At 67.5% G+C, this 165,216-nt stretch carries 157 protein-coding genes, 1 tRNA gene and 3 pseudogenes (1 of these 161 cut by a window edge); 64 read left to right on the forward strand and 97 right to left on the reverse strand.

From position 1 onward, the window contains the following. Nucleotides 1-3,024, reverse strand: partial view of a hypothetical protein gene (locus ABZ004_RS16755; protein ID WP_355680754.1) — the 5' portion only. The gene continues 54 nt to the left of window position 1, outside the view; the window shows 3,024 of its 3,078 coding nt (coding positions 1-3,024); it begins with the start codon at nucleotides 3,022-3,024; the stop codon falls past the left edge of the window. A gap of 130 nt (nucleotides 3,025-3,154) precedes the next feature. Between ABZ004_RS16755 and ABZ004_RS16760 the strand changes: the two genes are divergently transcribed. From ABZ004_RS16760 to ABZ004_RS16775, 4 genes are all read left to right on the forward strand, one after another. After that, complete coding sequence (locus ABZ004_RS16760) at nucleotides 3,155-4,351, forward strand: MFS transporter (RefSeq protein WP_355680755.1); 1,197 nt, start codon at nucleotides 3,155-3,157, stop codon at nucleotides 4,349-4,351. 51 nt (nucleotides 4,352-4,402) lie between these two features. Beyond that, entirely contained in the window at nucleotides 4,403-4,801 is a 399-nt protein-coding gene (locus ABZ004_RS16765; protein ID WP_355680756.1) for a metalloregulator ArsR/SmtB family transcription factor, read from the forward strand. Then, nucleotides 4,801-5,775 (forward strand): cation diffusion facilitator family transporter, encoded by a 975-nt coding sequence (locus ABZ004_RS16770; protein WP_355680757.1) that lies wholly within the window; start codon nucleotides 4,801-4,803, stop codon nucleotides 5,773-5,775. The genes ABZ004_RS16765 and ABZ004_RS16770 overlap by 1 nt, the downstream gene beginning before the upstream one ends. Nucleotides 5,776-5,883: 108 nt before the next feature. Next, nucleotides 5,884-6,174, forward strand: coding sequence for a DUF1905 domain-containing protein (locus ABZ004_RS16775; protein WP_355680758.1), 291 nt, complete (start codon nucleotides 5,884-5,886; stop codon nucleotides 6,172-6,174). A 3-nt stretch (nucleotides 6,175-6,177) separates the two neighbouring features. Here ABZ004_RS16775 and ABZ004_RS16780 read toward each other — a convergent pair whose 3' ends face one another. From ABZ004_RS16780 to ABZ004_RS16795, 4 genes are all read right to left on the reverse strand, one after another. Next, on the reverse strand, nucleotides 6,178-6,852 hold the full coding sequence (locus ABZ004_RS16780; protein WP_355680759.1) for a response regulator transcription factor: 675 nt from the start codon (nucleotides 6,850-6,852) through the stop codon (nucleotides 6,178-6,180). Next, on the reverse strand, nucleotides 6,822-7,991 hold the full coding sequence (locus ABZ004_RS16785) for a histidine kinase (protein ID WP_355680760.1): 1,170 nt from the start codon (nucleotides 7,989-7,991) through the stop codon (nucleotides 6,822-6,824). Before ABZ004_RS16785 ends, ABZ004_RS16780 begins: the two co-directional genes overlap by 31 nt. Nucleotides 7,992-7,997: 6 nt before the next feature. Then, nucleotides 7,998-8,486, reverse strand: coding sequence for a hypothetical protein (locus tag ABZ004_RS16790; protein WP_355680761.1), 489 nt, complete (start codon nucleotides 8,484-8,486; stop codon nucleotides 7,998-8,000). 124 nt (nucleotides 8,487-8,610) lie between these two features. Further along, nucleotides 8,611-9,135, reverse strand: a complete 525-nt coding sequence (locus ABZ004_RS16795) for a CGNR zinc finger domain-containing protein (RefSeq protein WP_355680762.1) — start codon at nucleotides 9,133-9,135, stop codon at nucleotides 8,611-8,613. A gap of 96 nt (nucleotides 9,136-9,231) precedes the next feature. Between ABZ004_RS16795 and ABZ004_RS16800 the strand changes: the two genes are divergently transcribed. Then, nucleotides 9,232-10,050, forward strand: coding sequence for a hypothetical protein (locus ABZ004_RS16800; RefSeq protein ID WP_355680763.1), 819 nt, complete (start codon nucleotides 9,232-9,234; stop codon nucleotides 10,048-10,050). A gap of 17 nt (nucleotides 10,051-10,067) precedes the next feature. Here the strand turns inward: ABZ004_RS16800 and ABZ004_RS16805 are convergent, their stop codons facing one another. From ABZ004_RS16805 to ABZ004_RS16815, 3 genes are all read right to left on the reverse strand, one after another. Beyond that, nucleotides 10,068-11,666 carry an ABC-F family ATP-binding cassette domain-containing protein gene (locus tag ABZ004_RS16805; protein WP_355680764.1) on the reverse strand — a complete coding sequence of 533 codons (1,599 nt, stop codon included), beginning with the start codon at nucleotides 11,664-11,666 and terminating at the stop codon, nucleotides 10,068-10,070. Nucleotides 11,667-11,781: 115 nt separating this feature from the next. After that, complete coding sequence (locus ABZ004_RS16810; RefSeq protein ID WP_355680765.1) at nucleotides 11,782-13,197, reverse strand: HAMP domain-containing sensor histidine kinase; 1,416 nt, start codon at nucleotides 13,195-13,197, stop codon at nucleotides 11,782-11,784. Further along, complete coding sequence (locus ABZ004_RS16815; RefSeq protein WP_355680766.1) at nucleotides 13,194-13,877, reverse strand: response regulator transcription factor; 684 nt, start codon at nucleotides 13,875-13,877, stop codon at nucleotides 13,194-13,196. Before ABZ004_RS16815 ends, ABZ004_RS16810 begins: the two co-directional genes overlap by 4 nt. A 162-nt stretch (nucleotides 13,878-14,039) precedes the next feature. Here ABZ004_RS16815 and ABZ004_RS16820 point away from each other — a divergent pair, with 162 nt between their 5' ends. From ABZ004_RS16820 to ABZ004_RS16850, 7 genes are all read left to right on the forward strand, one after another. Next, nucleotides 14,040-15,830 carry an ABC transporter substrate-binding protein gene (locus ABZ004_RS16820; RefSeq protein ID WP_355680767.1) on the forward strand — a complete coding sequence of 597 codons (1,791 nt, stop codon included), beginning with the start codon at nucleotides 14,040-14,042 and terminating at the stop codon, nucleotides 15,828-15,830. Between the two features lie 3 nt (nucleotides 15,831-15,833). Beyond that, nucleotides 15,834-16,814: an ABC transporter ATP-binding protein gene (locus ABZ004_RS16825; protein ID WP_355680768.1), complete on the forward strand. Its 981-nt coding sequence runs from the start codon at nucleotides 15,834-15,836 to the stop codon at nucleotides 16,812-16,814. Further along, a complete protein-coding gene (locus ABZ004_RS16830) occupies nucleotides 16,811-17,824 on the forward strand; it encodes an oligopeptide/dipeptide ABC transporter ATP-binding protein (protein WP_355680769.1) in 1,014 nt (337 codons plus the stop codon). Before ABZ004_RS16825 ends, ABZ004_RS16830 begins: the two co-directional genes overlap by 4 nt. Further along, nucleotides 17,821-18,747 (forward strand): ABC transporter permease, encoded by a 927-nt coding sequence (locus ABZ004_RS16835; protein ID WP_355680770.1) that lies wholly within the window; start codon nucleotides 17,821-17,823, stop codon nucleotides 18,745-18,747. The genes ABZ004_RS16830 and ABZ004_RS16835 overlap by 4 nt, the downstream gene beginning before the upstream one ends. Before the next feature lie 12 nt (nucleotides 18,748-18,759). Beyond that, nucleotides 18,760-19,719 (forward strand): ABC transporter permease, encoded by a 960-nt coding sequence (locus ABZ004_RS16840; RefSeq protein WP_355680771.1) that lies wholly within the window; start codon nucleotides 18,760-18,762, stop codon nucleotides 19,717-19,719. Between the two features lie 135 nt (nucleotides 19,720-19,854). Beyond that, entirely contained in the window at nucleotides 19,855-20,910 is a 1,056-nt protein-coding gene (locus ABZ004_RS16845; protein WP_355680772.1) for a 2-dehydropantoate 2-reductase, read from the forward strand. Nucleotides 20,911-21,090: 180 nt separating this feature from the next. Continuing rightward, nucleotides 21,091-22,053: a phosphotransferase gene (locus tag ABZ004_RS16850; RefSeq protein WP_355680773.1), complete on the forward strand. Its 963-nt coding sequence runs from the start codon at nucleotides 21,091-21,093 to the stop codon at nucleotides 22,051-22,053. 410 nt (nucleotides 22,054-22,463) lie between these two features. On the opposite strand, the gene ABZ004_RS16855 is transcribed toward ABZ004_RS16850, so the two are convergent. The 3 genes from ABZ004_RS16855 to idi all read right to left on the reverse strand — a co-directional run bounded on the left by ABZ004_RS16855 (nucleotide 22,464) and on the right by idi (nucleotide 26,527). Continuing rightward, nucleotides 22,464-24,449: a hypothetical protein gene (locus ABZ004_RS16855; RefSeq protein WP_355680774.1), complete on the reverse strand. Its 1,986-nt coding sequence runs from the start codon at nucleotides 24,447-24,449 to the stop codon at nucleotides 22,464-22,466. A 567-nt stretch (nucleotides 24,450-25,016) separates the two neighbouring features. Continuing rightward, entirely contained in the window at nucleotides 25,017-25,928 is a 912-nt protein-coding gene (locus tag ABZ004_RS16860; RefSeq protein ID WP_355680775.1) for a GNAT family N-acetyltransferase, read from the reverse strand. A gap of 11 nt (nucleotides 25,929-25,939) precedes the next feature. Beyond that, nucleotides 25,940-26,527 (reverse strand): isopentenyl-diphosphate Delta-isomerase, encoded by a 588-nt coding sequence (gene idi / locus ABZ004_RS16865; RefSeq protein WP_355680905.1) that lies wholly within the window; start codon nucleotides 26,525-26,527, stop codon nucleotides 25,940-25,942. A gap of 212 nt (nucleotides 26,528-26,739) precedes the next feature. Here idi and tyrS point away from each other — a divergent pair, with 212 nt between their 5' ends. From tyrS to ABZ004_RS16880, 3 genes are read left to right on the forward strand one after another with little or no spacing between them, the layout of a single operon-like run. Beyond that, nucleotides 26,740-27,936, forward strand: coding sequence for a tyrosine--tRNA ligase (tyrS, locus tag ABZ004_RS16870; RefSeq protein ID WP_355680776.1), 1,197 nt, complete (start codon nucleotides 26,740-26,742; stop codon nucleotides 27,934-27,936). 40 nt (nucleotides 27,937-27,976) lie between these two features. After that, a complete protein-coding gene (locus ABZ004_RS16875; protein ID WP_355680777.1) occupies nucleotides 27,977-29,179 on the forward strand; it encodes an aminoglycoside phosphotransferase family protein in 1,203 nt (400 codons plus the stop codon). A 13-nt stretch (nucleotides 29,180-29,192) separates the two neighbouring features. Next, the gene (locus ABZ004_RS16880; RefSeq protein WP_355680778.1) at nucleotides 29,193-30,020 is read left to right on the forward strand and encodes an NAD(P)H-binding protein; all 828 of its coding nucleotides are present in this window, start codon (nucleotides 29,193-29,195) and stop codon (nucleotides 30,018-30,020) included. On the opposite strand, the gene ABZ004_RS16885 is transcribed toward ABZ004_RS16880, so the two are convergent. Beyond that, a complete protein-coding gene (locus ABZ004_RS16885; protein ID WP_355680779.1) occupies nucleotides 30,007-30,540 on the reverse strand; it encodes an isochorismatase family protein in 534 nt (177 codons plus the stop codon). The two genes, ABZ004_RS16880 and ABZ004_RS16885, sit on opposite strands and share 14 nt — an antisense overlap. Before the next feature lie 10 nt (nucleotides 30,541-30,550). After that, nucleotides 30,551-35,305, reverse strand: coding sequence for a DUF2961 domain-containing protein (locus tag ABZ004_RS16890; protein WP_355680780.1), 4,755 nt, complete (start codon nucleotides 35,303-35,305; stop codon nucleotides 30,551-30,553). A 190-nt stretch (nucleotides 35,306-35,495) separates the two neighbouring features. Between ABZ004_RS16890 and gndA the strand changes: the two genes are divergently transcribed. The 3 genes from gndA (at nucleotide 35,496) to ABZ004_RS16905 (ending at nucleotide 38,434) form a co-directional block, all read left to right on the forward strand. After that, a complete protein-coding gene (gene gndA, locus ABZ004_RS16895; protein WP_355680781.1) occupies nucleotides 35,496-36,941 on the forward strand; it encodes an NADP-dependent phosphogluconate dehydrogenase in 1,446 nt (481 codons plus the stop codon). Nucleotides 36,942-37,094: 153 nt separating this feature from the next. Further along, a complete protein-coding gene (locus tag ABZ004_RS16900) occupies nucleotides 37,095-37,583 on the forward strand; it encodes a DUF6319 family protein (RefSeq protein ID WP_355680782.1) in 489 nt (162 codons plus the stop codon). 290 nt (nucleotides 37,584-37,873) lie between these two features. Next, on the forward strand, nucleotides 37,874-38,434 hold the full coding sequence (locus ABZ004_RS16905; protein ID WP_355680783.1) for a DUF6817 domain-containing protein: 561 nt from the start codon (nucleotides 37,874-37,876) through the stop codon (nucleotides 38,432-38,434). On the opposite strand, the gene ABZ004_RS16910 is transcribed toward ABZ004_RS16905, so the two are convergent. From ABZ004_RS16910 to ABZ004_RS16945, 8 genes are all read right to left on the reverse strand, one after another. Beyond that, on the reverse strand, nucleotides 38,431-38,895 hold the full coding sequence (locus ABZ004_RS16910) for a hypothetical protein (protein ID WP_355680784.1): 465 nt from the start codon (nucleotides 38,893-38,895) through the stop codon (nucleotides 38,431-38,433). The two genes, ABZ004_RS16905 and ABZ004_RS16910, sit on opposite strands and share 4 nt — an antisense overlap. Before the next feature lie 163 nt (nucleotides 38,896-39,058). Then, nucleotides 39,059-39,778, reverse strand: a complete 720-nt coding sequence (locus tag ABZ004_RS16915) for a PIG-L deacetylase family protein (RefSeq protein ID WP_355680785.1) — start codon at nucleotides 39,776-39,778, stop codon at nucleotides 39,059-39,061. Between the two features lie 81 nt (nucleotides 39,779-39,859). After that, nucleotides 39,860-41,161 carry a D-arabinono-1,4-lactone oxidase gene (locus tag ABZ004_RS16920; RefSeq protein WP_355680786.1) on the reverse strand — a complete coding sequence of 434 codons (1,302 nt, stop codon included), beginning with the start codon at nucleotides 41,159-41,161 and terminating at the stop codon, nucleotides 39,860-39,862. Beyond that, nucleotides 41,158-42,330 (reverse strand): amino acid deaminase/aldolase, encoded by a 1,173-nt coding sequence (locus tag ABZ004_RS16925; RefSeq protein WP_355680787.1) that lies wholly within the window; start codon nucleotides 42,328-42,330, stop codon nucleotides 41,158-41,160. Before ABZ004_RS16925 ends, ABZ004_RS16920 begins: the two co-directional genes overlap by 4 nt. 66 nt (nucleotides 42,331-42,396) lie before the next feature. Then, nucleotides 42,397-42,939: a hypothetical protein gene (locus tag ABZ004_RS16930; RefSeq protein WP_355680788.1), complete on the reverse strand. Its 543-nt coding sequence runs from the start codon at nucleotides 42,937-42,939 to the stop codon at nucleotides 42,397-42,399. Nucleotides 42,940-43,172: 233 nt separating this feature from the next. After that, nucleotides 43,173-44,498: a M15 family metallopeptidase gene (locus ABZ004_RS16935; protein WP_355680789.1), complete on the reverse strand. Its 1,326-nt coding sequence runs from the start codon at nucleotides 44,496-44,498 to the stop codon at nucleotides 43,173-43,175. 95 nt (nucleotides 44,499-44,593) lie between these two features. Then, nucleotides 44,594-45,700: a succinyldiaminopimelate transaminase gene (gene dapC, locus ABZ004_RS16940; protein ID WP_355680790.1), complete on the reverse strand. Its 1,107-nt coding sequence runs from the start codon at nucleotides 45,698-45,700 to the stop codon at nucleotides 44,594-44,596. 22 nt (nucleotides 45,701-45,722) lie between these two features. Further along, entirely contained in the window at nucleotides 45,723-46,196 is a 474-nt protein-coding gene (locus ABZ004_RS16945; RefSeq protein ID WP_355680791.1) for a MarR family transcriptional regulator, read from the reverse strand. 92 nt (nucleotides 46,197-46,288) lie between these two features. On the opposite strand from ABZ004_RS16945, the gene ABZ004_RS16950 reads away from it, so the two are divergent. After that, nucleotides 46,289-46,666: a DoxX family protein gene (locus ABZ004_RS16950; protein WP_355680792.1), complete on the forward strand. Its 378-nt coding sequence runs from the start codon at nucleotides 46,289-46,291 to the stop codon at nucleotides 46,664-46,666. Here ABZ004_RS16950 and ABZ004_RS16955 read toward each other — a convergent pair. The 3 genes from ABZ004_RS16955 to ABZ004_RS16965 form a co-directional block, all read right to left on the reverse strand. Beyond that, the gene (locus tag ABZ004_RS16955; RefSeq protein WP_355680906.1) at nucleotides 46,663-46,956 is read right to left on the reverse strand and encodes a co-chaperone GroES; all 294 of its coding nucleotides are present in this window, start codon (nucleotides 46,954-46,956) and stop codon (nucleotides 46,663-46,665) included. The genes ABZ004_RS16950 and ABZ004_RS16955 overlap by 4 nt on opposite strands. Before the next feature lie 41 nt (nucleotides 46,957-46,997). Further along, complete coding sequence (locus ABZ004_RS16960; protein ID WP_355680793.1) at nucleotides 46,998-47,261, reverse strand: DUF3618 domain-containing protein; 264 nt, start codon at nucleotides 47,259-47,261, stop codon at nucleotides 46,998-47,000. Nucleotides 47,262-47,328: 67 nt separating this feature from the next. Further along, nucleotides 47,329-48,366: a glucose 1-dehydrogenase gene (locus ABZ004_RS16965; protein ID WP_355680794.1), complete on the reverse strand. Its 1,038-nt coding sequence runs from the start codon at nucleotides 48,364-48,366 to the stop codon at nucleotides 47,329-47,331. 147 nt (nucleotides 48,367-48,513) lie between these two features. Between ABZ004_RS16965 and bcp the strand changes: the two genes are divergently transcribed. From bcp to ABZ004_RS16985, 4 genes are all read left to right on the forward strand, one after another. Then, the gene (bcp, locus tag ABZ004_RS16970) at nucleotides 48,514-48,981 is read left to right on the forward strand and encodes a thioredoxin-dependent thiol peroxidase (RefSeq protein WP_355680795.1); all 468 of its coding nucleotides are present in this window, start codon (nucleotides 48,514-48,516) and stop codon (nucleotides 48,979-48,981) included. A gap of 338 nt (nucleotides 48,982-49,319) precedes the next feature. Continuing rightward, a complete protein-coding gene (locus tag ABZ004_RS16975) occupies nucleotides 49,320-50,945 on the forward strand; it encodes a substrate-binding domain-containing protein (RefSeq protein WP_355680796.1) in 1,626 nt (541 codons plus the stop codon). Between the two features lie 52 nt (nucleotides 50,946-50,997). Next, a tRNA-Leu gene (locus tag ABZ004_RS16980) sits at nucleotides 50,998-51,079 on the forward strand. A gap of 188 nt (nucleotides 51,080-51,267) precedes the next feature. After that, on the forward strand, nucleotides 51,268-54,195 hold the full coding sequence (locus ABZ004_RS16985; RefSeq protein WP_355680797.1) for a glycoside hydrolase family 48 protein: 2,928 nt from the start codon (nucleotides 51,268-51,270) through the stop codon (nucleotides 54,193-54,195). A gap of 60 nt (nucleotides 54,196-54,255) precedes the next feature. On the opposite strand, the gene ABZ004_RS16990 is transcribed toward ABZ004_RS16985, so the two are convergent. From ABZ004_RS16990 to ABZ004_RS17005, 4 genes are read right to left on the reverse strand one after another with little or no spacing between them, the layout of a single operon-like run. Then, a complete protein-coding gene (locus tag ABZ004_RS16990; protein WP_355680798.1) occupies nucleotides 54,256-54,840 on the reverse strand; it encodes a hypothetical protein in 585 nt (194 codons plus the stop codon). 1 nt (nucleotide 54,841) lies between these two features. After that, nucleotides 54,842-55,447: an RdgB/HAM1 family non-canonical purine NTP pyrophosphatase gene (gene rdgB / locus ABZ004_RS16995; RefSeq protein ID WP_355680799.1), complete on the reverse strand. Its 606-nt coding sequence runs from the start codon at nucleotides 55,445-55,447 to the stop codon at nucleotides 54,842-54,844. After that, a complete protein-coding gene (gene rph, locus ABZ004_RS17000) occupies nucleotides 55,444-56,160 on the reverse strand; it encodes a ribonuclease PH (protein ID WP_355680800.1) in 717 nt (238 codons plus the stop codon). Before rph ends, rdgB begins: the two co-directional genes overlap by 4 nt. A gap of 10 nt (nucleotides 56,161-56,170) precedes the next feature. Further along, nucleotides 56,171-57,037, reverse strand: a complete 867-nt coding sequence (locus ABZ004_RS17005; protein WP_355680801.1) for an SGNH/GDSL hydrolase family protein — start codon at nucleotides 57,035-57,037, stop codon at nucleotides 56,171-56,173. Between the two features lie 147 nt (nucleotides 57,038-57,184). On the opposite strand from ABZ004_RS17005, the gene ABZ004_RS17010 reads away from it, so the two are divergent. Next, the gene (locus tag ABZ004_RS17010) at nucleotides 57,185-58,360 is read left to right on the forward strand and encodes a Gfo/Idh/MocA family oxidoreductase (protein WP_355680802.1); all 1,176 of its coding nucleotides are present in this window, start codon (nucleotides 57,185-57,187) and stop codon (nucleotides 58,358-58,360) included. On the opposite strand, the gene ABZ004_RS17015 is transcribed toward ABZ004_RS17010, so the two are convergent. The 3 genes from ABZ004_RS17015 to murI all read right to left on the reverse strand — a co-directional run bounded on the left by ABZ004_RS17015 (nucleotide 58,357) and on the right by murI (nucleotide 60,859). After that, nucleotides 58,357-59,184 (reverse strand): alpha/beta hydrolase, encoded by an 828-nt coding sequence (locus tag ABZ004_RS17015; protein WP_355680803.1) that lies wholly within the window; start codon nucleotides 59,182-59,184, stop codon nucleotides 58,357-58,359. The two genes, ABZ004_RS17010 and ABZ004_RS17015, sit on opposite strands and share 4 nt — an antisense overlap. Next, a complete protein-coding gene (locus ABZ004_RS17020) occupies nucleotides 59,184-59,930 on the reverse strand; it encodes an MBL fold metallo-hydrolase (protein ID WP_355680804.1) in 747 nt (248 codons plus the stop codon). The genes ABZ004_RS17015 and ABZ004_RS17020 overlap by 1 nt, the downstream gene beginning before the upstream one ends. A gap of 125 nt (nucleotides 59,931-60,055) precedes the next feature. Then, complete coding sequence (gene murI / locus ABZ004_RS17025; protein ID WP_355680805.1) at nucleotides 60,056-60,859, reverse strand: glutamate racemase; 804 nt, start codon at nucleotides 60,857-60,859, stop codon at nucleotides 60,056-60,058. A 169-nt stretch (nucleotides 60,860-61,028) separates the two neighbouring features. Between murI and ABZ004_RS17030 the strand changes: the two genes are divergently transcribed. Continuing rightward, nucleotides 61,029-61,394 (forward strand): hypothetical protein, encoded by a 366-nt coding sequence (locus ABZ004_RS17030; protein WP_355680806.1) that lies wholly within the window; start codon nucleotides 61,029-61,031, stop codon nucleotides 61,392-61,394. 13 nt (nucleotides 61,395-61,407) lie between these two features. Here ABZ004_RS17030 and ABZ004_RS17035 read toward each other — a convergent pair whose 3' ends face one another. From ABZ004_RS17035 to clpS, 5 genes are all read right to left on the reverse strand, one after another. Continuing rightward, nucleotides 61,408-62,355: a pyridoxal-phosphate dependent enzyme gene (locus tag ABZ004_RS17035; protein WP_355680807.1), complete on the reverse strand. Its 948-nt coding sequence runs from the start codon at nucleotides 62,353-62,355 to the stop codon at nucleotides 61,408-61,410. A gap of 2 nt (nucleotides 62,356-62,357) precedes the next feature. Beyond that, nucleotides 62,358-62,636: a MoaD/ThiS family protein gene (locus ABZ004_RS17040; protein ID WP_355680808.1), complete on the reverse strand. Its 279-nt coding sequence runs from the start codon at nucleotides 62,634-62,636 to the stop codon at nucleotides 62,358-62,360. 1 nt (nucleotide 62,637) lies between these two features. After that, nucleotides 62,638-63,087 carry a M67 family metallopeptidase gene (locus ABZ004_RS17045; protein ID WP_355680809.1) on the reverse strand — a complete coding sequence of 150 codons (450 nt, stop codon included), beginning with the start codon at nucleotides 63,085-63,087 and terminating at the stop codon, nucleotides 62,638-62,640. Between the two features lie 65 nt (nucleotides 63,088-63,152). Further along, on the reverse strand, nucleotides 63,153-63,707 hold the full coding sequence (locus tag ABZ004_RS17050) for a DUF2017 domain-containing protein (protein WP_355680810.1): 555 nt from the start codon (nucleotides 63,705-63,707) through the stop codon (nucleotides 63,153-63,155). Continuing rightward, nucleotides 63,704-63,991, reverse strand: a complete 288-nt coding sequence (gene clpS, locus ABZ004_RS17055) for an ATP-dependent Clp protease adapter ClpS (RefSeq protein ID WP_355680811.1) — start codon at nucleotides 63,989-63,991, stop codon at nucleotides 63,704-63,706. The genes ABZ004_RS17050 and clpS overlap by 4 nt, the downstream gene beginning before the upstream one ends. 49 nt (nucleotides 63,992-64,040) lie before the next feature. On the opposite strand from clpS, the gene ABZ004_RS17060 reads away from it, so the two are divergent. Continuing rightward, nucleotides 64,041-65,375, forward strand: a complete 1,335-nt coding sequence (locus ABZ004_RS17060; RefSeq protein WP_355680812.1) for a nicotinate phosphoribosyltransferase — start codon at nucleotides 64,041-64,043, stop codon at nucleotides 65,373-65,375. Nucleotides 65,376-65,396: 21 nt separating this feature from the next. Next, nucleotides 65,397-66,374: an aldo/keto reductase gene (locus tag ABZ004_RS17065; RefSeq protein WP_355680813.1), complete on the forward strand. Its 978-nt coding sequence runs from the start codon at nucleotides 65,397-65,399 to the stop codon at nucleotides 66,372-66,374. Nucleotides 66,375-66,381: 7 nt separating this feature from the next. Here ABZ004_RS17065 and ABZ004_RS17070 read toward each other — a convergent pair whose 3' ends face one another. After that, complete coding sequence (locus ABZ004_RS17070) at nucleotides 66,382-67,620, reverse strand: D-arabinono-1,4-lactone oxidase (RefSeq protein ID WP_355680814.1); 1,239 nt, start codon at nucleotides 67,618-67,620, stop codon at nucleotides 66,382-66,384. A gap of 79 nt (nucleotides 67,621-67,699) precedes the next feature. On the opposite strand from ABZ004_RS17070, the gene ABZ004_RS17075 reads away from it, so the two are divergent. Both ABZ004_RS17075 and ABZ004_RS17080 read left to right on the forward strand, forming a co-directional pair. Further along, nucleotides 67,700-68,512, forward strand: a complete 813-nt coding sequence (locus ABZ004_RS17075) for an inositol monophosphatase family protein (protein ID WP_355680815.1) — start codon at nucleotides 67,700-67,702, stop codon at nucleotides 68,510-68,512. A 27-nt stretch (nucleotides 68,513-68,539) separates the two neighbouring features. After that, nucleotides 68,540-69,514, forward strand: coding sequence for a hypothetical protein (locus tag ABZ004_RS17080; RefSeq protein ID WP_355680816.1), 975 nt, complete (start codon nucleotides 68,540-68,542; stop codon nucleotides 69,512-69,514). On the opposite strand, the gene ABZ004_RS17085 is transcribed toward ABZ004_RS17080, so the two are convergent. Both ABZ004_RS17085 and ABZ004_RS17090 read right to left on the reverse strand, forming a co-directional pair. Beyond that, nucleotides 69,507-71,696, reverse strand: coding sequence for an RICIN domain-containing protein (locus tag ABZ004_RS17085; protein WP_355680817.1), 2,190 nt, complete (start codon nucleotides 71,694-71,696; stop codon nucleotides 69,507-69,509). The two genes, ABZ004_RS17080 and ABZ004_RS17085, sit on opposite strands and share 8 nt — an antisense overlap. 69 nt (nucleotides 71,697-71,765) lie before the next feature. Beyond that, nucleotides 71,766-72,521 (reverse strand): sulfite exporter TauE/SafE family protein, encoded by a 756-nt coding sequence (locus tag ABZ004_RS17090; RefSeq protein ID WP_355680818.1) that lies wholly within the window; start codon nucleotides 72,519-72,521, stop codon nucleotides 71,766-71,768. 224 nt (nucleotides 72,522-72,745) lie between these two features. Here ABZ004_RS17090 and ABZ004_RS17095 point away from each other — a divergent pair, with 224 nt between their 5' ends. Together ABZ004_RS17095 and ABZ004_RS17100 are read left to right on the forward strand one after the other, a co-directional pair. Beyond that, a complete protein-coding gene (locus ABZ004_RS17095) occupies nucleotides 72,746-73,135 on the forward strand; it encodes a hypothetical protein (protein WP_355680819.1) in 390 nt (129 codons plus the stop codon). Between the two features lie 62 nt (nucleotides 73,136-73,197). Next, nucleotides 73,198-73,776, forward strand: coding sequence for an isochorismatase family protein (locus ABZ004_RS17100; protein ID WP_355680820.1), 579 nt, complete (start codon nucleotides 73,198-73,200; stop codon nucleotides 73,774-73,776). 20 nt (nucleotides 73,777-73,796) lie between these two features. On the opposite strand, the gene ABZ004_RS17105 is transcribed toward ABZ004_RS17100, so the two are convergent. From ABZ004_RS17105 to ABZ004_RS17125, 5 genes and pseudogenes are all read right to left on the reverse strand, one after another. Continuing rightward, complete coding sequence (locus ABZ004_RS17105; RefSeq protein WP_355680907.1) at nucleotides 73,797-74,096, reverse strand: AbgT family transporter; 300 nt, start codon at nucleotides 74,094-74,096, stop codon at nucleotides 73,797-73,799. Nucleotides 74,097-74,178: 82 nt separating this feature from the next. Continuing rightward, a pseudogene (locus tag ABZ004_RS17110) lies at nucleotides 74,179-75,333 on the reverse strand (AbgT family transporter); the annotation flags it as partial. Nucleotide 75,334: 1 nt separating this feature from the next. Beyond that, nucleotides 75,335-76,303, reverse strand: coding sequence for a PHB depolymerase family esterase (locus ABZ004_RS17115; protein WP_355680821.1), 969 nt, complete (start codon nucleotides 76,301-76,303; stop codon nucleotides 75,335-75,337). 92 nt (nucleotides 76,304-76,395) lie between these two features. Next, nucleotides 76,396-77,154 (reverse strand): creatininase family protein, encoded by a 759-nt coding sequence (locus ABZ004_RS17120; RefSeq protein ID WP_355680822.1) that lies wholly within the window; start codon nucleotides 77,152-77,154, stop codon nucleotides 76,396-76,398. Next, entirely contained in the window at nucleotides 77,151-77,846 is a 696-nt protein-coding gene (locus ABZ004_RS17125) for an FCD domain-containing protein (protein WP_355680823.1), read from the reverse strand. Before ABZ004_RS17125 ends, ABZ004_RS17120 begins: the two co-directional genes overlap by 4 nt. Before the next feature lie 96 nt (nucleotides 77,847-77,942). On the opposite strand from ABZ004_RS17125, the gene ABZ004_RS17130 reads away from it, so the two are divergent. Further along, the gene (locus ABZ004_RS17130) at nucleotides 77,943-78,140 is read left to right on the forward strand and encodes a hypothetical protein (RefSeq protein ID WP_355680824.1); all 198 of its coding nucleotides are present in this window, start codon (nucleotides 77,943-77,945) and stop codon (nucleotides 78,138-78,140) included. A gap of 645 nt (nucleotides 78,141-78,785) precedes the next feature. Here ABZ004_RS17130 and ABZ004_RS17135 read toward each other — a convergent pair. From ABZ004_RS17135 to ABZ004_RS17145, 3 genes are read right to left on the reverse strand one after another with little or no spacing between them, the layout of a single operon-like run. Then, nucleotides 78,786-80,837, reverse strand: coding sequence for a DUF222 domain-containing protein (locus ABZ004_RS17135; protein ID WP_355680825.1), 2,052 nt, complete (start codon nucleotides 80,835-80,837; stop codon nucleotides 78,786-78,788). 9 nt (nucleotides 80,838-80,846) lie between these two features. Continuing rightward, a complete protein-coding gene (locus ABZ004_RS17140) occupies nucleotides 80,847-81,251 on the reverse strand; it encodes a response regulator transcription factor (RefSeq protein WP_355680826.1) in 405 nt (134 codons plus the stop codon). Next, nucleotides 81,212-81,961: a histidine kinase gene (locus ABZ004_RS17145; RefSeq protein WP_355680827.1), complete on the reverse strand. Its 750-nt coding sequence runs from the start codon at nucleotides 81,959-81,961 to the stop codon at nucleotides 81,212-81,214. The genes ABZ004_RS17140 and ABZ004_RS17145 overlap by 40 nt, the downstream gene beginning before the upstream one ends. A 243-nt stretch (nucleotides 81,962-82,204) precedes the next feature. On the opposite strand from ABZ004_RS17145, the gene ABZ004_RS17150 reads away from it, so the two are divergent. Then, nucleotides 82,205-83,632 carry a M1 family aminopeptidase gene (locus ABZ004_RS17150; RefSeq protein WP_355680828.1) on the forward strand — a complete coding sequence of 476 codons (1,428 nt, stop codon included), beginning with the start codon at nucleotides 82,205-82,207 and terminating at the stop codon, nucleotides 83,630-83,632. On the opposite strand, the gene ABZ004_RS17155 is transcribed toward ABZ004_RS17150, so the two are convergent. From ABZ004_RS17155 to wecB, 5 genes are read right to left on the reverse strand one after another with little or no spacing between them, the layout of a single operon-like run. Beyond that, nucleotides 83,529-84,224: an acyltransferase family protein gene (locus ABZ004_RS17155; RefSeq protein WP_355680829.1), complete on the reverse strand. Its 696-nt coding sequence runs from the start codon at nucleotides 84,222-84,224 to the stop codon at nucleotides 83,529-83,531. The two genes, ABZ004_RS17150 and ABZ004_RS17155, sit on opposite strands and share 104 nt — an antisense overlap. After that, nucleotides 84,176-84,712 carry an acyltransferase gene (locus ABZ004_RS17160; RefSeq protein ID WP_355680830.1) on the reverse strand — a complete coding sequence of 179 codons (537 nt, stop codon included), beginning with the start codon at nucleotides 84,710-84,712 and terminating at the stop codon, nucleotides 84,176-84,178. Before ABZ004_RS17160 ends, ABZ004_RS17155 begins: the two co-directional genes overlap by 49 nt. Further along, a complete protein-coding gene (locus ABZ004_RS17165; protein WP_355680831.1) occupies nucleotides 84,702-85,934 on the reverse strand; it encodes a VCBS repeat-containing protein in 1,233 nt (410 codons plus the stop codon). The genes ABZ004_RS17160 and ABZ004_RS17165 overlap by 11 nt, the downstream gene beginning before the upstream one ends. A gap of 21 nt (nucleotides 85,935-85,955) precedes the next feature. Beyond that, nucleotides 85,956-86,639, reverse strand: a complete 684-nt coding sequence (locus ABZ004_RS17170) for a hypothetical protein (RefSeq protein ID WP_355680832.1) — start codon at nucleotides 86,637-86,639, stop codon at nucleotides 85,956-85,958. After that, nucleotides 86,639-87,820: a UDP-N-acetylglucosamine 2-epimerase (non-hydrolyzing) gene (gene wecB / locus ABZ004_RS17175; protein WP_355680833.1), complete on the reverse strand. Its 1,182-nt coding sequence runs from the start codon at nucleotides 87,818-87,820 to the stop codon at nucleotides 86,639-86,641. Before wecB ends, ABZ004_RS17170 begins: the two co-directional genes overlap by 1 nt. 132 nt (nucleotides 87,821-87,952) lie before the next feature. Here wecB and ABZ004_RS17180 point away from each other — a divergent pair, with 132 nt between their 5' ends. Further along, nucleotides 87,953-88,825 (forward strand): helix-turn-helix transcriptional regulator, encoded by an 873-nt coding sequence (locus ABZ004_RS17180; RefSeq protein ID WP_355680834.1) that lies wholly within the window; start codon nucleotides 87,953-87,955, stop codon nucleotides 88,823-88,825. Here the strand turns inward: ABZ004_RS17180 and ABZ004_RS17185 are convergent, their stop codons facing one another. Next, nucleotides 88,826-90,487, reverse strand: a complete 1,662-nt coding sequence (locus ABZ004_RS17185; protein WP_355680835.1) for an FAD-binding oxidoreductase — start codon at nucleotides 90,485-90,487, stop codon at nucleotides 88,826-88,828. A 272-nt stretch (nucleotides 90,488-90,759) separates the two neighbouring features. Then, nucleotides 90,760-92,025 (reverse strand): MFS transporter, encoded by a 1,266-nt coding sequence (locus ABZ004_RS17190; protein ID WP_355680836.1) that lies wholly within the window; start codon nucleotides 92,023-92,025, stop codon nucleotides 90,760-90,762. Nucleotides 92,026-92,317: 292 nt separating this feature from the next. On the opposite strand from ABZ004_RS17190, the gene ABZ004_RS17195 reads away from it, so the two are divergent. From ABZ004_RS17195 to ABZ004_RS17210, 4 genes are read left to right on the forward strand one after another with little or no spacing between them, the layout of a single operon-like run. Next, entirely contained in the window at nucleotides 92,318-93,763 is a 1,446-nt protein-coding gene (locus ABZ004_RS17195; protein ID WP_355680837.1) for an MFS transporter, read from the forward strand. Further along, on the forward strand, nucleotides 93,760-94,503 hold the full coding sequence (locus ABZ004_RS17200) for an alpha/beta hydrolase (RefSeq protein WP_355680838.1): 744 nt from the start codon (nucleotides 93,760-93,762) through the stop codon (nucleotides 94,501-94,503). Before ABZ004_RS17195 ends, ABZ004_RS17200 begins: the two co-directional genes overlap by 4 nt. Continuing rightward, on the forward strand, nucleotides 94,500-94,997 hold the full coding sequence (locus ABZ004_RS17205; protein ID WP_355680839.1) for a hypothetical protein: 498 nt from the start codon (nucleotides 94,500-94,502) through the stop codon (nucleotides 94,995-94,997). The genes ABZ004_RS17200 and ABZ004_RS17205 overlap by 4 nt, the downstream gene beginning before the upstream one ends. Further along, the gene (locus ABZ004_RS17210) at nucleotides 94,994-95,776 is read left to right on the forward strand and encodes an MsnO8 family LLM class oxidoreductase (protein ID WP_355680840.1); all 783 of its coding nucleotides are present in this window, start codon (nucleotides 94,994-94,996) and stop codon (nucleotides 95,774-95,776) included. Before ABZ004_RS17205 ends, ABZ004_RS17210 begins: the two co-directional genes overlap by 4 nt. On the opposite strand, the gene ABZ004_RS17215 is transcribed toward ABZ004_RS17210, so the two are convergent. Further along, entirely contained in the window at nucleotides 95,744-97,585 is a 1,842-nt protein-coding gene (locus tag ABZ004_RS17215; RefSeq protein ID WP_355680841.1) for a 5'-nucleotidase C-terminal domain-containing protein, read from the reverse strand. The two genes, ABZ004_RS17210 and ABZ004_RS17215, sit on opposite strands and share 33 nt — an antisense overlap. Nucleotides 97,586-97,677: 92 nt before the next feature. Between ABZ004_RS17215 and ABZ004_RS17220 the strand changes: the two genes are divergently transcribed. Further along, the gene (locus ABZ004_RS17220) at nucleotides 97,678-98,442 is read left to right on the forward strand and encodes a polysaccharide deacetylase family protein (RefSeq protein ID WP_355680842.1); all 765 of its coding nucleotides are present in this window, start codon (nucleotides 97,678-97,680) and stop codon (nucleotides 98,440-98,442) included. Here ABZ004_RS17220 and ABZ004_RS17225 read toward each other — a convergent pair. The 4 genes from ABZ004_RS17225 to ABZ004_RS17240 all read right to left on the reverse strand — a co-directional run bounded on the left by ABZ004_RS17225 (nucleotide 98,431) and on the right by ABZ004_RS17240 (nucleotide 102,161). Further along, nucleotides 98,431-99,051: a hypothetical protein gene (locus ABZ004_RS17225; protein WP_355680843.1), complete on the reverse strand. Its 621-nt coding sequence runs from the start codon at nucleotides 99,049-99,051 to the stop codon at nucleotides 98,431-98,433. The two genes, ABZ004_RS17220 and ABZ004_RS17225, sit on opposite strands and share 12 nt — an antisense overlap. A 71-nt stretch (nucleotides 99,052-99,122) precedes the next feature. Continuing rightward, nucleotides 99,123-100,013, reverse strand: a complete 891-nt coding sequence (locus ABZ004_RS17230; protein WP_355680844.1) for a hypothetical protein — start codon at nucleotides 100,011-100,013, stop codon at nucleotides 99,123-99,125. Between the two features lie 26 nt (nucleotides 100,014-100,039). After that, nucleotides 100,040-100,831 carry a L,D-transpeptidase gene (locus ABZ004_RS17235; protein ID WP_355680845.1) on the reverse strand — a complete coding sequence of 264 codons (792 nt, stop codon included), beginning with the start codon at nucleotides 100,829-100,831 and terminating at the stop codon, nucleotides 100,040-100,042. Between the two features lie 139 nt (nucleotides 100,832-100,970). Continuing rightward, nucleotides 100,971-102,161 carry a homogentisate 1,2-dioxygenase gene (locus ABZ004_RS17240; RefSeq protein ID WP_355680846.1) on the reverse strand — a complete coding sequence of 397 codons (1,191 nt, stop codon included), beginning with the start codon at nucleotides 102,159-102,161 and terminating at the stop codon, nucleotides 100,971-100,973. Between the two features lie 75 nt (nucleotides 102,162-102,236). On the opposite strand from ABZ004_RS17240, the gene ABZ004_RS17245 reads away from it, so the two are divergent. From ABZ004_RS17245 to ABZ004_RS17255, 3 genes are all read left to right on the forward strand, one after another. Next, entirely contained in the window at nucleotides 102,237-103,088 is an 852-nt protein-coding gene (locus ABZ004_RS17245) for a hypothetical protein (protein ID WP_355680847.1), read from the forward strand. Further along, on the forward strand, nucleotides 103,085-104,269 hold the full coding sequence (fahA, locus tag ABZ004_RS17250) for a fumarylacetoacetase (RefSeq protein WP_355680848.1): 1,185 nt from the start codon (nucleotides 103,085-103,087) through the stop codon (nucleotides 104,267-104,269). The genes ABZ004_RS17245 and fahA overlap by 4 nt, the downstream gene beginning before the upstream one ends. 168 nt (nucleotides 104,270-104,437) lie before the next feature. Further along, the gene (locus ABZ004_RS17255; RefSeq protein WP_355680849.1) at nucleotides 104,438-108,217 is read left to right on the forward strand and encodes an endo-alpha-N-acetylgalactosaminidase family protein; all 3,780 of its coding nucleotides are present in this window, start codon (nucleotides 104,438-104,440) and stop codon (nucleotides 108,215-108,217) included. 96 nt (nucleotides 108,218-108,313) lie between these two features. Here the strand turns inward: ABZ004_RS17255 and ABZ004_RS17260 are convergent, their stop codons facing one another. The 7 genes from ABZ004_RS17260 to hppD form a co-directional block, all read right to left on the reverse strand. Then, nucleotides 108,314-108,739, reverse strand: a complete 426-nt coding sequence (locus ABZ004_RS17260; RefSeq protein ID WP_355680850.1) for a hypothetical protein — start codon at nucleotides 108,737-108,739, stop codon at nucleotides 108,314-108,316. A gap of 82 nt (nucleotides 108,740-108,821) precedes the next feature. Beyond that, a complete protein-coding gene (locus ABZ004_RS17265) occupies nucleotides 108,822-110,066 on the reverse strand; it encodes a HAMP domain-containing sensor histidine kinase (protein WP_355680851.1) in 1,245 nt (414 codons plus the stop codon). A gap of 3 nt (nucleotides 110,067-110,069) precedes the next feature. Continuing rightward, nucleotides 110,070-110,768 carry a two-component system response regulator CseB gene (gene cseB / locus ABZ004_RS17270; protein WP_281388780.1) on the reverse strand — a complete coding sequence of 233 codons (699 nt, stop codon included), beginning with the start codon at nucleotides 110,766-110,768 and terminating at the stop codon, nucleotides 110,070-110,072. A 6-nt stretch (nucleotides 110,769-110,774) separates the two neighbouring features. Further along, the gene (locus ABZ004_RS17275) at nucleotides 110,775-111,341 is read right to left on the reverse strand and encodes a hypothetical protein (protein ID WP_355680852.1); all 567 of its coding nucleotides are present in this window, start codon (nucleotides 111,339-111,341) and stop codon (nucleotides 110,775-110,777) included. A gap of 166 nt (nucleotides 111,342-111,507) precedes the next feature. Then, on the reverse strand, nucleotides 111,508-112,881 hold the full coding sequence (locus ABZ004_RS17280; RefSeq protein ID WP_355680853.1) for an FAD-linked oxidase C-terminal domain-containing protein: 1,374 nt from the start codon (nucleotides 112,879-112,881) through the stop codon (nucleotides 111,508-111,510). Between the two features lie 42 nt (nucleotides 112,882-112,923). Then, nucleotides 112,924-113,394 carry a hypothetical protein gene (locus tag ABZ004_RS17285; protein WP_355680854.1) on the reverse strand — a complete coding sequence of 157 codons (471 nt, stop codon included), beginning with the start codon at nucleotides 113,392-113,394 and terminating at the stop codon, nucleotides 112,924-112,926. Nucleotides 113,395-113,520: 126 nt separating this feature from the next. Then, entirely contained in the window at nucleotides 113,521-114,723 is a 1,203-nt protein-coding gene (hppD, locus tag ABZ004_RS17290) for a 4-hydroxyphenylpyruvate dioxygenase (RefSeq protein WP_355680855.1), read from the reverse strand. Nucleotides 114,724-114,864: 141 nt separating this feature from the next. Between hppD and ABZ004_RS17295 the strand changes: the two genes are divergently transcribed. After that, nucleotides 114,865-115,341 (forward strand): Lrp/AsnC family transcriptional regulator, encoded by a 477-nt coding sequence (locus ABZ004_RS17295; RefSeq protein WP_355680856.1) that lies wholly within the window; start codon nucleotides 114,865-114,867, stop codon nucleotides 115,339-115,341. A gap of 48 nt (nucleotides 115,342-115,389) precedes the next feature. Here ABZ004_RS17295 and ABZ004_RS17300 read toward each other — a convergent pair whose 3' ends face one another. Further along, complete coding sequence (locus ABZ004_RS17300; RefSeq protein ID WP_133977902.1) at nucleotides 115,390-116,034, reverse strand: helix-turn-helix domain-containing protein; 645 nt, start codon at nucleotides 116,032-116,034, stop codon at nucleotides 115,390-115,392. 54 nt (nucleotides 116,035-116,088) lie between these two features. Here ABZ004_RS17300 and ABZ004_RS17305 point away from each other — a divergent pair, with 54 nt between their 5' ends. Then, the gene (locus ABZ004_RS17305) at nucleotides 116,089-116,820 is read left to right on the forward strand and encodes a hypothetical protein (RefSeq protein WP_355680908.1); all 732 of its coding nucleotides are present in this window, start codon (nucleotides 116,089-116,091) and stop codon (nucleotides 116,818-116,820) included. A gap of 11 nt (nucleotides 116,821-116,831) precedes the next feature. Here the strand turns inward: ABZ004_RS17305 and ABZ004_RS17310 are convergent. The 3 genes and pseudogenes from ABZ004_RS17310 to ABZ004_RS17320 all read right to left on the reverse strand — a co-directional run. Continuing rightward, a pseudogene (locus ABZ004_RS17310) lies at nucleotides 116,832-117,542 on the reverse strand (MFS transporter); the annotation flags it as partial. An 88-nt stretch (nucleotides 117,543-117,630) separates the two neighbouring features. Beyond that, nucleotides 117,631-118,068: pseudogene (locus ABZ004_RS17315) on the reverse strand (MFS transporter); the annotation flags it as partial. 44 nt (nucleotides 118,069-118,112) lie between these two features. Further along, complete coding sequence (locus ABZ004_RS17320) at nucleotides 118,113-118,838, reverse strand: SDR family oxidoreductase (protein WP_355680857.1); 726 nt, start codon at nucleotides 118,836-118,838, stop codon at nucleotides 118,113-118,115. Between the two features lie 101 nt (nucleotides 118,839-118,939). Between ABZ004_RS17320 and ABZ004_RS17325 the strand changes: the two genes are divergently transcribed. Continuing rightward, on the forward strand, nucleotides 118,940-119,773 hold the full coding sequence (locus ABZ004_RS17325) for a helix-turn-helix transcriptional regulator (protein WP_355680858.1): 834 nt from the start codon (nucleotides 118,940-118,942) through the stop codon (nucleotides 119,771-119,773). A gap of 1 nt (nucleotide 119,774) precedes the next feature. Here ABZ004_RS17325 and ABZ004_RS17330 read toward each other — a convergent pair whose 3' ends face one another. Beyond that, nucleotides 119,775-121,577 carry a DEAD/DEAH box helicase gene (locus ABZ004_RS17330; protein ID WP_355680859.1) on the reverse strand — a complete coding sequence of 601 codons (1,803 nt, stop codon included), beginning with the start codon at nucleotides 121,575-121,577 and terminating at the stop codon, nucleotides 119,775-119,777. 51 nt (nucleotides 121,578-121,628) lie between these two features. Beyond that, on the reverse strand, nucleotides 121,629-122,237 hold the full coding sequence (locus ABZ004_RS17335) for a Uma2 family endonuclease (protein WP_355680860.1): 609 nt from the start codon (nucleotides 122,235-122,237) through the stop codon (nucleotides 121,629-121,631). Between the two features lie 140 nt (nucleotides 122,238-122,377). Between ABZ004_RS17335 and ABZ004_RS17340 the strand changes: the two genes are divergently transcribed. After that, nucleotides 122,378-122,653, forward strand: a complete 276-nt coding sequence (locus ABZ004_RS17340) for a DUF3039 domain-containing protein (RefSeq protein ID WP_355680861.1) — start codon at nucleotides 122,378-122,380, stop codon at nucleotides 122,651-122,653. Between the two features lie 32 nt (nucleotides 122,654-122,685). On the opposite strand, the gene ABZ004_RS17345 is transcribed toward ABZ004_RS17340, so the two are convergent. Genes ABZ004_RS17345 through ABZ004_RS17355 form a run of 3 tightly spaced genes read right to left on the reverse strand, consistent with a single transcriptional unit; the run spans nucleotide 122,686 to nucleotide 125,040 of the window. Then, nucleotides 122,686-123,243 carry a YqgE/AlgH family protein gene (locus ABZ004_RS17345; RefSeq protein WP_355680862.1) on the reverse strand — a complete coding sequence of 186 codons (558 nt, stop codon included), beginning with the start codon at nucleotides 123,241-123,243 and terminating at the stop codon, nucleotides 122,686-122,688. Between the two features lie 7 nt (nucleotides 123,244-123,250). Further along, nucleotides 123,251-123,610 (reverse strand): VanZ family protein, encoded by a 360-nt coding sequence (locus ABZ004_RS17350; RefSeq protein WP_355680863.1) that lies wholly within the window; start codon nucleotides 123,608-123,610, stop codon nucleotides 123,251-123,253. Continuing rightward, on the reverse strand, nucleotides 123,610-125,040 hold the full coding sequence (locus ABZ004_RS17355) for an NAD-dependent malic enzyme (RefSeq protein WP_355680864.1): 1,431 nt from the start codon (nucleotides 125,038-125,040) through the stop codon (nucleotides 123,610-123,612). Before ABZ004_RS17355 ends, ABZ004_RS17350 begins: the two co-directional genes overlap by 1 nt. Nucleotides 125,041-125,181: 141 nt before the next feature. Between ABZ004_RS17355 and ABZ004_RS17360 the strand changes: the two genes are divergently transcribed. Continuing rightward, nucleotides 125,182-126,174, forward strand: coding sequence for a LacI family DNA-binding transcriptional regulator (locus tag ABZ004_RS17360; RefSeq protein WP_355680865.1), 993 nt, complete (start codon nucleotides 125,182-125,184; stop codon nucleotides 126,172-126,174). On the opposite strand, the gene ABZ004_RS17365 is transcribed toward ABZ004_RS17360, so the two are convergent. The 6 genes from ABZ004_RS17365 to ABZ004_RS17390 all read right to left on the reverse strand — a co-directional run bounded on the left by ABZ004_RS17365 (nucleotide 126,175) and on the right by ABZ004_RS17390 (nucleotide 133,931). Then, nucleotides 126,175-127,182 (reverse strand): substrate-binding domain-containing protein, encoded by a 1,008-nt coding sequence (locus ABZ004_RS17365; RefSeq protein WP_355680866.1) that lies wholly within the window; start codon nucleotides 127,180-127,182, stop codon nucleotides 126,175-126,177. It lies immediately after the preceding gene. A gap of 12 nt (nucleotides 127,183-127,194) precedes the next feature. Then, entirely contained in the window at nucleotides 127,195-128,223 is a 1,029-nt protein-coding gene (locus ABZ004_RS17370) for an ABC transporter permease (RefSeq protein ID WP_355680867.1), read from the reverse strand. Further along, nucleotides 128,220-129,776 (reverse strand): sugar ABC transporter ATP-binding protein, encoded by a 1,557-nt coding sequence (locus tag ABZ004_RS17375; protein ID WP_355680868.1) that lies wholly within the window; start codon nucleotides 129,774-129,776, stop codon nucleotides 128,220-128,222. Before ABZ004_RS17375 ends, ABZ004_RS17370 begins: the two co-directional genes overlap by 4 nt. Before the next feature lie 174 nt (nucleotides 129,777-129,950). Beyond that, entirely contained in the window at nucleotides 129,951-131,102 is a 1,152-nt protein-coding gene (locus ABZ004_RS17380; protein ID WP_355680869.1) for a CoA transferase, read from the reverse strand. A 55-nt stretch (nucleotides 131,103-131,157) separates the two neighbouring features. Next, nucleotides 131,158-132,135 carry an alpha/beta hydrolase gene (locus ABZ004_RS17385; RefSeq protein WP_355680870.1) on the reverse strand — a complete coding sequence of 326 codons (978 nt, stop codon included), beginning with the start codon at nucleotides 132,133-132,135 and terminating at the stop codon, nucleotides 131,158-131,160. Next, nucleotides 132,132-133,931, reverse strand: a complete 1,800-nt coding sequence (locus tag ABZ004_RS17390) for a hypothetical protein (RefSeq protein ID WP_355680871.1) — start codon at nucleotides 133,929-133,931, stop codon at nucleotides 132,132-132,134. Before ABZ004_RS17390 ends, ABZ004_RS17385 begins: the two co-directional genes overlap by 4 nt. A gap of 115 nt (nucleotides 133,932-134,046) precedes the next feature. On the opposite strand from ABZ004_RS17390, the gene ABZ004_RS17395 reads away from it, so the two are divergent. Next, nucleotides 134,047-134,814 (forward strand): MerR family transcriptional regulator, encoded by a 768-nt coding sequence (locus tag ABZ004_RS17395; RefSeq protein WP_355680872.1) that lies wholly within the window; start codon nucleotides 134,047-134,049, stop codon nucleotides 134,812-134,814. Here the strand turns inward: ABZ004_RS17395 and ABZ004_RS17400 are convergent. Beyond that, nucleotides 134,811-135,290: a universal stress protein gene (locus ABZ004_RS17400; protein WP_355680873.1), complete on the reverse strand. Its 480-nt coding sequence runs from the start codon at nucleotides 135,288-135,290 to the stop codon at nucleotides 134,811-134,813. The genes ABZ004_RS17395 and ABZ004_RS17400 overlap by 4 nt on opposite strands. A gap of 19 nt (nucleotides 135,291-135,309) precedes the next feature. Continuing rightward, nucleotides 135,310-135,750 (reverse strand): MarR family transcriptional regulator, encoded by a 441-nt coding sequence (locus tag ABZ004_RS17405; protein ID WP_355680874.1) that lies wholly within the window; start codon nucleotides 135,748-135,750, stop codon nucleotides 135,310-135,312. 120 nt (nucleotides 135,751-135,870) lie between these two features. Here ABZ004_RS17405 and ABZ004_RS17410 point away from each other — a divergent pair, with 120 nt between their 5' ends. Then, on the forward strand, nucleotides 135,871-136,899 hold the full coding sequence (locus ABZ004_RS17410) for an alpha/beta hydrolase family protein (RefSeq protein WP_355680875.1): 1,029 nt from the start codon (nucleotides 135,871-135,873) through the stop codon (nucleotides 136,897-136,899). Here the strand turns inward: ABZ004_RS17410 and ABZ004_RS17415 are convergent. From ABZ004_RS17415 to ABZ004_RS17425, 3 genes are read right to left on the reverse strand one after another with little or no spacing between them, the layout of a single operon-like run. Next, nucleotides 136,858-137,052, reverse strand: a complete 195-nt coding sequence (locus ABZ004_RS17415) for a hypothetical protein (protein WP_355680876.1) — start codon at nucleotides 137,050-137,052, stop codon at nucleotides 136,858-136,860. The two genes, ABZ004_RS17410 and ABZ004_RS17415, sit on opposite strands and share 42 nt — an antisense overlap. Beyond that, nucleotides 137,049-138,353, reverse strand: a complete 1,305-nt coding sequence (locus ABZ004_RS17420; protein WP_355680877.1) for a hypothetical protein — start codon at nucleotides 138,351-138,353, stop codon at nucleotides 137,049-137,051. The genes ABZ004_RS17415 and ABZ004_RS17420 overlap by 4 nt, the downstream gene beginning before the upstream one ends. Nucleotides 138,354-138,405: 52 nt before the next feature. Next, on the reverse strand, nucleotides 138,406-139,854 hold the full coding sequence (locus ABZ004_RS17425; protein WP_355680878.1) for an NAD(P)/FAD-dependent oxidoreductase: 1,449 nt from the start codon (nucleotides 139,852-139,854) through the stop codon (nucleotides 138,406-138,408). 73 nt (nucleotides 139,855-139,927) lie between these two features. Between ABZ004_RS17425 and ABZ004_RS17430 the strand changes: the two genes are divergently transcribed. From ABZ004_RS17430 to ABZ004_RS17475, 10 genes are all read left to right on the forward strand, one after another. Next, nucleotides 139,928-140,632, forward strand: coding sequence for a TetR/AcrR family transcriptional regulator (locus ABZ004_RS17430; RefSeq protein ID WP_355680879.1), 705 nt, complete (start codon nucleotides 139,928-139,930; stop codon nucleotides 140,630-140,632). A 493-nt stretch (nucleotides 140,633-141,125) separates the two neighbouring features. After that, on the forward strand, nucleotides 141,126-141,971 hold the full coding sequence (locus ABZ004_RS17435) for an inositol monophosphatase family protein (protein ID WP_355680880.1): 846 nt from the start codon (nucleotides 141,126-141,128) through the stop codon (nucleotides 141,969-141,971). Between the two features lie 132 nt (nucleotides 141,972-142,103). Beyond that, on the forward strand, nucleotides 142,104-142,958 hold the full coding sequence (locus ABZ004_RS17440) for an EamA family transporter (protein WP_355680881.1): 855 nt from the start codon (nucleotides 142,104-142,106) through the stop codon (nucleotides 142,956-142,958). A gap of 197 nt (nucleotides 142,959-143,155) precedes the next feature. Continuing rightward, nucleotides 143,156-144,568: a glycosyl hydrolase family 18 protein gene (locus ABZ004_RS17445; RefSeq protein ID WP_355680882.1), complete on the forward strand. Its 1,413-nt coding sequence runs from the start codon at nucleotides 143,156-143,158 to the stop codon at nucleotides 144,566-144,568. 171 nt (nucleotides 144,569-144,739) lie between these two features. Beyond that, a complete protein-coding gene (locus tag ABZ004_RS17450) occupies nucleotides 144,740-145,642 on the forward strand; it encodes an ABC transporter ATP-binding protein (RefSeq protein ID WP_355680883.1) in 903 nt (300 codons plus the stop codon). Then, complete coding sequence (locus ABZ004_RS17455; RefSeq protein WP_355680884.1) at nucleotides 145,639-146,373, forward strand: ABC transporter permease; 735 nt, start codon at nucleotides 145,639-145,641, stop codon at nucleotides 146,371-146,373. Before ABZ004_RS17450 ends, ABZ004_RS17455 begins: the two co-directional genes overlap by 4 nt. A gap of 15 nt (nucleotides 146,374-146,388) precedes the next feature. Beyond that, nucleotides 146,389-147,543, forward strand: coding sequence for a sensor histidine kinase (locus ABZ004_RS17460; protein ID WP_355680885.1), 1,155 nt, complete (start codon nucleotides 146,389-146,391; stop codon nucleotides 147,541-147,543). Further along, a complete protein-coding gene (locus ABZ004_RS17465) occupies nucleotides 147,540-148,148 on the forward strand; it encodes a response regulator transcription factor (RefSeq protein WP_355680886.1) in 609 nt (202 codons plus the stop codon). Before ABZ004_RS17460 ends, ABZ004_RS17465 begins: the two co-directional genes overlap by 4 nt. Before the next feature lie 57 nt (nucleotides 148,149-148,205). Next, entirely contained in the window at nucleotides 148,206-149,300 is a 1,095-nt protein-coding gene (locus tag ABZ004_RS17470) for a sulfite oxidase (protein ID WP_355680887.1), read from the forward strand. Nucleotides 149,301-149,393: 93 nt separating this feature from the next. Then, entirely contained in the window at nucleotides 149,394-149,627 is a 234-nt protein-coding gene (locus ABZ004_RS17475; protein WP_355680888.1) for a hypothetical protein, read from the forward strand. 48 nt (nucleotides 149,628-149,675) lie between these two features. Here the strand turns inward: ABZ004_RS17475 and ABZ004_RS17480 are convergent, their stop codons facing one another. After that, nucleotides 149,676-150,437 (reverse strand): SDR family oxidoreductase, encoded by a 762-nt coding sequence (locus ABZ004_RS17480; RefSeq protein ID WP_355680889.1) that lies wholly within the window; start codon nucleotides 150,435-150,437, stop codon nucleotides 149,676-149,678. Nucleotides 150,438-150,588: 151 nt separating this feature from the next. Between ABZ004_RS17480 and ABZ004_RS17485 the strand changes: the two genes are divergently transcribed. Further along, nucleotides 150,589-151,431 carry a helix-turn-helix transcriptional regulator gene (locus tag ABZ004_RS17485; protein ID WP_355680890.1) on the forward strand — a complete coding sequence of 281 codons (843 nt, stop codon included), beginning with the start codon at nucleotides 150,589-150,591 and terminating at the stop codon, nucleotides 151,429-151,431. Nucleotides 151,432-151,434: 3 nt separating this feature from the next. Here ABZ004_RS17485 and ABZ004_RS17490 read toward each other — a convergent pair whose 3' ends face one another. From ABZ004_RS17490 to ABZ004_RS17500, 3 genes are read right to left on the reverse strand one after another with little or no spacing between them, the layout of a single operon-like run. Next, the gene (locus ABZ004_RS17490; RefSeq protein ID WP_355680891.1) at nucleotides 151,435-152,850 is read right to left on the reverse strand and encodes a multicopper oxidase family protein; all 1,416 of its coding nucleotides are present in this window, start codon (nucleotides 152,848-152,850) and stop codon (nucleotides 151,435-151,437) included. Next, nucleotides 152,843-153,253, reverse strand: coding sequence for a hypothetical protein (locus ABZ004_RS17495; RefSeq protein ID WP_355680892.1), 411 nt, complete (start codon nucleotides 153,251-153,253; stop codon nucleotides 152,843-152,845). Before ABZ004_RS17495 ends, ABZ004_RS17490 begins: the two co-directional genes overlap by 8 nt. Then, the gene (locus ABZ004_RS17500) at nucleotides 153,250-153,756 is read right to left on the reverse strand and encodes a DUF1707 domain-containing protein (RefSeq protein WP_355680893.1); all 507 of its coding nucleotides are present in this window, start codon (nucleotides 153,754-153,756) and stop codon (nucleotides 153,250-153,252) included. The genes ABZ004_RS17495 and ABZ004_RS17500 overlap by 4 nt, the downstream gene beginning before the upstream one ends. A gap of 302 nt (nucleotides 153,757-154,058) precedes the next feature. Between ABZ004_RS17500 and ABZ004_RS17505 the strand changes: the two genes are divergently transcribed. From ABZ004_RS17505 to ABZ004_RS17515, 3 genes are read left to right on the forward strand one after another with little or no spacing between them, the layout of a single operon-like run. Then, nucleotides 154,059-154,892 (forward strand): ATP-binding cassette domain-containing protein, encoded by an 834-nt coding sequence (locus ABZ004_RS17505; RefSeq protein ID WP_355680894.1) that lies wholly within the window; start codon nucleotides 154,059-154,061, stop codon nucleotides 154,890-154,892. Further along, nucleotides 154,889-155,677: an ABC-2 family transporter protein gene (locus ABZ004_RS17510; RefSeq protein WP_355680895.1), complete on the forward strand. Its 789-nt coding sequence runs from the start codon at nucleotides 154,889-154,891 to the stop codon at nucleotides 155,675-155,677. The genes ABZ004_RS17505 and ABZ004_RS17510 overlap by 4 nt, the downstream gene beginning before the upstream one ends. Then, nucleotides 155,674-156,453, forward strand: coding sequence for an ABC-2 family transporter protein (locus tag ABZ004_RS17515; RefSeq protein WP_355680896.1), 780 nt, complete (start codon nucleotides 155,674-155,676; stop codon nucleotides 156,451-156,453). The genes ABZ004_RS17510 and ABZ004_RS17515 overlap by 4 nt, the downstream gene beginning before the upstream one ends. Here ABZ004_RS17515 and ABZ004_RS17520 read toward each other — a convergent pair. The 7 genes from ABZ004_RS17520 to ABZ004_RS17550 all read right to left on the reverse strand — a co-directional run bounded on the left by ABZ004_RS17520 (nucleotide 156,450) and on the right by ABZ004_RS17550 (nucleotide 163,726). Next, entirely contained in the window at nucleotides 156,450-157,805 is a 1,356-nt protein-coding gene (locus tag ABZ004_RS17520; RefSeq protein WP_355680897.1) for an extracellular solute-binding protein, read from the reverse strand. The genes ABZ004_RS17515 and ABZ004_RS17520 overlap by 4 nt on opposite strands. 7 nt (nucleotides 157,806-157,812) lie before the next feature. After that, the gene (locus tag ABZ004_RS17525; RefSeq protein WP_355680898.1) at nucleotides 157,813-158,700 is read right to left on the reverse strand and encodes a carbohydrate ABC transporter permease; all 888 of its coding nucleotides are present in this window, start codon (nucleotides 158,698-158,700) and stop codon (nucleotides 157,813-157,815) included. After that, complete coding sequence (locus ABZ004_RS17530) at nucleotides 158,697-159,599, reverse strand: sugar ABC transporter permease (RefSeq protein WP_355680899.1); 903 nt, start codon at nucleotides 159,597-159,599, stop codon at nucleotides 158,697-158,699. The genes ABZ004_RS17525 and ABZ004_RS17530 overlap by 4 nt, the downstream gene beginning before the upstream one ends. Before the next feature lie 13 nt (nucleotides 159,600-159,612). Beyond that, complete coding sequence (locus ABZ004_RS17535; RefSeq protein ID WP_355680900.1) at nucleotides 159,613-161,733, reverse strand: alpha-galactosidase; 2,121 nt, start codon at nucleotides 161,731-161,733, stop codon at nucleotides 159,613-159,615. Between the two features lie 112 nt (nucleotides 161,734-161,845). Next, nucleotides 161,846-162,592, reverse strand: coding sequence for a nucleotidyltransferase domain-containing protein (locus tag ABZ004_RS17540; protein WP_355680901.1), 747 nt, complete (start codon nucleotides 162,590-162,592; stop codon nucleotides 161,846-161,848). Nucleotide 162,593: 1 nt separating this feature from the next. Continuing rightward, nucleotides 162,594-162,818, reverse strand: coding sequence for a hypothetical protein (locus ABZ004_RS17545; protein ID WP_355680902.1), 225 nt, complete (start codon nucleotides 162,816-162,818; stop codon nucleotides 162,594-162,596). Continuing rightward, nucleotides 162,797-163,726, reverse strand: coding sequence for a nucleotidyltransferase domain-containing protein (locus ABZ004_RS17550; RefSeq protein ID WP_355680903.1), 930 nt, complete (start codon nucleotides 163,724-163,726; stop codon nucleotides 162,797-162,799). The genes ABZ004_RS17545 and ABZ004_RS17550 overlap by 22 nt, the downstream gene beginning before the upstream one ends. 178 nt (nucleotides 163,727-163,904) lie before the next feature. Here ABZ004_RS17550 and ABZ004_RS17555 point away from each other — a divergent pair, with 178 nt between their 5' ends. Further along, nucleotides 163,905-165,104, forward strand: a complete 1,200-nt coding sequence (locus ABZ004_RS17555) for a hypothetical protein (RefSeq protein ID WP_355680904.1) — start codon at nucleotides 163,905-163,907, stop codon at nucleotides 165,102-165,104. Nucleotides 165,105-165,216: the final 112 nt, after the last annotated feature.

The following is a 165,216-nucleotide window of genomic DNA, read 5'->3' on the forward strand; positions in this document are numbered from 1 at the left end:
CGTCGGATCAGAACAGCCGGCGCCGGCCTGTGTCGTCAGGTCATCGTTCAGATGGTTCTGGCTGGTCTCGGACAACACCCATCCCAGCGGCGCCGACAGCGACGGCTCCTTGCTCTGATGCACCACGATCAGGGTGTTCGGGACCTGGGCCGCCAACTGGTTGCAGAGCGTCGAGGAGGTGCAGAGCGATGCCGGAGTCAGCTTCCGTCCGAGCTCCGACAGCATCTCGGGGCTCTTGGTCTGGTCGCCCTTCGCGGTAACGAATTTGGTGACCAACGGCACCACGCCCTCGGGGACCAGGACAAGGTTGTTCGGCCATTCGCTGCCGGTGCCGGGCGTGACTCGGGAGTCGTACCGGGGCGTCTCGTCGCGGGCGGCACTGAAGTCGGGACCAGTTCCGTTCTCGATGTACACCACGACCGGTACGACGAACTCTCCGGTACCGGCCGCGACGACCTCGTCGTTGTGCTTCTGGACGAGCTTGTTCCACTGCGGCGAGAGATCGAAGAGTGTCCCCAGGCCGGTGTTGTCGGTGTATCCGCCGTCGACCAGCTGCACCGGGTCCAGGCCGCGACAGCCCTCGGCCGTTCCCGACGGACTTACGTACGGGAACCGGTTCGCCAGCATGGTCCCGGTCAGGGCACGGAGATTGCCGACGCACTCATCGGCGCCTTCGCCGCTTGCCCGGCCGTAGGCACCGAAGAAGTCATAGCTGTGCGGGCCGGTCCCCTCCGTTCCACACAATGGCGAGCCGTCCGCGGATCGCGCTCCGGTGGTGAGATCGACCTGGCTCAGTAGCGCGAGGCAACCATCGCGGACCGCTGTCGAGTTGAGGACCAATTGCCCGGTCACGACGTCGGCACCGGTGAGCGCCGTCGCCTTGTCACCGGCGAGGAAAGACGTACCCACCCCGTCGAGCTTCTCTTCCCAGGTCGCCTCCATCAGCCCGGCCCGGTCCCGTCCCGCGAATCGGAGGCCGGCGGTACTGGCGAGCAGATCGGCGGTCAGCAGCGAGATGGTGACAGCGCTCAGCGCCTCGTGGCCGGCAATCTTGTGCGCCGAATCCAGAGGGTCCTTGGTGAATCGTCCTAGCGCCAGTCCTAGTGCGCCTCCACTCGCGCCGGCCGACATCAGAGCGCTGTGTCCGCCACAGCCGGCTCCGGCCGCACCGATCTTCGAGAGGGTGGCCGCGGTCCAGTAGGCGGCCCGGATACCGCCGCCCTCGGCGGCCAGCATCAGCATCGGGCGGACGGTCAATTTCTTGCCCGCCGCGGCCTGCTCGGGGGTCATCGTCACCGGAATGCCGCAGGCCTGTTTCTGCCCGAGCCAGCCTGTGAACGCCTCGTCCAGCGTCGGCCGGGGCGGCACGGTTCCGTCCGCGGCGACCGAGTGGATATCGGTCTTCCCGCCGGCCACCCCGGTCAGAATCAGCGCGATCAGCAGCAACGTGATGATCGGCGTCGATCGGGTCCGCAGCCGTTCGCAGCCGACCTGGAAGATCTCCGGTGGCTGCCGGTCCTGCATGAACACCACCAGCACGCCCAGCATCGTCACGAGTGCCGTCATCGCCAGGATCGTCGCCGCCAGTACGCCGAACAGGCTGCCGAGCTGCCGCGGCATGATCGCCAGCACCCCGAAGGCGACGATCGACACCACGAGCAGCGTCCACCTCCACGTGGTCTGCGGCTCGATCCTGATCTGCCCGTCGGCCGCGATGTTCTCCCCGGGCGTCAGGAACCGGCCGATCCAGCCACGCCGGCCCTCCTCCTCGGCATCCCAGCGCTCGATCATCCGCAACAGCCGGCCGACCACGAGCCAAGGTCCGACAGCAAGGACGGCCCCGACGAGCAACGCGATCAGCGGCGGGAAATGCGGCCGGTCGACCAGGTCGACGAAATCAAGGGCCGTCAGCCCCGAGTACGCGCGGATCATTCCCAGGCCGGCCAGCGACAACGAGGCGACCGCGATCGCATCTCCTGTTGCCATCACGTCCTTCGGGAACTCGGGATAGACATCCCGCAGCTTGCGCGGCTTCCTTCCCTCCTTGTCCCGCTGCCAGCGCGAAAGTCCCACCACCAGCACGGGGATGGCACAGAAGATGGCTAGTCGCAGCCAGAAAACAGTTCCCCCGTTTGCCAACTGGATCACCACTGCTGTGACGACCAGGAGCGCGGGACCGATCAGCCACGGCAGCGGGTTGTAGCGGCGCTCTTTGGGCTTCCCGCCCGGCTCGTCCGGCTGGTCGTAGAACGGCCATCCGTCTTCTTCGCCACGGACTCGGCGGAGCGCCCAGTCGCTGCGCAGTCTGCCCAGCACGAAGATCGCCGGCAGCAGGATCACGAGATACACAACGCCGGCCAGTGCGGCCTGGCCGAGGCCGGTCACGTCGCCGAGCCACCGCCGTTGAACGTCGGGAATCTGGTCGAGAACGTTGCTGCCCGGTACGACGGCCAGCGCGGCGATCGGCAGGAAGGCAAGCAGGCTGAACCGCTGGAGGTATAAGGCGCGGAAGAGCCGCCGAAGAGGCCGGGCTCGAGCCCCGAGCAGGAGGCCGACAGCGACAAGGACCAATACGCCGAACGCCGCCCACTTCAGCGCTGTGAGTCCGGTCAGCAAGCCAGTCCAGGTGCCGCTGATGCAGTCGCTGTCGGCGCAGCGGATGGCGCCGAGGTGCCCGGTCACGACGTTCTCGGCGACGTCCAGGAGGGGCAGAACGAAGACGGCGTACCAGGCCCGCGAGCGGCAGCGGACTACGCAGTACAGGGCTGTTGTGTAGGTGACGATGAACAGGTAGTCCAGGGCCAGGAAGTCGCGGAGGAGTTCCTGCCAGTGCGGCAGTTGGGCGGTGCCCAGGATGCTGTGCCAGTGAGTGCCGAAGGGCCCGGACGGTCCCCGGAGTGGCTGGAACCCGGCCGACAGCAGGCTGAGCTCGTTCATCGCCAGCAGGAGCATCAGCACAATTGCCAGGAAGGCACCGACGGGTCGCAGGTTGGCCGGCTTCGGAGTAGCGGTTGTAGTAGTCACGTTCGCCCCCTGCCTACTACATCGCCCCAGCACACGATTCGTTACAGTCCGTAGCGAGCTCGGTCTCGCGGTGCAGGTGCGACTCCGTTGCATCTGCATAGCCAGCCGGGTTTACTTGCGGCTTGTGAGGATGACCGCACCAGCCGATGCCGCTGCCCGGCGGCAATCCGCGGTGATCACCGCGACCGCGTTCGTCGTGGCACTGAGTTTGCGGCCGGCGTTGACCGCGGTCGGCCCGGTGCTGCCCCGGATTGGTGTCGACGAGCATCTCGGGGAGGGCGTCCTCGGGCTGCTGGGCACGTTGCCGCTGCTCGCCTTCGCGGTCGCCTCGCCGCTCGTGCATTTCGCCTCGCGTCGGTTCGGGCCCGAGCGTGCGGTCTTCCTCTCGTTGCTCGTCTTGGCGGCCAGTACGGCGTTGCGTCCGTACACGGGAGTGGCCGGTCTCTGGATCGGCACCGTGGTGATCGGCGCGGCGATCGCGGTCGGCAACGTGCTCGTCCCGGTGATCCTCAAGCGCGATTATCCGGCCCATGTCTCCCGGGCGACCGGTGTCTATTCGGCCTTCATCACCGGGGGCGCCGCGGTCGCGTCGCTGGTCGCCGTACCGATCGCGGACGCGGTCGATTGGCGGCTCTCGCTCGCGGTCTGGGGCGGTCTTGCCCTGCTGGTCGCTGTCGTGTGGTTGCCGCGGACGGTCTCGCCGGTGGCTGTCCCGGCGACGGCCGAGATCGGCGGCATTCCCCTCGCGAGTGTCTGGCGACAGCGGATGGCCTGGCTCGTCACGTTCTACATGGGCCTGCAGTCGACGAGCTTCTACCTGCTCGTGAACTGGCTGCCGAGCATCGAGATCTCCAACGGGGTGTCCGAGCGGACGGCCGGCGTCCACATCTTCCTGTTCCAGTGCTTCGGCCTGATCGGCGGGCTGAGCATCCCGTGGCTGATGAAGCACCCGACCAATCAGCGGATCGGCACGATGACCGCGAGCCTGCCGATCCTGATCTCGCTCCTCGGCCTGCTGTTCGCGCCAGGACTCGCCGTGGTCTGGGCGATGCTGGCCGGTCTCGGCCAGGGCGCAGCGCTGGTCGCCGCCCTCACGCTGATCGGTATCCGCGGCCGCGGTCATCACGAGACGACCCGGCTGTCCGGGATGGCGCAGGCCGTCGGCTACCTCCTCGCCGCCACCGGCCCGGTGCTCGCCGGCTTCCTCGCCGAGCGGACCGGCGGCTGGGATGCCACCTTGATCGTCTTCGCGTCGCTGGCTGCCGTCCAACTGGTCCTCGGCTACGCCGCCGGCCGCGACGCCCGGTCACCGATAGCCGCCGTATAGGGCGCGCCGCGAAAGTGGCCGGGGACCAGGTGGAGGCGTTAGGGTGGACGTATGAAGAGTTCTGCAGATGTGCAATCCGTTGACGAATGCAATGTGCGGCTTGTCGACCCCGAGCGGGTGGCGGCGGTCGACGCCAGGATGCCTTCTGAGCAGGACATCGTCGACACGGCCGACGTGTTCGGTCTGCTCGGCGATCCACGGCGGTTGAAGCTGCTGGTCGCGCTTCTCGACGGTGAACTCTGCGTCTGCGACCTCGCCGCGGTCACCGGGATGAGCGAGTCCGCCACCTCGCATGCGCTCCGGCTGTTGCGCGCCCATCGCGTCGTCTCGGTCCGCCGGGACGGCCGGATGGCCTACTACCGGCTCGACGACGCGCACGTCCGGATGCTCGTGGACCTCGCCGTCGCGCACACCGGGCACACCGATGCCATTCACCCGGAGCGGAACTGATGGGCGCCGGACACGGCCACGGTCACGGCGTCAGCGCCGCGGCCGACCGCCGGCTGCTGAGCGGCGCTCTGGCGCTGATCCTCGCGTTCATGGCCGCCGAGGTGATCGTCGGCTTCGCGGCCGGATCGCTGGCCCTGATCACCGACGCGGCGCACATGCTCACCGACGCCGCGGCGATCGCGCTCGCGCTGATCGCGATCCGGTTGTCGGCCCGCCCGCCGGCCGGTGGGTTCACCTACGGGCTGAAGCGGGTCGAGATCCTGTCCGCGCAGGCCAACGGCATCACGCTGCTGCTGCTCGCGGTCTTCTTCCTGTACGAGTCGGTCAACCGGATCATCCATCCGCCCGACGTCGAGGGTGCGCTGGTGCTGATCACCGGTGTCGTCGGCATCGTGGTGAACCTGATCGCCACCTGGCTGATCAGCAAGGCGAACCGCACCAGCCTGAACGTCGAGGGCGCCTTCCAGCACATCCTCAACGACCTGTTCGCCTTCGTCGCCACCGCGATCGCAGGCCTGGTCGTGCTGCTCACCGGCTTCGCCCGCGCCGACTCGATCGCGGCGCTCGTGGTCGCCGTCCTGATGCTGAAGGCCGGCGTCGGTCTGGTCCGCGACTCGGGCCGGATCTTCCTGGAGGCGGCGCCGTTGCGGATCGACCCGCAGGCGCTGGGCGCTGAGCTGTGCGCCGTACCGGGTGTCGTCGAGATCCACGACCTGCACGTCTGGGAGATCACCTCGGGCGAGCCGGCCGCGTCGGCACACATCATGGTCCAGGAGGGTCTGGACTGCCACCAGATCCGCAGCGAGCTCGAGGCCTTGCTGGCCGAGCGGCACCACCTGACGCACTCGACGCTCCAGGTCGACCACGCCTCCGCCGGCGACGAGACCGCCCACTGCAGCGACGCCCACGGCACCTACCACCGCCCGGTCACAACCGCTGAATCAGAACCTGACCAGGCCATTCCGAGCCATTGACCGGTACGACGAACTGCTCCGCGTGCCCGCAATCCTGCCATGTCGAAAACCGGCTGCCGGCTTCTACGTCTCCAGTGAAGGGCACCATTTGACCAAGGAGGATTCACCATGAAGAACAGTAAAGCCGCCCGGCTCGACAAGACCTTCACAGCACCGCTGCTGCAGAGCGACGCGAAGGGCGGCTGGACCTACGTCCAGCTCCCTGGATCCGCCGAGTTCTTCGGCACCCGCGGTCTGGTGAAGGTCCGCGGCACGATGGACGGCCATCCGTTCGAGAGCTCGTTCATGGCACTGGGCGACGGCACCCACAAACTGCCGGTGAAGGCGAGCCTCCGCACCGCCCTGGCCAAGAACCCCGGCGACGAGATCACCGTCCACCTGCAGGAACGGCTGAACTGACCGTCAGTCGAGCTTGTGGGTGTAGGCGTAAGCAACCGCTGCGGACCGATCGCGGAGGTTGGCTTTGGCGAAGAGGTGGTTGATATGCGTCTTCACCGTGGCCTCGCTGACCGTGAGCTGCCGGGCGATCTCCTGATTGGACAGGCCGGCGGCGATCAGCCGGAGGACCTCTAACTCGCGGGGGGTCAGGCCGTCCGGAGCTGCCGGCGGCGGCCCGGCGGGGACCGGGGTGGGCGCCGACTCGATCAGGCGGCGCTGGACCTCGCCGTCGAGGATGGACTGGCCGGCGGCGGCCGCATGGAGTGCCCGTCCGATGGATTCGGCATCGGCGTCCTTCGTGAGGAACCCGCGGGCGCCGGCCCGCAGCGCACCGAGGACGGAATCGTCGTCGCTGTAGGTCGTCAGCACGACAACTTCGGTCTCCGGGTACTCCGTGCGCACCCGCCGGGTCGCCTCCACCCCGTCGCACCGCGGCATCTGGAGATCGGTAAGCAACACGTCCGGCCGATGCTCGGCCACCAGCCGAATCGCCTCGACACCGTCCGCCGCCGCGGCCACCACCTCGATCCCCGGCAGCAACCGCAGCACGGTCACCAGCCCCTCCCGCACCACGGTTTGATCATCGGCGACCACCACCCGCAGCGCGGTCACGTCGGTACGACCAAGCTGATCCGCCATCCGTCCTCCGTGGGCCCGGCTTCCAGGGTGCCGCCGATGAGCTCGGCGCGTTCCCTCATTCCGAGCAAACCGTAGCCGCCACCGACACCGTGGGCCGGCGGCTTGCCGGGATGGTCCGTGACGGTCAACGTCGCCTGCCCGTCCCCATAGCCGAGCACCACGTCCACCGGTGCCCCCGGCGCGTACTTCCGGACGTTGGTCAATGCCTCCTGCAACCCCCGGAAGAACGCCCCTGCCGCGTCGGCCGGCAACTCCCGCGGCACTCCGGTCACCTCGAACCGCGCTTCCACCCCGGCCTCAAGCCGGTACGCCGTGACCAGGTCCGACAGCGCCCTCCCGTCCGGAACAGCGTCCTCGCGCAACGCCGCCACCGCCCTGCGCGCCTCGGCGAGCCCGTCGGCCGCCAGCCGCTGCGCCCGGGTGACCTGATCGATCGCCTCCGGCGACGCGCCGTCCCGCGCGAGGATCAGCCGCGCGCCCTGCAGGTTGAGCGACAACCCCGCCAGCGAATGCGCCAGTACGTCGTGAACGTCGCGCGCGATCCGGGCCCGTTCGGCCAGTGCGGCGGCCCGGGCGTGTTCCTCGATGGCGGCCTGCTTGCGGGCGAGGGAGACCTCCAAGTCCTCGAACCGTTCCTCGCGGGCCCGCCGGTTGACCGACCCGAGCACAAGGGCGACCACGCCGGCGGCGACCCCGGCGGCCGACGCCCAGGAGCCGGTGTCCAGCAGGATCGGCACACTCGCCCCCGCGATCCCGAGCAGGATCAGGGCCCACTCGAACCGGCCGCCCAGCCGGAACCGGACGGCCGCGCGGACTCCCCAGAACGGCAACACGATCAGCACGCTCTCGGGCAACCCGTACCAGAGGGCCGATCCGCAGACGATGAACGTGACCACGCCTGCCAGGCGCCAACGGAAGTGTTCGGTCGAGCGGACGGCCAGGAGGGAAAGGTTGCTCACGACAACGACTGCTGCGAGCAGGAGCACCAGCGGGTACGGCAGCCGGACCGGGTCGTTCGACGCGGCGCCGATCACCAGGGTCGCGATCACCAAGCCGCTGGGGATCAGCCGCAGTACGCGGGCGGAGATCCGGGAACTCCCGAGCGCGACGATGCTCCCCCACAGTGCCCGCCAGGTCATACCTCATCATGCCCGCTCGACGGCCAGCGGAATGTGCAGGCGCTGCGCCCGCAGGTAGACCGCAACGTTCTGGGCGGCGATGCTCAAGCCGAAGGTCAGCAGCAAGGCCGCGCTGGTCAGCGCGCCGTTCAGACCGATCGCGCCGCCGAGGAACCCGGCCGCGACCCGGATGCCGATGGTGATCAGCCAGAGAGCGAGGGTGAGGCCGGTGCCCTTCTGATGCAGGCCGCCGTCGCGCTGGGTCAGCTGGGTGCTGGCGCCGCGGGCGAAACCGAGCACGATCAGGACCGCCACGTCGAAGACGAAGAAAGCGATTTCACCGACCGAGGCGGTGCCGAAGGCGTCACGCGCCGAGAACAGGCCGACCGCGATCAGGATGAGCGGCATCACCACCAGGGACTTCTGGGTGACCATCGATCCGCGCAGCTGGCGGCCGATCACCCGCAGCACGACCAAGGCTCCGATCAGGATCCCGAGCAGCACGTTGACCGACATTGCAGTTCCTTCCGACGAGGTTTTCTCTTGCCTCCAGGCTCGTCGGATCGGCGCAGTGGGACATCAGCCTCCGGGTTGGTGCCGGGTTGATCTTGTCGGGGTGGTCTCCACCCGTGGGTTGAGATCAGCGGTTGCGGCGGCGGTAGGCGGCGGAGGCCATCCGGTCGTTGCAGAGCTCACAGCAGTACCGCTGCCGGTTCGCCTTCGTCCGGTCCACATACACACACCGGCAGGGATCCCCCACACATGTCCGCAGTCTGTCAGCAGATCCCTCGGCAATCACCCGCGCAAGCACGTCAGCAGCCAACACAGCCAGCTTCCCTACAGCTCCCTCACCACCAACAGCAGCCATCCCAACCCCTTCAAGCAGACGAGGTACGGCGGCGTGGGTGGTGAAGAGGTGGTTGAGGAGGTCGGTTTGGTGGGGGACGGAGTTGGTGGCGAAGACGGCATAGAGGGTGGAGCGGACGGAGCGGAGTGGTTCGAGGTCGGGTGGGGTCAGACCGAAGAGGGGGAGGCCGTGGTGGGTGGTGATGTGGTCGACCAAGGGGATGGTGAGGCGGTCCGGGGGGTCCTCTAAGAGGTCGTGGGTGTTGCAGAGGTCCAGGACGAAGGCCAGTGAGGGGTCGGTGGCCGGCACTTTGCTCATCGGGCACATCCTCTCCCGTCTTGACCGGCAGGCCTACCCGGCTCTAGCGTCGTCAGTTGTTAAAGCATTTTAGTAGCTGAGGACAAGGGGTGGGCGATGAAGAGGTTCCTGATCGCGACCGTGGTGGGCGCGCTGTTCCTGGGCGTCACGGCAGCGGGTGCATCGAGCGCAGTACAGAAGAAGCAGCCGGTACCGGTCGTGGTGACCGACATCCAGATCCCGGTGGCCGGACAGGCACCCGTCACGGCGTACCTGGTCCGCCCGGCGAAGCATCACAACCACCTTGCCGGTGCGCTCTACCTGCACTGGTTCGAGCCGCCGGCGTCGACGCAGAACCGCACGGAGTTCCTCTCCGAAGCCATCACCCTTGCCAGCAAAGGCGCCGCCGCTCTACTCCCCCAGCTCACCTTCCCCTGGGAGGGCGACCCGGTAGGTGACCAGACCGACCGCACCAAGGTCACCAACCAGCTCAAAGCAGTCGAAGCGGCCTACAACACCCTGCTCCAGCAGGACGGCGTCGACCACACCAGAACGGCTGTGATCGGCCACGACTACGGCGCGATGTACGCGTCACTGCTCAGCAGCAAGGTCCACGCGATGGTCTTCATGGCCGGCGACGCGACCTGGGCCAACTGGTTCGACACCTTCTGGCTAGGCCTCCCAGAAGACCAGGCCGTTGCCTACCGCAAAGTCTTCCAAGGCCTGGACCCGGTCGACAACGTCAGCAAGTCCCACGACGCCTACTTCCAGTGGGCCGGCCGCGACCGATTCGTCACGCCTGAGGTCCGCGCGGCCTTCAGCGCCGCCAAACCAACCGCCAAGGTGAGCCTGTACGAGACGGCCGACCACTTCCTCGACCAGCCCGCCAAGGACGCCCGCCTCGCCTGGGTCACCGCAGAGCTGGGCCTCCACTGAGAACCCCGCGGCCGGACTCAGGCGAGTGAGACCAGGGACAGATAGTCGTCGGTCCACAGATCTTCAACAGCATCCGGCAGGATCAACACCCGATCCGGTTGCAGTGCCTCGATCGCACCCTCATCGTGGGTGACCATCACCAACGCACCAGGATAGTTGCTGACGGCCCCCAACACCTCGTCCCGCGAAGCCGGATCCAGGTTGTTGGTGGGCTCGTCCAGCAGCAACACATTCGCCCCTGAATGCACGAGCCCCGCCAGCGCCAGCCGGGTCTTCTCACCACCCGACAGTACGGCGGCAGGCTTGTCCGCATCGTCCCCACTGAACAGGAACGATCCAAGGACATTCCGTACTTCGCCGTCGGTCAACCCGGGAGCCACCGAGGCCAGGTTCTGCCGAACCGTGCCCGCCAGATCGAGCAAGTCGTGCTCCTGCGCGAAGTACCCCAGCCGCAACCCGTATCCGTGCACGACCTCACCCGAGTCGGCCTGCTCGTGACCGGCCAGGATCCTCAGCAACGTGGTCTTCCCGGCACCGTTGAGTCCCAGGATCACCAACCGGCTCCCCCGGTCGACGGTGAGGTCGACACCGTTGAGCACCTGCAACCCGCCGTACGACTTGGTCAGGCCTCTTGCGCTCAAGGGAGTCCGTCCGGATGGCTCCGGCTCGGGCAGGCGAATGCGGGCCACCCGCGACGTACGCCGTACGGGCTCCAAGTCGGAGAGCAGCTTGTCTGCCCTGCGCGCCATGTTGCGAGCGGCAACGGCTGTCGAAGCACCGGCCTGCATCTTGGCCGCCTGGGCGTGCAGCACAGCTGCCTTGCGTTCCGCCGTGTTCCGTTCCCGTGCGCGGCGTCGCTCATCGGTTTCCAACTGGGCCAGGTACTTCTTCCAGCTCATGTTGTAGATGTCGATCGTGAGCCGCTGCGGATCCAGCTGGAACACCCGGTTGACCGTTGCCGCGAGCAACTCCTGGTCGTGGCTGATGACTACCAGACCACCTTGGTAGCCGAGCAGGAACAAACGCAGCCAGCTGACCGAATCCGCGTCGAGGTGGTTGGTCGGCTCGTCGAGCAGCAGCATGCCGTGATCGGCGAACAGGATGCGGGCAAGCTCGACCCGCCGGCGCTGCCCACCGGACAGTTCCCCGACCGGCTGCTCCAGAGCGCGCGTCGGCAACCCGACGCCGGCGGCAAGCCGCGCCGCCTCGGCCTCTGCCGCGTAGCCACCGCCGGCCTGGAACTCGGTCTCGGCCCGCGCGTACGCGGCCATCGCCCGCTCCTGCGCCTCGCCGGTGGCGGTGCTCATCGCCGCCTCGGCCTTCCGCAGCCGCTGGACGACGGTGTCGAGACCGCGCGCCGACAGGATCCGCGCGGTGACGGTCAGCGCCGGGTCGGCCGCGGCCGGGTCCTGCGGCAGGTAGCCGACGGAACCGGTGGTCACGATCGAGCCGGCGGCCGGGCGGATCTCGCCGGCCAAGGCGCGCATCAGGGTGGTCTTGCCGGCACCGTTCCGCCCGACCAGACCGACGCGGTCGCCGGGGCTGATGTGGAAGGACAGGTCCGACAACAGAAGCTGAGCGCCGACGCGCAGGTCGACACCGCGGGTGGTGATCATGATGGTTACTCTCTGTGATGACTACAGGACGCACTTCAGGTACGGAAGCGGGTCGTGTAGCTAGACACAGAGGCAAGTAGCCATGACCCCAGCGTAGAGGCAGGCCGAAGAGTCGTCAGCTGGTTTTCGCGGGCAGCTCGACGATGAACCGCGCGCCGCCCTCGGGGCGGTCCTTCACCCGGATCGTCCCGTGGTGCCATTCGACGTGCCGGGCCACGATCGCCAGCCCCAGCCCGATGCCGCGCCGGTTGTCCTCGCTGCGCCCGAACCGCTCGAAGATGCGCTCGCGGTCCTCGACCGGTACGCCGGGGCCGGCATCGTCGACATAGATGAGCGCGCCGAGCCCGCCCGCCTGGACCAGAACGCCTTTGCAGCCGCCCGCGTGGTACTCGGCGTTCTCCACCAGGTTCGCGATCACCCGTTCGAGCCGGCGTTTGTCGGCCTGCAGGGTGAGCCCTTCCGCGTCGTGCGCGACGGTCGTCACCTCGCGCCCGGCGGCGGTATCGGCCGCGGCCCGGACCAGGTCGGCGATCCGGACGATCTCCCGGCTGCCCTGGTCGCCGCCGTCGTCGCGGGAGATCTCCAGCAGGTCGATCACCAGTCGCCGGAACCGGTCGAGGTCGTCGCCGAGCAGTTCGACCGGCTCGCGGACGGCCGGTGGCAGCTCGGCCCGATGGTTCTGGATCAGCTGCATCGAGTTGAGCATCGTCATCAGCGGCGTCCGGAGCTCATGGCTGATGTCACCCGCGAACCGCGCGTCGGCGATCACCCGTTGCTCCAGAGCCGCGGCGGTCTGGTTGAACGACCGGGCCAGCCCACCGAGGTCCGGATCGTCCTCCGCCTGCAACCGCGCGTCGAGCCGCCCGCGGGCCACCGCGGCCGCCACCTGAGTCAGCTTGGCCAACGGCCGCAGAGCCACCGTGCTGGCCAGCCGGCCGACCGCCAGTCCGAGCAGGCCGGTGAGGATCGCCGCGACGACCAGCGCGACCTTCAGCAGCCGCAGGGTCCGGTCGAGACGCCCCACCGGATGCCACTCGAAGAACGCATCACCCGACAGGACCATCGGTACGCCGACCGCGAGCACCTCCTGCCCGCCGACCTCGATCCGGCGATGCTGCTCGGAACCGGCGCGCACCGCGGCCAGCATGTCGGCGGGAAGATCGTTGGGCGATCCGGTCGCGGAGTACCACCGGTTGTCGTAGTACGTCATCGAGGTGGCCGAGTCGGCCGACGGCAACGCGGACAACAGGGCCAGCACGTTGACGCCCTGTCGCGGCTCGATGCTGCTGCACTCGCCGAGGTTGGGGCTGCGCTTCGGCAGGCAGTCGGTATTCGGGCCGAACAGCCCGTAGTACAGGACCGATGCGTTCTCGCGGGTCTCGACGATCGCCGAATTCTCCCGCTGGCTGGTCAGGTAGTTCGACACCACGGCGAAGGTGACGAACGCGAGCACGGTCGACAACCCGAGCGCGAGCAGGCCGTAGGCCAGCATCACCCGGTCGCGCAGGCCGAACCGCCGTCGCAAGGTCAACTCACCAGTCGGTAGCCGAGGCCGCGGGCGGTGACCAGGTGCTTCGGGCCGGCCGGGTCCCGCTCGATCTTCAGCCGCAGCCGGCGGATGTGCACATCGACGATCCGGCTGTCGCCGAAGTAGCCGTAGCCCCAGACCTTCGAGAGCAGGTGCTCACGGCTGCAGACCTTGCCCTCGGCGCCGGCCAGTTCCACCAGCAGCTTGAACTCCGTCCGGGTCAACGGCAGCACCTCGCCGTCGCGGAGCACTTCCGCCGCGGCGACGTGGATCTCCAGGTCGCCGACCAGAAAGGTGTCCGACTGCGGCGTACTGGCCGGCTCGACCCGGCGGAGCAGCGCCCGGATCCGGGCCGACAACTCCTTGGCGACCAGTGGTTTCGTCACATAGTCGTCCGCGCCCGCCTCGAGCCCGGCGACCACGTCGTGGCTGTCGGCCCGCGCGGTCACCATGATGACGGGAACGTCACTCGTACGACGGATCTCGCGACAGACCGTGAAGCCGTCCCGGTCCGGCAGCATCAGGTCGAGCAGCACCACGTCGGGTGGCTGACGCCGCAGGGCCGCCAGTGCGTCGAGCCCGTTCGCCGCCTCCGCGACGTCGTACCCCTCGTCCTCGAGGGCAAGGCGAAGCACCCGCCGGATCCGGGGCTCGTCGTCCACCAACAGCAAGCTGTGTGCCACCTCACCAGTGTGGCTCGCCAAAGGGCGACAGGTGACATCGGTCATGAATTCGTCATGTTGCGGCGCGGCCCGGATGACAAGGTCTTGACGCTTCGGTGACCGCGCCGCCGTCGGCCGCCCGCAGTCCTACTTTCAGCCGTATCGAGTCTTGGAGGAGGACCCATGGCAGTAAGGCGGCTCGCGGCCGTATCCCTGGTCGCGACGATGGCGGTCACGCTCGCGGCGTGCAACAGCAACGGAACCACACCAGGCGGGCCCCCGACGAATGCGGGCGCGGCGGTCACCGGCGGCACCCTGAACATGCTGGGAGCCGGTGACGTCGACTACATGGATCCGAACGTCAGCTACTACTCCGTCGGCTACCTGAACCTGCGGATGTGGAGCCGTCAGCTCTTCACCTACCCGGCCGATCCGGGCGGCAAGAACACCGCACCGGTGGCGGACCTGGCCACCGACATCCCGACCACGGCCAACGGCGGCATCAGTGCCGACGGCAAGACCTACACGATCAAGATCCGGCCCGGCGCCAAGTGGAACACCACACCGGCCCGCCAGGTCACCGCGGCCGACATGGTCCGCGGCGTCAAGCGGACCGCGAATCCGGTGCAGCCGTTCGGCGGCATCCCCGACTACGCCGGCCTGATCGAGGGCTTCAAGTCGTTCGCGGACGGCTTCGCCAAGGTCGCCAAGACCCCGGCCGCGATCCAGGCCTACATCGACAACACGCCGTTGCCGGGTGTGGTGGCCAAGGACGACACCACGGTCGAGTTCCACCTGACCAAGCCGGCCACGTACTTCGTCGACATGCTCACCCTGCCGGCCTTCTCACCGGCCCCGGTCGAGGTACTGAAGTACCTGCCGGCCAGCACCCAGCTGGGCAACAACGCGCCCTCCGACGGCCCCTACAAGGTGGATTCCTGGGTCCCGACGAAGTCGATCAACTACTCCCGCAACCCCGCGTGGGACCCGGCGACCGACCCGGTCCGCAAGGCCTACGTGGACAAGATCGTGGTGAACGAGACGGTCACCCAGGACTCCATCCAGCAGCAGTTGCAGACCGGTACGCCGAGCGCCGACCTCGAGTTCGACGTGGCGCCACCGCCGTCGCAGCTGCCCGCACTGATCGCCAAGAAGGACCCGAACCTGACCCTGGGCGACACCGCGTCGAGCAACCCGTACGTCGTCTACAACACCGCTTCGCCGAACAACAACAAGGCGCTGGCGAATCCGCAGGTCCGGCAGGCGATCAGCTTCGCACTGAACCGTGCGCACATCCTGCAGGTGCTCGGCGGACCGACCATCAACCCACCGCTCACCCACGTCCTGCCCGATGTGATCACCGGCTCGAAGCAGATCGACCCGTATCCGTACGACGCGGACAAGGCGAAGCAACTCCTCGCCGCGGCCGGCTACCCGAACCTCACGCTGAAGTTCCTGTACCGCAACGCGTCGGAGGGCAGCAGCAAGGCCTTCCAGACGATCCAGCAGGATCTGTCGAAGGCCGGCATCACCGTGGTCGGCGTACCGTCGCCCAACGCTGACTTCTATGTGAAGTACCTGCAGGTGCCGTCCGTCGCCCGGAAGGGTGTCTGGGATCTCTCACTGGCCGGCTGGGGAGCGGACTGGTACGGCAACGCCGCGGTGTCCTTCTTCAACCCGCTGTTCTCCGGCGAGCCGTCGTACCCGCCGATCGGCAGCAACTTCGGTCTCTTCAACGACCCCGCGACGAACGCCCTGATCCAGCAGGCGCTCGCGGCCCCCACCACGGACGCGGCAGCGACGCTCTGGGCCCAGGCCGACGCGAAGGTGATGGAGCAGGCTCCGTTCTTCCCGCTCACCAACCCGAAGCAGGCGAACTACCACGCGGCGCAGGTGAACAACGCGGTCTACGTGCCGTCGCTGCAGAACTACGACCCCACCAACGTGTGGCTGGCCAAGGGCAAGCAGGGCTGATCGGTGGCTCTCCTCGAGGTACGAGATCTCCGGGTCTCGTTCGACACCCCGGACGGCACCGTCCGCGCCGTCCGGGGGCTGTCCTTCGACATCGAGCGCGGCCAGACGCTGGCGGTGGTGGGCGAGTCCGGGTCCGGCAAGAGCGTCGCGACCCAGACCATCACCGGCCTGACCCGGGGCGCGAAGGTCTCCGGTACGGCGGTCTTCGACGGCACCGACCTGATCACCGCGGACGCGGCCACGATGCGGCGGCTGCGCGGGGCCGAGATCGCGATGATCTTCCAGGACCCGTTGTCCAGCCTGCATCCGCACTACCGGATCGGCTGGCAGATCGTCGAGATGATCCAGGCGCACGACCGGCAGATCTCCAAGCAGGCGGCGCGCCGCCGGGCGGCGGACCTGCTCACCCTGGTCGGGATCCCGCGGGCGGCCGAGCGGCTGGACGACTACCCGCACCAGTTCTCCGGCGGGATGCGGCAACGGGTGATGATCGCGATGGCGATGGCGCTCGACCCGGCGCTGCTGATCGCCGACGAACCGACGACCGCGCTGGACGTGACCGTGCAGGCGCAGGTGCTGACGGTGATGCGCCGGCTCCAGGAGGAGTTCGGGACGGCGATCATCTTGATCACCCACGACCTCGGGGTGGTCGCGGAGATGGCCGACGAGGTGATCGTGATGTACGCCGGGGCGGCGATGGAGAAGGCGCCCCGGCGGGAGATCTTCTATCGCAACCATCACCCTTACACCCAAGGGCTGCTGGCGTCCTTGCCGTCGCAGAGCAGCAAGCGGCTGACCCCGATCCCGGGGTCGCCGCCGAGCCTGATCAGCCTGGGCGACGGCTGTCCGTTCGCCGCCCGGTGCCCGCACGTCTTCGACCGCTGCCGGGTCGAGGCACCACCGTTGGCCGACGTCTCCGGTGACCCGCGGCACCAGTCGGCCTGCTGGCTCAGTCACGACGTGAACGAGGCGGTGGCTTCATGACCGAAACTCTTCTCAAGCTCCAGGACGTCCGCAAGGAGTTCCCGACCCAGCGCAAGGAAACGGTCCGCGCGGTCGACGGGGTGTCCCTGGAGGTCCGGCGCGGCGAGACCCTCGGCCTGGTCGGCGAGACCGGCTGCGGCAAGTCGACGCTGGCGCGCTGCATGGCACACCTGTACGACGTGACGTCGGGCTCGGTCTGGTTCGACGGGACCGACCTGACCGGGCTCTCCCGGCGGGACATGCGGCCGTTGCGCCGAGAGGTCCAGATGATCTTCCAGGATCCGTACGGCTCGTTGAACCCGCGTCGCCGGGTCGGGTCGATCATCGGTGATCCCGTCGCCATCCACGGGATCTCCAAGGGCGCCGAACGGAAGAAGAAGGCGCAGGAGCTGATGGAGCTGGTCGGGCTGAATCCCGAGCACTACAACAGGTTCCCGGCCGACTTCTCCGGTGGCCAGCGGCAGCGGATCGGGGTTGCCCGGGCGCTCGCGCTGCGGCCGAAGCTGGTGATCTGCGACGAGCCGGTGTCGGCGCTGGACGTCTCGATCCAGGCTCAGATCATCAACCTGCTGGCCGATCTGCAGCGGGAGTTCGACCTGACCTATGTGTTCATCTCGCACGACCTGTCGGTGGTCCGGCACGTCAGCGACCGGATCGCAGTGATGTACCTGGGCAAGATCGTCGAGATCTCGCCGACCGAGGAGCTGTTCGAGCAGACCCGGCATCCGTACACCAGGGCGCTGCTCTCGGCGTTGCCGGTGAGCGATCCGGACACCGCGGACAGTCGCGAGCGGATCATCCTGACCGGCGACATCCCGTCCGCGACCAACCCACCGGTCGGCTGCCGCTTCCACACCCGGTGCCCGAAGGCGAAGGACGAGTGCGCGGCCAGCGAACCGGCACTCGAGCCGATCGCAGCCGAGCACCCCGAACACGAAGCGGCCTGCTTCTTCCCTTTGCGACTAGGCGAAGACCTGTCGACTGCCGTACCGAACCTGAAGGCATCATGACCGCCCTAGCGGAAGTGCTCACCGACGTACCGGCCAAGGCGATCGAGGGACGGAGTCCGTTCTCGCTTGCGATCCGGCGGTTGCGCAAGGACAAGGTGGCGATGATCTCGCTGGCCGTGATCGTGCTGATCGTGCTGATGGCGATCTTCGCGCCGGTGTTCGCCGCGATCACCGGGCATCCGCCGAACGAGCAGTACCGCGACATCGGGCTGACCCCGGACGGCTTGCCCCGCGGGCCGAACGGCACCTTCTGGCTCGGCACCGACGACCTCGGCCGGGACATCTTGGTCCGGATCGCCTACGGTGCCAGGGTTTCACTGCTGGTCGGGGTGATCGCGACCGCCATCACGGTGGCCATCGGGGTCGTCCTCGGCCTGGCCGCCGGCTTCCTCGGCGGGATCGTCGACACCGTGCTGGCCCGGCTGATCGACGTCGTGCTGTCGGTGCCGTTCCTGCTGGTCGCGATCGCGCTGGTCTCCGTCACCGGACCCAGCCTGACCGTCACGGTGATGGTGATCGGCTTCTTCAGCTGGGCGTCGGTGGCCCGGATCGTCCGCGGCCAGGTGCTCTCGCTGCGCGAACGTGAGTTCGTCGAGGCGGCCCGGTCGCTCGGCGCCGGGGACACCCGGATCATGTTCGTCGACGTGCTGCCGAACGTGCTCGCGCCGGTGATCGTCTACACCACGCTGCTGATCCCGGTCGTCATCGTCACCCAGGCGACGTTGTCCTTCCTCGGCCTCGGGCTGCCGCCACCAACCGCCGACTGGGGCGGGATGATCAGCTCCTCGCAGAACTACTACACGACCGCGTGGTGGTTCATCCTCTTCCCCGGGATCGCGCTGCTGATCACCACGCTCGCGTTCAACCTGTTCGGCGACGGCGTCCGGGATGCCTTCGACCCACGAGCCGACCGACTGCGCTGAGGAAGGTGTCCCATGGCTCTGTTCCTGATCCGCCGTCTCGGCCACGGCATTCTGGTGCTCTGGCTGATCACGGTGGCCGTCTTCGGGCTGTTCTTCGTTGCCCCTAGCAACGTTGCGCAGACGCTGGCCGGCCGGCAGGCGACGCCGGAGACGATCGCGCTGATCCAGCACCGGCTCGGGCTCGACCTGCCGATCTGGAAGCAGTACCTGCACTTCATCGAGAACGCCGTCCAGGGCAACCTCGGCTACGACTACTACCACCAGGTCGCCGTGACGACGATCATCGGGCAGGCCTTGCCGGTGACGTTGTCGCTCGCCCTCGGCGCCTCGGTGCTGTGGTTGCTGCTCGGTGTGTTCAACGGGGTGATCTCCGCGGTACACCCGCGCTCGCTGGCCGATCGCGGGCTCACCCTGTTCGCCTTGTTCTTCTACTCGTTCCCGTCGTTCCTGCTCGGCCTGCTGCTCCTGTACTTCCTGTACTTCCGGCTCACCCTGGCCGGCTACACCTGGTTCCCCGCCGGCGGCTACAGCGGCTTGTCCCAGGGCCTCGGCGCCTGGGTGCAGCACCTGGTGCTGCCGTGGCTAGCCCTCGCCTTGTTGCTGGCGGCAACCTATACCCGGTTGACCCGCGGCTCGATGCTCGACGTACTCGGCGAGGACTACATCCGTACTGCGCGGTCGAAGGGCATCCGGGAACGCCGGGTGATCGTCCGGCACGGGCTGCGCAGCGCACTGACCCCGGTCGTCACCCAGTTCGGGATCGACCTCGGCCAGCTGATCGGTGGCGTGGTCGTCACCGAGACGGTGTTCAGCCTGCCGGGGCTGGGCAAGACCGCGGTGACCGCGATCAACCAGCAGGACCTCCCGGTGATCATCGGGATCGTCCTGTTCGCCTCGGCGGCCGTGGTGGTCGCCAACATCCTGGTCGACGTCGTGTACGCCGTCCTCGACCCCCGTGTCCGCCTGCACTGAGCCGGCGGACCGGTGGCCGGCCGACGAGAGCCTCCCACCACCTGGCCCATCGACGGGAGGGGGACCGATGGACCAGGAGGACCGTCCGGAGGCTCTCGCCGGCCGTTGCGACCGCACGGTCGCCCTCGTCTCCTGGTGACCGAGGTAGCGTCTGGTCACGGCGGACGAGTGGATCGGGAGGACGGCGTGGTGCGGATCGCGGTGTACGGGGCCGGCGGGATCGGTTGTTATCTGGGCGGACGGCTGGCGGCGACCGGTACGCCGGTGACGCTGGTCGGGCGGCAACGGATGGCCGACGAGGTCGCTGCGCATGGGCTGCACCTCACCGACTACCTGGGCGCCGATCTCCGGGTGCGGGACGTGCTGTTCGAGACTGGGCCTTCCGGGGTGGCGGACGCTCAGTTGGTGCTGGTGACGGTGAAGTCGGCGGCCACGGCGACGGCGGCTGACGAGCTGGCCGGAGTACTGAAGCCTGGTGCTGTCGTGGTGAGTTTCCAGAACGGCATCCGCAACGCTGACGTTCTGCGCGAGCGGTTGCGGGATCAGGTGGTGCTGTCCGGGATGGTCCCGTTCAACGTGCTGAATCGAGGTGGCGGCACGTTCCACCAGGGCACCTCGGGCGGGCTGGAGATCCAGGAGCACGCTGCGCTCACGCCGTACGTCGAAGCCTTCGCCAAGGCCGGCCTGCCACTGAAGCAGCATACCGATCTGCTGCCCGTGCAGTGGGCGAAACTCCTGCTCAACCTGAACAACCCGATCAACGCCCTGTCGGATCTCCCGTTACTCGACGAGCTCTCGCAACGCTCGTTCCGCCGTTGCCTGGCCGCTGCCCAATCCGAGACACTCACCCTCCTGGACGCGGCCGGCATCAAACCCGCCCAGCTGCTGGCGATCTCCCCGCGCCGCTTCCCCATGCTCCTCCGGCTCCCCGACTTCATCTACCAACGCGTTGCCGGCAAAGCCCTCGCCATCGATCCCCTCGCCCGCACCTCCATGTGGGAAGACCTCCAAGCCGGCCGCCCCACCGAAATCGACTACATCAACGGCGAGGTGGTCCGCCTGGCCGATTCCCTCAACCGCCCAGCCCCCATCAACGCCAAACTCGTAGCCCTCATCCACACCACCGAACACGGCCCCCACACCCCCTGGCCCGGCCCCGCCCTACTCCAAGAACTGACCCAAACCAGCTGACCAACGCCCCTTCCCGCGTTGACCGCCTTCTCTAACAGCTCGATGACGGGCGAGACCCATCCGTCAGATGCAGCAGGGTCATCCCCGGCGGACAAGGGCGTCGCGCGGACGGGCCTGAGAGTGGCTTCAATTCTCAGCAGTCATGCGAGGCACGCTCCTGCTTGTCGTAAACTCCGCAAGGTGTTTCCGCCGGGACTGTCGATGCTGTGGGAATCGACCGAGCCGCAGAGTGCCATGCAGCGTCGGTTCGGCCTTGACAGCTTCGACGGAGCGGTCAACTGGCTCACCAAGGGTCTCGCCCAGGCTTGGGCCGTCGAGGTGGAGGACTGCGAGCGGATCGTCATCAGCGGCGACAACGCCATCGCCTGGGTCTGCACCGATCAGGGAGCGTTGGTGGCGAAGTGGTCTCGAGCCCGGGACCAGTTCGTCAGGTTCACCGCAATCGCAGATTTGCTCGGGGGGCTTCACAAGCAAGGGGTGCTTGTTGCGCCGCCACTGACCTCGGTCGATGGTCAGCGTCGAGTGATCGTTGACTCCGGTTCATCGCCGCTGTCGATGACGGTGCAACCCCAGATAGATGGCGACCTGCTTGATATCACTGATGAGACTGCGGTCCGTCAGGCGGGTGCTTGCCTGGCGACCTTGCACGTCGCCTTGGGCATCCATAGGGACAGCCGGCTGATCGAGCCCGACCGCGGCCAGTCTTTGGACTTGTGCCAGCGGATTGAGACGTGGTTGGAGCTTGAGGACGTAGGGAGGGTGCCGGACGCGTCAGCAAGACTGCGCGACCAGATTGCGTCGCTGTCGCAGATCGATGCCGAGCCCCAGCTGATCCACAACGATTACCGGGCCTCCAACATCCTCACGGCCGGCTCGAAGATCCTTGCCGTCATCGACTTCGACGAGGTTGGCTGGGATTACTGCATCAGCGACCTCGCGAACGCATTCGTCTTGCTCGGCACCCGCTTCACCAAGTGGCAACCGACACCCGCAGGTGTTCGCGACACCCTTCTCGAGGGGTATCAGTCAGTGCGGCCACTGACCCACCTCGAACACCAATGGCTCCAAGCACTCGCGCTGTGGCGCGGCATCAGAGCTATCCCATCCGGTGACGACCCAGCCGGATGGGCAAACGCTGTGTGAGTTCGCTCCGCCCACGACACCTTCACTGAAGGCATCACCCGCGCCAGCCTGCCAGGGGTCGGCCGTCCGCGTCGTGGCGGCGAGGAGGTCGCCGTGGGCTGCTGCTTGTGCCGGCGAGTTGGATCGCCAGCGCGACCTCGATTCGCACTCCTCCAGCGAAGGTCGACCACGCCGGGCCCAGCGGTCCAGAAGTTAGAAGCACCTCGTATGGGAACGCCTGGTCCGCAGGCAGCCCGGTGCTGCGCAGACCGACCCACAACAGTCTGCGGAGCGTCGACAACACTCCAGATAACGACAACGCGCCACAGCCGCTACGCGCCATGGAGCCACGTCAGCTACATCAAAGACATCACTGCGAAGGGCTTAAGGGAACACCTTTCGACAGCCGGCATGTCTTGTGCAGCCGGTAGTCACCTACGTGCGGCATCGACCGAGATGGGTCTCGAGACGTCAGGGGATGGGGTGGGTGCCGTTGTGGTCGACGTGGAATTGGTAGCCGTGGGGGGTGGTCCATTCCAAGGTGTGCGGGTGATGCGGCGGACGTTCCAGGCGCCGTGGGTTTTGAGTCGGTGGTTGTAGCGGCGTAGTGGGTTGAGGTTGTCGGTGCGGGTTTGTGGTTCGGTGTTTGCGGGGTGGTAGGGCTGGATGTGGTCGAGGTCTGTGGTGGTGGTGGTTTCGGTGGTGCCGTAGGGGAATTGCTCAATGGGGTAGCGGAGGTTGATCTGGTCGCGGAGGCGGTCGGGGATTTCGTAGCTGTGGACGCTGATGGGGGTGTTGAGGTCGTTGACGGGGCGGACGACGATGCGGTGGTGGCCGAGGAGTTCTTCGAGTTGGTGGGTGTAGACGGGTCCGTAGCCTTCGATGCGGGCGATGCCTTGGCCGGTACGGAGGGTTTCGTCGGTGATGTGGATGGTGAGGACGGTTTGAAAGGTCCGGCGGCCGCGGTTGGCGGGGTCGCGTCGGATGGTTTCGAGTTTGCGGCGTAGTTCGAGGCGTGCGGCAGCGTCCATGCCCTCGGGGGCAGGGTTGTCGACCGGCGCGGGTGGTTCTCCCCGGCGGGGTGGTTCACCCGCGCGGGGTGGTTCCTCCGCGCGGCGTGCCTGGGCCTGGCTGGGAGGGTGGTGTGGGTTTGGTGTCGCCGGGAGGGCGACTGCTTGGTCGAGGGGGTGATCGGGGGTGTTGGGGGGTGGGGTGTTGGGGGGTGGGGTGTCGCGGTCGGCTTCAGCTTCCGCGCGGGGCTCGGTGAGATCGGACAGCGGTGCGGCGTCGGCGCGGGTGGCGTGGTGGGCGGCCGGCTCAACCGGAGCCGTGGTGGAGTCGAGTGGGTGGTGCGGTGCGTTCGGGGGTGGGGTGTCGCGGTCGGCCTCGTCGTTCGGGCCGGGCTCGGGGAACTGGTGCGGGCGGTTGAGGTAGTCCGGCCCGGGTTGGCTGGTGTGATGGGCCTGGCGGGTCTGGTCGGAGACGGTTCCGGTGGGGTTGGTACCGGGCGGATTGTGGCTGGCGCTTGCCGGTTCAGTGCTGGCGGGCGGTTCGGTGGTGGGGGCGGGTTCGGTGCTGGCGGGCGGTTCGGTGGTGGGGGCGGGTTGGCTGCTGGTGGGGGCTGGATCGGTGCTGGACGCGGGGTTGGTGGTGGGGAGGTGGTGGGTGGCGGTGAGGAGGTCTGTGGCTAGGTCGGGGTCGGCTAGGAGGGTGGCGGCTTTGGCTCGGCGGTGGTCGAGGGTGCTGGTGTCGCCGGTGGCGGCGAGGGCTTCGGCGAGTTGGGTGATGGTGGCGTTGAGGGACAAGATGCCGCCGGTGCAGGCCTTGATGAACAAGGTGGTGCTGCCGTGGTTGTCGGTGCGGCCGACCCAGACGCCGCGTTCCTTGGCTTCGGCTTCGGCTTTGGCGCGGGCGGCTTCGGGGTCGGCGTCCCAGATCGCGGTCTTTTTGATGGTGGCCAGTTGGGGGCCGGTGACGGTGTCGATGATGTCGGCGACGCGGTGGTCGACGATACTCGCGGCTTCCAGCGACAGCGTGACGCAGTCCTGGGCGAGCTGGCGGGCTTTCCAGGCGGTGGCGTGGCCGGTGAGGACGCGTTGCCAGGTGAGCGGGAACCGGGCGGGCAGCGCGACGCATTGGCCGAGGAAGCGGGCGGCGGAGAACGCGGAGACTCCGGTGACGGCGCCGTATTCGGCGGGGGCGAACTCGGCGATCCGAGGGCAGCCTTCGCCGCCGTAGACGTGGGCGCGTTCACCACCGGGCAGACCGGGGTTGTGGGTGGGGACCGGGTGGAGGGCGGCGTAGTGCTGGGCGAGGAGGATCTGGTCGAGTTCACATTGCCGCTGACGCGCGTGAGCGGCTTCGACCCGGGCGAGGGTCTCGGCGGCGTCGCAGTCAGCGAACTCGATGGGGAACATGTGTTCGACTATACGCTTCCGCAGTGCAGCGCAACAAACCAGGACCAGGGCAGTTTCGCCTTATCCACAAGGGAAAACATCACACCCGACCAGACCGCCAAAACGTGTAGTCATCTGAATCCGGCTAGACGCCAATGGTTGCCGGAGGCAACGTCAGCGAACAAGGGGCCGACGGACCTTGTCCGGCTGAACGATGTGCGGCCGCGAGATGCAGCCGATCAGTGGGGAGAACTGAGCGTCCGGTGCGGGTCGATGCCTTGTCTCACCGATGCCGGATGCCGCGATCACGGCGCCCGTGGGCGAGAGCGCGCGAGGGCGATGGCGATGGCGATGGCGATGGCGATGGCGATTGATGATCCGCACCTCTATCGGCCGGCACCTTTGTTGCTCGCGTGTGCCGCACGCCTGGGAGGAGCCTCAACGGTGCGCTTTCAGGTCGCCCGAGGACTGAGCTGGGGTGACAGGCCTCGCTCACCATCATTTGGGGCTCGCTCAGAAACTATTGACCGACTTGCCTTGCGTCGGGCGATGGCGACCTTTGCGCAGCGCGCGGTGGCCGTCAGGCACTCAGCCAGGTATCTCTTGTTTTGTTAGTGGCAGAGCGGCTCGGACGTCGATGCTGGTGATGCCGTAGGTGAAGCCGAGGTGTTCGTTGAGGGCTCGCATGGCGGTGTTGCCTTGCTGGGTCCAGGTGTAGATGTCGGTGATGCCGTGGTCGGCGGCCCAGGCCATGCTGGTGCGTTTGAGGGTGGCGGCGACCGACTTGCCGCGCCATTCGCGGCGTACGCCGGTGTAGGCGACCTCGGCGCGCTCGGGTTTGTCGGGGTCCGGGAGGAGGCCGGCTACGCCGATGGGCTGGTCGTCGGCGACGGCGACGAACATCGCCTCGGGGTCGGTGAGCCACTCGGTGGCCCAGTCGTGAGCGGAGACGTTCAGCAGGCTGGGGACGTCCATGTCGGGGAAGGTCGGGAGGGCGACCTGCTCGTAGGCGAGCGGCCAGAGTTCCGGGCGCTCGGCGACGGAGACCACCTGGTAACCGGTGGGTTGCGCCGGCCAGGGTTCGGTGCCGATCCTGCGGACCTGCTCGACCTGGCGGCTCACCTCGGCGAAACCGAACTTCTCGGCGAAGACCACCGAGCCGGCGTCGTCCACCGTGCAGCCGGTGCGATCGTAGCCCTGGGCAACGGCATGGTCGGCGAGCGCGAGCAGCAACGCCGTACCGACTCCCTGCCTACGCGCCTCCGGAACAACCCGCGGTACGACGGCGGCACGGCCGCTCTCGTTGGACTCGTCGGACAACCCGTGTCCGACGACGTTATGGTCGCGTTCGGCCAGCAGCATCAGCCGCCCGGGCTTGTCGAGATCGCGCAGCTCGGCGAGGCTCGGGCAACGTTCGTATGGCAGCACCGCGATCCGCACCTGCCGCCACTGCTCGTAGTCCGCATCGCTCACGGCCTCGCGGATCACCAGGTCGTTCATGTCCCTGCCCTTCAAACCTGTGCCGCAGGCGGCAGCAACTCCGGGTCAGCCACCGCCCACTCCCCCGGCACCTCACCGAGAAGCGACAGCTCCCGCACCTGCAACACGCACCAAGGCGAAAGCTCGGTCCGTACTGCGGCCTCGAGGCCAGCCTGTACGCCGGAACGCGGCCAGTCCACCCATTTGTACGCCGCGACCTCGGCCGGATCCGGCGTCGGATCACCCGTGCAGCTGACCCGGAACACCGGGCAGAGCTCGTTCTCCACCACCCCGTCGGGCATCTCGGCCCGGTACCGGAACCTCGGCAGCACCAGCTCGACCGCCGACGGGACCAGCCCGAGCTCGTCGGCAAGCCGTCGGCGTACGGCGTCCTCGATCGGCTCGCCCGGCAGCGGATGGCCGCAGCAACTGTTCGTCCAGACGCCCGGCCAGGTCTTCTTCGAATGCGCACGCTGCGTCAGCAACAACCGGCCCTGCGGGTCGAAGACGTAGCTGGAGAAGGCCAGGTGCAGCGGCGTCGCGGCATGGTGAACCGTCGCTTTGTCCTCGGTCCCGACCGCTCGCCCGGCCTCGTCGACCAGGATCACCTTCTCCGTCATCACCTGACCGAGCGTAGTCGAGCTGCGAGCTGTTAGCCTGGTCGCGTGATCAAGCGATTCGTGCGGTATCGACCGGCTCTGGGCAGAGCCGGTCTGCAGTAGTCCCCGAATCCACCCCAGAGCCTCCAAGGCAGGAACCACTCCGGTTCCTGCCTTTTCCGTTGCCGGAGGCACCTGGCTTGGGCTGCCTCCAACCGAGAGGAGCCCTCGAAATGCCAGAGACAGCAGACGTGCTCGACCGCCTACGCCGTACGACGGACAGCATCGTCGGCGAGGCCGACCTGCGCGAGCGACTCGCGTCCGGGCGGCCGTTGCGAATCAAGTACGGCGTCGACTGCACCGCCCCGTTCCTCCATCTGGGACACGCGGTGAACCTGTGGATGATGCGGCAACTGCAGGACCTCGGCCACCAGGTCGTCTTCCTGCTCGGCGATCTCACCACCCGGATCGGCGATCCCACCGGCCGGTCCGAGACCCGCCCGGTCCTCACCCCGGCCGAGATCGACGCGAACGCGGCGGCCTTCGTCGAACAGGTGGGTCTCGTACTACGAACTTCGCCCGACGTCTTCGAGATCCGCCGCAACTCGGAGTGGTTCGGCGCGATGGACACCGCGACCCTGCTCGGACTGTTCAGCCAGGTCACGCACGCCCAGCTGATGGCACGGGACATGTTCCGTACCCGCGTCGCCGAGGGCCGCGAGATCAGCTTGCACGAGCTGATCTACCCGGTGCTGCAGGGCTACGACAGCTTCGCGATCAACAGCGATCTCACCATCGTGGGCACCGACCAACTGTTCAACGAGCAGATGGGCCGGCACTTCCAGCAACGCCTGGGCGCACCACCGCAGGTGCTGATCACCAGCTCGATCACCCCGGGGCTGGACGGCGGCCCGAAGCAGTCGAAGTCGCTGAACAACTTCGTCAGCCTGACGGACACGTCGCGAGACAAGTTCGGCAAACTGATGAGCCTGCCCGACGAACTCGTCGAGGAGTGGGCCCGTGTCTACACCGAGCTTCCGCTGGACACGGTCGCCTCGCTGGGCGAAGCGGCCGTGCACGGTGGCCCGGCTGCGCGCGACGCCAAGCTCACGCTCGCCTCGGCGGTGGTGACCCGCTACCACGGGGCGAATACCGCCAAGGCCGAGCGTGCCGCCTTCATCGAGCAGTTCAGCCGACGCACTACTCCAGCCGACCTTCCCGAGGTGTCGGTGGAAACCGCGGCACCGACTGTGCTGGAGTTGTTGCAGGCGGCTCGTCCTGAGCTGAGCAATACCGAGCTCAGGCGGCTGATCGGCCAGGGCGCGGTCGCGGTCGACGGCAAGAAGGTGCACCGTCACGACGAGGTCATCGACCTCACCGAACCGCGCATTCTCCGTTCCGGTTCCCGTACCTTCCACCGCCTGGTGTAATCCAGTTGGCGGGACGGTCTGGGGTCTCCACACTGGCGGGGTGGACGAGACGAAGGTCGTGGATGCGCTGGTGAGCGTCGGAGGCCGGTACGCCGGGAGGTTGCCGAAGTTCGTGGCGGACCGGCCGTGGTGGGCCGAGATCGAGGCTGCGACGCGGCACCTGGACCAGGCGCTCGGCGTACGGGCTGTCATCCTGAGGCTCGTACATGCGGACGAGGCTGAGGTCGGGCGGGGTGGGCGGGCTGTCTATCACGTGCAGGCGGCGGGTGATCCGCGGACCGGGGTACTGGATCCGGCGCCGTTGGAGGAGTGGGAGTCGCTGGTCGCGTTCGATCCGTTGCGGGCGACCTGGGCTGAGGTGGACGGGCCGTACAAGCTGATCTCCTGGGCCGCGGGGATCCTCGGCTCGACTGACTGGACGCAGGTGAAGACGTGGAATCTCTCGTGTCTGATCCGGTTCGCCACTGACGACGGGGGTGCTTGGGCGAAGGCGACCAGTCGCTTCTGCAGTGTCGACGCGGACGTGATCGAGCAGGTTCGTGAGTACGATGCTCTGCTGGTTCCGGAGGTGCTCGGAGTCGACCTGGAGAACAGGTGGTCGCTGCTGCGACACGTGCCGGGCAACGACTGCTGGGAACCGGAGCTGGCGACGGTGACCGACGTGGTGAGCCGGTGGGTCGCAGTACAGGCAGCGATTGATCCCTCGTCGCTACGGACGCCGCGGATGCTTCCGGAGGACCTTGCTGGCGAGTTGGCAGGTCTGCTAGCTGGGCAGGTTGGTGAGCGGTTGACCCCGGATGAGGTGGTCGCGGCCCAGCGGCTGGTCGAAGAGCTGCCTGCGATCGTGGCACGGCTGGAGTCGGCCGGGCTGCCGAACACCTTGGTACATGGGGATTTCCACCCGGGCAACTGGCGCTCGGATGGGGTGAACGGACGGATCGTGGACTGGGCCGACAGCTACATCGGCCATCCAGCGACGGATATCGAGCGACTTCGCGGCTGGCTACCGGCCGAGAAGCAGGGGCACGCGGTAGAGACCTGGACTACGGCCTGGAAGCAGCACCTGCCGGGCTGCGACCCGTTGGCCGCCCTCGAACCGATCAAGGTGATCGCCCGACTCCTCGGTGCGGTGACCTACCAGCGCTTCCTCGACAACATCGAGACCAGCGAGCGGATCTACCACGAGGACGATCCCACCAGCGAGGTTCGCGCCGCGATCGCAGCGGCTGGCCTCATCGTCTGAAAGGCTGCCTGGTATGACGATTCTGGTAACGGGTGCGAGTGGGAACGCGGGCGGCGCGGTGGTCGCGGCCCTGGCGGCGGAAGGGCTTCCAGGGCGGGCGCTCGTTCGGAAAGAGGTCGAGCTGCCGGCCGGGATCGAGGCCGTGTACGGCGATCTCAATCAGGCGGACACGTTTTCTCTCGCGGGCGTGACCGGCATCTTCTTGCTGAGCGGCTACGACCGGGTCGAGGAGCTGCTCGCGAAGGCAGCCGGCGCCGGCGTACGGCGGATCGCCCTGCTGTCGAGCAGCTCGATTGCCGGGAAGTCCACGGACAACGCGGTCGCCGCGTATCACCTGGCTGCCGAGCGGGCCGTGATCGCCTCCGGGCTGGAGTGGACCTTCCTGCGACCGAACAGCTTCATGTCGAACACTCTTCGCTGGCGGGACCAGTTGCGGGCGGGCGATGTGGTCCGGGTCCAGTTCCCCGACGTACCGATCTCGACGATTCACCCGCTGGACATCGGGGAGGTCGCTGTCCGGGCGATGGCCGAGGACGGGCACGCGGGTACGGCGTACCGGCTGACCGGGCCGGTGGCGTTGAAGCCCGCGGAGCAGGTGGAGATTCTCGGGCAGGCGCTCGGGCGGAAGCTGGTGGCGCAGGAGCTGAGCCGGGAAGAGTCGCACCAGGAGCTGTTCGCGTCGATGCCCGCGCCTTATGCCGAGGCGATCGAAGGTTTCTTTGCCGACGGCAACGTTGACGAGACCTCGGTGACCGATGCGGTCGAAACGGTCACCGGGCATCCGCCACGGACCTTGCAGGAGTGGGTCCGGGAGAACGCCGCGCTGTTCACCGACGGCTGAGGGCGGCCACGTACTCCGTGCCGGTGCAGGTTTCGCCGAAGCGGGGGAAGACGTAGGAGACGGCGAATTCGTGGGCGTAGGCGTCGAGGCCGGTCATCGCGTCGGTGACGTAGATCGTGCGGTAGCCGTGCTCGTCCGCGACCCGGCCTGTGGACTCGACCCCGAAGTTGGTGGCGATACCACCGAGAACCACGGTCTCGATGCCGCGCGTCTGTAGTGCGTCGTCCAAGCCTGTCTGGTGAAAAGCACCGACCGTCCGCTTCACGATCTCCAGATCACCAGGCTGCGGATCGAGTTCGGGCGCGAACTCGCTGCCCGCGGGCTGGACGACGACGTTGGGCCGTTCGACCCGCACGTTGACGACCAGCCCACCGGCGGCGCGGGTCGCCTGGGCCAGCGCGACACAGCGTTCGAGCACCTCGTGACCGGACAACGGTGCCGTGTCCAGCGCGACGATGCGTGGCATCAGGTCGATCAGGATCAGCGCTGTACTCCGGGGGTCCAGGGTTGGTGTGGTCATGCCTCCGACACTAGTTGAGGTCTCCGGCGAGTTTGTCGGCCAGGGCGGTGTCCTTCTCGGTGGCGGAGAAGGCGAGACGCCAGGTGCCGCCGGGGTAGGTGCCTGGTGGGAGGGGGCGGCTACCTGGTTGCCAGAGAGGTTGCCAGGCGACGGTACCGGTCGGGGCGTCGTACCAGTGGTTGTCCTCTGCCCAGGCCGAGCCGTGTTTGTAGGCGGTGACGATGCTGAGGCCAGGGCCGGTGGCCATCGACCAGTCGGGGAAGCCGGGGATGTCGCCGTTGCGGTCGAAACCGCCGGGGTCGCCCTGGTTGGCGAGGGCCGAGTCCACGTTGAAGGAGACTTCCCAGACCGGAGCCGTAGTGGGGCCGGTGACTTTCCAGGTCAAGCTGGTGTCGAAGGTCGTCGTGCCGAAGTCGAAGGTCCAGTCGGCGGTGACTGGTTCGTCGCCGAAGGGCATGCTCAGTTTGAGGTGACCTGGCTGGCTTTCGACGGTCGCTGGGCCGGCTAGGTCTGTGTTGCCGAAGGTGCCCACGCCTAGGTAGGGCGTGGTGCCGCGGGATGAGTGATCGAGCGCAGGTCGATAATTTGCTTGGCCGGTGGGGTCTACGTCTAGTGCGGTCAGCACTGCCTTGGGAGCCGTCTGGATGGTGGCCCGGTAGTACTTGTTGCTGATCACATGACCCTTGGTGACTTGCAGGGCGTTGAAGTCGAGTGGAGCAAGGTAGAGACCACCCTTGCCCCAGCCCGCGCCGGTGACGAACCACTGGTCGCCGTCCTGCACCACCTCGGCCGCATGCGACTGGATGGTGCCGACCAGTTGGTCAAGGCTGAAGTGCAACGGGTCCTTGCTCTTGTAGACCTTGGTGGATTCATAGCCTCCGTCGCAGCAGACGAACAGGTACCAGTCCTTCCCCCGCTGCACCACGAACGGCGACTCGGTCGGCCCACCGAAGGTCCCGACCTCCGGGTGCTTGAAAGCCGTCTGCCGTGCGCTCCAGTGCTTGAGGTCCGTGCTGGTCCGGTAGGCGACGATGTGGTTCCCACCGCTCGGTTCCGAGTTGGCTGTGTAGTACATGACCCACTGGTTCCCAACCTTGTGCACCATCGGGTCGCGTCCGTCGAAGCCGTCCGTGAACAAGGGATTCGCCGTACTCCGGGTCCAGTGCACCAGATCGGTCGACGTCGCCAACTGCATCCGGTACGCCGTATGGTCGGGCGTCCCGCCTGCGTAGAACATGTAGTAGGTGCCCGCGTCGTACAGGACGTAGGGCGCCCAGATGTGACTCTCCCCCGCCGCCGGATCCGCAACCAATGCAGGCGGCTGCTTGGTCCATGGGCCGTTCGGTGACGGCGCAGTCGCGTGTCCGAAGCTCTTCTCGTCGAGCGGGTTCGCCGGTTCCGCGTGGGTGATCGCGTAGACATGCCATGTACCGGTCTTGCGGTCCTGCACCATCGTGTGGTCGTTGTAGTACCACGGGCTGGTCTCGCCCACACTCGGGTCGTAGACCTTCACGAACTTGCCTGCAGCAACGACCCGGTCCGTGTGGCTGTAGGGAACATCGCGCATCGTGTTGAGCTCCAGGTCGACGAAGTCCACGCCGGCCAGGTAGCCGATCGCCGCTGAGTTCTTGCCGGTCAGCGTGATGCTCAGCTGATGAGTGCCGGCCGTCAGCACTCGGGCATTGAGATCGACGTTCTGCGTGGTGACTCCGGTCGGGCTGTAGCCGTCGAAGGTGACCGGCGCTTTGCCGTCGATCGCCAACTCGGCGATGCCGTAGTCAGCGGCCTTGGTCAGAGAGGTTGACACCTTGTAGGTCCCCGCTGTCGGTACTGCGAACTGCAGGACCACCTTGTCGCCTGCCTTGCTCCCATGGATCCAGAGCTGGCTGCCGCCTGACCAGTTGACCCCACAGCAGTTGCCCTGCGGATCCACCGGCACAGTCGCTGACACGGCCGGCAGGAGCGACTCTGCTTCCAGCCTGATGGTGCTGCCAGAGGTGCCCTCTGCTTTGGCTGACTTGGCGCTCAGGTGCCCGACCAGGTCGACCGCCTCTACCCGGTAGATCCAGGTCTCCTCTAGACCGAGCCCCTTGTGCACATAGCCAGGGAGTGTGCTGCTGCCGATCAGCTTTTCTGCGCTGCCCTTCTTGGCTGCATAGATGTTGTACCGGGCGATACCGCTGTCGTCGGTGGAGTCGGACCAGCTCAGTGCGATCGCGTTGTCGGCGCGGCTCTTCGCGACCAGGTCCGCCGGGCGCGACGGGGGTTGGCGGTCGGCGTACGGGATGACGAGGGACTGTACGGCGTACGCGGCGGCGGTCCAGGCCGGTCCGGTTGGTCGTAGCTCGATGGTCAGCTCGGTGCGACCGAAGGTGAGCGCGGCCGGAAGCTGGTAGTTGTCGTCGAGCCAGCGCTGTTTCGCGTTGCCCAGTGGTTGCAACCAGGTCCCGGCGTCCTTGCCGTTGACGAGGACCTTGGCCGACTGCCCGGCGACGTTCTGGTCTCCTGTACGGCGTAACGTCACGCCTCCGTTGATCGGATCGACCTTCGCTGTGAACCGGATCGGCGCAGTGGTCGAGCGCACCTGGTCAGTGATTGCAGTGTCGTCGTGGTCGCCCTCATAGACGCTTGTGAGCTCTGCCTGTGTGCCGCTGTCGGTGTAGCCGTGCTGCTGGCGACTAGTAGCTGAACCGGTGTCGATCCGGTCCGTCTCCCGTGCGCCGAACTGCGCAGCGGAGTACAGGAAGGCAGTGGTGCCGTAGACGGCCGGGTGATCGTCCTGCTGGCCGTGCTCGATCCCGAAGGTGAGCTGGTTCTGGAAGCTGACCGCGTCGGTGATGTGCAGTCGGTACGCACTGTCGCACTCGTTCTTGCAATCACCTGCGGCCACCTCATGACCAGAGTTGCCGTGGAACGGTGTGGAGTAGGTGCCTTGGTTGAAGTACCAGCCGGACTCGAAGTAGTCCTCAGTACCCGTCCCATGGATCGCCGGAGTCCGCTCGCCATCGACGTACACGCGCTCGTCTCCTTCGAGATAGCCGCGGGTGTTGCCGTCCGGCTGCAGCCCCTCCATCGTCTGCGAGACACCGACGAACTTGCCCCGCCCTGTTGCCTCCGCGATCTTCCAGTCGCTGCCGAAGGTCGCCTCACCCCGCGTGGAGAGTGCAGTGAAGTAGCCGGACTTGCCTGTCACCAGGTCTAGACCTGCTTGCGTACTGCGAGCTGCAGTGACCTCCGATTGCCCCTCAAGCTTGTACTGCGTGGTGTTAACCAGGGTGACTGTGGCTCTTTCCAGGTAGGGCATTGGCCACCAGGCGGAGTACCAGCCGCTCGGGTCCATTGCGAAGAACAGCGAGCGCACCTCGTTCTCGCCGAGCCCGGAACCGAAGAACTCCCCGAGCGGGGCGTCCACCCGCTTCTTCCCGTCGACAGTGACCTGCACCCGTACTCCGGCCAGGAGCGCATCGGATGACTTCACCCTGGCCGCGTCGTCCGCAGTCGCGGCGTACGGCATCGAGTGCGAGCCGCTCCAGTTCTGGTTGGTGATCGAGTACGCGTGCGCCTGCTCGTCGGCCACGTGGTCGGGACCGACGTCGAGGGTGTCGGTGCGTTTGACCGTGGCACCGACGACCGAGTCGGCCCAGTAGGTGAACTCGTTGAAGTCGAGGTCCGAGGAGATGAACTCGTTGCGGATGACGAGCTGTGACTTGCCGGCGGTCAGCGCTGCGGGCAGCTCGACCGTCTGGTCGGCCCACTGCGCGCCCTTGGCGGGGAGCGGTGCCCATTCGCCGGCCGGCACGCCGTCGACGAAGATCTTCGCGCGCTGATTGCCGATCCGCAGATCCATCCGGCGGATCAGCTTCACGCCGGTGTTCCCGGGGTCGACCTTCATCGTGAACTGGCTGCCGCCGAGGAACGCGCGGCCGTCGTCGGCGAAGGTCTTCAGGTCGAGGCCGACGAGCTGCGGCAGCTTCAGTCTGAGGGCGCTGATCTCGCCCGGCCCGGCGTTGTCCGCGAGCGTGAGTTGCTTGCCGGGGGCAAGGTTCACGCCCTTCGCGGTAGTCGTCGCGCCACTGGCCTGGGGCTTCGGGTCCTGGGTGCCGGAGTGGTTCAGGAGCGCGATGACATCCTCGGCTTTGTCGGTCGGGTCGAACGTCGATATCCCGGTCGCATCTGGGAACTCGCGGTAGTCGACGTGGTAGAAGAGCGGGTTGTTCTGCACGGTGACGCGCATCGACTTCTGGTAGGGCATCGGGACGCGGAGATAGACGCCACCGGAGCTCTGCAGGGCGTTCGCGACCAGCGGGTAGACGAAGGGCGCGCCCAGTTTGCCGTCGACGACATCCTGCAGCTGCGCGTCGAGAACGGTCCGGCCGTCGACCTCGACGGTGATCTTGCCGGTCTTGCGGACGTCGCCCTCGTCGCGGGTGAACCAGATCGAGGCGATCTCGCCGGCGCCCTGCGCCTCGGCGATGACGCAGCCGGCGGCCGTCGTACGCAGGCAGGAGTAGGTGCCGTCGAAGCCGTCGTTGTTCGTGCCGTCCCGGCCGAAGCTGGAGAACTGCTTGGTCCGTACTCCGGTCTGCAGCTCGGGCAGCCGGTCGAGGTGCCGGTAGACGTCCCACCCCACCGGGCCGTTGCCCTTCGCGCCGGCGCCGGCCACCGCGTACGGCGTACCGGCGGCTGAGGCTGGCTGAAAAGCTGCAGCCGGGAGCACCAGCAGTGCGCCGACGAGCAGGGCGATGGAGCGCGTGAATCTGGTCATGGGCGGAGACCTCACGATGCTGGGAAATCGATTTCTCAGATGTCTACCATCGGAGCAGATCCCTGGCAATGCCTCGGCGGTGGAATGGCAAACGTGTTCCAGGAGTTGGCTACCCGGTAGACCGAGGGGTTGCCCGGGGCGACAGACTGGTCCCGCACGCAGCTTCCAGCACTCACTCGCAGGAGATTCGATGAGCTCTGAAAAAGCCCAGATCGCCGTCACCGGCCTCGCGGTGATGGGTCGCAACCTGGCCCGGAACCTGGCGCGCAACGGGTTCCGCGTCGCCGTCCACAACCGGTCGCAGGGCCGCACGGACGCGCTGATCGAGCAGTTCGGTCACGAGGGTGAGTTCACCGCGGCCGCCGACCTGCCGGCCCTGGTCGAGGCGCTGGAGCAGCCGCGGAAGATCATCATCATGGTCAAGGCCGGCGAGCCGACCGACGCGGTGATCGAGGAGCTGGTGCCGCTGCTGGACGAGGGCGACATCGTCGTCGACGCCGGCAACGCGCACTTCGCCGACACCCGGCGGCGCGAGGACGCACTGAAGGCCAAGGGCCTGCACTTCGTCGGCGCCGGCGTCTCCGGCGGCGAGGAGGGCGCACTGAACGGACCGAGCATCATGCCGGGCGGATCGACCTTCGCGTACGCCGCCCTGGAGCCGATGCTCACCAAGATCTCCGCGCACGTCGGCGGCGAGGCGTGCTGCGTGCACGTCGGGCCGGACGGTGCCGGGCACTTCGTGAAGATGCTGCACAACGGCATCGAGTACGCCGACATGCAGCTGATCGCCGAGGCGTACGACCTGCTGCGGCATGTGCTCGGACTCAGCGCGACCGAGATCGCCGACGTGTTCCGCGAGTGGAACTCCGGCGACCTGGAGTCCTTCCTGATCGAGATCACCGCCGAGGTGCTCAGCCAGGTCGACGAGTCGACCGGGCAGCCGTTCGTGGATGTCGTGCTCGACCAGGCGGAGCAGAAGGGCACCGGCCGCTGGACCGTGCAGGTCGCCCTGGACCTCGGGATCCCGGTCAGCGGCATGGCCGAGGCAGTGTTCGCCCGCTCGCTTTCAGGCGATGTCGTACGCCGGCAGGCCGCGGCTGGTGCGCTCGCCGGACCGTCCGCCTCGGACGCGAAGCTCGACGTCGACCGGGCAGCGTTCATCGACGACGTGCGGCACGCGCTGTACTCGTCGAAGCTGGTCGCGTACGCGCAGGGCTTCGACGCGATCCGGGCGGCTTCGGACCAGTACGGCTGGGACATCGACCTGGGCGCGATGGCGACAATCTGGCGTGGCGGGTGCATCATCCGGGCACGCTTCCTGGACCGGATCAAGGAGGCGTATGACCGGGACGCGGCACTGCCGTCGCTGCTGGTCGACGACTACTTCAAGGACGCCGTCGTGAGCGGACAGGACGCTTGGCGTCGCGTCGTCGCAGCCGCTGCTACGGCGGGGGTTCCGGCACCTGGGTTCTCGGCTGCGCTCTCGTACTACGACGGGCTGCGGGCTGAACGGCTGCCGGCGGCATTGATCCAGGGACTGCGGGACCTCTTCGGAGCGCACACGTACCACCGGGTCGACCGCGAGGGCGCGTTCCACCTGGACTGGTCCGGGGACCGCACGGAGCAGTCGGCCTGAACTGAACGGCTGCTCGGCCTGGGCTGAACCGCCCGGGCCGAGTGGTTGCGGCGTGGCGTTTGACATCCACGGTCGAACGTGTGTTCTAATGTTCTCTCAGCGCTAAGCCCGCCCCGGCGGGTTCCATTGTGACTCAGGGAGATCGCCGCAACGATGACTGTAGACACTTTTGCAGGAGAAGCTCAGACCGACGTCGTCGACACTCCCGACGAGGTGATTGAAGCACCGGCCGAGACAGCTGAAGTTGTCACGTCGGCCGCCGACGCCGCCGCGCCGGAAGACTCGGCCGAGTCGGGTGAGCCGGTCGAGCCTGCCGCGCCGGTGGCCGAGAAGCCGAAGAAGGCACCGGCGAAGAAGGCCGCAGCGAAGAAGACCAAGACCCTCGAGCTGACGCTGACCGTCACCGGCACCGCCGACGGCGAGTGGAAGGCCGAGCTCAAGCAGGGCAACAGCTACATCGCGAAGAACCTGCTGGTCGCTGCCGCGGCCGTCTCGCGTGCGGCCAAGGAGCTGCACGAGGACCTGTCCGGCCCGATCGACGAGGTCATCGACGCCGCCCGCGAGCAGCAGGCCGCCAAGGTCGCCGCCCTCGAAGCCGAGCTGGAAGCAGCCCGCAAGGCCCTCGCCGAACTCGACGACTGACAGTTCTTCCTCTACCCACTCCTTGAGCTCTCACCCGGCGGCGGAACCGGCCGGACTGTGTGCGCTCGTGGGTTTCCTGAGGTCGGTGCTCGAGGCGTCCAGCACCAGTGGCCTTGGGAGAGGTAAATGAGGAGGTGCCGGATCGGTGGCCTACGGGTGCCCAACGGGTTCCGTAGTGTGACCGATCCGGCACGCCGCATCGCTGGGCGGTAACACCTGCAAGGCCGTACCTTGGGTGCCTGGGCCGGTCCAGTCAGGGCCCTGACCACTCCGAAGCCAGAAGGGGTCAGATGAGCACCTTCGAAGACCTGGGATCGATGCTGCTGGTCCGCGGCGCGGACGAGCTGGACCACGCGGGCGGCACGTTGTACGTGCACCTGCACCGGGTGGCGAAGCGGCTCCGCTCGCTCGGCGCCTCCGAGACCCTGGTGATCGCGGGGCTCGCGCACGCGGCGTACGGGACGGACGGATTCCCGACCCATCTGTTCGACTGGCAGACCGAGCGCCCGGTGCTCGACGCAGTCATCGGACCCGAGGCGGAGCTGCTGGTGTACCGCTACGGCTCCTGCGACCGCGACTCGAGCTGGCGGGATCTGGCCGAGCACCACACGGTCACGGATCGCTTCACCGGTACCTCGGAAGAGCTGAACGGTGAGGAGCTCCGCGAGTTCGTCGACCTCACGATCGTCAACGAACTCGACGTCCTCGACCACGCCCCCAAACTGGCCCCGAAGCTCCGCCCCTTCCTGCAGGAACAAATCCCCCGCTGGCAGTCCCTGGCCTCCCCCGCAGTCTTGGCCGACGCCCACCAAGCCCTAGAACTCAACCCCGCCACCGAAGGCGTCAGCTAGCCGCGGTGGAAGTCGTGCATGGCGCCTAGCATCAGGCTGAGGAAAGCTGCGCCTAGGCCGCCGGCGGCGCAGACCCAGAGGGGGACGTCGGTGATGATGGCGGTGGCTGCGAAGGCGAGGGGGCCCAGGTAGGCGCCGTCGAGGCGACGGTGGGTGCGGATCCAGCGGAGGATCGCGGGGATCGGCATGCCGACCGGGGCGAGCAGGGCGAAGGCGATCAAGCCGACCAAGAGGCCGCGCTGGCTGAATACCAGGGCTGAGATCAGCAGCCAGCAGAGTGGACCGAAGGCCAGTAACCACCACGGTGGCTGCCACGCGTCCGCCGCCTCGACTTCCATCGCAGCTTGCTTCCTGGCCGCCCAGTGAGCTGTCCGCGACCAGTCGGTGCGGTCGGCGCGCCCCGACCACTCCGGCAGGGCGCGGAGCAGGTGCGCCGAGGAACCGGTGTCCTCTGTCCCCATCACCCCTCCGATCCTGGAACCTGATCGCTGCGCTGTCACGTATCTAGGAGTCTGCCAGGCCCACAGGTCGCGCCCAAAGAACAGCAAGTGGACATCGCATGATCTGGAGGTGGCCCATGCCGCCCGTTCTCACTGGTTGATACGTAGCCACGCCCAGGGCGGTTCAAACGGTGAAGACCTCGAAGGGTGCCGCGAACGTCGTTCCCAGCCGCGACCCGGTAGCGCGGGAGATGCCTTCGAGGAACTCACGCGCGTCGAAGTGCGGCCAGTTGAGACCGTCGATGTACGCCTTGTGCGCCTTCAGCGAGTCGACGCCGAGCTCGAAGGTGTCGGTGGTGTCGATCGCATGCCTGCCGGTCGGTGAACCACACGCCCAGACCTGCTGCACGCTCCAGCGCTCCCCATCCTCGGGGAAGATCCACCGGTTGGCCGCGTCCCGGGCGGCATCCAGCGTCGCGCGACCGGTGTTGATGTGGTCGGCCATGTTCAGCATGACGTCGCCGTCCCAGGTGTCGCGGAAGTTGTTGGTGATCACGATCTCCGGCCGGTGCCGGCGGATGGCTCCGGCGATCAGGCGGCGCAGCGGTACGCCGTACTCGATGGTGCCGTCGGGCTGGCCGAGGAACTCGACCGTGTCGACGCCGACGATCCGGGCGCTCTCGATCTGCTCGGCCTCCCGCAGCGGGCCGCACTCGGCCGGCGCGATGCCGTCGATCCCCGCCTCACCCGAGGTAAGCAGGCAGTAGGCGATCTCCTTGCCCTGGGCGGTCCAGCGGGCGATCGCCGCGGCGGCGCCGAACTCCAGGTCGTCGGGGTGAGCGACGACGGCGAGCGCCTTCGTCCAGTCCTCGGTCAGCGGCTCGAACGGTTCCGGTGCAGTCATGCGACGAACGGTAATGCCACTGCGTGCCGCGGCGGAACAGTGTTTCCCTATCGGGCTGTGCTTCTGAGTGCCCAGGAAAGGCTACGAACCGAAAACCTGGCGGCTGTACGGATTACTGAACGTGCGCTGCGGGTCGAGCCGGTCCCGGACCGCGAGGAAATCGTCGAAGCGCGGGTAGCGCTCGCGGAACTGGTCGGCGCCGAGCGTGTGCAGCTTGCCCCAGTGCGGCCGTCCGCCGAAGGCGCCGGCGATCTGCTCGAACGCGTCGAAGTACCGGCCATGATCCAGCCGGTGGTATTGATGGATCGCGACGTACGCCGTGTCGCGCCCGTACGCGGTCGACAACCAGATGTCGTCCGCCGCCGCGACCCGGACCTCGATCGGGAACGGGAACCGCTCGCCGGACCGGTCGATCCAGGCGCGCAGCTGCTGGATCACCTCGACGACATGCTTCCGCGGTACGGCGTACTCCGACTCGCGGAACACCACGTTCCGCTCGGAACAGAACACCTTGTACGACGCGTCGACGTACTCGCGGGCCGACAACGCGCGGGAGGCGAACTGGTTGATCCGCGGCACCAGCCCGGGTCGCCGGACCGCGAGCCGGTTGGTGAGTTCGAAGACCCGGTTGGACAGCAGCTCGTCGTCGATCCAGCCGCGCACCCGGCTGACCGGGGACGGGCCGACGCCGGCCGCGACCCGGTTGTTGCGCTTGGTCAGCGCCAGGTCGGTGTGCGGGAACCAGTAGAACTCGAAGTGATCGTTGCCATCGGCAAATTCATCGAAGCCGCCGAGCACGTCGCCGAGCGGCAGCGGCATCTCCTGGGCCCGAAGCAGGAACGCGGGCACGGTCTGCAGGGTCAGCGAGGTGATCACGCCGAGCGCGCCGACCGAGATCCGCGCGGCGGCGAAGACGTCCGGGTTCTCCTCAGCGGAGCAGTGCAGGACGGAGCCGTCCGCGGTGACCAGTTCGAGGCCGACGATCTGGGTGGCGAGTCCGCCGAGCTTGGCGCCGGTGCCGTGGGTGCCGGTGGAGATCGCGCCGGAAATCGTCTGCTTGTCGATGTCGCCGAGGTTCGCCATCGCCAGGTCGAAGGACGCCAGTCCCGCGTTCAGCTTCGCCAGCCCGGTCCCGGCGCCGAGCGTGACCCGGCCGGACTCGCGGTCGGCGGTGGTGATCGAGGCGAGCCCGTCGAGCCGGATCATCACCTGCTCCGGCACCGAGCATCCCGTGAACGAGTGGCCCGAGCCGACCGCCTTGAGCTTCTTGCCCTGCTTGGCGGCCGTCTTCACCGCGGCGGCGGTCTCATCGGTGGAGGCCGGCCGCAGCACCTCCACGCCGGTCGCCGTCTCGGTGCCGGACCAGTTGCGCCAGGTGCTCATCCGAAGTTCTTCCCCTCGCCCCGATACGTCACGAGCTCGGTCAGCCCGGATCCGTCGATCGCGTACAGCCGGTCGAATCGTTCCAGCATCTCGCCGGCCTTGGCGTACCGCATCCAGACCCGGTCGCCGATCCGCAGGCCACGCGCCGATTCTCCCTGAACGGGGGTTTGCACCTCCCCCGCACCCTCGGTGCCGAGCAGGCCGAGCCCGGCCGGCCAGGTCGGCGACGGCTGCCGGGACTTCTTCGCCGGGCCGGACGCGATGTAGCCGCCGCCGAAAAGGGTGGCGATCCGCGGCGTCGGCCGACGGACCACACCGAGCGCATAGGCGACGGCGTGTTCGGGCTGGAAGACGTCGTACTTGTCGAAGAGCGTGGGCCCGTAGAGGCCGGAGCCGGCGGTCACCTCGGTGACTGACGGGTCAGCACTGCTCACCTCGAGACTGCCGGTACCGCCGCTGTTCACCAGTCGTAACGCAGCGATCTGCTTGACCGCGTCGACGACCAGGCCGCGCCGCTCGGACAGCTCGGCCGCGGACCGGCGCTTGACCCAGCGCACGGCCGGTGAGGTGTCCGGAAGACCGGCGATCTGCGCCTCGTAGAACATCACGCCGACCAGCTCGAACGCGTCATCCGCGACCACGGTCTCCGCCAGCGCGAGCACCTGCGACGGCGTACGCAACGGAGACCGCCGTACGCCGAGATGCTGGCCGAAGATCCGCAGGGAGGCATCGACATCCAGGCAGACCTGGATCCGCTCGCCCCCACCGGTGGCGGCCTTGATACCAGTTATCTCTTTGATGAAGGCGAGGTGCTGGACGTCGTCGATCATCAACGTGATCCGCGCGGCCGCCTCGGCGTCGCCGGCCAGCTCGCGCAGCGCGGCCCGGTGCACGGTCGGGTAGCCCATCAGGATGTCGTCCACCCCGTTGCGCGCCAGCCAGAGCGCCTCGGGCAGCGAGTACGCCATCACGCCGTGGAACCCAGGCCGCTGGAGCGCCTCGGTGATCAGCGCCCGGCAGCGCACCGACTTGGAGGCGATCCGGATCGGCGTACCGGAGGCGCGGCGGACCAGATCGTCGGCGTTCCGGCGGAAAGCGGCCAGGTCGACCACCGCGTACGGCGGCTCGAGGTCCGCCGTGAGTCGCCCATAACTGTCGAAGTCGCCCATGTCAGGAGTTTACGACCAGCGAATACTGAAAGGTAGTACATCTTTCAGTCCGGATTCATCACGGTTTCAGCGTGAATCGATCACGGCCTCCAGCTCCGGGGCCGCCGAATGCGTCCAGCCGACCTCGGCATCGGGGTTCGCGGACTGCTCAGCCAACAAGGCAACAGTAGATCCGCGCACCACAGAAACCTCGACATAAGCCTCAGCTGCGGCATAGCGGCGTACTGCGCCAGCGCTAGTACCCGCTGACCACAAGGACTGTACGGCGAGGCCGCCGCTGTCTCCGCATCCCTTCATCCGAGCCTGGTAGCCGGTGAAGTACGCCGTTGCCTTCGCGTCATCAGTGAAGCGCAGCAGCAGCGCGTTGGCAGGTAGCCCGGCACCAGTCCGGTAGGAGCCCTGCAGCGCATGCAGCGGAACGGGCAGCGAGCCCTTGGGGGCTGGGTTCGCACAGCCGATGGGAAGTGCCTCGTACGCCGCCTGGTGCGCATCACGTCGCCGGGTCCAGGTGTCGTTGCCCAGGAAGCCCTGCTCGGCGCCTCCAGGATCGGTGTAGGTCTTCCAGCCCTGACCGAGCTTCTCCGGAGCAGGCAGGTTCTGCGCGGTCACTGGTCCTGCCGAGGCAGGCGGCGGAGCTGTAGCTTGCTCCGGCAATTGCGGCGGCTTTGCGGCATCCGTCGGCTTCACTGTGCTGACAGTGATGGACGGAACCGGCACCGTGCCACCGATCGTGCTGGGGATCGGCGTGGTCGGCGGTGGCGGCTCTCCCGAAGCGGTGCTGTTACTGCAGCCAACGCACGCCACGAGCAGCGCCAGCACAGCTACGGGAGTTAGTGCGGCCTTCACTTCGGCTCGAAGTGCTGGTAGTCGGGCTTGGCCCAGTTGGCTCCCCAGAAGTAGCCCTGCCCGACTAGTGCCTTCGTAGCGACGCTGCCGGAGTACAGCATGCCCGGGCGGGAGACGCTGCGGTTGCGGTAGCTGAGGCCGTTCGACGGGTACCAGACGCCGTTTGCCGCGAGGTACGGATTCTCGACGGTGTTGATGTCGATGGCGTAGCCGTAGGAGTGCGGTGAGAGCGAGTAGGGATCGCCGGTCACCTGGCGGCAGTTGAAGACCGAGGTGTTGTCGGCGGCCATCGAGGTGACGTCATTTCCGCCGAAGACGTCGACGCGCTGCATCCGCCGGATCGGGAAGTGCGAGTTGAAGGTGGCGGTCCAGGCGGTGATCATCTTCTGCACGGCCGCGTCCCGGACGATCATCTCGCCGTGGTGGACGAGTCCGTCGAAGCCCCAGTAGTTCACCACCAGCAGGCGCAGCGAGGCCGGGCCGACCGGGCAGCCGGCCCGATAGGTCTTCGGGATCATCGTCGCACCGACCGCGTAGACCTTCGGGTTCAGCGCGGCCCTGATCACGTAGCGGGCCGTCGCCGACACCTCGACCGCGGCGGCCGGGACGCCCCGGCTGACCACGCGCACCGTCCGGGTGTGCGGGAAGTTGTCCGGGATCTTCAACCGGAAGTTGCCCTTGGCATCAATTTTGACGCTGGTCAGCCAGCGCCACTTGCCGCTGCCGATCGGGTCCTGCAGGACCACCTCGAGACCGGGCTCGGCCGGGGTGATGTGACCGGTCGCGGCGACCCCGCCGAGCGTCACGTAGGACGCTGCCGGGGTGTCGATCACGATCCTGCGGTCCTGGGCGGTTCCGATCACGGCCGGTGAGATGGCCGGTGCTCCGTAGAACGCGGGACCGATCGCGACCCGGAAGGTGGTGTGGATCGCGTTCGGCGAGGTGTAGGTCAGCTTGTAGGCGCCGCCCGTGGTCGACTTCGTGTTGCCGCGCAGGGTCCAGCCGCTCGGGAGTGCCTGCCAGAGCGTGATGTACCAGCCGACGGCACCGTTGTTCAGCTTGCCGGTGAAGGTCAGCGGCCGGTCCTCCCAGGACGTGGCCGGCTGGTCCAGCGAAATCGCCAGCGGCTCGGCGGCCGTAGTACGGGCCGGTGTCGATGGCGCTGGTGTCGATGGCGCTGGTGTCGATGGCGCTGGTGTCGATGGCGCTGGTGTGGATGGTGCCGGTGTCGATGGGTCGGGATCGGCGTACGCCCCGTCAGGCAGCAGTCCGATCAGTAGTGCTCCCGCCAGCACAGCGGTCCCCACAGCACGCAGGTTCATGGCCGTCCTCCCCCTCAGAAGAAGCCCAGGCAGCTCCCACTACCTACCTAGATGCTTCCACTACTGAAGACGTCACACTCCTGCCAAAGGTTCTGTTATTCCTGCAGCCGCTTGACCGCCGCGTCGACTCGCTCGTCGGTACCGGTCAACGCCACCCGCACATGCCGTTCCCCGGCCGTCCCGTAGAAGGCACCGGGCGCCACCAGGATCCCGCGATCCGCCAGCGCGGCCACGGATTCATACGCGTCGTACGCCGGGTGCTCGGCCCACAAGTAGAGGCCGCCCTGCGACAGGGTGATCTCCCAGCCCGCATCGGTCAGCGCCTGCCGCAGTACCGACCGGCGGCGTTCGTACCGCGCCCGCTGCTCGTCGACATGGACGTCGTCTGCAAACGCAGCAGCCATCGCTGCCTGGATCGGCGCCGGGACCATCAGGCCGGCGTGCTTACGAACCGCCAGCAACTCGGTCACCACTGCCTCGTCGCCGGCGATGAAGCCCGCCCGGTAGCCGGCCAGGTTCGACCGCTTCGAGAGCGAGTGCACTGCGAGCAGGTTGTCGAACGAGCCACCGCAGACGTCCGGGTGGAGCACCGACACCGGCTGCGAGTCCCAGCCGAGCTCGATGTAGCACTCGTCGTTCACCAGGAGCACGTCGTTCGCACGGGCCCACTCGACCGCAGCACGGAGGTCTGCTGCCGAGGTGATCTCACCGGATGGATTGCGAGGCGAGTTGAGGAACGCGACCCGCACAGGACCCTCGTACGCCGTGACGTCGGCGACCGGGATGCTCGTGGCCCGCGCCAACGCGGCACCCGCCTCGTACGTCGGATAGGCGAGGTCCGGGATGAGGACGGTGTCGCCTGCGCCGATGCCGAGCAGCGTCGGGAGCAGCATGATCAGCTCCTTCGTGCCGATCACCGGCAGCACGCCGTGCTCCGGGTCCACGCCGGTCACGCCGAGGCGGCGAGCCATCCAGTCGACCGCTGCCTGCCGAGCGGACGTCGTACCGAGTGTGGTCGGGTACGCCGGAGCGTCGGCCGCTGCCGCGAGTGCCTGCTTCACCAGGTCCGGCACCGGGTCGACCGGGCTGCCGATGGACAGGTCGACGATGCCGTCGGGGTGAGCCGCCGCCTTCTGCTTGTAGGGGGCGAGCTTGTCCCAGGGGAAGTCGGGCAGGCGGCTGGACGTGGATGCGAAGGTCACCCCTGCATTCTCCCCCGCTGGATCAGCAGCTGCGGCCGGGGTCCACCTTCTGCAGGATCTGCTCGCCGATGGCCTTCAGCTGGGCCAGCTGCTCCGGGGTGAGCGCATCGATCACGAGCCGGCGGACCGCGGCGACATGGCCGGGCGCGGCCGCGACCAGCTGCTCCCAGCCCTCGTCGGTCAGGTAAGCGACCGTGATCCGGCCGTCCTCGGACGACGTGCAGCGGCGTACGAAGCCGCGCTGTTCGAGCCGTTTCACCACGTGCGAGAGCCGGGACAGCGAACCGTTCGCGAAACCGGCCAGCTCACTCATCGGGCGGGCCCGGTCGGGCGACTCCGACAGCCCGGCCAGCACCAGGTACTCGAAGTGGGTCAGCCCCGAATCGCGCTGCAGCTGAACGTCCAGGGCGCCGGGCAGCTTGAACATCAACGCCGCCAGCGTCATCCAGGTCTGTAACTCGGCCGGCTCCAGCCAGCGCACCTCATCGTCCCCCATGTACTCATCGTACCGTTAGTTGACGCATCAACTCAGAACCACTATGGTGACTTGAACCGTCAACTAACCGAGTGAGAGCAGGCTGGAACGCTATGAACGTGCTGCTGTGGATTCTGGCCGGGCTACTGGCCGCCTTCTTCCTGGCCGCGGGGCTGACCAAGGTCAGCCAGTCCAAGGAGAAGCTGGGCGAGAACCCGAACATGGCCTGGACCAAGGACTTCTCCGCGGGCACGCTGAAGCTGATCGGCACGGCGGAACTGCTCGGCGCGATCGGGCTGATCCTGCCGGCCGTGCTCGACATCGCACCGGTGCTGGTCCCGCTCGCGGCGGTCGGTCTCGCCGTCATCATGGCCGCCGCGATCGTCACCCACGGGCGCCGCAAGGAGTTCAAGGTGATCCCGCTGAACGCGGTGATCCTGGTCCTCGCCGTGGTGGTCGCGATCTTCCGCTTCGGCCCTAACAGCTTCTAGAGGTACAACCCGGTCTGGCCGTCCTCGAGGCGGCCGGCCGCGACCGCGTGCAGGTCGCGTTCGCGCAGCAGCACGTAGTCGTCGCCGCGGACCTCGACCTCGGCGCGGTCCTCGGGGTCGAACAGCACCCGGTCGCCGATCTCGACGGTCCGCACGTTGGCGCCGACCGCGACCACCTTCGCCCAGGCGAGCCGGCGGCCCATCTGCGCGGTGGCCGGGATCAGGATGCCGGCCGACGACTTGCGTTCACCCTCGGTCTCGAGAGCGACCAGCACCCGGTCGTGCAGCATCCGGATCGGCAGTTTGTCGTCGGCGAGCCGCTTGCGAGGAGTCACCGGCGACCCACCAGCCGGCGGATCAGCAGCAGTACGGCGATCACTCCGACGGCGGCACCGCCGACGGCGACCAGCTTCTGGGTGCGGAGCTGCCCGCGCTCGTCGAAGACCTGCGCCTTGGCCTGCTCGACCTGCCGCTTCGCGACGTTCTTCGGGCTCGCGCGGTCGACCAACTCGTCGACGGTGGAGGCGAGGCGCGCACGGGTGGCGGCGATGTCCGCCTCGATCTGCTCGGCGGTCCGAGCCTTCGTGTCCGACACCTGTCCGACGCTCCCTTCGACTGTTCCAACTGCCCCGGGCTGCCCCGGGAAGGCCCATCCTTGCAGGTCAGGCCTGCAGATCCACGACCACCTTGATGTCAGCTGGGTCCCGGACCAGTCCCGACGTCCAGTTCGACAGCGGCACGGTCCTCGTGATCAGCCGTCCGAGCCAGGCCGGATCCGCTGCCAGCAGGACATCCACGGCATCCGCGTAGTGCCGCTTGGCCGCGTTCACCGATCCGACCAGTACGGCGTTGCGCACCACCAGTTGGCGGACCAGGGCATCCAGCTGGACCTCGATCGACGCCGGTCCGGGCGCGATCCCGGTCAGGCACATGACGCCTCCGGGTGGCAGCAGCCTGGCACTGTCGACCACGACCTGACCCGCGCCGGTCGCCTCGATGACGACGTCCGGAGCGACGTCGAGTTCCGAGAGATCGGTCAGGTACTGCCCGCCGAGGTCGCGGACCAGCCGCGGCTTCGGCCCCTCGGTCGCGCGGTCCAGCACGTGCACGGTGTAGCCGCGTTGCGCGGCGATCAGGGCTGCCAGCAGTCCGATCGGTCCGGCTCCGGTGACGAGAACATGCTCAGGCTGGAACCACGAGCGGGCGGCAACCTGGTCGACCTGGTCCCAGGCCTTCGTCAGGATGCTGGCGGGTTCCACCAGTACGCCGAGCAGCCCGAGCTCGGCGGGCACCGGCACCGCGTAGTACGGGTCGATCCGCCAGCGCTCGGAGCCGTAGCCGTCCATTCCCGTGATGCCGCGTTCGGTGTACTGGCCGTTGCGGCAGAAGTCCCACTCGCCGCGGGCACAGGCCGGGCAGGGCACCGGGTCCGGGCGGCGGACGATGCCCGTCACCAGATCGCCGACGCGGAAGCCGGCGGCCGGTTCCAGCACGCGGCCGAGCGACTCGTGGCCGATGACGAGGCGGTCCGTGCCGGAGCGGCCGGTGCCGAAGTGGCCGCCGACGAGTTCGTGGTCGGTGCCGCAGATCCCGGCGAGGACGCCCTCGACCAGGATCGATCCGTCGGTCGACGGCGGCTCCGCGACCTCGCTGACCGCCGCAGAATCCGCCTTGCCCGGCACCACCGTCATCGCCCGCATGCGGACTACTCCATCAGGCCAGCCGCGTCATGTCGACGGTCACCTCGATCGCCGTGGCGGCGCCGCCCGAGTAGATGCCCCAGCCCCGGGCGGGCTGATGCGTACGGCAGAATGTCGGACAATCAACCGTTGCGAAGGGGAACCTCGATGTCGATGCGTCTGACCGCCGGCGATACCGCACCTGACTTCACCCTCCCCGACGCGGACGGCAACGAGGTCTCGCTGGCCGGCCTGCGCGGCAAGAACGTGATCGTCTACTTCTACCCGGCGGCGATGACACCGGGCTGCACGAAGCAGGCCTGCGACTTCCGCGACTCGCTCGACTCGCTCGCGGCGCACGGCTACACGGTGCTCGGGATCTCGCCGGACAAGCCCGCCAAACTGGCCAAGTTCCGCGATCGCGACGAGGTCACCTTCCCGTTGCTGAGCGACCCGGACAAGACCGTGCTGACGGCGTACGGGGCGTTCGGCGAGAAGACGATGTACGGCAAGAAGGTGACCGGGGTGATCCGGTCCACCTTCGTGGTCGACGGCGACGGCAAGATCGCGGTCGCGCAGTACAACGTGAAGGCCACCGGGCACGTCGCCAAGCTCCGCCGCGATCTCGGTCTCTGAGACTCACCGGGCATTCCGGCCGCTTCGCGAAGGGAAACCCTCGACCGTTTCATGGACCTGGTCCATAGAACGGTCGTTTGAGCAAACTCAAAGTTGTGATTTGGATCACACGATGACCTCACCGGACCGGAGCGGAAAAGCTACCCTCCGTGAGCTTTTCGGGCTTTGCAGGGACGAGCAGTACTCCGCGGCCCTCCAGCGTTCAGTTGCAACCCTGCGTCCATTGCGTGAAGCCAATCCGTGATCTTCGCCCTGACCAGTGCAAACCGGGTAATCTGCGCCCGCAGTCTGCCTCTGGGAGGGAGGGACCTGCCGCGATGGGAAAACACTCCTCTGCGGTGACGAAAAGTAACAACAACCGTCGTCCGGTTTATCTGACCGCCGTCGGCCTACTGGTGCTGTCTTTGGGCGCCGTGTTTGTGGTCCGCTCCTTCGGGTCGGAATCGGGTGCGGACGGATTCCTGGGCAGTGGGTCGTGCGACGACCCGACCCAGATCCAGTTGCACACCACACCCGAGATGCAGCCTCAACTGGAGGCGGCAGCCAAAGCCCTCGGCGCGAAGAAGGACAAGGACGCGCCGTGCCTGCAGTTCACGATCAGCGCGGTCCAGTCGGCGGTCGATGCACACAACATCGCCAACGGCGCGGACAGCAAGCCGGATCTCTGGGTCCCGGACTCGTCGATCTGGGTCGCGCAGGCCGACGATGGTCAGACCGTTCCGACCATCGCCGTTCCGTCGATCGCCATGTCCCCCCTGGTCTTGGTGGGACGGAACGAGAACTTCGCCAACACCTCGTCCTGGCTGGGCGCATTCTCGGGCACCGAGCCGGCCCTGCTCGACCCGCTGACCCAGACGGCCGGCCTGGAGAGCCTGCTCGTGATCAACGCCGAACGGGCCAAGACCTCGGCCTCGCAGAACCAGATCTACTCGGTGACGGTGCCGCTGGCGCAGAAGCTGGGCTCGATGGCCAAGCCCTTCACGGACGTGACCGGCCTGCTCGGCCGGGCCGCCCAGGAGAACAGCCGGGTCGTCGTGCCGACCTCGGAGCAGGCGTTCGTCAAGTACCAGGACGAGCACCCGGACGCCGAGCTGAAGGCGATCGTCCCGGCGACGGGCACGCTGATGTTCGACTACCCGGTCGTGGTCACCGCCAAGGACGACAACGCCACCATCACCGAGGCGGCCAAGTCGCTCGCCGCGGAGATGCTGTCGGACTCGGCCTCCCAGGCCCGCGACGACGCCGGCTTCCGCGACCCGCTGCTGAGCCCGCTCGGCGGCGGCCGGGGCGTCGGTGACATCACCCAGCTGGCCAAGCCGAACGCGACCGCGGTCGAGAAGACGGTGCTGGACTGGACCAGGCTGTCGCTGACCGCGCACTCGCTGGCGGTGATCGACGTGTCCGGCTCGATGAACGAGAAGGTCGGCGACAAGACCCGGATGCAGCTCACCATCGCTGCCGCCGAAAAGGGTCTCGGGCTGTTCCCGAACAACGCCGCGCTCGGGCTGTGGACGTTCTCGACCAAGATCGGCCCGTCCAACGCCGACTACCGCCAACTGGTGCCGATCCAGAAGCTGGACACGGCCCAGCGGAACAAGATGATCAGCGCGCTGCGGCAGCAGAAGGCGATCCCCAACGGTGGCACCGGGCTGTACGCGACGGCGATCGCCGCCGTCCGGGCGGTCAGGCAGGACTACGACCCGACCGCCGTGAACGCCGTCATGATCTTCACCGACGGCAAGAACGACGACCCGGACGGGCCGACGCTGGCCGCGGCGGTCAAGCAGCTGGAGAGCCTCAAGGATCCGGCCCGCCCGGTCCGGATCATCGCCCTCGGCATGGGTCCGGACGTGGACGGCAACGAACTGGGTCAGCTCGCCGCGGCAACCGGCGGTCTGAGCTACGTGGCCCGCAACCCCACCGACCTGCAAGGTGTGTTCATCAACGCACTGCAGAGTCGCTGAGCAATCCCGGAGACCTGCTCCCTAAGATGTCCTAGGGAGCAGGTCTCCCCACGCCAGAGTGGTGGAACGGCAGACACGCCGGCTTTAGGTGCCGGTGCCCTTTGGGTGTGCGGGTTCGAGTCCCGCCTCTGGCACCCGCACGACGCATGCCTGTCATGAAAAGCGATGGATGGTAGCGGCGCGGCCGCAGTCTCGCATCTGAAACGTTTAGGGCGGTGTCGCCGCCTTCTCACCGGCTCGGGCTTCCTCCTACACTGCCGCAACTGGGAGCGTTCCCACGCACGTCAGCCCACGCCACCTGGCCCGACGGAGGGAAGAACCTATGAGGTTTCGCACGAGAACAGGGCGGTTGCGCGCCAGACCGCTCACCCTGGCCATCGCGATGGCCACCGCGGCGGGGCTGATGCAGCTCGTCGCGCCGGCTGCACAGGCCGCTGTGGCCTGCTCGGTGAACTACGCCGTGTCGAACGACTGGGGCAACGGGTTCGTCGCCGACGTCACGATCAAGAACGAAGGCGACCCGATCAACGGCTGGACCCTCACGTGGACCTTCCCGGACGGGCAGCAGGTGACGAACCTGTGGAACGGGAGCTACACGCAGTCCGGCGCCAAGGTCACCGTCAATCCTTTGGACTGGAACAAGAACATCGGTACCGGTGGTACCGCGACCGTCGGCTTCCAGGGCACCAGAGGAGCACTGAACGGCAAGCCCACGGACTTCACTGTCAACGGTGCATCCTGCACGGGCGGCAACAAGGCTCCGACGGTGGCACTGACTTCACCGACGCCGAATCAGTCGTTCCAGAACGGGCAGGCGATCCCGCTCGAGGCCACCGCGTCCGACAGTGACGGCACCGTCGCCAAGGTCGAGTTCCTGGCCGACGGCGTCGTGGTCGGCACCGACACCACCGCTCCGTACCAGGGCTCGTGGCCGGGCGCTCCGACCGGTGATCACGCCGTCTCGGCCCGCGCGACCGACAACCTTGGCCTGACGACCACGACGGCACTCGTGCCGATCAAGGTGCTGGCCGGGGCGACGATCGTGGCCACGCCGGCGACGCTCAACGTCAAGCAGGGCGGCACGGCCACATTCGGCGTGACGCTGGCGAGCCAGCCGTCGTCCTCGGTGACCGTGGCAGTGGCCCGCTCGTCGGGCAGCGCGGACCTCACCGCGGCACCGACGTCCCTGACGTTCAGCACGACGAACTGGAACACCCCGCAGAATGTGACGGTCAGCTCTGCGGCGAACGGCGGCGCCCTGGTGACAGCCGCCTTCTCCGCGACCGCGACCGGGTTCGCGACGGCCACGGTGACCGCCAAGGAGGTCTCGGCGACCATCCCTCCGTTCCAGGAGGCGTTCCTCACGCAGTACAACAAGATCAAGGACCCGGCCAGCGGCTACTTCCGCAAGTTCGGTGACCTGCTGGTGCCGTACCACGCAGTCGAGACGCTGCTGGTCGAGGCGCCGGACCACGGGCACCAGACGACGTCGGAGGCGTTCAGCTACTACCTGTGGCTGGAGGCGAGCTACGGCAAGATCACCGGCGACTGGGCTCCGTTCAAGGCGGCCTGGGCTTCGATGGAGAAGTTCATCATCCCGGCCAAGGCGGACCAGCCGACCAACGACAAGTACAACCCGTCCAAGCCTGCGACCTACGCGCCCGAGCACAACTCAATGACCGGGTACCCCTCCCAGCTGGACACGTCCATCGCGGTCGGCTCCGACCCGATCGCCGCCGAACTGAAGTCGGCGTACGGTTCCGACGACATCTACGGCATGCATTGGCTGCTCGACGTCGACAACACCCTCGGGTTCGGCCGCTGCGGTGACGGCACCACAGCGCCGTCGTACATCAACACCTACCAGCGCGGCTCGTCGGAATCGGTCTGGGAGACCATCCCGCAACCCTCCTGCGACACCTTCAAGTTCGGTGGCCCCAACGGCTACCTGGATCTGTTCACCAAGGACAACTCCTACGCCAAGCAGTGGAAGTACACCGACGCACCGGATGCGGACAGCCGCGCGGTGCAGGTGGCGCTGCTGGCCAGTCAGTGGGCGACCGCGCAGGGCAAGCAGGCTGAGATCGCGTCGGAGCTGGCGAAGGCAGCGAAGATGGGCGACTACCTGCGGTACGCGATGTTCGACAAGTACTTCAAGAAGGTCGGCAGTTGCGTCGGAGCAGCCGCCTGCCCGGCCGGTACGGGGAAGAACAGCGAGCACTACCTGATGTCCTGGTACTACGCGTGGGGCGGCGCGACGGACACCTCCGCGGGCTGGGCCTGGCGCATCGGTGACGGCGCCTCGCACCAGGGCTACCAGAACCCGCTGGCGGCGTACGCGCTGGCGAACGTGCCGGATCTGAAGCCGAAATCGGCGACCGGCCAGCAGGACTGGGCGAAGAGCCTGGATCGCCAGCTCGAAGTACTGCAATGGCTGCAGTCGGCTGACGGCGCCATCGCCGGTGGCGTCACGAACAGCTGGGAAGGCAACTACGGTACGCCGCCCGCGGGCACCCCGACCTTCTACGGGATGTTCTACGACGCGCACCCGGTGTGGCGCGACCCGCCGTCGAACCGGTGGTTCGGCTTCCAGGTGTGGCAGATGGAGCGCACCGCTTCGCTGTACCGGCTGACCGGCGACCCGCGGGCGAAGAAGATCCTCGACAAATGGGTGCCTTGGGCAATCGCCAACAGCACGATCGGCGCGAACGGGGCGTTCCAGATCCCGGCCGACCTGACCTGGACCGGCGCTCCGGACACCTGGAACCCGACCGCCCCGGGCGCGAACGCGAACCTGCGGGTGACCGTTGCCAACCGCAGCCAGGACGTCGGAGTGGCGGCGTCGTTCGCCAAGACCCTGCTGAACTACGCGGCCAAGTCGGGCAGCACCACCGCCCGGACGACCGGCGAGGGTCTGTTGACGGCGTTGCTGGCGCACCAGGACAGCAAGGGCATCGCGATCCCGGAGACGCGGACCGACTACAACCGGTTCGACGACAAGTACGACGCCGCTACGGGTGAAGGCCCGTATGTCCCGCCGGGCTGGACAGGCAAGATGCCCAACGGTGACCCGATCGGCCAGAACTCCACGTTCTTGTCGATGCGGTCGTACTTCACGAACGACCCGGATTGGCCGAAGGTGCAGCAGTACCTGAACGGCGGCCCGGCTCCGACGTTCACCTATCACCGATTCTGGGCGCAGGCCGAGATCGCCACGGCGTTCTCGCTGCAGGCCGAGTTGTTCGGCTAGCCCAGGCTCCGCAGGACGACGCGCCCCTGGCACCACCTGGCCGGGGGCGCGTCCACCAGTTCACAGGCTCTCGAGGTACGCCGTGCCGCGGGGGCTGATCTCGTAGCCGACTTCGAGGCTGTAGGTGAGGCCCAGGTTCTTGAGTTTGCGGACGTCCAGTTTGAAGCTCGCGGTGTCGCGGCCGACCTCGGCGGCCAGATCGCCGGCCCGGGTGTGCGGCTTGGCCTGGATCTGGCGCAGGGTCGCGGTGGTCCAGGCGCCGTGGCGGCTGAGCTCGTCGAGTTTGGCCAGCCGGGACTTCACATCTTCGATGTCCTCCGGCGAGAGGTCCGCGGAGGCGGCGAGTTCCTCGCGGGGGTCGGGGCCCTCGACGAGGTGGAAGCGGATCAGGAAGGTCGGCCAGTCCTCGTTGCCGCGCAGCCGGCGGCGGACGTCGCGCGCGTTCCCCCGATCGGCGGCGAAGATGTCGTCGTCGTAGTCGGAGATCAACTCCGGGTTGACCCGCCGGACGCTGTCGATCTCGATCCGGCCGGCGTTAGTGCGGTAGGTCCGGCCCTCGACCACACGGGGCTCGGCCCAGCGCCGGTACGCCGCGGTGATCTTGCCACTCTCGACACCGTCTTTGTCTGATCCGGCGAACAGCATGTCAGGCTCCCAGTGCTTCGGCGACGATCGGCGCGAGCGCCCGGAGCGCCTTGCCGCGATGGCTGATGGCGTCCTTCTCCTCGATCGAGAGCTCGGCCGTGGTCCGGTCGTATCCCTGCGCCCGGAAGAGCACGTCGTACCCGAAACCGCCGGTACCGCGGAGTTCGCGGATCACCGAGCCGGGCATCTCGCCCCGGACGATGACATCTTCGGCACCCGGCCGGCAGAACGCCACCGCCGCGACGAAGGTCGCGCCGCGCCGCTCGTCCGGGACGTCCTCGAGCTGCCCGAGCAGCAGCAGATTGTTCGCGTGGTTGTCCTTGGCCGGGCCCGACCAGCGGGCCGACAGCACGCCGGGCATCCCGTTCAGCGCGTCGACGCAGATCCCGCTGTCGTCGGCGATCGACGGCAGCCCGGTGACGGCCATTGCGGCGTGCGCCTTGAGCAGCGCGTTGCCCTCGAAGGTCGGCTCGGTCTCGGCCGGTTCCTCGTACGGCGTGACGTCGGCGAGCCCGAGCACCTGGATGCCGGGCACGATCGGCTCCAGGATCCGGCGGAGCTCCTCGAGCTTCTTCTGGTTGTTCGAGGCCAGCAGCACCTTGCTCACGCCAGCGCCTCCTGCTGCAGCTTGGTCAGCTCGGCGCACCCGGCCGCACCGAGCTCCAGCAACGCGTCCAGCTCCGCGCGGTCGAACGGCGCGCCTTCGGCCGTACCCTGCACCTCGATGAACTTGCCGTCGCCGGTGAGCACCAGGTTCATGTCCGTCTCTGCCCGGACGTCCTCCTCGTAGCAGAGGTCGAGCATCGGGGCGCCGTCGATGATGCCGACCGAGACCGCGGAGACCGAGCCGGTCAGCGGTTCGCCCTTGAGCGCCTTGCGGTCGCGCAGGAACGACACGGCGTCCGCGAGCGCGACGTACGCGCCGGTGATCGCCGCCGTCCGGGTGCCGCCGTCGGCCTGCAGGACGTCACAGTCGAGCAGGATCGTGTTCTCGCCGAGCGCCTTGTAGTCGATCACCGCACGCAGCGAACGGCCGATCAGCCGGGAGATCTCGTGCGTCCGGCCACCGATCCGGCCCTTCACCGACTCGCGGTCGGAGCGGGTGTTGGTCGAGCGCGGGAGCATCGCGTACTCCGCGCTCACCCAGCCGAGGCCGGAACCCTTGCGCCAGCGCGGCACGCCTTCGGTCACGCTGGCCGCACACAGCACCCGGGTCTTGCCGAACTCGACCAGCACCGACCCCTCGGCATGGTCGAGCCACTTCCGGGTCAGGGTCACCGGCCGGAGCTGATCAGCAGTACGTCCATCAATACGCGCCATGCCCGAAACCCTAAGCCCGAAGCTGCTGCACCTCCGCATCGGTGGCGTGGGGGAAGGCGGGCGCGCGCCCCGGCGTACCGGGGCGCAGGGTGCGGAGTTGGGTGGCCGCCATCTTTGCCGCCCAGGGGGTGAGGTCATTGGCGCGGCGGCCTAGCCAAGGGATGCCTTCGCGGACCATCCACACGGCGTCGGCCCACTTGGAGGGGGTGTCGCCGAGGCAGTCGAGGGCCGGGGGTTCGGCGATCGGGATGCCGTGGCGGTGGAGCTCGTCGGCGAACGCCCGGGCCAGCCGACGGTGCCCGCGCTCACCGGGGTGCAGCCGGTCAACGCTCCAGAAGTCCCTGCGATAGACCTCCGGATAGTCGGCCATGTCGATCCGGATCCCGCCGAACCGGGCATACAGCTCGTCGTACGCCGTGTTCACCTGCTCTATCCGCTGCCACAACGGCCGCCGCAACCACGACGGCAGGCCGAACACCTGGCCGTGGTCGTGGAAGCGAACCGTCAGCAGCAGCGCACCGCGCGCGGTCAGCTGCTCCGCGCAGTACTGCAGGCAGTCCCGGATCTGGCCGGCGTCGAAGGTCGATCGCAGCGTGTCGTTCACGCCGACGATCAGCGAGGCGAGGTCGATCGGGTCCGAGCCCGTCGCCGGGAGCTGGTCGGCGGCCACCATCGGCGCGGTGGCCCCGCTGGTCGCATGGTTGGAAAACGTCACACGGTGGGAACTGCCCAGGGAGTCGGCGAGCAGCGAGGCCCAGCCCCGCCACCCCTCCCCCGGACGCGCGCCGGCACCGGAAAGGTCGGTGGTACTGCCGTTCATCGGGTCCCCGACACCCACGGTCGTCGAGTCACCGAGTGCCACATAGTGGAGGCTCACGTTCCGTCATGGTGACGGCACCGAACGAGGCCTGGGTGCCGAGCAGATGACGGGTCGGTTGACACCATTCAAGAACCCGGGTGTTGAAGATCGCAAGTGTCCAGACATAGGCTTGTGCAAACAACTATGCGCAGGAGTTGCCAAAACATGACTGACCTTCGGTTCGGACTGGTGGGACTCGGCGCCCGCAGCGGGATCGCCCGGCATGCCCACCGTCCCGGCGAGGGCTCGCAGATCGTCGCGGTCTGCGACCCGTCCGGCGCCCAGCAGCAGGCTGCCCTCGACAACTATCCCGAGGCGAAGGCGTACGGCGACCACAAGGAACTGCTCGACCTGAACCTGGACGGCGTGTTCATCACCACGCCCGACGACCTGCACGAGGACCCGGCGATCGACTTCCTCCAGGCCGGCGTCGCGGTGTTCGTGGAGAAGCCGCTGGCGATCACCACGGCCGGCTGCGACCGGGTGCTGCAGGCGGCGTACGACAGCGGTTCGCGCCTGTACGTCGGGCACAACATGCGCCACATGCCCGTCGTACAGACGATGCGTGAACTGATCCGGTCGGGCGCGATCGGTGAGGTGAAGGCGATCTGGTGCCGGCACTTCGTCGGGCACGGCGGCGACTTCTACTTCAAGGACTGGCACGCCGACCGGAGCCGGACCACCAGCCTGCTACTGCAGAAGGGTGCCCACGACATCGATGTCATGCACTGGCTCGCCGGCGGCTACACCACCCGGGCGAACGCGCTCGGCGGCCTGGTCCTGTACGGCGGGATCGAGGATCGCCAGGATCGCTCCGGCCAGCGGTTCGCCGACTTCGTCTCCGAGGACAACTGGCCACCGTTGGAGCAGAAAGGTCTCGCGCCGGTGATGGATGTCGAGGACCTCTCGATGGCGAATCTCCAACTGGACAACGGGGTTTTCCTCACCTACCAGCAGTGCCACTTCACCCCGGACTACTGGCGCAACTACACCGTGATCGGCACGGCCGGGCGGCTGGAGAACTTCGGCGACGGCTCCGGCGATGTGGTGAAGGTCTGGAACAGCCGCCGCTCCGGCTACCGCGAGGACGCCGATCTGGTGGTCGAGATCCCGGAGGCCGAGGGCGGCCACGGCGGCGCGGATCCCCGCCTGGTGGCGGAATTCATCGGCTTCGTCCGCGACGGCGGCGCCACCTTGACCTCACCGGTCGCGGCCCGCGCAGCCGTTGCCGCCGGCTACGCGGCGACCACCTCTTTGCGATCGGGAGGCGCCCCGGTCGACATCCCCGCTCTCGACCAGGAGCTGATCGAGTACTTCGACCGCGGCCAGTCGCGCGGCTAACCGACGATCTCGGCCAGCACGTCCCGTACGGCGTCCGGTCGCTCGCGATCCAGCGAGTGGCCGGCGCCTTCGATCAGCCGGAACTCGTGCTGGGCAACATGTTTCGCCAGTTCCTGTACTGCGCTCGCCGGCCTCGGGTCCCCGTCGCCATGAACGAACCAGACCGGCGCGGTGACGGCAGCCGCGATGCGCGCACGGTCGTCGTCGGTCCGCGCAAAGGTCTCGGCACTGATCGCACGGTTGGCGGCGAAGTTGATCGGATAAGGGAAGGCCGCATCCTCCAGCCCCCACTTCCAGGCCTGCTCGCGATCAGCGTGATCGGTGAACCACGACAGCGCCCGGAACTCGATTTCCTCTTCCTGGCTACGCTTCCGGCCGACCAGGCTGTCGAGCCGCTCCTGCTGCTCAGGTGTCATCCGGCGCGCCACCTCCTCGTCGTACGGAGTCCGCCAATCGCCCAGGCCGAGGCCCGACAGGAAGCCGACGCGGAGAACGCTGTCCGGGTACGCCGCGGCGTAGTCGAGCGCGAGCGTGGCGCCGAAGGAGTGGCCGATGACAACGATCTTCTCGTCGCCCCAGTACAGCCGGAGCTCCTCGATGTCGTCCCGCAGCCGCTGCATCGTCTGGTCGTCGGAGGGATCCGACCCACCACATCCCCGCTGGTCGAACCGGTGCACGACCCGACCTTCGATCAGGTCTGCCATAGGTTCCAGGTAGTCCCACAGACCCGGCCCGCCGTGCAAGAGGACAACGGGTGGCGCCGCGGACGGCGTACCGGAAGTGAAGGTGCGCAGGCGGACGCCGTCGGACAGCTCGACCAGCATCAGATCTCGAAGGTGGCGTCAGGAGTGGCGACCAGGACCTCGCCGGGGAAGGTGCGGCGGGCACCTTCCGCCTGGATGTCGCGGTCGAACCAGGGCGGGACGTGGGTGATCACCAGGCGCTTCACACCGGCTCGTTTCGCATGCTCACCAGCATCGGCGGGGGTGAGGTGCAGATCAACCGGATTGTTCGGGTCGTCGTCCTTCAGGGCTGCTTCGGACAGCAGCAGGTCGGCGCCGCGGGCAAGCTCGATCAGGCCGTCGTTCGGACCGGTGTCGCCGCTGAAGACGAGGGACTTGTTGCCGTGCTCAACCCGGATCGAGTACGCCGGGACCGGGTGGACGGCGGGGATGGTCCGGACCGTGAACGGCCCGATCTGCTGGATCTCCTGCCAGCTGTGGAATTCCAGCTGCTCCTCCATCCCCGGATCTTCGGGCAGGTCGTAGGCAAGCGCCATCCGGCCCGCCGCGCCGGCCGGGGCGAAGACCGGGATCCGCGGGAACGGCGCGACCGGCGAGTACTTCGCCGCGACGTACAGGCCACAGAGATCCATGCAGTGATCAGGATGCAGATGGGACAGGCCGATCGCGCCGATCCGGGTCACGCTGAGATGCCGTTGCAGGGCGCCCAGCGCGCCACTGCCCAGGTCGAGGACCAGATGGAATCCCTCGGCGCTGACCAGATAGCTCGAGGCAGGCGAGTCCGGCCCGGGGACGGACCCGGAGCAGCCGAGCACAGTGAGCTTCATATCTTGAACATTACCGGCGGGTTGCCCGGTTCGCAGACGACATCAGGGCGTCGCGGATCAGCTGAACCGGTTACCTGGCGGCGATTCCGGCCGGAACCGGTGCCGAGGACAACAGTAGGGATGACCTAGCGAACCCACGCGAACTGGTCCACGCCGGACAGCACCGGGCCGAGGAAGCGCGAACCGATCGCCGCGAACTCCGCCGGGTTGCCGGTGGTGACGAAGCGGTGTTGCGGCGCGGGCAGGTTGTCGGCGCGCAGCAGTCCGCTCTTGGTCAGTACTCCGTATACATCCTTCGCGCACTCCTCGGCGCTGCTCACCAGGCTGACCTCGTCGCCCATCACGTAGGAGATGACGCCGGTGAGCAACGGGTAATGGGTGCAGCCGAGGATGAGGGTGTCCACGCCGGCCTCGACCAGCGGGTCGAGATATTCATGGGCGGCCGCGAGCAGCTCCGGACCTGACGTCGTACCGGCTTCGACGAAGTCGACGAAACTCGGGCAGGCCTTGGTGAGCAGATCGACCTGCGGGGCAGCAGCGAACGCATCCTCGTAGGCAAGCGATGATGCCGTGGCATGCGTGCAGATCACGCCGACATGGTTGTTGCGCGTGGCAGCGACCGCACGCCGGGCAGCGGGCAGGATCACCTCCACCACCGGTACGTCGTACCGCTCGCGGGCATCGCGGAGCATCGCGGCGCTGGCCGAGTTGCAGGCGATCACCAGCATCTTCACGCCGCCCTCGACCAGGTGGTCCAGACACTCCAGTGCGTACTCGCGGACCTCTGCGATCGGCTTCGGACCGTACGGCTGGCGGGCCGTGTCGCCCAGATAGAGGATCGGTTCATGCGGCAACTGGTCCAGCACCGCGCGGGCCACCGTGAGTCCGCCGAAACCTGAGTCGAAGATGCCGATCGGTGCGTCTGCCACACCTAGAACCCTACGTCAGGGCTGTTATCGGGCAGGCTTGTAGGTGAGGCTTACCTGAGATGTGAAACGACACGCCGAAGTTGTCCACATCTTTACTCCCAGGAATTGCAAACTGACGTGACGCAGGCCACTCTTATCGGATGTGTTTCCAACCGCCCCTAGCGATGCCATGAACTTGGCAGTCCAGATCGCGGTGGCCCTGAGCTCCACCGCCGCACCGAATCCGCAACCGACCAACGCCGCGGCCGCAGGTCACGCCGCCGGCCAGGCCGCGGAAACGACCGCCAACAGCACGTCGGCAGACATCGGCTCGGCCATCGGGCCGACCGGGATGCTGCTGCTGCTCGCGGTCGCCGTCTTTGCCGCCTACGTCATCTCGCTCTCGCTGCACCCGAACGCCAAGTGCGGCAGGTGCAACGGGGCCGGCCGGCACAAAGGCACGTTCTTCACCTACGCCCAACGCCCGTGCAGCAGTTGCAAGGGCCGCGGCACTCATCCCCGGCTAGGACGAAAGCTGCTGTTCAAACAGTCCTGATCCGCACGCCCCGTCACGCCCAGAGCTGGCCCTCGAGCCGGTCCTCGGCTTCGTCGATGGTGCCCTCGTAGGCGCCGGTCGACAGGTACTTCCAGCCGCCGTCGGCGACGACGAAGGCGATGTCGGCGGTCTGGCCGTCCTGAACGCACTTGGCGGCCTGGCCGAGCGCGGCATGCAGGATCGCGCCGGTCGAGATGCCGGCGAAGATGCCCTCGTTGTCGAGCAGCTCGCGCACCCGGCGGACGGCGTCCCGGGGGCCGACCGAGAACCTGGCGTCGATCAGCGACGCGTCGTACAGCTCCGGCACGAAACCCTCGTCGAGGTTGCGCAGGCCGTAGACGAGTTCGCCGTACCGGGGCTCGGCAGCGACGATCCTGACCTCGGGCTTGTGTTCCCGGAAGAACCGGCCGGCACCCATCAGCGTGCCGGTGGTGCCGAGGCCGGCCACGAAATGCGTGACCGACGGCAGGTCGGTGAGGACCTCCCGGGCGGTGCCGTCGTAGTGCGCGGCTGCGTTCGACGGATTGCCGTACTGGTAGAGCATCACCCAGTCGGGGTGGTCCGCCGCGACCTGCTTGGCGACCCGGACCGCCTGGTTCGAACCACCCGCGGCCGGCGACGAGATGATCTCGACGCCCCACATCCGCAGGATCTGCCGGCGCTCCTGCGAGGTGTTCTCCGGCATCACGCAGACCATCCGGTAGCCGCGCAGCTTGGCCGCCATCGCCAGCGAGATGCCGGTGTTGCCCGAGGTCGGCTCGAGGATCGTGTTGCCCGGCCGCAGCCGGCCGTCCTTCTCGGCGTCCAGCAGCATCCGCAGCGCGGCCCGGTCCTTGATCGACCCGGTCGGGTTGTGGTCCTCCAGTTTGGCCCACAACCGGACGTCGGCCGACGGGGACAGCTTGGGCAGCCCGACCAGCGGCGTACCGCCGACCGAGTCCAGCAGGCTGTCGAAGCGCATCCTCAGCCGCCGGCGACAGCCGGCAGTACGACGACCACGTCGCCGTCCTTCACGCCGGTCTTCAGGCCGCCGGTGAAGCGCACGTCCTCGTCGTTCACGTAGACGTTGACGAACCGGCGCAGCTCCTCCGGCTCCCCCTCGACGATCCGCTCCTTCAGCCCCGGGTGGCTGCCGTCCACGTTGTCGATGAACTCGGCCAGCGTGCTGCCGTCCCCGTTCACCGCTTTCTCGCCGCCTGTGTAGGTGCGCAGAATCGTCGGCACGCGCAACTCGATCGCCATCTCAGTTCTCTCCTGTGTTGTAATCCGCCACGACCTTGACGTCTTCCTCGGTCACTTCGCCGTCGATGATCCGGTACGACCGGAACTCGACCGGCCCGCCGTACGACGGACTGTCCGCGCCGTCCCGGGTGGAGACCAGGACGTAGTGCGCGTTCGGCTCCTGCGCCAGGGCGATGTCGGTTCGCGAAGGGTAGGCCTCGGTGGCCGTGTGCGAGTGGTAGATCACCACCGGTTCCTCGTCCCGCTCGTCCATCTCCTTGTAGAGGGCGAACAGGTCGCCGGAGTCGAACTCGTAGAACGTCGGTGACATCGCCGCGTTCAGCATCGGCACGAACCGCTCCGGCCGGTCCGATCCCTCCGGCCCGGCCACCACGCCACACGCCTCGTCCGGGTGATCCCGCCGGGCATGCGCCACGATCGCGTCGTACGTCGCCGAGTCGATGATGAGCACAACCCCAAGATACGGAGCCGCACGCCCTCACCCCGCCGGCCCGGCCCGCTGTCCACATCCTGGACTTAGCGCATGTTGTGCAGGAGGGCCGACTGGAGGTAGCCGAGCCAGTCGTACAGGTCGTAGGTGAGGCGGCGGGGGTCGTCGTCGGGGAGTTGCTCCCAGACGCCGTAGTCGTCTTCCTTGATGTCGAGCCTGGTGCCGATCGCCAGCCGGAGGTCGTTGAGGGCGCGGAGCCAGGCGAGCTGGTCGTCGGCCTCCAGCGTGATGCCGTCGTCGATCGCGGACGACTCCTCCAGCGCGGCGAGCACCCGCTTGGCGTCACCGGCCTTGGTGTCGCGCAGCCCGCGCTCGGTGAACCGGCGGAACTCCGCCGCCGCGTGGTCGTCCTCCTTGTACGCGTCCGGGAGCAGCCGCTGCAGCACGATGTCCTCCGGCGGCGAGGTCGGCCCGTCGTTGTCGAGCAGGTCGGCGAGCGGGTCGCCGGTGGCGGTCGCGCGCGGCGGCATCCCGTCGTACAGGAGCTCGACCAGGTTGCGCAGCAGGTTGGCCAGGATGTCGGCCTCGTGCTCGGCGAAGCTGATGATCACGGTCTTCTTGCGCTTGCGGAACCTGGTCACGACTTCTCGCAGGTGGCCCACAGGCCGTAGGTGTGCATGGCTTCGACGTCGCGTTCCATCGCCTCGCGGTTGCCGTTGGACACCGCCGACTTGCCCTCCTCGTGGACCTGCATCATCAGCTTCTCCGCCTTGGCCTTGGAGTAGCCGAAGTAGGTCTGGAACACGAACGTGACGTAGTCCATCAGGTTGACCGGGTCGTTCCAGACGATCGTCACCCACGGTGGGCTCAACTCGATCGCCTCGTCGACTTCGGGGCTGTCGAGTTCGCTCGGTGCGGTGGTCACTTACCCATTCTCTCCATCATCGGATCCAGGCCCGCAATAGGCTGACCTCGTGAACGCTACGACAGCCCTGCTGACGGACCACTACGAGCTGACCATGCTGCAGGCCAGCCTGGCCGACGGTACGGCACATCGCCGGTCGGTCTTCGAGCTGTTCGCGCGCCGCCTGCCGGACGGCCGCCGGTACGGCGTGGTGGCCGGCGTGAACCGGCTGCTCGACGCGCTCGAGCGGTTCCGGTTCGACGAGCAGGCGATCGCCTTCCTGCGCGACCGGGCCGTCGTCGACCAGGCTACCTGTGACTGGCTGGCCGATTACCGGTTCAGCGGGGACATCAGCGGGTACGCCGACGGCGAAATCTTCTTCCCCGGCTCACCCGTACTCGTGGTGGAGTCCAGCTTCGCCGAGGCGGTGCTGCTGGAGACGGTCTTCCTGTCGATCCTGAACCACGACTCCGCAGTGGCGTCGGCGGCGTCCCGGATGACCTGGTGGGCCGGCGGCAGGCCGTGTATCGAGATGGGTTCGCGGCGTACCCACGAGGAGTCGGCCGTGGCGGCTGCCCTCGCGGCGTACATCGCGGGCTTCGCCACCACCTCGAACCTGGAGGCGGCCCGGCGGTTCGGGATCCCGAGTGCCGGTACGGCGGCGCACTCGTTCACCTTGTTGCACGACTCCGAGCGGGACGCCTTCGTCTCCCAGGTCGATGCCCTGGGCAAAGGAACGACCCTGCTGATCGACACCTACGACCTTACTGAGGCGGTGAAGACCGCGATCGACATCACCGGGCCGGAGCTCGGCGCAGTACGGCTCGACTCCGGTGACCTGCCGTCGCTGGCCGGTCAGGTGCGCGAGCAGCTCGACGCGCTCGGCGCGACGAAGACCCGGATCATCGTGACCAGCGATCTGGACGAGTACCAGATCGCCGCCCTCGCGCCGGCTTCCGTCGACGGGTACGGCGTGGGCACGTCGCTGGTGACCGGAAGCGGTTACCCGACCTGTGGGTTCGTCTACAAGCTGGTGGCGCGCGAGGACTCGACCGGGGAGATGGCGCCGGTGGCGAAGAAGAGCCCGGACAAGATCTCGATCGGCGGCCGCAAGTACGCCCTGCGCCGGCGGTCCGCCGCCGGGGTCGCCGAGCTCGAACTGATCGGCGTCGGACAGCCGCCGGTCGACGACGGTGACGACCGCGAGCTGCTCAAGCCGCTGGTCGAAGCGGGCAAGATCATCGGCCGGACGACGCCCGCCGAGTCCCAGGCGCACCACCTGAAGGTCCGCGACGAGCTGCCCCGCAGCGCCAGCCAGCTCAGCCGCGGCGAACCGGCCATCCCGACCGAGTACAGCGGCGACCTGGTCGCCCACAACCCGTTCCTGCCGCGGGTCAGTCGATGACGCTCGCCTAGGGTGGGCGGCATGGAAAAGCGGATTCTGGGGCGTACTGGCCGGAGTGTTGGTGTGGTCGGGCTGGGGGCCTGGCAGTTGGGGGCCGACTGGGGCGAGGTGGGCGAGGACGAAGCGCTCGCCGTACTGGGGGCCGCTGTGGCCGGCGGCGTCACCTTCATCGACACCGCGGACGTGTACGGCGACGGCCGGAGCGAGCGGGTCGTCGGGAAGCTGTTGAAGGAGCACGACGGCCTCACGGTGGCGTCCAAGATGGGCCGCCGGGTCGAGCAGAAGACCGAGAACTACACCCTGGACGCGTTCCGGGCCTGGAACGACCGGTCACGGGAGAACCTGGGCGTCGACACGATCGACCTGGTCCAGCTGCACTGCCCGCCGACCGAGGTCTACTCCACCGACGAGGTCTTCGACGCGCTCGACACCCTGGTGGCGGAGAAGCGCATCGCGGCGTACGGCGTGAGCGTGGAGACCTGCGCGGAAGCGCTCACCGCGATCGCCCGGCCGAACGTGGCCAGCGTCCAGATCATCCTCAACGCGTTCCGGCTGAAGCCGCTCGACGAGGTGCTCCCGGCGGCGGCCGAGGCGGGTGTCGGGATCATCGCCCGGGTCCCGCTGGCGAGCGGTCTGCTGTCGGGCAAGTACGACGAGAACACCACGTTCGGCGCCGACGACCACCGCAACTACAACCGCAAGGGCGACGCCTTCGACGTCGGCGAGACCTTCTCCGGCGTCGACTTCGCCACCGGCCTGGAAGCGGTCCGCAGGCTCCGCCCGCTCGTCCCCGAAGGCGCGACGATGGCCCAGTTCGCCCTCCGGTGGATCCTGGACCAGCCCGGCGTCTCGGTCGTCATCCCCGGTGCCCGCAACCCCGAGCAGGTCGCCGGCAACGTCGGTGCGGAGGCGCTGAGCCCCCTCACCGACGAGCAGCTGACCGCCGTACGGGAGATCTACGACGAGCTCATCCGGCCGCAGGTGCACGACCGCTGGTAGCCCGGGCCTAACGCGGCAGGTACTTCTCCAGGTACTCGTTGCGGAACTTGCCCGCGGGGTCGTACTTCGTCGTCAACGCGGCGAAGTCCGGCACCTTCGGGTAGCTGTCCCGCAGTACGCCGGCGTCGGCCGCGAACACCTTGCCCCAATGCGGCCGCGCACCCAGTGGCAGCAGCTTCTCCTCGATCTGTTCGAGGACGGGCCGGACAGCCTCTTCGTCCCGGATCCAGGTGAAGTGCAGCGCGACCGTGTCCCGGCCCTGACTCGGGCTGAGCCACAGCTCGTCCGCGGCGATCGTGCGGATCTCGGAGACCTGGATGAGCGGCGCCATCTGCTTGCCCAGGGCCCGCAATTCCGCGAACGCCTCGGCGGCGCGCTGCCGGGGCACGAAGTACTCCGACTGCAGTTCCTCCCCGTTGCTCGGTGTGAACTCGAGCCGGAAGTGCGGCAGCCGCTCGTTCCACGGACCCCGTACGCCTCCTTGCTGGGTAGCGAAATCGGCCGGCATCGTCTTGATCGGGTGCCGCGGGCCGTCGGCCTGGTGCGCGCCGAGCCAGTCCTGGTCGAAGCTGGTGTCCTTCGATTTCCGCCAGACCATCACGTCGGGATCCACCCAGTCGGTGAAGGCGCTCACCGAGTACGCACTCGAGAACACCTCCTCGAAGTCCGAGCTGAGCCGCTCGACCGGCAGCCCGTCGTACACCACCTGGCTGAGCTCGTACGCCGGCTCCAGGTCGAGCGCGATCCGCACCATCACGCCGAGTGCGCCCAGCGAGATCACCGCGCCGGCGAAGTCGGGGTCCTCCCGGGTCAACGTCTTGAGCTCACCATCTGCTCCGACGAAAGTGAGCCCGGACACCGCTGCCGCCAAGGGCTTGTTCGTGTCGCCGGACCCGTGCGTCCCCGTCGCGCAGGCTCCTGCGACCGAGATGTGCGGCAGCGACCCGAGGTTGTGCAGCGCGAATCCTTTCGCATGCACGCCGGCTGTGACCTCGCCGTACCGCAGGCCGGCCGAGATCGTCACCGTGCTCGCCGCCTCGTCGATCGCCAGCACCTCGGGCAGACCCGCGACCGAGACCAGCCGCCCCTGACTGTCGGCGATCCGGTTGAACGAATGGCCGGTCCCCAGCACCCGCACCTTGTCGCTGTTTGCCACCAGCTCTTGCAACTCGAGAACCGATTGCGGCCTGTCCAGCGTCTTCGCGCCGAACTCGATATTGCCCGCCCAGTTCCGCAGTTCACCCATGTCGGCCGCCTCCGTGACTTGTTCCTGACATGCCCGACCTTAGGGTGATGGCACCAACGCCCACTCTTCAGGGAGACAGATGCCCGCCGCCGACGCCGATCTGACGAGTTACTCGACCGAGTTGCGCGAGGCCGCCGCCGGGGCCGCCCGGCTGGTCGCCGACGACCTGCGCGCCGCCTTCCGCGGCACGATGAACATCGAGTTCAAGCGCGATCAGCACGACCCGGTGACCGAGCACGACCGCCGGGCGGAGGAGGCGATCACGAAGTCGCTCACCGCCCGGATCCCGGACAGCGGCGTGGTCGGCGAGGAGGACGGCGCCCAGCCGGGCAGCGGCTCGGTCACCTGGTACGTCGACCCGATCGACGGTACGGCGAACTTCGCCCGCGGCCTCGCCTTCTGGTGCACCTCGATCGGCGCCGTCGTCGGCGACCGGATCGTGGCCGGCGCGATCCTGGACCCGATGACCGGTGACCTCTTCACCGCGGACCTCTCCGGCGCCTATCTGAACGGCGATCCTCTGCGCTCCACCGGCCGTCGCGCCGAAGCCGAGGCGTTCCTGATCACCGGCTACCCCAGCGCCCGCGACGTCGCGGTCGACGGCCCGGAAGGCCTGGCCCACTTCGGCGAACTCGTCACGGCGTACGGGACGCTGCGTCGGGCCGGCAGCGCCGCCCTCAGCCTGGCGTACGTCGCGGCCGGCTGGGTCGACGCCGCGATGGGCACCGCGGTCAACGCCTGGGACATCTGCGCCGGCCGCCTGATCGTCGAACAAGCCGGCGCCACCTACCAAGGCTTCGGCGCCGAAGGCTGGAACCAGCCCGGCTACGCAGCCCACACCCCGGACCTCGATCCAGTAGCACTCAACACCTTCGTCACAAGCCGCGGTTGATCCGCGGCATGTAGTTAGGCTTGAAGGGTGAGCTTCTCCAGGCCTGGGCCTAAACGGGACGACGCGCTGTCGGCGGTGGTCGGCGGCAAGGGGCTCGATGCCCGGGACGGCCTGGTGCTGGACGACTCCGACTTGGCGGAGCTTGACGAGGAGACGCCCGGTTCTGCTGGGCCGACCGCGTTGCAGCGGTTGCTGATGCACGAGAAGACCCGGTTGGCTGCGCTCGGTGCCGGCGACAAGCGGGTGGCCGACGAGGTGGTGCCCGAGGTGATCAGCGACCTCGAGATGCTGCTTTCCTCCGCCGCATCCGTGGTGCGCGCATCGGATGGCGGACGGCGTACGAGGAAGCAGGTCAAGAAGGCCGCGCCCCGACTTGCCGCTCTGGACGACCTCCCCCTCCCAGACGTCGCGGAGTTCCTCGGCCTTAAGCGCTCTGAGGTCGATGGTGTTCTGACCTCATTGGTCGTAGACCGCGACCAGGTCTTGGTTCATCTTGAGCAGTTGAAGCTCAAGGTGCGCGAGCTCAAGACCAGCCGGGACCACTCGATGCTGAGCGGCCTGGTCGGTTTCGTCGTCAAGGTCTTCCTCCTGATCGCGATCCCCCTCGACACCGAAGACCCGGTGCTGGCCGAAACCATCAGAACCGCCATCCTCGCCCTGGTCGCCATCGCCCTCCGCCAAGCGGTCGAAACGGTCCGCGACTGGTTCGCCGAACGCGAGCCGCTCGCCGTCGCCGAGCGCGCCCGCGAGGACCTCCTCGCCGAGCTGACCCTGGCCAAGAGCCTGACGAAAGCCCCTGCGCACGAAGGCGAACACACCGTACTCCGGTTCCGCCTGCACGTCCGTTGCGCGGCCGCCCGGATCACGTCGATCCCGCTCGACTGGCCCGAGAAGCCCCAGTACTGGCAGCTCCTGGATCAGATCGCCCTGGCCCTCGACCACGACGCCCCGAAAACCCTCGTCCTCATCCGCCGAAAACTCGAGTCAACTCCTGTCAGCTGATGGTCCATTGCTGCAGCGGCGAGTTGGTGTCGGGTTGTTGGGTGACCTTGGCGCCGTCTGCGGTGGAGGCCGTGGTCAGCAGGAGGCCGCTGCTCACCGACTTGAGGGTGTAGTTGCCGGAGGCAAGTTTGGTGGCGGTCCAGCGCTGGTTGGCGCCGGTGCCGCAGGTCCATTGGATGATCGCGGTGCCTGCGGTGGTGGCGCCGCCGTTGACGTCTGCACACAGACCGGACGATCCGTTGGTCAAGGTGTAGGAACCGTCCGACTGCTGGGTGAACGTCCACTTCTGGTTGGTGTCGCCGTGTGCCGTCCAGGTGATCAGTTGAGTGCCGGCCACCGTACTGCGGTCCGGGTCGTCGAGTGCCTTGCCGCCGGTCGAGATGGTGTGGACTCCATTGAGGTTCTGCGGCGCACTGCCGACCTGAGTGAGGGAGAGTGTCTGCTCCGAACCGGTCCTGGTCCCGCCGACTGCGTTGCCGGTCGCGTTGGTCCAGTCGCGGGTCGGCGTGGTTTCGGCAAGACGGGTGGAGTCCGAGGAGAGGCCGAGGACGAGACCGCTGTACCGGTTGACGAAGCGGAACGTTCCGCCGGAACTCTTGATGAGCCACCACTGCTGCCCGACGCTGGATCCGGTGATGGTCACGGTCGGCCTGGTGCCCCACGCGCGACTGCTCGTCGTACCGGAGTCGACGCCGAGTGCCTGGCCGGTCGACGAGTTGAGGATCCGGTAGGAACCGTCGCCGTTGGCAACGAAGTACCAGGCTTCCAGGGCTGATCCGGAGGAGGTGCCGACGGACGTGGTTGCCGTCGTACCGGACTGCTGAGCCAGGATCCGGCCGCCACCGTTGGCGATCCGGTAGGTCTTGGTGAGATCCAGCGGCGCCGCTGCCGGTGCGGTCGAGTCCACAGTGAGATTGACGTACTCACCGGACGCGCCACCGGAGCAACCGAAGGAACAGTACGAGCGGAAGGACTTGCCGATGATCGCCGAGCTGGTCTTGTTCGCGCTGTCGACGAACCAGCGGTACCAGGAGGCCGTCGTGTAGCTGCCGGTGGTGCCGATCTCGTACCACTTCTGCGTGGTCAGGTCGTCGGTGACGTAGAAGTGCTGCGGCTCCTTGCCGTCCTGCCGGACCGCTTGCGGTTCGCCGATGTAGAGCCCGAGGTAGGCGTCGTACGCAACGTCCATCACGAACAGCGGTGAGGTCGGCGAAAGGGTGCCAGCGGCAACTTGCTGGTCCACCGAGCCGGCGCTGGTGGGCTTGTACTCCTTCGCGACCGGCGTGTACCCCGTCGTGTTGCTCGCGTCGACCGGCACCAGGTTGCTCTCGAGACCACCGACGCCGGGCTGCGACCAGGCGCCGTCGTACCACTTCTGCCAGGAGGACGGTGCCATCTTGCCCGACATCTTGGCCCGCGCGACATGCTCGCGGAAGTTCTTCCAGCCGCCGGACTTGTCGATGATCCGCGAGCCGTAATACACGTAGAAGTAGCCCGAAGCGGTGTCTACGAGGAGCCGCTGGTCGCCGTCGCCGTAGGAGTAGGTCTGGTTCGGGAAGCCGGTCGTGTCGTTGCGCTTGGTGCTGTACGGCGAGGTGATGACGTGACTCTTGATCGTCCAGGTCTTGCCCTGATTGGTGGACACCGCGTAGTCGATCGCGTCGTAGTGCAGCCCGTCACCGAAGGGCTGCGGCGTGAACTCGTTGTGCACCAGGCCGTACCAGTCGCCGGTGTCCGGATCGACCCAGACGCCGGCCAGGTCGCAGAAGTTCTTCTGCGAGTAACTCGAACCGCTCGGCGCGAACGTCGACTCCAGCCCGGTCGGACTGTTGTTGCAGCGCCAGGTGGTGTCGTTGTTCTTGTCGTCGGCGTTGTTCGGGTTCACGGCATTGCTGATGGCGCTGGACTTCGTCGCCGTGTCGATGTTCGTGCCGGTGTAGAAGTCCCACTTCCGCGGCTCGGTGGCGCCGTACAGGGCAGCCGACTGCTGGAAGTAGAACGTCCCGTCCTTGTCGACGTAGGCGCCGGGCGGCGTGTCCGTCGGGGTCGTCCAACTGCCCTTGGCGCCGACCGTGACCGTGTACGTCGCGTTCGGCGGCGCCGCCGAGGCTGCCTGCATCCCGCCGCCGAGCAGCCCGAGACCGACCAGCGCGACGACCGCCATCTTGCGTGAAGTTGCCATAGCTTCATGATTTTGAGCACTAATGCGCAGAAGTCAACTGTTCACGACAAAATTCCACACAGTTGAGGGTCAGAACAAGGTGATCGCCGTGACCAGGCCCGCCGCGACGACGAGGATCCGGAGCAGCGTCGGCGGCAGGCGACGGCCGATATGGGCCCCCAGATACCCGCCGAGCAGCGAGCCGGCCGCCAGCAGGCCGGCCACCGTGAAGTCCACGTCGGCGAGGAAGACGAAGATCAGGCCGGCGACGATGTTCGCGACCAGCAGGGCCAGCGTCTTGAGCGCATTGACGATCCGCAGATCCAGATCCAGCCCGACACTGAGCACCGCGATCATCATCACCCCGGCGCCCGCCCCGAAGTACCCGCCGTAGACCCCGGTCAGCGCGGCGAAGAACGTCGTACCGGGCGACAATCCCGTACGCCGTCCGCCGGGCTCGTCGTTGCGGCGGACCCACCGGCCGATCCACGGCTGGACGCCAACCGTCAAGCAGGCAACGATGATCAGCCAGGGGACGGCTGCTTCGAAGACCGCGGACGGCAGGCAGAGCAGCAGGACCGCGCCGACCACCGCGCCCGCAGTACAGGTGATCACGACGAACCATGCCAGCCGGGGCTTCACCCTCAATTCGCGGCGGTAGCCGAAGGCTCCGCTGAGGCTCCCCGCGATCAGGCCGACCGTATTCGACACGTTCGCCACAACAGGCGGCATCCCGAGCGCAAGCAACACCGGAAAACTCACCAGCGACGCCACCCCGACGGTCGAGGTCAGCACCCCAGCGAGAAGCCCGGTGGCAACCACCGCAACCTGCTGCACCCCTGTCACTCACTCACCCTAAGGCCAGAGAAACAACCTCCGTTTCGAGGTGCATTCTCTGAGACAGGCCGCCTCTAACGGATCAGTCGCAGAACCAGGGATCTGCCGGAGATCGCGACCAGGAAGAAGCTCACTCCGTTGTAGGTCATGATCGATCCCTGCGTCGGATTCGGGCCGCTGGTGACTCCGGGAGCCTGGAAACCAGAGTCGCCGTACACGCCGATCGACAGCCCGTGGCCGCGTCGACCGCCTCGATCACCACCGTGGACAGCCCCGTCCGGGTGCTGAGCCGGAACTGGTTGCCGGTCGAGACCAGCACCTCGCAACTCTTCTTCAGGCACCGCGAGGTCTTCCGCCCGTCCTTCGCCGTCATCGGCTGCCCCTTCAAGGGCGGCTTCGGCTTGGGCGTCGCCTTCGCCTTTGTCGGGTTCGCGGTCGGGGTCGGCGTTGGAGTCGGGGTCGGGGTCGGGCTTGCAGTGCTGTTCGTCGGTGTCGAGGACCCGGAGTCGTCTCCGCCGCCGGAGCACCCGGCGAGTCCGACAGCCAACCCCAGGGCCAGGACCATGCAGGCACGCTTCATGCGGTCATCGTGGCTGATCCACGCCGCCGGGGACGCGACCTGACAGCTTCCGGACAGCCGGGCTTGTACCGTGAGGGGCAGGACACCGGCGAAGGAGCGTGTGGGATGGCTCGGGCGTTGATTGTGGTGGATGTGCAGAACGACTTCTGCGAAGGCGGGAGTCTGGCGGTCAGCGGCGGGGCCGACGTGGCGTTCCGCATCGGCACCTTGCTGCACGAGTGGCACGAGGCCGAGCCGGGCGAGCACAGGTACTCCTACGTCGTCGCCACCAGGGATCACCACATCGACCCGGGCGACCACTTCTCCGAGACGCCCGATTTCGTGAACTCCTGGCCGCGGCACTGCGTGGCCGGCACCGACGGCGTCGGTTTCCACCCGAACCTCGACCCGCAGCCGTTCGACGCGATCTTCGACAAGGGCGAGTACGCCGCGGCGTACTCGGGTTTCGAAGGCAAGGCGCAGGACGGCCGCAGCCTGGCCGACTGGCTGCGCGAGCGGGACGTCGCCGAGGTCGACGTCTGCGGGATCGCGACCGACTACTGCGTGCGAGCGACCGCGCTCGATGCGAACGCGGCAGGCTTCCGTACGACGGTGCTGGCCGGGCTCACCGCTGGGGTGGCACCGGCCAGCACGTCGCAGACCCTGGTCGACCTGGCCGCAGCCGGGGTGACCGTCACTACCTGACCGTCACTACCTGACCGTCACTACCTGACCGGCGCACCGGGTCCGAGCGGGATCCCGAGCGCCCACCACGCCAGGAACAACAGCGTCCAGGCGATCGTCATCGCGATCGCGAGCGGCACCGTGTACGACGCGAGCGTGCCGACCCCCGCGTCCTTGCGGTACCGCTGCAGGAACCCGAGCGCCATCACGAAGTACGGACTCATCGGCGTGATCGCGGTGGAGCCCGAGTCGGCGATCCGGAACAGCGCCTGGGTGGTCTCGGCCGGCACGTTCAGCAGCAGCATCATCGGCACCAGGATCGGCGCGGTCAGTGCCCACATCGCCGAACCGCTGGTGACCAGGTATGTTGATCAGCGTCAGCAGCACCAGGATGCCGAGGAAGATCACCACGGTCGGGGCGCCGAGATCGCCGAGTAGCCGGGCGGACTCGGCCGACAGCAGATCACCGATCTTGCTCCAGCTGAAGTACGCCAGGAATTGCGCGATCGCGAAGAACAGCACCAGCACCGGCGCCATCTGTTTGATGCCCTCGGCCATCAGCTTCGGGACGTCGCCGCCCTTCTTGATCGCGCCCACCGTCACGCCGTACGTGATGCCGACCAGGCCGAACAGAACCGCCACCACCATCGCGATGCCGTCCAGGAACGGCGATTCCACGATGCTGCCGTTCTCCCCTCTGAGCGGTGAATCGTGCGGAACCATGACCGCGACGATCGCAACCACCGCTACTCCGAAGACGATCCCGGCCCGGCGCAGCCCGCGACGCTCGTTGTCCTTCAATTGCAGGGCTTCCAGGTCGTCGAGCTCCGCGTCGGCGTCCGGTTCGAGATCCGTCCGCTTGTTCAGCACCAGCCTCGTGACCAGCGTGATCACCAACGCCAGCAGCACCGACGAGGCGATGTTGAAGAACCAGTTCGACAGCGGCGAGATGTAGGCGTCGGGGTTGACGGTCTTCGCCGCGGCCGTGGTGATGCCGGCGAAGATCGCGTCGTTCGGCGTCGGGATCGGGCTGGCGTCGTACCCGGACGCGATCGCCGTGTACGCGACCACGATCCCGAGGATCGGCGACCGCCCGACGGCCCGGAATGCCAACCCACCCAGCGGAACCAGGATGATGTACGCCGCGGCGCTCGCCACGTGGGCCATCGTGCCGGCGAAGGCGACCGCGAAGACCACCATCGAGGTCGGCACCCGGGAGACGCTGACCCGCATCACCGCCTGCAGGAACCCGGTCCGCTCGGCCAGCGCGACGCCCATGATCACCACCACGATGGTGGCCATCGGCGGGAACTCCGCGAAGTTCGAGATCGCTGTCGAGACGGCCATCTGCAGGCCGTCGCCGGACAGCAGGTTCTGCACAGCGACGATCTTGCCGTCCTTCGGCGACACCACCGACACGTCCAGCGCGGCCAGGATCGCGCTGACCACGGCGAGGATCGCGGACAGGATCCAGAACAGCCAGAACGGATGCGGCAATGCGTTCCCGACCCGCTCGATCACCGCCATCCCCCTGACCAGCCGGGGCAGCTCCTGCTTCTCGGTCGCCGTCGCCGTCATCTCAGTGCCTCATCTTGTGCGCTGTGAAGAAGGCACCGATCAGCTCATGCGCCTCGAAAGTCTGCGTGACATATCCAGGGCCGGATGAGCTGTCAGACCCCGGCCAGCTGTGTCCGCCATCAGTGACAGCAACGTGTACTACGTCCGCTCGGCAACCCTTGTAGGTAAAGGTCAGGACGTCGTCGCCCTGCTGAGTCACCTTCGGCTCCGGACTGCAGTGATCTCGCACCGACCAGTCGCGCACCCAGGTCTGCACGCTGGGGAGATCGCGCTCGCCGTCGCCGCCGTACGGGATGGTCGTGTCACCGGTGCCGTGGATGTCGAGCACCGGGACCGGGCGGCTCGGGGCACACCGGGTGCCTTCGATGTAGAACGCACCACTCACCGGTGCGATCGCGGCGAACCTGTCGGCCAGCCGGCAGGCGAGAATGCCGGTGAACCCGGCGCCGTTCGACTTCCCGGTGGCGTAGACCGCGTCGGTGTCGACGCAGTACGAGGCTTCGAGCGAGTCCAGCAGGTCGTTGGTGAACTTCACGTCGTCCACGCCCTTGGCCGCATACGGAGCACCCTGCCAGGCTTGCTTGTCCTCGTCACCGACAACACCGTTGGGGTAGGCAACGATCGCGTTCAGCTTGGAGAGATCCGAGAACGCCTCGGTGAACGCGCCGGTCTTGCCCCGACCGTGGTAGACCACGATCAACTGCGACGCCTTCTTCTTGTCGTACTGCGGGGGCAGGTGCAGCCGGTAGGTCCGGGTCAACCCGCCGCTCACCAGTTCGTAGTCCGCTCCGGTTCCAGGTGCCTGTGCGGTTGCCACCCCACAGCCTTTACTTGAATGACTTACCGGCGCGGCAGTTGCTGGGAGCAACGGAGTGGCGGCTGCGGCGGTCACCAGGCCGGCCGCGGCCATCAGGGCGGCGATCGCTGTGCGCTGCGCCTTGGTCGGGGTTTTCGGGCGTGCGAGGTTCATCAGGGTGCCTCCTCGGGCGGGCGGCCTGCGGGCGGGCAGGCTCGCGCCTGGAACGCATCGGGCAGTTCCAGTGACGGTTCGGTGCAGAGGGGTCAGGCCGAGAGCAGTTCGTCGGCGAAGGCGGCTATCCGGTCGGCGGCGGTCTCCACCAGGAGACGGCCGTCCTCGGCAGTGGCCCGTCGGGGATCTCCCAGGACGCCACGCTTGTGATACACGTCGAACCCGACGGACAGACGCGGACCCTGCGCCTGCCGGGACAATCGGGCCTTCGGAGCTAGCTCGTCGAGCTCGGTCGCCCCGGGCTCGAGGCGCTCGGGATGGACGAGCTCGGGTGCGAGGTAGAGCATCTGCGCGGTCTCGGCCTCGCCGGCATGACCGTGCACCTGGCTGACCTCCATCCCGGCAATCAGGTCCGAGACCAGCGGCGTGATGGGTGTCCACGCGAAGGTGAGCTCGGGTTCCAGCAGGTACTCCTGGGCGAGCACGGACAACGCGGCGTTGTTCCCACCGTGCCCGGTGATGACGAGGAACTGCTTCCAGCCATGCTGGTGCAGGCTGGCGACGACGTCACGTAGTACGGACTGAAAGGTTGCCGGGGACAACGTCACCGTGCCTGGAAACGCCATGTGATGCGGGGAGACGCCGTAGTTGACCGAGGGCGCGATCACCGCACGACCTTCCAGCCGCTCGGCTACCAGCTCGGCGAGACCCTCGGCGCGGACGATGTCGGTGGACATCGCCATCCCGCCGCCGTGCTGCTCCTGAGCGCCGACCGGGATGATCATCAGCGGCGAGGTGCGGACGGCGTCGCGCGCCTGGTCGGTGGTCATCTCTGCCAGCTTGTTGCTCACGGCAACTCCGGAAAGGTCGCGGCCTCGATCGCCTGCCGGATGTGATCGAGATGCTCGCGCGTCAACTGCTCGGCTGCTGCGGCATCACCAGCTTGCACGGCTTCGAAGATCGCGCGGTGCTCCTCGTAGTCCCGCTTGCGGTTGTCGTACAGCTGCCGGATCTGCTGCTGCTCCCTGGTCCGCACCTTCAGCAGGGATGCCAGCAACTCCTCCACCACCGGGTTCCCACTTGCCGCCGCCAACTCCACATGAAAGTTCAACGCAAACGGCTGTCCCCCAGGCGGCGTCAACGCATTCGTCACCGAGGCTTCCAACCGCTCCAGGTTCTCAGGCTGGCGTGCCACCGCAGACTGACGGGCGACGGCCGGCTCGATCAGGAGGCGGGCGCCGATCAACTGCAACACCGACTGTTTGGTGATGGGTGGGCGGTGGGGATTGGCGAGCACGACGTTGTTGATCGTCGGCCCCACATAGGTCCCCGAGCCGTGCCGGAACTCGACCGCACCGGTCGCCTCCAGCTTCCGGAGCGCCTCCCGGATCGTCGGCGTGGTGATCTCGAACCGCTTCGCCAACTCCCGCGCCGACGGAATCGCATCCCCAGGCGCCAGCTTCCGGTCCCGGATGATCCCGAGAATCGCCTCGGTCAACCGATCCGACAGACTCGCCGCCCCGCCCACCACTGAGTAAGTCACGAACTGACTAAATCACTTAGCTGCACCACCGTCAAGAGCCCCGACCCCGCTCTCGGACCGTAGCCAGGTCGTGGCCGACTGTGTTTCCATCGACAGATGGCCGAGGGGGGACCTCGCTTTACCGTGCGCATCGCCGCCGTACTACGGGAGGCGCTGGCCAGGCTCGCCGAGGCAGAGGGACGCGAGAGCTACGTCGCCTTCGAATACCTCCGATCCGCGATGTCCAAGATCGCCAGAGTCGACGCCTTCTACGTCGGACTCCTGCAAGGAACCGGCCGGGTGATCTTTCCCTAGAACTAGGAGTCCCTTCGAGTCCTGGAGGGCCGCGACGCAGATGGTGGTCTGGATCAACTCGTCGGCCAGTTGACGGATCGGTTGAGGCGGCTCAGGGTGCGGATCGAGCAGGTGCTGGCAGATCCTGATGCGGCGTACGACGAACTCACCGTCGTACTCGGCGAGGCTCACAGCACGACTGTCTTGGTGCAGTCCCAGTGTCAGCAAGCGTCGGCGCCGACGCCTCGTCAAACTCACAGGGTCAGGCCTTGGCCTGAGGAGGATTCATGCCAGACGTCACACGAAAGTTCTTCAAAACGGCGTGGATGAGCGCCTGTACCGTCGCTCTAGCTGGGCGCCGCTAGAGCAGGCTGCATTTCCAAAGGTTCCTGAATCACAGTCGACTGCTGGGTGCACGATCTCGTGGGATCGATGGGCGCGTACGCCGGACGAGTGGGCAGTACGCACGAGCGATCTACGACTTCAACTCGCAGCAGACCGGATCCACACCGACACGAATCTGGTCCGCCGCGCCAACCGGCTGGCCAGGTCGCTAGCCAACCTCGACGGTCACCGGGTCAACCGCAAGCGAAACGGTTGCCCCGGTGACCTTCGCCCGCACCCACTAGTCAATAGAGCCAGGCGGACCGGTCTGCCCCACCGCGGTCAGGTGGCGGGTGGTAGGTGGTTGCGCTCGGGCGGCGGGTGTTGATCGGTGGGGTCGGGTGGCTGGTAGATGGTGGCGTTGTTGCGGTAGCTGCGGCCGGTGGGGCTGGTCCAGGTGTAGCTGCCGTCGGGGTTGGGATGGATCTGCCAGCCGCCTTCGTGCTTGAGGCGGTGGTGGTGACGGCACAGGCACCACAGGTTGGCCGCGGTCGTGCGCCCACCGACCGCGAACGGGATCCGATGGTCGAGGTCAGCGAATTCCGCCGGCCGGTTGCAACCCGGGAACTGGCAGGTCCGATCCCGCCACCGGACATACCTGTCCAACGCAGCCGAGGGCGTATAGCGATCGGGATCGCTGGGTGGTGGCTGGTCGGTGATGCGCAGTTCGATCCCGAAGGCGGTGCGGGGGCGGCGGGTGGTTGCGCCGGGGTGCGGGCTGGTGGGGGTGGCGGGGAGGTTCGGTAGGAGGCCTTGGGTGATGGCCTTGATGAGGTGCTTGCGGAGGGTGCTTTGCGGGATGGGGCCGTGGTGGTCGGCTTCTCCGCCGGTTGCTGCTTTGCCGTTGATCAACGCGTTCACCTCGGCAGCGGTCGCGTGGATCACCACCATCGCTTCGGCCCCGATCAATGTCTCGTCCACGAGCTCAGGATCAGGCTCGCCGGTTCCTTCGAAGTCGTCGGCGCGGTCGCCGTCCGAGTGCCCGACCCCCGAGTAGTCCTCGGGCGCCTCATAGCCACAGTCGCCCACCGGCTCCAAACCACGGTCGTCTAGCGGTTCCAAGCCACAGTCGCCGTCCGCCTTGTAGGCATGGTCGCCGTCCGCCTTGTAGGCATGGTCGTCGACCCATTGGTTGCCGCGGTCGTCGTCGAGTTCGTAGGCATGGTTGTCCAGCGGTTCGTGGCTGGTGTCGTAGGGCGGTTCGGTGGGGGCAGGTGCCTGGAGGTCGTAGGGCGGTTCGGTGGCGTTGGGTGGCGTGAGGTCGTGGGGGTCGTCGCTGGAGACGGTGTCAGCGTGGTCATTGCGGCGAAGCGGTTCCTCGGCGGCGGTGCCGGACTGCTCGGTGGTGGCCGGGTAGTTGCCTGGAATGGCCGGTTCGTCGACGACAGAGGCTGGGTTGGTGCGCTTGGCGCGTCGGAGGAGGCGGCTGAGGGCGATGTCGGCGCGGAGTTGGTTGCTGCTGCGGGGGTCGCCGTTGCGGCGGGCGCGAGCGGCTGCCCTCGACAGGCTGGTCATGATCGCGGCAGCATCCACAGCGTCCTGGTCGTGGACCAAGACTGCGCGGCCGTCGCCGTCGGGGATCATCCGCACGGAGCGCTCCTCATGGGCGCGTCGGTGGCGGTTGGTGCTGGCAGCCGGGGACCGGCGGGCGGCTTGGCGTTGGCATTCCTTCTTGAGGTCGGTCAACGGGTGGGTGCGGGCCCAGGCCAACACAGCGGTCTCGGCGGCGCGGAGATCATTGATGTCCTCGAGGACTGAGAGTTCTCCGACGATGGTGAAGGCGGCACGTTCGATCAGCCAGCCCTCGCTCAGCGCGTGCAGGGTGACGGGGAAGTTGTGGACGAGTTCGCAGGAGGTATGGATCCGGGCCGTGGCATGAGGCCTGCGCAGGTTCAGAATCAACGCGAGCTCGTCAGAGACCGACCGCAGATCCCCGGCACCCCAGCGGCGCTCTCCCGGCGCCGCGGGGCGGTCGCCCGGTTCCGGATAGCGGTGGCCGAGATCGGCTGAGTTGCCGTGCAGGGCGTCGTCGAACCCGGCGATGCCTTCGGCTTCCCAGGCGGCTAGCCGGGCCTTGACCCGTTCGATGGCTTCGATCCGATCCGCCCACTCGTCGGCAGACAACGAGGACGTGTTCTGCGCAGCGAGCGCCTCGTACAGTGCGACGCCCTGGCCGGGATCGTCGGCGATGTCATGACGCAGAAGACTCTTTCGCCGCGACCGCCCAGCAGGCTCCCCAGTCGAACCCAGCGGCGCGCGCTCCAATGGCGCGCGGCCTAGCGGCACCGCATGGTGCGGCCCGTCTGTTGGTTCATCGCTCGGAAGCCTGCTCATGAATCGATACTATGTTCGAATACGCTCAGTATCAAATCGACTACAAGACAGCGTCAGGCCAGGCCGGACGGTGGACTCGCTCAGGGAGAGCTTGCGGGCGATCTCGGCGTTGCTGAGGCCCTCGGCGACGGTGATGGCGACTTCGAGTTCGCGTGGGGTCAGGGCGGACAAGGCGGGCGGGACGGTCGGGGCCGGGCGGGTGTCGGTGTAGGCCTTGATGAGGCGGCGGGTGATGCGTGGGGAGAGCATCGCCTCGCCGGCGACGACGGTCTGGACGGCCTCGATCAGGGCGCGAGGGGCGATGTCCTTCAGGAGGAAGCCGCTCGCTCCGGCCTGCAGCGCCTCGTAGACATATTCGTCCAGGTCGAAGGTGGTCAGCACCACGACGGGCGGCGGGTCGGGCAGCGCGGCCACCCGGCGGACGACCTCTCGATCCCGTTCACCCCCGGCATCTGGATATCGGTCAGCACCAGATCCGGCTCGTACTTCGTGACCAGCTCGACTATCCGACCGAGACCGCCTCCCCGGGCGCGTGGTTGGCCGCGTTCGTCAGCGCCTCCTGCACCACCCCGGTACGCCGCTCGCCCGGCCGCGGGTGCGACCTCGGGCACCGGATCAGGCAGCTCCAAGGACACCACTAGTCCGCTGCTCGCGGCCTCGGACACCAACACCGGTACCGCGCCCAGCGACGGAGCCACATGCCCCGGCTCCCCCGGCTGTTCCTCCCGTAGTACCTGAAGAATCTCGCGGAGTTCCGTGAGCGCCGCCGTACTGGTCCGCCGGATCACCTCGGCCACCTGCTCGGTGTGTTCGTCGGGAGCGGTCATCGTCAGCGCCCCCGATTGCAGTGCGATCGCGCTCACCCGATGCGCCACCACGTCGTGCATCTCGCGCGCGATCCGGCGGCGTTCGGCGACCACCACCCGTTCGGCCCGCAGATCGCGCTCCCGCTCGGCCTGCTCGGCACGCTCGCGCAACGCCACCAGCAACGCACGGCGCTGGAAGACCCAGAGGCCCAGCAACATCGGCACGGCGACGAACAGCCCGGAGGTCGCGTGCAGCTCGACCCAACCGACGTTCCGGTGATTGGGTGCCGGCCAGATCGCGATGACGGCGATGCTCACGCGGCTCCGACGAGCTTGTCCTTCAGGAACGGAAGCACGGTCAGCCCGGCGGCGAGCAGGACGTCGACCGCAAGCACCCAGCGCTTGCCGTCCCATCAGGAGAGCCGCATGACACCAACCGTAGAGCCTGCGGCCCCGGACCGCCTCAGACGATAGGCCGAACCCCATCTAACACTTTGGCACTACAGAGGTTCCGCCTGTAGGCGGAGGAAATCCGCAACGCAAAACGGCAGGCTGGTGCGCATGGCAACGAAGACGACGCTCCGGACCGGAAGCTTGCTCGCGGCAACCGTTCTGTTTCTCCCCATCGGCATCCCGGCCGCCGAGGCCGCAGCGCCGAGGCCCGGCGCGAGCACGCTCAACGACCGGCTGTTCCCCGGGCTCGGCAACGGGGGCTACGACGCGCTGAGCTACGACGTCAGCCTCGACTACCGGACCGGCACCACGAAGATGCCCGCGAGCGTCACGATGCGGGCGCGAGCGACCCAGTCGCTGTCGAGCTTCAGTCTCGACTCGGCGGGTCAGCAGATCAGTTTGGTGACCGTCGACGGACGGCCGGCGCAGTACAAACTGGCCAAGGAGAAGCTGACCATCACGCCGGCCCGGCCGCTGTACAAGTACCTGCCGTTCACTGTCCGCGTCGTCTACACCGCCGACCGCTCGCAGAATCCGGTCTCCCCCGGCCTCGACCTGCCGCCGGGCGTCCCCAGCCCGTTCACCGTCTGGAACGAGACCCCGGACGGATTCGGCGTGATGGGCCAGCCGAATCGCGAGCACGTGGTCTTCCCGTCGAACGACCACCCGAGCGACAAAGCGCAGTACACGCTCCGGATCACGGCGCCGAACGACCGGACCGGGGTGGCAAGCGGCCGCCTGCAAGCGAAGTACTGGCATGGCGCCACGACGACCTGGGTCTACCGGACCGCTCACCCGATCAAGACCGATGTCGTTGCCATCGCTGTCGGCAAGTTCCGCACGATCAAACAGACCGGACCCCACGGGCTGCCCCTACGAGCAGTACGGCGTGCTCGGCCTCACCAGCCCGTACGACGGGGTCGCGCTGGAGACGGCCGGGTTGTCCACCTTCGGACTCCCACTCTCGCTGGCCGCGAAGGACGAGGCAGGGACGCTGTTCACGAGATGACCCACCAGTACTTCGGGGACGCCGTCTCCGTCCGCAGCTGGGACGACATGTGGATCAGTGAAGGACATGCCCGGTACTACGAGCGCAAGTACGACGCGTCGCGCGGCTTCACCAACCTCGATCAGGAACCCAAGGATCTCTACGAGGCCGACCAGCAGTCGCGGAGCCAGGCCGGACCGATGGGACAGCTGAACAACCAGCTCGCCGTGCTCTTCGACACCGACGTACCCGGCCAGCTGATGCTGACCGGGCTCGACACCCTCGTCGGCGATCCCACCTTCCGCAGGATCGAGCAGACCTTCTTCGACCGTTATCGCGACCGCGACGCCAGTACGCAGGACTACATCGACGTCGCGAACGAGGTCAGCGGGCGCGACCTCACGCAGTACTTCCGCGCCTGGATCTACGGCAAGACCACACCGCCTATGCCTGAGCGGCGACCCGGGTGCGGGGTCTGGCGAAGCGGCGCATCATCGGGCGTTCCACCAGGGCGTGTAGTCCCCAGCCTGCGAGCAGAGTCGCTATGAACAAGGCGATTGCGACCAGGACGGCGACCGGCGTACTGAAGGGATCGGCTCCGAACAGGGTGCGGCCGTAGAAGATGACCACGCCCTGGCAGATGTAGAAGCCGAACGAGATCTCCCCGAGCCAGCGCCAGGTCTTGTTGTTCACGCCGGTGCGTTCACCGCGGATGTCGGCGGTGGCGAAGGCACCGATGACCAGCACGATCGGCAGGATCGACGCCACCGAGAAGCCATAGACGAACGGGGCCTTCAGGGCAACGACATAGCCGAGGACGATCGCCGGGATCGACCAGCGGATGTCGATCCGGGGGAACCGGCCGGCCATCACCGCGCGGGCGACGAGCATGCCGACGACGAACTCGAACAGCCGCGGCACCGGGAAGATGTAACCGAACCAGAACTGCGTCACCGAGATCGGCGTGATCGGGGACTTCGGCGAGTCGGAGACCAGGTACTGCGTGACGAGCTGGACACCGACCATACCGACCACCATCACGCCGGTCCACAGCCACAGCCGGTTGGCCGCGATCCGCTTGATCGGCTTGATCAGGAAGGGAACGACAGGTAGAAGAGCAGTTCGCTGCAGAGCGTCCACGACGGCGGGTTGACGCTGACGTAGACATCGCCCTGCGGGAACATCGAGTGCAGCAGGAAGATGTTCGGGATCCAGGCACCCGGCCGGGTGGTCGCACCGGCGAAGAGGAGCATCGCCGCTGCGAACATGACCAGGTGGTTGGGGAAGATCTTCAGCAACCGGCGCCGGTAGAACGGCAGCGCGCCCTCGCCCGGCGTCGCGGACCAGGTGATCACGAAGCCGCTCAGCACGAAGAAGAACGAGACGCCGAGGTAACCGGCCTTGCTGAACAGGGTCTCCAGGAACGACGCGAGCCGCTCGTCGGCGAACGGGTTCACCGGGCTGTTCGGCGGCACCGGCGAGTTCGACAGCGTGAGATGGAAGAAGAACACCAGGAGGGCGGCGAGAAAGCGCAACCCGGTGAGCGAATGAAGCGGTGGTCGTTTGGTGGACGCCGCGGCCGGGGCGGTGGTCGCGGCGGTTTCGGAAGGAGCGGTTTCAGCTGACATCGTCGGCCGCCTGAGGGGTTCCGTTGCGGTAGACCATGACCTTGGCGTCCTTGGCGACGTAGTAGTTCTGTACGGAGTACGCGATGGTCGCGAAGTCGAGCCGGCCGTCGCCGTTGAAGTCCGCGGTCGCGATCCGGGCCACCGACTCGTCGGCCACCCGCCACTTCGCCCAGATACCGCGCGCCGCGTCGATCGCCTTGTAGTACATGACGCCCTGCCACGGCCACGGTCCACGCAGCGCGACCAGGAACTCGTCGTCCCCGTCACCGTCGAAGTCCGCGCAGACGATCTGATGGCCAGGCCCTTCACCGTTCTCGTTCGGGTCGCCGTACACGTCGAGCAAGGTCCGCTGCCAGACCCCGTCGGCGTCCTTCACATAGACCCCGACGGTGTTGCCGTGGAAGGGCTCGATCGCCGCCACGTAGGCGAACGGCTGGCCACCGAGACCACCCGCATCGAGATCCCCGCTCCCACGGAACCCGGTCTCCTCGAACTGGGTCAACTCACCGGTCCCGATCAGCTCCTTGCGCCACGCCCCCTGCGCTTCGTCGTACCAGAGCCACGTCACGCCTTCGTCCGACGCCAGCAGTACGGACTCCAATTCGGACCCGGGGATCAGACCCTTCCGCTTTTCCGCACCATGGATCATCCGGAACGACGTGTCGTCGATGATCGTCTTGTCCCACTCAGCGGCACCGAACACATCATCAGGCTGAGTGAACAGCACAACAGGCAGTACTGCGTGGACGTCGGCCTTCGCCACGATCGGCAGACCGATCACCTCGAGCCGCTCGGTCTGGGTGAAGTGGCCGACCCGGAGCCGGTGCATCCCGGTCGCCCGGCCGATGTAGTGCTTCTTCCAACGCTCGTCGGACTTGCCGGCGTCGCCGGGGTTCTCGATCCAGTCGATCTTGCCGCCGACCTCGTCCGGGTCGTGGATCGTCCCGATCGGTCCGTACAGCTCGTAGCAGACGACGACGTCGGGGTGTCCGTTGCCGCTGATGTCGGCGAAGTCGGCGCCGACCGGCATCCGGTAGCCGTCGGTGATCAGCTTGCGCGGCCAGCCGGGCTCGTTGGCGTACCAGTAGATCTCGCCGAGGCGCAGGCCGTAGCCGAACAGGTCGGGGCTGCCGTCGCCGGTGATGTCCGGCGCCTCCAGCCAGTAGCCGTCGCGCAGTTGCCCGGCGACGATCTCGGCGGTGAATCGGGGCGGTGTCACCATGATCAAAACTCCTTCAGACAATCAGACAGCGTGGAATTCGACGGCGAGCCAGACACAGTCCGAATCGGCCCGGTACTGGTGCCACGGGTAGGCGAAACCTCCGCCCGGAACGCTGCGGCAGAACGGCACCGGCGGCGTGTGGCCGGGGCTCATCCGCAGGTCCTCGTACAAGGTGGCGTGGTCGCGCTCCTTGAACTTCTGCATCCGCCCGTAGCCGTGCAGCTGTGAGTGGATCTCGATGAAGTCGTGCTCGTTGTGGATCGCGCAGTCGGTCCCGGCCGGCGCGAACCACAGGTTCACCGAGAGCCGGAACGGCGCTACGCCGGTGGCGACGGAGCCCAGGGCGAGGCCCTGGTCGAGTTCGACGATCCCGAGATCCTCCAGCGGACCCCGGTAAAGCAACGTGTCCCGCGGGAATCCGGGCAGCAGATCGGCGAACAGGTGCCAGCCCGGCTCGTGCGCGATCGCGGAGATGTTGTCCTCGGCAAGGATCTCGAAGACCAGCACCGAGTCACCGCTCTCGACCCGGGTGTCGCGCAGCACGGTGGAGGAGAAGGCGGGGATGTAGCGGACCGGGTCCTCCCCCACCCAGACCGGGGTCAGCCCGGGATTCACCACGATCGAGCGCTCCGGAATCGGGTGGTCCTTCGGCTGTTCGACGTACGACGCCTCGACGAACCGGTTCGACAACGCGAGCCGGGTCATCAGGCCACCGACCTGATGGGCTCCGGCGCGGCCAGGATCCGGTGGCCCGGGACGAACGGCAGCACGGCCGGGCCGTCGCCGAAGAAATGGGCGAGCGCGCCGACCACGCGATCGGTCGCCTTGCCGTCGCCGTACGGGTTGGCCGCGGTGGACATCCGGGTGTAGCGGTCCTGGTCGTGCAGCAGGCCGCGGACCTCGGCGGTGATCCGTTCGCGGGTACGGCCCACCAACCGCGCAGTACCGGCGGCTACTGCTTCGGGGCGTTCGGTGATGTCGCGGAGTACGAGCGTGGGCTTGCCGAGCGCGGGGCCTTCTTCCTCGGCGCCGCTGCTGTCGGACAGGATGATGTCGCTGCGCAGCATCAGCCGGCAGAACGACACGTACGGCAGCGGGTCGACGATATCGACGGTCGGCAGCCCGTCGATCTCGGCCAGCATCGCCTTGCGGACCACGGGATTGCGGTGCAGCGGTACGACGACGCGCACGTTCTCCGTCGTCGCGATCTCGCGGATCGCGGCGCCGATCTCGTCCAGCTTGCTCCAGGACTCACGCCGGTGGGCGGAGGCCAGGATCACCCGGCGCGGGTCCTCGTCCAGGTCCTCCAGCGACGGGTGACCGTAGTCGACCGCCTGGCCACTGGCCCAGCGCAGCGCGTCGATCACCGTGTTGCCGGTGACAACGATCTTGGACTCGTTGATGCCTTCGCGGATCAGGTTGGCGTAGTTGCCGGGCGTCGGCGCGAGGTGCAGTTCGCTGATCTGCGCGACCAGCCGGCGGTTCGCCTCCTCCGGGAAGGGCGAGTAGAGGTTGCCGCTGCGCAACCCCGCCTCGATGTGCACGACCGGGATCTGGTGGTGGAAACCGGCCAGACCGCCGGCCAAGGTGGTGGCGGTGTCACCGTGCACCATCACCGCTTCCACGCCGGCGTCGCTCAACGGACCCGCGAGTCCGCTGAGCGCCCGATGGGTGACCTGGGACAGCGTCTGTTTGTCGGTCATCACCCCGAGATCGACGTCGGCCTTGAGCCCGAACGCGGCGAGCGTCTCGTCGAGCATCTGGCGGTGCTGACCGGTGGAGAGCACCAGCGGTTCGTACCGCGGGTCGTCCTGCAGCGCCCGGATCACGGGCGCGCACTTGATCGCCTCGGGGCGGGTCCCGAGGACGACGGCTACCTTGCGCATGATTCTTCCTGGTTCCGGCCGTGCGGGATCGCCGCGCGGCCTCGGTCGGGAGGGCGGGTGTGGTTATCGAAGCGTTTGACTTGTACTGGCAGGGTCAGGCTCGGTCCGGCGACCCCGGGCATACTGGCCGTTATGGAGAAACCTGCTGAGTTGGGCGAATTCCTCCGCACGCGGCGCGCGCGGCTGCAGCCGTCAGCCGTCGGCCTGACCTCCTACGGAGCTCGCCGGGTGCCCGGCCTGCGCCGGGAGGAGCTGGCCCAGCTGGCCGGCGTCAGCGTCGCGTACTACACCCGGCTCGAGCAGGGCCAGAGCCAGAACGCGTCCGACGACGTCCTCGACGCCATCGCCCGCGCCCTGCAGCTCAGCGACGACGAGACGACGCACCTGCGCAATCTCGCCCGGCCGACCCGGCGCAAACGGCGGACGCCGGGCAAACCGGAGACCGCGCGACCGGCCACCAAGCAACTGATCGAGGCGATCGACGGGATCGCGGCCGTGGTGATGGACCGGCGCAGCGACGTGCTGGCCTGGAACGACCTGGGTCACCAGCTGCTGGCCGGCCACTACGACGCCGACAGCCCGTACTCCGCGGAGACCCGGCCGAACTTGACGAGGATGCTCTTCCTCGACCCGCACACGCGTGAGCTCTACGCGCGCTGGGACGAGGAGGCGAAGCGGTCGGTCGCGTCGTTGCGACTGATCGCCGGCCGGCACCCGAACGACCTGCACCTGGCCGAGGTGATCGGCGAGCTGTCGATGAAGAGCACCGAGTTCGCCGAGCTCTGGTCGCGCCACCCGGTGGTGAACTGCACCTTCGGGATGAAGCAGTTCCAGCATCCGGTGGTCGGCCAGCTGGAGCTCTCCTTCGAGGTGGCCCAGCTGCCCGACGACTCCGCGCACCGCATCCTGATGTACAGCGCCCAGCCCGGTACGCCGTCCGAAGCCGCGCTCCGGTTGCTGCTGGCAGGCACTCATGAGCTGGACTCCTCCCCGACCCGGCCTTGATCAGACCGGTTCGATGGAGAGCTTGTGGCGGAAGTAGTTGGTCGGGTCGTACCGCCGCTTGATCTGCTGCAGTCGGGGGTAGTTCCCCTTGAAGTACAGCGTCGACCACGGCACCCCGGACCGGTTGTGGGTGCTGTCGGCCATGTCGTTGTCGGGGTAGTTGATGTAGCACCCGTCCGCGCCCGTGCCCGGCACCGGGACGCCACCGGTCGCGGCGAAGAACTCCGAGAAGATGTCCCGGGCCCAGCCGACGTAGAACTGGTCGTCGGACTCCTTCTCCCAGAACGTCTGGAAGCACATCTTGAAGATCGTGTCCCGCTGGGCGTTCGCGGTCGCGTCCTCCTTGACGGCGTTCACCTGGCCACCGAAGGAGAACAGCACCAGCATGGTGTCCGGGTTCTGGAAGTCCGGCCGGGTCATGTGCTTGTAGACGGCCGCGATCTGCTCGTCGGTGAAGTTCTTCAGCATGTACGCCGACTTGTGCACCCCGCGTGAGGTGGGGTTGGTGATGGTCGGGTTGTTCGTGCCGACCAGCCGGGTCGCCTGCAGCCAGGGCAGCTCGCGGGGCTCGGCGAAGCCGGACAGGATGCCGACCTCGGCCAGCGGCTTGGTGACCTCTTGCGGGGTGATGCCGACGCCCTTCGTGATGGCCTCGAGGTAGTCGTCCAGGATCTGCCGGGCGTTGGGGTTGTCGTTCGGCACCTGGGTGAACATGCCGAGGCTGCCGTGCGCCTTGGAGCTCACGTTGAACAGGCTGCTCAGCTGGACGTTCGGCGAGTTCGGCGAGGCGTTGCGCTGGTGCCAGTCGCCGAAGTTCTTCAGCAGCCGGTGGAACTTCTCCGGCGTCAGCTGGTCCCACGGGAACTCGATCGCGCTGATCAGCACGGTCGACGGCGGGTTGATCAACTGGTCCGAGGGCTTGGAGCCCTTGGCACCCGGCGAGCGGAACCAGTACTTCGTGACGACACCGAAGTTGCCGCCGCCGGCGCCGGTGTGGGCCCACCAGAGATCGCGGTTCGGGTCGTTGGGCTCCCGGGTCGCGACGACCGTGCGAACCTTGCCGTTCGCTCCGACGGTCACCACCTCCACGGCGTACAGGTGGTCGACGGTGAGGCCGTGGGCCCGGGACAGCAGGCCGTAGCCGCCGCCGGAGATGTGGCCACCGACGCCGACGCTGTAGCAGATGCCGCCCGGGATGGTGACGTTCCAGCCCTTGAACAAAGACTCGTAGACGTTGATCAACCGGGCACCGGCCTCGACCGCGAACGCGCGGCGGACCTGGTCGTAGTAGACCCGGGTCAGCTGGGAGACATCCAGCACGACCTCGATCTCCGGGTTGCAGACGAAGTCGGAGAAGCAGTGCCCACCACCGCGGATCGAGACCCGCTTGCCGGCCTGGACCGCTTCGCGCACCGCGTCCTCGGCATCCTGCGCGGAGGTGATTATCCGGATGTACTCCGGCTGCGCGACGAACCGCTGGTTGTTGCCCCGGGACAACTCCCGGTACCGCGGGTCGCCCGGCAGAACCTTCGAACCCGCCGGTACTGCGTGCGCCGGCGCCGCGTCGGCTCCCGTCGGCAGCGCGGCGACGGCGGCGCCCCCGACCGCGGCCGCGGCGGCGCCGAACAGAACGGATCTACGCTGCACACCTGTTTCAGGCATAGGTCTATCCCTCGCTCAGAATGAATTGTCGGAATTACACAATCGAAACAATCACCCGCCCCCAGCGGAGATACGGTCAATCACTCACCGCGATACAAGAATCACGGTTTGATGACAGCGTCGTCAAGCAAACTTCAGGAATGCGATTGTGACGAAAGTCACGATGGAACAGCTCGACAAGAAATCCCACCGGCGCATTTGTTTTAAGCACATGAAAAAGCCGTCGGAGATCCCCTTTTGGATCACCAACGGCTTTTAATTCGGTTCAGTTTTCATTCAACCGGTAATACCACCCGCTCGGGCGGACCGGTCAGCACCGGACGTCGATCGAGGGCACCCGAGAACACTGCCGCCCCGAGGCCGGCCAGAGCCAGCCCGGCACCGACCCAGTTCGGCGCGGTATAGCCGAGTCCGGCGTCGATCGCGAGACCGCCGAGCCAGGCCCCGATCGCGTTGCCCAGGTTGAACCCGGCGATGTTGGCCGCCGAAGCGAGCGCAGGAGCGCCGGCTGCCTTGTCCATCACCCGCATCTGCAGGGCCGGCACGGTGGCGAACCCGGCCGCGCCGAACAACAGGATCGTCGGCACCGACAGCAGCCTGCTGTGCGCCGTCCAGGTGAACAACAGCAATACCGCTGCCAATAGCCCGAGAATGACATAGAGACTCGGCATCAGGTTGCGGTCCGCAGCCTTTCCGCCGACGACATTCCCGAGACACAGTCCGGCCCCGAACACGATGAGCAGCCAGGTCACCGAACCGGAACTGAATCCGGCCACGCCGGTCATCATCGGCGCGATATAGGTGAACGACGCGAATACGCCGGCGAAACCGAGGGTGGTCATCAATAATGCCAGCCACACCTGTGGTCTGCGGAATACGGCCAGCTCGCCGCGGACACTCACCGTCTCGGGTGGTTGTCGCGGCACCATGGTGATCAAACCTATGACACCTAGGACACCGATTCCGGCGACCGCCCAGAAAGTGGACCGCCAGCCGAAATGTTGACCCAGGGCGGTCCCCATCGGGACGCCGAGCACATTCGCGATCGTCAGGCCGGTGAACATCAGCGCGATCGCACTGGCCCGTTTGGCGGGTGCGACCAGATTGGCCGCGACCACCGAGCCGATCCCGAAGAAGGCACCGTGGCACAACGCCGTCACCGCCCGGCCGGCCATCAGCAGTGGGTAGTTGCCGGCCACCGCGCAGAGCACGTTGCCGAGGATGAAGACGCTCATCAGGCCGACCAGCATCGTCTTGCGCGGCAGCCGCGACCCGGCCAGCGTCATCAGCGGCGCGCCGATCACCACACTCAGCGCGTAGCCGGAGATGAGCAGTCCGGCGGTCGGGATGGTGACGGCCAGATCGGTGGCGATGTCCGGCAGCAGGCCGACGATGACGAACTCCGTCGTACCGATGCCGAACGCGCCTATGGCCAACGCGAGCAGGGCTAGTGTCCCGTAAGCGTTATAGCTTGAACGATAGCGGCGTTCAGGTGTGTGCATCGCGGTGGCGGAGGGAAGGCCTCGATGCTCTTCCATCGTGGCCTTTCCTCCGCTGCCGCGAGGTGCGCGCCTGGGCGTCGGTAGCGTCAAGCTATAACGCTTACGGGACACTAGGTTCACCGGATTCTCCTTGGGCGGTAGGGCGTCCGGGCAGGGCGCCGCTCGCCTCGTCGAGAACGGCAGGTTCATCGTCTCCTATTCTCGGCCGTTCTGACTGTCCCTCCGAGTGTTAGGCAAACCAGTAGTGGGCAGCACAGGGTTCTGGTTGATCTGTCCCGGTGCCGGGATCGTGCTGGCAGGAGCACGTCCTACTGAGAGGTTCACCTGCATGTCCACCGTTGACGAAAGCACCCCACCGGAGCTCGCGACCCAGAGCGTTCCCGAAGCACGGATGTCGGGCAAACAGCGGCTGGCGCTCGTGCTGCTGCTGACGGCCGGCTTCACCCTCGCCGTCGACTTCTCGATCCTCAACGTCACGCTGCCGACGATCGGCGCCGACGTCGGGTTCACCCTGGAGAACCTGCAGTGGATCGCGACGGCGTTCGCGCTCTGCGCCGCGGGCTTCACCCTGCTGTTCGGTCGTGTTGCCGACCTCTTCGGCCGTCGCCGGCTGTTCCTGACCGGGATGGCGCTGCTCGGGATCGCCTCGCTGGTCGGCGGGATCTCGACCTCGCCGGCGATGTTGCTGACGGCCCGGGTCGCCCAGGGTCTCGCGACCGCGGCGGTCACACCCGCCGCACTGTCGTTGCTCACCACCTCCTTCCCGGAGGGCAAGCTGCGGGAGAAGGCGCTCGGCCTGAACGGCGCGCTGATGGCGGCCGGCTTCACCACCGGCGCGATCCTCGGCGGCGTGCTGACCGATCTGCTGAGCTGGCGCTGGGCCTTCTTCATCAACGTCCCGGTCGCCCTCGCCGTCCTGGTGCTCGCCCCGATGGTGCTGTCCGAGAGCCGTCCGGCCGAGCGGCCGAAGCTCGACGTACCGGGAGCCATCACGGTGACGCTGGGTCTGCTCGCGGTCGTCTTCGGCCTCACCCGGGCCGGCGAGAAGTCCTGGACCGACACGACCGCCCTCGGCTCACTGGTGGCCGGCATCGTCCTGCTCGGCATCTTCTGGGTGGTCGAGCAGAAGGTCGCCGCCCCGCTGGTCCCGGTGGCGATCCTGCGCCGCGCGAACATCGGCTGGGGCAACTTCGCCGGCCTGCTGGCGTTCATCACCGAGACCTCGCTGGTCTTCCTGCTCACGCTGTATCTGCAGAAGACGCTCGGCTTCTCGCCGCTCGAGGCCGGTCTGTCCTTCGCCGTCCTCGGCGCCGGTACCGTGATCGGTGGCATCGTCGCGCCGAAGGTGATCGGCCGGGTCGGCCCGAAGAGCGCGATCGTGATCGGCTTCCTGATCCAGGCCGTCGCCACCCTTTCGCTGGTACTGCTCGGTCAGGACTCGTCCTGGATGGCCCTGCTGCTGGTCGCCACCTTCGTCGGCGGAGTCGCCAACCTGATCGCGATCGTCGGGTTCATGGTCACCGCGACCACCGGCCTGCCGAACGAGGAGCAGGGGCTGGCGACCGGCCTGGCCACGATGAGCCAGCAGGTCGGCATCACGATGGGGATCCCGATCATGAGCGCGATCGCGACCGCCCGGGTGACCTCGCTCGGCGGCGAGAACCCGTCGACCGTGCTCAGCGGTGTCACCACCGCGATCTGGGTCAACACCGCGCTCTGCCTGGTCGCTGCCGCGTTGGTCGCCGTGTTCCTGCGGCGCGGCAAGCGCGCTTGAGCATCTCGTGGGGTGAATTGCTGATCGAGGAGGTCCCCGCCCGGATCTACCGCCCGGTCGATGCGTGGCAGGGCTGGCTGGTGTGGGCGCACGGCGGCAGCTGGACGCGGGGGTCCGCGGCCGGGTGGCACGAAGTCTGTGCCGACCTGGCCCGGCTCACCGGCGCCACCGTGGTCAGCGTCGACTACCGGCTCGCTCCGGAGCATCCACATCCGGCCGCCCTCGAGGATGTCCTCACCGTGCTGGAGTGGGTTGCGAATCAGGCGGGTGACGAGGACGTGTCGGTCGGCGGAGACAGTGCGGGTGGCACGATCGCTGCGTGCGCTGCTTTGAGCTGGCGCGACCAGGGACGTCAGTTGGCCGGCCAGGTGCTGGCCTATCCCCCGATGGATCCGGAGTGCGGCGCAGCGTCGTACGGGTCGGCGGTTTTTCCTACCAGGGAAGGGCTGAGGGACTCGTGGCAGGCGTATCTGGGTGCTGGAGCAGGGGTCGGCTACAGCACTCCGTTCGAGGCTGACGACCTGAGTGGTACTGCGCCGGCGTTGCTGGTGGTCGGCGAGTACGACCCGGTGCGCGACGACGTGGAGGAGTACGCGATGCGGCTGCTCGCGGACGGAGTCGCAGTACGGCTGGAAGTTCTGCCGGGCGTTCCACACGGCGCGATCCTGGCGCCCGGGCCGATGCGGGACTGGATCGGTTCGGCCTTTCTGCAGTTGAGTCCTCGGAAGGAGATGTCATGACACACCCGCACAGCGAGGCCTTGCTGCGGCACTTCGCGGACCTCCGGGACCGGTCGCACGGCGAGACCGCGGTGACCCGGTCCGAGAAGGAAGCGTTGTTCGCCGCCACGGTCGAACTGCTCGACCCGGTCGCCCGGGAGGCGCTCGACGAACTGAACGCGGATCTGCTGCTCGGCACCGGGACTGTTACCGCGACCGGGCTCGGCAGTACGCCGGACGGCGGGCTCGCGGCGATCTGGGCGCTGTCGTGGGCCGAGCAGGGGGCGGCCGGGATCAACCCGATCGCGATCCGGGCGCACTACGGGCGAGGGTTCCATCACCCGCATCTGAGCGGCGGGACGGTCGGCGAGTGGCCGTTGAACGTGTTCACCTCTGAGCAGGCGCTGGCCGAGCTGCCGACGCTACGGGCGATCGCGGCGGCGGACCTGCACAACCTGGTCTTCGAGGCCGACTACCGGATCGTCCCGGCCACCATGAGCGGCGTCGGGGCATGACCCGCCCCGACGCCACCCAGGATCGGCAGCCGTTCGTGGCCCCGCGGCTGTCGATCCTGGACCAATCGCCGATTGGTGAGGGCAGTACGGCAGCTGAGGCCCTGCGGGCTTCGGTTGAGTTGGCCGAGGCGGCTGACGAACTCGGGGTGACGCGATACTGGGTGGCTGAGCATCATGGGTCGCCGGGGTTTGCGGGGACTGCTCCCGAGATCCTTGTCCCAGTCTTGTTGGGCGCGACGCGGCGGTTGCAAGTGGGCTCGGGTGGCGTGCTGCTGCCGCGGTACCCGGTCAGAAAAGTCGCCGAAGTGTTCAGCATTCTGGCCGACGTCTACCCCGGCAGGGTCGACCTCGGACTCGGCCGGGCGGGTGGACCGGCGGAGAGCTTTCCGCAGGACGTGGCCGATCTGAAGAAGTGGTTCGGCGACGACCTGCAGCTCTGGGTGCTCGGCGCGAGCGGCTCGTCGGCGGCACTCGCGGCAACCACCGGTACGTCGTACGCGTTCGCGCACTTCCTGAATCCCGGACCGGGACAGGAGTCGATGAGGGCCTACAGCAACTTGTCGCCCGCTCCGAACAGCGCTCTGTCGTACCACAGCAAAGCCCTGATCGCCGGTACGCCGGACCGGGTCCACCCGGTGCTGATGGACCTTGCCCGGACGCACGACACTCAGGAGCTGATCGTCAACGTCCTCACCCACGATCCGGCGGATCGGCTGCGGACCTATCAGCTCCTGGCGCAACTGCTGTCAGGCGTTGACGACGATGGGGGCTCCTCCTGAGGTGAGGGACCAGTCGGTGGTGTGGAAGGTGCTGGGATCGACCTCGCCGGTGGCGGTGACGTAGTCGATCATCAGCTGGCGGATCTCGACCTGGCGGTTGTAGACGACCGGGGCGGTCTTGACGTGTGGGAAGTTGCCGCCGCCGGACTGGCGGTAGTTGTTCACCGCGACGACGAACTGCTGGTCGGCGGTCACCAGCGCACCGTCGTACGTGAGATCCGTGATGCGTGAACCGGCAGGCTTGGCGATGTCGATCTTGTACGCCAGCGGCTTGGTCAGCCCGCCCATGATGTCGTAGTTGTAGTCAGGCGTGCCGCCCGGAGCGGTCGGCGTCACCGCGTTGGTCACCTGGTCGGCCGAGAACGGACCGGGGCCGCTGACCTGCTTGAAGTACGTCGCCGAGAACTCCAGGTAGTCCGTGATCTGCGCACCCGTCATCGTCACCGCGAGCAGGGTGTTGTCGAAGATGTAGAGACCGGCTACGTCGCGGACCGAGACGTCACCGGCCGGGATCGCCGCCGCCCGGTTGAACGGTGCCGCGATGGCGAGCACGGGCAGCGCGGCTTGCGGCGTACCGACGAGTGCCTTGCTGACCGCGTCGGCCTGGATGAAGTTGACGAAGTCGAGCGCCGCCGTGTCCTCCCAGGGTGCGGTCGCGGCGGACATCGCCTCGGTGCAAGTGCCGATCTTCGCGTTCACGTAGCCGACGACCTTGTCGTGGTCGGCCTTCAGCAGCTCAGTGACGTGTGGGTCGGCCTCGACGGTGTTCGCGTTCAGCACCTGGCTGTGCCGGCCGACGACCTTCCAGCAGCCCCGCACCTTCTGCAGATCCAGGTCGATGACCGAGAGCCTCATACCCCACTTGAGCGGCTCGGTCAGCACGACCTGCTGGCCGGTGACCTTGTTGGTGACGAGCCGCTCGGGGATTTCCAGGTGCGCGTGCCCGACCAGGACGGCGTCGATCCCGGGGACGGTCTCGGCCATCAGCACCGAGGCGTTCTCCGGAACCGGCAGTGCGTCGCCGTACGACGAGGAGAGGTCCATCCCCGAGTGCGCCGCGACGATCACCACGTCGGCGCCGGCCTTGCGGACCCACGGCACCCAGAGCTTGGCCAGCTCGACGATGCCGCCGAACTTGATCTTGTTCTCGACGTTCGCCTTGTCCCAGATCGCGATGCCGGGGTTGGTCAGGCCGAGGATGCCGACGGTGATCGGGCGCTCGCCGGGGACATGGACCCGCTTCAGCACGTACGGCGGGAAGACGGGCAACCCGGTCGTCCAGTCCTGTGCGTTCGCGCCGAGCAGCGGGAACTCCAGCTGCTGCTGGAACTTGCGGAGGATGTCGAGCCCGTAGTTGAACTCGTGGTTGCCGAGCGCGGCGGCGTCGTACCCGATCGCGTTCATCGCGGCGGCCATCGGGTGGACGTGACCACCGGTGATCGGCTGGATCTTGGCGAAGTAGTAGGCCAGCGGGGTGCCCTGGATGGTGTCTCCCGCGTCGAGCATCAGCGGGGCCGGGCTGTGCCGGCCGACCTGCTTGCGGTACGCCGACACCAGGGTGGAGATCTTCGCCAGCCCGATGTCGTTGTGGGCGGTGTCGTCGTACTCCGCGTTCTTGAAGTAGTCCCAGTTGAAGACGTTGCCGTGCAGGTCGGTGGTGCCCAGCACGCTCAGCCGGACCGTCTTCGGCTGCTGGGCGCCCTGCGGACCGGCGTACGAGGGGACCGCCTGGAAGCCGGCCGCGGTCAGCGCCGCGGCGGCCCCACCGATCACCGTTCGCCTGGCCACGGTCTGAGAGTTCTCCGTCATTGTCCGCCTCACGCGTCGTTGGGATGTGGCTTCCAGCACCTTACGCGGGCCGGATTTCGGGTTGGCCCCGGTCGCGGGAGAGGATGCAATTCATGACCTTGCCGTCAGGCAAACTTCTGCTCGCCGCCGCCCTCCTGCTCTCCACCGCCCTCGCCCAGACCGCGCCGCCGGCGCCTGACCGGCCGTCGGCGCAGTCCGCCCCCGCCGTCCGCCCGGCCGCCCACGTCCCGTTCACGGTCCACCTCGGCAAGCGGGGAAAGTCGACGACCCGGGACCGGCCTGCCGACACCAAGCCGGTGCCCTGGGACCTGAGCACGCACGGCGCGAAGGCGCTCTACCTCACCTTCGACGACGGCCCGCACCCGATCTACACACCGAAGGTGCTCAGCATCCTCGCCAAGCACCACGCGAAGGCGACCTTCTTCGTGCTCGGCCGCGAGGTCGCCGCGCACCCGGAACTCCTCGACGTCGAGCGCGCCGCCGGTCACCACATCGGCAACCACACCTGGGATCACCCGATGCTCACGCATCTGACCGACGCCCGGATCCGGCAGGAGATCTCCACCGGGGTGAAGTCGCGCTGCTTCCGGCCGCCGTACCGGGACACGAACAAGAAGGTGGAGGCGATCGCCGCGTCGTACCACTTCCAGCAGATCCTCTGGGACGTCGACACCAACGACTGGAAGAAGCCGGGCGAGGCCGCGATCGAGCGCGCGATCCTGCGCGGCGCCCACCCCGGCGCGATCATCTTGATGCACGACGGCGGCGGCAACCGCTCCGAGACCATCGCCGCGCTCGACCGTGCACTCACCAAGCTGGCGGCACAGGGGTACTCGTTCCGCTCGCTACCTTGTTGAGATGCCCGCTTTGCCACCGGAGAAGTGCTTCAGCGCCTGATCGATGATGTGCACGGGCTGGTCGAGCGACTTCACGAGGTAGAGCCCGGTCGGCTTCAGCAGTGGGCTGGGCTTCACGACAGCCCGTACTGCGGGTTGGTCGAGCCCACGCACTCCCCCGCTCGTCGCCGCGATCCCTGGCGCCAGCTCCAGGTGCAGCACGAACTGGCCGAACACCTTCTCCTGCTTGAAACCCTGCACGGTGGTCCACGGCAGAGAGACCGGGTACGGCGCTCCGTCGCACGCCAGCTCCAGACCTTTCGGGGACATCCGGAAGGCGACCGGCGGCAGCTCGTTCTGCTCGTACCAGCCCTGGCGTTCCTTCTCCAGCTTCAAGGCCAGCACCGTGCTCGCCACCAGCGGCGCCATCGCGAGGATCAGCAGCAACGCGAACGGCCACATCCCGGATCCCCGGAACGCGATCAGCGCGTAGAGGGCCACGATGATGCCCACGGCACCGATCGCCGCGGTCACCCACGCGCTCCGGCGCAGGCCCTGCCGCACGACCTCGCGCCGCTGCACCACCGCGTCCCGATCGATGCTCACGACAAACGTCTGCTGCGCTTCCATCCCCGAAGCCTCTCAGCCCAAGGGTCCTGAGCCGGACGTGGGTGCTCCAGCTCCGGTGTTCAGGTGCGGGGTCAGCCGGTGACGGCTTGGTGGGTCTTGACCGGCTTCGGGACGGGGGCGGCCGGGACGTTGCCGGGTTCGGAGGGGTGCGGGATCGTCGGGTGCTGGGTGGGCTTCGGGGTCGGCTTGGCCGGCTTCGCGCAGGTGGCGGAGGCGAGTTTGAGCACCTCGGCGCCGTTCCCGAGATCGATCGTCAGCGCGGTGATCGTGAACGAACCGTCCGAGCTCTTGGTCTGCTCGTTCACGGTGATCTTCGCCAGCGGCGCGGCCGGAATCGTGAAGCTCTGCTTGGTGCTGGGGATCGCGATCTTCTGTCCGAGCAGGGTCAGCGACCCGATGTCGATCGCCCCGGAGTCGCCCGTGCAGTAGACGTTCACGCTGTCGACGGCGAGCAGGGAACTCGGCGGAGTGAGCAGCAGCTTGCACAGATCCGGCAGGTTCTTGACCGGCAGGTCCTTGGTGCTCAGCTTCGGCAACGGCAATCCGAGGTCGGGCAGCGGCAGCTCGGGGATCGGCAGGTCGCCGGCCCCGGTGGCCGGCAGGGTGTCGCACTGCTTCTTCAGGTCCGGCGGGATCTTGATCTGGTTCAGCAGATCCGGGCCGACGGTGAGATCGAAGAGCTCGACCGAGGCCGAGTCGTTCCCGGCGGAGACATTCGCCGCCCGGAGCGCGATCAGGGGATTCTTGGGCAGCTCGAGTGCAGCGGTCGTTTGGCGCTTCCCGTCCGGCGATTCGGCGTACGGGGTCTTCGCCACTGGCACCTGGCCCGTTGCGAAGAGTCCGTACGCCGAGGAGGGCTTGCCGACCGCCGTACCGGTCGGGGTGCTGGCGACCAGGCTGAACGTCACCAGGCCGGTCACAGCCGCAAGCGTCAGGACGGTCGGTCCGAAGTGTCGTCGCATCTGTGCGTTCCTCACTTGCTGTCGAGTCACTTGCTGTCGATCAGGACGAGGGTGCCGAGGGGCACCTGCTGAAGCTTGGCGAGCGCCGTACGAGGGACTCGCACGCAGCCGGCGCTGATGGCTGCTCCGAAGACATCCGGGCGCGGCCAGCCGTGGATCGCGACCGTGCCCGGTCCGCCGCCGAAGGTGTCGAGGGTCGGGCTGTGCGCTCCGAGCGGCAGCACCACCGGGGAGGCGGAGCGGGTCTTGTCGATGATGGAGCCGAGCAGGAAGGTCCGGCCGGGCGGCGTCGGGGTGGCCTTCGCGCCCACTCCCGCCTTCCACTCGCCGAGGCTCTTGCCTTCCTCGAAGAGCTCGATGGTGCGGGAGCCGGTGTGTACGCGGACCAGGTACGACGAGGCCGCGCGATCCAGGTTCTCGTCCTGGATCCAGCCGGTCGACCGGTTCGGCTTCGAAGGCAAAAGGACCCGCACCCACCCGTCGGTCTTCTCCACCACCGGCAACCAGGTCGCCCCGAACTGGGTCGGCGCGATCTTCCCGAACGCCACCGCATCGGGCGCGGTGTAGAGCGCTGTCTCAGCACGCGGGTGAACCACTAACCCGTCGGTCCCAGCAAACGGCTGCGGATCGAGCGGCGCCGACGCGATCGTGGTCTGCGTCGACGAGGCAGTCAGCTTGGCGAAGTCGACGGGCGGCAACTCGTCGTCGTGATGCCGATTCCCCAGCACCCCCGCAACCGCCACCCCACCGAGCAGCACCAGCACGGCGAGGGCCCCGATCGACCCACCACCCCGCTCGCTGCCCCACACCTGACCCATAAACCTGCTCCCCGTAACCGATCTCCGGGCACGACAATAGGCCGTTTGACCCAATCACGCGAGACCTAGTGACCCACCAGTAGCAAATCACCCTGTCCCACCACGACTACGAACTGTCACCAGGCTCGGGCGTGGGGAGCTACAGGCGGCGGCCGGACCAGGTCCAGGCGTAGACGCCGTCGTCTACTGCGGCGCCGCCTTCGCCTAGTTCTAGGGGGCGGAAGGTGTCGACCATGACGGCTAGTTCTTCGAAGGACTCGGCGCCGAGGGAGGCCTCGATGGCGGAGGGTTGGGGGCCGTGGGCGTAGCCGCCGGGGTGGAGGGAGATGGAGCCGAGGCCGATGCCGGAACCCTTGCGGGCTTCGTAGTCGCCGCCGCAGTAGAACATGACCTCGTCGGAGTCGACGTTGGAGTGGTAGTACGGGACGGGCACCGACAAGGGGTGATAGTCGACCTTGCGGGGGACGAAGTTGCAGATGACGAAGTTGTAGCCCTCGAAGACCTGGTGCACGGGCGGCGGCTGGTGGATGCGGCCGGTGATCGGCTCGAAGTCGCGCACGTTGAAGGTGTACGGATAAAGGCATCCGTCCCAGCCGACGACATCGAAGGGATGCGTCGCATACGTCATCCGCGTGCCGACGATCCCGGTGGAACCGCGATGCTTCACCAGCACCTCGATGTCATTGCCCTCGACAACAAAGGTGGAAGCCGGCGTGACGAGGTCGCGTTCGCAGTACGGCGAATGTTCGAGGAACTGCCCGAAGCGTGACAGGTACCGCTTCGGCGGCGCGATGTGGCTGTTCGCCTCGATGCAGTACGCCGAGATGCCGTCCGGCCCGGGCAACCAGCGATGCGTCGTCGCCCGCGGGATCAGCACGTAGTCGCCTTCAGCCGCACTCAGTACGCCGAACACGGTCTCGACCGTCGCCGAGCCCTTCTCGATGTAGACACATTCGTCGCCGATCGCGTTCCGGTAGTACGGCGAGTCCGCCTCCGCCACGACGTACGAGATCCGGACGTCACCGTTGCCCAGCACCAGCCGGCGATGCTCGACCACGTTCGCGGAGACCGCCGTACCGGCCTCGAAAAGGTCGTGCAGGCGCAGGTGCCGCGGCGTCAGCGGGTGGTTGGGCGTGGTGGCGAGGTCGGGCAGCTCCCACACCTGGGAGTCGACGATCGCCGACGGCACCCCTGAGTGGTACAGCAACGACGAGTCCGACGAGAACCCCTCCTCGCCCATCAGCTCCTCGTAGTACAGCCCGCCGTCCGGTTTGCGGAACTGCGTGTGCCGCTTCGGCGGAACCTGCCCGACCTGCCGGTAGAACACCATGGAACCCATCCCTACGACGTACGTTTATCGGACACATGTGTCCGCTTACCGAAAGCATCCGTTAGGCTCGGAGCCATGTCAACCATCCCTGCCCTGTTCCGGCACCTGGTGGACGACGCCGCGATGTTCCCGCCCGGCGAGTTGCCGCTGGCCGACGCCGTGGCCGCGCACCGGGAGCATCGCCAGGCGCCGTACGCCGGCCTGGTCGGCCCGTTCGTCTGCACCGACGACAACCTGATGAAGGTCGCCGCCGAAGCCGCCCGGACGCCGGAGCCACTCGAGGTCTCCGTCGTCATCACCGGCGGCGCGGGTGGCATCGAGCCGGCCGTCCGGTACGGCGATCGCTCGGCGAACCTGGTCGTCAAGGCGATCGAGGTCCGGCTGCGCTCCGAGGACGACCTGTCCCGCAATGCGCTCCGGGTGGTCCGCGCCTGTGACGACTGCCTGGACGAGGAGAACGCCTTCGTCGAGATCGGCCTGGACGGCGCCTGGGAGCGCGCTCTGGATGTCGTCGCCGACGCCGGGTACGCCGCCAAACTCCGGACCGGCGGGCTGGATCCGTCCCTGTTCCCCACCGCAGACCAGGTCGCCGCCTTCATCACAGCCTGCCTGGATCGCGAGGTCGCCTTCAAATGCACGGCCGGCCTGCACAACGCAGTACGACACACTGCGGTGGACACCGGCTTCGAGCACCACGGGTTTCTCAATGTGTTGCTTGCGACGCGCGCTTCGCTGGACGGATCCAGTCAGGACGAGGTGGCTGCGCTGCTGGAGAATCGCGATGGTGAAGCCCTTGCAGCAAAGGCTTCTGAGCTGTCGGAGGACCAGGCGGTGAGCACTCGGCGATGGTTCACCTCGTTCGGCTCCTGCAGTGTCGACGAACCCCACCACGACCTGACCGCACTAGGCCTGCTGGAGGCGAAGTGAGCTGGCTCGACATCCCGGCGGACTCCCCGTTCGGCCCCGAGAACCTCCCCCTCGGCATCTTCCGAACCGGCGACGAGAGCCCCAGGGTGGGCGCCGCGATCGGCACCCAGGTCATCGACCTCGCCCGGCTCGCACCCGAGCGGGATGAATTCGGTCAGTCGTCCCTCAATGCCTTTCTTGCCCTCGGCCGACCGGCTTGGCAGGCGACGCGGACCTGGTTGCTCGACCTGGTGGGCGACGACAGCAACAGATACGCCCTCGAGCCATACCTGCTCCCCCAAGCTGACGTCGAGATGCTGCTGCCGTTCGAGGTTGCGGACTATGTGGACTTCTACGCCTCGGAGCATCACGCGACCAACGTGGGCAGGCTTTTCCGGCCCGATGCGGAACCGCTGCTGCCGAACTGGAAGCATCTCCCGGTCGGCTACCACGGTCGCGCCGGCACAGTAGTTGCCAGCGGCACCGACATCGTCCGGCCCAGCGGGCAGCGTAAGGCTCCGGGCGACGACGCCCCGACGTACGGACCATCGCAGCGGCTCGATATCGAGGTGGAGCTCGGGTACGTCGTCGGCAGCCCGTCGCGGCTCGGCAGCCGGGTCTCGGTCGAGGATTTCGCCGAGCACGTGTACGGCGTGGTGGTGCTGAACGACTGGTCGGCAAGGGATATCCAGGCGTGGGAGTACGTCCCGCTCGGACCGTTCCTCGGCAAGTCGTTCGCCACCTCGATCTCGCCGTGGGTCGTCTCGCTGGATGCGCTGGAGGCGAGCAAGGTGCCGCTCGCGAAGCAGGAGCCGGCGGTTCTGCCGTACCTGGCGGGTGAGCTGACGAACTTCGACATCACCTTCGAGGTGTACTGGAACGGCCAGCTGGTCAGCAGCCCGCCGTACCGGGAGATGTACTGGTCGGCCGCTCAGATGCTCGCGCATCTGTCGGTCAACGGCGCGTCGGTGCGGACCGGTGACCTGTTCGCCTCCGGAACGGTCAGCGGCGCCGAGAAGGAGCAGCGCGGCTCGTTCCTCGAGCTCAGCTGGGGCGGCCGCGAGCCGATCACCGTCAACGGCGAGCAACGCTCGTTCCTCGCCGACGGCGACGAAGTCACCATCACCGCCTGGGCCCGTACGCCGAACGGCCCCCGCATCGGCCTCGGGTCCGTCACCGGCAAGATCCTCCCCGCCGTCTGACCCACCTGTCACCCGCGCCCGAGGAGCCACCCGGTTCCTCGGGCGCTTCCAGGTCGGCAGGCTAAACGTTAACTAAACTTGTTCATAAGTGTTCGTTTCTCTTGACTGATGCTCGTTCTTGCGCACAGAATCCGGGATCGCCCCTTCCGTCCACCGAGGAGTGCGCTCGTGATTCCCATCCGCCCGGCGGCCGTGACCGCCGCTCTCGCCCTGACCGGCGGCCTCCTGCTGGCCCCGTCGGCAACGGCCTCCCCGACCGCGCCAACAGCCGATCCGGCAGCACCGCTGGCGCTGCGGTCGGCCAACCTGACGGTCACCGTCGCCAGCGATTTCCCCCGCGTCATCCGGTACGTCGACAACGTGTCGGGCCAGGCGCTCGGCGGCCAGCCCGACACGATCTCCACCGTCACCATCAACGGAAAACCCCAGACCGCACACCTCACCGCCGCCCCCGTGATCAGCGCGACCAGAGCCGACTACAAGCTCGCTTTCGACGCCCTCCCCGGCGTCGAGCTGGACGCCGGCCTCGCCCTCGCCGGCCGGGTCACCACCTTCACGATCGACGCCGTCCGCGACACCGCGACGAGCCGGGTGAACACGATCGACATCCCCGACCAGGACCTGGTCTCGGTCGCCAGCACGGACCCCGGCGCGACCACCGCCTTCACCACACTCGACCCGGACTCCACCCGTACGGCGGACAAGATCACGCCGGTGACTGCTTCGACGCCAGCCGAGTCGACGCCCACCGGAGCGGCGTACGCGTTCGTGAACACGAGTGGCCTGGCAGCCGGGATCGAGAGCAACTCGACGTACGACAAGCCGTCCGGACAGTCTGTCGACGACGGGGCGAGGTTCTGGCACCGCGCTCGCAAGGCCGCGGACGGGACCAGCCGGGTGGGCGTCTGGAGCGGCCAGTGGACCTACCGCGCCGACACCTCGCCGTACACCGAGCCGTTGCCCTGGGCAAAGGTCGTCGTGACGCCGGACGCCAACAACGACCACACGGTCGACTGGCAGGACGGCGCGATCGCGTTCCGCTCGATCATGGTCGAGCCGAAGGGCGGCGACCTGGTCAAGGACCGGGTGGTCACCCACATCCCGTTCAACTTCGCCAGCCAGGCGACACATCCGTTCCTGCGTACGCTGGACGACGTCAAGCGGATCTCGCTGTCCACCGACGGCCTCGGCCAACTGGCGCTGCTGAAGGGGTACGGATCCGAGGGGCATGACTCGGCTCATCCCGACTACGGCGGCAACTACAACGTCCGCGCCGGCGGTCTGACCGACCTGAATACCCTGCTCAAGAAGGGCAAGGACTGGAACGCCGCCTTCGGCGTGCACGTGAACGCGACCGAGTCCTACCCCGAGGCGAACGCCTTCAGCGAGGACCTCGTCGACAAGTCCGCCAAGGGCTGGAATTGGCTGAACCAGAGCTACTACATCAAGCAGCGCCCGGATCTTGCCTCGGGCAACATCGTCAAGCGCTTCCAGCAACTGCGGGACGAGACGGACAAGAACCTGCAGGAGCTGTACATCGACGTGTACTACCAGTCCGGCTGGCTGGCCGACGGCCTGACCCGGCAGCTCGCCGACCAGGGCTGGCAGATCGCCACCGAATGGGCCGACCGGAACGAACGCACCTCGCTGTGGTCGCACTGGGCGAACGACCTGGACTACGGCGGCCCGACCAACAAGGGCCTGAACAGCAAGATCATCCGGTTCACCCGCAACCACGAGAAGGACGTCTGGAACGGCGACCCGATCCTCGGCCAGTCCTCGATCGTCGAGTTCGAGGGCTGGACCGGCGAGACCGATTGGAACAATTTCTACGCCAACATCTGGCAGCGCAACCTGCCCGCGAAGTTCCTGCAGCAGCAGAAGATCACCGACTGGAACGCGAACGACATCACCTTCACCGGTGGCTTGCGCGGCACGATCGAGAACGGCAAGCGCACCTTGTACGACGGTACTGCGAAGGTGCTCGACGGCGACAAGTACCTGCTGCCGTGGGACCACGACAAGAAGCTCTACCACTACAACCCCGAAGGCGGCCTGACCGCCTGGCGCGTGCCCGCCACCCTCGCGACGACGACCAAGTTCTCCATCTACAAGCTGACCGACACCGGCCGGGTCAAGGTCGGCACCGCTGCGGTCCGCAAGGGCGTCGTCACGCTCGACGCCGAGCCCGGTCAGCCGTACGTCCTGTACCCCGACGTGGCGCCGCAACTGCCGGCGGCCAAATGGGGTGAGGACAGCCACGTCAAGGATCCAGGCTTCAACGCCGGCAATCTGACCGCCTGGAAGCCGACCGGTTTCGCGAGGATCGACACCCTCGCCAACGGTCAGCACGTCGCCGCCTTCGGTCCGCAACCGGCATCGCTGCAACAGCAGCTCACCGGCCTAACGGCCGGTCACACCTACAGCGCCTCCGCCTGGATCGAGGTCGACCCCGGCAAATCGCGTCCGACCACTCTCGACGTCAACGGCACCAAGGTGACCGTCACCCGCTCAACCGCACAGAACAAGGTCGCATCCGACGACAAGCAAGACGCCTACTACCAAAGGGCGCGGGTGCTCTTCGATGCCAAGGGCACCAATGCAACCCTGAAGATCAGCGCGGCCGAGGGTACTGCGCCGGTCCGCGTCGACGATGTCCGTGTCGTCGAGACAACCCGGCCTGCCGCCGGCCTGGTGGACGACTTCGAGCACACCGACCAAGGCTGGGGCCCGTTCCTCAAGGGCGATGCCGGTGGCACCACCGACCCCCGAACGGTGCTGGCTCGCAAGCACGCGCCGTACACGCAAGCCGGCTGGAACGGCAAACTGGTCGACGATGCGCTCGACGGTGATTGGTCGTTGAAGTCGCACGAGGAGAACGAGGGTCTCGTCTACCGGACCGCGCCGTGGACCGTCGATTTCAAGCCCGGTCACAAGTACAAGGTCGGTTTTGACTACGAGAGCGGCGTTGCCGGGCAGTACGCCTGGGTGCAGGGCGTGGACCGGCCCGACTCGGTCGAGGTGCACTCGACGCCGATCGGAGAACAGCGCACGAAGAAGGCGTTCGAGCAGGAGTTCGTGGCCGGCTGTGGCGGCGACTACTGGGTCGGCCTGCGGAAGCTCACGTCCGGCGGCGACCAGGCCGACTTCGTGATCGACAACTTCGCCGTCACCGACCTTGGCGAGTCCGACGAACCAGCGGACTGTACGTCGGTCAGCCTGTCGGGTCTCAACGGCTTGGTCTCTGGTGAGGCCAACACCCTGATGACGACCTTCACCAACAACGATGTGAAAGCTGTCAACGACATCACGCTCGCCCTCCAGGCACCAGCCGGTTGGGCCGTCGAGGCGACCACGCCCGCGACGCACGCCACTGTTGCGGCCGGTGCCACCGTGACGACCTCGTGGTCGGTGACCCCGCCTGCCGGAACGCCGGCCGGAAAATACGGGCTCACGACAACAGGTGGTACGGCGACAACCTCCGCCGAGGCGACCCTGTTGCCGCCGGGGATCGTGCCGCAGTCGCGGATCACGGTGGCCGACGTCGACAGCGAGGACGTCGCGACGGGTGGTGCGGCGATCGGAGCCCTGGACGGGGATCCGAGCACGCTGTGGCACTCGGCGTGGTCCGAGGTGCCGACGCCGGCCGGCTTCCCGCATCACATCACGCTGGATCTCGGCTCGACGTACCAGGTGAACGGATTCAGCTACCTGCCCAGGCAGAGCGGGACGAACGGGATGTTCAAGGGGTACGAGATCTACGTCAGCGCCGACGGGCAGACGTGGGGATCGCCGGTGAAGACGGGTGAGTTCCCGAACTCGAAGGATGTTCAGCGGGTCGACTTCACTGCGACGGCCGGACGGTATGTGAAGTTCGTCGGCACCAGTTCGTTGAATGGTGCGGTGTTCGGCTCGGCGGCTGAGCTGAACGTCTACGGCACTCACTGAGAAGAGGAGCAGCGGCGCCACACCCCGCCCCGGGAGTGGCGCCGCTGATCTGTTCCAGTGTGCACGATGGGATCAAATCCCCCGCACACCGGTGGTTCACTTGATGATGTTGACCGCAACGGCCGCGCTGGCCGTGTTCGCCGCGACGACGCGGAACTTGTTCACGCCGACCCGGCCGCTCTTCACCCAGACCGAGTAGGTCGAGGCGGACGTCACCTTGGTGGTGGCCGGGAAGTTGACCCACTTGCCGTTCTGCAGCCGCTGCACCTGGACGACGGTGTTCCGGGCGATGCCGGTGGTCTTGCCGGTCAGCTGGACCTTCGCCCACGCCTTGGCGGTGGTGTGGTCGGACTTGATGCTGATCGTCTTGGCCGCGACGGCCGGGCCGGCGGCGGCCGAGGTGATCCGGGTGGTGTCCGGAGTCGCATTCGCCGACAGGGCTCCGGCGACACCGATCGCACCGGCGGCCAGGGCGATCCCGGAGACGACGGCGGCCGAACGACGAACGAGCTGAGTACGCATGATTGGTGGTTTCCCCTCGTATGTAACGGATTCCCTTGAACCCGACATCCCAAGAGACGCCGCCATCGGGCCAGAAGTTGTGTTACAGCTCCGTCTCAGGTGTTGCCGGAAGCACCAACCTGGCAAGGGCTCCGCCCGATAGGGCAGACCCGAAGGTGAGCTCCGCGCCGAGCACCTTCGCATGACCCGCCGCGATGGTAAGGCCGAGGCCGTGGCCGACACCGCGCTCGGCCATCCCGGACCGGAACCGACGGGGGCCCTCGGCAATCAATTCCTCCGGGTAGCCGCTGCCGTGGTCGACCACCTCGATCACCCGGCCCTGCACGGTCACCTCGATCGGCGGCTTGCCGTGCCGCAGGCCGTTGACGATCAGGTTGGCCAGGATCCGCTCGATCCGGCGCGAGTCGGTCGAGACCGTCTCCTCCGGACCGACCCGGTGCACGACGACGCTGTCCGGTGCGAGCGACTGCTGCATCCGCAGCCGGCCGACCGCCGAGCCGACGAACGCGCCGAGGCCGAGGTTCTCCAGGTCGGCCTGTTCGACACCCGAGTCGAACCGGGCGATCTCCAGCAGGTCCTCGACAAGCCGGCGCAGCACCTTGGCGCGGTCGCGAACCAGTTCGCTGGGTCGTCCCGGCGGCAACAGCTCCGCGGCCGTCAGCAGGCCGGTGACGGGTGTCCTGAGGTCGTGCGCGACGTCGGCGGTGAAACGGCGCTCGGCTTCCAGCTGGCCGCGCAGCGAACTGGCCATCGTGTCGAGCGCGGTGGCAAGCCCCGCCACCTCGTCCTTGCCCCGGCCGACCGATCCGACCGCCGAGGCGTCGAGCTCACCACCCGCGATCCGCCGCGCCGTACTGGCGACCGCGACGATCCGGCGGGACAGACTGCCCGCCAGGACGACGCTGACCAGCGCGAGCAATGCAACGGTGCCGCCGCCACCGATGATCAGCGCCCGGCGCAGCGCGTCCATCGAGGCGTCGTTGACGTCGTAGTCCTGCACGATCGACAGGATCCGGCCGTCCTTGACCGTGGTGGCGGCCCACATCTTCGCGTTCGGCGAAGCGGTCTTGAACGTCGCCCGCTTGCCGCTCTTCACCGAGTCGCGCAGCTGCGGCGGCAGGTCGGGGTCGTTCAGCCGCGATCCGAACAGCGGGACGTCGTTGCGATCGAAGCTCTCCGCGGCCAGCTGGATCCGCTCGTCCGCGGAGATCCGGGTCCGGTCCAGCCGCGACGACTGCGCCTGCGTGTAGACCGCCACGCAGAGCACCAGGATCGCGAGCGAGGAGACGAGCAGGAAGATGAGTCCCAGCTTGCTGCGGAGACCCATCTGCTAGGCCCGCAGCTTGTATCCGAATCCGCGGACGGTTTCGATCCGATCGGCTCCGATCTTCGTCCGCAGCCGCTGCAGGTGAACGTCGACGAGCCGGCCGTCGCCGCCCCACTCGTAGTCCCAGACGCGCTGCAGCAGGGTCGACCTGCTGAGCACCACGCCCGGGTTGTTCGCGAACTCGATCAGCAGCTTCAGCTCGGTCGGGGTCAGCTGCACCGTGCTGCCACCCCGCCGGACCTCCAGCGCCTCCCGGTCCAGCTCCAGGTCGCCGAACGACTCCACGGTCGCTCCGGTCGACGGCGCGGGACGATCCGGGTCGGCCACCGCACGCCGCAGTACGGCGCGCAGGCGGGCGACCAGCACCTGGGTGTCGAAGGGCTTGGTGACGTAGTCGTCGGCCCCTGCCTCCAGGCCCAGCACCACGTCCAGCGCGTCACCGCGGGCCGAGACCATCACGATCGGCACGGTGCTGGTCTCGCGGATCCGGCGGCACACCGAGATGCCGTCCAGCCCGGGCAGCATGATGTCCAGCATCACCGCGTCCGGGTGGATCTTCTCGAAACTCTCGATCGCCTCCAGCCCGTCCTCGGCTGTGGTGACGTCGTACCCGTGCCGCTCAAGGGTCAACTGGGTTGCCTCACGGATCACCGCGTCGTCCTCGACCATCAGGATGCGCGCTGCCGGTTCTTCCGGTACCACCGAAACTCAGTCTCCCTTTTGGTCCTGCGAACTCACCCTGATCATCTGTCGACCATTCCAACGGTAGACCTCGACGCGAGTTACAGATGGGCAGCAGGCTTTGTCCTCGGCGGCGAAGATTTCCGACTCGACCACGAGGTCGCCCTGCTGGCTGGCCTTGATCTTCAACTGTTCGGCCTTCAAAGTCCAAACCAGCCGCGGCCCGGCGGGTTCGACGGCAATCAGGAAGCCTCCCCAGCTGAATCCGTCGGCCGTGTGGATCAGCACGACCAGCTGCGGCTGGGCGCTGTGCATCACGTTCACGGTGTCGCCGCGGCTCAGGCAGCGCTCCACCACCGAGCACTTGCTCAGCACGGTGCGGAAGTACTGGTCGAGATTCTTGTCGGCGAGAAGCGTCTGCCGCACCTCAGCCAGGCTTACCGTGACCGGGGTCTTGTCGGTCTTGCCGAAGCCCTGGCTGCTCTGGATCGAGGGGCTGGTGGCCGGTGCCGTGGTCGAGGGCACGTCGGCTCCCTCGACCCGCAGGCCGCCCCCGTTCGCGCAGCCGGTGAAGGTCAGCAGGGCGAGCAGCACAGCGACAGCAGGCAGTACCTGCCGAGTCCGCATGGCTTGCCTCCTACCGTGCCTCATCCAGAATCCCCCGGGCGGTTTCAGTCAACTGCCTTCCATAGTGCGGCCAGGACGTCACATTCGGCGGCCACCAACGTCCTGTGGCTCCGGCAGTTCCATTGCGGTTGAATCACAGCACGACTTTGCCGGGGTTGAGGATGTTTTTCGGGTCCAGCGCGGCCTTGATCGCACGGTGCACGTCGATGGCCACCGGGCCGATCTCCTGCGCCAGCCAGTCGCGTTTGAGGACGCCCACGCCGTGCTCGCCGGTGATCGTGCCGCCCAGTTCGAGGCCGACCTCCATGATCCGGTCGAACGCCACCTGCGCCCGGCGGGCCTGCTCGGGATCGGTCTCGTCGAAGACCACGGTCGGGTGCATGTTGCCGTCGCCGGCATGACCCAGTACGCCGACCGTGATGTCGACCTCGGTCGCGATCTGCTCGACCGCTCCGATGAAGTCGGCCAGCCGGGACCGCGGTACGCAGACGTCGTCGATCATCGTCGTGCCGAGCTGCTCCAGCGCGATCAGCGCCGCCCGGCGGGCTTCCAGCAGCAGTTCGCCCTCGGCCGGGTCGTCCGCCTCGATGCACTCGATCGCGCCGTACTGGCGGCAGAGCTTCGCCACCGTCGCCACGTCCGCCGCGCCGGCCTCACCACCGGCGTCCGACTGGGCGATCAGCATCGCGGCCGCCTCGGTCGGCAGGTCCATCCGCTTGAGGTCGTTCACCGCCTTGATCGTGGTCCGGTCCATGATCTCCAGCAGGCTGAGCGAGACGCCGCTGCGGATGATCTCGATGATCGCCTCGCCGGCCGCGACGCCGCTGCTGAACAGCGCCGCCATCGTCCGCGGCCGGGCCGTGGCCGGGCGCAGCGCCAAGGTCGCCTCGGTGATGATGCCGAGGGTCCCCTCGCTGCCGACGATCAGCTTGGCCAGGTCGTACCCGGCGACACCCTTGACCGTCTTCCGGCCGGTCCGCAGCACCCGGCCGTCCGCGAGCACGACCTCCAGCCCGAGCACGTAGTCCGTCGTCACGCCGTACTTCACGCAGCACAGGCCGCCGGAGTTCGTGGACAGGTTGCCGCCGATCGAGCAGAACTCCCAGCTGGACGGATCCGGCGGATAGAACAGTCCCTGCTCGGCGACCGCCCGCGACAGCACCGCGTTGAACACGCCGGGTTGCGTCACGACGTACCGGTCGACCGGCTCTATCGCCAGGATCCGGTCCATCTTCTCCAGCGAGATCACGATGCAGCCGTCCAGCGCGTTCGCGGCACCGGACAGGCCGGACCGCGCACCCTGCGGCACGACCGGTACGCCGGCCTCCGCCGCGATCCGGACTGCCGCCTGGACATGGGCGGTCTCCCGCGCCAGCACGACCGCCAGCGGCTCACCGGCCGGGCAGAACATCGCCCGGTCGTACCGGTAGCTCTGGATCCGGTCCGGATCCGTCACCAGAGCCGCCGGTGGCAGCACCTGTCGCAGCCGTTCGACTACCTCACTCATGCTGGTGAGCCTAACCGGGCGACCGGCCGACGTCAGGACGAGTCAGCGGGTCCGGGCGGTCTGGTTCTCCGAGATCTTCACGTAGCCGCCGCCGAAGTCGTGGAACTCGCGGGCGACCGCGACGAACGTCGTACTGGTGTCACCCGATTTCACCTTCGGCGTCCGGCAGGTACGTTGCCCGGCGACCACGGCTCCGGTACCGCCGGCACTGTCACAGGACAGGGCACGGCCGTTGTTGGAGCCGCCGTACTGGATCAGGTACGCGCTGCTGAGCGCGTGCTGAGGCACCCGGTCGTCCATGGTGACCTCGGCCCAGTACTGCGAACAGCTGTCCCGGATGAGCTTGATGTCGCCCCAGCCCGGTGGCTTGTGATCGCGGTAGATGGTGGCTGTGGAGATGGATCTGGCACCCGGGCAGTTGGCGAGTTCGACCGCCTGTGCTGGTTGGGCCAGAGCGATAGCGCCCGCTCCGGCCAGGCCCGCGGTGCTGAGCAGAATGCCCAGTGTCTTCATCGGAAACCCTTCCTGAGCGCACGCCCCGACGCGCGCTCAACCCGCACAGTAGTCCAACCGCCCCTGACCCGACAGTCAATCCGGTAATCGGACGCTAAGGTTCATCAAGTCACGGCGTGTCGCGGATCAGAGGTTGCCGCGGCGCTCCTGCTCGCGCTCGATGGCCTCGAACAGGGCCTTGAAGTTGCCCTTGCCGAAGCCGAGCGAGCCGTGCCGCTCGATCAGTTCGTAGAAGACCGTCGGCCGGTCGCCGATCGGCTTGGTGAAGATCTGCAGCAGGTAGCCGTCCTCGTCGCGGTCGACCAGGATCTTGCGCTTCTGCAGCTCCTCGATCGGTGCCCGCACGTTGCCGATCCGCTCGCGCAGCTCCGGGTCCTCGTAGTACGAGTCCGGCGTGTCGAGGAACTCCACGCCGTTCGCCCTCATGATGTCGACGGTCCGCAGGATGTCGTTGGTGGCGAGCGCGATGTGCTGGGCGCCGGCGCCGTCGTAGAACTCCAGGAACTCGTCGATCTGCGACTTCTTCTTCGCGATGGCCGGCTCGTTCAGCGGGAACTTCACCCGGTGGTTGCCGTTGGCCACCACCTTGCTCATCAGCGCGGAGTAGTCGGTGGCGATGTCGTCGCCGATGAACTCCGCCATGTTCACGAAGCCCATCACCTTGTTGTAGAAGCCGACCCAGTCGTCCATCAGGCCCAGCTCCACGTTGCCGACCACGTGGTCGACGGCCTGGAACAGCCGCTTCGGGTGTCCCTCCGGCCGGGTGACGGCGGTCTTCGCCTCGACGAAGCCGGGCAGGTACGGGCCGTGGTAGCGGCTGCGGTCGATCAGCGAGTGCCGGGTGTCCCCGTACGCCGCGATCGCGGCCCGCCGGACCGTGCCGTGCTCGTCGGTGACGTCGTGCGGCTCCTCCAGCACGGTCGCGCCCTGCTCACGGGCGTGCTTGATGCACTTGTCCACGTCCGGCACCTCGAGCGAGATGTCCGAGACGCCGTCGCCGTGCTTGCGGTGGTGGTCGTTGAGCGCGCTGGCCGGGTGCACGCCGCCGGTGATGACGAAGCGGGCGGACCCTGCCTTCAGCACGAACGCCTTGCTGTCCTTGTTGCCGGTCTCCGGGCCGGAGTAGCCGACCAGGTCCATCCCGAAGGCGAGCTGGTAGTACTTCGCGGTCTGGGTCGCGTTGCCGACGACGAACACGACGGCATCCATCGCGGTCACCGGGAACGGGTCGGTGCTCTCGTCGTAGGGCACCAGTCCGACGAGCTGCTTGAGCTGCTCGAGGTCGAGATCGGCGTCGAGCTCTGCGGGGGTGAGGTCGGTGCTGGTCATCGGTCTCCTCCAGGGATCGGCTTGTCGTGAGCCTCGCCTGATGGCGACAGGTTGCGCAACACTTTGATCTTTCACTGGACAGGTTGTGCAGTATTCTCAGGGTTCTGTTGGACTATTCGGTCAGATTGGGAGGAGATCGCTGTGGCTGCCGTCGATGCTCTGGATGCGCGCATCCTGGATCTGTTCGCCGCCGAGCCGCGGGTCGGCGTACTGGAGGCCTCCCGGCGGCTCGGTGTCGCACGCGGGACGATCCAGGCGCGGCTCGACCGGCTGCAGCGCGACGGGGTGGTGCGCGGGTGGGGACCGGACGTGGACACGGTGGCGATCGGGTATCCGGTGACCGCGTTCGCGACACTCCAGATCGAGCAGGGCTCAGGTCACACCACGGTCGCCGCAGCCCTCGCCAAGATCCCCGAGGTGCTCGAGGTACACACGATCACCGGCGCCGAGGACCTCTGGTGCCGGATCGTCGCCCGCTCCAACGCCGACCTGCAACGCGTGATCGACCAGGTAGTCATCGTCCGAGGCATCCAACGCGCCTCCACCGTGATAGCCCTGGCCGAACAAATCCCCCACCGAGTCCTACCGCTACTCCACGCAGCCACTTCCCGGAGCTGACGAGCCGCTACAGCTGGGGGTGGGATGGGGCGCGCGGGACGCTCGCCGTTAGGCGAGGCGTTTTGCGACCTCCACCGCAGCGCGGGCTACTCGGGGGCCTACGAAGTCTCGGTCTAGTTTGCCTAGGACGACTACGCCGATGGAGGCCTCTACGCCTGGGACGCCGAGGACCGGGGACGAGACGCCTTGGGCGCCGGCTTGGAGTTCGCCGGCGGTGATGACGAAGGGGCGGCCGGCGGGGTCCGGTTTACGACGGCCGGCCAGGATCGCCTTGCCGGCGGCACCCTGGTCTAGAGCGTGCCGGGATCCCATCCGGTACGACACGTGGAAATCGGTCCAGCTCGGCTCGATCACCGCGATCGCGAGTGCTTCTTCACCGTCGGCGACGGTCAGGTGCGCCGTCGCGCCGGTGTCCTCGGCGAGCGAACGCAGTACCGGCAGGGCTGCGTCGCGCAGCGTCGGCTGGACGCGGCGGCTGTAGTGCAGCACGGCGAGCCCGAGCCGGGCGCGCCCTTCGCTGTCCCGCCTGACCAGGCGGTGCAGTTCGAGGGTGTTGACCAGGCGGTAGACGACGGTCCGGCTGACGCCGAGCGAGGCGGCCAGCTCGGTGATCGACAGGCCGTCCGGGGCGTCCGCCAGCAACTCGAGAACCGTGAGGCCCCGATCGAGCGTCTGGGACGTCTCTGCAGGCACAGCCGAAGCGTAACCTTTTTCGGTCGCGGCCCGATGGCCCCGTATCTTGCTGCCGTGCGAAATTACTGGGCGCTGCTCCCCGCCATCGCCGTCTGTGTCGTACTGATCGCGATTTACGCGGTCCCGACGCTGATCAATCCACAGTGGACCAGCAACGTCCTGAACATGTTCAAGCAGCCACAGAGCGGAGAGACCGAGGAATCGACCCGGCTCGGCGCCCAGCAGATCCAGTCCCGCCGGTTGCTGGCCGGCGCCCTGATCATCGGCGCGCTCGCGCTGATCGGGTTCAACGTGTCGCTGAACCGCGAGGCGAACGGCTGCTACATCGCAGCCAAGGCGTGGGGCGCGGCCGATGACAAGAGCCAGACGTCGGACCCGTGCATCCACATGATCTACGGCGCCTTCATGAGCGACGGTAAGGGTGAGATCAACGAGAAGACGCCGCACGAGGTCGCGGCGTACCAGCTGGTTCGCGGGCACAAGCCGAAGTACCTGAAGTGGATCCAGCATGCTCCGGCGTACGAGGAGACGGATCTGCTGATCGGCGTCGTCGGCACCTGCAGCCTGGACGTGAAGGTGGTCCAGGAGGAAACCAGGATCCTCGTCGTGTACGACTCGGAGGAGGCCTGCCTGCCGGGCAACGACATCTCGATCCTGCCGGTCAAGCTGAAGAAGCCGCTGGGCGATCGCAAGCTCGTCACGGTGGACAACAAGCCGATGCGGGAGATCAATCCCGACATGGACTCCTGGTGGAAGGTGCTCGGGAAGCTCGCGACCGGCGGCTAGTGCTTTCTGCCTCAGCGCAGGGCTCTGAGCTGGGAGTCGTAGTTGCGGAACGGCTTGTTCCAGGCGAGCAGGACGAGCAGCCCGACGATGCAGACCGTCGCACCGGCCAGCAGCGCGATCGTCGGGGTGGTGAGCGACGCCGTCGTACCGGCGACGAAGTCCCCGAGTCTCGGCCCGCCCGCGACCACCACGATGAACACTCCTTGCAGCCGGCCGCGCATCGCATCCGGGGCTGCTGACTGGAGCACGGTGTTCCGGTACGCCGAACTGACCATGTCTGCGGCACCCGACATCGCGAGAAGCGCCACGCCGAGCCAGATCGTCCGGGACAGGCCGAAGAGACCGACTGCCGCGGCGTAGACGGTGATGGCTGCCACGATCGCTACGCCTTGACGGCGGACCCGGCTGACCCAGCCTGAGAACAGCACTCCTACCAGCGCGCCCAGAGCCGGTGCTGCCTGCAGTAGACCGACAGTGCGTACTCCGCCGGAGAAGAAGGCGCCGGCCACAGCTGGGAAGAGTGCTCTTGGCTGGGCGAACACCATGGCGAGGATGTCGGCTACGAACGTGGCCAGCAGTGCAGGGGCGGTGCGGAGGAAGGTGAATCCTTCCAGGACGGAGCGGAGGCCCGCTCGGCGTACTAGACCGGTCGGTGGAACAGGTGGCAGCCGGAAGAGTGCGTAGAGAGCTGCAGTGAAGGTGATGACGTCCACCAGGTAGGCAGCTCCGAAGCCTTGCCAGCCGGTCCCCTACTGCGCCCAGTAGGGGACCGGCTGTGAAGCCTAGGTTGAAGGCTGCCTGACTGAGGGTGTTCGCGGCTGGGAGTAGCTCGGGGCGGATGAGGCGCGGGATGATCGCGGATCGCGCCGGGTTGTTCACCGCGAAGCAGGCGGACTGCGCTGCGACCACGGCGTACAGGACTCCTACCTGGTTCCAGTGGAGCTCGGACTGCGCGACCAGGAGCATCGAGAGCAGCCAGAGCCCGCTGGAGGAGACGAGGGCCAGCGTACGGCGGTCGATCGCGTCGGCCATCGCACCGCCGTACAGGCCGAAAACGATCAGCGGGACCAGCGAGCAGAGTCCGACCAGGCCGACCGCGAAGGTCGAGTGCGACAGGGCGTACACCTGGATCGACACCGTCACCGCGGTCATCTGCTGACCGAGCTGGGAGACCGTCGACCCGACCCAGAGCCGCCGGAAATCCGCCGACTCCTTCAACGGTCGGACATCGGTCAGCAGGCGGGCCACACGCCCGAACCTATGTCACAACTTGCCCGCCCCACGCACGGGGCTCACCAGGGCAGGCGGCCTGCTTCGGAGTGGAGTTCGCCCGTGTGACCGTTTTCGCCGAGGGTGGCAAGGCGGACTGCGACGGCGGCACCTTCGGCCGGGGTGCGAGGGGTGTCGAGGCCGCCCATCTCGGTGGCGCATCTGCCGGGGTCGGCGGCGTTGACGAGGATGCCGGTGCCGCGCAGTTCGTTCGCGAGCATGACCGTGATCATGTTGACCGCGATCTTCGAGGAGTTGTAGCCGGCCATCTTCACCGTCGAGGCTCGGTGCGCCGGGTTGCCTACCGCGGTCAGCGAGGAGAGCTCGGTGGAGAGGTTGACGATCCTGGCCCTCTCGGCCTTCCGGAGGAGCGGGAGCATGGCTTGGGTGACGGAGATCAGGCCGATGACGTTCGTCTCGTAGCCGCGGCGTAGTACGTCGGCGTCGATCTCCGAGACTGCCGTGTCGCCGTCGGCGATGATCGCCGCGTTGTTGACCAGTACGTCGAGCCGCCCGTGCCGCTCGCCGATCTGCGCGGCCGCCGCCCGGACCGAGCTCTCCTCGGTGACATCCAGCTGGATCGCCGCGGCCTCGATGCCGCCCGCCACCAGCTCCTTGACCGCGGCCTCACCGCGGGCGAGATCTCGCGAACCGATCAGGACGGTGTACCCGCGGTCGCCCAGCTGCTGGGCGATCTGAAAGCCGATTCCTTTGTTGGCGCCCGTGACGAGCGCGATCTTGTTGTTCATGTCTCCACGCTCGGCCGGACGGGCCGATCCGGGCAGAGCGAGCTGAACCTGGGATCGGGAGTCCCTGGCTGGGTTCCTGCCGCTTTGGGATGCTGGCTGGTGTGGACAGAGATTCGTTGGCGGACTTCCTGCGGATCCGGCGGGAGCGGTTGCGGCCGGAGGACGTCGGGCTGCCTGCTGGACTGCGCCGCCGTACGCCGGGGTTGCGGCGCGAGGAGGTCGCGAGCCTGGCGACGATGTCCGCCGACTACTACACGCGGCTCGAGCAAGGACGTGGTCCGCGACCGTCACGGCCGGTGCTGACCGGACTCGCGCGGGCGCTGCGGTTGTCCGACGACGAGCGCGACCATCTCTTCCGGCTCGCCGGCGAGCAGCCCGGTCCGCCACCGGGGCCGCCTGCGGACGTGCGGAGCGGCGTACTGCGGATGTTGGCGCGCCTCGATGTTCCTGGGATCGTGCTCGACGCGAAGTACGACGTACTGGCCTGGAATCCGCTCGCTGCGGCGCTCATCACGGACTTCAGCGCGTTGCCGCCGCGGGATCGGAATCTGCTGCGGCTGCGGTTCCTCACTCCTGCTACGGACCTCTTCGGTGCGGCGGCGACGAAGGAGTTCGCTCGGGAGGCGGCGGCCGATCTGCGCGCTGCGACCGGGAGGTATCCCGACGATCCGTCGATCTCTGCGCTGGTCCGGGATCTGCTGGAGGGGAGTGAGGAGTTCGCTACCATCTGGGAGCTGCACGAGGTCGCGAACCAGCAGAGTCTCTGCCAGACCATCAATCATCCGGTGGTCGGCCGGATCGACGTGATCTGCGAGATCCTCGTCGTACCGGAACGCGACCAGCGCGTCGTCCTCTACACCGCCGAGCCCGGGTCACCCTCGGACCAGGCCGTGCGGTTGCTGGACGTCATCGGCACCCAGACCCTGAGTAGCTGAATCAGGCGCGGCGCTGGGTGGCCCAGTCGCGGATGAGTTCGATGCGTTCGCGGAGCTGGGTGGAGGAGGCGTGGGCCGCGGCCGGGCCGCCGAGTTTGCGGCGGAGGTCGTTGTGGATGACGCCGTGCGGCTGGCCGGTGCGGTGGTGCCAGGCGGCGACCAGGCCGTTCAGCTCGCGACGCAGCAGGGAGACCTGTTCGTGGGTGGCGAGCTCGACCGGGGTCGGGTCGTCACCATCCGGACCGCTGGCGCGTTTCGTGCGCTTCTGGGCCGCGATCGACTTCGCCTGACGTTTGCGGAGCAGCTCGCGGACCTGGTCGGGCTCGAGCAGACCGGGCAGCCCGAGGAAGTCGAGCTCCTCGTCGGAGCCGAGATCGCCGCCGGTGCCGTAGTCGCCGCCGTCGAACACCACTCGGTCGAAGCTCGCATCCGATCCGAGCGCCTCGAACTTCGCATCCAGGTCGTCGCTGGCGCCCTCGGCCTGGTTCGCCTGGGCGATCAGGTTGTCCTCGAGGGCGAAGATGTCGCCGTCCTCGTTGTTGTTCTTCCGGCCGAGGACGTGGTCGCGCTCGACCTCCATCTCGGCGGCGAAGCCGAGCAGCCGGGTGACCGACGGCACGAACACCGACGCCGTCTCGCCGCGCTTGCGGGCTCGCACGAACCGCCCGACGGCCTGTGCGAAGAACAGCGGGGTCGAGGTCGGTGTCGCGTACACGCCGACCGCCAGCCGCGGTACGTCGACGCCCTCACTCACCATCCGGACCGCGACCATCCAGCGCTGGTTGCCTTCGGAGAACGCCTGGATCTTCTTGCTGGCCGCCTTCTCGTCCGACAGCACGACGGTCGGCGCCTCGCCAGTGAGCTCACGTAGCACCTTCGCGTAGGCGCGGGCATTGTTCTGGTCACCCGAGATCACCAGGGCGCCCGCGTCGGGCATGTGCCGCCGGACTTCGGTCAACCGCTTGTCCGCGGCCGACAACACCGCGGGCATCCATTCGCCGGCCGGATCCAGCGCCGTCCGCAACGCCTGCGCGGTGAGGTCCTTGGTCAACGGCTCACCCAACCGGGCAGCGACCTCGTCACCGGCCTTGGTCCGCCAGCGCATCTCCCCGGAGTACGACATGAAGATGACCGGCCGTACGACGTGGTCGCGCAGCGCGTGCCCGTAGCCGTACGTGTAGTCCGCCTTGCTCCGGGCGACTCCGTCGTGACCGTGTTCGTAGGTGACGAACGGGATCGGGTTGTCGTCGCTGCGGAACGGCGTACCGGTCAGTGCGAGGCGGCGGGTGGCCGGCTCGAACGCCTCCCGCACCCCCTCGCCCCAGCTGAGCGCGTCGCCGCCGTGGTGCACCTCGTCGAGGATCACCAGCGTGCGGAACTTCTCGGTCCGGACCCGGAAGGCGAGTGGGTTCACCGCAACGCCGGCGTAGGTGACCGCGACGCCCTGGAAGTCCTTGTTGGTCCGCCCGCGCCGCCCGGCGAACGCGGGGTCGATCGCGATCCCGGCCCGGTCGGCCGCGTCGGCCCACTGCACCTTGAGGTGCTCGGTCGGTGTCACCACGGTGATCCGCTCGATCAACCGGCGCTGGAGCAGTTCGGCAGCAACGGTCAGCGCGAATGTGGTCTTACCGGCGCCCGGCGTCGCGACGGCCAGGAAGTCCTTCGGCTGCTTGTCCAGATAGAGCTGGAGTGCTTCCGCCTGCCAGGCTCGCAGCTTGCTCGCAGTACCCCAAGCAGCGCGGTCCGGGTAGGCCGGAGGAAGCACGGCTGGTGGTGCTGGCACGTGCGAATCCACGGACGGCATACTCCCCCGATAGTCGACTGTCGGCCGTGCAGGAACGTTACCCGAGATCCCTCACAAGGTCAGATCAGCCGGCACCACACTCACCGCGAACGGCGCCGTCAACCGCGCCTCCTCATCCCCCGCAGCCTTCGCCACCTGCACATATGCCCCATCCCGCATCTCCCAGCCGACAAGCTCCGGCGTGTCGGGATCAACCACCCAGTAAGACGCACACCCCGCCTCTTGCAGCCGGGAGAACTTCAGCATGAGGTCGATCCGCCGCGTGCTCGGCGAGAACACCTCGACAGCGAGCAGAGGTGCTTTCGGAAGCTCGCGGGAGGTGAAGTCCTCGCGGCGGGCGACGAGCACATCAGGCTGCATCACAGTGCCTTCGTCGAGGACGACGTCGAAGGGCGCGATCACGACCTTCAGATCCGGCGGGCAGGCTGCCTTGAGAAGAACGGCCAGGTTGAGCACGACGTCCTGATGCCGGAGCAGCGGCCCGGGCGTCACGATGAGTGACCCATCGATGAGTTCGTACCGGTGCCCGTCATCGGGCATCCGATCGAGGTCGGCCCGCCTCAAAGGCCGAGACGGCGGCCACGGTGGTCGCCAGCCCGGCTCCGGCTTGTCCTCGAACTCCAGCGGTGGGAACTCCTGTTCTGGTTCCATGAGTGCCATCGTGCCTCCTTGTAGTGGTCATGCCTACAACATGCAGTCATCTGCCCCGGGTTGCCCCGGTTGTCCACAGGGGAATTTCGGGGTGATCGCCTGTGGAGAAACCTCAGGGGTTGGTGGGGCGGCGTCTTACACTGGCGGGTATGAGTACTCAGTTGAGCCCCGGCGCGGAGACGGTTGTCGACGAGCGGACCAAGCCGCAGTTGGACGACGGTGATCACGAGCGGTTCTCGCACTACGTGCCGAAGGACAAGCTGACCGAGGCAATGGTGATGGGCACGCCGGTCGTCGCCCTCTGCGGCAAGGTGTGGGTGCCGAGCCGCGACCCGCAGCGCTTCCCGGTCTGCCCGGAGTGCAAAGAGATCTGGGAGTCGCTGAATCCCGGCGACGAGGGCAAGGGCGGCGACGGCGAGGAGTAGACCGTACGACGTACGCGATCACGCCCGGAGCGTCAGTTCTGGGTGGGGTCGTCCGGGTAGGTGGCCAGATACGCCATCTGGTCGCCCTGGCGGTGCAGGACGCGGCGCCAGAGGCCCTCGGGTTGCAGGCTGAAGACGTCGTCGGGTTCGGACGGTACGACGTACCAGGCGCCCTCGGTGATCTCGCCCTCCAGCTGACCGCTGCTCCAGCCCGCGTACCCGGCGAAGATCCGCATCCGCTGGATCGCGCCTTCGAGCAGCGCCGGCGGTACGTCGAGGTCGATCAACCCGATCCGGCCGAAGCACTCACGCCAGCCCGGCGGGTCCGCGGACTCGATCACCTCGGCGACGGCGAGCGCGCTGTCGGTGCCGACCGGGCCGCCCATGAAAAGCACCCCGGGCTCCGTCACGGTCTTCGACCAGTCCGACAGCACCCGCTCGACCTCCAGGTCGGCGGCGCGGTTCACCACCACCCCGAGTGCGCCGTCCTCGTCGTGATCCAGCAGCAGGATCACCGAGCGGCGGAAGGGCGGCTCGTCGAGCAACGGTGTCGCCACCAGCAGCGAACCGGTCAGGGTCGAGGCCGTCATGACCCCATCATGTCGTGCCCGGCAACTTTTTTGACCCGCGGATCGCTCGGAATCCGAGCCAGGCGCCCAGGGCGACGCCGGCCAGGTCGGCCATCGAGTCGAACGGGTCGCCGCTGCGGTGCGGTAGCAGGAAGTGCTGGACCAGCTCGCTGACCACCGCATTCGCGACCAGGAAGCCGAGCAGCCAGCGCGACGGCACCCCGACCTTGAGGCCGAGGAACGCCACCGACGCGAACAGCACCAGGTGGAAGACCTTGTCGGAGTACGGGATCTGGACGTCGGCCGCCTGGCGCGGCGCATACAGGCCGTAGAGATGGATCAGGCAGGCCAGCCCGAAGCCGGCCCGCCACAACCACTTACCTAGCATCAAAGCGCAGGCGAGTCGTCCGGGAACTGTTCGGCGGCCGGCGCCTTACCGCCGGCGGCATCCCGTACGGCGTGCGCCACCATCGTGTGCACCTCCGGGTGGAAGACGCTCGGCACGATGTAGTCCGCGTTCAGCTCGTCGTCGGTGACGACACCGGCCAGCGCCTTGGCGGCGGCCAGCTCCATCTCGATCGACACCTTCGACGACTGCGCGTCGAGCAGGCCGCGGAAGACACCCGGGAAGACCAGCACGTTGTTGATCTGGTTCGGGAAGTCGCTGCGCCCGGTCGCGACGACCGCGGCGTGCTCGTGCGCGGCGGCCGGGTCGACCTCGGGATCGGGGTTGGCCAGCGCGAAGACGATCGATTTCTCGTTCATGGTGGCGATGTCGTCGCCGTCCAGGATGTTCGGCGCCGAGACCCCGATGAACACGTCGGCCCCGGCCAGCGCGCCCTTCAGGTCCCCGCTGTACTTCGCGGCGTTGGTGTTCTCCGCGATCCAGCGCAGCTCCGGCGACAGCCCGTCGCGCTCGGTGTGGATGACACCGCCGATGTCGGCGACACAGGTGTCCTTCACGCCGGCCATGATCAGCAGCTTGAGGATCGCCGTACCGGCCGCGCCCGCGCCCGACAGCACGACGCGGACCGCGCTGATGTCCTTGCCGACCACCCGCAGCGCGTTGAACAGCGCAGCCAGTACGACGATCGCCGTACCGTGCTGGTCGTCGTGGAAGACCGGGATGTCGAGTTCTTCGCGCAGCCGGGCCTCGATCTCGAAGCACCGCGGCGCGGAGATGTCCTCGAGGTTGATCCCCGCGAAGCCGGGCGCGATCGCCTTGACGACGGCGATGATCTCCTCGGTGTCCTGGGTGTCCAGGCACAGCGGCCAAGCGTCGATCCCGGCGAACCGCTTGAACAGCGCGGCCTTTCCTTCCATCACCGGCAGCGCGGCCTTCGGGCCGATGTTGCCCAGCCCGAGCACCGCGGAGCCGTCGGTGACCACCGCGACGCTGTTGCGCTTGATCGTCAGCCGGCGCGCGTCGTCGGGGTTGCTCGCGATCGCCAGGCAGACCCGGGCGACCCCCGGGGTGTAGATCATCGAGAGGTCGTCGCGGTTGCGGATCGGGTGCTTGGCCTCCATCGAGATCTTGCCGCCGAGGTGCATCAGGAAGGTCCGGTCGGAGACCCGGCCGATCTCGACGCCCGGGACCGCGCGCATCGCCTCGACCAGCCGGCCGGCGTGCTCGGTGTCGGCAGCCGCACAGGTCACGTCGATCCGCAGCCGTTCGTGGCCGGACGCGGTCACGTCGAGCGCGGTGACGAGGCCGCCGGCCTGCTCGACCGCGGTCGTCAGTTTGCTCACCGTCGAGCCACCGGCAGGGACCTCGAGGCGGACGGTGATGGAGTAGGAAACGCTCGGCAAGGCAGTCACGCCCGCGATCTTCTCATGCCCGCGCCGGACGCCGGAGGTTCCGTACGTTGCGTCCACTCGACCGACTGGTTTCATCCGGACGCAGTCGCTGGGTAATCCATTACCCGCCCGCTAGGGTGACGGTCAGGTGAAGGGAGTGCGATGGCCAGGATCAGCGATGTCGCGGCCCGGGCGGGAGTTTCGACGGCCACGGTGTCGCGGGCCCTGAACGGGAAGTCCACGGTCGATCGCGAGCTGGTCGCGCGGGTCCAGCAGGCCGCCGAAGAGCTCGGGTACCAGCCGAACGGCCCGGCCCGGAACCTGCGCCGGCAGGAGGCCGCGGTGGTCGCGCTGATCATCTCCGACGTGGAGAACCCGTTCTTCACCGCGATCGCCCGCGGGGTCGAGGACGTCGCGCACGAGGTCGGCTACTCGGTCGTGCTCTGCAACTCCGACGAGAACGCGGAGAAGGAGAACCGCTACATCGACATCGCCATCCAGGAGCGCGTTGCCGGGGTGATCCTGTCGCCTACCGGTACTACGTCGTCGGTCGGGAAGCTCGCTGCTCGCGGTACGGCGTTCGTCGCGGTCGACCGGCCGCTGCCGGGGCAGGAGAGCGACGTGGTGCTGGTCGACACCAGGCTCGCCGCTCATCAGGCCACCGCTCACCTCATTGCCCAGGGCTACCAACGCATCGGCTGCATCACTGGCCCGCTGGGGGTCCGTACGGCGGACGATCGGCTCGCGGGCTATCGGGATGCGCTGAAATCCGCGAAGCGGCGTAGTACGACGAAGCTGGTACGGCGTACCGAGTACAAGGCAGCCGGCGCCCACCGGGCGGCCCAGGAACTGTTGAACCAGTCCGAGCCGCCCGACGCCCTGCTCGTCGCCAACAGCGCGATGGCAGTCGGCGTACTCCAAGCCCTCCACGAACACGGCGCTCGCCCCGGCCGAGACGTAGGCCTGGTCGCCTTCGACGACGCCCCCTGGGCCGAACTCCTCGACCCGCCCTTGTCGGTCGTCGCCCAACCGGCGTACGAGATCGGCACCGTCGCCGCACGGTTGCTCTTGGCAAGAATCGCCGACAACACCCGCCCACCCACAACCACCACGCTGGGCGCCCGTCTGATAGAACGCGCCAGCTCCCACCGCTAGTCAGCCAGTCGGGTTTTCTTCGGCGTAGATCTGGGCTGCGTTGGACTTGTCGATGAGGCGGGTCTGGAGGGTCTGGGTCTTCTCGATGGTGCCGCAGTCGATGAGGAGCTTCTTGGCGGCGGCGATGGCTTCCTTGCCGTTGGTCGGGTAGGTGAAGGTGGCGCTCAGGCGGCCCTGTTCGACGGCTTTGATGCCGCCCGACGGGATCGGGAGCGCGTCGATGCCGGTGAACTTCATCTCCTTCTCCCGGCCGACCGCCTTCGCCGCCAGGTAGGCACCCTCGGCCATCGGGTCGTTGTGGGAGTAGACGACGTCGATCTTCGGGTTCGCCTTGAGCAGTGCGTCCATCTGAGCCTGGCCCTTCTCGCGGAGCCAGTCGCCACTCGCGGAGGCGATCACCTTCACCTTCGGGTTGCCCTTGATCCCGGCCAGGAAGCCTTCGTGCCGTTCGGCCTGCGGGGTGGCACCGGCGAGGCCCTTGAGCTCGACCACGTTGCCGCCGTTCGGCAGCAGCTTCTCGGCGATGTACTTGCCGGCCTCGGTCCCGATCTCGACGTTGTCGCCGCCGATGAAGCCCGTGTACGCGTCACCCTCGACCTTGCGGTCCAGCACCAGCACCGGGATGCCCTTGTCGTACGCCTTCTTCACCACCGCGGTCAGCGGCTTGGCCTCGTTCGGGCTGATGATCAGCAGGTCGACCTGCTGGGTGATGTAGTTCTCCACATCGGCGACCTGCTTGGCGTTGTCCTGCGCCGCGTCGGCGAACTTCACCTCGAACTGCGGCACCCCCTTCGCCGCCGCCTTGATGTCGTCGTCCATCCGCTGCCGGTACGGCTCGGCCACGTTCGCCTGGCTCATCCCGATCACATACTTGCCGTCGGCCCCTTTGCAGGGCTTGGAGTTGGCAGCCTGCGGGTTGTCGGAGGTCCGTTCGCTGGTCGTCCCACAGCCGGAGATCAGCAGAGCGGCAACGGCCGCGGCGGCGAGGGGCAGTTTGAGGTTTCGCATGACAGGCCTTTCTCAGGAAGCGGGGCGGAGTCGTTGCAGCGCGGCCGCCGCGACGATCACGAGTCCCTTGATCAACAGCTGGATGTTGGAGTCGATGTTGTTCAGGGCAAGGATGTTGTTCAGTACGCCGAGCAGCAGCGCGCCCGCGACGGTCCCGGCGACCGAGCCACGCCCGCCGGCCAGGCTGGTGCCACCGATCACCACCGCGGCGATCGCGTCCAGCTCGTACCCCTGCCCGTCGTTCGGGCTGCCCTGGTTGAGCTGGACGGCATGAACGATCCCGGCCAGCGCGGCAAGCAGCCCACAGATCGCGAACACCGCGACCTTCACCCGAACCACCGGTACGCCGGACAGCCGGGCCGCCTTCTCGTTGCCACCCACGGCGTACAGATGCCGCGAGAACGCACTGACCCGCAGGAACACCACGGCCGCGACAGCGACCACCGCGAAGATCAGTACCGGGATCGGCACCAGCCCGCCGAAGGTCCGCTCACCAAGCAGAGCGAAGGAGTCCGGCGCCTCGTGCGGGCCGTTGCCATAGGCAATCGCCACGCCCTGGCCGTCGGACCAGATCCGGGCCAGCCCACGGGCGATCTGCAACCCGGCCAGCGTCACGATGAACGACTGGATGCCGATCATCGCCGTCGCGATCCCCTGCAGGGCACCGAAAACGAGCCCGATCAGCAGCACCAGGACGACCGACGGCAGGAATCCCCAGTCGCTCTCGACCATCAGCACCGCCGACCCGACCGCGGCCAGCCCGAGCACCGCACCGACCGACAGGTCGATCCCGCCGATCAGGATCACGAACGTCATCCCGACCGCGATGATGCCGATCTCGGACACCGCCCGGACCACGTTCGCCAGATTGTCCGCGCTGACGAACAGGATCTCCCCGTTGCGTCGCGGCGAGAAGATGATCGCGGCAACGAACACGGCGAGCAGCCCGAACACACTCTGGAACCTGAACAGTGTCGCGACCACTCCCCCGGAAGCCTGCTCCACAGCAGTGGGTGCTGTTCGGTCTTGTACGTCGGTCACTGCGGTCCTCCGACCTCTTCGAACACGGCACGGTCTCCCATCGCGGCAGCGAGCAACTCGCCCTCACTCGAGTTCGCCGTACTGAACGTCGCCACGTCGCGCCCGTCGCGCAGTACGACGACCCGGTCGCAGACGCCGACCAGCTCCGGCAGCTCCGACGACGCGAGCAGTACGCCGATGCCCTGGCCGGCCAGCTCGCCGAGCAGCCGGTAGATCTCCGCCTTCGCACCGACGTCGACACCCCGCGTCGGCTCGTCGAGCAACAACAACTTCGGCGACGTGAGCAGCATCCGCCCGAACACGACCTTTTGCTGGTTCCCACCGGACAGCGTGCCGACCTGGTCCTGCAGCCGCCCGAACTTCAGCCGCAACCGGTCGGCCATCTTGATCGACGCGGCCCGCTCCATCCGCCGCGCGATCACCCCCAACCGCCCGTACGCCGGGAGGCTGGACACGACGGTGTTGGCCAGGATCGAGTGGAAGAGCACGAGCCCTGATACCCGCCGATCCTCCGGCACGAACCCGATCCCCTGCCGCAGCGCCTGCCGTGGGCTTCGCGGCCGGATCTCCTTGCCCTGCAGGACGATCCGGCCTTCGACCAGGCCGCCGGGCGCCACGCCGTACAGGGTCTCCAGGAGTTCGGTGCGACCCGCGCCGAGCAGACCGCCGAGGCCGACGATCTCGCCGGCCCGGACGGTCAGCGAAATGCCGGCCGGGTCACGGCGGCCGGGTCGGGGGCGGCGTGGCTTGATCGCCAGGTTCTCGACCCGGAGGAGTTCGTCACCGGTGGCGGTGTCGGGGGTGCTGAACATCGTCTGCACCGGGCGGCCGACCATCGCCTCGACGACCTCGGCGGTCGAGAGCTTGCGGGGGTCGAAGCTGGTGACGAACTCGCCGTTCCGCAGGACGGTCGCGCGGTCGGCGACCTGGGCGATCTCCTCCATCCGGTGCGAGATGTAGACGATGCCGACGCCGCCGAGGCGGAGTTCGCGGATCACTTCGAAGAGGCGCTCGACCTCGGTACTGGTGAGAGCGGAGGTCGGCTCGTCCATGATCAGTACCCGGGCGTCGAGCGAGATCGCCTTCGCGATGGTGACCAGCTGCTGCTCGCCGACCCGGAGTTCGCCGACCGGGCGGCGGGGGTCGAGGTTCACGCCGCTGCGTTCGAGCAGGACGCGCGCCTCGCGTTCCATCCGGCGGCGGTCGACGGTGCGCCAGCGGGTGCGGAGTTCGCGGCCGAGGAAGATGTTGTCGGCGACGGACAGGCCCGGGACCAGGTCGAGTTCCTGGTGGATCATCGCGATCCCGGCGGCCTGCGCGTCGGTCGGGCCGGAGAAGGTGACCGGGTTGCCGTTGATCTCGATCCGGCCGTCGTAGTCGGTGACGTCGCCGGACAGGATCTTCATCAGCGTGGACTTGCCGGCGCCGTTCTCGCCGAGCAGCGCGTGCACCTCCCCCGCGCCCAGGCCGAAGTCGATCTCCCGGCAGGCGTGCACGCCGCCGTACCGCTTGCCGATCCGCGACATCCGGACCAGGGCGGCGACCTCGGCCATGACACCTCCGCGATCGGGCGAGTAATCGATTTCCCGGACGCTAGACCTGTGCTCCGCGACCCGTCAACCCCTGACACCGGCCCGCCCCCGGATCGAGACCAGCCAACCGCCTGCCCCGCCGACCCTAAGTCGCCTGAGCGCACGCCGACACCTGTTCAACCAGGGTCGAAAAGGTCAGACGTCCTCTTCCAGCCAGGCTCGGACGGTGGCGTTGTGTTCGCCCAGGCGCGGTGGGGGGAGGTTGGTTTCGCGGGCGCCGGCGTACGGGTTGTCGTCGAAGCGCAGCGGTGGGCCGGGGAGCTGGATGGGGCCGAGAGCGGGATGGTCGACGTCGATCAGCAGACCTTGTGAGCGCGTCTGTTCCCACTCGTACACCTGCTGGAAGTCGCGCACCTTCCCCGCCGGAATCCCGACCGCCGCAAGCCGCTGCAGCCACACATCAGCCGACTCGGCGGCGAACGCGGCCTCGATCGCCGCCGTCAACTCATCGCGATGCGCCACCCGCTGCGAATTGGTCGTGAACCGCGGATCGGTCGCGTCGAGCCCGACGACCGGCGCGAACGTCCGCCATTGCCCCTCGCTACCGACCGCCACCTGCACGATGTCGTCCCTGGTGCGATACATCCCGTACGGCGCGATCTGTGCATGGTGATTCCCCACCCGCTCCGGCAATTCGCCCGCGACCGTCCACTTCGTCCCGTGGAACGCGTGCACCCCCACAACGGCCGCCAGCAGACTCGTCCGCACCACACGCCCTTTGCCCGTCACCGAACGCTCGTGCAACGCCGCCAATGCCCCGTAAGCGCCGTACATCCCAGCCAGCAGATCTGCGATCGGCACCCCGACCTTCGTCGGCTCCACCTCTCCGGTCACGCTCATCAGACCGCCCTCACCCTGCGCGATCTGGTCGTACCCGGCTCGCCCACCCTCCGGCCCGTCATGCCCGAACCCGGTGATCGACAAGATCACCAACGCCGGATTCAACTCGTGCAACCGCTCGTTCGAGAACCCGAGCCGATCCAGCACCCCCGGCCGGAAATTCTCCACCAGCACATCGGCCCGCCGCACCAGCTTCGTCAGAAACTCTTTCCCCTCGGCCGACTTCAGATCAGCCGTCACCGACTCCTTGTTCCGGTTGGCCGACAGAAAGTACGTCGACTCCTCCCCCACGAACGGCGGCCCCCACCCCCGGCTGTCGTCACCCCCGGCCGGCGTCTCGACCTTGATCACCCGCGCCCCGAGATCCCCCAACATCATCGCCGCCTGCGGCCCCGCCAACGCCCGAGTGAGATCGACAACCACCAGATCCGACAGAAGATTCCGCACCCAGCCACCCTAGGTGCTCCCCTCGGAACCAGGCGTGGCGCGCACCACAAGTCTTCTAGGCAGATGCTTTGCGGGCGAGGGAGGCCAGGCGGTGGGTTACGTCGCGGGGGCGTTCTTGCATGAGCATGTGGTCGGCGCCGGGGTACATCCAGAGGCGGGCGCTCGGGAGCAGCTGCGCCATCCGGTTCGCGTGGCGCGGTGGCAGGAGGCGGTCGCGGGTGCCGTGCATGATCTCGACCGGGATCCCGTCGAGCACGTTCAGCGCATGGCCGAGGTCGTGCTGGGTGATCGCCTCGAAGAACCCACTGAGCGAACGCCCCGGCGTCACCGCCAGATCCGCCATCAGAATGTCCACCTCAGCCGGATCCACCTTCTTCCCGAACACCATCCGCCGCACAGCAGGCCGCCGCAACGCCGGCCCCAGCTCCCGCAACGCAGCCAGTACTGCGCGCTGCCGTGTCTCCGCGTCGCCCGCGACCCGCGAGCCCGTACGCCGGATGGCGCGCCTCTCCATCCGCTCGCCTGCCAGGTTCATCGCTCGCGGCGCAACGACTGCAGCGGCGCCGTCGAAGCGAGCGGGTAGGCCGAAGGCTCGGGACGAGATCTGGCCGGAGGAGGTGCTCACCAACGCGGCGGCCTTGATGCGGGAGCCGAACAACTCGGGGCGTTGGTCGGCGAGCGCCATCAGCGTCATGCCGCCCATCGAGTGGCCGGCATAGACCACCGGCCCGTCGCCGACGACCGTGTCCAGCACGAACGCGAGGTCGTCCGCCAACTGCGAGATCCGCGTCGTCCCCACCGGTGCCGCCTCGGACCGACCATGCCCGCGATGGTCATAAGCGACCACCCGCACGCCCGACGACCCCAACACCTGCGGCAGCCCACTCAACTGGTGATGCCAGCTCCGCGTCGAACACGTCCACCCATGCACCAACAACACAGTCACGGGCGCAGAATCCGAACCAGTCGTCTCCACATGCAACCGCACCCCGTCAGGCGTGATCACCCCGGTCCTCTCAGCTTGAAGAGTCATCGCACAACCACCTTACGAGCCTCCAGATGCGCCGCCCGCAGCCGTCCACCGCGCGCTCCACGCCCAACCAGCCAAGCGATCCCGAGAATCTCCATCGCCCCGACCACCGCGAGCAGCGCGTACCCACCGTTCCACATCCACCGCGGTACGTCGGTCCGCTCCTCGCGCCGCAGCACCTGCTGCTCGCCGATGAACTCGACCCGCTGCCCGTTCGACACCTGCACGGCAGGCTTCTCGATCTTCAGATCCTCCGGCGCGTAGACCCACATCGCCACCATGTCGCGCGGTCCTCGATGCAGCCGCACCATCGACTTCCACTTGCCGTACATCGGCAGCGGTTCCGTCGACCGATAGGTGCCATCAGCAACCTTCACCATCGGGCGCGTCATCGACCCACCACCCTGCCAGGCCAGCGCCTGGAACCAGCGCGCCCCGTCCGCCGCATCGGCCGGATCCAACCGCACCGTCACGTACGCCCTGGGTTCGGCCCCGGTCGCCACCCGGTCGAGCGAAACCGTCGCACTCACCCCTGGGTCGGCCGACCGCGGTACGCAGAAGAACAGGGCCGCGACGACCACGACCAGCCCGACCGCACCGAGTTGATGCGTACGCCGTACCGAAGGAACCGGGCGAACCTCGCCGGCCACCTCGGCGTACCGGGTGGCGAGCCAGGCTCCCAGGAGACCGGCGCCGATCCCGGTGGCGACGCCGAAGCCGAGCGCCGGCGGGATCATCGAGGCCGGCCACTGGATCGGCATCCAGACGCTGCTCCACCAGAACTCGGCCAGTACGCCGACCGTGCCGATCAACGCGCCGGCCACAGCACCGAGCCGGAAGCGATTTTTGTTGCCGAGGGCAAAGGCAACACCCTCGACCAGCAACGCCTCGACGATCAGCAACGGGAAATGCCCGACGATCTGACCGAGCGGCTCGGCCACCGCCCACGCGATGCCGCCCCGCACGACCAGATAGACAGCGAGCGCGGCGAAGGTCGTACCGGGCCCGCGCCGAGCTCGCAGAAGGGTGAACGCCATGGCCGAGCCGAAGACGATCAGGATCGGCTGCAGGATCAGCGGGAACTGCGGTACGCCGTAGTTGAACTCGGTGCTGAACAGATCCCAGGCGATCAGCAAAGCACCGACCGCCGCGATCTCCTGGAACCGCCGGCGAATGTTGAGACCGACCAACTGCTCGACCTCCGCGGACGCGAGCAGCCGGGCGAAGATCGAGAAGACCACGCCGCCGATCATCAAGAGGTGGGTCGGCCCCCAGAGCGTGACGTCCTCGCCGAACAACCGGTGCCACATGTCGTCCAGCGGGAAGCCGACCAGAGCAAAGGTTCCGCAGACCGTGACCAGCGCAGCGCTACACGGAATCCGCCAGCCCTTGGTCAGTTTGATGGTCCGGGCCGGCAGCGGCTTGCGGGCGAGCGCGATCGGCAGCACCCCGGTGACGATCACGCCGAGGATGCCGAAGAAGATCGGGTAGTGCGCCGCCGTACCGAACGGACCGGCGTCGCGGCCCTTGTCGATGTGGATGGCGATGTCCCACCAGACGCCGAAGGCGCAGGCGAGCAGCGAGACGACGTGCAGGTACGGCGTCAGCGCGGCCCATCGGGGGACTCCGTGCAGTCTCCCGATGGTGTCTGCGAGACGCCCTACCAGCGTCACCCGGCCGGTGCGTTCGCGCCACAGCAGGACGGCGAGTGCGAGGTACATCAGCGCGACCAGGCCGGTGACGATCGCGATCTGGCCGAACGTCGCGGTTCCGGTCGAGGCCGCCAGCGGGACGGTCATGCGGGACTCCCTGGGTTCGAGCGAAGACATCGGCTGGGTCGAGCGAGACATCGAACATGCGCCACGCGTGATGTTACATAAGCTATGTAACGTGGAGTCTGGAAGACTGTCAAGGGTGGGAGCACAGACGCCGGCCGATCCGGCCACCGAAGAGTTCACGGTCGATCAGCTCGCCGCGAAGGTGGGCATGACGGTGCGGAACGTCCGCGCGTACGCCGGCCGCGGGCTGATCCCGCCGCCCCGGCTGGCCGGCCGGACCGGGTACTACGGCGCCGACCACGTGGCGAGGCTCACGCTGGTCCGCGAACTGCTCGACAAGGGCTACACCCTGGCCGCGGTCGAGCGGATGATGAGCGAACTCCCCGATGGCGCGCTCGCGCTCGGTGTCTTCGAGACCCTGGTCAGCCCGTGGACGCCGACCGAGCCCGAGGTGATCACCGAGCAGCAGCTCGCCGACCGGGCCGGCATCCCGCACGACCCGGACACCATCGCCCGGCTGATCGAACTCGGAATCGCCGAGCGCCAGGACGACGGCCTGCTTCGGATCCCGAACCCGGACCTGCTCCGGACCGGCCTGGAGGTGATCAAGCTCGGTGTACCGCTGGAAGCGATCTTCGAGATGCTGCCCAAGCTGTTCGAGCACGCGGACGCGGTCGCGAAGGTCTATGTCGAGCTGTTCCGCAGTACGGTCTGGCGTCAGTTCGCCGACGCCGGGCTGCCGGCCGACGGCTGGCCGGAGATCCAGCGCACGCTGGAGAACATCATCCCGCTGGCCGGCCAGGCCCTCGTCGCCTCCTTCCGCGAGGCGATGGGCCGCGAGATCGAGGCCGTCGCCTACGAAGAACTCGGCCTCGGCCCCGACGCACTACCTTCCACCGGCTAGGGGACGACTACTACGACTGGTGCGTCTTTGCGGCAGGTGAGGCGATGGCCGAGTGAGCCGGTGAAGTAGTGCCAGAGCTTGGTCGATTTGCCAACGACGATCACGGTCGCATGCACAGCTCGCGCGACCTCGGGCAGCGTCTTCCGCGCATCACCGTAGGTGCTGACGAAACTCATCGTGACGCCGATCTCCAGTGCGCGGCGCTCCGCCTCACGCTTGATCTCCGCGGCCGCATCTTCCCGGATGGTCTCGGCACCGGCGTAGTCGTACGGTACGCCGTACGCGACCACCGGGCTGACGAACGGCATCACGTAAACCACGACGAGCTTGCCGAAAGAGCGCCCGGCCGCGCCGGCGGCCCAGGCGAAGGCGTCCCAACTGGTCGACGAACCGTCGACTCCGACCACGTAGACCGGCGCCTGACTGACAGGCTCGACCGGACTCGGGGTCCGCTCCACAGCGGGGTCGCTGTCCATACGATCACCTCATTAATGGTCAGCCGCTCTGGCTGTCCTGAATTTCCGCCGCGAGTTCGTTGAGCCGGAGCAAGGCCGGCAGCGCCGCGTCGAGTGCTCGAGCCTCCGGCTCGTCGAGCTTGCCGATCAATTCCGCCAGCGCCTCGGCGCCGACCCTGCGCAACTCGCGCAGGCGTTCGCGGCCGGCCTCGGTGATGGCGACCAGCACGACCCGCGCGTCGGCGGGGTCGCGGCGGCGCTCGGCCAGGCCGAGTCCTTCCAGCTGAGTGACCAGCACCGTCATCGACGGCTGGGTGACTTCCTCGCTGACCGCCAGATCCGTCAGCCGCCGCGGACCGGTGCGCTCGAGCGTCACCAGCGTGGAGGCGGCCGTCAGCCCGAGCCCTCGGTCGCGCCGCCGGATCGCCACAGCGGCCAGCCCGAACAGGGTCTCGCCCAACAGGAAGCCGTGATCAGCCACACCGCAAGTATAGGCGCTCTATATAGACAATCCCATGGAACTCAGCGTGGCGTGCCGCACGCTGAGCGTCCTGGAATACTCGGAGCCAACCCTTGTCGCCCGCCCCGAGAGGTGTTCACGGTGCCCAACTCACTCAAACGATCCTCGGTCATCACCTCCCTGCTAGCCCTCCTCACGTTGTGGCCACTCGCTCCCGCCACCGCGGCCGAAGCCGGACTGGCCTCCCCCGCAGCGCCGGTGCAGGCTGGACCGGCACGGCTTCAGACCGTGGGCGCCGAGGTTGTCGGCGTCACGCAGGTGGCCGATCGGCTGGTGGACCTCTCGGTGCGATCCGAGGCGCTCGGGGGCCGGACAGTCAAAGTGCGACTACTGACACCTGATGGCTGGAATCCCACCGACCGCCGACAGCACTGGCCGACTTTCTGGTTGCTGCATGGGTGTTGTGGCGACTACACGTCCTGGTCCGGGACCGACATCGCGACGATCGACAGTCTCCGCAAGGTGCTGGTGGTGATGCCGGAGGCCGGCTGGAACGGCTGGTACAGCGACTGGTGGAACTACGGCGCCGGCGGCGACCCAGCTTGGGAGACCTTCCACACCGTCGAACTACGGCAACTCCTCGAGCGCGGTTGGGGAGCCGGCTCGAACCGCGTCGTCGCAGGCCTCTCCATGGGCGGCCAGGGCTCACTCCTGTACGCCGCTCGCCACCCCGGCATGTTCCGAGCGGTCGCCTCGTACTCCGGCTCAGCTCATCCCCTGCTGAACGACGAGTCGGTGCGCCGAATCATGGGCTTCTTCGCCGGCCAGGGCAACGACCCGCTACGCGTCTGGGGCGACCCGGTCGCGCAACGCAGCATCTGGGCAGCGCACGACCCGTACTACCTGGCCAAGCGACTCAGGACCCTGCCTGTCTACCTGTCCTGCGGCGACGGCACCGCCGGACCGTTCGACCCGCCAGGCAAGACCGATGCCCTGGAGGCAGACTTCAACCGCCAGAACCACGCGCTGGCCAACGCCCTGCACCAGGTCGGCGCACGCCGCTTGACGACCGACTTCTACGGTCCAGGAACCCACGGCTGGGCGTACTGGCAGCGCGAACTTCACGACTCACTGCCGATGTTGCTCAACGCTCTTGGGCTCCCTAGTTGAAGGAAGATCGCCGAGGTCGGCGTCCCAGTCGTCCTCGTCGTCCACCGCCGTAGCGTCGTGGCGGCGGGCGATCCGGATGAACGCGATGATCAGCAGGATCGGGCCGAGAAACATCGCCATCTCCGGGATGCCGCCCAGGTGCAACGTGATCATGACGCCGTCACCAAGGCGATTCCACCGGCCGTGAAGGCGACCATTGCCGCCAGCAACGGGTACTGCGCTCGCCGCAACTGACGGCGCCGGAAAAGATGAGCGGCGCGATCGTGGGCGGCCACCACCCCGAGTACGTGGCCGAGCACGATCGCGCCGATCTGCACGGAGGCGATCAGACCGGTTCCGAGAAACGCATAGTCGATTCCCTTGCCGTCAACCCCGAGCAGATTCCAGCCGCGCCCGAACGGATCCGAGGCGAGCAGGAAGCCTTCCTGACCTTGGAACAAGGCGAAGGAGAAGTAGTGCGCCACGGCGTACCCGATCGCGATCGGGACCAGCGAGTGCACGAACGCACCCGGTAGTCCCGCAGTGCCGACGGCGCCCGGCCGGACGTTCGTCGTACCGGTTGAGCGTGCCGCGAGAAGGAAGAGTGCGGAGACCAAGGCGACCGAGGTCATGAGGCCGAGTGTGGAGACGATGAGGTGGCCTGCATGGGTGAGTTGACCGGTTTGGTTCGTCCAGGCGGACCACCTGCTGATGCCGTCGAAGGCGGTGGAGCCGAGGAGCAGGCAGAGGAGTGCGACGACGCCCTTCTCCTGCGGGATCGTCGCTAGCCCGGCGAGTGGGTTACGCAGTACGAGCTGGTGTTGATCGTTGCGGCCGAAGGGGCTCAGCTTGGCGAGCAGTTCGGCATACACCTCGAAGCTGTCGCCGATCGCGAACCAGCGCGGACCGAAAACGATGCCTGCGGCAACATTCACCACTGAGTAGACCGTCACAGCCAGCGCGACGGTCAACGGCTCCGAGCCGTCGGGATAGACCAGCTCGAGCCAGAGGAAGACAGCGAGTCCGCCAACAGCCGGCCAGTAGGCGATGCCTCGTGGGAGCTGCCGGTACGCCGTACGCGGGACCGCGGCTGCGATCGTGCGGAACGGGTTCGCGAGTCGCCAGATCGGGCCGAGCAGCAGCGAGAGCGGGATGATGCCGACCCAGATCCAGACGTAGAGCCAGGTCGGGGCCGGGTTCCGCGACGGCTCGCTGCTGCCGAACCAGGCGGATCCGAGGAGCAGGACGAACGCCGCCAGACCGATTGCCTTGAGCAACCACCTGACCGGCCGGCTGTCGGCGACGACGGTCAGCCGGGCGAGCGTCGTACCGGCTGATCGCTCGAAGCGCGGGCGGGACCAGAACGCGGCGAGCGCGAAGAAGGAGACCGCGACAGCTGCGCCGGCCGAGTAGACGGCCAGCCACAACGGGACCGGGAGATCGCCCCGGCCGCCGATGCCGTGCAGCGCGATCATCGGCGCACCCTTCGATCAGGTATGTGACCGATCGAATGTAACACGCATGATGTCACATAGGTAGAGTCCGGTACTCGCTCTGGTCGAAGTGCCGGGTCAGCTGCCGGAACCGGAAGGTGAAGGACGGCCAGAGGGTGGTGTTGCGGCCCTCGGAGTCGAGGTACCAGCTGGTGCAGCCGCCGCGGGTCCAGATCGTGTTCCGCATCGAGGAGCGGACGCCGTCGACGAACGCGCGCTGCACCTCCGGGCGGACCTCGACCTCCTTGATCCCTTCGGCGTCCATCGTCCGGATCACGTCCAGGATGTAGGCGATCTGCGACTCGATCATGAACACCATCGAGCTGTGCCCGAGCCCGGTATTGGGCCCGATCAGCAGGAAGAAGTTGGGGAAGCCGCTGACCGCAGTACCGAGGTGGGCCTCCATGCCGTCCTGCCAGGCTTCGCGCAGGGTCAGCCCGTCGCGGCCGTGCAGCATGTCCATCACCGGCAGATCGGTGACCCGGAATCCGGTGCCGTAGATGATCGTGTCGACCTCGTGCTTCACGCCGTCCTCGGTGACGATCCCGGTCGGCGTGACCTCGTGGATCGCCTCGGTGACCACGTCGACGTTCGGCTGCGCGAGGGCCGGGTAGTAGTCGTCGGAGATCAGCACGCGCTTGCAGCCGAGGGTGAAGTCAGGGGTGAGCTTGGCACGCAGCTCGGGGTCGCGGATCTGCTGGGCCAGGTGCCGTTCGGCGATCTTCTGGCCTTGTTTCATCATCGCGGGCAGCTTGGCGAAGCCGAGGACGAGCGACTCGCGGGACCAGTAGATGCCGGCCCGAACGGCCTTCTGTACCAGCGGAAACGCCTTGTAGATGCGCTTCTCGACGCTGGTGATCTTGCGGTCCGGCCGCGGCATCACCCACGGCGGGGTGCGCTGGAACAGGTGCAGTTCCTCGACCTCGGGCTGGATCGCCGGCACGAACTGGATCGCCGACGCACCGGTGCCGATCACGGCGACCTTGCGCCCACCCAGGTCGAGATCATGATTCCACTGGGCCGAGTGGAAGACCTCGCCCTCGAAGTTCTCGATGCCCTTGAGCTTCGGGTACGACGGCTCGGCGAGCGGGCCCATTCCGGACAGCAGGAGGTCGGCGGTCAGGTCGCCCTGGTTGGTATGGATCCGCCAGTGGCCGTCTTCCCAATGCGCGTCCTGGACCGCGTGGTCGAAGCGGATGTGCGGGCGGACCGCGAACCCGTCGGTGACCTTCTGCAGGTACGCCTCGATCTCGGGTTGCGGCGAGAAGGTCGAGGACCAGTCCGGATTCGGCGCGAAGGAGAACGAATAGAGGTGACTCGGGACGTCACAACGGCAGCCCGGGTACGTGTTGTCGCGCCAGGTGCCGCCGACATCCTTGGCCCGCTCCAGTACGACGAAGTCGTCGTACCCGGCCTGCTTCAGCCGCACCGCCATGCCGATCCCGGCGAACCCGGTGCCCACTACGACGATCCGGTGATGCATGGGGTGCCTCCGAGGCCTGGGAGCGAGCGAACTTACTCGCAGTAAGTTACCCGGAGTCAGTTAGACTTCGCAAGTGACCTCGACCACTGGCGATGCAGGACCGGACATCGCCGGGCAGCCCTCGTCCGGAGGGGAGCCGGCGCGCGCAGTACCGGCTCCGCCTGCGCCCGTAGTACCGGTGAAGCGGCGGCGGGATCGTGCGGCGCGGGAGCGGGAGATCTTGGACGCGGCCGAGCGGATTTTCGGCGAACGCGGCTACCAGGGCACGTCGATGGACGAGATCGCCGCCGAGGTCGGCGTCTCCAAACCGCTGATCTACCAGTACTACGGGTCGAAGGACGGCCTCTTTCTCGCCTGCCTGTCGCGCCTCCGCGCCCAGCTCCTGGACGCCGTGTCGGAAGCGGTGCTCGCGGCCCCCGATGCCGAGCAGGCGATGTTCGCCGGGTTCGTCGAGTGGTTCAGCTTCCTCGACGACCACCCGCGCGCCTGGTCGGTCCTGGTGGACGAAGGCATGCTCGCCGCCGGCCCCGCCGCCCAGGCCGCCGACGAGGTCCGCGCCGACTTCGTCGAACTCATCGCCACGATGGTCCGCTTCAACCTCCCCACCGAACACACCTTCACCGACGACGAGATCCAGATCGTCGCCCAGTCCATCTCCGGCGCCACCGAACGCCTAGCCATCTGGCGCACCAAACACCCTTCACCCCCCTCCCCCACCACCACCGCCACCACCCTCATGACCTTCCTCTGGCAAGGCCTCAACACCCTGCGCGCCTAACCCCCGCACACCCGCAAGTCAGCACGCCGCAGCCCGCACGCCCACGCCCGGCCCGATCCGTGTGCTCACCTCTCCTCGTGATGCTCACCTCGCTCCCATAGCAGGGGGCGAACCCCGACACGAGCGGCGATGCCGCCTCTTTGACGAATGCCGTGCTGCAAGGACGTCCCATCGCCGGGGGTCCGATCCGACCGGGACCTGGAACGATCCGCGCATGGCGAGATCGAGTCGCCGTACCGACCGACAGGACACGTCCGCCGGCAACACCCCCACCTCGGCGGAGCTGAGCGTGAACCAGACCTCCCAGCACCGACCACCTCATGTCCGTCGGTACGCCACTTCACTCCGGTGGGTCCCCTCCCTCTCCGCGCGCTCACCTCTCCTGTTGGGGGTTCGCCCCCTCCCATAGCAGGGGGCGAACCCTGACAAGAGGGGCGATGCCGCCTCTTTGGCCGAGGATGGCGTGGACCCGGGCGAGTGTTGGATTGGGGGTATGGGTGAGCGACTGGATGATGTCGGGCTGGCGGTTGCGGCGGTGGAGGCTGGGGCTGCGGTCGTGCGGGAGATGTATGGGACTGCCGTGGTGCGGCACGGGAAGGTGGGGACGGATTTTGCGACGGATGCGGATCTGGCGGCGGAGCGGGCGATTCTTGGGGTGATCGAGGGGGCGCGGCCGGGGGATGCGTTTGTTGGTGAGGAGTACGGGGCTCGCGGTGAATCGACGCGGCGGTGGTTGGTGGATCCCTTGTGCGGAACGCTCAACTTCGCAGCTCGTACGCCGCTCTTCTCGGTGAACGTGGCGCTTCAGGTCGACGGCGAGACGGCCGTCGCCGCAGTCGCGGATCCGTCGTCCGGCGAGATCTTCTGGACCGACGGACAGGCCGCCTGGGTCCGGCATCACGGCGCAGACGCCCCCGCGCAACATCACGGTGCCGACCTCCCCACGCAACATCACGGTGCGGATCTTCCGCTGCATCCGTCGGCCGAGTCGAGGCTGGTGGACGTCAACTTGGATCCGATCAGCGACGGTGGGTTTCTCGGGTCGCGGCTGTTGACCGACGAGGTCTTCCGGAAGACCTTCGCACAGCGGGTGCTGTCGACGACGCTGGCGGTCGCCTGGGTCGCCGCGGGTCGGCGTACGGCGTACGTGACCGATGGGAACCTTCGCGACAGCGTGCACTTCACGGCCGGCCTGGCCCTCTGCCAAGCGGCCGGCTGCATCGTCACCGATCTCCGCGGAAACCCCCTGCACTCCGGCAACGGCGTCATCGCCGCCGCCGACACCGAGACCCACGCAGCCCTCCTCGAGATCATCACCCGCCACCTCCCGGCGAGCTGACGGCACCAGCCGGTACGACGACACCCGGCGACCCGGCTCGACCGACGACCGGCCACCCGCGCTCGACCCGACCCAGATCCCAGAAGGTGGGCGGCGCGGCGTACGGCGTACTGGCGTGGTGTGATCTGGGTTGTGCGTTCTTTGCGGGTTCCGCCGACGGTGATGGTGCTGGGCGGGGTGGTGTCTGTCCAGTTCGGTGGGGCGTTGGCGGCTCGGTTGATCGAGCGGATGGGTGCGGTCGGCACCGTTTCACTCCGGCTGGCGCTCGCGGTGCCGATCCTGCTGCTGATCGCGCGCCCGCGACTGCGGAACCGCACGCGCCGCGACTTCCTGGCGGTAGTTGCCTTCGGCATCGTGCTCGGGTTGATGAACCTGAGCTTCTACCTATCCCTCGAACGGCTCCCGCTCGGCGTCGCCGTGACGATCGAATTCATCGGGCCGCTCGGGCTGGCCGCGGCGATGAGCAGGAAGCGCCGGGACCTGATCGCGGTCGCCGGTGCCGCGCTGGGCGTCGTGCTTGTCAACGGCAACGAACTCCACGCCGTCGACTGGCTCGGCGTCGGGTTCGCCGGACTGGCGGGGGTGTTCTGGGCCGGCTACATCCTGCTGAGCGCCGAGACCGGACGACGGTTCGCGCAACTCGACGGACTGGCCCTCGCGATCGTGGTCAGCACGATCGTCACCGCGCCGATCGGCATCGCCACCGCCGGCCGCGAGATCTTCCATCCGCATGTCGTCCTGACCGGACTCGCGATCGCCGTGCTCTCGTCGGTCCTCCCCTACTCGCTCGAGACGCTCGCGCTCCGCAGGATGAAGCCGGCCGTGTTCGGCATCCTGATGAGCCTCGAACCGGCCGTCGGCGCCACCGCCGGATTCCTGATCCTGAGCCAGCGCCTCGCGGTGATCCAGCTCGCCGGGATGGCCTGCGTCGTCGCCGCCTCGATCGCGATCACCCGCACGTCAGCCTCCGAGGCCCCAGACATCTGAACCCAGCGGGCCGAGTTGAGTCCACCTGACGGAACCAGGAGTCATCGGGTCTCACCCTGCGGAAAGCGCATTCTCACCCGCGCTGATGCCTTGACGACGCGAAGAGATCCGAGGTTGACTAGCCCCCTCCTGATTTCAATCAGATCCTTTTGTATCTCACCTTTCGTTTACCGCCCCCCGAAAGGACCACCGCCCCCATGAGAAGTTTCGCGATCCTCAAATCCCGCTGGGCCGTCGCTGCCGTCGCAGCGGCCAGCCTGGCCGGCCTGACGGCGACCTTCGCCCCAGCCGACGCCTCCACCACGGCTCCCCAGCAAGCAGCGGCACCAGCCGCGGCCGCCGCTCTCCCGGCCGGCTTCAAGAGCGTCGGCTACATGCCGTCGTGGTCCGGCAGCGTCAACGCCGTCCAGTACAGCAAGCTCACCCACATCAACTACGCGTTCGTGCTGCCGAACTCCAACGGCAGCCTGCAAGGCGTTCCGGACGGCGGGAAACTCTCGTCGCTGGTCAGCGCCGCGCACTCCAACGGAGTCAAGGTCTCCCTGTCGATCGGTGGCTGGAACGACGGCAACGACTCCGCGTTCGAAGCGCTCGCGGGCAACTCCGGTTCCCGCACCACGTTCGTCAACGCCGTGATGGGTGTCATCAACCAGTACGGCCTGGACGGCGCCGACATCGACTGGGAGTACCCGGACCCGGGCACCTCCGGCAACAACTACACCGCCTTGATGCAGCAGCTGAGCAACACCCTGCACGCCAACGGCAAGCTGCTCACCGCGGCTGTCGTCTCCGAGGGCGACACGGCGAACGGCGTACAGCCTGCTGTCTTCGGCTACGTCGACTGGCTGAACATCATGGCGTACGACGGCGGCAGCCCGCACGCCAACTACGACTGGTCGATCGCCGCGGCCAACTTCTGGAAGAACCGCGGTCTTCCCAAGGCCAAGACCGTGCTCGGCGTGCCGTTCTACAGCCGTCCCGGTTACCTGACCTACGCACAGATCGTCGCGATGAACCCGAACAACGCGAACGTCGACTGCGTCCAGGCCAACGGCGCGCAGCAGTGCTACAACGGCATCCCGACGATCAAGCGGAAGACCCAGTGGGCGGTCGCGAACGGCGGCGGCATCATGAACTGGGAGCTGTCCCAGGACACCACCGGCGCGACGTCGCTGGTGAGCGCGATCTTCGATGCCGCGGGTGGCACCGGCACGCCGCCGACCGGTAAGACCGGACCGATCACGGGGATCGCCGGCAAGTGCATCGATGTTGCCGGTGGCAACAGTGCGAACGGCACCGCGGTCCAGCTGTGGACCTGCAACAGCAGCATCGCACAGACCTGGACGGTCGGATCGGACGGCACGATCCGGGCCCTCGGCAAGTGCATGGACATCAGCGCCGCCGGTACTGCGAACGGCACCGTCGTCCAGCTCTACGACTGCAACGGGACCGGCGCCCAGTCCTGGCAGGCGCAGTCGAACGGCAACCTGCGCAACCCCAGCTCCGGCAAATGCCTGGACGCCACCGGCCAGTCCTCCGCCGACGGCACCCGCCTCCAGATCTGGACCTGCGCAGCCAGCGCCAACCAGCAATGGACCCTCCCAGCCTGACCCGTACTACGTAGTGCCGAGCTCCCCCACAGCCCACGCCGCGGGGGAGTCTCGTTTACCCCTCAGGAAGGACCCTGACCGACGACCCTGAACACCGGCTGACGGATGTCATGGGTGGGTCGTGACGGTCGAACCAGGAGCGCTGCGCCGGCTGGCAGCAGGATTCTGGGTATGACGACAACGACTGCGGTCACCCTCAGCGGTGTGACCAAGAGGTACGGCAGTGTGCAGGCCGTGGCCGGGGTGGACCTCACGATCCGGTCGGGCGAAGTGGTCGCGATGCTCGGCCCGAACGGCGCCGGCAAGTCCACCACCATCGAGATGCTGCTCGGCCTGGTCCGCCCGGACCAGGGCAGCGTGCAGGTGTACGGCGCGACGCCGGCCGAGGCGATCGCGGCGAGCCAGGTCGGCGTGATGCTGCAGAGCGGCGGCATCATCGAGGACGCGAAGGTCGGCGAGCTGCTGAACCTGGTCGCCGGGTTGCACAAGGACCCGATGCCGGTCGCCGAGGCGCTCGAGCGGGCCGGCATCGCCGACCTGAAGGGCCGCATCATGAAGGGCCTGTCCGGCGGCCAGAAGCAGCGGGTCCGGTTCGCGATGGCGATCATCCCGCAGCCCGACCTGATCGTGCTGGACGAGCCCACCACCGGCATGGACGTCGAGTCCCGCCGTGACTTCTGGGCCTCCATGCACGCCGAGACCGCGCGCGGCCGGACGGTCCTGTTCGCGACGCACTACCTGGAAGAGGCCGACGCGTACGCCGACCGCGTGGTGCTGATGCGCAACGGCAAAGTGGTGGCCGACGGCACCGCCGCGCAGATCAAGGCGACCGTCTCCGGCCGCACCATCCGGGCGACCGTGCCCGGGGCCGACCTGGCCGCACTCGCCGCGCTGCCCGGCGTACGGAATGTCGAAACGCGCGGCGAGGTGGTCCTGCTGCAGTGCGCGGACTCCGACGACACCCTGCGCTACCTGCTGAACAACACCCCTGCCCACGACATCGAGGTGACCTCGGCCGACCTCGAGGACGCCGTACTGGCGATCAGCGCCGCCGAAGAGGAGAGCCTGGCATGAACCTCGACTACCTGAAGTTCGACCTGCGGCGGACGCTGCGCAACCGGCGAGTGGTGATCTTCGCCGTGCTGATGCCGCTCGTGCTGTTCGCCATCTTCGGCCTGACGATCCCCAAGGACGCCAACCAGGACGGGATCTCCGCGATCGCCTACGTGATGGTGAGTATGGCCATCTTCGGTTCGATGTCGGCCGCGATGAGCAGCGGTGGCATCATCGCCGCCGAACGCGACGGCGGCTGGAACCGCACCCTGCGGCTGACCCCGCTGAAGCCGCAGGCCTACGTGATCTCCAAGGTGATCCTGTCGCTGCTGCTCGCGATCCCGCCGCTGGTGGTCGTCTTCGTCTTCGGCATGACGGTCGGCGATGTGCACCTGAGCGTCGGCCAGTGGGTCTCCGTCGCGCTGGTCTCCTGGCTGGGTGCGCTGCCGTTTGCGGCGATCGGCCTGGTCATCGGGTACGTCGCCAAGCCGGACAGCGTGCAGCCGATCACCGGTCTGAGCACCATGCTGATCGCGGCCTTCGGCGGTCTCTGGCTGCCGGTCGACTCGATGCCTTCGCTGATGAAGCACATCGCCCAGCTGACACCGGCGTACTGGACCGGTCAGAGCTCCCGCAGCGCTTTGTCGCAGAGCGGGCTGGACACCCATGCGGTCCTGGTGGTGCTCGGCTGGACGGTCGTCCTCGGCTTCATCGCGCTCCGCCGCTACCGCGCCGACACCGCGCGGGCCTGAAGATAGGTTGATCCTGTGAGTTCCCAGCAGCAGCCCGAGAATCAGGGCGAGTACCAGGTGGCCGGCGCTGCGATCGACAGCGTGCGCCGGCGGCCCGGCCTGGGCTGGCTGCTGGCCGGGGTGTGGCTGTTCTTCCTGAACAAGCCGCTGCAGGTGATCCTCGGGCACGACGACATGGCCGAGCGGGCGCTCGGGCTGGTCGGCATCTTTGGGTTCGCGATCGCCTACATGGCGTTCTTCTGGTACGCCCGAGCCAGGAACATGGCCCGGGTAGAGTCACCGATCGGTCTGCGGCTCGGGTTCATCGCCACGCTGCTCGCCTTCGCCGCGCTGATGCTTCCGGCGGCCGGCGTGACGGCGCTGACCTCGCTGGTCTTCGTCGAGGCCATGGGCATGATGGTGCTGCCGCTGAGCGCCGGGGTGATACTCGGGGCGACCCTGTTGTCCGTCGCCGAGATCGCACTGCACAGCATTCCGGGGTGGCACGACGACGGCAGCTACAGCCTTTCGATCGTGCTCGGCGGGCTCGCGGTCTTCGGCATCCGCCGGGCGATGATGCGCAGCATCGAGCTGACCGTAGCCCGCAAGGAGTTCGCCGAACTCGCCGTCCAGGAGGAGCGGAACCGGTTCGCGCGGGATCTGCATGACATTCTCGGGCATTCGCTCACCGTCATCACGGTGAAGGCGGAGCTGGCCGGGCGGTTGATGGAGGCCAACCCGGCGCGAGCCGCGGCCGAGGTGGCTGACGTGGAGCACCTGGCGCGCGCGGCGCTGGCCGACGTACGGGCTGCTGTTGCCGGGTATCGCGAGTTGAGTCTGGCCGGCGAACTGGTGGCCGCGCGGGCGGCGTTACAGGCGGCTGAGGTGAAGGCCGACCTGCCGACGGTGGTCGACGAGGTGCCGGAGCAGAACCGGGAGTTGTTCGCGTGGGTGGTGCGGGAGGGCGTGACGAACGTCGTACGGCATTCGGGCGCGAAGAAGTGCACGATCCGGCTCGGAGCCTCGTCGGTCGAGGTCGTCGACGACGGGAAGGGGCCTGCGCCCAGCGGGGATTCGACCGGGCATGGGCTGGTCGGGCTGCGGGAACGGGCCGACAAGGTCGGCGCATCGGTCCAGGTGGGGCAGGCGCCGGGCGGCGGATTCCGGCTGGCTGTCAGAGTTGCCTCGTGAGCATCCGACTGTTGATCGCCGACGACCAGGCATTGGTCCGGGGCGCCCTTGCCGCGCTGCTGGATCTGGAACCCGACCTCGAGGTGGTGTCCGAGGTCGGCCGGGGCGACGAGGTCGTCGACGCCGTACTGGCTGCCAAGCCCGACGTGGCGCTGCTGGACGTCGAGATGCCGGGGCTGGACGGGATCGAGGCTGCCTCCGCTCTTCGCACGGCCGCCCCGTCGGTCCGCGTCCTCATGGTGACCACCTTCGGCCGGCCTGGGTACCTGCGGCGCGCGATGGAGGCCGGGGCTGCGGGGTTCGTCGTCAAGGACACCCCCGCCGCGCAGCTCGCCGACGCCGTACGCCGGGTGCATCAAGGCTTGCGCGTAGTCGACCCATCACTGGCTGCTGAAACCCTCGTCGCCGGGACGAGTCCTTTGACCGCCCGGGAATCCGACGTACTACGGTCCGCCCGGGAAGGCGGCACCGTCGCGGACATCGCCCGCGAACTCCACCTCTCCGAAGGCACGGTCCGCAATCACCTCTCCGCCGCCATCGGCAAGACCGGCGCCCGAACCCGCGCGGAAGCAGTCCGCATAGCCATCGACAACGGCTGGCTCTGACGTGCTGGCTGTGTTGCGTCGGGCTGGTTTGTCCTAGGCTGTTCGGCAGGGGGATTCATGAGTATCGAGAACTTCAGTACGAAGAGTCGGCTGGCGGATACCGGGGAGGGGATCACCGGTGACGAGCTGCAACTTGCTGCGCGGAATCATGGGATTCCGCTGGAGGCGTTGCGGTACGACCTGACACCGCCTGGGCTGCACTACGTCCTGGTGCACTACGACATTCCTGCTGCCAACGCGTCGACCTGGCAACTAGACGTGACTGGTTGCGTGGAGCAACCGTTGTCTTTCGGGATGACCGCGTTGCGGGCGATGGGGCGGGAGACCGTCCGGGTGACGCTGGAGTGCGCCGGCAACGGGCGGGCCGGGCTGAATCCGCGGCCGATCAGCCAGCCGTGGCTGGTCGAGGCAGTCGGGACGGCCGAGTGGACCGGCGTACCGCTGGCTTCTCTCCTTCGCGCTGCGGGGCTCCGGAAGGATGCGATCGACGTCGTCTTCACCGGTGCCGACCATGGTTTCGAGCGTGGGGTCGAGCAGGACTACCAGCGTGGCTTGTCGGTTCGGGAGGCTCTCGACTCCGGCGCATTGGTTGCCTGGGAGATGAACGGGCATCCCTTGCCGCCGCAACACGGGTATCCGCTACGCCTCGTCGTACCGGGCTGGTACGGGATGGCGAGTGTGAAGTGGTTGCGCTCGATCGAGGTCATCGACCACGAGTTCACCGGCTTCCAGAACGCGGTCGCCTATCGCATCCGTCAGGAAGCTCACGAGGTCGGCGTCGGCGTCACCCGGATCGAGCCCCGCGCCTTGTTGATCCCACCCGGCTCCCCCGACTTCATGTCCCGGCACCGCATCGTCCCCGCCGGCCCGGTGGTCCTGAGCGGCCGCGCCTGGTCCGGCTGGGCCCCGATCGAACGCGTCGAGGTCTCCGTCGACGCCGGCGTCTCCTGGTCCGAGGCAATACTCGATGCCCGCAGCAACGACCTCGCCTGGCGCGCCTTCGAGTACGACTGGGACGCCACCCCCGGCGAACACGTCCTCACCGTCCGTGCCACCGACGAAAGCGGCCGCGTCCAACCCATCGAGGCCCCCTGGAACCGCGGCGGCTTCGCCAACAACAGCGCCCAACGCCTCACCGTCCTCGTCGTCTGACCCACCGCGTGTCGCACCACCATTCCCAGCCGGTGCAGTTCCATCATGAAAGTGAACACGCACGGTAATCCTCACCCCTCGGGATGGCTGGCGATGAGCGACCTGGACACGGAACTCCACCTCCACGCACGCATCTTCCGCACCGGCACCAACTGGTACGCCGACCTCGACGACGAGCTGAACCCCCAGCCCGACGCCCCCTACTGGCACGGCTCCTACACCACCCAACGAGCCGCCATAGACGCGGCTTGCGCCCGCCTGGCCGCCTACCACCTAACCCACCGCCTCTCCCACCACCAGTTGCCTAAAGCAACCACCTCAGCCTGAATCCCTGCTTCCTGGCCCGCCAGGGTTGGCTGGCGGGCCTGGTTCGGGTCAGCTGGTCTGGCCTGTGGGCATGATGGTTAGTTGTTGGATGTTCACGTGCGGCGGGAGGGAGGCGATGAAGGCGACGGTGGTGGCTATGTCGGATGGGGTTAGCCATTCGAGTTGGGTTTTGGCGGTTTCCAGCCAGGTGGAGATGGTGGGGTCGGTGACGTGGGTCTGGAGTTCGGTGGTGGTGAAGCCGGGTTCTACGGCTGAGACGCGGACGTTCTTCGGGCCCAGGTCAGCGCGTAGTTGCTTGGAGAGTTGGGTGACGTACGACTTGGTCGCGCAGTAGACAGCGAAGTTCGGGTAGGGGTTCTGGGCGCCGATCGACGAGGTGTTGATCAGGTCGGCCACGCCGCGCTCCGCGCCCGCTTGGACCAGCTGCGGGACGAAGGCGCCGATGACGTTCATCAGACCGGTGATGTTGACGTCGATCTGCTGCTGCCACTGGTCGGTGGCGACCTCGTCGATCGGTGCCGGCAGCATCACTCCCGCGTTGTTCAGGACCAGGTCGGTGCCACCGAACTCGGCCGCCACCTGATCGGCGGCTGCCCGTACGGCGGCGACGTCGGTGACGTCAGCGGCGATGGCGAGCGCCGTACCGCCGTCTTTTTCGATCCGCGCGACCAGATCGCTCAACCGATCGGCACGACGGGCGAGTACGGCGACGCGAGCGCCGAGGCCGGCCAGATGCTCGGCCGCGGCTTCGCCGATACCGCTGGAAGCACCAGTGATGACTGCGACGCGACCGGTGAGGGGCTTGGACATGGAAACACCTTTCGGAGCAGGTAGTTGCGACCTATCCAGAACACCAGCTCCGAGCGCTGCTTCGAGGCCCCAAGCAAGGCCTCTCCAGGCAGGTACCAGCAGGGCTACCCAGAACCGAGTAGCGGGCCATCCGATCACCGACACTAGGTATATGGACCGCAGTGCTGACCTCTCCGACTTCCTGCGCTCTCGTCGCGCTCGGATCACCCCTGACCAGGCGGGGATTCTCGAGGACGGCCGTCCGCGCCGGGTGCCCGGGTTGCGCCGCGACGAGGTCAGCCGGCTGGCCGGTGTGAGTACGGAGTACTACACCCGGCTGGAGCAAGGCCGGGCCGGATCACCGTCGCCGGAGGTGGTCGAAGCGCTCTGCCAGGCGCTCCACCTCGACCTCGCCGAACGCGAGCACCTGAACGACCTGCTCGCCAGGCCGAAACCAGTACGCCGTACGGCGGTCTCCCCGCAACGGGTACGCCCGGGCTTGCACCTGCTGCTCCAGACGCTGGACCAGGTTCCCGCCTTCGTCCTCGGCCGGCGTACCGACGTACTGGCAGCCAACCGTCTCGCGCGAGCCGTAGTCACCGACTTCGAGGCGCTACCGGTCCCGCAACGCAACCTGGCTCGCTACTACCTGCTGGACCCGGAGGCCCGGCAGCGAGTCGGCGATTGGGAGCGGATCGCAGCCGAAACCGTCGCCATGCTCCGGCTCGACGCGGGCCGCTACCCGAACGACCGCCGGCTGTCGGACCTCGTCGGCGAGCTGACTCTGCGGTCGCCAGAGTTTCCGGGTTGGTGGAACGAACACCACGTACTGCGGCGCACCCACGGCAGCAAGGTCTACCACCACCCAGAGGTCGGCGAACTCCACTTCTCCTACGAAGCACTCCACCTCCCCGACGACCCCGACCAGATGCTGTGCGTCTACAACGTCGAGCCCGGCTCCGCTACAGCAGAATCCCTCCGCCTCCTGAGCAGCTGGAGCCTGACTAGCCAATAGGCGCTATTCGGGCTTGTTCGACGTGGGACCTCCTATTTTGTAAGGGGTTGAGACGCCTTCGTACGCGAGATGGGTCACCAGGCCTTGGGAGGCGTGCGGGAGGTTGTGGCAATGGTCCATCCAGAGGCCTGGGTTGTCGGCGAGGAAGGCAATTTCGTAGGTTTCGTTGTTGGCAACCTCCAACGTGTCGATCCACCACGGGGTACCGGTGGATGCGGTGCCGTTGCGGGAGAGGACCACGGCGTGGTGGCCGTGGAGGTGCATGGGGTGGGACTGGCCGCTGGTGTTGGAGATCTTCATCCGTACTACGTCTCCCTCCGCGACCATGTACATCGGGACGTCGGGGTATTTGTGGCCGTTGATCGTCCACCAGAGGCCGGGCTTGCCGTCCAGGAAGCCAACCCGGCGGCCGATTCGGTAGTCGAAGGTTCGGTCGGGGTGGGTGACGTCCAGCCCAAGGGGCGAAGGTGTTCCATAGGTCAGCAAATCAACGGTTTCTGACGAGAGAACCCCAGAAGGCGCCGCGCCGATTGCCAAAGTGGCAGTACCGGCGTCCAGACGGAGGCCGGTCGCCGGCACGGTTGCTTCCAGGTCTACGCGGGCGCCGGCTGCCAAGGGAAAGGCCGCAGTTGTCGGGGTCGGGCCGTGGAGGTCTCTGCCGTCGACGGCGAGCACCTTGTACGGCGTACCGACGAGCCCTGTTCGGATCAGGGCGTTGTCGGTGTTGATCACGCGCAAGCGCACCGGCGTACCGGCTGGGAGGTTGAGCGATTGCGATCCTGTGCGGCCGTTGATGGTTCGGCGTCCGTTGTAGGTGTGGATCGTGGCGATGACTTCACCAGGCACCGAAGGACCGATGACGATGGGACCGAACAAGCCGCCTTTGACCTCTTTGTCGGAGGTCTGATGCGAGTGGTACCAATACGTGCCCGCCTGCGCGGCCTTGAAGCGATAGACATGGCGACCACCAACCGGTACTGCGTCCTGCGTGACTCCGGCGACACCGTCTTCGGCATTCGGAACGTCGATTCCGTGCCAGTGCAAGGTCACCCCGGAAGACACCGACTCGTTCACTAAGGTGACCTCGACCAGCTCGCCGACTCGCGCACGGATCAGCGGTCCGGGAGACGTTCCGTTCACCGTGTAGACGTCGACGGATTCGCCGCTGGGCAAGGAGAATTTCTGCTTCCGGGCGACCAGTGTCACCACGACTGACGGCGTACCGGTTGGACCTTTCAGGTCCGCAACGCTCTGACCGCCGTGATGCATGTGCCCGGACGCGGGGCCGCCGCCGTAGTCGGCGTACCCCATGTCCATCGCCGAATAGTTGCCTGGGACAAGGCTGGTCGCCCAGAAGTAGCCCAGCGGTACGAGTACCGCAAGGGCTACCCCCAGAGCGATCAGCAGCCGCTTAGACACTGGGCGCAGGGGTCGGTGATGCGGCTCGGCTGGACGCGGATCCTGCGATGGCGGCGATCGCCAGCCCGTTGAGTCCGTGCAGAACCCCCAACGCAGGAAGGCCGAACGACACCACAGCGAGCAGGAACTGCAGTACGACGAGCCCGACAATGATCCCGGCGAGCATCCGACCACGCGGTACGTCGGCCAGGAACGACAGGATCAGCAACACCAGCGCCAGCAACCCGATGACCATTCCGGCGATGCTGTGATAGCTCTGCCCGAAGTTGCTGTAGTCCGACCCGATCGTCGCCCCGTCGTCGGCGTCCTTCGCGATGGTGAACCCGGACAGCGCGATCGACGCGATCTGCAGCGCGACCGCGATCGCGATCAGGATCGCGACGACCCGGTACGCCGCCCTCATGCCCGCCGCTCCTGCCTACGCCGCTTCACGATGAAGACACCCGCCACGATCAACAGCAGCGGCAGCACCGGCGGATGCCCGCCACCCACCACACACCCGATCGAAGCCAGCACCCCCACCACCGCCAACGCGATCAACAACGGCAACGGCACCCGCCCGAAGAACCCCGGCCCGTACGGCGGCCGCCCGGCGGCACCACCTTTGGTTGACTCTTGCGGAGCCGTCCATGGTGGGCGAGCCCAACCCCACGGGCCGGCCCATCCCTGCTTATCCGAGGAGCCCGGCGCACCCGCCGTACCCCGCGCGCCGGCGTACCCACCGCCTGGCAGGTCGCCGAACAGCGCGGCCAGGTCTGCCTCGGTCTTCGCCTGCAGCGCCTCGCCGACTCGCTCCTGGTGTTCCTCGGCGGTCAGGCGACCGGCTTCGTAGTGCTTGCCGAGTTGCGTGACCGCCTCCTCTCGTTCCTGATCACCGATCCGGATCGGCCCTTCGTTCCCACTCATGACAACTCCTCGATGCTCGCTGATTTCCGACTGCACCGATCGTGTCGTCCGGACCCCCTCGTCCGCGTCGCCTCCGCGGCTACACCTCACCTACTCCATCCGACGCACCCTGCACCCTCGGACGCAGTACGGCGTACTCCCGCTGGCGTACGCCGTACCAGGGATCCCCCAGGGTCCGACCCCCGAAATCCAGATGAACCCACGGTGCCGGCCAGCTAGGGTCGAACGGTCTTCAGCAGGCTCAGCCGGTCCCTAGAGGCGACTTCCTCAGCCGGCATCGAGCCGCGGATTGGACACGTTCCATGCCCGAATCCAGAACCACGAGCACGCCTGCGATCCACACCGAGGCGCTCACCAAGACCTACCGCTACACCGAGCAACAACCTGGCCTTGCCGGCGCCGTCAAGGGCCTCTTTCGCCCCGACCGCCGCGAACGCACAGCAGTCGACGCCCTCGACCTGACGGTTCCGAAAGGCCAGATCATCGGCCTGCTCGGTCCGAACGGCGCCGGCAAGACCACCACGATCAAGATGCTCTGCGGCCTGCTCCGCCCGACCAGCGGCAACCTCGAGGTCCTCGGCCACCAGCCGGCCAAGCGCGGCTACGACTTCCTCTCCAGGATCTCGGTCGTGTTCGGCCAGAAGTCGATGCTCTGGTGGGACGTCTCGACGTACGACTCGCTGCTGATCCACCGCGAGATGTACGCGATCCCAAAACCACGCTTCAACAGCACCGCCTCCGATCTGGCCGAGCGCCTCCAAGTCACCGACATACTGCATGTCCCGGTCCGTAAACTGTCGCTCGGCCAGCGGATGCGCTGCGAACTGATCCTCGCCCTTCTGCACGGGCCGGACCTGCTGTTCGCCGACGAACCCACCGTCGGCCTGGACGTGGTCGCCAAGCTCGCCGTCCGGACCTTCCTCGCCGAGCTGAACCGCGACCTCGGGACGACGATCGTGCTGACCAGCCACGACATGAACGACGTCGAAGCCCTCTGCCAGCGCATCGCCGTCATCAACCACGGCCGCACCATCTTCGACGGCGACCTGCCGGCACTCCGCGAAAGGGCGGACCCCGGCACCGACCTCGACCAGGTGATGTCGAAGCTCTTCACCGAAGCGGCGGCGGACCTATGAGACGGGCCCGCGTACTACGGATCCTGGTGATCCGCGAAGTCACGATCATCCTGCACTACCGCTGGTGGCTGGCCTTCCTCCAGCTCAGCAACATCATCGCCCCGGCGATCTCCCTGCTGGTCTGGCGCGGAGCCATCGGTCACGGTGCGACCCCACCCGTCACCGAGACTTTCCTGACCACCTACCTGGTCCTCGTCAGCATCGTCTCGATGCTCACCAGCAGCTGGACCTCCGGCTTCCTGGCCGAGAGCATCCGCCTTGGTGGGTTGAGTTCCTGGCTGATCCGCCCGTGCTCCACCCACCTCAACGGCATCGCCAACAACCTCGGCGAGAAGATCGTCAAGCTGTGCCTGCTGGTGCCGCTGGTGGCCGTCCTCGGCATCATCTTCCGCAGCCAGGTCGACCTGCCGACAGCGCCGATGAAGTGGCTGACCTTCATCATCTCGCTCCTGGCGGCCGGTGCGATGACGTATTCGCTCGACATCGTGGTCGGTTCGCTGGCGTTCTGGTTCGAGGACGTCTCGGCCATCGACCGGCTGCGTTACCTGCTGTTCGGGATCCTGTCCGGCGCCGTGATCCCGCTCGCCCTGCTGCCGGCCGGAATCCGGAAGTACCTCGACGCGCAGCCGTTCCGCTTCATGGTCTCGTTCCCGCTGGAGGTGCTGCTGGGCCATCCATCCAGGAGCGGCTTCGCCCTCCAGTTCGGCTGGTTCGTAACATTCGTCGGCGCCGCGGTGATCATCTGGCGGGCCGGACTCCGCAACTACCAGGGAGCCGGCGCGTGAAGCGCCATGCGAGGCTGTGGTGGAGTTGCTTCCGGCAAGCAATTCGCCGGGACCTGCAGTTCCGCAGCCAGACCATCGTCAATGCGTTCGCGTCCATCGGTGAGCTCGTCCTCGGCTTGGTCCCGGTCCTGGTCCTCACCGGGACGTCAAAGGCAACGACCGGCTGGAACGGTCCGCTGACCCTGATCGTGGTCGGGATCTACGGCGCTTGCACCGGCCTGATGGACTGCTTCGTCGTACCGAACCTGCGCCGCATCGACGGCTATGTCCGCAAGGGCGAGCTCGACCTGATCCTGGTCCGCCCGGTGAACGCCCAGCTCTTCGTCACCCTGCGCTGGATGGCACCGGCCGAGCTGGGACGCGCCGTCACCGGACTCGCCCTGGCCGCAGCAGGCGCGCACGCAGCACACCTGAAACCAAGTCCAGAACTACTTCTGAAAGCCGGCTTCTGGACCGCGATCGGCTTCGCAGGTTTCAGTCTGCTCTGGTCGAATCTCGTCTACCTCGCGTTCTGGATCGACAGCGCCGAGCCGATCAACGACGTCGCGCTACGCCTGCGCGATGCAGGCCGCTATCCGCTGGCCTACTTCCCGAGATCCGTGCAATACGTCCTGGCCACGATCGTCCCGGCGGGCCTGATCGCAGCGGTGCCGGCCAAGGTTCTGACCGGCACCACTACGGCTCTCGCAGCCGGCCTCGCGCTGATCGCGGCAGCCGCAGTACTGACGATCCTGCACTGGCAGCTGGCGAGCCGCCGTTACAGCAGCGCGAGTTAGGCGTTCGCCGCCAGGATCTTGTTCACATCCTTGTTGGCCTTGATCAGGGAGGACGGATCGGAGGCGAAGGACATCACCGATTCCATCGCCGGCGACATCACCGCGGAGACATCGGCCGCGTTCGGGTTGGCAGGGTAGGGGAACACATCCCCTGCCTCGACCGGCTCGAGGAACGGCGTCACATCCCAACCGGCCTTGGCGAAGGCAGCCTTGGCGGCCGGCATCGACGCGGTGACCGCGGGGAACACGACGCCCGCTTTGGCGACGATGTCCTGCGCGGTCTGGGATCCGAGGAACTTGACCCAGGCCCAGGACGCGTCGCGCCGCGTAGTACCGGCCCAGATCGTGTCGGCCAGTCCGTTCATCATCGACGGCCGCTTGCCGTTCGGCCCCTGGGTAAGCCGGGCCAGCTTGGTTTTCACGCCCTTCAGCCCGGCGTAGGTGCCGAGCATCCAGGATCCGTTCGGCGTCAGCCCGTACTTCCCCGCGCCGAAGCTCGTGGTGATGTCGACGCCGGACTTGGCTTGCGCGTACGTCGGCATGTACCCCTTGGTGATCAGGCTGCGCCACCACCCGATCGTCTCGGTGAACTTCGGGTCGCCGTAGAAGAACTTGGTCCCCCACGGTTGTCCCTCGGAGTACACCCAGCCGTTCGACGCGGCGTACCAGCTCCAGCTGGTCTGACCGTCCGCGCCACCGGCGTCGCCGTAGCCGAGGCCGTAGACCTTGACGTTGTTCTTGTCGAAGCCGGGCTGGTCGCCGCGGCGGCCCTTGGAGTCGACCGTCAGCCGGGCGACGATCTGCTCGAAGGTGCCACCGTCGGACGGGTTCCAGGTCATCGAGTTCAGCTGCTCGGCCGAGATCCCGGCCGCATCGGTGAGCCCGCTGTTGTAGAAGTAGACCTCGGTGTCCCAGTCCTTCGGCAGCCCGTAACGCTTGCCGTCGGCACCGATCCAGCGATCCGCCAGGCTCTTCTGGTAGATGTCCAGCGGAACGTTGTCGCGGGCAACGTAATCGTCGATCGGCAGCACCTGGCCCTTGTCCGCGAACAGCGGGTACTTTGCCGAGTGCGAGGTGAACACGTCCGGCGCCGTACCGGAGATGAACCCGGTGACCAGCTTGTTCCAGTAGTCGTTCCAGCCGTACTGCTCGATCTTCACCCGGTACTGCGGGTTCTGCTGCTGGAACACCTTCGCGCATTCGGTGTACATCGGCAGCTGCGCAGAATCCCACAGCCAGTAGATAACCTCGCCGGCACCCCGGTCCGCGGCACCGTTGTTGCACCCAGCCACCGCGGAAGCAGCCAACCCGGCCATTCCGGCCTTCAGCAATGTGCGTCTCGAAAGATTCATCGCAGCCTCACTTGATCCCGGAGAAGCCGATGGAGTTCGTGATCCGGCGGGCGAACGCCACGAACAGGATGATCATCGGCAGCGCCGCAACCAGCGTAGCCGCCATCAGCCCGGCCCAGTCCGGCCCGCCTTGCGGCGTCTGCGACCGGAACACGCCCAGCGCCACGGTGAGCACCCGGACATTCTCCTGCTGCCCGACCAGCAACGGCCAGAAGTAGTCGTTCCACGAGTTGATGTAGGTGAGGATCGCGAGCGTCGTGATCGGCGCCGCGCTCATCGGGATGACCAGCTTGAAGAAGATCAACCGGTGACCGGCCCCGTCGATCATCGCCGCCTCCTCCAGCTCGCGGTTGATGCCGAGGAAGAACTGGCGCAGGAAGAAGATCGCGAACGGCGTCATGAACGCGGTCGGCAAGATGATGCCGGCGAAGCTGTTCAGCAGCCCGAGGCTCTTGATCAGCGCGAAGTTCGGCAGCGTGGTGAAGATCGGCGGCACCATCAGCGCGGCCAGGAACAGCGCGAACACCTTGTCCCGGCCGGGCCAGCGCAACCTGGCGAACGCGTAGGCCGCCATCGCGCTGAAGAACACCTGGCAGACCGTGGTGACGGTCGAGACGATCAGCGAGTTGCGCAGGTAGAGCCAGAAGTTCACCGCGGCGCCGGAGCCACCTTGGGCCTGCGCCTCGGCGACCGAGGACAGCCCGAGGACGCGCTTGAACGCACCGAGGGTGCTCTCGACCGGGAGCAACGAGCTGGGATGCCCGGGCAACGCGGTGTTGTCCGAGAACGCCGTACGGAGCATCCAATAGAAGGGGAACAAGGTCAGCAGCATCAGCACGATCAGGCAGGCCCAGGCCACGATCCGGCCCACGTTCAGATCCGAAGAGCGCCTCATGCGAGGTCACTCTCCTTCGCCCGCAGCAGCCGCAGCTGCACCAGCGAGACGATGGCGAGAATGCCGAACAGCACCAGCGCCATCGCGGACGCGTACCCGAAGTCGAACCGGGTGAAGGCCCGCTCGTAGATGTAGTAGTAGATGACGCGGGTGGCGTTGATCGGCCCGCCCTGCGTCGTCACCGCGACGGTGTCGAAGATCTGGAACGACCCGATCATGGTGACCACCAGGACCATCGCGAGCACGGGTCGTAGCAGCGGCAGGGTGATCCGCCAGAACGTCTTCATCTCGGTCGAGCCGTCCACCTCAGCGGCTTCGTAGACATAGGACGGAATGGTCTGCAAACCGGCGAACACCAGGAGTGCCGTGTAGCCCATGTGCCGCCAGACGTTGATCAAGGCAACGGTCGGGATCGCCCAGTGCGAGTCGCCGAAGAACGCCACCGGGTCGATCCCGATCCAGCTCAGCGCCTGGTTCACGATGCCGACCTGGTAGTCGAGCATCCAGTACCAGACCAGCGCGACGACCACGTTCGCCACCAGGTAGGGAAGCAGCACCACCGCGCGCACCGTGATCGACTTGGTCAGCCGGTACATCAACATCGCGATGCCGATCGCGAGCACGGTCTGCAGCCCGATGTTGATCACCACGTACTCGACGGTGACGCCGAGCGCGTTCCAGAAGAAGCTGTCCTGCACCATCCGCTCGTAGTTGTCGAGCCCGTTGAATTTCGGCGCCGACAGCAGGCTGTACTCCGTGAAGCTCAGGTAGGCACCACGGAGTGTCGGCCAGATGTAGAACACCACGAAACCGACCGTGGCCGGAACCAGGAAGATCATCGCGACCTTCAGGTCCCCGAGATTTCGTCGTTTCCTGGGGGGACTCGTCGCTACGGCCACGGGCGATCTCCTTCTAATCGATGGCGATAACTTCCAGCAGAACCGCTGTCTCCGGCCACTGCGCCGGGACCTGTACGCCGGCCGCGGCGAGCGCCGCGCCGTTCATCTCCACGCCGTCGGCCCACCAGGGAGCACTGTGCCGCGGCGCTGCACCAGGGGTAGCCAACTTGCGTACCCGATAGACCCGATCCTTGGTGAGGCCCGGCAGCCGGACCCGGCCTAGGTCGGAGGTGATCGACTGAGCCATCTGTACGGCGGAGTACACCGCGCGCGAACCGTCCTGCGCGACCACACCGTGCAGCAGGAAGTCGTCCGAGCCACGATCGGCGCGGACCACCCGGCCGGTGTGCAGCAAGGGCCGGAGCTCCTTGTGCAGCGCGACCCAGCCGGCCAGCTCGGCCCGCTCCTCGGGCGACGCCGTGCTGATGTCCCACTCGATGCCGAAATGACCGAAAATCGCGGTGCTGGCGCGGAAGGCCAGGCTCTGGGTACGACCGGTGGTGTGTGCCTTCGGCGGGCCGACGTGGCAGCCGATCAGCTCCGGCGGCAGCAGCAACTGCGTGTACCGCTGGATCTTCTGCCGCTCCAGCGCGTCGTTGCTGTCACTCCCCCAGACCCGGTCGGTCCGCTCCAGTACGGCGAGGTCGACGCGCGCGCCGCCGGAGGAACAGGACTCGATCTCCAGGCCCGGGTGCCGCCGCTTGAGCTCGTCGAGCAGCCGATAGACCGCCAGCGTCTGCTCGTGGATGCCGGCGGTACCGGTCAACTGGTTGCCGCCATCAACGAAGTCGCGGTTGTGGTCCCACTTCAGGTAGCTGATGTCGTACTCGTTGAGGATGCTGTCGAGCCGCTCGAGCAGGTAGTCGTAGGCCTCCTGGATCCCCAGGTTGAGTCCTTGCTGATGACGAGCGGTCGGTGGCAGACGGTTGCCAGTGGCAAGGATCCACTCCGGGTGCTCGCGGGCCAGGTCGGAGTCGGGGTTGACCATCTCCGGCTCCACCCACAGACCGAACTGCAGGCCGAGGCCGGTGACGTGATCCACCAATGGATGCAGGCCCTTCGGCCAGATGCCCTCGTCGACGTACCAGTCGCCCAGACCGGCGCGGTCGTCACGGCGGCCGCGGAACCAGCCGTCGTCGAGCACGAATCGCTCGGCCCCGACCTCGGCCGCCGCGTCCGCGAGCGCCTTCAGCTTGTCCAGGTCGAGGTCGAAGTACACCGCCTCCCAGGTGTTCAGTACGACGGGCCGGTCCGTCTTCGGGTGATTCGGCCGCGCGCGGAGGTACTCGTGGAAGCGCGTCGACAGTTGGTCGAGGCCCACGCCGTACGAGCCGTAGAGCCAGGGAGTGCTGTAGGTGCCGCCGGTGCCGAGGCGGCCCTCGCCGGGGAGCAGGAGTTCGCCACCACCGATGACGGCGAAACCGCTCATCCCGCGTTCGGCGTACGAGCGATGGTTGCCGCTCCAGGCGGTGTGCACGGCCCAGATCTCGCCGGTGCCGAAGTCGAAGCCCGGCGTGCCGGCGAACAGCAGCAGGGTCGCGTCGGCGCCGGTGCGGCCGCGGCGGTTGTCGCGGACGTGCAGGCCTTGGGTGAAGGAACTCCGCTGCGGGTGCCGCTCGCCGATGTGCCGGCCGGTCATGTCCATCAGCTCGGTGGCCTCGGTCGGCACCGGCAGCGCGAGCGCCAGGCTGTCCACCGTGTACGGCGAATCACCCGTGTTCGTCAGCTCGGCCTTGGTCCGGACCAGACCGGAGTCGGTCAGCTCGACCACGAGCGCCAGGCTGAGCCCGGCCTGCGGGTCGGCGGCGGTGATCTGGACGGTGTTGCCGCTCCGGGCGACCTCGGTGAGCTCGAACTTCGCGGAGAAGTCGTGGCCGTCGCGGTGACCGTTCAGCCCGGGCAGCCCGAACCAGCCGGACGAGTACTCCGGGATCAGCGCGACCGGCTGGTTCTCGTCGAGACCGTTGCCGACCTGCACCGCGCCGGCGCCCCGCCTGAAGTCGGCCAGAGCGGCGTCGGTGAGCTCGCCCAGATCGGCGCCCCAGTGCAGCACGGACGGCAGGCCCGGACCGGAGCAGTCCAGGACGAGGCTCACGCCCGCGGAGCGGAGCTGCAGCACCTTGATGTTCGACACTGTTGATTCACTCTGCCTTTTGATTGGTTTCAGGACGGAACTATTTACCCTGCCGCCAGGGATGTCAATAGCTTCACCAGGTAAAGTAACTACCTTAGCCCTGTGCGCGGTGTCAGCGCGCAGCGAGCCGCGTACGCACCAACAGGTCGTTCAATGCCGGCGCCGCAGAAGGCACCTCAGGCAGCCTCGACGCCGCCTCCGCTTCATCCAGCAGAACCTGCAGCCGTACGACGTCCCGCTCGACCACCTCGGCGCTCGGCCCCTCCACCGGCCCGTGCTCGACCTCGGCCTTGGCCGCCATCAACTCCGGCAGATAGGCCGGCCCACCGACCAGCTCGCGCAGATCAGCCTGCACTTCGCCCGTCCGCATCAGGTGAATCCCGGTCAACAGCACCCGGAAGGTATAGAGCAACGGCTTGAGCTCCCGGGTCTTCCCGAACAACTCCCACTGCGTCTTCCCGAACCCCCGGTAGTGATGCGCATGCCACTTCGTGATGCAGGCGTCCGCAAGCGTCACCAATTCCTCGTGCCCAGGGCTGGTCACCACGACTAGCGGCGACAGCACCTGCTCCAGGACGTAGCCGTTGCGGCGCAGCATCAACCGAAGAAACTTGGCGAGATCGTGCGTGACGAGATCAACTTCGGCCTCGTTCTGGAACCAGGTCCGGTCAAGCGTCTCCGGCCCGGTCTGCAGACCGACAACCTCGCCCACCGGCAAGACGTGCACACCCCGAAGGTCGACATCGGAGTCCTTCGACGGGAAGCCGTAAAGGTGAGCACCTGAGACGGTCGCGAAGAAGAGGTTGTACGGCTGATCCTCGACAATCCCGCGAAGCTCGGTGTAGTCGAGGGTTCTCATGTCACGCGTCATGGCATGGTCGGTGCACAAGGTTGTAGTAAGGCACCGCCCGCGGCGACACCTTGCCGCCGATGACCATCGGCAGGTCGGGCGCAATCAGGAACAAGAGCGCAGCGACTCCCGCAGCGACACCGTGATTGATCACTTCGAGCACGACAAAAGCCAGCAGGAACACCGCCAGAGCGGCCCAGGCCAATCGCTTGCTCACTCCGGTCGAGCCTCGCACGTCACGCTCCTCTTTCGGACTGACTTGAGCCAAGCGTCGACCCTACCGACATCAGGTGTTGCGGGGAGAACGGTTTTGGTGAGGGCCTGGTCGAGCTCCTCGTGCAGTGACAGCCGCCACCGCTCGACGTCCGCCCACGAAGACTCCCCGCGCTTCACCGCCAGCAGCCTCTCCCGATCAGGTCCGACATCGACCATCAACTTGCCTTCAGCAAGCAAAGTGCGGGCCGCCAGCAACAACCTGATCAGGTGCATGACGTGCTTCCATTTCGGCGCTCCGTCGCGCCGGAAATCCGTCTCCAGTTTCTTGAACTGGCTCAGCACATAACCCGAGTAGGTCTGGTAAGCCAGCTGTGACAGGAAAGCTTCCCGAAGCCCGACCAGCTCCTCGCCGAGCGGCGTTTGCTCAACCACCAAAGGCGAATGCAGCACTTCGAGCAGGTTCGGGTTCGCCTTCAGCGCCAGCTCGCAGAACCGCTCGACCTCCCACGAGAACCACTCCGGCTCCGGCCCGTCGACATGCGTCGGCGGCTTCGCGAGCGACCAGAACGCCTCCGTCGGCGCGACATAAACGCCCCGCGTATCGGTGTCCGACGCATCGGTGTCGAGCCCGAACGCCCGTGACCCGACGACCGCCGCATAGATCGTGTGGTTCCGCACCAGCTCGTCCCCGTCGACCTGATCCACAGCGATCGCTTCGTCCTGGTACGCCGTCCGCGGGCTGAGCTGGTCGCGCAAGGCGGTGGCGTCCCGTCCGTCCACGAGGTGCACCGTGTATCGCCCGTCCGGTGTGACCCCGCTGACCCGCCCGGTCGCGCCTCGCTGGGCGGTGCCGCCGTCGGCATCGGGTCGCGCGACCCGTAGTACGACCTGTGTGCCCACCGGCAACTGCGGACCCTCGACTGGCATGCGGCCATGCTCCCCTATCGGCGGACCATCTTGGCATGATCGTGACAGGGCGCGAACATGCCAGCACTCTCGGTCTATCCCCCGGCGTTACCCGGCGGTAGATTCCCGAGCCAGGTGACCGGTCACGGGGTCCGAATCGGCCACCACCCGCCCCTTTTCGGTGAGATGAGGCCAATCGATGAAGATCCATCGCAGTCTGTCCATCGCCAGCGCACTCCTGCTGACCACAACCGCCCTGGTGGTCAGCACCTCCACCGCCCACGCAGACGGCCCCGGCACCGGCACGCCGTACGTCGTATCGGTCGGCGACTCCTACATCTCGGGCGAAGCCGGCCGCTGGGCCGGCAGCTCGAACAACTCCGAGACGCCGGCCGATGCACTCGGCGCGCACGCCTACCACGACAACGCCGCCGGTACGGCGGAAACGATCGCCCGATGCCACCGCAGCCGCTCCGCCGAGGCGTACATCGGCGGTGGCGTCAACGGGCTGGACCTGGCCTGCTCCGGCGCCGCCACCGCGACCTCGAACGGCGACGACTTCAAGCCCGGCCTGGACTTCTACGACGACGGCAACGGCCATCTCGGCCAGGCGAAACTCCTGCAGCAGTTCGCGTCCACCCACAACGTGAAGCTGGTGGTCGCCTCGATCGGCGGCAACGACTTCAACTTCGCCTCGATCGTCCAGTCCTGCGTGACCGACTTCCTGACCTCACCGACCTGGTTCAAGGACTACTGCAAGGACGACTCGTCGGTGGTCGCGAACTTCACCAGCGCCAACGTCACCGCCGTACGGGGCCGGATCGCGACATCCTTCCAGAACCTGCGGACGGCGATGCGCAACGCCGGGTACGCCGACAACGCGTGGACGTTGCAGGTGCAGACCTACCCGTCACCGATCCCGAACGGCAGCGCCTTCAGGTACGGCGAGAGCGGCTACGGCCGGCAGAGCACCGGCGGCTGCGGTTTCTGGAGCGCCGACGCCGACTGGGCCAACAGCACCGCGCTGGCAACGATCAACAACACCGTCCGGACCGCGGTCACCCAATCCGGGCTCGCGAACACCCGCATCCTGGAACTCCAGTCCGCCTTCAACGGCCGCCGTCTCTGCGAGTCGACCGTCGGCCTGTACGAAGAGGTCGGCCTCTCCTCCTGGACCCAGCCGACCGCGGTCGACAAGACCGAATGGATCAACCAGATCCGCACCGTCACCACGATCGGCTCGAACTACTTCATCCAGGAATCCCTGCACCCCAACTACTGGGCCCAACTGGCGCTGCGCTCCTGCGTCCGCCAGTCCTACACCCTCAACCGCGGCGGCACCTGCACCATCACCGGCCCCGGCCTCGTCAACGGCGAACCCCGGATGACCTTGAACTGAAAACCAAGAGGAAGTGTTCGGTGTTGGGGTAATTTACAAAAACCAACCAACAGTAAAACTCTACTTTTTTTTATTTAATAATCAAAACGGGCGCTGGTTTTCGCGGTTAATT

The organism is Kribbella sp. NPDC006257, from assembly GCF_040613535.1.
In the GTDB taxonomy this organism is placed as follows: Bacteria; Actinomycetota; Actinomycetes; order Propionibacteriales; family Kribbellaceae; genus Kribbella.

Bases quoted from the DNA above. Each gene is read 5' to 3' on its own strand.
- ABZ004_RS16760 (WP_355680755.1), top strand. From the start codon at position 3,155: ATGACCGCACCAGCCGATGCCGCTGCCCGGCGGCAATCCGCGGTGATC.
- ABZ004_RS16765 (WP_355680756.1), top strand. From the start codon at position 4,403: ATGAAGAGTTCTGCAGATGTGCAATCCGTTGACGAATGCAATGTGCGG.
- ABZ004_RS16770 (WP_355680757.1), top strand. From the start codon at position 4,801: ATGGGCGCCGGACACGGCCACGGTCACGGCGTCAGCGCCGCGGCCGAC.
- ABZ004_RS16775 (WP_355680758.1), top strand. From the start codon at position 5,884: ATGAAGAACAGTAAAGCCGCCCGGCTCGACAAGACCTTCACAGCACCG.
- ABZ004_RS16780 (WP_355680759.1), bottom strand. From the start codon at position 6,852: ATGGCGGATCAGCTTGGTCGTACCGACGTGACCGCGCTGCGGGTGGTG.
- ABZ004_RS16785 (WP_355680760.1), bottom strand. From the start codon at position 7,991: ATGACCTGGCGGGCACTGTGGGGGAGCATCGTCGCGCTCGGGAGTTCC.
- ABZ004_RS16790 (WP_355680761.1), bottom strand. From the start codon at position 8,486: ATGTCGGTCAACGTGCTGCTCGGGATCCTGATCGGAGCCTTGGTCGTG.
- ABZ004_RS16795 (WP_355680762.1), bottom strand. From the start codon at position 9,135: ATGAGCAAAGTGCCGGCCACCGACCCCTCACTGGCCTTCGTCCTGGAC.
- ABZ004_RS16800 (WP_355680763.1), top strand. From the start codon at position 9,232: ATGAAGAGGTTCCTGATCGCGACCGTGGTGGGCGCGCTGTTCCTGGGC.
- ABZ004_RS16805 (WP_355680764.1), bottom strand. From the start codon at position 11,666: ATGATCACCACCCGCGGTGTCGACCTGCGCGTCGGCGCTCAGCTTCTG.
- ABZ004_RS16820 (WP_355680767.1), top strand. From the start codon at position 14,040: ATGGCAGTAAGGCGGCTCGCGGCCGTATCCCTGGTCGCGACGATGGCG.
- ABZ004_RS16830 (WP_355680769.1), top strand. From the start codon at position 16,811: ATGACCGAAACTCTTCTCAAGCTCCAGGACGTCCGCAAGGAGTTCCCG.
- ABZ004_RS16835 (WP_355680770.1), top strand. From the start codon at position 17,821: ATGACCGCCCTAGCGGAAGTGCTCACCGACGTACCGGCCAAGGCGATC.
- ABZ004_RS16840 (WP_355680771.1), top strand. From the start codon at position 18,760: ATGGCTCTGTTCCTGATCCGCCGTCTCGGCCACGGCATTCTGGTGCTC.
- ABZ004_RS16855 (WP_355680774.1), bottom strand. From the start codon at position 24,449: ATGTTCCCCATCGAGTTCGCTGACTGCGACGCCGCCGAGACCCTCGCC.
- ABZ004_RS16860 (WP_355680775.1), bottom strand. From the start codon at position 25,928: ATGAACGACCTGGTGATCCGCGAGGCCGTGAGCGATGCGGACTACGAG.
- idi (WP_355680905.1), bottom strand. From the start codon at position 26,527: ATGACGGAGAAGGTGATCCTGGTCGACGAGGCCGGGCGAGCGGTCGGG.
- tyrS (WP_355680776.1), top strand. From the start codon at position 26,740: ATGCCAGAGACAGCAGACGTGCTCGACCGCCTACGCCGTACGACGGAC.
- ABZ004_RS16880 (WP_355680778.1), top strand. From the start codon at position 29,193: ATGACGATTCTGGTAACGGGTGCGAGTGGGAACGCGGGCGGCGCGGTG.
- ABZ004_RS16885 (WP_355680779.1), bottom strand. From the start codon at position 30,540: ATGACCACACCAACCCTGGACCCCCGGAGTACAGCGCTGATCCTGATC.
- ABZ004_RS16890 (WP_355680780.1), bottom strand. From the start codon at position 35,305: ATGACCAGATTCACGCGCTCCATCGCCCTGCTCGTCGGCGCACTGCTG.
- gndA (WP_355680781.1), top strand. From the start codon at position 35,496: ATGAGCTCTGAAAAAGCCCAGATCGCCGTCACCGGCCTCGCGGTGATG.
- ABZ004_RS16900 (WP_355680782.1), top strand. From the start codon at position 37,095: ATGACTGTAGACACTTTTGCAGGAGAAGCTCAGACCGACGTCGTCGAC.
- ABZ004_RS16905 (WP_355680783.1), top strand. From the start codon at position 37,874: ATGAGCACCTTCGAAGACCTGGGATCGATGCTGCTGGTCCGCGGCGCG.
- ABZ004_RS16910 (WP_355680784.1), bottom strand. From the start codon at position 38,895: ATGGGGACAGAGGACACCGGTTCCTCGGCGCACCTGCTCCGCGCCCTG.
- ABZ004_RS16915 (WP_355680785.1), bottom strand. From the start codon at position 39,778: ATGACTGCACCGGAACCGTTCGAGCCGCTGACCGAGGACTGGACGAAG.
- ABZ004_RS16920 (WP_355680786.1), bottom strand. From the start codon at position 41,161: ATGAGCACCTGGCGCAACTGGTCCGGCACCGAGACGGCGACCGGCGTG.
- ABZ004_RS16925 (WP_355680787.1), bottom strand. From the start codon at position 42,330: ATGGGCGACTTCGACAGTTATGGGCGACTCACGGCGGACCTCGAGCCG.
- ABZ004_RS16935 (WP_355680789.1), bottom strand. From the start codon at position 44,498: ATGAACCTGCGTGCTGTGGGGACCGCTGTGCTGGCGGGAGCACTACTG.
- ABZ004_RS16945 (WP_355680791.1), bottom strand. From the start codon at position 46,196: ATGGGGGACGATGAGGTGCGCTGGCTGGAGCCGGCCGAGTTACAGACC.
- ABZ004_RS16950 (WP_355680792.1), top strand. From the start codon at position 46,289: ATGAACGTGCTGCTGTGGATTCTGGCCGGGCTACTGGCCGCCTTCTTC.
- ABZ004_RS16955 (WP_355680906.1), bottom strand. From the start codon at position 46,956: ATGCTGCACGACCGGGTGCTGGTCGCTCTCGAGACCGAGGGTGAACGC.
- ABZ004_RS16965 (WP_355680794.1), bottom strand. From the start codon at position 48,366: ATGCGGGCGATGACGGTGGTGCCGGGCAAGGCGGATTCTGCGGCGGTC.
- bcp (WP_355680795.1), top strand. From the start codon at position 48,514: ATGTCGATGCGTCTGACCGCCGGCGATACCGCACCTGACTTCACCCTC.
- ABZ004_RS16985 (WP_355680797.1), top strand. From the start codon at position 51,268: ATGAGGTTTCGCACGAGAACAGGGCGGTTGCGCGCCAGACCGCTCACC.
- ABZ004_RS16990 (WP_355680798.1), bottom strand. From the start codon at position 54,840: ATGCTGTTCGCCGGATCAGACAAAGACGGTGTCGAGAGTGGCAAGATC.
- rph (WP_355680800.1), bottom strand. From the start codon at position 56,160: ATGGCGCGTATTGATGGACGTACTGCTGATCAGCTCCGGCCGGTGACC.
- ABZ004_RS17010 (WP_355680802.1), top strand. From the start codon at position 57,185: ATGACTGACCTTCGGTTCGGACTGGTGGGACTCGGCGCCCGCAGCGGG.
- ABZ004_RS17015 (WP_355680803.1), bottom strand. From the start codon at position 59,184: ATGCTGGTCGAGCTGTCCGACGGCGTCCGCCTGCGCACCTTCACTTCC.
- ABZ004_RS17020 (WP_355680804.1), bottom strand. From the start codon at position 59,930: ATGAAGCTCACTGTGCTCGGCTGCTCCGGGTCCGTCCCCGGGCCGGAC.
- ABZ004_RS17030 (WP_355680806.1), top strand. From the start codon at position 61,029: ATGAACTTGGCAGTCCAGATCGCGGTGGCCCTGAGCTCCACCGCCGCA.
- ABZ004_RS17035 (WP_355680807.1), bottom strand. From the start codon at position 62,355: ATGCGCTTCGACAGCCTGCTGGACTCGGTCGGCGGTACGCCGCTGGTC.
- ABZ004_RS17040 (WP_355680808.1), bottom strand. From the start codon at position 62,636: ATGGCGATCGAGTTGCGCGTGCCGACGATTCTGCGCACCTACACAGGC.
- ABZ004_RS17065 (WP_355680813.1), top strand. From the start codon at position 65,397: ATGGAAAAGCGGATTCTGGGGCGTACTGGCCGGAGTGTTGGTGTGGTC.
- ABZ004_RS17070 (WP_355680814.1), bottom strand. From the start codon at position 67,620: ATGGGTGAACTGCGGAACTGGGCGGGCAATATCGAGTTCGGCGCGAAG.
- ABZ004_RS17075 (WP_355680815.1), top strand. From the start codon at position 67,700: ATGCCCGCCGCCGACGCCGATCTGACGAGTTACTCGACCGAGTTGCGC.
- ABZ004_RS17085 (WP_355680817.1), bottom strand. From the start codon at position 71,696: ATGGCAACTTCACGCAAGATGGCGGTCGTCGCGCTGGTCGGTCTCGGG.
- ABZ004_RS17100 (WP_355680820.1), top strand. From the start codon at position 73,198: ATGGCTCGGGCGTTGATTGTGGTGGATGTGCAGAACGACTTCTGCGAA.
- ABZ004_RS17105 (WP_355680907.1), bottom strand. From the start codon at position 74,096: ATGTGGGCACTGACCGCGCCGATCCTGGTGCCGATGATGCTGCTGCTG.
- ABZ004_RS17115 (WP_355680821.1), bottom strand. From the start codon at position 76,303: ATGAACCTCGCACGCCCGAAAACCCCGACCAAGGCGCAGCGCACAGCG.
- ABZ004_RS17130 (WP_355680824.1), top strand. From the start codon at position 77,943: ATGGCCGAGGGGGGACCTCGCTTTACCGTGCGCATCGCCGCCGTACTA.
- ABZ004_RS17135 (WP_355680825.1), bottom strand. From the start codon at position 80,837: ATGAGCAGGCTTCCGAGCGATGAACCAACAGACGGGCCGCACCATGCG.
- ABZ004_RS17150 (WP_355680828.1), top strand. From the start codon at position 82,205: ATGGCAACGAAGACGACGCTCCGGACCGGAAGCTTGCTCGCGGCAACC.
- ABZ004_RS17160 (WP_355680830.1), bottom strand. From the start codon at position 84,712: ATGTCAGCTGAAACCGCTCCTTCCGAAACCGCCGCGACCACCGCCCCG.
- ABZ004_RS17165 (WP_355680831.1), bottom strand. From the start codon at position 85,934: ATGGTGACACCGCCCCGATTCACCGCCGAGATCGTCGCCGGGCAACTG.
- ABZ004_RS17170 (WP_355680832.1), bottom strand. From the start codon at position 86,639: ATGACCCGGCTCGCGTTGTCGAACCGGTTCGTCGAGGCGTCGTACGTC.
- wecB (WP_355680833.1), bottom strand. From the start codon at position 87,820: ATGCGCAAGGTAGCCGTCGTCCTCGGGACCCGCCCCGAGGCGATCAAG.
- ABZ004_RS17180 (WP_355680834.1), top strand. From the start codon at position 87,953: ATGGAGAAACCTGCTGAGTTGGGCGAATTCCTCCGCACGCGGCGCGCG.
- ABZ004_RS17185 (WP_355680835.1), bottom strand. From the start codon at position 90,487: ATGCCTGAAACAGGTGTGCAGCGTAGATCCGTTCTGTTCGGCGCCGCC.
- ABZ004_RS17190 (WP_355680836.1), bottom strand. From the start codon at position 92,025: ATGGAAGAGCATCGAGGCCTTCCCTCCGCCACCGCGATGCACACACCT.
- ABZ004_RS17195 (WP_355680837.1), top strand. From the start codon at position 92,318: ATGTCCACCGTTGACGAAAGCACCCCACCGGAGCTCGCGACCCAGAGC.
- ABZ004_RS17205 (WP_355680839.1), top strand. From the start codon at position 94,500: ATGACACACCCGCACAGCGAGGCCTTGCTGCGGCACTTCGCGGACCTC.
- ABZ004_RS17210 (WP_355680840.1), top strand. From the start codon at position 94,994: ATGACCCGCCCCGACGCCACCCAGGATCGGCAGCCGTTCGTGGCCCCG.
- ABZ004_RS17215 (WP_355680841.1), bottom strand. From the start codon at position 97,585: ATGACGGAGAACTCTCAGACCGTGGCCAGGCGAACGGTGATCGGTGGG.
- ABZ004_RS17220 (WP_355680842.1), top strand. From the start codon at position 97,678: ATGACCTTGCCGTCAGGCAAACTTCTGCTCGCCGCCGCCCTCCTGCTC.
- ABZ004_RS17225 (WP_355680843.1), bottom strand. From the start codon at position 99,051: ATGGAAGCGCAGCAGACGTTTGTCGTGAGCATCGATCGGGACGCGGTG.
- ABZ004_RS17230 (WP_355680844.1), bottom strand. From the start codon at position 100,013: ATGCGACGACACTTCGGACCGACCGTCCTGACGCTTGCGGCTGTGACC.
- ABZ004_RS17235 (WP_355680845.1), bottom strand. From the start codon at position 100,831: ATGGGTCAGGTGTGGGGCAGCGAGCGGGGTGGTGGGTCGATCGGGGCC.
- ABZ004_RS17240 (WP_355680846.1), bottom strand. From the start codon at position 102,161: ATGGTGTTCTACCGGCAGGTCGGGCAGGTTCCGCCGAAGCGGCACACG.
- ABZ004_RS17245 (WP_355680847.1), top strand. From the start codon at position 102,237: ATGTCAACCATCCCTGCCCTGTTCCGGCACCTGGTGGACGACGCCGCG.
- ABZ004_RS17260 (WP_355680850.1), bottom strand. From the start codon at position 108,739: ATGCGTACTCAGCTCGTTCGTCGTTCGGCCGCCGTCGTCTCCGGGATC.
- ABZ004_RS17265 (WP_355680851.1), bottom strand. From the start codon at position 110,066: ATGGGTCTCCGCAGCAAGCTGGGACTCATCTTCCTGCTCGTCTCCTCG.
- ABZ004_RS17280 (WP_355680853.1), bottom strand. From the start codon at position 112,881: ATGAGTGAGGTAGTCGAACGGCTGCGACAGGTGCTGCCACCGGCGGCT.
- ABZ004_RS17285 (WP_355680854.1), bottom strand. From the start codon at position 113,394: ATGAAGACACTGGGCATTCTGCTCAGCACCGCGGGCCTGGCCGGAGCG.
- hppD (WP_355680855.1), bottom strand. From the start codon at position 114,723: ATGACCAGCACCGACCTCACCCCCGCAGAGCTCGACGCCGATCTCGAC.
- ABZ004_RS17320 (WP_355680857.1), bottom strand. From the start codon at position 118,838: ATGAACAACAAGATCGCGCTCGTCACGGGCGCCAACAAAGGAATCGGC.
- ABZ004_RS17330 (WP_355680859.1), bottom strand. From the start codon at position 121,577: ATGCCGTCCGTGGATTCGCACGTGCCAGCACCACCAGCCGTGCTTCCT.
- ABZ004_RS17335 (WP_355680860.1), bottom strand. From the start codon at position 122,237: ATGGCACTCATGGAACCAGAACAGGAGTTCCCACCGCTGGAGTTCGAG.
- ABZ004_RS17340 (WP_355680861.1), top strand. From the start codon at position 122,378: ATGAGTACTCAGTTGAGCCCCGGCGCGGAGACGGTTGTCGACGAGCGG.
- ABZ004_RS17345 (WP_355680862.1), bottom strand. From the start codon at position 123,243: ATGACGGCCTCGACCCTGACCGGTTCGCTGCTGGTGGCGACACCGTTG.
- ABZ004_RS17350 (WP_355680863.1), bottom strand. From the start codon at position 123,610: ATGCTAGGTAAGTGGTTGTGGCGGGCCGGCTTCGGGCTGGCCTGCCTG.
- ABZ004_RS17360 (WP_355680865.1), top strand. From the start codon at position 125,182: ATGGCCAGGATCAGCGATGTCGCGGCCCGGGCGGGAGTTTCGACGGCC.
- ABZ004_RS17365 (WP_355680866.1), bottom strand. From the start codon at position 127,182: ATGCGAAACCTCAAACTGCCCCTCGCCGCCGCGGCCGTTGCCGCTCTG.
- ABZ004_RS17375 (WP_355680868.1), bottom strand. From the start codon at position 129,776: ATGGCCGAGGTCGCCGCCCTGGTCCGGATGTCGCGGATCGGCAAGCGG.
- ABZ004_RS17385 (WP_355680870.1), bottom strand. From the start codon at position 132,135: ATGACTCTTCAAGCTGAGAGGACCGGGGTGATCACGCCTGACGGGGTG.
- ABZ004_RS17390 (WP_355680871.1), bottom strand. From the start codon at position 133,931: ATGACCGTCCCGCTGGCGGCCTCGACCGGAACCGCGACGTTCGGCCAG.
- ABZ004_RS17400 (WP_355680873.1), bottom strand. From the start codon at position 135,290: ATGGACAGCGACCCCGCTGTGGAGCGGACCCCGAGTCCGGTCGAGCCT.
- ABZ004_RS17415 (WP_355680876.1), bottom strand. From the start codon at position 137,052: ATGATCACGTTGCACCTGGGCGGCATCCCGGAGATGGCGATGTTTCTC.
- ABZ004_RS17420 (WP_355680877.1), bottom strand. From the start codon at position 138,353: ATGATCGCGCTGCACGGCATCGGCGGCCGGGGCGATCTCCCGGTCCCG.
- ABZ004_RS17425 (WP_355680878.1), bottom strand. From the start codon at position 139,854: ATGCATCACCGGATCGTCGTAGTGGGCACCGGGTTCGCCGGGATCGGC.
- ABZ004_RS17435 (WP_355680880.1), top strand. From the start codon at position 141,126: ATGGGTGAGCGACTGGATGATGTCGGGCTGGCGGTTGCGGCGGTGGAG.
- ABZ004_RS17445 (WP_355680882.1), top strand. From the start codon at position 143,156: ATGAGAAGTTTCGCGATCCTCAAATCCCGCTGGGCCGTCGCTGCCGTC.
- ABZ004_RS17450 (WP_355680883.1), top strand. From the start codon at position 144,740: ATGACGACAACGACTGCGGTCACCCTCAGCGGTGTGACCAAGAGGTAC.
- ABZ004_RS17455 (WP_355680884.1), top strand. From the start codon at position 145,639: ATGAACCTCGACTACCTGAAGTTCGACCTGCGGCGGACGCTGCGCAAC.
- ABZ004_RS17470 (WP_355680887.1), top strand. From the start codon at position 148,206: ATGAGTATCGAGAACTTCAGTACGAAGAGTCGGCTGGCGGATACCGGG.
- ABZ004_RS17475 (WP_355680888.1), top strand. From the start codon at position 149,394: ATGAGCGACCTGGACACGGAACTCCACCTCCACGCACGCATCTTCCGC.
- ABZ004_RS17480 (WP_355680889.1), bottom strand. From the start codon at position 150,437: ATGTCCAAGCCCCTCACCGGTCGCGTCGCAGTCATCACTGGTGCTTCC.
- ABZ004_RS17485 (WP_355680890.1), top strand. From the start codon at position 150,589: ATGGACCGCAGTGCTGACCTCTCCGACTTCCTGCGCTCTCGTCGCGCT.
- ABZ004_RS17495 (WP_355680892.1), bottom strand. From the start codon at position 153,253: ATGAGGGCGGCGTACCGGGTCGTCGCGATCCTGATCGCGATCGCGGTC.
- ABZ004_RS17500 (WP_355680893.1), bottom strand. From the start codon at position 153,756: ATGAGTGGGAACGAAGGGCCGATCCGGATCGGTGATCAGGAACGAGAG.
- ABZ004_RS17505 (WP_355680894.1), top strand. From the start codon at position 154,059: ATGCCCGAATCCAGAACCACGAGCACGCCTGCGATCCACACCGAGGCG.
- ABZ004_RS17510 (WP_355680895.1), top strand. From the start codon at position 154,889: ATGAGACGGGCCCGCGTACTACGGATCCTGGTGATCCGCGAAGTCACG.
- ABZ004_RS17520 (WP_355680897.1), bottom strand. From the start codon at position 157,805: ATGAATCTTTCGAGACGCACATTGCTGAAGGCCGGAATGGCCGGGTTG.
- ABZ004_RS17525 (WP_355680898.1), bottom strand. From the start codon at position 158,700: ATGAGGCGCTCTTCGGATCTGAACGTGGGCCGGATCGTGGCCTGGGCC.
- ABZ004_RS17540 (WP_355680901.1), bottom strand. From the start codon at position 162,592: ATGAGAACCCTCGACTACACCGAGCTTCGCGGGATTGTCGAGGATCAG.
- ABZ004_RS17550 (WP_355680903.1), bottom strand. From the start codon at position 163,726: ATGCCAGTCGAGGGTCCGCAGTTGCCGGTGGGCACACAGGTCGTACTA.
- ABZ004_RS17555 (WP_355680904.1), top strand. From the start codon at position 163,905: ATGAAGATCCATCGCAGTCTGTCCATCGCCAGCGCACTCCTGCTGACC.